The sequence below is a fragment of the Paenibacillus sp. OAS669 genome, from assembly GCF_014873645.1.
GTDB classification, from domain to species: Bacteria; Bacillota; Bacilli; order Paenibacillales; family NBRC-103111; genus Paenibacillus_S; species Paenibacillus_S vulneris.
This window is the reverse complement of the sequence record NZ_JADBDR010000007.1, coordinates 173,015-381,681: the sequence shown is the minus strand read 5'-3', so window position 1 is coordinate 381,681 and position 208,667 is coordinate 173,015. Positions and strand designations below refer to the sequence as shown.

Sequence of the window (208,667 nt, the reverse complement as noted above, 5' to 3'; positions counted from 1 at the left end):
TCTATAGAGTAGCATAATTCGGCTCACATGAACATTTTTTTAAGCGGATATTCCATCCGCTTTGTTTGCTGTACGCTTTTTTCCTTGCTTGCACATAAAAAAAACGGCACAGGGCTTTTCCCACGCCGTTTTAGATTCCATTTTTTATTCCCAGTCTTGTCTCTAAACGTAACTTAATGATATTGGCCTCTTGGGCCTCGCTTTTTTGGTTTTATAGACTTCTATGCCGTCGTGGCAGAAGCACCACTGATTTTGTTCATACTGCTATTATGGCATTGCTATCGTTCTAAATTTTTGGGATCACTACTAAAGAAAGTACCTGAAACAGAATCCAAGGTTCAGGTAATAACTCATTTCATTTTCTCTGCGACCGATTTTAGTTTTTGCTCCATAGATGCCTTTTTATCCCGCCGGTCATCGATTTTGATGGACGTAGATACACGTTCAGCACCGTGGCTGAAAGGAACCTCATGAAGGCGGTGGATAACGGTCATCAAATCGTCGAGCTCCCCTTCGATAATGGTGCTCATCGAGGTCATTTCGTAATGAATAGGTTCGCTGGCCTGTTCCAGAACCTTTTGAATATCCGCAACATATTGACTTAAGCTGGTCGTTGCAGTGCCTATGGGGATAATGGTTAATTCAACAATAGCCATGAAAGCTTCCTCCATTGATTGAAAATTAGGTTTGTCTCTCATTGTATCGCTTATGTCAGGAAGCATCAAATAAAAACCTCTTTCCCCCGGATGGAGGCAAGAGGCTTCTTACAGCTCCAAGCGGGCAGCTTGGTTGCGGATGTAATCTGCGGTTCGCGCCGCTAGAGCCATTACGGTATTCGTCGGGTTCCCCGCCCCGGAGGTAACGAATATGCTGGCGTCGCAGACAAAGAGATTTGAAATATCATGGGTTTGGCCAAACGAATTCACAACCGATTCCTGCGGGTCGTTGCCCATCCGGCAGCCTCCCATCAAATGAGCGGTATCGGAAACGGTCATTTCAGGCAGACCTCCTGCCGCTTCTAAAATATCCTTCATCTTCTGAACTGCGTGTTGGATGAGCCGTTGATCATTTTCGCCATAGCTGAAGGTGACCTTGGCTCTTGGGAGCCCGTATGAGTCCAGCTCATCGCTTAAGGTTACACGGTTGTCCGGATGGGGAAGCACTTCGCCGACCATGGTGGCTCGGCCGTAATAATTATAATCAAGCATGATTTGGCGCAGCCGTGATCCCCAAACCGGAGTGCTCGATGATTGAGTGACGCCTTGAGCGAAGCTGACCGGTCTCGCCCCGTGAGAGTGAAGCGTGTAGCCTCTGACGAAGTCATGATCAGGCGATGTTTCATAAAAGTCCTGCGTACTGGCCAAGACCGGGGTTCCTTTGTACAGCCGGATATCCTCCTTGAACTTTGCATACACGTCATGGCTGCTATGGGTCATAATAGCTTTGCCCACCCAACCGCTGCTATTGGCCAGGCCATCGGGAAACCGGCTGTTTGCAGAATTCAAAAGAAGCCGCGGCGTCTCCACTACATAGGCCGAGAGGATGACCAGTTTCGCCTTTTGCTCATACGTTACCCCGTTATGAATAAACGTAACGCCTGCCGCTTTTCCGTCGGGCTTCATCAGGACTTGGGTCACCATGCAATCGGCGAGCACCTCGGCGCCGGCACGGATCGCTTTGGGAATATGTACGATGAGAGTGCTGAATTTGGCGTTCGGCATACATCCTTGGTTGCAAAAGCCGCGATTGATGCAAGGCGGTCTGTCCTCAAACGGCGCTGAAAGAATAGCCAGAGGGGTAACCGTAGAACGGATGCCCAGCTTTTCACACCCTTTTTGGAACATGAAAGCGTTGGGGCTTAATCTATCCCGTTCGGGATAAGGGTAAGGTCCGTGAAAATTCCCCCATGGAAAATGTCTGGGACCGGCCACTGCAATTTCCTTTTCGATCTTGTCGTAATAAGGCGCCAGATCTTCATAACGGATGGGCCAATCTTCCGCTACGCCGTCTCGCGTTCGGGCCAGGAAGTCTGTATCGTGGAACCTTAGGAACACACCTGTAAAATGGACGGTCCCCCCTCCGACCCCTCTGCCCGAGTTATTATGTCCCATCTGCAGCGGGTTATCGCCTGCGACGATTCGGGTATCCTGCCAGCCAAGCCGCTGCATGGACAGCTCGTCACTGGCAAAGTCATGCTGCGGATCAAGGAAAGGCCCGGCATCCAGCACGACTACACTCATTCCGGCTTCGCTGAGCTCCTTGGCCAGCACGCCTCCGGCAGCTCCGGCACCGACGATGACAACATCGACTTCTTGTCCTTCATATTTACGCTTCATTTTTGGGCTTCGCCTCCCATGGGTCCAGCTGCCCGGGATGCATACGTACGTATCCCCGAGGATAAGCGGGTCCTCCATACCCAATATCCGACCAAACACGGGGGTGGGAATAATAGGCTTCCGTAGTCAAGCGCAGCAGCTTCTGAAAAAAAACGCTTTGAGGAATAGTCTTCCATGTATCGTGCGGCAAGGCGTCATTTTCACTGATGGAGGTCATGATCTGAAGCTGCCGTTCGGTATCCAAATGAAAGAATCGTTCCGTATAAAGAATCTGGCAAGAGTCATCAAGCCCCCCCAGTCCCGCTCTAATGAGCGCCGCAGCGTGGGGAACGTCAGATTTACGTTCGCTTTCTATGCCTGCTGATAAGGTATGGTCGATATGCTCAATGACATACTGTATGATTTCTCCTCTTGCGTCATCCATAAGAAGGGAGCACCAGCTTCGGAGTATTTCCGCTTCGGTTACGGACAAAAACAGATAGTCCCCGCCGGTATGAAGCCTTTCATTGACAATGGTGCGGGTATGCTGATCCCATTCGTGCTGTGCGGACATGACGTCGTACGTAGGGTAACGGCTTAGGTTCGGGTTCATACAAGCTACCTCCAATACATGACTAGTAGGCCAAGAGCACACATGGCGATAAACAAAACGGGCAGAATGACGGGAGGACCGGCCAGGAAGTTGCGCATTTTATACCCTCCGACTCTGACACCGACACCGTGAAAATGAAAATAGAAGCCTACGGTACCGATGACAACACCCACCCACATCAGAAGGGTAAACAGGTAGAAAAGCCACTCCAGCCGGACAAGGGCAAGCACAATACCGGCGAGACTGAATATAGGGGCGGAGATAACAGGCAGCCACATGGATTTGTGATGGAAATTTTGCCGGTAATGGGACAGGGTTACTTGAGCGCCGATTGCTATAAAGGCAATCCCGACAAATAAAATGACCATGCGGTCCAATGTCCAGTAGGTCCAATGCTGCAATGGGGCTTCCTCCATTCGTCATACGGTTAGTTTTTTAGGCAGTTGAGGGTAGGTTAGAGAGCCGTACGGCATTAGGGCAATGGATTTGCCTTGTCCGGAAATCGATTCGTTAAAAGCGGCTTGTAAATCGTCCACAGGCAAGAGGCCCAGCAGATTTACAATAGGACGGGGCAGCGCCGAATAAAGGTAAACGCGCTGTTTGGTCAAAACCTCGTCCAAATGAAGGATTTTATGAGCGCCCAGCTGAAACTCCCGCTTCAGTTGATCTACCATGGTTTGGCGGTCCTTCATCGTCTCTACCCAGAATTGAAAGATGCCGTTCCCGAACATTTCCGGGCATTCCGCCGCCATAATAATCGTTCCGCCCGTTCTCGTTAGAGCCGATGCATTACGAAGCGCCTTGATGGCTTGATACAGCTGGAGATCTTTGGGATGCCCGCCTGGAGAGACCACCGTAAGGTCGTAGGTTTGCTTAACAGGGACCACGAAACGGGATGCAGCTTGGCTGATTAACGCTTTGTGTGCTGCCGTAATGTGGCCTGCTGCGGCCTCCAGCACATGCTTCTCATGGTCGACAACGACATTAAGCATAAAATCGACCGTAATAAAGCGGAGTGCTTCCTCCATATCTTGATGAATCGGATTGTCAGGATGACCTGGAACTGCCTTGAATTGCTGCGATAAGCTATGGTTATGCTCAATGCAACTTCTGGAGGCGATTCCCGGTACGACGGCTTTGATTCCGCCCGATATTCCCGCCAAAGCGTGCGGCTCCATATTACCGGTTGCGATTCGAAGATCGGCCTTGACGGCCAGCCGGTTGATTTCAATCGGCGTCCCGAAGGAGGTGGTTCCAAGTCGAATACAGTCCTCGGCTGCGGCCGAGTGGTTGTGAACCCGGATCCGCTTGTAGACGGCCGGCCCTACGAGCTGCTCCATTTCTTCCCGCGTATGCTTCCTATGCATGCCCAGGGCAATGATAATATCAATCGATGGGTCCGGGATGCCCGCTTGGTTCAACTCCTCCAATAGCGGAGGAAGAAGCAGATGACTCGGACTAAGCCTGGTTCCGTCACTAATGATAATAACGGCGCTATGACGCCCTGCCGCAAGCTCGGAGAGCCTCGGTGACCCGATGGGCTGGGACAGTGCTTGAAGAATCCGGTTCCGGGACGAAAGTTGCTTCTCCTCGGTTTGGTCTGCCCGGTACGTGATGATATCCGCCGGCAGGCCCTCGGGTACTGAAAGAGGTATGGTCGTCTTGCCATAAGGTAAATGGAAAATTGCGGCGGCCCCCTAGTCGAGATTCGAACAGTTCAATTATTACCAAACCGTACGAAAATATCCTGCGAAACCGATACTATTTTCAGTCAACTGATTGGGTTGTGACTTGCTTTGGGAGGGGGATAAGCAGGCTTTGCGGATGCCGGGGATCGGTGAAGCAATTTTGGTTTTATGCTGTGCTTTTTTTTGCTATGATGAAGGTATATAGATAAATACACTTACGTTGGGAGTTCGGGTATGGACTGGGAACCGTTAAGGCAGCAGCTTGAACAAATATTTGATGCACCCGTAAGGTTGACAAGATGGACATGGGAGCAATGGCTCCGTGAGGCGGATACAGAGGCTCTCGGCAAAGGAGCGCCGCCCAAAAGCTTGCAGAAGGAACAGCAGCTCATCTTTTTGCTGAATAAGGATCATGCGGATGCCATCGTGCTAAGCATTGAAGCGAACCGGGTGAATCAGGCGGAGCGCCGGCTGATCGAGCTGATGCTGGAGTCTAACCGGATGCAGGAGAAGAAGCCGGTCCTTTCTATCAGCGAAGAAGAGCGCAGGGCAGGAATGGTCCGCGACTGGTTCAAGCAGCAGCAGGATTTGGGCTTGACCAATGCAGAGATGCCGGACACGCTGGTATCGCAATTATCTTTATACTCTACTAAAATTCCGCTTCTGCTGTACGGGGACTATTCACAGTCCAGGAGAGTCAGCTACCAGGAGCTCAAGAAGCTGCTGGAGTCGTTCTTTGATTCGGAGATCGTGCTTATTCCGTTAATGGACAAGGAATGGCTTATTCTCGGTTCGGAAAAAATGCTGACGATGGATACCAGCGACGAACGGGATTATGGCGAGGAGGATAGCCTGGAGGATACACTCGCCGCTATCGGTTACGGCCTCCATGAAATGCTCGAAAACGAATGGGTCGGCGACTGCCACCTGGCCATTCACTATCCGATTATGCCGTCCAAATCTCTCTACGCTACGGTGCTGCAGCTAAGAGAAACGATGATGCTCGGCCGTACTTACCACATGGGCAGTAATATGCATCTTCCATGGATGCTGCAGCTGGAGAAGCTGATTAACCTGATCCCCGAAGGGGAGAAGGCGAGCTTCCTCGAACGCGTGCTGAAGCGGCTGGATGCGGTTCTCGATGCGGAGACGATGACGACGCTGGAGCAGTTTTTTCAATTGGACTGCAATGTCAGCGAAACGGCCAAGAAGCTCTATATTCACCGGAATACGTTATTATATCGATTGGACAAGTTCAAGCAGGAGACTGGACTGGATGTCCGGACCTTTAACGACGCGGTTTTGGTCAAGATCGCATTGCTATTGTACAAAGTAACGAAAAGAAAGTGATTTTTTTGTGAAGATTGTGCATAGTCACAAAACCATTCCTACGGTAAGATAACAATATAACTTGATACTAAAATTCGTAGGGGGAATAAACCATGGCAGGTGTACGTTTAAACCACATCGTTAAAAGATACGCAGGTGCTGAAGAAGCGACAGTGAAAGATTTCCATCTTGAAATCAAAGATAAAGAGTTCTTGGTTCTTGTAGGCGCATCCGGTTGCGGTAAGTCCACAACTCTTCGTATGATTGCAGGTTTGGAAGAGATCACTGAAGGCGAACTTTACATTGGCGACCGTTTGGTAAACGATGTTGCACCTAAAGACCGCGACATCGCGATGGTATTCCAATCTTACGCTTTGTATCCACATATGAACGTGTATCAAAACATGGCTTTCGGTTTGAAGCTTCGTAAGTTCAAAAAAGCCGACATCGAAGCTCGCGTACGCGAAGCTGCAAAAATTCTTGACATCGAGCATTTGCTGGATCGTAAGCCAAAAGCTCTTTCCGGTGGTCAACGTCAGCGGGTTGCCTTGGGCCGTGCGATCGTTCGTGAACCGCAAGTGTTCTTGATGGATGAGCCGTTGTCCAACCTGGATGCTAAATTGCGCGTACAGATGCGTGCTGAAATCGGCAAATTGCACAAACGCCTTGAAACAACTATTATCTACGTAACGCATGACCAAACAGAAGCTATGACCATGGGCGATCGTATCGTCGTTATGGATAAAGGGATCATTCAACAAGCGGCTACACCGGAAGAAATTTACAACTTCCCGTTGAATATGTTCGTTGCAGGCTTCATCGGATCTCCATCCATGAACTTTGTTCCTGGTTCTTTGGCGGAGCAAGGCGGCAGCGTCTACTTCAAAGCTAACGGCGTTAGCGTCGAAGTTCCAGAAGGCAAAGCAAAATTGCTTCGCGAAAAAGGCTACATCGGTAAAGAAGTGGTTATGGGTGTTCGTCCAGAGGATTTCCATGAAGAGCCGGTATTCCTGGAAGCTTCCCCTAACACTATCGTGAACGCTCACATCGAGGTTTCCGAGAATTTGGGTCACGAAATGCTATTGCACTTGAACGGCATTGGCAAAAACAGCGTCGTAGCTCGTGTTGACGGCCGTGCAAGCGTCAAAGAAGGCACAAACGTGAAGTTGGCGATCGATATGAACAAAGTTCACTTCTTCGATCCACAAACTACTTTGTCTATCCTTGTAAACAACTAATTGATATAAACTGAGGACCAGTCGTAATGGCTGGTCCTTTTTTGGTATTGCTTGTCGTTTGCCAGGACCCCCGCAAAGGATCGGCCGAAGGATGCAAAGGGCACAAAAAAAGCCCCCTTGCAGAGCAAGAGGAGCTAATTAGGGAGCCTTAAAGCGAAGGCTCATTCTCTAGGCTAAGTGGAGCAGATGCACCATCGCAAAGCCTAATCCGGATAGCAATACGGAGCCGATAAGCCCTGCGGCGAAGGACTTCATGCCCAGTCGGCGGAATGCGGCAAGATCGACACCCAGACCGAGTCCGGCCATGGCCATTGCGATAAGCATATAAGCAGCCGTAACCAGAGCGCTTGCTGCAGCTTCCGTAACGATACTAAGCGAATGGATCCCGCTAACAATGAGGAACCCGAGAATGAACCAGGGAATCGGGATGGATTTCCACGAGGCTGGGGCTGAACCCGTCCCTTCCTTGCGCTGGGAACGATTGGCCCAAATGCCGATGACAATGGCTACAGGAACAAGAAGCGCGACACGGGTGAGCTTAACGATAACCGCCATATCTACCGCATCGTTCCCCCCCGGCGCAGCGGCGGCAATAACGTGGGCAATTTCGTGAAGGGTAGCTCCTGAGAACACTCCGTAACCCAGAGGGGAAAGACCCAGCACAGGGAACAGGAACGTATAGAGCAGAGTAAATATCGTACCCAGAATAGCTACGATGGCAGCGCCTATGGCCGTTTCTTCATCTCTGGCTTTAATTTGAGGCGCTATGGCGACGACGGCGGCAGCCCCGCAAATTGCGGTTCCGCAGGCCGTCAAAATGCCCAGCCCTTTTTCTACCTTAAACAGACGGGTCAGTCCATAGACGACACTCAGCGTAAACACGATGACGATAACGGCCAGTACAAATACTTTCGGTCCGGCGTGAACAATATCCACCAGGTTGAGACGCATCCCCAGGAGGATTATGCCTAGCCTGAGCAGCTTTTTGCTGGAAAACTGGGTTCCTGCAGCAGCCCTGGCCGGCACGCCAATGGATGCCCTCCAAATGATGCCTAGTAATATGGCAATGACCAGCTGACCCATAATGCTCAGGAACGGAAAGCCGGACAAATATTTCGCAGCCAATGCAATCAGCAAGGTTAAAGCGATGCCTATGAGGAAACCGACCCACGGTTTGCTTTGTTTTTGCGAGGAAAGCGCCTGTGCTTGACTCATGGTACTATCGACTCCTTTTTCTTTAACTTGCCTCTAACTATAAGATGAGCAGAATGAAAAGTGAAATACCGATATGCTATGCGTAGGATTAGTTATTGTTATGCTTCAAGCGCGGACTATACGGGATTGTTCCGTTGGAATGAAAAGGATACAATGGGGATTACAGCAGGATTAGCTTTGCAGGCAGGGCAGACAGCGAAGGAGCAGGTTATGATTGTAGATACATTAAGAGTGTTCGTCATGGTAGTAGAACAGAGCCATTTCTCACGGGCCGCTGAAATGCTGAATCTTTCTCAGCCAGGGGTCAGTCTGCATATACGCAATTTGGAAAATGAATTCGGCGCCAAGCTTGTTCACCGCTCCTCCAAACAGGTAAAGGTTACGGAAGCGGGGGAGATATTGTATCAACAGGCCAAGCAAATGCTGGCCCTCTATGATTCGGCGAAGGAAGCCATACGCCAATTGCGCGATGAGGTGGCCGGAACGTTGAAGATAGGAGCGAGCCTGACGATCGGGGAATATGTGCTGCCCCGGTTTTTGGCGGAATTCACAGCTCAGTACCCGCAAATCGATATTAGCGTGACGATCGGGAATACCGAGGAAATTGCCCAAGCGGTTCGTTCCCATGAACTGGATATTGGTCTGGTTGAAGGGAAAGTGGAACATGCCGAAATTGAACTGCAGCCCCCTTTTATGGAAGATGAGTTGGTTCTTGTCGCTCCGGCGGACCACCCGTTATGTGCCGTGAAAAAAGCCGTCGATATCGAGATGCTCCAGGATCATGTATGGGTCTTGAGGGAACCCGGATCGGGAACAAGAGCGTTCAGCGATCAGTTCATGGAGAAATCGGGCATCAGAATGAGGCGCTCCTACGTATTCAGCAGCAGTCAAGGGGTAAAGGAAGCCGTTGTCGCAGGTCTCGGGGTTGCCATGCTGTCCAGGCTTGTCGTACGCAAGGAGCTGGAGACAGGGGAATTATGCAGCATTCCGGTGAAACAGACCCGGCTGCTCCGGGATTTTAGGCTTCTGCAGGACAAAAGGTCGGCCGTAGAAACGATGGCAGCCAAAATGTTTATTCAAAAGCTTAGACAATTTCAAGGATAGCAGCGTTAAATCTTCCATAGATGAAATCCCAAAGCTTGTTGATTTATGCTTGTATTTTTTATACGATGGGATTATTGGGAAAACGAAGGAGACGGAACAAAGATGCCTAGAAAAGTAAAAGTATCTGACTTGGTTGAAGAGTTTCACCTCGAAGTGATTTGCGGTGAGGGCGGTCTTAAACGTCCCATTACTGTCGCTGACTTATATCGCCCCGGGCTGGTTATGGCGGGCTTTTACGAATTCCATCCGACAGAACGGGTGCAGATTCTCGGGAAAACGGAGCTGACCTTCTTTGACGGTTTAACTTCGGATGACCGAATGACCCGGATGAGAAAGCTGTGCGAGCCGGAGGATACACCTTGTATTTTGATCAGCCGCGGGCTGGATGTTCCAATCGAGCTATTGGCTGCTGCCAATGATTGCAATATTCCGGTGCTTCGTACCAAAGTGTCGACCACCATCCTGGCAAGCCGCATTACGGGGTTTCTGGAAAATAAATTGGCCCCTTCTACAACGATTCACGGCGTTCTTGTAGACGTTTACGGTATCGGGATGCTGATTTCCGGCAGCAGCGGTATCGGTAAGAGCGAAACGGCTCTGGAGCTTGTTAAGCGGGGACATCGTTTGATTGCGGACGATGCGGTAGAAATTCGCCAGACGGCGGACCATGTACTTAACGGAAATGCGCCTGAGCTGATCCGCCATCTGCTTGAAATCCGCGGTGTCGGTATTATTAACGTTATGACCCTGTTCGGCGCAGGGGCGGTTCGTAACGTGAAGAAGATCTCCGTTGTTGTCAAGCTGGAGACTTGGCAGCAGGAGAAGCAATACGATCGTCTTGGTCTGGATGAGGAAACGACCCGCATTATTGACACCGACGTTCCTCTGGTTACCATTCCGGTTCGTCCGGGACGTAACCTGGCGGTCATTATTGAAGTGGCGGCGATGAACTTCCGTCTGAAACGGATGGGCTATAACGCAGCGCTTCAGTTCACGAACAAGCTGACCGAATCGTTGTCGGAAGATATCGACGATATGGAATAATTAGAATGCTGAGTCATTCTTATGAAGGAGGAGCAACATGCTGCTGGCAATTAATCCTATCGCGTTCGGCATAGGATCTCTGCAGGTACATTGGTACGGGATTATTCTGGGTACGGCGGCTCTCGTCGGACTTCTGTTGGCTATTCAGGAAGGCAAACGGTTCGGAATGAATCCGGATTTTTTCATGGATTTGGTGCTGATAGGCGTTCCTTCAGCCATTATCGGGGCCCGGATTTATTATGTAGCGTTCAAATGGGAAGATTACAGAGATAATTTATCGGAAATTATTAAAGTATGGCATGGCGGGATCGCCATATATGGTGCTCTGATAGGAGCGATCATAGCAGCCCTTATTTATGTCCGGAGAAAAGGATACTCGTTCTGGCGCATTGCCGATATTTGCGCTCCCGGGTTAATCGTCGGACAAGCGATCGGACGCTGGGGCAACTTTATGAACCAGGAAGCTCACGGCGGGCCTGTCAGCGAGACTTTCTTGAGGAACTCGCTTCATCTGCCGGATTTCATTGTGAATCAAATGTTCATTGACGGACAGTTCTACCACCCTACTTTCTTGTATGAGTCACTATGGAATATTGTAGGGCTGGTGTTGCTCCTTATCCTGCGCAGAAGGTCTTTCCTGCGTGCGGGGGAGTTGTTTATGAGCTATTTCATCTGGTATTCCATCGGCCGTTTCTTCGTGGAAGGCCTGAGAACGGATAGTCTGGACTTCACGGGTCCGGAATGGCTGGCTTCTTTGATGAACGGTTTGTGGGCGCCGATGACATGGATGGGCTTCGAGCCCGGATACATGACGTACGGCGGCAATGTTAGAATTTCGCAGCTATTGGCCGTGCTGATTGTTATTGCAGCCTTCATTCTGATGTTCGTTCGCAGAAAGACCGGGGCGGCATTGGCCCGCTATTCCGATCCTATCGAGCGAGTGAAGGGAAAGGATACTCAAGAGCATCCGTCTGGCGGCCCTAAGGATACTGTGGAATCATCCGCTTCCGCTAAGCCGTCGGACCCTACCACAGACCATTAAGAGAGAGCCGAAACTCTCTCTACCCGAACAGCATGATAAAGGAGCTTAATTTATGATTCATACGATGTTATTTGACCTCGATGGAACGATACTCGATACGAATGAGCTGATCATTCAATCGTTTTTGCATACGTTTGAAGGCGTAACGAAAGAGCCGGTTACCCGCGAGCACATTATTCCCAATATGGGAAGGCCGCTTGTAGAGCAAATGCAGTTCTTCTCCGGTAGAGATACGGTGGATGACCTGGTTCAGAAATACCGGAAGTTCAACGTCGAGAAGCATGACGAACTGGTAAAGGAATTCCCGCATGTTCGCGATACGCTTGCACGTCTGCATGCCGCGGGCATCAAACTGGGCGTCGTGACGAGCAAAGTAAGGCTGACTACGGAGATGGGCTTGAAGCTTTGCGGCATTTACGATTATTTCGGTGCGATTGTAACAGTAGATGAAGTGCAGCGCGCGAAGCCGGATCCGGAAGGAATACGCAAGGCGTTGAAGGAGCTTGGCTCCGATACGTCGGGAGCGTTAATGGTCGGTGACAGCCACTATGATCTAGAGGCCGCTCATAATGCGGGAATCCCTGCTGTAGGCGTTGCCTGGTCCTTGAAGGGAATCCCTTATTTAAAGCAATATAATCCGACCTATATTATTGACGATATAAGAGAACTGCTTCCTATTGCAGGAATCGAGGAGAGTTCGCTTGAGACAAACAGATAGATTTTCGGTGGAAGGACCGAATTCATTATGGCAAATGTACAGGACCGTCAGCTTTTGGAAGGCGGTCCGCAATTTTATATTTATCCAATTGACGCGGTATGCACCCTTCTTGTCCTTTAAGCGCTGGATTTACCGCCATGTGCTTGGGATGAAGGTGGGGGAGCATACCTCCTTTGCGTTAATGGTTATGGTGGATGTATTCTTCCCTGAACGAATCGAGGTCGGCAGCAATTCTATTATCGGATACAATACTACGATATTGACGCATGAATACTTGATTAAAGAATACCGGATAGGCACCGTGCGTATCGGGTCGAACGTAATGATCGGAGCGAACACGACAATACTGCCGGGGGTCACAATCGGTGACCATGCGGTGATTGGGGCGGGATCCGTCGTTCATAAGGATGTAGCGGCGTACAGCTTTGTCGCGGGAAATCCGCTGCGCGTGATCCGCGAAGATGTGAGAGAGGGACAATCTACAGAGGGGACGGGGAACAAGAATGAAGTTTAGACCATGTATTGATCTTCATCAGGGGAAAGTGAAGCAAATTGTAGGGGAAACGCTGAATGCAGGTCAGCAGGGCGTCGTTGAAAATTTCGTATCCGAGCATGATTCCGCTTACTATGCCGAAATGTTCAAGCAGGATCGGCTGTTAGGCGGACATGTCATCATGCTGGGCGGCGGCAATGAAGAAGCGGCTGTGAAAGCGCTGCGCCAGTATGAAGGAGGGCTCCAGATCGGAGGCGGCATCACATCGGACAATGCGGCTTATTATTTGGAGCAGGGAGCATCGCATGTTATCGTCACCTCCTACATTTTCCGGGACGGAGAGTTGAATACCGGCAACCTGAACAGCATCGTGTCAGAGGTCGGGAAAGACCGGTTAGTGATCGATTTAAGCTGTAAGGAAAAAGACGGCAAATGGTACGTGGTCACCAACCAGTGGAAGACGTTCAGTAATTTTGAAGTGAGTCCGGATAATATCCGTTATTTGGAGCAGTTTTGTGATGAATTCCTCGTTCACGCGGTGGATGTAGAGGGCAAGCAGTCCGGCATTCAGCAAAGTCTGGTCCGTCATCTAGCCGAATGCGTGTCGATCCCTACGACGTATGCGGGGGGAGCAAGGTCTATGGAGGATATGGAGCTGTTCCGGTCGCTTTGTGATGGAAAGCTGGATCTTACTATAGGCAGCGCATTGGATATCTTCGGGGGGAAGCTGTCCTACAAAGATGTAGTGGCTTATTCCAATAAGCAATAATTCATATCCCATGTCCGGAGTAAGCCGGTTCCGCTGAATGACAGACGGTTGTGGTTTGGCATTGTCCCGCTTCATCATGTATAAGGTAGTTCGCCTTACGAGTAAGTACTTCTGTAAAAGTGCGCTGACAAAGGCTTTTTTCCATCAATTTTTGCTGTGTATTCATTGACGCCGCAGGTGTTCGGTGGTACACTTACGAATACATTCTTTATTTTGGTAGTATGGTAGCATATTAGCGAACTAAAGCGAATACGTTGAAAAAAGATGACTGTTACTATTAGGCGGGTGAAGATCGGTGTCGAAACCAAAAGTGTTTGAAAAACCGACCGGAGTTAAAGATTATCTTCCAGAGGCGGCAGCTAAACTCCGCTCTATTGAAACCAATGTTCTGCAATGCATGGAGCGCTGGGGTTATTCGGAAATTATTACGCCGACGCTGGAATTCTATGATACAGTAGGGGTAGCCAGCTCGACAGAGGATCGGAAGCTGTTCAAGCTGCTGGACCGTAACGGGACGACGCTGGTTATGCGTTCGGATGTAACGGCGCCGATCGCTCGGGTTGTATCCTCGTTATTGAAGGAGAAGCCTTTTCCGATCCGGCTATCCTATCATGCTAACGTATTCCGTGCTTTTGAAGCGGAAGCGGGGCGGGACGCAGAGTTTTTCCAGGCAGGCGTGGAGCTGGTAGGAGACGCTTCCTCGGAATCCGATGCGGAGGTTATTGCTCTTGCCATCGCGAGCTTACAGGCGGCGGGGGTAGAGCGCTTTAAAATCGCATTGGGTCATGTCGGCTTTTTGACCGGATTATTTAATGAAACGCTGAAAGAGAGAAGCGAAGCGCAGCAGGCATTAAAGGAATGCTTGCTCAATCGGGATTATGTAGGCTACCGGGATACGATTAAATCCCTGGGGCTTTCAGCTGACATACAGCAGGATCTGGAAGGCATTCTGCGCTTGCGCGGGGGTCAGGAAATCTGCGCTCAAGCCAAGCAGGTGGCTCGCGATCCGATGGCGCAGCAATCCATCGAGCACTTGTGCGAGGTGTGGGATGTACTGGAGGCTTACGGTGTTAGCGAGCATGTAGTCATCGATTTGACCATGATCGGAGACTTCTCCTATTATACGGGAATGACGTTCGAGGGCTACGCGGCAGATCTGGGATTTCCGGTTTGCAGCGGAGGCAGATACGACAACTTATTGACCCAATTCGGCCGTCCGGCTCCGGCAACGGGCTTTGCTCTGAAGACGAACCGGATTCTCGAGGCTGTGAGCAAACAGCCGATTATAACGCCTTCCAAGGTGCTGATTGCATATACCGCGTCTAAACGCGGGGAAGCGTTCAAGAAAGCGCACGAAATGCGTCAGCAGGGCGGTACGATGGTAGAAACGCGGTTGATCCCGGGCAGATTGAACGAGTTCCAGCCGGTACGTAAAGATGATGGAACGTTCTCCGTTAACGGAGCTATCTACCAAGACGTCATCGAGTTTGGGTAAAGGAGCATGGATATGCAGGATGTATTGAAAGTTGCGATGCCCAAAGGGCGTATATATAAGCAGGCTTCCAAGCTGTTCCGAGAAGCGGGCTTTCCGATTCAGGACGATATGGATGATTCGCGCAAGCTCATCATTCCGGTGCCGGAAGCGGGGCTGGAATTTATAATGGCCAAGCCGGTCGATGTAGCGACGTACGTGGAATATGGCGTTGCGGATATCGGCGTCGTCGGTAAGGACGTTCTGATGGAAGAGAACCGCGATGTGTATGAGCTGCTGGATCTTGGCATTGCAAGGTGCCGGATGTCCGTCATCGGTCTTCCTGATTGGAAGCCGGTACTGAATCCGAGGGTTGCCACGAAATATCCGAATGTGGCTTCGCAATATTTTCGCGAGCGCGGGCAGCAGGTGGAAGTGATCAAGCTGAACGGCTCCATCGAGCTGGCTCCGCTTATTGGGCTGGCCGACCGTATCGTGGATATGGTGGAGACCGGACAAACGCTTAGAGAGAACGGACTGGTCGAGCAGGAGGAGATCTTCTCTATCACGAGCAGGCTGATTGCCAATCGTGTCAGCTACCGGATGAAGAATGAAGCGATTCAGGTTTTGTGCGATAAGCTGCAGCAAATGATGGCAGCCTCAGGAAAAGCGTAGAGAAAGAAAATAAAGAGCTTATCTATATCATAAATGGCAATTACAAGGGCAAGGGGGAAATCGTGATGAAAATCATGCCGGCCAGCGAATTTGCGCTTCAGCGTGAAGTGGAGTACGGCTCGGAAGAGCAGAACGAGCGGGTCAAAAGCATTATTGAGAGCGTGCGCAGGGAAGGCGACGCAGCGCTCAGACGGTTCGCACAGCAATTCGATAAAATTACGGTCGATGAGCTGCGCGTGAGCGATGCAGAGATTGAGGCGGCCTACGCGAAGGTAGACGAGAGCTTCCTCACCGCGATCAGGGAAGCGGCGGATAATATTCGGCGGTTCCACGAGAAGCAGATGCGCACCTCCTGGATGGATTTGCAGCCGGATGGCAGCATCCTGGGGCAAGTGATCCGTCCGCTTCGCCGGGTAGGCCTGTATGTTCCGGGCGGAAAGGCGGCGTATCCGTCCTCCGTGCTGATGAACGCCATTCCCGCACAGGTAGCCGGAGTGCCCGAGATTGTAATGGTCACCCCACCGGCAACCGCCGGGGTCGAAGGCATCGACCCGCACATCCTGGTTGCAGCTGCGGAAGCGGGTGTCAAAGAGATTTACCGTGTCGGAGGAGCGCAGGCGGTAGCCGCTCTGGCCTACGGTACGGAGTCGATTCCGGCAGCGGATAAGATCGTGGGGCCGGGCAACATCTATGTAGCGCTGGCCAAGCGCTACGTGTTCGGTGCAGTGGACATCGACAGCATCGCCGGCCCGAGCGAGATCGTGGTGCTGGCCGATGAATCGGCCGACGCGGCCTACGTGGCGGCCGACCTGCTGTCGCAGGCGGAGCACGACGAGATGGCTTCGGCGATCCTCATCACGCCGTCCAGGCCGCTTGCCGAAGCGGTGCAGGTGGAGGTAGTGCGCCAGCTGGAGACGCTGCCGAAGAAGGACATCGCTTCTGCATCGATCCGCGATTATGGGGCGATCCTCACGGTAGACAGTCTCGAGGAGGGCGTGCGCGCCGTCAACCGGCTGGCGCCCGAGCATCTCGAGGTGCTCGTGAAGGAGCCGTTCCAGTATTTGAGCGCTATCGAAAATGCCGGCGCCATCTTCCTTGGACCGTACAGCTCAGAGCCGGTAGGCGATTATTTCGCCGGTCCAAACCATGTGCTGCCGACGAACGGCACGGCTCGTTTCTCTTCCCCATTGAATGTGGATGATTTCATGAAGAAATCGAGCGTCATTTATTATAGCAAGGATGCGCTCCTCAAGAACGGGGACAAAATTATCGCATTAGCCCGCCATGAAGGGCTCGAAGCCCACGCAAGGGCGATACAAATACGACTTGAGAAAGAAGGGGACTCCCGTGGCTGAACAACTGCAAGCGACTCGTACAGCAAGCATTGCCCGTAAAACGAATGAAACGGACATTCAACTGAACTTTAACGTGGACGGTTCCGGTGTCTCGGAAATCGAAACAGAAGTGCCGTTCCTGAACCATATGCTTGACTTGTTTACGAAGCACGGCCAATTTGACCTGCAGGTTAAGGCTATCGGAGATATCGATATCGACGACCACCATACGGTGGAGGATATCGGGATTTGCTTAGGCTCAACGCTGCGCGAAGCGCTGGGCGACAAGAAAGGGATCAAACGGTATGCCAACGTATTCATCCCGATGGATGAAGCTCTGGCCCAAGTCGTGATCGACGTGAGCAACCGTCCGCACTTCGAATACCGTGCCCAGTACCCATCCAATCAGGTCGGCAGCTTCTCGACGGAGATGGTTCAAGAATTCCTCTGGAAATTCGCATTGGAAGCCCGCATTACTCTGCATGTCATTGTCCACTACGGCCAAAACACGCATCACATGATCGAAGCGATATTCAAAGCGCTCGGCCGTGCGCTGGACGAAGCGACGAGCATCGATCCGCGCGTGAAAGGCGTGCCATCCACGAAGGGAGTGCTGTAGCCATGATCGCCATTATCGACTATGGCATGGGCAATCTGCACAGCGTCAGCAAGGCCGTTGAGCGCCTAGGCTATGAGGCGGTGATCACCTCCGACGAGCAGCAGATTATGGCTGCGGACGGTGCCATCCTGCCGGGCGTAGGCGCCTTCGGCGATGCGATGGAGCATCTGCGCGAATCGCAGCTGGACGGTGTGGTAAAGCGTTATGCGGAATCCGGCAAGCCGCTTCTCGGCATCTGCCTCGGCATGCAGCTTTTGTTCAGCCGCAGTGAGGAGCACGGCTCGCACGAAGGCTTGAACCTGCTGCCGGGCAGCGTGGTCCGCTTCCGCGGCAGCTACAAGGTGCCGCACATGGGCTGGAATCGGCTGCAATTAGTGCAGTCGAGCCCGTTATTCAAGGGCATCGAGCAAGGGCATGTCTACTTCGTGCACTCCTATCATGTTCAACCGGAGCAGCGGTCGGATCTGCTTGCGACGACGGATTATTATCAGCAGGTAACGGCCATCGTCGGACGGAATCAAATATACGGGATGCAGTTCCATCCCGAAAAGAGCGGCAGCATCGGCATGAAGCTGCTAGGTAATTTTCTCGAGCTGTGCAGGGTCAGCTGTTGATAGCAGCTTCCGACGAATGGGGATTGCGGCTGCACAGCCGAATCAATGAGTAAAGAAACGGGGAGGACGAACCGATGCTTGCCAAACGTATTATTCCTTGTCTCGACGTTAAGGATGGGCGGGTTGTCAAAGGTGTAAACTTCGTCAATCTGCGCGATGCGGGCGATCCGGTCGAGCTGGCGGCGATTTACGACCGGGAGGGTGCAGACGAGCTTGTGTTTCTCGACATCTCCGCGTCCGTCGAAGGGCGGGCGACGATGGTCGAGGTGGTTAAGAAAACCGCAGGCGAGATCACAATCCCGTTTACGGTAGGAGGCGGAATCTCCAGCGTGGATGACATGAAGCGGCTGCTCCGCGCAGGCGCAGACAAGATCGGCATCAACACAGCCGCCGTCAAGAATCCGCAGCTGATTTCCGACGGAGCGCGCCGTTACGGCTCTCAATGCATCGTTGTGGCAATCGACGCCCGGTTTAACGAGGCATGGGGAGAATGGGAAGTATACACCCATGGCGGGCGCAATGGCACGGGGATCAAGGCGCTGGAATGGGCGAAGCAGGCGGAGCAGCTCGGCGCAGGAGAAATTCTCCTGACCAGTATGGATGCCGACGGTACGAAGGACGGTTTTGACATCCCGTTAACCCGTGCCGTGTCCGAGCTGGTGAACATCCCGGTTATCGCTTCCGGCGGTGCGGGGACGAAGGACCATTTTTACGATGTGTTTGCAGAAGGCAAAGCGGACGCGGGATTGGCCGCGACGATTTTTCATTATAAAGAGCTTACAATCGATGAGGTTAAGAGCAACCTCAGACATAAAGGGGTCGAAGTGCGATGAGTAACGTGGACAATGAACAACAAGCCGGGCTTTCCTGGGAGGAGCTCTCGGCAGCGATCAAGTGGGATGCTCAAGGTCTAGTACCAGCGATCGTGCAGGATGCAGTAAGCAAGGATGTCCTTATGATGGCGTACATGAATGAGGAGTCGCTGAAGCTGACGCTGGAATCGGGAGAAACCTGGTTCTGGAGCCGCTCCCGCAGCGAGCTGTGGCACAAAGGTGCAACCTCCGGACACACGCAGCAGGTTCGTGCTCTGAAGTATGATTGTGACGGCGATACGCTGCTCGTCCAAGTCATTCAGAACGGTCCTGCTTGCCATACGGGGCGCTACAGCTGCTTCTATAATGAAGTTCCGGTCAAGGGCCAGGCTTCCGCAGAGCCTGCAACGGCTGCAAACGATCGTTTTGCCATGCTGTCCAAGCTGGAGTCCGTCATCGCTCAGCGCGAAGCGGAACGTCCGGAGGGCGCTTATACGACATACCTGTTCGAAAAAGGAATCGACAAAATATTGAAGAAAGTCGGCGAAGAAACCGCCGAGGTTATTATCGCAGCCAAAAACCGCGACAATGACGAGCTTCGTTATGAATCAAGCGACCTGATCTTCCACTTGATGGTTCTTCTTCGCGAAGCGAAGCTTCCGTTGGACGAAGTCATGAAAGAACTCGATAAAAGACATAAAAAATAACCGAAACCGCCGATAGAGCGCAGCGTACAACTAAGTAAGGTGATGTTTCCGCCTATGCCAGCTCGCTGCAGCCTCTTAACTGGTGCAATCCGCTATAGTACAAAAGGGCATGGAGCGCAAGACCGACCGTTCGACGAGAGGGCTTCCGTTTATGCCCTTGCTCTGTGTCTAACGAGGGAAAGCTTGGCAAACGGAAATAATCAATGCCCAAAACGCCCCTTATAATGGTAAAAAGCCCGCTGTTATGCACTTTATCCCCTTTTTTTCACGGAAATGCCTTTTTATAATTCGTTTGTTTTCATGTATACTGGGGTTGTGGACATTTTTATTGTATAATGACTGTTGATGTTATAGATGCATCGGAAAACAACCCACGAAAATTTACGTAAACATTCCATAGCGGAGGTAACCTGTAACCATGTATAGCGACAAATTGAAAATCTTTTCCGGATCATCCAACCCTAAGCTAGCCGAACGGATAAGTAACGAGCTGGGTGTTCCATTAGGCCAAGTCAAGCTTTCCCGATTCAAGTGCGGGGAAATTTACTGCTGCTTCGAAGAAACGATTCGGAACTGCCACGTGTTTTTGGTACAAACATTTTCTCATCCCATCAACGAGAACTTCATGGAGCTCCTGGTTATGATGGATGCAGCCAAGCGCGCGTCGGCAAAAACTATCAATCTTGTCATTCCATACTATGGTTATTCCCGCCAAGAGCGTAAAGCGGCTCCACGCGAACCGATTTCTGCGAAATTGGTTGCGGACCTGTTGAATGCGGCCGGTGCGGACCGTGTTATCACGATCGATCTGCATGCGCCTGCCATCCAAGGATTTTTCAACATTCCTGTTGATCATTTGACGGCGTTGGATCTGCTGAGCGCTCATATCAAGAAGAAGGAAATCGACGATCTGATCGTCGTATCTCCGGATGCGGGCGGTGTGACTAGAGCGGAGAATCTGGCGAACGTGCTGGAAGCCCCTATCGCTATGATGTTTAAAAAGCGCTATGCGCACAATGAAGCGGTCGTTACTCACGTAATCGGGGACGTAAAAGGCAAAACGCCGGTGATCTTCGAGGACTTGATCGATACCGGAACGACCATTGTCAATGTTGTCGAGGGCTTGAAGGAACGGGGAGCCAACGATGTCTACATCTGTGCGACGCACCCGGTATTCTCGGGACCTGCCCTGCAGCGTCTGGATCACCCGAACATTAAGGAAGTCGTGATTACAGACTCCATTGCGATTCCTGAAGATCATTCATCCCGATTCCAGGTGCTTTCTGTAGCCGGATTATTGTCCAATGCGATTCGAATTATAAAAGACGGCGGTTCCATCAGCTCCTTGTTCAAATACGGCGGAGTATAAGATGTAATCTACGTATGGGTATCATACTCTTTATGCTATACTTTTTGTATCAACTAACACTGGTTTCCTATGTGAATTCCAGTCGGAACCGGAGGTGCCTTATTTAATGGAAAAGAAAAAGCGTGCTAACCCGAGTCAGCATGAGAAAGTCATACCGATGAAAATGGATGCCACGTTCTTTTTCGAAAGAGCCGTTCAGTCTTTGGACCGATATCATTACGATAAGGCATTAAAGTATTTTCGTCGGGCTGCTGATTACGAACCGGAGAATCCGGTGAATCATTGCAATCTGGCGGGATTGCTTTCGGAGATGGGGAATTACGAGGAATCCAACCGCATTCTTCAGCACGTACTGGATCATATTGATCCGAGTATGACGGAATGTTACTTCTACATGGCCAACAATTATGCCAATATGGAGAATTATGAATCGGCGGAAAAGGCGATCATTCATTACCTCGAAAACGACCCTACAGGCCAGTTCCTCGAAGAGTCGGAGGAGATGATCGAGCTGCTCAGCTATGAGCTGGACCGTCCGACCAAGCTGACCTCGATCAAAAGCCGGGAAGGCATGTTCGAGCATGACCGGGCACGCAGTATGCTGGAAGAGGGCAAATTTGCGGAAGCGGTCCGTATTTTAGAGAAAATTATCAAGAAGCATCCGGATTTCATGGCTGCACGCAATAATCTGGCTTTGGCCTATTATTACATGGGGCATTTTGAAAAATCCGTTGATATGATACGCCAGGTGCTCGAGCTGGATCCGGGCAATCTGCACGGGTTGTGCAATCTGGCCATTTTCTACCAGCATTTCGGAGATAAGGAGAACTTATCCGAGCTGCTCGGCGTTCTGCGCAAAACGTATCCGTTCCATCAGGATCATGTGTTTAAGCTGGCCACAACGATGGGGATCTTGAGTGAGCACGAGACGGCTTACCGTCTGTTCAAGCGCTTGCTGAAGACGGGGGAGGCAGGACTTGATCCGTGTCTGTTCCACTATACGGCGGTGGCGGCTTATAATACCCAACGGTACGACGAGGCGGAGCGTCAATGGCGTCAGGCGGATAAGTTCGATCCCGGCTCCGAAATTCCGAAGTTTTATTTGAGCCAGCTGGAGAAGGCCCGCACTGAGCAGGTGAAGCCTTCGGTCAGCTATCACTACCATCTTCCTTTTGAAGAGCAGTTCCGTGGGCTGGAAAAGTCTACGGAGGGCTTGCCCGATCACTTGAAGCGGGATCCTTTGGTCCGTTCGTCCTTCTTCTGGGCGCTGCGTCATGGAGATACCGAGACGAAGCTGCAGGTCATTCAAGCCTTTGGCCTGATTGGCGACAGTGAGGTCAAGGAGGCGCTTCTGGATTTTATCCAGGAGCCGAAAGAGGACGATTACCTGAAAAAGGTAGCCATCTTCGTGCTGCGCAATATCGGGCTGCGTGAACCGGTCACAGCAGTCATCGACGGGAATCGGCTGACGATTCCTGCTTCGCCGTTCTCGCCGAATTTGCCGGTTTGGGAGCGGAAATGGCAGGAGGTTATGGATCGTGCCATGCAGGAGATGAACCGCAGGTATGATATGGTACAGCAGTACGATTTGCAAACATTATGGGTAGAATATCTATCGAGAGTTTACCCGAATGTGCCGAAAATAACGAAGAGCGAGGGCTGGGCGGCAGCGCTGGAATATTTGACGGCCAAAATGCACCGCCGCTCCATCTCTTTTCACGAGCTGTCGACTCGTTACCAGGTTACTCCGGCGACGATCAGCAAGAATGTCAAAATGATTGATGAGGCTTGCGGCATTCGCGAGAAGATGGAAGCGATCTTCCCGACGTTCTCAAGCTTTGATAATAAGGTGAAGTAACAAGCAACACGGATGGCGATGAAGAGGGAAACTTTAAGGAGGAACTGAACATGTACAAAGCAATAGTAATCGGAACCGGTCCTGCCGGGCTTACGGCAGCCATTTACTTGGCTCGTGCGAATTTGAATCCTTTGGTCATTGAAGGTCCGGAGCCGGGCGGACAATTGACAACGACTACGGAGGTTGAGAACTTCCCTGGTTTTCCTCAAGGCATTATGGGTCCTGAATTAATGGATAACATGCGCAAGCAGGCGGAACGCTTCGGAGCGGAATTTAAAACCGGCTGGGTGAATCAAGTGGATCTTTCGAAGCGTCCGTTCAAGCTTTCGGTTGAAGGCTTGGGAGATATCGAATCGGAAACGCTGATCATTTCCACCGGAGCTTCGGCGAAGCTGCTTGGCATTGAGAATGAGAAGGAAAGCATCGGCCGCGGCGTAAGCACTTGCGCAACCTGTGACGGCTTCTTCTTCCGCGGCAAAAAAATTATTGTTGTCGGCGGAGGAGACTCGGCCATGGAGGAAGCGAACTTCCTGACGAGGTTTGCAACCGAGGTTCGTCTGGTGCATCGCCGCAGCGAGCTTCGCGCTTCCAAAATCATGCAGGACCGCGCTCGCGCGAACTCCAAAGTGACGTGGAGCCTGAACAAAACTCCGCTCGGAGTCGTTATGGGTGAGAAGGGCGTTACCGGCTTGAGAGTGAAGGATAACGCGACAGGTAACGAAGAGGTTCTCGAAACCGACGGTATTTTCGTTGCGATCGGCCATAAGCCGAATACGGATTTCCTGGGCGGACAGATTACAACCGACGATCACGGCTACATAGTAGTGAAGCCAGGCACGACGCAGACAAATGTGGAAGGCGTTTTTGCTTGCGGCGATGTACAGGACAGCAAGTATCGCCAAGCGATCACCGCTGCCGGAAGCGGATGTATGGCCGCTCTTGAGTGTGAGAAGTTCTTGGAAGGACATGCCGTTCACGACTGGAGTCAATCGCTGTAATAATGGGGAAAACGTGGGACCGGGGTTCCGCGTTTTTTCATTTCGGCTTCTTGACCTGTGCAAGGGGTTGGCTTATAGTTGGAACAGGAAACAATACGCGATCAAAGTTTATGAGGTGACCAGGATAATGGGAGAGAAAGTGTACGTTGGAGTCGATCTGGGAGGAACAGCCATTAAGGTAGGGCTTTGCGACGAGAATGGGAAGCTGCTGCAAACCTTTGAAGGACCGACAGGAACGGAACATGGTGTCGACGTCGTATTGGAGAACATCGCACAGTATGTGCGCAAGCTTGTGGCGGATTCTCCATATGAATGGGATCAGGTTGCCGGGATCGGAGCAGGCATCGCCGGATTTATGGATATCCCGGAAGGCTTTATTAAGCTATCCCCCAACTTGGGCTGGCGTAACGTACCTATCAAAACAATTCTTGAAGAGAAACTCGGCAAAACCGTAAAAATCGACAATGACGCGAATGTAGCGGCATTGGGAGAAGCCTGGAGCGGCGCGGGAGCGGGCATTCCGAACCTCGTATGCTATACTCTTGGAACCGGTGTCGGCGGCGGCATCATCGTTAACGGCAGCATCGTCCAAGGGTTTAAGGGAATGGCCGGCGAATTGGGCCATATGATCGTCGTTCCCGATCTGGAAGCTATTCAATGCGGATGCGGGATGAAAGGCTGCTTGGAAACTGTATCTTCGGCGACGGGCATTATCCGTATGGCCAAAGAAGCGGTGGAACGCGGCGAGCACACCTCGCTTGCATTGGTAGAGAACATTATGGCGAAGGACGTCTTTGACGCGGCGAAATCCGGAGACGAGGTCTCACTGCGGATCATTAACCGTGCAGCCTATTATTTAGGCAAATCTATGGCGCTTGTGTCGGTCGTATTGAACCCGCAGAGGTTTATCGTCGGCGGCGGCGTATCGAAGGCCGGAGATATTCTGTTTGATGCCATTCGCAAGTATTTCAACGAATTTGCTCAGGAATCCGCCAAGGAGGGCGTCGAGATCGTCCCTGCAAGCCTGGGCAATGATGCCGGAGTGGTAGGAGCCGCCGGTTTGAATCTGCACTCCTAGTCGACGCGATTTGATATAAATAAAGATAGAAGAGTTTTGCTTGTTTTAAGAGCTTGTTTCGTTAAAACAGCTCGGGCTCTAGGCGGCACGCCGACGGGAATCCGGGCTCTGGAGGTGGAAAGTCGCATGGAAGAAATGCATACCTTAGGCAAACTCGTGATTATTACCGGAATGTCAGGTGCCGGCAAAACCATTGCCGTGCAAAGCTTGGAGGACTTGGGCTTTTTCTGCGTGGATAATCTTCCCCCCGTACTCATACCTAAATTTGCCGAATTGATTGAACAATCCAAAGGCCGTATCGGCAAAGTAGCTCTAGTTATTGACCTTCGGGGAAGGGAATTCTTCACTTCCCTGTCGGAATCGTTACGTTATATTAAGGAGAACCATACGCTGACGTATGAGATTCTGTTTCTTGATGCGACGGATTCCGTCCTGGTACAGCGGTACAAGGAAAGCCGGCGGAAGCATCCGCTGGCGCCTGCAGGCGCGCCTCTGGAAGGCATTGTACAGGAGCGCAAGCTTCTGGAGGAACTCAAGGGCATGGCGACCCAGGTGATCGATACGAGCAGTCTGAAGCCTGCGCAGCTGAAGGAGCGGATCGTGTCGCGGTTCACGAATCTGGAATCGAACGGTATCTCGATCAATGTGATTTCCTTCGGCTTCAAATACGGGGTTCCTATCGATGCGGATCTTATCTTCGACGTCAGGTTCCTTCCTAACCCGCATTATGTGGAGACACTCCGGCCTAATACAGGCCAAGATCCGGAAGTATACGACTATGTCATGAAATGGAACGAGACGCAGGAATTTCTCAGCAAGCTTCTCGATATGCTGAACTTTCTTGTTCCCCAGTACAAGAAGGAAGGCAAAAGTCAGGTTGTCGTAGGCATCGGTTGTACAGGGGGCAAGCACCGTTCCGTTGCTATTGCTGAATATCTGGGTAAAGTGATGGGGAACAGCGAGACGGAGACGGTACGGGTCAGCCACCGGGACTCCGAGCGTGACCGGGTTGAGGTGAAGAAATGACGGATACCCGTCTTGAGAGTGCGCGCCCTAAAATCGTTGTCATAGGGGGAGGCACTGGCCTATCGGTAATGCTCCGCGGCTTGAAGGAGAAGCCGATGGATATTACGGCGATCGTGACTGTAGCGGATGACGGAGGGAGCTCCGGCATCCTCAGGTCCGAGCTGGAAATGGTGCCCCCAGGTGATATCCGCAACGTATTGACGGCATTGGCCGATGTAGAGCCCCTGCTCGGCAACATGCTGGAATACCGCTTTGAGAAAGGTCAAGGATTAGCCGGCCATAGTTTGGGCAATCTAATCTTGGCAGCGATGCGAGATATTACCGGTGATTTCGTTACCGGAGTACGCGAGCTAAGCCGTGTATTTGCCGTTCGCGGGCGCGTCCTTCCCGCTGCCAATGATCCCATTGTATTGAAGGCGGAGATGACCGATGGAACGGTCGTCGTGGGAGAGTCCAAGATCCCGAAGGCCGGCAAGGTGATCAAGCGCGTCTTTATCGAGCCTTCCGATGTGCCCCCGCTGGATGAAGCGGTTGATGCGCTCAAGCAGGCCGATGCCATTCTTGTTGGTCCCGGCAGCCTGTACACGAGCATTATGCCAAACCTGCTTGTACCAGAAATCACACGCACGATTGTAGAATCCAAGGCGCTGAAAATGTTTATTTGCAATGTTATGACCCAGCCCGGAGAAACCGATAATTATACGGTCAGCGACCATTTGAAAGCCGTATACCACCATGTCGGACATCACTTGTTCGATTATGTTATCGTCAATAACGGAGAAATCCCCGCCCAAGTACAAAGCAGATATGCCGAAAAGGGAGCCAAGGTCGTTCCGTTGGACCTCGAAGAGGTCACGAAAAACGGGTACAAGGTAATCGGCGACCAGCTTGTTCTATTCCGGACCTATCTGCGCCATGATGCCGTCAAATTAAGTCATCACATATATCAACTGGTGGAGAGCTGGATGCACAAGAAGAGGTGATTTGCCATGTCCTTCGCCGCACAAACGAAAAAAGAACTGACGATGATCCAGTCCGATGCCTGCTGTGAGACGGCTGAGCTGTCCGCGCTTATCCGAATGAACGGGTCCGTTCAGCTGACCAATCAGCGTATCGTTCTGGATGTTTCAACCGAGAATGCGGCTATTGCACGTCGTATGTACACGCTGTTGAAGAAGGAATTCAATGTCCATACCGAGCTGTTGGTACGTAAAAAAATGCGGTTGAAAAAAAATAACGTCTACATTGTCCGTGTACCGAATCAGGTGCAGGAGATTTTGTCCAGATTGCAGATCGTATCCGAAGGGTTTCTATTTACACCCGGTATCGCAGAGGATATTATCAAGGAGGATTGCTGCAAGCGCGCCTATTTGCGCGGAGCCTTCCTTGCCGGCGGATCGGTCAACAATCCCGAGGGTTCTTCCTATCACCTGGAGATTTCCTCCATGTATGAGGAGCACTGTCAAGCGTTGTGCCGGCTGGCCAACGAATTTGATTTGAACGCCCGCTGCATCGAGAGGAAGAAGGGCTTTGTATTTTACATCAAAGAAGGCGAGAAAATTATCGAGTTTCTCAATTTGATCGGCGCGCATCAGGCGCTGCTGCGGTTTGAGGATGTGCGTATTATGAAGGATATGCGCAATTCGGTCAATCGGCTAGTCAACTGCGAGACGGCGAATCTGAATAAAACGATCGGCGCGGCCGTAAGGCAAATCGATAATATACGTCTGCTTCAAAAGGAAATCGGCCTGGAGAATCTGCCTGAGAAGCTTCGCGAGGTTGCGGAGATCCGTCTCATGCATCCGGACATGAATTTGAAAGAAGTCGGCGACCTGCTAAAAGGCAATGTCAGCAAGTCCGGCGTCAATCACCGTCTACGGAAAATTGATGAGCTAGCGGAAAAAATTCGTAAATCATAGCACTTTACGGAAAATATAGATTTTTTGTGTTATTTTACGATACGCCTAGTGTATCGGATGGATAAATGGTATAATATTTGAAAAATCGCTTTTTCATGGTCATTCATCTGGATGGTCATTTGTTATTAAGAAGTAGGGGGTATGGGTTGGAATGTCGAAACGCCCAGTAGTCGTAAAGTTGAAAACTGGCCTTCATGCCAGACCAGCGGCACTATTTGTGCAGGAAGCTAACAAGTTTTCTTCGGAGATCTTCGTCGAGAAGGACGAGAAGAAAGTCAATGCCAAGAGTATCATGGGCATAATGAGCTTGGCTATCAGCACAGGTACGGAAGTGTACATTAGTGCAGAAGGTTCGGACGCCGAGCAGGCTGTAAACGCTTTAGTTGCTTTGGTCAGCAAAGAGGAACTGGAGAATCAATAACAACCGCCACAGGCTTCCGTTAAGGAAGCTTTTTCACCACTTGGGAAGGTTTTAAGTGTTCGCTTAAGCGCCCGATCGGCGCAGCAAAGAGCATATCTTACTGGCGATAACCTGCTGCTATACGCAGTCGCCCATGCTGAGAATTCGGGTAATGAGATTACGTTACCGGATGGAAGACAATGGGTGGTATGGGATGCACAGAAAAGCGCAACCTTTTCTTGAGCGGAGCGTCTATAATGACGTGTCTTCTGCAGAAAAGGTTTTTTGCTGTTCTTATTTTTATATTTTTATTTTTAGAAGGAGTAAGAGAGATGAAACAGATGAAAAGAGAAATGTCTCTGATGATGATCATCACCTTGTTGTTCACCGTCCTCTTCTCTCCGTTGGCTTCGGCACAGAGCGTAGCGTCGACTTCGACCTACATTTTGCTCTATGTCGATAAAGCGGAGGCGTTTTTGAACGGGAAACAGGTAACGTTAGACTCCCCAGCTACGATCATCAAAGACAAAATGTTTGTGCCTGCCAAGTTCCTGGGGGATGCAATGGGTCTGAAGGTGGAATGGAACGACAAGTCACGTCAGATTGAAATGGCAACACCAGGCTTCAACATCGTGCTTGACAGCGACCGTAAAGCTGTATGGATCAATGGCGTGATGGAGCCGTTTGACTCCGTAGCCGCGATCAGTCCGGAAGGGCGTTTGCTGATCAAGCTGACTTGGCTGGCCGACTACATGGGTGCCCGCTATACGTACAATGACGAATTGAGACGTGTAGAGATCATCCATACGAAAACTCCGGCTGGGATTTATATTCCGAACTCGGGGAATTCGAAGCCTGTAGCGAAATTCGCCTTTGCAAAAGACACCTACCGGATCGGCGAACCGGTGAAATACGTGGATCTCAGCTATGATCCGGATGCAGAAGGAATCGCAAAATATGAATGGACCGGCAATAACGAAGCTTTCTTCACGCCGGGGACGTATCCGATTACTCTGACTGTATGGGACGCTCATGGGAACAAAAGTGAGCCTTATACCCGAAACATAACGATAAGCAGTGAAACGTACTTAAGCGCAGTAGAATACCCTATCTACACCAAGCCTCCGGGCGGCTTCATCAAAACGGATTGGACCACGCTGTGGGGGAATTTCTGGAATTTGCCGCAGCTGCCCAAGCAGGTCACCGCGGATTCCACCAGAAAGCTTCTGGTGAGTGATAGTCCGGAGGAATTCACGGAAAAAGGTATTTTGTATCAAGACACCGTGAACGGAAAAGGAAGGCTGTATGCCGACCACGTGAATGGAACGAAGGAAAAGGTGACTATGGCTATTCTGGCCAAGAATACGTCGAACAAGCCGGTCACTATCAAGACGACCAACAAAGGCGAGGTATGGCCTTCTGTGTATGCGAATTTGATCGGTAACGAAGCGTCGGTTGAATTCTTGATGAAAGACCCCCGTAATGAAGAGATGGTCATTCCGGCCAATCAGACCTTGATTTACTCGCAGATGCCGGAATTCTACCCGGGTCAAGGTGTGAACTTGTTCTATGATGTTGAAACGGACGGAGAAATCCAATTCTCCTTCGTCGCGACAGACCGGATTGCACAAAATACGTTGACACAGCTTCCGCTTCTGCCGTTCACTGGTCATGTTCGCGGCTCGTTCCCGGTATCGGAAGTGACCTGGAATATTAACGCAAGCTCGTTCACTACGCCATCGCGGCTTATTATCGGTGACGGTGAGACGGATCCGTTCCAGCCGGGCTATGACCCGATGAGAAAGCAGAATGTGAAGAACGAAGGCAACTACGGCGTGGTATATAAGATTCATTCCGATAAGCCGCGCAAAATGGCCATTATGATTCTGGCGTACGGCGGCGTATTTAAAGGCCCGTTCAAAATTAATGGCGAGATGCAGCTCGTGCCGCAATCCGGCGTGTTGACTGCATTCGACGGCATGCAAATTCTGGCTAAGACGACAGGCAAGGAACCATCGCTGGATATTGAGTTTACACCTCCAGCAGGCTCGGCATTCCCCATCGATCTCATCTTCTATCCTTTAGATGATAAAGAGTAATACAAACACACAAAAAAGTTCCGGTACTGCCTGACGGCAGCGGCCGGAACTTTTTTGTGTGGTTATACGCGTTCGATTACTTTATCGATCAAGCCATATGCTGCGGCTTCTTCAGCGTACATGAAGTTGTCGCGGTCAGTATCCTTCTCGATTTTCTCGAATGGCTGACCGGTACGCTCAGCCAAGATGTGATTCAGCTTGTCGCGCATTTTCAGGATGCGCTTAGCACGAATCTCGATATCGCTTGCTTGTCCTTCCGCTCCGCCCAGAGGCTGGTGAATCATCACTTCGCTGTTAGGCAGCGCAAAGCGTTTGCCTTTGGCGCCTGCCGCAAGCAGGAACGCTCCCATGGACGCGGCCATACCGACGCAGATCGTCGACACGTCCGGTTTAATAAACTGCATCGTATCGTAGATGGCCATCCCGGCTGTGATGGAACCGCCAGGGCTGTTAATGTACAAGTGAATGTCTTTATCCGGATCCTGCGCGGCCAAGAACAACAGTTGGGCAATAATCGCATTGGCCACAACGTCGTTTACCGGAGTTCCCAGAAAAATAATGCGATCCTTCAGCAAACGGGAGTAAATGTCATAAGCGCGCTCTCCTCTTGCATCCGGTTCAACGACCATTGGAATGAAACTCATATGCTGCAGCCTCCTTAAGGATCATATATGGTAACACTATAACCATCATAGCGTAAAAACAAACAAAGGTCAAGAAAGGTCAAACAACACCTGCAAAAAAACCTCCAACCTGCATAGCTGCCAGGTATAGAGGCTTGATCTTCGTAAAGTAAAGTGGCGCGCCCGTAAGGAATCGAACCTTAATCTCAGGCTCCGGAGGCCTACGTCATATCCATTGGACCACGGGCGCATAATAGATTGTCTAACAAAAAGTGAAGCAAGAGTTATTATATGATACCGGGCGCAAAAAAGCAACCCTCTGATTAAAATTGGCATTGGGTACATAGCGGTGAAAAAAGATTCCGGATTCAGAGGTCAGATGTTTCAAGGATAGAACTATTTTTTTGTCCATTTTGTGAGTTTTAGTTGAAAATGGTTTTCAGATTTTATATAATGAACTTAGCTAAGTGAAAGCTTAGTTGTTTTTTTGAAGTCTGTGGGACTTAAAATGTAGTACTGGGACGAAAAAAGTCCAATAGCCAGCGGGAGTGTGTTTTATGAGAGAGTTACTCGATATTCAAAAGCAGCTTCTGCCGGACTTGCTGGACACCTTGAAAGAACGGTATACCATCCTGCACCATATCATGGTATCCGGTATCGTAGGCCGCAGAACGCTTGCGGCGTCGCTGAACAAGACGGAGCGTATCCTTCGGGCCGAGGTCGATTTTCTGAAGGCGCAGGGATTGCTGAATGTCGATGCCTCGGGCATGAAAATCAGCGAAGCCGGAAGACAGCTTCTGGAGAAAATTGAGCCGCTCGTAAAAGATTTGTTCGGCTTAACGGAGCTTGAAGAACGAATTCGCGCGCACTTTGGGCTGAAGCAGGTCGTTGTCGTGCCCGGAGATTCGGACACTTCTCCTCATACGAAGAAGGAGCTGGGGCGCGCCGGAGCTGCCGTACTCAGCAAGTACGTATCCAAGGATGAAGTGATTGCCGTAACCGGAGGCTCTACGATGGCAGAGGTCGCCTATCATTTGTCCTCCTCCACCTCGCTTAAGGGCAGCTGGTTCGTACCGGCCCGAGGCGGACTTGGAGAAAGCATGGATGTTCAGGCGAACACAATCGCTTCGACGATGGCCAAGAAGACGGGCGCCAAGTACCGGCTGCTTCATGTGCCTTATCATCTGGGCGAGGAAGCTTATCAAACCTTGATGCAGGACAGCAACATCCTGGAGATTATCCAGTTTATCCGCAAAGCCCGTATCGTTATTCATGGAATGGGTGACGCTATGGTGATGGCCAGACGGCGGAAGGTTGATGAGGCTACCACAGCAAGCTTGCGGAACGACGGCGCGTTGGCGGAGGCGTTCGGTTATTATTTTGACCGGGACGGCAAAATCCTGCACAATATGCCGACCGTAGGATTGAGAATCGAAGATATTCAAGAAATGGACTGCGTGATCGGCGTAGCCGGAGGCAAGAGCAAGGGCGAAGCGATCGCGGCGGTGCTGCGGTTCGGGAGAGAAGATATTGTCGTCATTGACGAAGCGGCAGCACAGGTCATAGTTCAGACTTTGCCATCATGACAGGTTATCCTGTCTTGACATAAATCCAAATGACTAATAATTAGGAGGCTATCTCACATGGCAACTAAAGTAGGTATTAACGGTTTTGGACGTATTGGTCGTAACGTATTCCGCGCAGCATTCAACAACCCTGAAGTAGAAGTTGTAGCTATCAACGACTTGACTGATGTTAAAACTTTGGCTCACCTGTTGAAGTATGACACAACTCACGGTAAATTCGCAGGCACTGTTGAAGCAACAGAAGGCGCTTTGATCGTTAACGGCAAAACAGTAAAAGTATTTGCTGAGCGTAACCCAGAGAACCTGCCTTGGGCTGCTAACGGCGTTGAGATCGTTGTTGAATCCACAGGTATTTTCACAGCGAAAGAAAAAGCTTCCCTTCACTTGAAAGGCGGCGCTAAGAAAGTTATCATCTCCGCTCCTGCAACAGACGAAGATATCACTATCGTTCTTGGCGTTAACGAAGATAAATACGATCCAGCTAGTCACACTATCATCTCCAACGCTTCTTGCACAACCAACTGCTTGGCTCCATTCGCTAAAGTGTTGAACGACAAATTCGGTATCGTTAAAGGTATGATGACAACGATTCACTCCTACACTAACGACCAATCCGTATTGGATCTTCCGCATAAAGATCTTCGTCGTGCTCGTGCAGCGGCTGAGAACATCATTCCTTCCACTACAGGTGCAGCTAAAGCCGTTTCCTTGGTGCTTCCTGAGTTGAAAGGCAAATTGAACGGTATGGCATTCCGCGTTCCTACTCCTAACGTTTCCGTAACTGACCTGGTTGCTGAATTGAAAGTGAACGTAACGGTTGACGAAGTAAACGCAGCATTGCAAGAAGCAGCTAACGGTCCTTTGAAAGGAATCTTGAACTACTCCGCTGAGCCGCTTGTATCGAGCGACTACAACGGTGACCCAGCTTCCTCCACCATCGACGCTTTGTCGACTATGGTAGTTGGCGACAACCTGGTTAAAGTGGTTTCCTGGTACGACAACGAGTGGGGCTACTCCAACCGTGTAGTTGACTTGGTATCCTTCATCGCAAAAAAAGGTCTGTAATTTAGATCAACCAACTGTGGTTATGAACTGAACGGGTTATAAAACGCTTCGCTCTATTATGCAAAGGGGATGTACTTTCAGGTGCTGTTGAGAGGGTATTCTTTTGATTGGACTTCATAGCGGTATGAATAGAATCTCAAAGGAACCACGCTGGCGCTCTTGTAGTACATCCTCTATTGTTTTATAGGCGGGACGTTTGTAACGGAGTCAGGCAGAACCACATTTTTTATGTTTGGATAGGTCCAGTCGCAATGGTAAAATATAGAGGAGGCGCGGGAGAATAATGAACAAAAAAAGCGTTCGTGACGTAGAAGTAAAAGGCAAAAAAGTATTTGTACGGGTAGATTTCAACGTGCCGTTGGAAAACGGAAAAATCACTGACGATACGCGGATTCGCGAAACGGTTCCTACGATTCAATATTTGACGGAAAGAGGCGCTAAAGTTATTTTGGCGAGCCACTTGGGCCGTCCGAAGGGACAAGTTGTGGAAGAGCTTCGCTTGACTCCGGCTGCTGTCCGTCTGGCTGAGCTGTTGGGCAAACCGGTTGCTAAAGCGGACGAAGCTATCGGCGATGCGGTAAAAGCACAAGTAGCGGCTTTGAACGAAGGCGACGTATTGCTGCTGGAGAACGTACGTTTCTATGCTGGTGAAGAAAAGAACGATCCGGAATTGGCCAAAGCGTTCGCTGAGCTTGCAGACTTGTACGTGAACGATGCCTTCGGCGCAGCTCACCGTGCTCATGCTTCTACAGAAGGTATCGCGCATCATTTGCCTGCGGTTTCCGGTCTGTTGATGGAGAAAGAGCTGGATGTATTGGGTAAAGCGTTGAACAATCCGGAGCGTCCTTTCACAGCTATCGTTGGCGGCGCGAAGGTTAAAGATAAGATCGATGTTATCAACAACCTGCTGAACATCGCAGACAACATCATCATCGGCGGCGGCTTGTCCTACACGTTCTTGAAAGCTCTAGGCCACGAGATCGGCAAATCGTTAGTAGACAACGAGAAAATCGACCTGGCGCTAAGCTTCATTAACAAAGCGAAGGAAAAAGGCGTGAACTTCCTGCTTCCGGAAGACATCATTGTAACCGACGATTTCAGCCCTACGGCGAATACGAAGGCTGTTGCCATCAGCGGAATTCCTGCGGATTGGGAAGGTATCGACATCGGACCGAAAACCCGCGAGAAATATGCCAAAACGATTGCGGAATCCAAGCTGGTTGTATGGAACGGGCCTATGGGCGTATTCGAAATCGAGCCATTCTCCCACGGTACTCGTGCGGTTGCAGAAGCTTGCGCTGCTACTTCCGCCTATACGGTAATCGGCGGCGGCGACTCCGCAGCAGCAGTTGAGAAGTTCCATCTTGCTGACAAAATGGACCATATCTCCACAGGCGGCGGCGCTTCCCTCGAGTTCATGGAAGGTAAAGCTCTTCCAGGCGTTGTAGCTTTGAACGATAAATAAGACATTTCACATAGACCGGTGAATGACCGGCCTGCTTGAGGCAGGTCCGGTTACTCGCCGGAAATCTACCTACAAGGAGTGACGAAAATGCGTAAACCGATCATTGCCGGTAACTGGAAAATGTTCAAAACCGTTAGCGAAGCGGTAGCTTTCGTTAACGAAGTCAAAGGCAAAGCCGAAGTAGACGGCGTGGAGAGCGTCATCTGCGCTCCATTCACCAACCTGCCTGCCCTGGTTGAGGCTGTAAAAGGAACGACGCTGAAAGTTGGCGCGCAAAACCTTCATTTTGAAGACAGCGGCGCGTTCACAGGTGAAATCAGCGGTGTGATGCTGAAGGACCTTGGCGTAGACTACGTGATCATCGGACACTCTGAGCGCCGCGCTTATTTTGCGGAAACAGACGAAATCGTGAACAAAAAAGTACAAGCGGCCTTCAAGCATGGCTTGACTCCAATTCTCTGCGTAGGTGAGAAGCTCGAAGAGCGCGAAGCAGGTCAAACGAAGGATGTTTGCAAAGTGCAAACGGAAGCGGCTTTTGCTGGCCTGAGCGCAGAGCAAGCAGCTCAAGTTGTTATCGCATACGAGCCAATCTGGGCAATCGGAACGGGCAAATCCTCCACAGCTGCGGACGCTAACGAAGTTATCAGCTATATCCGCGAATTGGTGGCAGGCTTGTACGGCCAAGCGACAGCGGATGCGGTTCGTATTCAATACGGCGGCAGCGTGAAGCCTAACAACATCAGCGAATATATGCAAGAGTCCGACATCGACGGCGCTCTCGTAGGCGGAGCGAGCTTGGAGCCGGCTTCCTACATCGCACTCGTCGAGGGGGCGAAGTAAGATGTCCAGACCGAAACCGGTAGCACTGATTATACTTGACGGCTTCGGCCTTCGCGGCGAAGTGATGGGCAATGCCGTTGCTCAAGCGAAAAAGCCGAACTACGACCGTTACTGGACGGAATACCCTCATACAACTTTGACCGCTTGCGGCGAAGCCGTAGGGCTTCCTGAGGGACAAATGGGCAACTCCGAGGTGGGCCATTTGAACATCGGCGCAGGCCGTATCGTGTATCAGGACTTGACTCGGATCTCCAAATCGATTCGCGACGGCGAGTTCTTCGAGAACGAGACGATCCTGGACGCTATTAAGAGTGCGAAGCAAAATGGCAAAAAGCTGCATCTGTACGGCCTGCTGTCGGACGGCGGCGTGCACAGTCACATTGCTCACTTGTTCGCTTTGCTGGAAGTTTGCAAAAAGGAACAGTTCGAAGAAGTGTACATTCATGCCTTCCTGGACGGCCGCGACGTGGCTCCGGACAGCGCTAAAATGTACATGGAGAAATTGCAGTCCAAAATCAGCGAGCTTGGCGTAGGTAAAATCGCTACGGTGCAAGGCCGCTACTATGCGATGGACCGCGACAAACGGTGGGAGCGTACGGAGAAATCCTATCGCGCGATGGTATACGGCGAAGGCCCAACCTATACGGATCCGATGAAAGCGATCGTCGAATCGTACGAGAAATCGGTATTCGACGAATTTGTGATGCCAACCGTTATTGTGAAGGCCGACGGAACTCCTGTTGGATTGGTTGAATCGGGCGATTCCGTTATCTTCTTCAACTTCCGTCCGGACCGCGCCATTCAGCTGTCTCAAGTGTTCACGAACAGCGATTTCCGCGGCTTCGATCGCGGGCCCAAATGCCCTTCGAATCTGCACTATGTCTGCTTGACGCTGTTCAGCGAGAGCGTAGACGGATTCGTTGCTTACAAGCCTAAGAACCTGGATAACACGCTAGGTGAGGTGTTGGCGCAAAACAACCTGAAGCAGCTGCGTACGGCAGAGACGGAGAAATACCCGCACGTAACGTTCTTCTTCAGCGGCGGACGCGATGTAGAGCTTCCGGGTGAAACCCGCGTCTTGATCAACTCTCCGAAAGTAGCGACGTATGATCTGCAGCCGGAGATGAGCGCTTATGAGCTGGCCGAGTCGACGGTGAAGGAGATCGAAGCGGGACGCCATGATGTCATCATCCTGAACTTCGCGAATCCGGACATGGTAGGCCACTCCGGTTTGCTTGAGCCGACGGTCAAAGCGATTGAAGCTACGGACGAATGCTTGGGTAAAGTCGTTGAAGCGATCCTTGCACAAGGCGGCGTAGCCTTGATTACAGCGGACCACGGAAATGCCGATGTGGTGACGAATCCGGACGGCAGCCGCAACACGGCGCATACGACCAATCCGGTACCTTTTATTGTGACCGACAAACATGTTACACTAAGAAATGGTGGCATTTTGGCGGATATCGCCCCTACGGTGCTGAAGCTTCTCGGAGTACAGCAGCCTCAGGAAATGACCGGTCAAGCTTTAATTCAATAACCATCTTACAAAGAATAAGGAGTGTATCAAGTCATGACAATGATTACTAATGTTTATGCTCGTGAAGTGCTGGATTCCCGCGGGAATCCAACAGTAGAAGTAGAAGTATATCTGGAGTCCGGCGCAAAAGGCCGCGCTATCGTTCCATCCGGCGCATCCACAGGCGCATACGAAGCAGTTGAGCTTCGCGACGGCGACAAATCCCGCTACTTGGGTAAAGGCGTTCTGAAAGCTGTTGAGAACGTAAATGATATCATCGCTCCTGAATTGATCGGTTTCGACGCTTTGGATCAAGTTGCAATCGACAACAAAATGATCGAGCTGGACGGTACTCCTAACAAAGCTAAGTTGGGCGCTAACGCAATTTTGGCGGTTTCCATGGCTGTAGCTCGTGCAGCTGCTGAAGCTTTGGACATCCCTCTGTACGTATACTTGGGCGGATTCAACGCAAAACAGCTTCCAGTACCTATGATGAACATCATCAACGGTGGAGCTCATGCGGACAACAACGTGGACGTTCAAGAATTTATGGTTCTTCCTGTAGGCGCACCTACATTTAAAGAAGCTCTTCGTACGGGTGCTGAGATCTTCCACAGCTTGAAATCCGTATTGAAAGAAAAAGGCTTGAACACAGCAGTTGGCGACGAGGGCGGCTTTGCTCCTAACTTCGCTTCCAACGAAGAAGCTATCACTTCCATCCTGACCGCTATCGAGCGTGCTGGCTACAAACCAGGCGTTGACGTATTCTTGGGTATGGACGTGGCTTCCACTGAGTTCTTCAAAGACGGCAAATACCACCTCGAAGGCGAAGGCAAATCCTTCACTTCCGCTGAGTTCGTAGACTTCTTGGCGAACTGGGTTGAAAAATATCCAATCATCACAATCGAAGACGGCTGCTCCGAAGACGATTGGGAAGGCTGGAAATTGCTCACTGAGAAATTGGGCGGCAAAGTACAATTGGTTGGCGACGACCTGTTCGTAACGAATACAGCTCGCTTGTCCCAAGGTATCGAGCAAGACATCGCAAACTCCATCTTGGTTAAAGTGAACCAAATTGGTACTTTGACTGAAACCTTCGATGCTATCGAAATGGCTAAGCGCGCTGGTTACACTGCAGTTATCTCCCACCGTTCCGGTGAGAGCGAAGACAGCACCATCGCCGATATCGCGGTTGCAACTAACGCGGGTCAAATCAAAACAGGTGCTCCTTCCCGTACGGACCGCGTAGCGAAGTACAACCAATTGCTTCGCATCGAAGACCAATTGGGCGGCACAGCTCAATACGCTGGTAAAAAAGCGTTCTACAACCTGAAGAACTTCAAATAAGATAGTAGTACTTGGTATAATCAAAAGACGGGTTCTAAATCCGTCTTTTGTGCTTATTTAATAATAAACGGGTTGTATGAACAGCTATTTTCATCGAAGGATTCGGCCGGAGAAAGAGACAGCTGCCGGAGAGTTTACGTGCGGCCTTTGAAAACGGGTTGTTACCGCAAGGGAAATGATTAAAGAACCCGTTTTCAACAGACGCCGGAGGCAGTGTCTCATTCGCAGGCAGAAGCAAAGGTTCGATAAGACTCTGCGCTGTTCATACAACCCGTTCCAGGGGGTCAATCATGGGTAACGGGTTAAAGACTGTATTATTTTTAATAGGGTCAGCCTTTCTGACACGGTTGATCCCCTTTTCATCTTTTTTCCGTAACTTGGACACGATGATTCACGAATTTGGCCATGCGGTGATGACGCTGGCGCTTTCGGGTAAGGTTATGTACATTGAGCTGTACGCCAATCACAGCGGGGTTACGTACTCCCAGATCATGAATAATTGGAGCTCCATTCCGGTATCGCTAGCTGGCTATATGACGGCGTCCTTGTTCGCCGTCTTCTTATTCAAAATGCGGGCTGGGGGCAGACAGCGGCTCGGACTTCAGGTCATTACCGTGATTGCTATCATCTCCCTCATTTTATTCGTTCGCAACGAGTTCGGCGTCATGTGGCTGGTCGGGTTCATCGCATTGAATATCATTATGCTGGCATTATCTCCACGCTGGCTGACGGATTTTTATTATTTGCTGCTCGCGTTCCTCACCTTGGAGGAATCGGTAGTCGGTCCGATCTCGCTGATCGTGTATGCGCTGGAGAATCCGGCATCGGCAGGGGATGCGGCCAATTTAAGCCGAATCACGTTCATACCGGCCTTGGGCTGGGCGGTCTTTTTCAGCCTATTCGGGTTATGGTGCGCCAAAAAAGCGATCACCGCCTTTCTGGAGCGCAGGAAACCGAGACCGGCACGGCAATCGGAACAGTCCCGTTATAACGAATACCGTTAAGAGGATATAGGGGGCTTATTTGCCACTAGGACAAGTCTGTGATATAATACAAATGCTGTCTATTTTAGGGTCTTATTGTGGCTATACCGTTAGCTTTTGTTTAATCCAGGAATGATTGCTCGCAGGAGGTGGAAACATGGAACTTGTTTTGAAAATCGTACTGGTCATCGCCTCTCTCGGCTTGATCGCGGTCGTACTGCTTCAGCCAGGGAAGAGCTCAGGGTTGTCCGGTGCCATCTCCGGAGGTGCGGAGCATCTGTTCGGAAAACAAAAGGCGCGCGGCTTGGAGTTGTTTTTATCGCGATTGACGATCGGATTGGCAGCAGCTTTCTTCATTCTGTCGCTGGTCGCTGCTTACTTCGTAAAATTAGGGTAATAAAACACACGCAGCAGGGGAATGATACTCCTGCTGTTTTTTTGTTCAAGCACAGCTTTCGGAGGTCGGGTCATGAGCCGCAATGAGAAAACAACGGAACCTTTTTTTCTACAGGGTCACGGGGAACGTGCTTCGACTCATATAATGATGATACACGGGTTTACCAGTTCACCGGCGGAATTTCGCCGGCTCGGATATTATTTGCATGACATCGGCTACACGGTAGACGGAATCCTGCTTCCTGGTCATGGGACCTCGCCGGAGGATATGATGACAACAGGCTGGAAGGATTGGTCAGGCTATGTGGTGCAGCATTATGACGCGATTAAGAACCGGAACGGGAAACAGGTTATCGTGATTGGCCATTCCATGGGAGGCTTGTTGGCGATGAAGCTGGCTATGGAACGCAGGCTGGAGGGCGTTATCTCCTTGTCCGCGCCGATATTTCTGAAAAGCAGGAAGACGATCATGGCTGTCCTTTTGAAATATGTGATGAATTATATGGAGGCAAAGCCTGCTGCTGCCGATTATATTATTGAGGAAGCGTGTACATATACCAAAATGCCGGTTCCCTGCATCGTCGATTTGAGAAAGCTGATGAAGCTGGTCAAATCCAGACTGGAGAAGGTGCATGTTCCGATTTTTATCGCCCAAGGGGAGCGTGACGGCGTGGTTCGTCCCAAAAGCGCTGCCTATATTTATCAGCACGTATCGTCCCAAATGAAGCAGCTTACGTATTATCCCGACTCTTCTCATGCCGTGCTGTTGGATAAAGAGCGGGAGAAGGTATATGAAGATATTCATCGTTTTGTGATGATGGTTCAGCATCATACGGCGCTTGTGCGTGCATTAGGCTGGTCAAGTGACGGTGCGGTGTTATCTTAGCAGAGAAATGGGTAAAACTATATGAAAGAGAGAAGGAAGGTGAAATGTTGATTACAAGAGAAGCGATATTGGACTTCATGAAGGAAACGGCCTACAAGCCGATGACATACCAGGAATTGGAGAAGCATTTTCAGATCGAAAGTGCCTTGGAGTTCAAAGATTTCCTTAAATTATTGAACGAGCTGGAAAATGAGGGCCTGATTCTGCGGACTAGAACGGAGCGCTACGGCGTGCCGGAAAGAATGAATTTGCTGCGAGGCAAGCTGCAGGCTCACCCCAAGGGCTTTGGATTCCTTATTCCTGAGGACAGGGATCATCCGGATGTATACATTCACGCCAATGACATGGCCGGTGCTATGAACGGAGATACGATTCTGGTTCGGATCACGACGAAAAGCACCCACGGCGGCAAGCTGGAGGGTGAGGTAGTCCGAGTCGTTACCCGGGCTAATACGCAAATGGTAGGCTTGTTTCAATCCCATGAGGGCGGCTACGCCTTTGTCATTCCGGATGATAAGAGAGTAATACGGGATATTTTTATTCCTAAGCATGCGTTTAACGGAGCGATGGACGGACATAAGGTTGTCGTCAACATCGTGTCGTACCCGGAAGGCCGCGCTGCAGCGGAAGGGGAAGTCGTTGAGATTTTGGGTCATAAAAATGATCCCGGGGTCGATATTATTTCCATCATCCGCAAACATATGCTGCCGGAAGCTTTTCCGGATGAGGTTATGGAGCAAGCGCAGGAAGTGCCCGAGGTCATTTCGGAGGAGGATCTGGCCGGCCGCCGTGATTTGCGGAATAAGCGGATTGTCACGATTGACGGAGAGGATGCCAAGGACCTGGACGATGCGGTTAACGTAGAGCGTCTGCCGAACGGAAACTACCTGCTGGGCGTTCATATTGCTGACGTAAGCTATTATGTCCGGGAGGGCACTCCGCTGGACAGAGAGGCGTATAATCGCGGCTGCAGCGTCTATCTGGTGGACCGGGTTATCCCGATGCTGCCGCATAGGCTGTCGAATGGAATTTGCTCGCTGAACCCGCAAGTAGACCGGTTGACGATGTCCTGTGAGATGGAGTTCGACGCCAGCTTGAATGTCGTTCGCCATGATATTTTTACAAGCGTGATTAAGACCAGCGAGCGCATGACCTACACGAATGTGCGTAAGCTGCTGACAGGCGAGGCGGATGAAGAGCTTCAGGAACGTTACGCTTACTTGATGGATGACTTCAAGCTGATGGAAGAGCTGGCTATGAAGCTTCGCGGCCGGAGGATGAATCGCGGAGCAATCGATTTTGACTTCCAGGAATCGAAGATTCTGGTCGATGAGAACGGGAAGCCGACAGACATTATCAAAAGGGACCGTACCATCGCCGAGATGATTATCGAGGAGTTCATGCTGGCAGCTAATGAAACGGTGGCGGAGCATTTTCACTGGTTGAAGGTTCCGTTCCTGTACCGGATTCACGAGGAACCGGATTCGGAGAAGCTGATGCATTTCATGGAGTTCATTACGAACTTCGGCTATGTCGTTCGCGGCAAAGGCAATACGGTGCATCCACGTGCGCTTCAGACGCTGCTGGAAGAAATCAAGGGAACCAAGGAAGAGACGGTTATCAGCACGGTTATGCTTCGTTCTATGAAGCAGGCACGGTATGACGCTCAAAGCATAGGGCACTTTGGCTTGGCGGCCGAGTTTTATTCTCACTTTACGTCGCCTATTCGACGTTATCCGGATTTGATTATTCATCGTGTGATTCGCGAGGTGCTGGAAAGCGGTACTCTGGATGACAAGCGTCTCGAGTATTTGGCAGGGCGGATGGAGGATATCGCGAAGCAATCATCGGAGCGCGAGCGTGCTTCTGTTGACGCGGAGCGGGAAACCGAGGCGCTGAAGAAGGCCGAATATATGATGGATAAGGTCGGCGAGGAATTCGAAGGCATTATTAGCAGTGTGACGAACTTCGGGATTTTCGTCGAGCTGGATAATACGGTCGAAGGACTTATTCGACTGAGTGATATGCATGATGATTATTACCATTATCATGAGGCGCAGCACGCGCTGATCGGAGAGCGCACATCCCGAATTTATCGCCTCGGCGATGAAGTGAAGGTACGCGTCTCCCGCGTCAGCATGGATGAACACACCATCGATTTTGAGCTGGTGGATATGAAGCCGCGGAAGCAGAAGATGAGCTTGGTCGACGCGCTGAATGGTGCGCGCCGCGGCAATAAGGCTCGCGGACGCCGTGGCGAAGCTGCCGGCGGACGCGCAGGACGCGCTGGCCGCGGAGGCGATCGCGAGCGTACAGCAGCGGAGGCCGCGCGCGGCGGCAAGCGCAGCAAGTCCGGCGCCAGCGCGAGCAAAGGCGCAGCCGGCAGCAAGAGCGCGCGGACGCGCAAAGGCAGCGCCAGCGGCGGGGCGGCTCTGTCGGCCGGTGCCTCGCGGGGCACCGGGGTCGAGGCCGCCAAGGCGCGCGCGCTGGAGGCGCATGGCTCCGGCAAGGGAGCTGCGGCCGAAGGCGGGCGTCCGGCGCCGCGCAAGCGCAAGAAAAAGCTGAAAAAGTAGCTTTTTCGCTTGCTTCGGGGGATTGGAGTTTGGTAAAATGAACTCCAATCCCTTTTTCGGAGCGCTGTAGGGAAGGAGTTGGGGAACGATGACTACCAAAAAAGCCGATGGTAAGGTTCTTGCGCAGAACAAGAAAGCTTCCCATGATTATTTTATTGAGGATACTTACGAGTGCGGCATGGTGCTGACCGGCACGGAGATCAAGTCGCTAAGGCTGGGACGAGCCAATATCGGTGATGCTTTTGCCACCATACGGAACGGCGAGGCCTTCATTCATAATGTGCATATCAGCCCGTTCGAGCAGGGGAACCGGCATAATCCGTCTGATCCGACCCGTACCCGCAAGCTGCTGCTGAAGAAAGCGGAGATCCGCAAACTGCTCGGTCAAGCCAAGCAGGAAGGATATACGCTCGTGCCGCTCAAGATTTATGTGCGGAACGGTTATGCGAAGCTGCTGCTCGGTCTCGGTCGAGGGAAGAAGCAGTACGATAAGCGCGAATCCGCGGCCAAACGCGATGCGCAGCGTGATATTCAACGGGTCCTTCGCGAGAAGCAGAAGATTGCCCGATAGCACCTGTCGCCAATTTCAATGCGAAATTGGTTCGGCTTCCAGCAAGATAGGCTTCACTTTGTTCGGAAATATGGTATACTAAGTAAGCATCCCAAGCGGATGCATGCTTCATCTATTGCGGCTTTCCTGGCAGAAAGCCCACATATGCGGGGACGTTTCTGGATTCGACGGGGATAGTTCGAGCATAGGTAGCGGGTAGTGGGGACGCGACCGCTTTATCAACGCTAAAGCCTATTAAATGGCAAACAACAACAACCTGCTCTTTTAGCAGCCTAAGAAACTGCTGGAGCGCTCCTACCTTCCATCGCCCATGTGGCGGGATAGGGGCTCAACCTTTAGTGGGATACGCTGTCTAGTCTCCGCCTGCGGCTAGCTGAAGAAGACAACCAGGCTGACCCAACGCAGAGCCGGTTACGGGGCGCTGCTCGGGTGACATCAAAACTGTGACTACACCCGTAGAAGCCTATGTGGCGTTATCTTCGGACAGGGGTTCGACTCCCCTCGTCTCCATAAAAATGCAAAAAAGCATCGACCATTCGGTCGGTGCTTTTTTGCATTTGGAGACGCAAGGAGGGAGGCGAAGCCCTGCAAGGGGTTCAGTCCGCGCGGACTGAAGCGAAGCGGAGGGAGCACGGCATCGAAATCTACCGCTAAGGTTGTCCTCGTCGATTGTGCTTCGGGAGCAAGTTGAATAGGGATATCGATACTCCCCTCGTCTCCATATATTAAATCCACAACAGGGAGCTTAAAGATAGCTTCTACGTGCTTTTTGTAGACGATTACCTTTTCCAGATAGCTGCCGATGAACTTCTTGAGGAAGATCGCGGTTTGCAATGTGGGCTCCGAACTGAGAAAGCAGTTGTCGCAGAGTATCCTCTGTGATGGCTGCTTTTTCGTTTTTCTGCTCAAGGCCGAGCTTCTGCTTCTCCAATTCCTCCAGCTTGTCGATGAGTGTGGCATTGGATACGCCGCTGGCGATGGCGTTGACGATATTCGAGACTTGCCGTTCGATGCCCTCCAAGCCCTTTTCCAGCCGTTCCTTCGCTTCTTTGATGCCTGTTTCCTTCGACTTCTGAAAATCGTTTAGCTGCTTTGCGAGCAGGGGAATGGCCTCGTCATTGAAGATCTTCTCCTGCAGTTGGGACAAGACGTAGCTTTCGATGTACTCTCGGCGTAGCTCAGGGTTCTTGCATTCCTTGGTTCGATCACGGTTTCCGCAGCGGTAGGTGACATACTTGAGCTTATTGCGCCCGCTGAACTTGGTGTTGCCCATCATGGAGAAGGCGGTGCCGACGTTCTTGAGGCGTTCACCGCAGACGCACAGGCCACTCAGCAGGTACATTTCCTTCGCCCTGTACGATCCCGGGGATTTCTTGTTGTCGTTCATTTTTTCTTGCGCTTTTTCGAAGTCTGCTTTCGAGATGATAGCGGGCATCCCACCCTCTACTCGGATTACGTCCTCATCACTCTTTTTGCAGTTATTAATTTTATATCGGGAGGACTCTCCGTGGCACAGAAATTACGTATAAGTTTGGATAAGCTTCATTTCGATCCCTTTTAAGAAGCGGACAATTGATCTGGAGCAAGTGAAGATTTCCGTGATTGATGAAACTGATGAGAGAAGTAGTATTTTAACGGGGGAAAGAAAAAGAAATAGGATGCAGACTTCGGAATTTGAGTATAGGATTATTTGTGAAGATAAATAGGGGTGAGGAGCCATTAGCTAGAATTACTGTTGCGGATGCAGGGATGGCTCGAGTGCTGCGGTAAACGAAAGGTTATAAAATGCAGAAAGTTGTGTACCGGATTTAGATATGCTATAATAAATTTATTGGAATTTTGGCCTGAATTTCACATATTGTAGAGGGTTATGATTTTGATCGCATAACCTTGTACAATATGTGATTTTTATTTTTTGCGGAATCTAGAGGTCATGTAAATGAAAATATGGAGGTAATATATCATGGAAACAGGAACAGTAAAATGGTTTAACGCAGAAAAAGGTTTTGGTTTTATCGAGGTTGAAGGTGGAAACGACGTATTCGTGCATTTTAGCGCGATCGTTAGCGATGGCTTCAAATCGTTGGACGAAGGTCAACGTGTTGAATTTAATGTGGTACAAGGTAATCGAGGCCCACAAGCCGAAAATGTTGTTAAACTGTAAATCTGTCAAATGCCCCGAACATCGCGTCGGGGCCATTTTTTTTTCTGCCAAAACTCCAGGAGAGAAAGAGGGATGCTTCCTGTACTATTCACGGAAAAAATCAATGGATGATACTCCAGAGAAACTAACGGCCATTTGGTTGTGTACCAATGAAAAGTGCAATGGATGGATGAGGGACAACTTTGTTTTATTGGTCCAACCGATTTGTGTCCAATGCAATTCCTTCATGGAGAAAGGCGAGAAAATGCTCTCAATCGTGGCGAATACAAGCCCCAATCAATTTAAGCGTTGAATAAGGAAGAGACGGGCGACGCTTGGATGACAATAAACTGTAACGGTTCCGTTACCTGAACCCTCGTCGAGCTATTTTGCAGTTAGATTGAATAGTAGACACAGCTGGATTCAATAACTTGAGCGAGGGAGTCAGTGTCTATGAAAAAGGTCGAATATGATGAAACATACAAGAAGCAAACGGTTCAATATATCAAGGAGAGTGGGAAGTCGGTAGCCGAGATCGGTCATGAGTTAAAGATAAACGCCAATACCTTGTATGGCTGGATAAAGAAATATGGCGGGAGAGCCGGAAATCGTTGCTGTACATGCGTTTAAGTCAGAAGACCATCGGCTTAAAGAGTTACATAAGCAGATTCGTGACCTCCAAGAGTAGAACGAGATATTAAAAAAGGCGATGCACTTCCTCGCGAAAGACCGTCGGTAAGATATACGTTTATCCATGAACACCGCTCTGAGTACCGATTGGAGAAGATGTGCCACCTATACTCACGTAAAATCGTGGATTGGCACATGGGTGAACGGATGACGGAAGAGCTTGTTCTACAGGCTTTAAAACAGGCATACCGACGTCAGCATCCAGAACAGGGGCTGTTGCACCACTCAGACCGCGGCAACCAATATGCCTCCTTAGATTATCAAAAGCAACTTCAAATTTATAAGATGATTGGTAGCATGAGCCGTAAAGGCAACTGCTACGATAACGCGTGTATCGAGTCGTTTCACAGTGTTCTGAAAAAGGAACTGATTTACCTTAATAAGTATGAAACTCGAGAAGAAGCAAGGAAGAGCATCTTTGCTTTGAGTACTTCGGGGTGTTCTACAATAATCAACGCATCCATTCTTCTATTGCTTATAATACACCGTCCGATTACGAACGTATGTACTGGGATCGAGCGGCGTTGGGAAAAAATCTGTGTCTACTATCTTGACAGAAGTTCCACCTCCCCAAACAACCTGAGCATCACGCGTCGGTGGATTGTGGATTTGCCAAGCCAAGGCTCGTCTCCATAAAAATGCGAAAAGCATCGACCATTCGGTCGGTGCTTTTTTGCATTTGGAGACGCAAGGAGGGAGGCGAAGCCCTGCAAGGGGTTCAGTCCGCGCGGACTGAAGCGAAGCGGAGGGAGCACGGCATCGAAATCCACCGATAGGGTTGTCCTTGTCGAGTGTGCTTCGGGAGTAAGTTGAATAGGGAATTCGATACTCCCCTCGTCTCCATATGTTAAATCCACAACAGGGAGCTTAAAGATAACTTCTACATGCTTTTCGTAGATGATTACCTTTTCCACATAGCTGCCGATGAACTTCTTGATTTCAGGAAGATCGCGGTTTGCTAGGTGGACTTCGAACTGAGAAAGCAGTTGTCGCAGAGTATCCTCTGTGATGGCTGCTTTTTCGTTTTGTGTCCGAGCCTCAAGCAACTTTTGCTCAAGACCAAGTTTCTGCTTCTCTAATTCCTCCAACTTGTCGATCAGTGTGGCATTGGATACGCCGCTGGCGTTGACGATGTTCGAGACTTGCCGTTCGATGCCCTCCAGGCCCTTTTCCAGCCGTTCCTTCGCTTCTTTGATGCCTGTTTCCTTTGATCTCTGAAAATCGTTTAGCTGCTTGCGAGCAAAGAAATGGCCTCGTCACTGAATATCTTCTCCTGCAGTCGAACGCGAGGAGCATTAAAGCTTGACTTGCAAAAAAACGGGATCTTCGGCGCTATGCCTGAGATTCCGTTTGGTTTTGGCTGTTCGGAGTTTAACAACTATTAATCTGGCAAACAGTAAAGGATGGCCATTTTTAGCGGGCTAGTACTCCTAGTGATTGATTCATCTGTAGAGCAGGAAGATCGCCCGTGTCAGAAGCCTCAATGTATCACCTAACGGTTTTTTTGACACTTCAGAGTAGAATAGGCGCGATTGTTTCTGTTAGAGTAGTGCCTTGACTTTCACTATTCAGTACCCGGTACAGCACAATGATGATTCCAATATATTACAAAATAGAGTATAAAAAACAAAAATTACAAAATGAGTATATACAAAGAAACTATTTAATGGTAGTATATGGTTAATTGTTTTGGTGATATACAACTGGCCAGCTTGTATTATCATAAAAATTTAGTTGAGGTGATTAAGTGTCTATTTCTCGGACTAGTTTTATTTTCACAATTTGTTTAACATTGATCTTAGCGTTTACGACATCAGCATACGCTGCTCAACCAAAAGAGAACATTGAAAAGGAAAAATTAAATAATCTTTTCAGTAAATACCATGGTCATATCCAGCTTATAGACAATAACGATCAAGGTTTTAAGGTAAGTGAGAAAAATAGGGTGTATTCCATTGAAGAACTCGAAAAAAAACTTGATGAAATCCAAAAAGATACTGATTTTTTAATGAAGGCTATAGAAAATTCTTCACAAGCTCAAATAGTGGATGAGAACCGAATCAGCACTAATTCAGCAGGAATGAGAACAATAACAGAATGGTTTCCAACACTCCCTTCTGGGACTTTTGTATGGTTAAATACAACTCTTAATTATACGTATGTGTACGGAGTTAATCCTGATCTTCAGAGCGCTCCTCCTCATAACTATTTTAAGAGTGGGGACGCAGCAAATATTTATCTCACTGGTGTTGATACGTTGTTGTACAGCATCCAAATGGTCAGCGCTCCTCAATGGCAAATAACTGATGATTGGCAAAACGGCGCAGTCTTGCGATGCACTTATACCTATGCAATGAAGGTTGGGATTCCTACACCTTGGGGGACTATTGGATATACAACAACTACAGGTACGCATTCTGTTAGCACGTCATCACCGTAACCTCAATACTGAAAAATTGAACTGTCCCCTTGACTAAGGGGATAGTTCAATTTAATTTGGAGGAACTTGATAATGAGGCCACAAGCAATATTATTTATTGGTTATATGTATTTTTTTTACGCAGTATTGGTGCTGCTTTCTTTGTTTAAGTTCGGATTTTTAAATATAAGTTTCGAACCAAGATTAAGTGTTGCTAATGGATTGCCCTTCGTAAATGACTCAGTTTTCAAAGTAGTATTGGGATGCTTACTTCTGTTTATTTCGTATGGAATATCAAAATTTAAAAAATGGGGTTACTATTTTTTGACCGCATACAGTGTGTACTTGATAATTGTTAGTTTATTTTTATACTCTAACTCGCAGCAGGTTATTTTTATGGGAAATGTTTTTTTTAACGTAGGCATCGTCTATGTATTAAATAGATATAGGAGTAGTTTTTCAAGATGAGATTATATCATCGTAGGATCGAGAGTAAAATCGCTAGTGTTTTACAAACCAAACGCAACAGGAGATCTTTCTTATTTAAAAACTAAGGGGATCTTGCTATCTAATACATGTGACGCAGAGAGGGACGACTTTATTGTTTTTGCACCACTGTTATCTCTTGCCGCAGTAAGTAATCAGGAAATAATTAAAAGTAATACTATTTATCAGTTTCTTTATTTTCCTGACACTATAATATCTGAATACTACGTTGACCTAAGTTGGCTAAATTCACTTCCGCGTGAAATTATCACTACACGTATTGAGCAGGGTAAGATCAATAAAGTTGGGTCACTAAATAGATTAGGCTATTATCTTTTTCTTTGTAAAATTAAGGTACAATTAATGCACCCAGAAGATAGTGGTGTACAAATCGAAAGAGCAGTAGTTTAAAAAGAGTCTCAAAACTGTAGAGACTCTTTTTAATTTCATATTGTCTTTCAAATACATTGTTTAATATGATCGTGGGGGATAGGTTGCGTACTTTCCAGGTACCGACTCCCCTCGTCTCCATAAAGCACAAAAAAGCATCGACCTTTCGAGGTCGGTGCTTTTTTCTTTATGGAGACCTTGAGGAGAGAAGATCCCCGCTAAGGGGTTCAGTCCGCGCGGACTGAAGCGAAGCGGAAGGAGCACGGCATCGAAATCTACCGCTAAGGTTGTCCTCGTCGATTGTGCTTCGGGAGCAAGTTGAATAGGGATTTCGATACTCCCCTCGTCTCCATAAAAATGCAAAAAGCATCGACCATTCGGTCTGAGTGTTAAACCATATGCTTGCCGCCGCGGCAAACATTTGCTTTAAAAAAATCTGAAGCTGTTTTACCTCGGGGACGTTTCTGAATTCGACGGGGATAGTTCGAGTATGAGTAGCGAGCAGTGGGACGCGGCCAATTCATCAACGCTAAAGCCAATTAAATGGCAAACAACAACAACCTGCTCTTTAGCAGCCTAAAAAACTGCTGGAGCGCTCCTACCTTCCATCGCCCATGTGGTGGGATAGGGGCTCAACCTTTAGTGGGATACGCTGTCTAGTCTCCGCCTGTGGCTAGCTGAAGAAGACAACCAGGCTGACCCAACGTGGAGCCGGTTACGGGGCGCCACTCGGGTGACATTAAAACTGTGACTACACTCGTAGAAGCTTATGTGGCGTTATCTTCGGACAGGAGTTCAACTCCCCTCGTCTCTAGTACTCTGTCGGAGAAATAGGACAGAAAAAAAGGCACAATCTCATGAAAAAGACGAGTTGTGCCTTTTTTATCTAGAACATTTAATAATGAAATTTATTTCTTTAAGGATTCTTCGCAGTTACTAAACTACCCTTTAAAAAATTTGTAATATTAATAATTTGTGTAGCTGTTCCCCTATCCACGTAAGCCCCATGAACCACTCCAACCGCTTTTATATGACCAGTGGAAGCACCGTTAACATATACGAGTCCCCCACTATCGCCATGAGTACCCATTACAGAATAGAACAACTGGTTTTTGAGCCAAATACCATTGCCGTCACTATAGCCTCCGCCTACGTTAGTAACTGTACCGCATGCCTTACCAGAGGCGGCTCCAGAAATACAAACGATCTGACCATAGATAGGATTGAGCTCCTCATCATCTATAATGTTACCGTCATATTCCATATATGATTTATCAGCAGTATTTATTGGGATAGCAGCAACATCTACTTCTCTTCCGGTCCAATAACCATTATAGGGAAGTGTAGAAGTTATCTGTCCTATTGTTGAATCACCTTGAATAACATTCAGTGGCGCCGAATTTTGGGGTATGCAGTGTCCTGCGGTAACATAGAAATATCCGCTCGAATTTTTTACACTAAATGCCCCCGAACAAGGAGCAAAGGTAGATATTGATAGTCCTCCAACGAGAGGTCTTATTGGAGTAGTTGTTGCGAAACTTTTTTTAGAAACAGTACCTTCAATTTTAAAATTAATATATTTGGAACCGAACAAATTAGTTAAAGTATTCTTGAGATCAGTATCATCCTTTTCCAACCCGATAATAATTTTATTTTCCTGAACAGTTAAGCTGTACTTAAACTCTTGATTTTGTTTTTTTTGATATATGTATCTACTCCATCTTGTTTCTTTTAAGCTCAAAATATGAATTGTCTACTTTGAAAAATCTAATTCTTTTATTATTATCTAACTTATTTTTAACGTCTGCTATAAATCTATCTTTATCTTTATCAGTATATCCTATGAATAGAACTCCACCTTCTTTATGATGGTCAAAGTATAGACCGCCTGAAGTGTCCTTATATTTTTCGCGAAATTCATTCATGAGTTCAGATCCCTGATTTATAAGGGATTGCCTTTGCTCAATTTCTTCATTTTCCTGATCTGTAAGAGCGCCCCCCCCATTTTTGCTTTCCAATACTTTTTGAATTACTCTTAAGCTTACTTACATGGTCGACATCTGTCGATAGACCTAATTGTGATCTGAATTCCTTGGCTAGAGCTGCATTGTCTTTACCAGAGTATTCATTTGCTTCTGCATAGCCTGTAGTTGGTAGTGTTAGAGAAAATGCAATTGTAGTTAATAAAAGAAACTTATTAAATCTTCTCATATATATTTACCATTCCTAGTAATATTTGGGTACTGTCCAGCAATCATTACAATGCAAATATTATTATATTTACCAAATATTATAAATACGTTTACCTTTTTTTGCTATTTCACTATAATTTGATTTATAAGAATGACTTAACAGCATCTAGTAGTATTTGATATTTGAAAGGAGTTAATTATGAAAAAATTTTTATTTGGCTTATCCTTTGGTATATTAATTTCTATTACAAGTGTTACATTCGCTTCTGATTTCAACAAAATTGAGGCCTTGATATTTAATGCAAAATATATCTTTAACGGTATTGGAAAATCACTCACATCTGATTATAAGACACTAAATATCGATGGAAATACTTATGTACCAACTCGATTTATTGCAGAAAATATAGGTTCCGTCATTGATTATGATGATTCGACCCAAACAATAAGCATTAATTCGCCGCCTATGGAATCTATTAAATCGGAAGTGAACTCACGCGCAGAAGATAACAATTTCGTGCTTTCACTATACTCCAGTAAGAAAGCATTTAAACATACCGAATATATTGATATATGGTCTACCCTAAACTTTAAGGGGCAAACAAGCTTGAATCTTACACACGAATACAATATTATTTCGTTTTACATAATAGATGAAAAAGGAAATAGAGCGGAGCTTGGGAACCCTTATATGGTAAAAAAATCGCAAATTAACCAGGGGGATGAATTTAAAAGAACCTTTTCTTCAATATTGATACAACAATATAATAATTTTTATAGTAGTCAGGGAAATTTAATGGCATCATCTTCAAGAACTTTACCACCAGGGAACTACAAAATTGGTGTTAAAGCATCATACTTAAAAAATTCAGATAATTATGATAAAACAGGCGACTACTCTAGTAGCGAGACTACTTTAAGTACTGAAATACCAATTGTATTTGAGTAGCACAAAATGTGTAATATCTCCAAGTATGATCGTTATATACTTGAGGTCAAACTGAACATTGAGTTTAGTTACATTACGGTAAACATACTAAATGGTGGTCAAGTAACGGGACGGGTTTTAATCGTCATATATCCTACGGGTAGAATAATTGTCTATTAGCGCTAAGAACCAGCACAAATTAGTGTTCAGAGGGGAAGCCTAATGATAAGTACTTTCTAGGTAACGACTCCCCTCGCCTCCATAAAATGCGAAAAGCATCGACCATTCGGTCGGGGCTTTTTTGCATTTTGAGGCGCAAGGAGGGAGGTGAAGCCCTGCAAGGGGTTCAGTCCGCTCGGACTGAAGCGAAGTGGAGGGAGCACGGCATCGAAATCTACCGCTAAGGTTGTCCTCGTCGATTGTGCTACGGGAGCAAGTTGAATAGGGATTTCGATACTCCCCTCATCTCCATATGTTAAATCCACAACAGGGAGCTTAAAGGTAGCTTCTACATGCTTTTCGTAGATAATTACCTTTTCCACATAGCCACCGATGAACTTCTTTATTTCAGGAAGATCGCGGTTTGCTAGGTGGGCTCCGAACTGAGAAAGCAGTTGTCGCAGAGTATCCTCTGTGATGGCTGCTTTTTCTTTTATGTTCTTGGCTAGCATCGGAATGGCCTCTTCGTTGAAAATTTTCTCCTAGCGGGATTTGTAGCCTGTGAGAAACATTGAGAAAACCGTCTCGACGATGCCACGTTCATCCTCATTGATGACGTATCGCTTTGTAGCCGGATCGACCGAGTAGCCTATCGGCGTAGTCACCGATATGTTTGCACTGGTAGGCAGTCTCTTTCAGCCCCTTCATCACCTCTCTGGCGAGGTTCTAGGAGTAGTATTCGGCCATGCCTTCGAGCAAGGACTTCCACAATGACGCTCTGAGGTGAACCGTCGAGGTTCTCGGTTAAGCTCAGCAGTTGACACCGCTTTTCTTCAGCTTACGCTTTTGTCCGATGACGATGCTCCGTACTTAATTCTACCAGTGACCTTAGAACATAAAGCTACAACTCATTATTATTTGAATTGCAAAGAAGAAGCATTCATGCTGATTGATGTATCAATGCTTCTTCATATAAAACCACAATATTTAAGTATCAAGGACAGGGGGTTCAGTAAGGGCGCCAATCAAAGTACTATCAGTAATTTGAAATGACGCGACTGATGGTAATATTATTTTTAGAAGTTCTATCTTTGTGATGTATGAGAGTGTCTTTCATTTCGTCTTTCCCAAGTATATTAATCTTCTATTTTGCTAATTATAGTTGAGAGGATCAATAGATTTTGGGGGGATGAATGTGTTATTGGCGACTCTTGATAAGGAAAGCAATGCTCAACTGACCGACTTCAAGAAATTAATTAGTGAAAAGGTTCAGCAAGGGAAACTACTTTCAGTTCTTCAATTACTAATGAAGATAACTCGTGATTTAACGGAAGAAGATGCAGAAGATTTTCGAAATGAATTTATCGGAGATCTCATGGAACTGTTGAAAGATGCTTGTGATAGTGTTTTGAAATGCAGAAATTGTTGCACTGTTTTTCGCTTTAGACACTGTAAGAATCCTCGGGATCATCAAAATGATGAGATTCATGCAATTGAATTAACTTGTGAAGGATGCGGCGATTACTTTACCTTTGCCGAGAATCGAGAGCGTGTTTCTTATTTTAACTTCAATGTTTTAAAAAAAGTCGATAATTTAAGAAGAAGAGGCCGAGGATTAACCATTAAGGTAACACTTGGAGGTCTGGTTGAACCAGCCTTGTTAAAGGTTAATAACGGTGAACGGCCTGTTGTATGGATTGATGCTTACCAAATTTTCGAAGCGGAAGATGTTCAAGTGTATTGGGAACGAGCCAAGGCAATTATAAAACGAATAAAACTAAATACATCAAATGGTGATAAATATTTCAGGGTTGACGATGGTGTTGTTTATTCGTTAACAACTCAACTCAGACAGGGATCGTTGCTCAAGAGGCTGGTTGAATCTTAGGACACCTCCCCAAACATCTGGATCGTCACGCGGCGGCGAATTGTGGATTTGCTAAGCCACGCTTCAGAGAAATGAACCCCCTGTCCATATAAAACCACAATGGTTAAGGTGAAGTCTTGAGAATGAATTCCAATAGCGGCAGTACTATCAGGTGCGTAATGAAGACGCTCTGACAGTGCTATCGCTTTTTTAATTATTTTGTAGATTGAAATGAAATAAGCCATTTCTATTTTGATTATGAAAAGTGGGCTGGAAGGTTTAAGGAGTGAGAAATCATCTACGTTGAAGAGTTTAACTTATATTGAGAACAAATGTTCCTTTAGGTTATAATTGTAAATAACGTAGTTGTTAAATGAAGTAGAGTGGAAATTATCAATGAGGTGTAGTAATAAAATTCCTGTTAGAGGTTAGAGGTGGTTATTTGGTGTATTATTTGGGAAATAGTTTTATTGCTGCTGCAGTTTTTTTTGATAGTTTATTACTTCGTTTTAATCAGCAAAGGAATTTACACCACATCATAAGATGGTTCATCCATTCTGTTTTTAATGCGATTATTTCATTGATAATTGGGGTTATTATTTCGACTTTTGGTCTGGGTATTCTATCAACATTTGCAGAAACAGAAAATTTGTTAAATGGAATAACACTTCTTATGCTTCCGGTATTTTTATTTGTGTGCCTTACGGGAATTGTCTTATTAAATTTTAGAAATGTCTATTTTAGTCTACCTGATATGTTGTATGTTCTGTATGCTTCAATTATTCTTTCTCAACTGAGAAGGGAACTTTTACACGCATTCATTTATTTTCTATCTATTTGTATGGTATTAGGAATTATTATAATTTTGGTTGTGGGATATATGTTAGTAGTGAAAGGACATTATCTTTCTGATCATACGATGGTTAAAATCGCCACCTATTCATTTTCCGCTGCTTTTGCTATTACTGCATTTTTATATAGCTACGGAACAGCAGATGAATTGGTTAGAACCTATCGCCAATTTATTTTATGGCTTTCTGTACTTGGTGGAGTCATCATTTTTAGCATATATCAAATAAATATTAATTTATCTGCATTTTCAACTCCTAGTGCTGTGGCGATTGCTTCCATAGTTTTTGGTTTTGTATTGACAATGCCAACTGTTGCTGATAAAGGATTTAAGTTGTTTGAGGTACTATATCAATATTTTTCCGACCCAATTGATGATCTGTGGAATGAATATTATCAAAGATTTTCGATTGATACATTGTTGATTGTTCTGATCAGAAAAAGGGATGAACTCCTGCTAGAGTATACTATTATTAAGTTTAGTTGGAATTTAGGGGATAAGTGGCATTACATTAGAACAACAATTTTAGGGATTCTTTTTTCAGGTTTCATGTGGTGGTTTTTGCATAATTGGATACACTTTTTAACAAAAATACTGGATTTATCGTGGAATAAGTTGGTGGTTTGGGTTAGTGGAGATGAAAAGTTTGCAGAACACTTGATTATGATATGTCTTGGTTTTACTGGGCTTATATACACGATTGTTTCTTTAGCTAGAAGATACTCAAATATTAATTGGCAACAAAGATACTATTCTTTTGGTACTGTAATTCTTGCTTTTACTATTTGTTCAGTTTTACTATCTACTTATTCTCCTATTCCAATATTTAAATATCCATTAATAAATACGATAATACTATTTTTGTTACCCTTCTGGATGTCGATTGGTTTTATTGTGGAGATATCATACAGAATTTATAGGTGGATTAAAAACTAATGGAAAGCTTGTAAACAAAAAACCCAACTCTGCTAACGAAGCGGAGAAGGGTTTTTATTAAGTATAGTCAACTCTAGCTAAACGAAGCGGAGAAGACTATACTCATCCGTATTATTTCTATATAATCATGATATTATGTATGTGGATGAAAGTCAAGTCATCCGTTATCATTTTCTTTATTTGGGATGTGTACAATGATCTATAATATCTATTTCGATGAAGCGAATAAAATTGACCAGCCGGGAAAAGCGAATTCATATTACGGTGCATATGGCGGCAGTGAACAGACAATGACAGACATAACGCAGAAAATTCAACACATATATGAAGAACTGGGCACCAACAGCGAATTACATTTCAGAGAATACAATCATGACCAGCACTTAAAGAAATACTTCAAGGTCCTTCAATACATCATCAATCAGGATGTTAATATCAACATTCTGATTGTCAATAATGCAGAAGCTGACAGCATTGCTAAACAGCTAAATCTGACAATGATGGAGCTAAGGAATCTATTCTATATCAAAATTCCTGAAAGATTGTTTTATGGGGTGACACGTCACTTGCGGGGTCAGGTGGATGTTAACATCAAAATTGATCGCAACGACGAATATGATGCACTAGGACTACATTCAAAAATCAAAGAGCAGATGAATGCTCATTCTGTATATCGGAGCAAAAGGTACAAAATTGCATCTGTTGAGTCGGAAGAATCGCATGAGTCCATCCCGCTGCAAATCATTGATACATTTATGGGGATTGTAGTGTTTCTGATGGAGCATAGCTATAAGGGAGATTCAAAAACGACTCTGATTAAGAGTGATTTGGTGTATCGCTTTTTATCCGAAGGTAACAATGTAGATCGGTTTATAAAACAGATCAAGCTGTATTCATGGAACGGCAATGAGAATTTGTCAGAACTATCTATAGGCGATTACGTGTCTCAATTCATGGTATACAAGGTTCGCTACGATGTTTCAGAAATAGCCAAGCTTCAGGCGATCATGTTGAAGAATCCTGATCTACCTGCAAAGGAATACCGTAAACTGATGGAGTATCCTAACACGTTGGCGCGTATGTTGCTGGGATATAAGGATGAAGTTGAGGGCAAGGGAAGGAATTTTTCATTGCTTCAATAAAGGGTTAAAAGGTATTGAATGTTCACTTGATACGTTTTCGCCGAGCTTATGGACGCCGATGTTTGGAAGAATGAAAAGAGGCGGATAGAATCCGTTGCCCCTGTGATTATTTGCGTGAACGGTCAACCAGTTACGGCTGGGATGCAGATCTCGCCTGTGTCATGTTGGACAAAGGCGTCAAGCTTCATCAGGAATTGTGGGTGGATAAATTACTGCTGGGCTTGGAAAGTCTTTACGCGACTAGGCAATAGAGAGATGTTGAGGGGGGGGGGACGTGGAGTTGGCAAAGAAGAAAAGGCCGAACACACCGAGAGCCAAACGTATGAACCGCGAAGGTCGCCTTCAATCGGCAGTAAGCTGGCTTAAGAAATACAACGGCAGTCATTATATCCGTGGTTACTGCCAACACTTTGGGGTTGACACGGGTACGGCCATTGTAGAGCTGCGCCAACTTGGCGTGTCGCTATCCGATGAAGCGGTCCGGAGTGCCAAGGTGGGTGTTCAAGCTGCAGCGCGGGGAAAGCAGGCCCACAAAGCAAAGCGAGTTCAGCGTTTGCAGGAAGTGATCCTGATTCCTTGGTCCGACGAGACTTATGCCTTCATAGCCGGATATACGGCCTGGGGGATCCCGTATGGCATTACATGGGAAGAGAGTGAGTGGCTTGCTGATCAGGAAAGCCTCGATAACTCAGTCCTTCCCTAAGGAATAGAATGCTACATTACTTATGCGGACGAGCTGGATAGGTCAAGGGTTGAAGAGTGAGATGAAGAGAAGGTGCCTTTTGACCCGGAATAGTTTACAACGCAATTCTTCTAAAAAAAGAACATCTAAGTTGTGAAGTGTACCCCTTAGAAATGGGACCACCCCTTTGGGTAATCCAATAAATTCTAAGGGGTGCATGTTTTATGACGATTAAAGGCCAAATTCAAATCGTATTTAGAAGATATATGTAAATTATAAAATCCATTTGCTATTGGATAATTAATTCTACATGGAAGTATTTCATTACATTCACAATAACGAAAAGGAGCTTGCCACTGGTGGAGGGGAAGCTCCTTTCTATGTTTCATCACTCGATTGATGCGAAACAACTCTTTCTTGCCCTAGGCGACGAAAGGCATCGCAAGCTCTAATTAAACGAAATATGATCGACACGGATCGTTTGCTTACTTGAACGAAATCTACCTGGAGATACACCCGTTAACTTGCGGAACACTTTATTAAAGTAGTTCTCGTCCGAATACCCCGTAAGCCGTGCAATTTCGCTCAAATTGAGCTTGGTTTGGCGAAGCAGCTCCATCGCTTTTTCCATGCGGATTTTTGTTAAATACTGCATAGCGGTTACGCCGCATGTGGCGTGAAACAGCCTCGAAAATTTGTACTTGGAGATGCCAAGCGACCGGCTTAGTTCTTCAATGCTGTTGATGACTGCGTAATTTTCATGAATGAGCTTTAACGCTTTGACAACCACTTCGGGCCAAGTATCCGGCGAAGCCTGATTATATTTCAGGGACTGGTAAACCTCCATGACAAACTGGGCGGCCAAGCCCGATGCTTTGTAGCCGTTGGTGATGGACTTTTTGCTCGCTTCCAGATAAATGTGTTCCAATGTGCGAATCACCGGCGTGTCAGGGACGAAACGAATGACGGGACCCGAATGATTGTGGACCGCGGACCAGCACTCCAAAGCTTCCGGCCCCATCAAGGTAATAAAGATAAACTCCCAAAGCTCACTGTCTTCTGGAAGATAGTATCGGTGGTCGGTTCCGGTTACGACTAGAAAGGCGGAATGTTGTTCGAGCGGGTAGGTTTGGGTTCCGATGCGAATTTCCCCTCTCCCGGCAAGCGTGTACTGGAAAATGCATTGATGGTTGGTTGCCCTCTGCAATCCATCCCAATAGTAATTCTGATTCCTCTTTTCCCAGCCTACGTAAACGATTTCAGCAAATGGCGTAGTCGGACCATCCTTGAATTGAAAACCGTAAACACTCATAGCACATCTCCTTGCAATTTTTTACCCTTTTACAATAATTCATTACCATTGAGGTCCAGTTAAATCTATTATAATATTCAACTTGTGCAAGGCAATACATAATGTAAATATTCAAATTTTGCTGCAATTTTCTCCACTTTATTAAGGTTTTGTAAAACTGGAATGAAGGGATTGAAACCAATGAAAGCGAAGTTGAACATGGGATTTGCATTAGTTGTCGTTTTTTTGACGAGTCTGTTGGCGGGCTGCAGTTCGGGCGGTATGGATTCAGGGGCATCTTCGGCCACGGGTACGGGGAAAACCGAAGAACATCATGAGCCTGTGACGTTAATGCTGCACCCAGGCCAAATGATCACACCGGAAGACTTGGAGCTTATGATTAATGAACCGCTCCATCGTAAATATCCCTATATTACCGTGCAGGTGATAGACAGGACCAAAAATAATTTGGAGAATCATGTGGCTTCAGGAAGTCAATTGGATCTCATTACTACATGGAACGGCAGCATGTCTGCGGCAATGGATCTGGGCGTGTTCGAGGACCTGACGCCTCTGGCGAAAGCAGATGGGTTTGACTTAGGCCGGTTCGATCAGCAAGCGCTCGAGACCATTAAAACCATCTCTAACGACGGGAAGCTGTATGGCCTGCCTTACAACAGACAGTTTAACGCTCTTTATTACAATAAAGACATTTTTGATAAATTCGGAGTCGAGTATCCGAAGGACGGCATGACCTGGGAAGATGTGATCCAGCTGTCCAAGAAGCTAACAAGGACGGTAGACGGCGTTGCATATCGCGGGCTGGATCCGGAGAGCATCCAAAGATTGAGCTTTCCTTTGTCCTTAAATATAGTGGATGCTGCGACAAATAAAACAACTATCAGCGATAACTACGACACGTTCAAAAAACTGTTTGAACTAGGCAAGGATGTATACGCTTTACCAGAGAACAAGCCGCCTAAATGGGGGACCAGCACAAACGATTCTTTTATTAAGGATAAAACAGTCGCCATGACGGCCACCGTCAATATGTTCCCTTACATCGCGCAAGCTCCTGAATTCAATTGGGATGTTGTCCAGTATCCGAGCTACAAGGATAAACCTAACGTCGCCGGAATGTACGATTTACACATCATGTCCATCAGCAAAACGAGCCAGCACAAGGAAGAAGCGATGAAAGTGCTTGAGGTTCTGTTTTCGGATGAAGTGCAAATGATCGCTACGAAAAAGACCGGACGCATTTCGCTATTAAACGATCCGAAATTCCAGCAGGCTTACGGTGCGGATATGCCTATATTGAAAGGAAAGCATCTGGAAGGGATCTTCAAGAGCAAGCCTGCGCCTGCGCCGCGGCTATCAACCTACTATTCCAAGGCTGTCAGCATTCTGGAAAGTCACTTCAGACAATATGTTGACGGGGCAAAGGATACGAATACGGCGCTTCGTGAAGCAGAAGATGAGATTAATAAATACGTTCAATCGCAAACTGGAAAGTAATATGGCGTGACTATCATACTCATATCCTCGGGAAAATCTCCCGGGGATTTTTCCTTTACACAAAGAACCGTGTAAAAGCTTCGAATGGAGCGGGGGCAGAATAACAGCGGCGGTCTGGCCCGGTCAGTTAACCAAATTCCTAGAGGTATGAAGCGCCCAATATGTCGCAATTTGTCTAAATGGCATAAAGACAACCATTGAATTCTGGAACTTGTCCAATCGGGCTTTCTATAAGTGTATGGCTTGAGCCACATCATTTTCATCGTCTAACAAGCGTTTCAAAGCTAATAACAAGTCTTGTCCAGATTTTGCTTTAATGGTACTATTTACAATGTCGAATGGCAAAACTTTCTATCGAAAAATGGGAAGCATGCTACTTTAGTCCCATAGGATAGGTTGCTAGGAAGGAGGCAGAGTGAAATATAATAGTATAAACGTAGTTGCTATTAGCATGACAGCCCCTTTTTAAGGTATACAACTACGGGAAAGTTTCAGAAGGCTGAGGACAAACAGGAAAAAATTAAAGACATCGCTCTAGTCCTATTCGCTGACAGAGTGATATGGATGAGCTCTACGGTAGCAAGTCCGAATGATTACCGGGGAGGAGAAGACCAAAGCTATGAAATGGAATACTCACAAGAAAAAAGTATCTTTACTGATGTCGGCCTTGATTGCTGTGCAGGCGTTTTGTTTTACTCCCGCATCTAGCGCTGCGAGCTCAGACGTCAATCTGATTGCAAATGGCAGTTTTGAAGAACCCTATTTTCCCACTTCAAATTTTAATATGATTAATGCTAATACCGATACATCCATTAAGTGGAAGACGTCTGCAACAGACTATCAAATTGAAGTTTGGTCTAAGAATTTTAAGGAGATACCAGCTTATGAAGGAACCCAGCATGCAGAGTTGAATGCCAATCAAGCATCTACCTTGTATCAGGATATCGCGACAGAACCTGGTCAAGTGTTAGTATGGCGTCTAGCTCACAGAGGGAAAAATGGAGTAGATGGAATGAAGCTGCAGCTTGCATCTCCAGATACTTTCACCAAGTCGGGGACTACACTCACCACACCAGCAATCAGCAGCCCTAATATTAGCTATACGAAGACAGAAACGGATGCAGGAGGCAACCGAGTAACAACTACGCTCACCACCCCGTATTCGAATACATTTACGATGGATGACGGAACGGCTTGGGGTCTCTATGAAGGTTACTATACCGTGCCCGAAGGTCAGACGATGACCCGCTTCGCGTTCACAGCTGTATATTCTTCTAACGGTCAGACAACTACCGGAAATATGCTAGATGATATTTTCTTCGGTATAGTCGGGAGTCCGCCTGTCGCATCGAACGTTGATATCGCAGGAACGGTTAAGATAGGGGAGACGATAAGCGGAAGCTACATCTATTCGGATGATGACAATGATTTGGAAAGTGACTCCGGATCGATCTATCAATGGTACATTGGCAGCAAAAGTGATGGCAGCGACAAACAGCCGATTGCCGGAGCAAGCGGTCTGAACTATGCAATCGACAAAACGGATTACGGTAAATATCTGTTCTTTGAAGTTACTCCGAAAGCGCAGACGGGAACTCCAACAGGAGCAACGGTCGTCAGCAGCGGAAGATTGGTCGGAGATAACCCGCCTGTTGCTTCAAACGTTGCCATTATCGGAACGGTCAAAACAGGACAAACGGTAAGTGGAAGCTACAACTACTCTGATGCCGATGGAGATGTGGAAAGTGTATCGGGATCAGTCTATCAATGGTATATTGGCAGCAAAAGCGATGGCAGCGATAAAGCACTAATTGCTGGAGCAAATAGTCTCAACTATACGATCACTGATGCGGATTACGGGAAATATTTATTCTTTGAAGTAACACCGAAGGCACAGACTGGCACTTCGGCAGGAGCAACAGTTGTCAGCAGCGGAGCTATGGTAGGTAATACTGCACCTGTTGCTTCAAACGTTGATATCGTCGGAACGGCCAAGACAGGACAAACGGTAAAGGGAAGTTACACCTACTCGGATGCTGACGGTGATTTGGAAAGTGTAACGGGATCCGTTTATCAATGGTACATAGGCACTAAAAGCGACGGCAGCGACAAAGTGGCGATAGCCGGAGCAACCGGTCTGAATTATTCAATTACTAATACGGATTATGGCAAATATTTGTTCTTCGGAGTAACACCGAAGGCGCAATCCGGTGCACCGGCAGGTACAACGATTGTGAGCAGCGGGATTCAGGTAAGTGATACTGCGCCGCCTGTCGCGACCAACGTTAGCATTACCGGTGTGGTCGAGACAGGACAAACGGTAAAGGGAAGTTATATTTATACGGATGCAGACGGTGATTTGGAAAGTGTAACAGGATCCGTGTATCAATGGTATATCGGCACCAAGAGCGACGGCAGCGACAAAGTGGCGATAGCCGGAGCAACCGGTCTGAACTACACAATCACTAATTCGGATTACGGCAAATATTTGTTCTTCGGAGTAACACCGAAGGCGCAAACTGGTGCTCCGGAAGGGACAGCGGTTGTGAGCAACGGAAGTCTGATCAGTGGAACTAAGCCTCCGGAGTTGATGTCGAACCTGAAATTAACGGCCAATCCGGTACAAATGGTCGGCGATGGTCAATCGACTGCACAGCTGACGGCGGTACTGACAGATCGTGACGGAAACCCGATTGCAGGTCAGGAAGTCATTTTCAGCGTCCCGCAGGGAACTTTCGTCGGCTCGGACCGAGCTGTGACGAATGAACAAGGCATTGCCATTGTCTACTACAAACCAGCTCAAACAAACAGTACTGCTAAAGAGGAAGTTACGGTTACCGCAACGGTTAACGATTCCAATAAAGGTATATATGCGACAGGTAAAGCGACAGTTATCCTAATGCCTGCGACGATAAACGGGATTTTACGGAACGGAAGTACGAATGAGCCTATCAAGAATGCAACCGTCAGAGTGACGGGAGCCGGCTTTGACCAAACGATCGTCACTGATGAGAACGGAGCATATTCCGTTGCGGTTCCACAGGGCGATGCAGAATACACCCTTACCTTCACACAAACACTCAGCATTGGCGGTAAGGACACTCCGGTAACCTTCACACAGAAAGCGAAGGTAGGTGCGGACGGTACAAACGGACAAAATGTCGCTTCCGTGAAGACGGCTGCCGGCATTGTACTCAGCAAACAACCGAATGGCCAAACTTCACTATTGAGCAGTTCTGTTGCCGATAAGGTACACGTATATTTGAAAGATTCAAGCGGTAAATATATTTCAGAGAATGGAGCGCCAAAAGCGTTCGAATTGCAAAGCAACGGTGTGTTCCTTGCTGATGGCCTGTCCGTCGGAAATTATCAAATGGAAATCCGTTATGAATTCGAGGCCGGTAAAGAGCTTACGCTTGCTAAAAATTTGACGATCAGCATAACCGCGGATGGCGAGCTGAGCATCTCGCAGGAACTGATCGACCCGTATGGTACGATTACGGATGCGCTAAACGGCTCGGTGATCGAGGGAGCGCAAGTTACGTTATATTATGCCGATACGACAAATAACAGGGAGAATAAAGGCATCGTGCCGGGCGCTCAAGTAGCGTTGCCGATAATTGAAGATTTTGCTCCTAACAATAACAAGAATCCGCAATTTAGCGATATTAACGGTAAATATGCGTTCATGGTATTCCCGAATACGGATTACTATCTGGTTGTAACGAAAGACGGCTATATGCCATTTTCGAGTCCGACGATCTCGGTCGGAACCGATATCGTGCTTTTCGATCTTAAACTGACGCCGATTCGTACTTCTTCTTCACGTCATAACAGCAGTAGCGGCGGAAGTTCCGTTGTACCGAATCCGGATGTAACGCTCAGTCTTTCCATAGATAACAGCCTTGTAAAAGAAGGTAATACATCTACCATCACGCTGGATTACAAGAACCAATCAACCGCTGCGTTGAATGAGGGAGAAATCTCCGTTACCATTCCAGAAGGAGCCGAGTTAGTAAGTGCGAACGGTGGAACTGTTAACGGAAGAACCGTAACGTGGAAGGTTACGAATTTGGCTGCAGGAGAAGCTGGAAGTTATAAGATTGAGGTTAAGTGGAATCAACTGACAGCAGCGGATGCACAGTTCGAATTCCCGGCTCAATTTACAGTGAACGGGAATGTCGCAAATTCAGTTAAAGCCGATGCATCCGTGAAGGTGAAGGTATTCTCCGACCGTTTCGGCAATGTGAAGCATCAACGGTATATTCTGGGTTATCCGGACCGACAGTTTAAGCCGAACAACTCATTAACCCGTGCGGAGCTCGCCGCTATCGTGGCGAGACTAACCGAGAATGAACAAATAAGCAATCCGCTGTCCTACACGGATATCCGCGAAGGACACTGGGCGGCGAATTACATTAAGATTGTTACGATGCACGGGTACTTCAGCGGATTCGAAGACGGAACCTTCCGTCCTGAAGCGCCTGTAACAAGAGGGGAGCTTGCTTCCGTTATGGCACGCTTCCTGAAACTGAACGTCAGCGCATCCGGCGATAAGCACTTCTCCGATATGAAAGACCATTGGGCAGGAGCCGAGATTGAGGCGCTCTATCGCGGCAAATTCATTTCTGGGTATGAAGATGGAACGTTCAAGCCTAAGGAAAAAATTAGCCGGGCTGAAGCGGTGACGATGATCAACCGGATGCTTTACCGTGGACCGTTGAAAGGATTGGCTCCTCAATTCCCGGATGTGGCGGAAAGCCACTGGGCCTTCGGAGATGTACAAGAAGCAACGGTATCGCATGAATCTATCCGTAACCAGGATGGAAGCGAAACTTGGATGAAGAATATCGAAGACGAAGTAAAATAATTGGTACATTTGGCCGTGCGAAGCAATTTGCATGGCCCTTTTTTTAGATTTAGAGCGTATTCGCTGTAGTGCTGATGGGGTAAGGATTTAGATGTCAAACAAGAGTTGCTCCTCGGGAAAATCTCCCGGGGATTTTTTTTTGCCAATAATGGGCGGGCAGTCTGGAAAATGTATCATAAATCTTGATCTCTTAGGAAATAGTAAGTCGTGATGCTAAGCTCCGGTACCGCATCTTCATTGAACATTTTACTCATTTAAACCGATAAATTAAAAATTTGTCAACATTGATGATGACGAAAGGTGATTTTGATTTTATTGATCATGAAAGCGTACATCATATACCATTAGCTCATAACGAAGTAGGAGGTTATGACAGTGAGCGCATTGACAAATGACCAGCAACAGTCTTCAGTTGACGTTCGCGTACAGGTTCAACGCTTTGGGCGTTTTTTAAGCGGTATGGTTATGCCTAATATCGGAGCTTTCATCGCTTGGGGATTAATTACCGCAATATTTATTCCGACAGGCTGGTTTCCAAATGAATATTTGGCTAAGCTGGTCGGACCTATGATTACTTATCTGCTTCCACTGCTGATCGGTTACACGGGCGGGAACATGGTTCACGGTACGCGGGGCGGTGTCATCGGTGCGGTGACCACGATGGGTGTTATCATCGGTACGGACATTCCCATGTTTATGGGAGCTATGCTCGTCGGGCCGTTCGCGGCTTGGGTATTGAAAAAGTTTGATAAATCCATCGAGGGTAAGGTTAAGTCCGGCTTCGAAATGCTGGTGAATAACTTCTCCTCAGGGATTATCGGCGGCATATTGGCTGTGCTTGCCTATGCGGTTGTAGGTCCCGCGGTTCAGGTCGTAAGCAAAACTTTGGCCGCAGGTGTGCAAATGCTTATCAATGCCGGCCTGCTGCCTCTTGCGAATGTACTGATTGAGCCGGGCAAAATCCTGTTCCTTAACAACGCCATCAATCACGGCGTACTCAGTCCTATTGCGGTTGATCAAGCGGCTACAACGGGCAAATCGATCTTGTTCATGCTGGAATCGAATCCAGGACCAGGACTCGGCATTTTGCTCGCATACTGGCTTGTCGGACGCGGCTCAGCTAAGCTTTCCGCTCCGGGTGCCGTGATCATTCATTTCTTTGGCGGTATTCATGAGATTTATTTCCCATACATTCTAATGAACCCGCGTTTGATTTTGGCGGTTATCGCCGGCGGCGTGACGGGTACATTCACCTTCTCGTTATTTCATGCAGGTCTCGTAGCTCCACCTTCGCCCGGAAGTATTTTTGCGTACATTGCCATGGCGCCAAAGGGCGGCTTGCTGTCCATCTTTACCGGGGTTATTACGGCAACCATCGTCTCTTTTGTAGTGGCTGCTCTGCTCTTGAAAACAAGCAAGCAATCGGCGGATGAAGAGGATCTGGAACAGGCTAAAGCAAAAGTGCAGCAAATGAAGCAAGCTCCAAACGCATCGGTACCCGCTGCTGCAGCTGTGGCGGAACATGCGGTTCAAGTGAAGCCAGCTTCGGAAGTTCATAAGATCGTGTTCTCCTGCGATGCGGGCATGGGTTCGAGCGCTATGGGGGCTTCTATGCTAAGAAAGAAGCTGAACCAAGCCGGTGTGAATGTCACGGTAATCAATACAGCGATTAGCGAGATTCCAAGCGACGCTGATATCATCGTGACGCACAAGTCGCTGACAGACCGAGCTCGTAAACAAGCTCCGCAAGCGGAACACATTTCGATCGATAATTTCTTGAAGAGCCCGGAGTACGACGAGCTTGTAGAGCGATTAAAATAATGCCCAATTTCAGACGTCGGCTTCGTTGCCGGCGTTTATCTCCATTCTACTGATAAGGAGCATAGGCATGAGCCAGCATCACCGGCATCGTCAAATCGTGGATTTACTCCTCAGCCGTCATGAGGAGATCACCGTTGGAGAAATCGCCTCGGAAATCGGTGTAAGCACGAGAACTATTCACAGGGAGCTCTATGAGCTGGAGACAAGTCTGGCTGCATTCGGACTGACGCTGCTCAAAAAAACCGGCAAAGGCATTCAGCTCCAGGGAAAGCCTGAGCAGCTTGATGCGTTAAGACGAAGACTACAGGGCGAAGCCATGCTCGAAAACTCGGCACAGGAGCGCAAACTCTTTATTTTGTGCAAGCTTCTTACGGAAGAGGAGCCTGTAAAGCTATTTACCTTATCGCACGAGCTGCACGTCTCTACACCGACCGTTACGAACGACTTGAATGAGCTTGAGGATGTGATCCGGAAGGCGAACCTGCTTCTTGTGCGCAGAAGGGGATATGGAGTGGAGTTAACCGGAACGGAGGCCAATAAGCGAAAGCTGATCAATCAGCTGGCAAGGCAATATCTGGATGAATCCGATATGTTCGGGAAGCATCCTCCCCCGCCCCAGTCTGCAGAAGGGAAGCTGCTTGAGCTTATCGGCAAGCCTTACTTTGCCAAGGTGGAGGCTGCTCTGTGGCATGCCGAGGAATCCGGCCTAAGTGAGCTTGGAGAAGAGGAATATACGCATCTGCTGCTCGGGATATCGGTCGCTATCGCCCGAATCAAACAGGGAAAGCAGGTAGCACTGCAAGCCGAGCATGCCTCCATTCGCCGCAGTGAGCTGCTTATCCGCATCATTCAGGAGCTAACGGAAGCGATACCTGTGGAGTTTATAACAGCGGAGATAGCCCATCTCTCCACGCTGCTTGAGCCTGAAGAGACGGTACATCCCAATCAGCTGCTTCCGGCTGAAGAACTGAGCTATATGGAAATTGTATGGCGGCTGATCCGCAATATGGAAGAGCGCATGGGCATCCGGTTCAGCGAGGACCGATCGCTTCGAGATGGGTTGCTTCATCATCTGGAGTCTGCGATTACCCGTCTCCGTTCGAAGGGGAGTATACGCAATCCTTTGCTCGGGCAAATCAAGAGAGATTATGAAGAGCTGTTCGCGGCGGTTCGTCAGGCGATGGATGAGACCATGCCGGAGCTCTACGCTCCGGATGAGGAAATCGGATTTCTGGTTATGCATTTTGGAGCTTCCATTGAAAAGCAGAAGCAATTTCGCCGCAACGTCAGAGCGATCCTGGTCTGCACGAGCGGGATCGGAACGTCCAACATGCTGGCGGTTCGCCTTTCCAATGTGCTTCCTCAAGTCGTTATCGCCGGTCAGGCCTCGTGGTTTGAAGCGGCCCGCATACCGGAAAGCGAGTACGATCTGATCATTTCCACCGTGGATCTGCCGCTGCAAGACGACCAATATATCAAGGTAAGCCCGCTGCTAACGAAGGATGAAGCAGAGAGGCTGCGTTTGTTTATTCATAATGTAACGCTTCAACAGGAGAGAGAAAAAGAGACTCCACGCGAAAGGATAGAAGAAGATCAGGTAGCTTCGCATAGGCTTCAACGGCTTGAACGATACACGGATGAAATCAGGAAGATTATCGACCAATTCAAGGTTTATTATCTGGAGCAGAAGTTCAAGGTCTTATCCGAAATGCTTGCAGCCATGTGTGAATATGTCAAGGAGTCCGGCACGATTGAGGAAGTGGAGCCGGTTGTCGAGCTGCTGCTGCAAAGGGAACGACAGAGCAGCCAGATCATCCCTGATCTGGGCATTGCGTTGTTTCATATACGAAGCGATAAGGTCAAGGCACCTTCTTTTACATTGTTTCGGCTGAGGGAAGATTTGAAGCTTCTAGAGCCTGCCCCCGCGGGTGTCAGGCAGCTGCTTCTGATGCTGGGTCCGAAAGAGCTTTCCAAGGAAAGCTTGGAGGTGCTTAGTGAAATAAGCTCCTACCTGATCAATCCGGAAATGATCGAGCTGCTCAAAACGGGCGAAACAGCGGAAATCAAACAATTTCTATCGAGAGAGCTGGCTGTTTTTGTGGAAAATAAAAAATAAACGGATAATGGAGAGATCTACTATGAGCATACTGTCTGCAAACAAAGTGAAACTAAACGCACAACCTAAAGACAAATTCGAAGCGATTCGCATGGCCGGCCAGCTGCTGGTCGATGCCGGTCACGCCTCGGCAGGTTATATCGAAAAAATGCTTGAGCGCGAGGCCACGCTGTCCACTTATATGGGCAATGGGCTGGCCATTCCGCACGGTACGCAGGATTCCAAATCGTTGATTCATTCCACAGGCTTGTCGATTGTACAAATTCCGCAGGGTGTCGATTTCGGAGACGGAGAAAAGGCAACGCTCGTTATCGGTATTGCTGCCGCCGGCGGTGAGCATTTGGACATTTTGACCAATGTAGCGATGGTTTGTTCTGAAGAGGAAAATATGGAGAGTATTCAAAAAGCGTCCACAGCTGAGGAAATTATCGGTATATTCGAAAGCGGGATGGAATCATGAGAGCTCTGCACTTTGGCGCCGGGAACATTGGCAGGGGCTTCATCGGGCTAGTATTGTCCCAAGCGGGTTATGAAGTTTGCTTCTCCGATGTGAACGACAGCTTGGTGGAATTGCTGAAGGAAAGAAAAGCATATACCGTTCGTTTGGCGAATGCCGCACAAGATTCGTTCTATGTATCGAACGTGACAGCGATAAATGGCAAGAATCTGGAGAACGTTGCGGAAGCCGTCGCACAGGCCGATCTTGTGACGACGGCGGTTGGGGTTAACATTCTTAAACATATTGCTGAAGGAATAGCAATGGGGCTTGCTAAACGTGCAGAACGCGGTGCCGCCCCGCTCCACATTATCGCCTGTGAAAATGCGATTGGAGGAAGCACTCAGCTGAAGGAGCATGTATACAGCCATTTAAGCCCGGAGCTTCAAGAGATCGTAGGGAAATTCGCTGCTTTTCCGGATTCGGCGGTTGACCGCATCGTTCCTATTCAGCAGAATGAGGACCCTCTCGAAGTGAGGGTGGAGCCATTTTATGAATGGGTCGTGGATGAATCGAAAATGCTTCCGGGCTTTCATCGAATCGAGGGCGTACATTACGTTTCCGAGCTAGAGCCTTATATTGAGCGTAAGCTGTTTACAGTTAACACAGGGCACGGCTTCGCGGCTTACCTCGGATATTTGCAAGGCTACGGTACCATTCAAGAAGCGATGGCAGATTCCGAAATTGCGAAGAATGTAAGGAACATCATGGAAGAAACAGGAGCGCTGCTTACCCGTAAATATGGATTTGATCGTGGTGAGCATGAGCAGTATATTGAGAAAATATTAGGCCGTTTCTCTAACCCTTATTTGACGGATCACATCGAACGTATCGGCAGATCGCCGATTCGCAAAATATCCCGTAACGACCGTTTTGTTCGTCCGGCCTTGCAGGCTTTCGAGCTTGGTCTGTCCACACGGTACCTAACAATGGGCATTGCTGCCGCGCTTCTGTTTGACATTGCGTCCGACCCGGAAGCTGCGGAAATTCAGAAGTCCTTATCCGAGCATGGCTTGGATCAAACCATTACGGGCTATACTTCGATCGACAAAGAGCACCCGCTGCATAAAGCCATTATTATTCATTATGAACAGTTAAAAGCGGGTGTTAAGGAGGTATGAGCATGACTGAAATAGCAACCAATCGTCTGTCCGGTATCGCTGCCTCACCGGGTATTGCTATCGGCAAAGCTTTTCGCCTGCGTCAGGAGCAGTATGTTCCTGGGGCTGACAAGGCAGCCGACGTACAACGCGAGCTAACGCTCTTTCGTGAGGCGGTAGAGCGCGCAAAGCAGGAGCTTGAGCAGATTCGCAGTATGACGGAAGCTCGAATGGGTGCGGCTAAGGCGGAAATTTTTGAAGCGCATCTTATGCTGTTAGAGGATCCCGATTTGATCGATGCCATCATTGAGAAAATCGAAAACGAGGGTGATAACGCCCAATATGCGCTCCACGAGGTTTCCACTGTCTTCATCGAGGCGCTGAGCGCAATGGATAATGAATTGCTGCGGGAACGGGCGGCAGACGTGCGCGACGTATCAGGCCGTATCATGAGCCATTTGAGGGGTATCCCTCATGCATCGGTATCGGCCATCCATGAGCCGTGTGTTCTTGTTGCGGAGGATTTGACCCCTTCGGATACGGCGCAGTTAAATCTTGATTATGTGCTCGGGTTTGTAACCGAAATCGGCAGCCGCACCTCGCATTCGGCGATTATGGCGCGTTCCCTTGAGGTACCTGCCATCGTGGGGGCAGGCGAGGCAGCGGCACTCATCGATACGGGAACACCGATCATTATGGACGCTGTGGGCGGAACCGTGATCGTCAATCCGACCGATGAGGAGCTAGCGGCGTACCAAGCGAGCAAAGCGGCGTATGACGAGCGTAGACGCGAGCTGCGCAAGCTGCTGGATCAGCCGACTGTTTCGAAGGATGGCCACCATGTAGAACTGGCGGCCAATATCGGCAGCGTGGAAGATTTGCAGAAGGTGCTTGAGAACGGAGCGGAAGGCATCGGCTTGCTGCGGACGGAATTTTTATATATGGGCCGTAGTGCTCTTCCCAGCGAAGATGAGCAGTTCCAGGTATATAAACATGTGCTGGAACGAATGAAGAACAAGCCTGTTGTCATTCGTACGCTGGATATCGGCGGCGACAAAGAATTGCCGTATATGAAGCTTCCGACGGAAAGCAATCCGTTCCTCGGTTTGCGCGCGGTGCGTTTATGCCTCAGCCGGCAGGATTTGTTCCGCACCCAGCTTAGAGCTTTACTTCGCGCGAGCAGCTACGGCAATTTAAAAATCATGTTTCCTATGATTGCGGTAAGAGAAGAGCTTCTGGAAGCGAAGCGTCTGCTGCAGGAGGAGAAGGAGAAGCTGATTGGCGAAGGAACAGCCGTATCCGATAACATCGAGATCGGAATTATGATAGAGATTCCTGCCGCGGCGCTGGCTGCCGATCAATTAGCCAAAGAGGTCGACTTTTTCAGCATCGGCACCAACGATTTGATTCAATATACGATGGCTGCCGACCGCATGAACGAGAACGTGGCGTATTTATATCAGCCGTGCCACCCTTCTGTGCTGCGATTAATCCGCATGGTGATTCAAGCCGCGGCGAAAGAGGGCAAATGGGTTGGCATGTGCGGAGAAATGGCCGGGGATGAAACGGCGGTTCCGATCCTGCTCGGAATGGGGCTCCATGAGTTCAGCATGAGTGCAGGCTCCATTTTGTCGACGAGAGCTCTCATCAAGCGGTTAAACCGCAGAGAGTGGGCTGATTATACGGAGCAAATAATGGCGATGAGCAGTCATGAGAGCATTGTTCAATTCGTACATCAAAAGACCAAGGAGTAGTCAGATATGAAAACTCAAACTTTTAAAGTACTGAATCCATCCGGTTTCCATGCACGGCCTACAAAAGAATTTGTTCAGGCCGCCAGCGCGTTCCCTTGCAAGATCAGCGTGATTAAAGGGGATAAGAAGGTGAACGGGAAAAGTTCTCTTAGTATGCTGACCCTGGGCATTCAGCAAAATGATGAAGTAACGCTGGAAATAGACGGCGAGCAAGAGGAGCAAGCATTAACCCAATTGGGCGGGCTGCTTACGAAGATATTTGAAGAGTAGCACGCTTACGCTTAACGGGTTTGGAATAGTGGAACCTTGTCCACACGACGAACTGAACCCTATAGAGCAGACACATAAAGTAGTCTGCCTATAGGGTACTTTTCCTGCTCGATGGAAACTATCAACCTATCCGAATCTGTAGCTCACTTAAATGTCATAAGAGTAATCCGCCGGCAAAACTCTCCTTAAGAACTGTTGGGTACGTTCTTCTTTTGGACTTGTAAATATGTCCTTCGGCGTTCCTTGCTCCACAATGCTTCCGCCATCCATAAAAATAACTGTGTTAGCCACATCCCTGGCAAAGGACATTTCGTGAGTAACCACTAGCATCGTTGTTCCTTCCTTCGCAATGTTTCTCATGACGGTTAACACTTCCCCGACTAATTCCGGATCAAGCGCAGAAGTAGGCTCATCAAATAAAATGATGTCAGGATTTAATGCAAGAGCCCTCGCAATGCCAACCCTTTGCTGCTGGCCTCCTGATAATTGGCTGGGATACGCGTTGTATTTGTCTGAAAGCCCTACTTTATCGAGCATGGCCCTGCCGATTTCATCCGCCTCCTGTTTAGGTACCTTTCTTCCGATAATCAGTCCTTCGGTCACATTTTCTAACGCTGTTTTGTTGTTGAACAAATTATAATTTTGGAATACGAAAGCGACCTTTTGCCGAATGGCGTGTATTTGTTTTTTTGTTGCTGTTCGAAGGTTCACATCGACATTTCCAAAAATGGCGTGCCCCTGGTCGGATCTTTCCAAAAAATTAATGCATCGGAGTAAGGTGGTTTTACCCGAACCGCTGGGACCAAGGATGACGACCACGTCGCCCTTATCTATTTTTAGGCTGACTCCCTTTAAAATCTCCTGTTTACCAAATGATTTATAGACATCCCGAATCTCTAACACGTGTATGGCCCCCCTTGCTCATTCTTAGGCATGTGCCGTCTTGTAGGTTCTCAAATACTTCTCATACCGCTTAAATCCGTATTCCACCAGACTGCAAATAATCAAATAGATAAGAAAAATATCGATATAAGCCTCTACGTAGTTGTAGCCGACGTTGGCCGCCACTTTAGCTTTTAAAGTGATTTCTTGCAAGGACATCGCATAGCCCAAAGAGGTAGCTTTAATGAGATTGGTTGTCGCAGTACAAATGTTGGGTAATGCCACGACTAATGCTTGCGGAATGATAATCCTTCTAAAAGCTTGGACGGTAGTTAATCCGACAGACAAAGCGGCTTCCAGCTGCCCTTTGTTGACCGTGTTGATGGCCGAACGGAATACCTCGATCAGTGTAGCGGTCGTGTACAAGGAAAATACGATGAATGCGTACCAGATAGGATTCACTTTGTAAATGTCAACTTGAATATGAAGCTTGGCAAAAAGATTAGTTAACAATAAGGGCACGCTGCTGTAGATAATAAAAATTTGGACGATGATAGGTGTTCCTCTTACAAAAGAAACATAGATGTGAGCGAGCTGGTGCAAAACCGGGATTTTGTTAATTCTGGTTAACGCCCCCATAAAGCCTAGTGGAGCCGCAATCAGCAGCGCAACCACTGTAATGGCTAGCGCAGTAGGAGCACCGGATAATGCTATGAAAAAGGTTTTCACCAAAAATTCCCAATCGAGCCCTTCCGACACGTTCTCCACCTCCTTATACGGTTTTTAGAGCTTGTTTTCCTTTGCTGAATACTCGTTCCAGCTTCGAGAAGAGCTGCTCAATAGCAATGGAAATCACCCAGTAAATCAGGGACAAGGCCAAATAAATTTCTAACGCGTGAGCGTTGTAATTGCTTGAAATAATTAAACTTGCTTTCCCGATGACATCGATCAATCCGATCGTATACGCCAAGGAGCCTTCCTTAATCAGCGCTAGCAGGCTGTTGCCAAAATTGGGCAGTGCCACTACAAAAGCCTGGGGAAAAATGATTCTCCTGTAAGCCTGCGTGCTGCTCAATCCTACACTTACCGCAGCTTCATACTGCCCTTTATCTACAGATTCATAGGCGGTTCGGATGACCTCGGACATCGCTGCCGCAAATTGAAGCGAGAACGTAATAACCACAAATACTGATTTATCAATGCTGTTCAAGTCGATGCCAAACTGATTGAATAGGAACGGGATTCCGTAATACGTTAGAAATAGAAGCACAATGGACGGCGTGCATCGGATTATAGTGGTGTACCCATGAGCCATTTTACTAGCCCAGCGATTCTTCCCTATTTTTGCCGCCGCTAGAAGGAACCCCAGAAGGGTGCCGAACAATACAGAGAAACCGGTAACCATAAAGGTTACTTTTAAAAACGGAATTAACACGGGAATGGAGTCAAAGATATATTTTGCATCGAAATACTGGTTCATGGTTCACCTTCATTCTGGCTTATGAATAGGTAAAAGCATTAATCGAAAAAACTTGCCACTCAAGTGACAAGCTTTTATTTGACTTTGGGAAACTGGCTAGGCAATAGGCCATTACCTTTTAACGGCATTTAATACCTCGAACAAATCCCGGCCATAAAATTTGGTGCTCAATTCATTGAGCTTCTTGTCATTTTTCAGCTTTTTAATAGCCTCATCGTAAGCATCTGCGAATTCCTGTTCCTTCTTATTGAACAACGGCCAGGTTTTGATTACGGCGAACTCATTGTAGACAATCTGATCCTTGAACTTATAATAGGGGCCGTCCGGCTCGGTGACTTGCTTTTGGAAAGGACCTTCAATCATGACTCCTCCGTCCACGCGCCCTTCATTTACCCATTGAACTACATCCACTGTGAACGAATCGCCGGCTTGCAATTTTACTTTATTATTAGGATTCGTCTTGTTGTATTCGTCAATAATGGTATATTGCGCGTTATTTGCGGCAATAGGCGCTAGCGTAAATCCGGCTGAAGCGAAATCCGACAGGTTTTTAATGTTTTCATTCTTTTTCTTCAATACAAGTCCGGTGCTGCTTAAGCCCAGAAATTCTTTGGGGAAAATAAATTTTTTGGTTCGCTCCTCTGTCCAAAAGGCATTTTTAATACCCACTTGATACTTACCTTGTTCAACGCCTAATAATAAGTCGTCGCTGGATGTTCCAACGAATTCGAATTTGTATTGAGGGAGTAATTGGCTTACTAGCTTCATAGCTTCGACATCATATCCCGTTGGATTTCCTTTGTCGTCCGTGTAGCTTATAGGTTTGGAAGCTTGATCATACGCGATTTTGACGACTCTGGCTTTGGAATCTTTACCATCCGACGAACCCTTCGATGCATCTGTCGAAGCCGTTGTGTTTGAACCGCATCCCGCCAGTAGAGTGACCAACGCTAAACTAGTGACAGCCATGGATAACCATTTTTTTCTCATCACGCAAATCTCCTTTGAAATGATCTATAAAGTTTGTTAGAAACCCGGTAGAATGATAAACCAACGTGAACCTTTTTTTGATGAACCAAATATTAACACAAGAAAACCAATCAGTAAAGTAGGAATTAAAATGGATCAAAGGTGTCTTTCATTCTTGACAAATAACCGGCATTGGAAATAACATAATACTAAATAAATCCAATCGGAATTATATGATATTTTGGATCGTTAGGCAAGAGGGTACTTTTATCGCATAGAGGGGGAATCAGGATGAATTTATTTATACGGCGGGATATTCAACAAGAATGGCTGAACAAGCTATACGAGAAGGAGGCTGATTTCAAAAATAAAGCCGCGCGAATCGATGAGGAGGGGCTCTTTCCTACGGAAAATATAGTAGATTTAATCGAACTGGGCTACACCCGGTCGACACTTCCAAAAGCTTATAGCGGGGAAGGGCTGAACGTATATGATATGGTGCTGCTCCAGGAAACGGTCGCGAGCTTCGATGCCTCTACTGCCCTAGCTATTGGCTGGCATCTGTCCGTGATCGGGGAGCTGTTCGAGAAAAAATTATGGTCGGAACGAGACCTGAATTTTATAGCTGAAGAAATTGCCAAGGGGGCCTTAATCAACCGAGCTGCCTCCGAAGCGCAGACAGGAAGCCCGACAAGAGGCGGCCGCCCCGAGACCAAGGCCATAAAAAAAGGGAATCATTGGGTGATCTCGGGACGTAAGGTGTTTACATCGCTTGCTCCTATGTTAACTTATTTTCTTGTTTCGGCATGGATGGAGGAAACGGAGACGATAGGGTATTTCCTGGTGCATAAGGATTTAGAGGGACTTAGAATTGATGAAACATGGGACACCATTTCGTTACGGGGAACCGGCAGCCATGATCTCGTCCTGGAACAAGTCACTATTCATGAGGATCTGCTTGTCGAGCCGGATATTCTTGGCAGAGGAAAAGACGTGAACGGTTGGCTGCTTCACATTCCGGCTTGTTATCTGGGCGTCGCGCAGGCTGCGAGAGACTATGCGGTCCGGTTTGCCAATCAATATTCGCCTAATAGTATAAGCGGGCCGATCAGTCAGCTGGCCAATATTCAACAACTCATAGGCGAAATGGATCTTGAGCTGATGAAAGTAAGGCATTTTTTATATAGTGCTGCCGAAGCCTACGATGATTTATCGCGTAGACCGTTCCTGACGAACGAGCTCGGCGCTGCCAAGCATGCAGTCACCAATTCGGCGATTGCTGTTGTGGACAAAGCGATGAGAATTCTTGGAATCAAAAGCATCCACCGCAGCAATCCATTGCAGCGATATTATCGGGATGTTAGGGCTGGCCTGCATAATCCGCCTATGGATGACGCTACCATACAAAAGATCGCTTTATCGGCCATCGAGCAGGATAAGTTAAAAGCCGCGGCCCGAATATAAAGCATGGTTTCTGCCTTTAGGCCCGAACATCCACACCATTATGCGCCGATGGTTTTAGATTTGCTAAACTGTAGTTAGTCCCAATAAATGCGAATAGCATCGACGATTCAGTCGGTGTTTTTTTGCATTTCGGGACATTACCGTTAGGTTTTGTCCTTCTGGATAATATTCAAAATAAACTGTTCTTTCCAATCTTCTGCCTGTGCTGGGTCCATTTTTTCAAGAAAAGCATCTGTGCTCCAAAAGTGTATGGTCAAGGTCTCATTGTTCGATTCAAGGTCGTTATTCAAATCATTAATAAGTCTTTGATACTTATTCATGCAGAGCATCCCCCCATATTTTCTCAACGACTTTATATAGTCCTGTTTCGATAACTCTTGCTGGTTTATACCAAATAATACCATAATAAGGCAAATAATAAAGTTAAGAAACTATATAGGTTTAAATCATGATGTTTTTTTAGGTGAGTATTCTAGAGGTCACTTGACAAATCGATAATTCTCGATATGATTATATGTATGGATCCCATCGAAATTTTCAAAGCGTTGTCCAACGAGTCGAGATTGCAAATCTTACAGTGGTTAAAGGAACCTGAAAAACATTTTAAGCCCCATGAAGGGATTGATATGAGAAAGACCGGGGTATGCGTCAGTCAGGTTACTGAAAAATTAAATATGACCCAATCAACGGCGTCCCAGTATTTGTCCATTCTTCAACGGGCAGGTCTAATCAAGACAGAGCGTATCGGCAAATACACCTACTATACAAGGGACGACGAAAAGCTGCGTGAGATTGCCGCATTTCTGAACAATGAAATATAAGCAAGGCTAAACTGAATGCTCATCTTGAGAATTCAGTTTTATTTAAGAAAAACATATCGACATATTACGATATGTTTTTATATAAATCAACACATCGACATTTTATAATGTATAGATGTGAAATATAGTAAAGGATGGGTGATTTTTTTGTCTAGTACTTGGAAGGTTTATTTTTTAGCATTGGTTAGCTTTTTAGTGGGGACGTCCGAATATGTGATCTCAGGTGTCCTGGATAAGATCTCGGACTCGATGGCAATTTCGATTACCGCGGCGGGACAGCTTGTAACTATTTTTTCCTTGGTATATGGGCTGTGCACACCGGTTACAATGGCCCTGACATCGAAGCTGGATAGAAAGAACCTGCTGGTAGGAGCATTGGGAATATTCATCTTAGCCAATGTGATGTCCTTTGCTTTGCCTGGCTTTGGACTGTTTATTATATCCCGTGTGATCATGGCTTTGGGAGCGGGAGTGGTGGTGGTTACAGCCTTGGATATTGCAGCCAAAATTGCCCCTGCAGGTAAGCAGGCAAGCTCAATCGCTACGGTCGTTATGGGATTTACGGCATCGTTAATTATTGGCGTTCCTCTTGGGCGAATGGCTGCTGCTGAATACGGATGGCGATCGGTATTCGGTTTCATTGCTTTAGCGGGACTTGTGGCCGTTTTTGTTCTTTTCTACACCATTCCTCGAATTAAAGGGGACGCCCCCGTACCTCTTACGAAACAGTTAGCGTTGTTGAAAAACAAAAAGGTTGCAGTTGGCTTGTCTATTACCCTCTTTTGGTTAGGGGGATATTCAATAGCTTATACGTACATTTCTCCCTATCTTCTTAACGTTGCAGGGGTGAATGAGGGGATGCTAAGCGGAGTATTGTTGGCATTCGGTATTGCAAGCTTAATAGGCTCCAAAACAGGGGGCTACAGCACAGATAAATGGGGGGTATCCTCCACATTACTCGGCGGAATGACTGTGCACTTCGCGGCTCTCATTTTGCTTTCCTTGGCGATTGCCGTATCAGCTAATATGTTCGTCGTTGCCGCACTGTTGATCTTATGGTCTTTCTCGGCATGGTCTACCGGTCCTACGCAGCAATATAATCTGGTTCGGATTAAGCCGGAATACTCCGGGATTATGCTGGGTCTCAATCAATCTATGCTGCAGCTCGCGATGGCGGCAGGTGCAGGGATAGGAGCCATTGCCGTTGAGCAGGTATCCTTATCCTCGATCACATGGTTTGGAGCCATTGGTGTAGCTATCGCAATCCTTGCGGCCCTAAGCTTGAACAGCATGATGAAAGAAGGCAAGGGAGCCAGGCAAACATACCAGGGTGTGCAGGAACAGCCTGTTCAAGAATGAACAGATTATTATAAAAAAGAGACATCGGCCTTCCAGGGCTGGTGTCTCTTGGTTTATTCTAGCATCCTGCAGCTCCTTTGAATAATCTCAGTGAGCTCTTGAAAACCAAACTGATGATTTACCATATCTACAGTAAAATTCTCCGCGTCTTTGCTGCCCATTATGAAATGACTGCCATTATATCGCAAGAAGATGACCAGGGCAGTAAAAGCCGTTCGATTGTTTGCGTTTTGAAAGGGATGGTTTTGACCGAGGGATTCAAACAGCGCAGCCGCTTTCTCATAAAGGGTTTCGTAGGCATCTTTGCCAAAAGCTGATGATTGCGGACGTAACACAGCGGATTCCAATAGACTGTTGTTTTTTACGCCAATATGTTCTCCGGGACTATATTTTTGTGTCATAGCAACGTTAATGGCTATAACCTCTTGGACGGTAATAAACCGGGTTTTGTCCATTATCTATCTTTCAGTCCTTTTAATGTTTCGTCATACTCCTCCATAACTTTGGAAAGGGTATTTAGAAAATCAGTGCTGATTCCAGTCGGCAGGTTTACCTTATTGATTTTTTTAATAACGATTTCCCCATCATTTTCATGGACTTCAATACGGACGGAATCACCGGCATCCAATCCGAGTTGTTTAAGAGCGTCTGTCATCGTTAAGCCCAAGCTGTTTCCAAACTTTGAGACTTTGCGTTCCATTTCTATCACCTTGCTCATATTGTAATCAACTCCTTATCATATTATTCAACTGTTATAACAATTATACATTATTACTTAGTATTTTGAAATGAATGGATAACCGGGTAATACCTAATTACGATCATTATAGAAGTATGAATTTTACATATCTAGATCAGATCGACAAAACAGGATATCTATGATATGGTAAAAGTATCCCATAGGCATTCTACTCTTTCGGAGTAGGGTGCCTTGGTGCATATTTATGGGAAATTTACATTAAATGTCTTGTGAATCGATTCGATAGGACATGGAGGTGGTGATGCTATGTTTCTCTTTGCAGCCCCGTTAAGGGGATATTGGATGACCGTGGGCAGCAGGCAAAGATCATTTGATGAGAAGGAGCGAGCATAGCATGACTACAAGGTTTCAAGCGGAACCCCGCGTACCGTTAAATTCATCCGGACTTCGGGAACTGCGCAGATCCGGACGTCTGCCGGGCGTTATTTTCAGAAAACATGCGGAGAATGAGCGGATTCATATTTCGGCGACCCAGTTTCAAAAATGGCTGAAGCATGGCGGGTCAGGATTTATTGAGCTGCATTTTGAAGGAGAAGGCTCGTTGACCGTACTGCTGGAGGACTTCCAGCGGGACCCGGTGACGAGGGATTTATTGCATGTCGATTTTCAGCAGGTTCAGATGGGCGAGCGCATTCGCACGAAGATTCCGGTCAAGTTCAAAGGAACTCCGATCGGAACAAAGGAAGGCGGCGTCGTGCAGATTCAATGCTCAGCTATCGAGGTAGAGGCATTGCCTAAGCATTTGCCGGATGTAGTGGAATTGGATATTAGCACGATGGGCATTGGAGAAACGTTGTACGTCAAGGATGTGGAGTTTGCGTCTGAGGTGACGGTGATTTCCGAGGCCCACGAGTTCCTGCTTTCCGTCGTTAAGCCTTAGCTTTCGTTACATCATGTAAAAAAGAGATCATGTCGTGCTTGCGATTTGCTTGCAGGCACGATGTTTTTGTTTGAACGTAAGGTCTTGTCCGTTATGACAGGGATAGATATAAAAGCGTGGAGGGAATTATATGTCAATGATAAGAGTCGGGATCGTGGGTTATGGCAATTTGGGCCGCGGGGTTGAAAAGGCCATTCGGCAAAACCCTGATATGGAGCTTGCAGCAATCTTCACGAGACGTCAGCCCGGGGACATGGCCTCGACAGGGCTAATCAAGCACATCTCTGAAGCTGAACAATACATAGGAAAGATCGATGTCATGATATTATGCGGCGGTTCTGCAACGGATTTACCGGAGCAAGGCCCGTACTTCGCTTCCATGTTCCATACGGTGGACAGCTTCGACAGGCACGCCAAAATTCCTGAATATTTCGATGCGGTAGATGCATCGGCAAGAAGAGGCGGGCATGCAAGCGTGATTTCAACGGGTTGGGATCCGGGCTTATTTTCATTAAACCGTCTGCTCGCTGAGGCGGTGCTGCCGGAAGGAAATGAGTACACGTTTTGGGGAAAAGGCGTGAGTCAGGGGCATTCGGATGCGATTCGCCGAATTCGGGGCGTCGACAATGCGGTTCAATATACGATACCCAGCATGGATGCGGTGGATAAGGTAAGAAGGGGGGAGGATCCGGTGCTGTCCGCAAGGGACAAGCATTTGAGAGAGTGTTATGTTGTAGTGGAGCCAGGAGAAGATTTGTCCCGAATTGAACATGAAATTACCACTATGCCGGATTATTTTGCCGATTATGAGACTCGAGTGAACTTTATTAGTGCAGATGAGCTGCAGGAAAAGCACTCCGCCATGCCTCATGGCGGACTTGTTCTCAGAAGCGGGAAGACCGGTGACAACAGCAAGCAGATTATCGAATTTGGACTCAACCTTGCCAGCAATCCCGAATTTACGGGAAGCGTGTTGGTCGCCTATGCCAGAGCTATCAGCAGATTCGCGAAGGAAGGCTTTACAGGGGCCAAAACGGCATTCGATATTCCTTTCAGCTACTTATCCCCCAAATCGGGCGAACAGCTTAGAAGGGAATTGCTGTAAAGCGCTCGGTATTTCCTCACCCTTATAAATAGAAAAAACACCATGGAAATGGTGTTTTTTCTATTTATAAGCCCCTTTTTTCATGCAGGCTGCGAGCTTATAGGAACCATGCGCACCAAATAAAAATAGTATAGGCAATAAAGGTTCTTACCGGAAGGAATGATCCGTATAAAAAAAATTAAGCCTGCAGCTGTTAAGGTGCGTAGAATCGGCGTCGTGCTGAACCGATTGAATAGGAAGGTATTCATTTATACGATTCCCGGGCATAAACCTCCGGCATTTTTCTACCGCAGCATCATGGACATTGACGCAGATGGATCCCCCCGCGCCTACAATCCCCAAAATACCGGGCTTGACGATTTGAGCCACGCCGGCAGACCCGGCCATTGGGTAGGGATTGTTACACACAACGGCAAGCCTTCGGGAAGGCCGGTCATACAAAAACGTACGGATCCCGCCCCCGGCTTTTATGTTTCCCAAACAGCCCTAAGTGATTTTAACAAGCGATTTACCGATCCGAACGCCTATGTGAATTCGGAGAAAATCCCCTTTATCGTTTTACCCCAAAGGAGAACCTTTGGTGCAGTTTTGGGCGATATGGCCGTAGTTTATAACATAAAGAATGGAAGATTGGCTTTTGCTGTTTACGCGGATACGGATGTTGGTATTGGTGAAGGCTCCATTGCATTAGCTAGAGTGCTGGGCATCAACTCGAATCCAAGAACGGGCGGAACAGGAAATCAAGAGAATGTATTCTATTTAGTTTTTCCGAAGTCCGGAAGGGGAAATGGGCACATACCTACCCGAAGGGAGATTATAGTAAAAACACAAAGGCTGTTCAGAGAGTGGGGCGGGATTCAGCTTTTAAAAAAGGTACAGCAATGCTAGTTAAACATAGCATCGTCTATCGCCAGCCGGGCTTCGAAAAGCCGGCTTTTTTTGTTGCCCGAATTTAGGCATCGCCTGCAGCGCACGGACAACTTTCCTTTGTATTCTGCACGCATAATCTATTTTATGGTCAAGGCTTCCTGGATGCAGGCAATGACCGCGAAATATAACAACAGGGGGTTCCGACTTTGAGGGTACTTTTTTTAGAAAGCCACCCCATGTGGATTCATGGCCTTCCCAATGGCTTCCGGGATGCAGGGCACCAGGTGAAAGTGTCTGGTCCTTTCACGAGAAAAAAGCTTCCTCGCTTGATAGCGGATTTCCGGCCGCATTTGATCATTACTTTGGGTTGGACGGAAGAACACAGCCCCCTTAAGCGCAAATGGATTCGGCACTATGTTGGCCGATCCGGCATTCCGCATGTCTATTGGGCAACAGAAGATCCTACGCATCACCATACGTTCACTCTCCCATACGTAAAAGCGGTCAAACCGGATTTTGTATTTACCATCTGCCGTGACATGGTAAAGAAGTACGAGAAAATGGGCATCCCCGCTGCTCATTCAGATTTCGGCCACCACCGGAACGTTCATAGGAACGGCAGGGAGCATGCCGGGTTTCGCAGCAATATCGCCATCGTAGCCAACGGCTATTCTCGAATATTACAAAAATATCCTCGCCATTTTCGCATCAAGTCCTTGTCTACTTTGATTCGTCCGCTGGTAAAAAGGAAAATCAGGGTCGATTTCTGGGGAAGGCAGTGGAATGAAGTCAAGCCTGTACTAGGCATTCGGATTCCTGAGAAGTGGATTCACGGTTATTTGCCTTATCAAGAGGCATATAAGGTTTACAACTCTGCGAAAATTATTATTGGTCCGCAGAACCAATTAAAGCAAGTAACGCAAAGAACTTATGAAATCCTCGGGTCGGGAGGATTCTTGATTACAAGCGATACACCGGAAATACGACGGCTCTTTAAGCCGGGAAAGCACCTTGTTGTCTCACGCTCTCCGGAAGAAACGGTACGGCTTGTCAGATATTATCTCAAACACCCTGACAAAAGGGAGCAAATTAGAAAAGCCGGCAAGCAGGCTGTCGCCAAGCATACGTACAAGCATCGTGCCATTCGGATGATACTTGAGCTAAAGAAACGAAGCATTCTAAAATAACAAGGAAAAGAAAGAGAAGATCACCCGTGAAGATAAATCGCGTTATCTACAATGTGCCGACCCGTAAACGGATCCTCGCCTTAACCTTCAATATGGCTTACGGTCATCGGGTCCCTGTCCAATTACTTTCCTTATTGAAAGCAAGAGGCGTAAAAAAAGCGACATTTTTTGTCACTGGGGAGTGGGTACAGCTCAACCCTGGTATTGCCAAGCGAATACAGCAGATGGGTTTTGACATTGCTTCCCATGGACATCGTCATGAGGATTACACCTCTCATTCGAATGCCTGGATTGAGCGGGAAGTGAAAGCTGCCAAGCGGGCTATTGTTAACGCAACCGGAGTCAAGACCAATATGATTCGCACGCCAAGCGGAGACCTCGATTCGCGAGTTATTAAGAAGCTGCTGAGTATGAAGCAAACGATTGTTCATTGGGACACGGATTCGTTAGATTGGAAATACAAGAATGTAAAAAAAATCGTTCAGCGGGTGCTGCCTAATATACATCCGGGTGCGATCGTATTGCTCCACGGCTGTGACCCATGGCCCCAGACGTTGAAAGCCTTACCCATTATTCTGGATGGAATAAAAAAGAAGGGTTACACATTGGTAACCGTGAATGAACTGCTATCCGGGATCCGTCCTAAAGCAAACCGAAAAAAATCATTTAACGCGCGATGAACCAGAACCGGTTCGCCCGTTTATGAGCTCGGAAACCGTGACGAACCGGAATCCTTTAGCTCTTAATCGGTCTATCATTATCGGAAGGGCCTTCGCCGTTTGGGTTGCAGAATCGCTTGCATGCATTAGAATGATGTCCCCGGACCTGGTCTGAGAGAGCACCCGCTTGACAATGGCATCAACCCCTGGATTGGTCCAGTCCAGGGAATCTACACTCCAATGGATCGTTCGATAGTTTAACGTTCCCAGCAGCTTAACGACCTTGCCATTGATACTGCCGTAAGGCGTCCGAATCAACCGGGTCCGAACCCCTGTCACGTTTTTTATGACCCGTTCCGCCTTTTTTACCTGGCTCCGAATCCAATTTTCGCTGTGTTTGGTATAGTCATGATGCAGATACCCATGCGAGCCGATTTCATAGCCTTGGGAACGAATTCTGCGTGCTGATCGGGGATATTGGGCGGCCCAGGTGGCCGACAAAAAGAAAGTTGCGTTTTTTACATTTTTTCGCTGTAACACCCGCAGTACTGTCCCTGATACCTGGTTCCCCCATCCGATATCAAATGTGAGCGCAATATATCGCTTGTTTGTCGGTAAACGGTAAATAGCATCACTATCGCCCAAACGGATCTCCTCCTAAAAGTTATTCATTCGCATTATATTCCGAAAGCGGGAAAGCCTGACTGTGTGGCGGCCTGCGAAGGGGAGTGACTATGAAAATTCTCTTTTTGGAAAGTGGGCACATCTGGTCGAGGGGGCTCCCTGATGGATTGCGTGATTTGGGTCATAACGTAAAGATTTCAGGTCCCTTGACCAAGAAAAAAATAGCTTCATTGATTTCCTCCTACAAGCCGCAGCTGCTTATGACCGTGGGTTGGGGCCCTGAACAAACAAAGGAAAAGCAGCGGTGGATGCGCCAATACGCCAGCATTTCGGGTATTCCATTGATCTATTGGTCAACGGAGGATCCCAATTTCACAGCAGAATTTACACTTCCGTTGATCCGAAGAATGAAACCGGATTTTGTATTTACCATTTCCGCCCGGACAGCCGCACATTATCGGAAGCTTGGTATCCGCGCAGCTCATCTCGATTTTGGTTTCTCTCCTAGTATTCATCGAAGGGTAAAGCCGCTTAAAAAGTATAGACATAAAATTGCTGTCGTAGCGAACGCCTATCCTCAAGTCTTAAGCAGATATCCGAAGCATTTTCGGCGAAAGGCATTGAATCTTCTGATACGTCCGCTGCTTTCTGCAGGGATTCGGGTAGATTTCTACGGGGCAGATTGGGAGAAGATGAAGCCTTACTTGGGTAAAACCATTCCACGAGGCTGGATACATGGGAAGCTGCCTTACCAAAATGCAAATCAAGTTTATAGTTCATCGCAAATCATGCTGGGTCTGCAAAATTACAGGGATATGGTAACCCAGCGAACCTATGAAATATTAGGTTCAGGGGGGTTCCTTCTTACCATCGACACACCGGGGGTAAGACGGGTCGGTAAACCAGGACGCGATTTTGCAGTGTCGACCTCGCCTGAGGATACGGTGCGGCTGGTACATCATTATCTAGAGCATCCATCAGCTCGAGAACGCATTCGTAGGCAAGGGAACCGTACGGTTTATAGGCATAATTACACGAATCGGGCCAAACGTATGCTATCGATTCTTAGGAGGACGGGCTTATTAAAGTAGCTTATCTGACTTTTGACGATGGTCCTGCCCGCTATACAGGAGCCATTCTGGATCAGCTAAGGGAGCATGGGGTTAAGGCGACCTTTTTTGTCCTTGGCAACCGTACTCCCAAAGGAATTCGCTTGTATAAAAGAATGGTACAAGAAGGCCATGCCATCGGCAATCATACGTTTTCTCACAATTATCCGGTCATTTACAGCTCCATATCGGCATTTCTTAAGGATTTCCGTAAGCTGGAGTCCCTATTGCAGCGATACGTACATGTAAAACCGAAAATATTTCGATTTCCAGGGGGCTCCCAAAACGCAGTGAACCCGTTGTATGGGAATAGGGCCCAGATGACCAAGGTGAACCAAGTCATGACGAGAAGAGGATACCGATATTTTGATTGGAATGTCGAGTCCGGCGACTCCGAAATCCCTCGTCCCACCACGGAAGCTATGATTCGCAATGTACTGCGCGGCAGCAAAAACAAACGTAAAATCATCGTCCTATTCCATGATTTCAATCCCAATACGCCCAAATGCTTGCCGGCTGTAATCAAAGGGCTGAGAAGGCAAGGCTTTAGATTCCAGGTACTGTCTAAAAAATCATTTACCGTTCGTTTTCGGTAATCAGGAACTTGAAAGTTTTTTTACCTTTCTGTGGTATTATGGTTCTAGTACTTTGAATAACAGGACTGATACCAAAATGAAGCGAAGCCGCAGGACGTTGCCAGAAACGGAATACCGCGCTATTTTGCGGGCAGCAGACGATATCATTGCCCAAGGCGGAAGGACGTTGCTTGCCAAAATATTGAAGGGCTCGAAAGAGCGGAAAGTATTGGAGCTAGGACTGGATCAAAACCCTTCTTATGGTTTCTACAGAGATCTTACGTTGGAGCAGATCATGGACAAAGTGGATACTATGATAGACACGGGATTTTTGAGGACGGAAAGACAGGGTAAGCTGCCCATGATCATTTTCACACCGTATGGATGGGCTGTCGAACGAGAACAGCGCGCCCAAGAGTTTTTACAAGAGTGGGATTATTGGCTTGATCATAACGTAACACCGGTCAGTATGGAATATTTGAAAGAACGGAACCGGGGGATGATGCTCCTGTTCCTGTATAAAGTCTTGTGCTCCGCTAATAAGAAATACATTCCTTACTTGAGATTGTGGGAGCAGGTGGAATTCAAGAAGGTTCAGAGGGAGATTCGGCATGTGATTGAAGCGTTGGAGCAACGTGAGGGAATGAATGATAAGCAGTGGGACCAGTTGGTGGGTGAGATGGCCCACTCCTTGCTCCTTCGGTCCGATAATCCCATTATATTAGCATGCGGGAAGTGCGGGAATCCGTTCTTGTTGGACGAGTCGAATCCGGATTATTACACGAGCGAAGGACTGCAATTTCCGCAACGGTGCCCTCAATGCCGGTAGCACAAGTGCTTTTAAATAAAGATGATGTTCAGCCTGCACGGTCTGGAGCGAGCGAAGGGAGTACGGGGGATCGAAATCCTCCGCCTCCCTGACGTCTCGGGATTAATATTCGATTTTGAGGCTCTCTCCGTCTACATATACGCCTTGGGAACGGGTAATCGGAAGCTTGTGCTCTGCTGAAAAGCCGATGGTTTCCCCATCCCTTAAAGTGACGTTGCTTTCCACGATATATGAGGAAATATCGATCAGAAAATCACGCAGATCGGCGGGGGAAGCCTGACTGTTCAGCACTTCGATCTCTTCCTTGCCGAATGGCCGCAGTCCACAGGTATATCCATTCATCCCCGATTCCGTTCTGACAAGACCAAAGTGAACCAGATTCAATAAAGGAAACATATCATCCGACTTCATCATCTCGGCCATTTCCACATAAAGCTCCGGCTGGAATACGGTACCCGACGAATAGAATCCGATTGCGTTCGGAAGCTTCAAGCAGCTGGCCGCAAGCTTGGTATACAGCCTGCCGCTATCCAACGGAGAGCCGGAGCGGGTAAATACAGCCAGAATGATTTGGGCCACATGGGTTTTGGTAACGTCAGCGGCCTCCCGCCAGAGATAGTTGCCTCCTGCATAATGCTCTGCCTCCCCGTCCGGGATAGGGGCATCCACAAAGCTTATAGCGGCAGTGAAGCCGTCCGTTTCAAAAACGAGGATTCCTTCCTTTTCTTCCTCATGGCCCTCACCTTCCCCTGATGCTGATGAACAAGAGATATTCCAATCCTTCATCAGGTTCTCCTTGACCTGATCCAGATCGCATTCCGGAGAGTTCAGCAGCACGAACCCGTTAAATAAGCCTCCGGAGGACTCGTTCTGAGACTCCGCGGCGTCTTCTTGCGTTTGAGCCGCCTCGATTGCTGCCGCCTGCTTCATCCAATACTCGCGGATCATTTCTACCATAGCTATAGCTTCCTGCTTCGCAGTAGCGGGGTCGTATGGCTGCATCTCGCTGAAGATATGGCCGCAATGCTCCGTATCCGATGGATGCTCATAGCCGCCGCAGACACCAAGGAGCCATTTTCCCAGCCATGTTTTTTTGTACTTGAAGATGTAGTAGTGCATACCATGCAAATCGAATTCAGCTGCAATTTCAATTTTGCTAGGTTTTTGGCCGAGTTCTCGTTCATCCGACAGCCAATTGATCATAGATTGCATAGCAGCTTGCTGCTGGGATGTCATTTAATCCTCTCCCTGGTCAAGTTAAGTTCTCTATTCTTGTATATACTAGCAGCAGTTGGATGTAAATGGGACTAAAAGATTAACCTTCTTTCCCGTGTTGACCGCAGGACCTCTGATGGAATCGTTGCAATAAGCCACACCAAATTGACACTCTGGAGATGAATCAGTATATTTTAGCTATAAAGTGAACGAAAATAAATCAATATATCGTTTCCAGCGAGGTTTAGAAGAGGGGCATTCTATGAAAAAAATAAAGGCATTGGTCATCGCGCCCTACCGCGGGTTGGTGGAGCTGACCTCCAATCTCAAAGATCAACTGGATGATTTTGAAGTAACGGTGATACAAGGCGATTTGTCGGAGCCTTTGCCTGTTCATCAATATGAAAAGGAAGGCTATGACATCATTATTAGCCGGGGCGGGACGGCCAGGCTGATCCGTAAGCTCAGCTCACTTCCGGTAGTGGAGATCAAAATATCCGGCTTTGACATTTTGCGGCTAATCACGCTGCTGAAGGAATACAAAATTCCTATTGAAATGATAGGATTTCCCAATATTATCGAGGCGGTTGTCGCCGTATCGCGGCTGCTGGATGTCGATATTCCCTATACGATCATTAACGAGCAGGATGATGTGAACGAGGTCCTGGAGGCGGCAAGGGACAAAGGGGCTCTTGTGATTGTTGGCGGGACGAATACGGTTCGGCTGGCCAAGGAGCAAGGGCTTCAGGGCATTCTGATCACGTCCGGTAAAGAATCCGTGCTGGAGGCTTTCGAGAACGCGAGAAATGTGTGTCAGGCCGTCAGCCGCTACAAAGCTGAGGGGCAGATGCTGAACTCGCTCGCTCAAGGTGCGGAACAGGGGATGGCGGTGATGCAGACCGGCGTCAGATTGCATTATATGAATGCTGCGTTTCGGGATATGCTGGGCATTCGCCACGATCAAGATGCGGATGTCATAATGCGGCAGAGGTTCCCCAAATTGCTGGCTCTTATGACCAATTCAAGCGGCAAGGAGGGGGAAGCCTCCTCCTTCGAGCTGTACGACATGACGTTCCGTCATAAGCTTACTGTGATCTGTGGGGAAGGGGAGCCGGAGGCTGCGTATAATCTCTATGTGCGTCCGGTAACGGATAACGAGAACGATATTCAGGTTCGGCGGTTGGAGCCGTTTATCGAGACGTTTCCTCGTCTGATTCGGGCCCGCTCCGATTTCCAGGAAGCACTTGCCTCAGCTGCGGAACGGCTGCAGCGGGTACGTCCTCTCGCCGTATACGGAGAGCAGGGAACAGGAAAACGGATTTTTGCGGGCACGGTATGGCGGCAGCTGCATCCTGAAGGAGGCGAGCTGCTGGAGGTGAACGTTGTACGAGGCTCCGAGGAGGCCTTCATGCACTTGAAGCATCTGCTGGGAGAGGCTCTGCCTGGCAGCATGATCTATTTGCGCGGTGCGGAACGGCTCTCGCCCAAATACCAGAGAAGGCTGGCGGAGTCGGTGCCCCAATGCGCTGCATACCTGATCTGCTCCTTCGAGAAGGCGCCCGGGCAGCTGCGGGAGGAAGGGCTTCTGGAGCCGGAGCTGCTCTCGCTGATCGAAGGGGCAGCCGTCGAGATGAAGCCGCTCCGAACGAATCCTCAGGAGCTGGAGGAGCTGATCCGCATTTTTATTTCGGAGAATAACGAGAAATACGGCAAGCAGGTAGTCGGCATTCGTCCTAAAGCGCAGGAAGCGCTCTACGAATACCCGTGGAAGGGCAATCTGATAGAGCTTCGAGATACGGTGAAAGAGCTGGTAAAGGCGGCTGAAGGCGAGTATATCGACGAAGAGCTTCTCGCCGTGCTGGAAAAGCAAAGAATCGGGCACGGCCCGGCAAGCGGTGCAAGAACGATTAATCTGGATCAACCTTTACAAAGTATCCAGAAGGAGATCATTCAGCTGGTGCTCCAGGAGGAGAACATGAATCAGTCCCGTGCAGCCAAAAGGCTCGGGATTAATCGTTCAACGCTGTGGAGAATATTGAAGGATCCGATATAAATCATCAGAAGTGTGGTGTGCATTAAGCCCTATATCCGGTTCGGATGTAGGGTTATTTGTGTTGCAAATCGCAACTATATATGTTGCATAACGCAACAATTAGAAACAATATGATGCAATATACAATAAAACTGTTGATATTTCGAACTATATTATTTATAATTCATTACGAAAGACAGAACGATCATAACTGTTGTTAAATAAAACGTTTTTTATAGGATAGGAAATAGAAGGAGGCCTTTATGGTGGAATTAAAAGGGATTATTCCTGCTATGCTGACACCGCTTACGGAAGATCAGAAGGTTAACGAGCCCGTGGTACGCCAGTTGACGAACCGGCTTATTGAATCCGGGGTTCATGGGATTTTTATTCTCGGAACGAACGGCGAATTCCATTTGCTCTCTACGGAAGAGAAGCTGGCTATGGCTCGCATCGTGATAGAAGAGGTAAAAGGCAGAGTTCCCGTGATTGTTGGTACTGGGGGCGGGACGACGGAGGAAGTGATTGAGCTTTCCAGACAGATGGAGCAATTGGGAGCCGATGCGGTTTCGATTATTACGCCCTTCTTCATAGCGCCTTCACAAGAGGAGCTCATCGTTCATTATACCCGAATCGCTGAATCGACGAAGCTACCGATCGTGCTGTACAACATTCCTTCGAGAACCGGTGTGAACCTGGAGCCGGAGACGGCAGCCGTCTTGGCCAAGCTTCCTAACATTGTCGGTATTAAGGACAGCAGCGGCAATTTCGCCAATATCGAGAATTACATTAAGGCAACCCAAGGCGAAGCTTTTACCGTCTTCGCAGGCACGGATTCGCTGATTTTGAAAACATTGCTTGCCGGCGGCGTGGGTGCGGTGGCCGCGACAGCCAATATGCTTCCTGAAACCGTTGTATCGATCTACAATCACTGGCAGAACGGCAATATCGAAGAAGCACAGAAAGCGCAGGACGCGCTGCAGCCGCTTCGCGATACGTTTGCTCTGGGAACGCTCCCATCCGTTTTGAAAAAGGCCGTAGAATTGAGCGGTATTCCGGTAGGACCGCCGAAATCGCCTGTATCCGTTGTTTCGGGAGAGGCGCTGAAGAAGGTTCAGGCTATGGTGGATTCCTATCAAAGCCGTTAAATCTCAGTTGTTTCAAATCCATCCAAGGGGTTGAATTCATGAAAACGCTGTACCAGTTTCAAACCGCAGATCATATTATCGCAGGGCGAAACTCGCTGCAAAGCGTGGGAGAGCATCTGCACCTTACCGGCGTCGATGTGAAATCGGTGCTTATCCTTACACAGCCTTCGATTAAATCATTAGGCTTTGTCGATGCCTTGGTCAGCCAACTGGCAGCCAAGGGCGTGACTGCCGACGTTAATACAAACATTTTGCCGGAACCGACGGTAGAGAACATTGAGCAGGTGTTTGCCGGCATGGCGGACAAAGCTTACGATGTCTTGATCGGGTTCGGTGGGGGAAGCGTTCTCGATTCCGCCAAAATTTTGGCCGTTCTCGCTACGAACGAATGCTCCATCCGCGACCTGCTCGGAACGGATTTGGTCAAGAAGCCGGGAATCCCGACGATTCTGATTCCGACCACCTCAGGTACGGGGGCGGAGGTTACTCCGAACGCTATCGTTACATTGCCTGACGAAGAGCTGAAGATAGGCATCGTCAGCAAGCATATGCTTCCAAAGGTCGTCTTCCTTGATCCGATGCCGACACTGGGATTGCCAAAGCCGATTACGGCGGCTACTGGAATGGATGCGTTCACCCATTCGCTTGAATCCTTCATTTCGAATAAAGCGAATCCGATCAGCGATATGTTCGCGCTGGAATCGATTCGTCTGATTTCGTCCAGCATTGTGGAAGCTTATCAGAACGGAACTAACGTTGATGCCAGAGAAAAGATGCTGCTCGGCTCCATGTACGGCGGGATGGCATTGACGGCCGCGGGTACCGCAGCAGTTCATGCATTGGCCTATCCGCTCGGCGGCAAATTCAAAATCGCGCATGGCGTAGCCAATTCGATGCTGCTTCCACATGTGATGGAGTTCAATATGGATGCGATTGAGGAGCGGTTATATCAAGTGGCTGAACCTATGGGTATTCAGGTGCAAGGGCTGACTTCCTCACAGGCCGCGGCCAAAGTGGTCGAGCGTATCGTCGAATGGACGACCGTTCTGGAAATACCGCAGGATTTGAGCAGCTTCGGAGTTAAGCCGGATGACGTACCTGAGCTCGCCGTATCGGCGTCCAAAGTAACCCGCCTGCTGAATAATAATCCAAAAGAGCTCAGCCTGCAGGACATGGAAGCGATTTACCGCAAATTACTGGCATAACTAGATACAACGAAACGAAGTCATGGAAAATAATGCGGCTTCAGGCTACAGATCAGGAAGATTGGCATGAAGTGGTCGCAGCTTGGAGCCTGCATTTCCCATTTCCATGATAAAGGAGTGAACGGGCATGAGAATATCTGTCATTTCGGATGATTTGACAGGTGCGAGCGACTGCGGCGGTCAGCTGATCCGCTATGGCTTCCAGGTATCGGTTATTTTGGAGCCGCAAGCAGAGGGCTTAAGAAGCAAGGACGCCGTCATCATTGATACGGACAGCCGATCTGTGACTCCCGAAGAAGCGTACGGGAGGGTGAAGGAAGCCTGTAAATCGCTTCAGGGCGAGCCGTTCGATATCATTTATAAAAAAATCGATTCCACAATGAGAGGAAACATCGGGCAGGAAATCAACGCGGTATACGATGTGTTCCGTCCGGATCTTGTCGTCATTGCCCCGGGCTTTCCGCAGAACGGACGTACCATTGTGGAAGGCGTCATGTACCTGGGTGGCAAACCGCTTCATGAGACCGAAGTGGCGAGGGACCCGAAGACTCCGGTCCGCGACTCGCTCATCACGCGGCTCATTCGGGAGCAGGCAGGCAGGGAGGTCGGGCACTTGTCCCGCGGCGATCTGCAGCAAACGTCGGAGCATGTGGCTGCCAAGCTCACTTCGATGCAGGAGCGGGGCGTCGTGTACGTAGTGGCGGATTCGGCAGACGTCTCCGATCTGGAGAGGCTTGTCCGGCATATGCTGGGCACCGGTAAGTCGGTTATCTGGGTAGGCTCGGCCGGACTTATGAATGTGCTGCCCCTGGCTTATGGGCTCGAGCCGGAGCCGAGGCCGGTTACGATCCCGGCTCATGGAACGCCGGTCCTCCTTGTTGTAGGCAGCGTAAGCGCTATCGGCCGCAAGCAGCTGGAACGGCTGCTTCAGGAGCCGGATGTGGCCGGAATCGAGATTCGGTCGGAGGAGATCATCCGGGAGGAGGCTTCCAGAGAAGCCGAATGGAGGCGTGTGCTGCTGGAAGCGGAGGCCGCCCTAAAGTCGGGGCGTCATATCGCGCTGTATTCCTCCAACGATGTTGATCGGACGCAGCGGCTCGGGCGGGAGTTCGGCTACAACCTTGTCGACATCAGCAATCGGATTTCTCGAGTGCTTGGGGAGTGGGCGATGGCGCTTGCAGATCAATATGATCTGCGCCGCATGTTCCTGACAGGCGGCGATACGGCACGCCAAGTATTCCAGCAGCTGAAGGCGGATGAGTTCCATCTGCTGGATGAAGTCGAATCGGGGATTCCTCTTGGAGCCGTTCGTATATCGGGGAAGGATATCTATGCCGTGACCAAGGCAGGAAATTTCGGCTCGGAGTCAGCTATGATCAAGGCTGCCCGCAAGCTGCAAGGAGGAGAACTATGAAGCCAATTATCGGAATTACGATGGGAGATGCGGCAGGCATCGGCCCGGAGGTTATTGTGAAAGCACTCGGACATGCATCGGTTTATGACATTTGCCGCCCGGTGGTCATCGGCGATTACGGCATTTTGCAGCGTGCCGTTGACGTTACGGGAACGCCGGTCCAGCTTCGCCGGGTTGAGCGGGTAAGCGAAGGGGCCTTTGTTCACGGCACGATCGACTGTCTCGACATGAACCTGCTTCCGGCGGATTTGCCGTTCGGTGTGATGTCTCCGCAAGCCGGCGACGCGGCCTTTCAATATTTGAAGAAAGCGGTTGACCTCGCCAAGGAGCAGGAGATTCAGGCGATCTGCACAGCGCCGCTGAATAAGGAAGCGCTGCAAAAGGGAGGGCATCTGTATCCGGGGCATACCGAGATCCTGGCCGATTTGACAGGTACTGAGGATTATTCAATGATGTTGTCCTCGCCGAAGCTGAAGGTCATCCATTTGACGACGCATGTAGGCTTGATCAAAGCTATTGAGACGATCAACCCCGAGCGGACCTACAAGGTCGTCAAGCTGGCGCATGAGACATTAACCCGCGCTGGATATGCGAATCCGCGCATTGCGGTTTGCGGCATTAATCCGCATGCGGGAGAGAACGGTCTTTTCGGTAATGGGGAGGAAGAGGAGAAGCTGATTCCGGGCATCGAAAAGGCGGCCGCCGAAGGCATTCAGGTTACCGGCCCTTATCCTGCGGATACGTTGTTTTTCCGCGCTGTCCGCAAAGATTTCGATATCGTCGTCGCCTGCTATCACGATCAAGGCCATGTACCGATCAAGGTGCTCGGGCTTGAGGAAGGCGTTAATATTACGGTCGGCCTGAAAGGCGGCATCGTGCGCACTTCCGTCGATCACGGAACGGCCTTCGATATTGCAGGGAAAAACATCGCCGATGAACGCAGCATGCTCGCGGCGATCCAGGCCGGAGCGGATTTGGCACCGAAGACGGAAGCGACCCGTTAAACATCATAGATTATAGACAACATAGAAGGAGAGCGAGTATTCCATGAAGGTTGTATCGACATCGCCGTCCTTCGCCAAATACTCTAATGAACCGATTGAATATTTGGAGAAGTACGGCATCGAGCTTCAGCATTTGCCGGAAGATATTACAGAGGAAGCGTTTATTGATGCGATTCAGGATGTGGACGCGGCTATCGTAGCCTTTAATCAGATTACGGAGAAGGTTCTCGCCCGCGCGCCTCGCCTGAAGCTGGTGTGTAAGCATGGCGTCGGCGTGGATAATATTGATTTGGAGGCGGCGAAGAAGCATCAGGTTTGGGTGACGAATGTCCCAAGCGCCAACAAGCATGCGGTGGCCGACTTCGCATTCGCCCTGATGCTGTCGCTGGCTCGGCAAATTCCGCTGGCGAACGAGCTGACGAAGAAGGGTGAATGGCCTCGAATCTTCGGCTCCGATGTATATAATAAAACGGTAGGTATTATCGGGCTCGGCAGCATCGGCAAGGAGGTCGCGAGAAGAGCGGGCGGCTTTGATATGAACGTATTGGCGTATGATCCATATCCGGATCATGCCTTTGCAGAGCAGCATGGAGTGTCCTTCGTCAAGCTGGACGAGCTGCTCAGCCGAAGCGACTTCGTTACCCTTCATATCGCGCTGACGGAAGAGACCAAGCATTTTATCGGTGCCGATCAGCTGAAGCGGATGAAAGAAAGCGCTTATTTGATCAACGCGGCTCGAGGCGGGATCGTTCATGAGGAGGCGCTGTATGAAGCGCTGACTGCCGGGACGATAGCCGGGGCGGCATTGGATGTATTCGAGCTTGAGCCGCTGAAGGAGCATCCGCTGTTCGCTCTGCCTAACTTTATTGCTCTGCCTCATATTGCCGGCTATACTAGCGGGGCGGTGAACGCGCTCGGCATGACTTGCGTTCGCAATATCGTGAACGTCCTGGTGAACGGGCAAAGACCTGATCACGTTATGAATGGGTTGTAATTCGTCAACATCAGTCTCATCGGAATGCCATCTTCATACATTTTTCTTTTACTACATCATCTAGAGACGGAGAGATACATCTTGCAAACACTGACTAAGAAATCCAATGTGCGCTGGGTCGTCGCCATTCTTATGTGGGCAGCAATAGCGATCAACTATATCGATCGAACAGTACTCTCGGCCGCAGCGCCATACATTACGAAGGAATTCGGACTGAATGCCGCCCAAATGGGCGTCGTTCTCTCCGGCTTCTTCTGGTCCTACGCGCTGCTGCAGGTTCCTTCCGGCTGGGTGGCCGACCGGATCGGACAGAAGAAAACGCTCGGCTTCGCCGTTGCCTGGTGGTCGCTATCTACAGCGGTAACCGGTCTTGCAACCGGCTTCAAGTCCATTCTTGGCTTTCGTGTCGCTCTAGGCGTCGGGGAAGCCGCGGCTTATCCGAGCAATGCGGGCATCTCGTCCAAATGGTTCCCGGATAAGGAACGCGCGACGGTAGCGGGAATTTTTGATAGCGGATCCAAATTCGGCGGAGCTATAGCGATGCCGCTCATCGTTTGGCTGATCGCCATGTTCGATTGGAAGATGACCTTTCTGATCATCGGGGGACTCGGGATCGTTTGGGCAATCGTCTGGATTCTGTACTTCAAGGAAACGCCGGAAGAGCATAAGGGCGTTAACGAAGCGGAATTGAAGCATATCCGGGAAGGACAGTCCAAGCAGGAGGGACTGGACACCGAGCAGCCGATGAAATGGTATCAGCTGCTGAAGTATCGTAATATTTGGGCGATGTGTATCGGGTTCTTCATGATCAACTACAATTCCTACTTCTTCATTACTTGGCTGCCGACGTATCTCGTCAAGGAAAGAGGCATGGGCCTGATCGAGATGGGCTTCATGGCGTCGCTGCCGCTGCTGTGCGCGATGGTTGTCGAGGTTATCGCCGGATGGCTGTCCGACCGCATTTATGCCAAGGGGCTGTTGTCGCTGACAGCGACACGCAAGCTGTTCCTTGTCATCGGATTGCTGATGGCATCGTGCATCGGCTTCGCCGCCTTCGCTCAATCGGCCGTACTGGCCGTGGTGCTCCTCTGTATCGCCAAGTCGGGTACCACAGTGGCGGCATCCCAGGTGTGGGCGCTGCCGAGCGACGTGGCTCCGAAAAATATGACCTCGGTCGTTGCAGGTATGCAGAACACGGTATCCAATATGGGCGGCGTCGTCGGACCGATCATCACCGGCTTTTTCGTAGCGACTTACGGCTCCTTCGTACCGGCTCTGCTGTTCTCCGCGGCGCTGATCGTTATCGGTATTTTGAATTATTTGTTCCTGTTAGGCAAAGTGAAGCCTATTCAAGCAGAACAATAAAGATGGGACGGAAGAGGCGCGGTTTACGCGTCTCTTTTGTGTTTTTTATGATAATACATAGAACGGCCTTACCTGCATTTGTAATACCTGCTCGATATCGTCGATTTGAATAATGAACTGTTCGATGTCCTCATATTGAAACACCAGCATATCGCGTTCCTTCATCTTTTCCATACGCTCCATCACACGAGTGAGTGAGATACCGATATGCTTTGGTTTATCAAAGCTCATCATCATGTCGTCAATCCCGATGGCAATGCTCATTAGATCTTCAAGAAAATCCTCCGAATAGTGACGGCGAAACGGGACGTCTAAGGGAATATACACCGCAGGCTTGTCCCAGAGCATCTTACCGCGGGGAAACCGCACAATAAGCTTCATAGGAACCAGGCAAACGCCGTCGAGCCCCTGATGTTCTTCATAATAGACACGGATTTTTGTCATAGGATCCCCCACGATTTCTCTCTAATTAGTCTCTGCCGCCCCATTTCAGCCTGCTTTTGCCTTATGTAATCGGTCGTAATATAGCTGGTGTCCACCGTCCGATCCCGCCGCTCCTTATCTATTTGCGCAAGGCAGAGACGATTTAGGATTTGATTAAGCCGTTTCTGAACGAACCGGATCGGAAGACAAAAGGCTTCGGCCAACACCTTTTCAAATGCGCCCCAGCTGTACACATCATGTATGAACTCGTGCAGCATAAAGGCCGGCATGGCAGCATACAGCTGGAACTGCGCCGCTTGCTGCTCCTGCAGCTCTATGAATGTTTCGGGCATTCCATATTGATCACCGCAATGGCGGACGATATGCCCGAGCTCGTGAAAGAAATTTTCGCGCTGTTGTTCTTTGCTTAGCAGGGCGTGCAAATAAATTAAGGCAAAATTGCTGCTCCAGATCACTTTGGATTCGTGAGGGTGAAGCTCTACCATAGCACGAAAAATAGCTGCGATATGATCTATATCCATATCTGCCGCGTAGCAGATTCCATGTTTTTGATATATGAAGGAAATCCATTCTTCTGTTTCAGTCGGTTTGTATAAAGAAAGATCCATATATTTACCTCCTAACAGAACGTATGTTCTATTTTATTTGATAAAGAAAAGCCCTGTAGGGGCTTTCCAAATTAGCAGAGGGCAACAATAGCCTAGTGTTCGCCGTTAAATTTTTCGAATAATTTCCGTTTGGCTTCAAACTCCTTGCGTTCTTGCTCGGTAAGAGGGGCCGGTTTGCCATTATAGGCCGCCTGGCTCAGGTACTCTCCGGATTCCTCCGTCACAACCCCCAAGGCTCCTAAAGGGTTACGGGTTGACTTCCCTGGCCGCTTCCCTTCCTGAAGAGTATGCTGCAAGCCATGGATGTTGTTATACAGCTTATTCATATAGCGTTTCATATAGATGACGTCTTTGAGAATGTCTTCGACATATTCCGCTTCGACGCCCATATTTTCAAGAAAATCGATGTAATCGTCGGTTTCTTTCATAAGATCGCGGGCAGCCTCCAGCATGCGCCGGGTTACATCCGGATCATTCCCGGAATCCGCCGCTTTATTGTAAGAGGGAGAAGCAGCGTTTTCTGTCCGAGGAAACGGGCGTACGATTTGACCTTTATCGTCAAGATAATTGGTAAAATGGATCGTTTCGCTTCCCATAGTGACTGAAGGCGACTGCGGGAAAAAGCGGGAACGAAGAGAACCTATCAGCTGCAGAGCGGACTCGGGATCCTCTTTAAGCTTATCGAAGGGATAGTCATAATGGTAGGCTTCCCTTAGCTCATCTCCCATGGACTGAATTTCGTGCATCAAGTCTTCTTGAATTTCTTGGTGCTCGTTGTAAAACTCCATGAAATCCATCAGCTTGCGAGTCAGATGAAAGGCAAATCTATATTTCTCGGCCTCCCGGAGAGCATCCTTCACTTCCGTGGGGGCTTTATCTATGTAGGCGGCCATAACCAGAGCATCGGGGTCACCGCCTGTGACTTCGGCCAGAGCGCGGGTAATTTCCTCCGAGGCTGGGGGTTTATTGCCGTTTTTGAGCTTGCTGATATACGACTTTGTAATATCGATATCGCGATTTTTAAGCCTCAAGACAAGCTCTCCAAGGCTTAGCTTGCTTTCTTCTATATAACGGGATAACAGTTCATGGTATTTCACGGGTCTCAATCCCCTCTCTATCTTTATATTAGTAAAAGTTGACCAAAAATTCAACGGTATCACTAAAAAGTGACGAACAATCGTTGACTATAAAGTGACACGGTGGTACTATTTGGTCAATGGTTGACTGAATAGTGTCATCCATTGCTAAAAAGTGATTGATAGAAAGGGGGGAGACCAATTTGAGATATCAGCAAATGTACTTCGTCGGTTATGCGGGCTGGGTGAAAGATGTGGAGAATGCATGACAGCAATACGAAAAAGCCGCCTGGCGGGGCGGCTTAGACGTTAGCTATGAAGCAAGATGCTTGTTTTTAGTATAGCTGTTAGTGGACAAGCTGGCAAGGAAGCAATTCCTTGCAAGAAGCTTTTGGAAGCAAGGAACCCAAGGTGTAATTATTTTGAGGCAAGCTTGGATTCGCCAAGAATAACTGCCTGTTTGTTTTTCTACAGGAAAGTACTTATTTCTATTTCATATGAAGAAGGGTGAGAAGCATGTTGCTTATGAAGAATGAAGCATTTCCGGCAGCAACGGTAAAGGAAATCAAGATCGCGAAGGAATATCTCAAGCAATACAAAGACAGAAAGAAGAAGCTGGAGCTATTTGAGCAAAATCCCCCTGCTAACGACATGCAAAAACATGTTCAGCAATCTCTGCTGCGGTTCACCAGCTTAATAGAAAGAGCCGTAGAGCAGATTGCGGACGAGAATATCAGGGCTGTTGTGACCTTTCGCTATATCCAAGGCCATACCCGCGCGGCGACTATTCTCAAATTCAGCGGGTGGAATTACTGCGATAAAACCATTGACCGCAAATTGGATGAAGGGGTCGTCTCCGTCGCCAATACGCTTCTCTATTTGGAATGAGGATGTCCAATTCATGTCCAAAGCGTGTCAACAAAATGTCTACGGTCAGGATGTACATTAGGTTCATAGAGCTACGGCTCGGGTGATTCCTACTGTACCCTGATCATCGGAGGACTCGGTCATGCTGTGGGTGGACATGATATTCCACCTTAGACGCTAGTCGTCGATGGTGTGAAGATGAGGCGGGGTTAGAAACCCCTTGGATCGCCGAGAAACACTCCGGGTTGCAGCAGCAATCACCAACACCATGAATGAAGGAGGTGCGGCATCTTCGAGCGCATAGGATAGCGGATAAGGCAATTGGAGATGAACGATTGCGATAGCAGTCCGTTCACGAGGTTTCGAATCAAGAGCCGGCCGGCTGCCTTTCTGGCGGAAGTAGCTAGCAGCCCTATTGTTTACAGGGAAAACACAGACGAGCTTCCCAAGGGAGAGACGGCGGTTCCGGTTCAAAGCATGGAATTCTAGCAGCGTTGGGACTAAGCCAGAACCATTTTATCCAACGCATTTGGGGTGGATCTATGATTTTTGAGGAAATGAAACAAGCCTTACTACAGCGGCTGCAGTCCCTGGGATTTAATCTCCCCGTTTACGATGAGTATCCGGATCAGAATTGGCAGAAGCCTGCTTTACTAGTTCATTTAGTGAGCAGCAAGCAAGTCAAGGAAGTCAATGGACGGTATCGATATCCTACTTTGTTCAGGATCGAATACTACCCGGATCCGGCAGACCGGAACAGCCCATTAGGCTATCATGCGATGGCCGAACGGTTGTATGAGGAGCTGGAAACCATCGAACGGGAAGGAAAGAAATACCGGGGATATGATCTTCATCATGAAATCGCGGAGGATTCGCTCCGATTTTATATCAGCTTCGATATCCGCATGATGAAGCAGAAGCCGCCCGCAGTAAAAATGATGCATTTAGAACAGGAGGAACGGTACAAATGAGTACAAGAAGTAAAAGTGATGAGGCTGCGGTATCCACATATACCAAGCAGCAGTTTTTGGAATCGAGCCGGTATACGGCGCAGCAAAAAGATGTGCTGAACGCCTTACTGCAGGAGGATGCAGCTTACACCATGGAGCAAGTAAAAAAATATATGACGGAGTTTTCAAGAAAGGTGGCTAACTAAATGGCTGGAGGAACATGGACAACGCAAAATAAAGATCGTGCAGGGGTATACATTGAATTTGTCGGGGAGGGGAAACCAGTTGGAGCCGTAGGGGACCGCGGCGTGATGACCATGCCTTTATCGCTAAGCTGGGGACCGTCGAAGCAAATGCTCAAGATTCAAGCTGGCGAGGATGTATCCAAGCTGCTCGGATACGATGTAACAGCATCGCAGCTGCTGCTTGTTAAGGAAGCGCTGAAGCGGGTCAAGACGGTTCTTGTCTATCGCTTGAACGAAGGAGCCAAGGCGAAAGCAACGCTAGGTACTCTAACGGCAACTGCCCAATACGGCGGATTGCGCGGCAACGATATCTCCCTGGTTATCCAAAAGAATTTCGACGACGAAACCAAATGGGACGTGAAGACGCTGCTGGCGAGGAAAATCGCAGATAGTCAATCGGTCACCGATGCGGATGGCCTCAAGTCTAATGACTGGGTTGCATTCAGCGGAACCGGTGCTTTAACGGAAACGGCAGGAACTGCGCTGGCCGGCGGTACGGACGGTACGGTTACCAACCAGGACCATATGGACTATTTGGCGGCTGCCGAGCTGGTCGACTTCCAAACGATGGCTCTCCCGTCAACGGACAGCACCCTCAAATCGGTATTCACTTCCTTCGTGCGCCGGCTTCGGGATGATGAAGGCAAGAAGGTCCAGGTCGTGCTGGAAAACTATCCAACGGCGGACTATGAAGGCGTCATTAGCGTCAAGAACGGCGTTATTCTCTCGGATGGGACAAGGCTGACGGCGGCACAAGCTGTGGCATGGGTTGCTGCTGCAACGGCCGGAGCGCAGGTGAACGAATCGCTGACCTATGATGCTTACGATGATGCTGTCGACGTGGAGCCCCGCTATACCAACGAGCAGATCATCACAGCCATCAATAATGGGGAATTTGTGTTTACGCCAAGCCAAGGGAAAGCCAAGGTGGAGTTGGACATCAATACCTTTACGGGCTTTTCTCCGGCCAAAGGCAAGGAGTTCCGCAAAAATCGGGTCATTCGCGTGCTCGACGGCATCAACAATGACTTCAAACGAATCTTCGAATCATTCTTTATCGGAAAAGTGGACAATAACGCGGATGGCAGAAATCTGCTGCGCGGCGAATGCAATTCGTACTTGAGCACATTGCAGGGAATCAATGCGGTACAAAACTTCGATTCTCAAAGCGACGTAGTGGTGCTGGAAGGCAATGAGGCGGATAGCGTGTATGTGGAAGTTGGAGTACAGCCGGTCGATTCGGTTGAAAAAATTTATATGAAAGTGACGGTGCAATAATATGTCTTTCTTAAGAGCGAGCGATACGATTTCCGGTCAGGAGGGCCGGGCTTATGCCACAATTAACGGTCAGGTGGAAGAGATGTTCTACATCAAGAAGCTTGAGGGCAAGGTCGAGAAGGAAAAGTCCGAGGTGAAGACTCTGGGACGACGCGGCACGCAGCATAAGGCTAAGGGCTGGAAAGGCTCAGGCAGCATGACGATTTATTACATCACCTCGGTGTTCAGAGAAATGATGCTGGATTACATCAAGCAGGGCAAGGATACCTATTTCGATGTGCAGGTGATCAACGAGGATCCGTCCTCTTCGGTAGGGAAACAAACGGTTGTCCTGAAGGGCGTGAATTTGGATAGTGTCATTATGGCGCTGCTGGACACGGGCTCGGATGCATTGGAAGAGGAAGTAAGCTTTACGTTTGATGATGTGGATATTCTAGACCAATTCGGAAAGCCCGTTCTGGGTTAATTAATGGAGGGTATTAAACAATGAGCGATTTGAGCGTATTCTATGCACAAAATGTTAGCGGCTTGACGGAGGAACTGGTTGTTTCGGAACGCTTTAAGGACAAGGACGGGAAGCCGGTCCCTTGGAAGCTGAGAAGTATGACGGAGGAAGAGAACGAATCGATTCGTAAGTCGGCGACCAAGCGCATTCAAGGAAAGAGAGGTGTGGCAACGCAGGAAACCGATCCAACGGAGTATATGGTGAAGCTGGCGGTTGCCAGCGTCGTATTCCCGAATCTGAAAGACGCCGAGCTGCAAAAATCCTACGGCGTCATGGGCGCAGAGAACCTTCTCCGGAAAATGCTGTTGGCAGGGGAGTATGCGGCGCTGATTGAAAAAATCCAGGAGCTTAACGCCTTTGACAAAAATATGAACGAGCTGGTCGAAGAAGCAAAAAACTAGTTATGGAGGGGGACGGTGAGGCTAATTATGCTTACTACGCCCTCCACGAATTAAACATTTTACCGCATGATCTAATGAACATGACTTCCCGTCAAAGGGCCGTGATCTATGCCATGATTGATATTCGAATCGATCAGGAGAAAAAGGCCCAAGCGAAGAAAAGCAGGTAGCCGCAGAGAGGTTTACTTGTGCAAGAAAGGAGGGAGAGCCGCTGGCAACCATAGGAGCATCGTTGAAATTGATTAAACAATTTTCACAAGCGTCAACAATATCCAAATCGGGTATGGGCACGGTTTTCAATTCTACTGTATTGTTGAAACAATCTATACAGGCTAATATCAAGATCACTGTTGCCAACGCTGCCAATGCAGTAAAGACTGCGAATATTACAAATGCAAAAATTTCAAATGTGGCGAACGTGGCAAAAGTCGCGAACGTGGCAAGTGTAGCAAAGGTTGCAAATGTCGCTAATGTCGCTAATGTCGCGAAGTCTGCGGGTGCAGCTAATCCCCCAATGAACCCAGCACCGGCAATGCCTAAATTATCAGCTGGAGGATTAACAAATGTATTACGCTTATTGACGTTAATCGTCCAAACGGCCAGACTGTTTAAGCTTTCCAATACCGGAGTAAAGCAAATGCAGGAGGACCTAAAGAAAATCGCCGAGCTGGAGGAAAAGGTCAATCAGCTGCAGGATAAATTGAACGGTAAGGGCAAGCAAGGCGGGGGTGCCGGGGGCGGGCTTTTGGACAAAATCAAAGGGTTGGCCGGCCAGTATTTAAACTTCGATACGTTCAAAGAGCTCGGAGGAAAAGCCCTATCCGGTGGAATGGAGCTGCAGAAGCTGCAAGATACGTTTAAGGCAAGAACTGGTGACGATCAAGTAGGTACTGCGATGTTTCAAAAGTTCAAGGCGGATGCTGTCAAGTCAGGTGTGGACGTCAATGAATTTTTGAAGGGAACGTTATCATTCTTTCCTCAGACCAAGAACACGAATCAACTTGAGAAAATCAATAATTTGGCGCTTCGCCTAAATGCATTCGATAATGAGGGTAAAGGACTGGGGGATAACATCTCCGTACTGAAAGAAGCGATGAGCGGAAATACTGCTTCGCTTGCAGGGCGCTACAACATGTCCGAGGCAAGCATTAAGGCCTCAAAAATTGAGGATTTCGGAAAAGCCGGCGATTTGAATGGTTTTATAAATGCTTTTGATAAACTGCTTGAAAAGGAAAATATGGGAAAAAAAGCACTTGAAACGATGTTAGCGACACCGGCCAAGCAAGTGGAGGCGTTGGGTAACCATTTCCAGACATCTCTCGCCACTGCTGGCCAAGGGGCACTACAAGCTCTGCAGCCTCTGCTCGCGACACTCAACACGGCATTCCAGGAAGGGAAATTTGACCCGTTTTTTAACGCACTGCAAGCAGGCTTGAACGTAGTTGCTTGGCTCGTAACGTCTTTAGTGGACAGATTCCTGCAAGTATCCGATGCCATTCAAAGTAATTGGTCCACTGCCAGCAATATTATCCTGGCTGTTGCTGCAGCCATTGCTACCATGCTCATTCCTGTACTATGGGCCGCGCTTGTTCCCATATTGGAGCTGGCTCTCGCAAGCTGGCCCATCCTATTAGTAGCTGCTGCTGTAGGAATATTGGTTTATTATCTTTTAAACTGCGGCATTACTGCAGAGCAAATTGTCGGTGTTATAGTAGGAAGCTTCATGGTGCTGTATGGAGTAGTATGGAATATTGTCGCCATGCTATGGAACGTTTTCGCGAGCTTTGGAGAAGGTCTAATCAATATATTTATAGACTCGACTTATTCCGTGAAAAAACTGTTCTACGATTTAGCTGTGACATTTGGCGGCTTCCTAATAAGCATGGCTCAGGGTGTTGAAGATTTCGCAGGCGGTTTTATGACAACCATCCTGAAGGGTATAAACGGAATTTTGAAAGGCTTTAATTGGCTGGCAGATGGAGTAAACAGCATGTTCGGACTCAATATCGGCCAAGCCAAGCTCTTTGACGAGAATAACATTCATGCCATCAGCGATAGTATGAGGGATATGATGGACCAGCTTGAGAAGCCTGTCAGTGACAAGGACGTAGCTGTCATAGGACGGATGGATTACAAGGATTTGAAGAACGAATTCGATTTTGGCTATAGCAGCGGAGCGACCCTTGTCAATAAGCTGTCTTCACTGCAAGGCTCCCTTGACCCTAACAAGCAAACCTCTATCCTGGACGGTTGGAACCAAAAAAACAATAATATCGACAGGGTTGGCGTCGTCGGCCAGATCGACGATACGGTTGACGTAACGAGCGAGGATATCAAGGTGATGCGAGACCTGGCGGAAATGCAAAATATCCAGAACTTCGTTACTTTAACCCCTACGGTTCAAGTCACAACGGGAGATATTAATAATCCGACCGATGTGAATGAGATGATTCGCCGTATTGAAGACGTTATGGTAAGAGAAATTTCTAACTCAGCCCAAGGTGTATATGGGTAATTAAGTAAAAAGTGCATCCTTCCAGGGTGCCCATGTTGTTGAAAAAGCCTATTATACTGAAAAATTTAAAAGGTGATAGGTGGGGTATCCTCTGTAGGAGCGATAGCGTTCGCCTTTGTTCTCGGGAAACCTCCGCTATAAAGCGAATATAATCAATGTTTCCCGAGAACAACAGCGACCGGAAGGGGATACTCCACCGGGTTACCAAGGCAAAATTTCCCGCGGTTTTTCAACAAACCCCGCACCCTCCAGGGTGCCTTTCTTTTTTAATGTGGGAAATAAAGGAAAGGAGTACAGCTATTGAACAACTACAGAATATCGCTGAGCTGGAACAATCAAGCGGAAGGGTTCCAATTACCCGTAAATCCCGAGTCGTTGGATGTCAAAGAAGAAGGGCAGGGGAAAACCTACAATATTGTCGGAAGAGGCGGAGGCACGGATGAGACTCGGGCGGGCGAGATCAATGTCATCAAAAACCCGAAGCTGAAGGAAGTCAGTTTCAGCAGCTTTTTCCCCAATCAGTATTACCCTTTTGTCAATGAAGAGGTCACGTTATTTGTGCCTATGTATTATGTTAACCTGATCCGAAAATGGATGGAGAGCAAGCACCCCATCCGGTTTATTTTCGCGGGAGATTACAATGCTTTGGCCAAGGCAAGCGGCGTTACGGGATTATCAGACCTCAACTTCCCTGCATCTATTGAATCCTTCGAATGGAAGCAATCGGCAGGATCCTCCGGCGATATTGAATACACCTTGAAGCTTAAGGAATATGTATTTTATTCAGCTCGCGGTGTAAGCACGGTGGAATTGGAAAATGGAGAAACGGCAATAGTGCAGCAGCAGCCGATGCGCCCGGATGAACGGGTTAAACCGGAAACATACACTTTAAGGGCGGGGGAACAGCTGAGGGAAGTAGCGAAACGTTTGTTTGGTGATGAAAATAGATGGACTGAGCTTCAAGCATTTAACGGAATTACAAACGATAAGGTTATGGAACTACCGGCAGGTACGTTGGTAAGAATTCCCCAGTACTAGGAGGTGGTCATAGATGTTAGAGATTATCCTGGATAATCGGGACGGTCATTTGTGGGATGTCTCAGGAATCATTTCTGATGCGACCTATAAGACAAGCCGAAAGGGCAGCGCTTCTACTTTTGAGTTTACACTGATTAAAGGCGGCTGGTACGAGGATAAGGACTTTAAGTACAACGTCGGCGATATAGTCCGCGTACGCAAGGATGGCGTCAAAGTATTCTATGGGTACATTTTTGTGATTAGCAGCGGCCGGGACGAGGAAGTCAAAATTACGGCATATGATCAAATGCGATACCTGATGGTCAATGATTACCTTCTAAAATCCGACATGACGGCTACGGAGGTCGTACAGCATTTTGCAGATAAATACCAGTTGAAAACAGGCACGCTGATCGATACCGAGTATAAGATTCCGAAGATATCGGAGGATGGCGTGAAGACGATGGATATTATTTGCAAGGCTATGGACAATACGCTGCTCGGAACCGGCAAACAGTTCCTGCTTCTGGATGACTTCGGCGAGCTGGTTATCCAAAACGTTGAGGATAGGGTGCTTAATCTATCCCTAGGTGACGGAAGTCTTCTGTACGATTACAAGCAAAAAGTAACCATCGAGAATTCATACAATATGGTTGTTCTCGGCCGGGACAATAAGGAGCTTGGAAAGCGCGAGCTATTTATAAAACAGGACAGCAGCAATATCGCCAAATGGGGACTGTTGATGCTGTACCAATCGGTGGACGAGAAGATGGACGATGACCAGGTGAAGAAGTCGCTGGCCAACTTGATGAATCTTAAGAATAGAGTGGGCAGAAGCTTTCAGGTGGAGGCTATTGGGGATATTCGCGTAAGAGCCGGCAGCTATTTATCTATTAACATTGCGGAAGAGGGGATTAACATGAGGTTTTTGGTCAATGAGTGTACGCATAAATTTGAAGGCAGCGACCATTCCATGTCACTCGACCTGTTTGATATCAGAATGGATGACCCTAAGGTGGTGATTGAGAAATGAGATTATTAGATTTAATCAAGCAGGCGGGGGCCGATGCGGTTCATGCCGGATATCCCGTCTCCATATTTACAGGAAATGTAACACAAGTAAATCCTCTAGAAGTGAGCTTCGATCCGCAAAGAGAGCCGCTTACGGAGGATTTTTTGCTTGTTCCGGAAAGCCTTACCCCTCTGCAATTGGATTTGAAGCATACGCATTCCATAAACGGGGGAAAAACGGAGGAAGCCCTTGCCGAACCCATCGTCATTCGAAAAGGATTGGAAGCAGGCGATGTGGTGCTCCTGCTTAGAATGCAGGGCGGGCTTAAGTTCATCGTTCTGGATAAGGTGGTGGAGGGATGATTCCGCAAGGCGGCATATTAGGCAAGGTGACTCAAACTGTACGGCAGCCCGGCAGGACTTACCGGATCGATCCGGGTTTGAAGAGGATCCTGGGTATGGTAGATGGTTTGGAAGCCGTAAAGCAAGCGGCAATAAAAATACTGGCGACGGAGCGGTTTGAACATATCATCTATAGCGGAAATTACGGCAGTGAATTTTCCAATATTCCGGGCCGCAGCCCGTCCTTTGTTCAAACCGAGCTGAACAGGCGAATCCGGGAAGCATTATTGCAGGATGACCGGATCAAAGACATTCAGCATTTTGAAGTCGAAATAAACGGGGATGACATTACGGCTTCCTTTACGGTTGTTTCACTGTATGGGAATGTCGCATTAACCAAGGGGGTTGGAGAAAGTGTATGAGCATCAAACATTTCAAGCCATTTTAAATAGAATGCTGGACCGGATTCCTTCGGATATAGATAAACGGGAAGGCAGCATCATTTATGATGCGCTGGCACCGGCTGCTTGGGAACTTGCAGGATTGTATACCGAGCTGGACATTAACCGTAATCTCTCCTTTGCCGACACAGCGGCAGGAGATTATCTGGAGCGTCGTACGTTGGAATTTGGAATTCAGCGTAAGCCGGCTACAAAATCGCTTCGCAAAGCGTTGTTCTATGGCTCGGGCAATGCTCCCTTCGATGTGCCTATCGGCAGCCGATTCTCAGGCAGTTCACTGAATTACACCGTCGTTCGAAAGCTTGCAGCCGGTGCTTATGAATTGGAGTGCGAGACGGCGGGAACGGCCGGAAACCAATATTACGGTACGCTGCTGCCTATTAATCATTTGTCCGGGCTGGCCAAAGCAGAGCTTTCGGAAGTGCTCGTGCCCGGCGAGGATGTGGAAAGCGACGCTTCACTACGGAAGCGGTACTTTGCGACCCTGAACGAACAGCCCTTCGGCGGCAATGTTGCCGATTATAAGAAGAAGATCGGGGATATCCCAGGCATAGGGGGAGTCAAAGTATTTCCGGTGTGGCAGGGCGGAGGGACGGTGAAATGCACTATAATTTCTTCCGACTACAGCTCACCGTCTCCCATGTTGGTTAACGATGTCCAGACCGCTATGGATCCAACCGTTAACAGCGCGGAAGGGCTTGGGTTTGCCCCTATCGGACATAAGGTCACCATAGCTGGAGTTGAGAATGTCACTCTCAATCTAGAAACAAGCCTTACGTTAGAAAATGGCATGACATTGGGACAAGTTCAAGCTGAAATCGAAGCGGTGCTCGAAGCGTACCTGTTATCCTTGCGGCAAGCGTGGATGAGTGAGTCACAGCTTGTAATCAGGGTCAGTCAGATTGAAGCGCGAATTCTGACCGTACCTGGTGTTACGGATGTATCCAATACGATGCTTAATGGAGCCGGTGCTAATCTGACATTAACGAGCGAGCAAATTCCGGTGCTTGGGGTGGTGAGCTTGTTTGTCTAAGCTGATTCATTACTTACCTGAGTTCTATGCGGAGATAACCGATTTCGCGGAGCTTGCTACAACGGAAGATGCGGAGCTTGACGCTCTAGCCGAAGCCGTTCAAAGGCTGCTGGATGACCAATTCGTAGATACGTCCAGCATCCAGGCTATCAAACGCAGGGAGCAAATGCTGGGGATTCGAGCTGACTCAACGACAGAGTCCCTGGATTTCCGGCGCAGAAGACTGATCAACCGCTACTCCACCAAGCCCCCCTTTACTGCGCGTTATCTACAGACCCGATTGGATGTACTTGCCGGCGAGGGGCGTGCCACCGTGGAGGTCGACGAGAAAAATTATATTCTCCAAGTGACGTTTGACGTTCCGGACGCCGCCTATTTTAAAGAGATCGAATATACGATTCATACGATTAAACCGGCTAACATTGTCTACCATCAATCGACCTCGTTACTCGATACTATCGTGTTACAGGAGCATGTGAGTGCTACGCCACTAATTCGCGGAACCCGGTTAGGGAGCGGCTGGAAGCTGGGTCAAACGCCATTTGCAGTAAAAGGGCAGGAGGTGCAGTTAGTATGATACCGACGACATATTTGTCTGAACTGGCTTCATTTACGAATAATCGGATTGCCAAGGTTGTTGTGAATGAGAGCTATGCGATATCCAGTTTTTCTATAAAGCAAGTGACGGCCGGCACGGTTGAAATGGAGTATGTTATCCCTTACGGCTCCGTAACGGAAGTGACGCTGATCGAGCTAAAAAGCCAAGATGACGCCGTCATTAGCTCCAACGCCGTCTATGTGCCGATTACCAGCGACACGATTATAAAACAAACGATAGGAATCAAGGGGGTATAGAACGTGACGTATAACGCAAAAACGAATTGGAAATTTGATGAGATTGTGACGGAGAAGGATTTTAACAGGATTGAACTCGGCATCCAAGAAGCTTATAACAAGCTGGATGATTCCACTCCCGCTGCTGATCCGAACACCCTTGTTGAGCGAGATATGGACGGAAGATTTAAAGCAATGGCTCCGGTTGCTAGTGATGATGTGGCACGAAAAGCGGAAGTTGATGCGATTCGATCGGATGGAGCTAAGCCTCTCATTGTGGAAGTTAGAACATCAGATCCGGTAAATCCTGAATTGGGCCGTCTGTGGGTCCGAAGTGATCTATGATAATGAAAGGAGGGCTAAATGAATGCCGACTTTAACTTTATATCCAATTGCTGATACCGATGTGTCTAGGAATGGTGCCGACATAGATAGAGTAGTCCATAGTCCTGGAACTCTCATGGTAAACAATATGCCATACGATGAGGCAGTAGCATTTATTAAATTTGATTTGTCAGGTTTACCCCAAGGAGTTGCAATTGTATCAGCTAATCTTAGGGTTATAGTAAAAGGAATTGCTGGGTCAAATACTACTGACAATATAGGAGTGCAAAGAGTTCTAGGAGATTGGTCGGAAATGAACACAAAGTACACTAATCAGCCGAGTAGGTCTAGTACTTATCAATCTGCAATCGCCTCAAAAACGGATGGCCAAGAGGTTAATTTCGATGTTAGACAATTAATACAAGATGACGTTAATACTACAAGAGCCTATGGGTTCGGGTTGTCAAACGAGAGCCCGAATGGATACAAATTGTTTTATGCGAGGGAATCAGACAGACCTCCGGTTTTAACTATTACTTATAATAGCCCACCCAACGCACCGAGTTTGTCTTCTCCGGTCAACGGTTCTATTACAAATAATCGTCATCCTTATTTTTCGTGGTCATTTAGTGATTCTGATCCGGAAGATTACCAAACAGCCTGGCAGCTGCAAGTCTCAGCTGGAGATGGAGGGGCTTTTTCAAACATTGTACTTGATACAGGCAAAATAGGAAGCGGTCAGCAATCTTGGCAGCATGACTGGACTGAATTAGGGGATAACCAATATTTTTATCGAATTCGTACATGGGATAAGGCCGATGTTGTAAGCCAATGGTCATGGGTTCCGTGGTTCGGCATAGAAAACTCCCCGCCTACCTTTTCGGTTCCAGGCACTCAATTTAGAATAGTTCCATTGAATGAATCGTTTCAAGTAGATGCGAACAATGTTCAAGATAATTGGTCGGGAGTTCAGAAAGTAAAATTTGCTGTTTGGACCGATAAAAATGGGCAAGATGACCTTAAGTGGTACGACGGAATAAGGGACAGTAACCATTGGTATGCCCATATTCCTATAGCCGACCATAATAATGAAGAAGGTACGTATATTTGCCATGTTTATGCATATGACAATGCAGGTAATTATGCGTCTAACGGTTATAACATTGTTGTGGACAGAACTGCACCAACTGTAAGTATACGGGGTACCGATTATGTGGGTAAGTCTAGAAATATTTCCATAGAGTGGGATTACGGAGACAATCTGCTAGATCAGAAGCAATACTTCATAGAAATCGTCAATGAAGCTTATAATGCGATCTTATGGAATAGCGGTTGGATTGAAGATATGTGGGCTAGAACCTACAATCTTCCCGACATGGGCTCCGATGTCACTTACTTTGTTAGAATGGCAGTGATGGACATGGCTGGCAATATCTCTGGCCCCATCGAAGCTACGAACCGCAAAATAACGATCGATAATACGGCCCCTAAAATAGGAAGGGTTACCGGTAATAATCAAATAGATAACCCGCAGTATACGAATATTTCAAGCGAAACTTATCGGGTATGGGCACTTAACGTAACGGACGAGAGATCAGGAATAAGTCGCGTAAGATTCCCCACATGCAACGTGACGCAATCAGGTGGAACAACCTGGATATGGTATGACGGGGTTCGAGACGGAAATACGAACAACTGGTTTTGCGATATTAAGCTTGCGGATTTTGGAAATGCCGAGGGAGTGTATTATACGGATGTATACGCATACGATAATGCCGGGAATGAATCCGATCACCCTCGTGTGACAACCTCTGTCGATAGAACACCTCCAGGCGTTACAAGTGTCCAGGACTACAGTTGTACGAATCAAACGACAGGGACAAGACGTGTCTGGATTTATGGAGTCCATGATGGCGGCTCTGGCGTTTCCCGTGTGGAGACGCAGTATAAAAAACCAGGCGATAGCACGATTTATAGCGGAGGTAATGCAGGTCAATCCGGTACTGATTTTTATGTTGATGTACCTGTAAGCGTCAATGGAGAGTATACGGTCATCTTTTATCCTTATGACAGGGCGGGAAATGTGAAACAGGGTGGATATACCACATCTTTCTTCGTCGACTCCCAACGGGCTAATGACCCTAAACCGTCCGTCGTTTGGGGAACGACAATGGCAACCTTTACTTGGTTTCCATTTAACGATCCTACGCCATCCTCCGGATTAGATCGAACAGCACTCCATGTTGACCGGTGGAATGGAACCGACTGGGTTTTTGATGTCGACATAAATAACGATGGTAGCCCCGATCCATGGTATGTCCTACCGGATAAAAACCAACTTGAGCATACTGTCACCACCTTGATTCCTGGGACCCGATATCGTTACACCGTAAAACATTTCGATCAAGCTCAGAATGAAAGTGCCTATACTTATTATGAGTTTGTCACCAAGAAGAAAATAGGTGAAGTCTCGCTTGGCGGTACGACCAGTCATCTTCCGGTTTATGATATGAATTCGGGTGTACTAGGATCCAAAGAATTGCGAATCGCCCTCCCTTCCGGTACAGGTTGTTTTGAACTCGTGTCAACCTCAGATGCAAGTGCATCGGCTTTACGATTAATGACTTCCCAAGGTATCAAAGCTCTATCAAAATAAGGATCAGAAAAGTCCCGGGTATTCTCGGGACTTCTTTTTTTACCTTTGAGGTATGAAGCATCTGTACAGTTCAGTTCAACATAGGTTCACGATTAATCAATTAAGTCTAAATAGACAGAAAGGAGATTCTAAATGCATATTAAAGAGATGGTATCACTTTTAACTGAAGCAGCTCTTGGCGGCAATGTTAGAGAGTTTTCCCTTGGCGGAATTATTGCTTCTATTGGGGTTATCGTAAGTGACTATTTAGGCGGCTGGGACAATGCTATGAAGATTCTCGTGCTTCTTATGGTCATCGATTATTTCTCCGGTATGCTGGGAGCATTCAAGAACAAATGTCTTAATAGCGAAGTTATGTTTTGGGGCGGTGTCCGAAAAGGCATCGTCTTTTTTGTTATTGCTCTAGCGGCAGCGTGTGATCAGCTTATAGGTGGGCAAGCGCCTGTATTTCGAACCCTTGCATTGTATTTTTACGCTGGCCGCGAAGGGTTATCGGTTATTGAAAATCTTGGAGTACTAGGAGTGCCTATGCCAGCAGCATTAACGCAATTTTTGGAACAGCTTAGGCAGAGAGGAGAAAGCAACCGTTGAAAAGATCAGAATTCATCTCCACTATCGCCCCCATTGCCGTGAAGCTGCGCAGGGAAGGATCACCGCTATTTCCTTCGGTGCGGATAGCCCAGGCAATGCTGGAAACCGGCTGTGTGCTGCATGAGTGGAACAATCTCGTTGGCTTTAAAGTCGGCAGCGGACAGCCTAATGCCTATTGGCGTGGTCGAAGTGTTAGCACAACAACATGGGAGGTATATGACGGCATTAAAGTAGACGGAGTGCAGGCCAATTGGCGCGCTTACGATTGCATTGAGGATTGCTTTAAAGATCAAGACTTGTTATTCAACTGGAGCCGGTATGACCGGGTTCGGGCCGCTGGCTGCCCGCAGGATCAGACGAATGCACTGTATTTGTGCGGATACGCCACGGATCCGATGTATGCCTCCAAATTGAACAGTCTCATTACGAGCTGCGGGCTTGAACATTTTGATAAGGAGGCGGAAGAGCCGATGCTAGATGCTGATGTAGCCAATACGATTATCAACACGTGGATGGGGCCTGGCTGGCAAACATGCATGGACGCTAAGGCGGAAGCCGTGTCGAAAGGCGATGAAGCTGCAGCGGCGCAGCACCAGCAGCAGGCAGATTATATTCATTGGCTGGCGAATCAATTACGAAGGGCCTCAGGGCAGCCAGAGGAATAAAATATCCATTCCACTGTTCGTTATTCACAAGTTATACACATTATAAACAGGCCCGAAACCTATACTGTGTATAACTTTTGGCAAAGATATAAACATATCCACAATCCTATCTATTCACAATTCTGACTTTACAGAACAAAGGTAGATAAGTGGGTAAAGAACTCAAGCAGAGGACGGGGTTCATTGCTGCTATTGCAAAATTTAAGTATTATTTGTATTATAATATATAATACAAAACTCGGAGGTGATGAACCCTATGCTTATCTCCTTGCAACTAGATAGCGAAACTCCTCTATATGAACAGCTGCGCAACCAAATCGTGATCGGTATTGCGACAGGGGAGCTTGCGGCTCAAGAGAAGCTGCCGACCGTTCGGCAGCTGGCCGATGATTTGGGCATCAATACGATGACGGTGAACAAAGCCTATTCGATCCTGAAGCAGGAAGGCTATATTGTCATTGACCGGCGGCATGGAGCTAAAGTAAGTCCCAGGATGCCAGAGGACGCTGAACCATCCGCGCAATTAGAAGCGCAGCTTCAATTAATTATTGCGCAAGCAACGATCCAAGGGATGGACCAGTCGCGGTTCCAGACGTTATGCTCACAGATTTTTTCCAAAATGACTTACCGGCCTTCCAACGTATAAGAGAGAGGAGAGGATTGCCATACTCACGGCGATTTTATGTGGCGCAGCCATTCTCATTTTCATTGTGGTATTAACAACTTACAAGCCCCAGGCTAAATACAGCAAAGGCATGCTGTTTGCCGTTACTTTGCCCGCTCACGTGATGGACGATGCGGATATACGGGGGATTCAAGCTCGGTTCAACAAGCGGCTGACCCGAGCAAGTGTAGGAATGGCCGCGTTTATGATTCCATTGGCGCTGCTCCATGATTGGTCCGCATACCAAGTGATTTATTTTTTTGTATGGCTTGTTACTTTTCATTTATGGGTGTCTGCTCCGTTTCGTCATGCTTTCCGGGAAACACTTGCATTAAAACGTGAGAGGGATTGGTTCGTCGGCGCCAAACGGGTGCTTCGAAGCGATCTGCGTGTGGCGCATTTAAAAAACCAGCGTTCCGCGCCCCTATGGCTGTTCGCGATTCCTTTTGCCATGGCTATCGGTATGCTGCTTTGGGGAAAAGGCGATCCGAATCTGCTGGGCATCACCCTAAGCGTGTCCATCCTGACTCTCTTATTCTTTCTCGCTACACTCATGATGCGCAGAACCAAGGCGAAGGTATACAGCGCAAACAGCGAAGTGAATCTCGTCTTGAACCAGGCAAGGCGCCGGTATACGTCTTACTTGTGGTTGGTAATAGCGATTGTTGAGAGTATTCACTTTTGGCTCATTGGCTTGTTTATGACTAGCAGCAATGAACCGATGGAGGGTGTATGGGTCACAGTTACCTTGCTGTTTATAGTGGTTCCTGTAGGGGTTATCTTGTATGTGTATCGCAAGATTGCATCCTTGGAGCGGGAAACATTGGAACAGGACGGCAAAATAATCTATACGGACGACGACGAGTATTGGAGCAATGGATTTACGTACCATAATCCTCAGGACCGGAGTATTCTAGTTCCGAAGCGGGTCGGGATAGGGGAAACGGTGAACACGGGCACTTGGGCCGGAAAAATCATCGTGGGAGGAAGCATCGGGGTGGCGGCTGCTGTCATCATCGGGGTCTCGTTCATGCTGATCCGTTCCGAGCTGACCCCGCCTGTCCTAACCGTGACCGACGGGCAGAGAATCCAAATCGATTACCCGATGTATTCTTATGACTTTCAGCTGGCAGATATTAAACAAATGGACCTTGTAGATACGGTTCCTTCCGGAATCAAAACGAACGGGGAAGCGACGGATAAGCAGGCCCGCGGCCATTTTCGCCTCAAGGATCTAGGCAATGCAAGAATGTATATTTTCAAAAACAATCCGCCGTATATTCGGATCAAGCTGGATGAGGGGTACATTTTCTATAATGAGAAGGATCCGTCACAAACGAAGCAGCTATTCGAGCAAATTCAGGGACAGATAAGCAAGTAATGACCTTCTAATCGATCGGCTGCACTTGCGTGCCAGGCTCTTCCACTCGGCCGCGATACCAGCCGTTTCTTCCATTATTTTTGGCCATGTAAAGGGCTTTGTCGCAAGAAGTGTACAGCGTCTCCGGCAATGTGCGCGGCTCGGGAACGACAGTGAGAACTCCCATACTAATGGTGTATTTCATCGGTAAATGAGAGCTCATGGGTCCATTAAGCGTCTCTTTGATCTGCTGGGCAACCTCGTTGGACCGGGCTTCGTCTTTGCCGGGCAGCAGGATGCCAAATTCATCGCCGCCATAACGTACGAACAAATCGTCCGGACCAAGAATCTGCTTGATTCGGGCAGTAAGATCTTGAAGCACTTGATCCCCGGCGTTATGGCCGTAAGTATCATTAATGGCTTTGAACCAGTCGATATCGAACAGCATATAAGATAGCGGCTGTTTCCTCTTGGCATAATCGTTGAGATACTGAACTGCATGGGAAGTGAACGTTCGGCGGTTCAGCGTGCCTGTCAAATCATCATAGCTTGCGAGGCGGATCAGCTCCTGGTCCGCTTTTTCTTTTAACAGCAGAATAAATCCCGTGTTCCCCAAAATCATCACGATATAGAGAGCCAGGAACGCAATCGTCTGAAAAATTCCGGGGGTAAACAGGCTGCTCTTTGCAGGGACAAGCAGAGCAACGGTTCCTCTGACCAAAGAGGAGGCAATAACAAAAAGATAGAGGTATCCCATAATCTTCATAAGCAGGGTATGGGCTTTTACGACGACCAGCCGGTAGACGGGGAATACGATAGCTGCAGTTATAAAAGAGGAGTATGCAACTCTCCAATTTTCTTTGTTATACAAGAGTACTATCAGCTGGAATCCAAGGATACTGAGGAGCGTAACGATAAAATATATCTTTCGTGTCGCAGGGCGAAGCTCTTTTTGCAGACTCATAATGGCTAAGATCTCAAAGGACGCTCCAATAAACAGGATGGAATTGGCAAGGGATATTGACAGCAAGTCGGGAATTTCTCCGCGGAATGCCTGAAGAAACCAAGTCGCGGTCTGAGCGCATTTGGCTAAAAAGAAGGCTTTGACGGTAACCTCTTTGGTGTGATCATGCCAATAAGCGCTAATGAGGATTAAGGTAAATAAATGTCCGATGCCTAGAGCGATAAAGATTGTTTTTGCGTCCAAGAGCCAATCCATTAGGAGCCACCATCTTTTGAGGGGAAATGTCCAGCCATTTGAGTATAACAAAGTCCGGGGCTCTTATATACCTTTGTTTCGGGGCGGCTCCGCAACGGAAATGGATTTCCCGACAAAAAAAGACATCCCTATGGATGTCTCGCAGCATCACTTATTTTGGCTACAGCTGGATGGTCCCATTCGTAGACTGTGCCGACTCCTGTAAATGATAGGTTACCGCAGCTGCTGCTGCTTTCGCTTTGAATACCGTACTCATATCGAAAATGAGCAGCTTCGCCGGTTCTCCGGGAAGCCCATACTGAATGGACAGATACCGGCCTATCCTTTTCGTTGCTTCAGGAGTGAGATAGCCGTAGTTGTTGGACAAAATGGATTGCGTCACCGCAGCGGCCCCCGTGATTTTATATAGCGGCAGCTCAAAATACTTGTTTTTCCAATCTATAACAACCTTATCCGGTGTAACATATATTGCGGTCATTGCGGTCTGTGGAATTTGCGGAATGCCGTACTTATGAAGGCATGAAAAGCTGCTGTGAGCCCCCATTCGATACTGCTTCCCAAGCCGTTTGTTGTTCACATAGGTCTTAATAAGCCATATGGCGAGAGCGATGATGAACAAACCTTTGACGATAGGGAAATCGTCGACGATAGGAATTCGAAGGCCATCCTCAATGAATCGTGACAGGACGAACGCAGCCGCAAACAAGATTGCTGTGATGAGAAGGTTTTGCTTGAACCGCCCATTCCATTGGATAAGGGATAGGAGGGTTTTGAATATAAACAGCAGGAAGAAAAAAGAGAATAATCCTAAAAAGACATAAAGGATAGAAAACATGGTGCAAACATCCCTTCGGATCCTTTGGTAACATTATATTCATAATAACAGGTTGAAAATAATTGGTAAACGCTTCCTGATAGGATGATGGATAAATTTGTTGAAAAAGAAGGAAATAGGGCGGTGAGTGTAGAAATGGAGCGGATGCTGAACCTGCGCTATGTTCGTATAAGGGTCCGGCTGATTGAGAAAAGGATGTGATCGGAAATGGAAAACTCCAAATACGAAAAGCATTATTCGGAGCAAGGATTCTGGTCCAAGCTGAAAAAGCATGCGAAGGATGCCGGATCCAAAGTCGTTTACAGCGGGCTGCTCTTATACTATGCGCTTCAAAGTCCTTCTACGCCGACAAAAGCGAAGATTCAAATTTATGGTGCGCTCGGCTATTTGATCCTGCCGATTGATATCGTTCCGGATATGCTGCCTGTCGTAGGCTATGTGGATGATTTAGGCGCTTTGATGCTGGCCATTGGTGCCGTTGCCATGAACATAGACAATTCCGTTAAGCAAAAAGCCAAAGAGAAGCTGAAGGATCTTTTCGGAGACGATGCCGTCAACCACCAGGACATTATAGATATCGACGCTCACATCGTAGAATAGAGGATACTAAACAGGAAAGAGCACCGCACAGTGCTCTTTTTGCATGTGTAACGAATGTATTCAGCAATGCGTTTGTTAGTATACGAGTGATAGGATCCGATAGTCTGCCGAAACGGAAGCTGATAGGTTTCAGATTGGCTTCCCTTTTTTACCAAATAGAAAATGTTTATAATGAATGAGATAGATCCAACCATCACCGGAGGTAGAAGCCATGAGGATCAAAAAAATCATTTCCGCAGCGTGCATTGTCGTTGGAATTGCTGTGATGGCCTACCCGACGGTGAATGACCGTTACGAGAGCTATAAGCAGCAGCAGATTTTAGAGCAGTGGCAGGAAAGCTTGCAGTATCTAGATCAAGCCGGTTCAGATCCGGAGCCAGAGCAGGAACCGGTCACGGTTCCTTTGCCTGCGCCCGTTCCATTGAGTGCGGATGTGGTAGAGGTCCAGCCCGCGCCATTGAAGGCGGAACCGACCCCAGTCCCTCTATCTATCGGGCAGAAGAATGTGGAGGGTGTCCTCAAGATCGATAAGATCGACTTGAAGCTTCCTATTATCAAGAACGCAACGGCGGCGAATCTGAAGCTGTCGGTTGCCAGTATGGCGAATACAGGCAAGCCGGGAGAAATCGGCAATTATGCCATTGCGGGACATAGGAATCTTACGTATGGCAAAAATTTTAACCGCTTGGATGAAGTGACCGAGGGCGACCTCATAGAGGTAGATACGGGGAGCAAGCAGTATCGCTATAAGGTAGAAAGCAAGCAATACGTACTTCCCGAGGAAGTATGGGTGCTGAAAGGAAACGGCAAAGATCGGCAAATTACGCTAATTACCTGCCATCCTATGGAAAATCCGACACATCGCATCATAGTTAAAGGAAAATTGATAGAAGAGTGAGCATTTAGAACTAGAGAGGAAACAAATGGTATGCTATACTCATAGATAACCAAATAAGTTTTCGGTGCTTTCCACCGATAAAGGCAAATTCAGCGAAAGCTGGAGACGCAAAGCTATAGGGCCTTCCCTGGTCAAACTACCAGGATGGCAGCCAGTTACCGAAAGGAGAGTCTATGTTTCGTACATTAGGAGCATTGTTGCTGATCGCTGCGCTATTTCTGACTACGGCGCCTAAAGTTACCCATGCCGCTGCCGGACAACCTGTTCTGGATAAGAGTTCTCTGAGCAACGGGATTATTAAGGTCCATTATGCGGATCTAGAGCATAAGGCACTTGTGCGTGTAACCAAGGGCGAGGTCCAAATGGATTATAACCTGGTGGACGGGGCATCCTACCCTCTGCAATTGGGTGACGGCAGCTACCATGTACTGGTTGCGAAACAGATTTCCGACAACAAATATCAAGTGATTTTGCAGGAAAATGTCGACGTGAAGACGGTGAATGAGCAGGCCGTGTTTTTGCAGTCCATATCTATAGCGAGCTGGAACGAGACGACCAAAGCTGTAGTGGAGGCAAAGAAACTAGCCGCGAATGCTGCAACCGATGAAGATAAAGTAAAAGCGATTTATGCCTTTTTGACGCAAAACTACAAATATAGTGAGAGTAAAGCACAAACTGTAGACACAGGCTATATCCCTGACTTGGATAAGGTATACGAGGAATCCGGCGGAATATGCTTTGATTATGCTGCTACCTTCACGGCAATGGCCAGAAGCTTGGGAATCCCGACCCGATTGGTAATGGGATACGAGGTCCATGCCCCCGAGGTGTATCATGCGTGGAATCAAGTATATCTCAAGGATCTTCAAGAATGGGTCATTATCGACACCACCTATGACGCGTCCCGTGTACAAAGCGGGCAAGAGACAACTATGATAAAAAACAGTGCCGATTATGTTGTTACTGAGATCTATTAAGTAACTTCCATTCGCCTAGCCGGCGGGAAATCGCAGCCTGAAGAATCTGCATTTGATGCGGGTTCTTTTTTTTGTGCAATCGAACAGCGGCCTGTTGTTCAGAAATTATTCAGATCGGTGATTTACAATGACTTCGGTAATGAAACCGTAGAAGGATTTATGAAATTAGACTACGTGAAAGGGGTGATAAGAAGGGTTTCATTCATAGTAAGACGAGGGAAGGGAAAAACATATGTGGAGGAAAAAAACCAGTGCGCTGCTGATCGCTCTATTGTTTGTTATCCAGAGCCTATCGGGAGTCGGTTGTTTGACTCAGGCCTTTGCCTCAGGCACTATTACCGGCAACATCATCAACAGCGTAACCATGACGGTATACGACAAAGCAGGACAAGTCGTCACCGGCAATGTATACGAGCAGGGCTCCAAGGTCCGATTGGATTACACCTGGTCCTTGCCTGACAACCATGGTTACCACAGCGGGGATACCTTTGCCTTCACGCTGCCGCAAGCGTTCTTGCTCTTCAATGATATCAGCGGGCCATTACGGAACGGTGATGAAGACATAGGAACGTTCAAGGTCAGCAAGGACAGTCACCAAGTGCTCATGACCTTCAACAGCTATATCGAAAGTCATAGCCAGGTGCGGGGGACCCTCACCATTGACACGCAATTCGACATCAAGACAGTAACAGGAAGCACGACGCAAGTTATTAAAATTCCGGTTCAATCCGGAGAGCAGGTATTTACCCTTATCTTTAAGCCTAACGTCACATCGACCATCGGAAAAAGCGGTGTTCCTCAAGGCTTTAACCCTAAGAACATCGATTGGACGATTGATGTGAACAAGTCGCTGGACTCCGTGCAGCATGCGGTTGTCACCGACCCTATGCCGGCAGGCCTGGCGGCACCGGTAACGGTTGCCGTTTATAGCCTTAATGTAAACCTGGACGGCTCAGTAACCCAAGGCTCCTTGGTTGACGCCGGCAAATACAAGGTGGACACGGCAGGAAATGTTCTGCAAGTAAGCTTTACGAATAACCCGATCCAAGGTGCATACCGGATTCAGTATACGACTCCGATCACGGATTCCGGCGTAAGAACGTTCGTGAATACGGCAACGTTTGAAGGAAGCAACAAGCCGGCCTCTCAATCTGAGGCGACGGTGACCATCCAGCGCGTGAGCGATCTGGACAAGCATCCTTCCAAGTATGACCAGGCTGCACAAACGATCGATTGGGCCATCCAGTACAACTACAACGAGAAGTCCATAGCACAATCAGAGGCCTATTTATTCGATTCTTTCAATGACTCGCAAGAATTGGTTACCGGCTCTTTCCACGTATATCCTGTAACGTTGGATGCTACCGGCAAGGAGCTTCTGGGCACGGAGCTGCCTGCCTCGGAGTATACGGTAAGCCCTGTAGCTGCCGCCGCGGGTAAAGCAGGCTTCAAGCTGCAGTTCAAGCATCCGGTGACATCGGCCTACAAGATTACGTATCAGACGAAAGGCGTCAACCGTGTGATTGACGATGCCACGATAACGAACAATGTTTATTCGGGCAGCGGGACTTCCGCAAATCCGTCCAAGCAGGATATCAAGCAAGCGGTTATCGTGAAAAGCGTTGGATCCGTGGATTATGCCGCCAAGACCGTCGCATGGAAGCTCACCATTAATGGCGACAGTCAGCCGATGAGCAGCATCAAGGTGACGGACACCTTCCCTAAAAAAGGGCTGCGCCTCATTCCTGATTCGCTCGTTGTGAAAGCCAAAGACGGCACGGTGATTCCGGCAGCCCAATATGCTGTGGACAGCAGCGTTCAACCGGATCAAGGGTTCATATTGAATTGGAAGGACCCTCTTACGGAGCCTGTCACGGTAAGCTACACGACGGAATTCCATGCTGATTGGATCAGTCCTGCGGGGAGCACGATTAGTTTTATTAATGAAGCTCAAATCGACTGGATGGACGACGCTTCAAACGCAAGGACGAAAAAGGTTACCGCAACCTTCACTCCAAGAAATGAAGTGAAGCAAAACGGCTTCAAGAATGGTTCTTATAATGCTTCGTCTAAAGAGATCACGTGGACGGTAGGTGTCAATTACAATGGGAAAGCCGTTGCGGATGCCGTGATCGAGGATCTATTGGAATCGAAGCAGAAGCTGGTTGAAGGCTCCCTTAAGCTGTATAATATGACGATTCCTCCGAACGGAAACCCGTCGAAGGGGACGGTAGTCGATAGCACGTATTACAGCTATACGGTCGATAGCAGCAACAAGCTGGCCGTGAAGTTCTTACAACCGATCTCGACTCCGTATTATCTTGTCTTCAATACAAGTCTTGATGGAGAGCTGATAAGCAGCAGTGTCAGCAACACAGCGCAATTGTTCGACGGTACGAATCCTGTTTCCGGCAAGCTGACCGCTTCCGTAACTATCCCTCGAGGGGGAGAGTATGCAAGTAAAAACGGTAAGCAGGACGGGGACAAAATTAACTGGACGATCTACATTAACCGCGGGCAATCAACCGTTGCCGATGCCAAAATCATCGACACGCCTACGGATAACCAGCTGCTGTTACCGGATACCTTCCACTTATATGCCACAACAGTTGCGGCTGACGGAAGCCTGACCAAGTCGTCGGAGCTAGTGAAGGGAACGGATTATACGGTTGTCTTCCATACCGATGCTAACGGGAAGCAGACATTTGAGCTAAGCTTCAAGAACGAGATCCGTTCTGCTTATATTTTGGAGTATCAGTCGCTCATCGTTGCCAAGGATCAGGAAACGGTGTCCAACAAAGTCAGCTTCAGCGGCAACAACGTAAGAACGGTGACCCAAGAAACGACACAAGATATTGTGGTCGGTGTCTCCAGCGGGTCGGGTACAGGCAGCGGTAAGAGAGGCTGGCTGACCATTGAGAAGACAGATTCCGCTGATAGCCGGTTGCATTTAAGCGGCGCTACGTTCGACTTGTATCGGAAATCGGGCTCAGAATTACTGTATATTCAAACCCAGACAACAGATGCAGCGGGAAAAATCATATTTCCTAACCTGTACACCGGGGATTACGCCATAAAGGAAAAGGCGGCTCCAGTGGGATATGTTTTGGATACAACGATACATTTTGTAACTGTAGACTCTACAAATAGTAACATATTGCGCATATCGAATGTGAAGACATCAACTCCGCCGGTAAAGCCGCCAGTTGATCCTCCGGTGAAACCGCCGGTAACACCACCAGTAACACCACCAGTAACACCACCGGTAACACCGCCTGTGACGCCTCCGGTGAAACCGCCGGTTGATCCACCGGTGACGCCTCCAGTAACACCGCCAGTAACTCCTGGCGGCGGATCGTCGGATTCCGATTCCGGTGACTCGTCGGAGCCGACGAAGCGGCCGGATTCTACCGGGACGCCGGGTTCCTCAGGACCTGGATCGACAACGACGCCGGAAGCTTCAGCGAAGCCAGATCCTGCATCGGCACCTGGAGAAAAGCCAGGCACAGAACCAAAGCCAGAGACTCCTGCAACGCAGGAAGTGCCGAACCAGGATATGGCGATAGAAGGTAATATCAAGGTACCTCTGGGAGGCTCCCCGACTAGTGATGGGGATAACAACCAGCCGCAGGGGAACGAAAAGGCAACGTTAAATGCGGATGGAACGCTTGTAGAGACACTCCCCGTAACCGGGGAAGCCAGTCATCTATACGTGCAGCTGGCAGGCTTCCTATTGATAATCCTGGGCGCAGCCCTAGGCCGGAAAAAGGTATTGAGAAGCAAATAAGTCAGTTGATTCTAGTATGGCATAGGTATGCCTGGCTGGGGTGACCCGGCAGCGCATAGATCAAGACGAGGCAGCGGCCATTTCCCTGTATCTGGTGGGGAGATGGCCGCTTTTTTTTTGTTGACAATCCAAATCCTTGAAGTTACAATCATTAACGATAATGATTCTCATTTTCATAAATTATGAGACGTAAGGAAGGCAAATGAGATGACCTCCGAGGCGAAAGAGTTATATACCCAGAGTTTGGATATTGCATATGACGATCGACCGATCGTGAACGACTTGAATTTGTCGATCCCCATCGGCAAAATTACAGCGCTTGTTGGCTCCAACGGATCCGGCAAGTCCACTATTTTGAAGACCATGGCGAGGATTACCCACCCCAAGAAGGGACAAGTATGGCTGGACGGAAAGTCCATCCACGAACAGCCGACCAAAGCAGTGGCGAAGCAGCTCGCTATCCTGCCTCAGAATCCTACGGCTCCTGACGGATTGACCGTGAGCGAGCTTATTTCCTATGGACGGTTTCCGCACCAGAAGGGCTTCGGCTCCCTCGGCAAGGAAGACTGGGATGTCATCCAGTGGGCGCTGGATATTACAGGGATGACGGAGTTCGCCGATCGTCCGGTGGATCAGCTGTCCGGCGGGCAGAGACAGCGCGCCTGGATTGCCATGGCATTGGCTCAGAAGACGGACATATTGTTCCTTGATGAGCCGACCACGTTTTTGGACATGGCTCACCAGCTGGAAGTGTTGAAGCTCCTCCAGAAGCTCAATGCGGAGGAAAACCGAACGATCGTCATGGTGGTCCACGATTTGAACCATGCGGCCCGCTATGCCCACCACATGGTCGCGATTCAGCAAGGCCGCGTCGTCAGCGAAGGGCCGCCGGAGCAGGTCATGACGAAGGACGTCCTTCGTCAAGTATTCGGGATCGAGGCGGATATTTTAACAGATCCCCGTACGGGCGTTCCGCTCTGCCTGCCCTTTGAGCTGTTTATTAAAAGCAAAGGAACGGCTGCCACATGAATCCAGGCTTCTTACATAGGGTGTTCAAGCAGAATCGGACCCGGGTGAAGGGCTCGGTGTTTGGTATTGTCCTGCTTTTATCGATTGCCGCTCTCGCATGCTCGATGTTTCTGGCCATCTCGTTCGGCGCGAAAGAGATGACCATCGGAACCGTATGGACCGCCGTCGCTCAATATAATCCGGCCTTGACGACGCATCAGATTATTCACGAGCTGAGGCTCCCCAGGGTGATTGCCGCCGCTGTCATGGGTGCGGCTTTCGCCGTTGCCGGAGCTTTAATGCAAGGCGTCACGCGCAATCCGCTGGCGGATGCGGGGATTCTTGGAGTCAATGCGGGTGCGACATTCATGGTGGCACTTAGCTTCGCGTTTTTTCCGAACGTGCCGTACACCGCCTTGGTGCTGCTGTCGTTTGCGGGAGCGTCCTTGAGCACCCTGTTTATTTTTGCGCTCAGCTCTACGACGGCCGGAGGCTTAACTCCTCTAAGGTTGACCATTGCGGGCGCTGTCGTTGCAGCCTTGCTGCATTCTCTCAGCTCCGGGGTCGCTATCTATTATCAGTTAAGCCAGGATCTGGCTTATTGGTATGCGGGCGGCGTAGCCGGCGTCAAATGGTCACAGCTTAAGCTATTAGTGCCCATCATTACGGTGACGATCCTTTGGACGCTGCTGATGAGCCGATCCCTATCGTTAATCTCCTTAGGAGACGAGGTGGCCGTTAACCTTGGGGTCAAAACGAAGCGGGTAAGGATCTTAGCCATGATAGCAGCCTTGATTCTGGCCGGAGTTTCCGTATCGGCTGTAGGCTCAATCGGTTTTGTCGGCCTCGTGATTCCGCATATTTCCCGCAGGCTCGTTGGCGTCGATTATCGGTTCGTTATTCCGGTGTCCGCCGTACTGGGTGCGGTCCTGCTGGTATTTGCCGACTTGGGAGCACGGATGGTTAACCCGCCAAGAGAGCTGGCTATCGGCGTGATGGTTGCTCTTGTAGGCGTTCCCTTCTTCCTTTATCTGGCCCATAAAGAAAGGAGGAGCTTATAGCCATGCAGCACCTGCGCGCAAGAGAGAAGAAAGCGGTGAACGTCGGTTTTATCTTAATCCTCATTTGTTTAAGCGCGGTCATTATCAGCTTAAACACAGGCTCGATTCGGCTGTCTCCGGCAGCGGTAATCCAAACGCTGATTGGACGGGGTAGCCCGGACGATACGATGGTTTTGTTCGATTTTCGGCTGCCGCGTATTTTAATCACCATGCTGGCCGGGATCGGGTTGGGCATTACGGGCGCCATTTTGCAGGGGCTCTCGCGCAATGCATTGGCGGACCCCGGTATTCTCGGCATTCATGCCGGCGCTTCGCTAGGCCTTATTGTTTTTGTGACTTATTTTAATACGATGACGGGCGCGATCGCGCTTCTGATCCCGTTATTCACGTTTGCAGGAGGCATGATAACGGCGGTACTCATTGTACTGCTGTCGTATGACCGCCAGAAAGGCTGGCTGCCGGTCCGTTTAATCTTAATCGGAATCGCTGTATCAGCGGGCTTTAGCGCGGCTACGCTCTTCTTGTCGCTAAGTCTTGACGATAAGACATACGCCTTTGCCTCCAGGTGGTTGATCGGCAATGTCTGGGGGAAGGATTGGGTCCATGTGTATGCGCTGCTTCCGTGGATCGTAATCCTTGTGCCTTATGTGTTCTCCCAATCCAAGCAGCTGAATGCCTTATCGCTTGGCGATGAGCTGGCTGTCGGGATCGGGGCTTCGGTACGAAGACAGCGGCTCCTGCTGCTGACCGCAGCGGTCGCCTTATCGTGCGCCAGTGTGGCGATGGTAGGGGGCATAGGCTTTATCGGCTTGGTGGCACCCCATCTGGCACGCCGCCTGGTGGGTCCGATGCATCAGCATATTTTGCCTATCTCAGGCTTGATCGGTCTTGTCATTCTGGTGGTGGCCGATACGATCGGAAGGTCCGTCTTCCAGCCTAACGCGATTCCGGCAGGCGTCGTAGTTGCCGCTGTCGGCGCGCCGTACTTCCTTTATTTACTCCGCAAGACCAAATAATAGCCCAATAAGGAGACGTTATGAAAAAGACACTATGGGTATGCAGCCTTATTCTTGTTCTGATTTTATCCGCGTGCGGCACCAATGCTCCCCAGCCAAACAAGGAAGCAGCCGGGGAAAAGCCCGCCGAAAATAAAGAGCCGCGGATTGCCTCGTTATCTATCCATTTGACGAATCATCTGCTGGCTCTCGGCATCACTCCCGTCGGTTCTGTTGTAGGCGGGGATCTAAAAACCTTTTTGCCCCATGTCGCAGATCGTCTGAAGAATACGAAGCAGCTGGGGGTTGCGACGGAGCCGGATATGGAGGCCTTGCTCGCCTTGAAGCCGGATGTTATTTATATCGATAAGCAGTATGCCGGAGACATCGCCAAATACGAAAAAATCGCCAAAACCGTTTCCTTCGACCTGGACGAGGGAACCTGGAGAGATACGTTAAGAAAGGTCGCCAAGCTCGTTAACCGCGAACAGCAGGCGGAGGATTTCCTCAAAGAGAATCAAGCCCAGGCGGAGCGGGTCAAAAAGCTGATTCAAGGCAAAATCGGCGATGGTACGGTTATGGCGGTACGCGTAACGGCCAAGGAGCTGCGGGTGTTTGGGTTTAGACGCCCGATGGGGCCGATGCTGTTCGAGGATTTGGGTTTGAAGCCTGCCAAAGGGGTCGAGAAGATCAGCAAAGACAAGTCTTATGAAGTGATTTCGCAGGAAGTGCTTCCCGATTATGATGCGGATGCGATCTTTGTCATCGTCAATAATGAGGACGGGGCCAAAAAATTGTATCAGCAGCTGCAGTCCAGTCCGATCTGGCAGGGGCTAAAAGCGGTGAAGGCCAACCATATCTATCCGATTCCCGATCAGCCATGGCTGGACTACTCGGCGATGGGAAATAAAATGTCCTTAGATTACGCGGAAAACATGTTTTCGAAATAAGTTTGGAGAAAGCACCTGACAGGTGCTTTTTTTAATCGTGTAGGAAACTTGTAAAGTTAATGGTTTCATGCTGCTTTTCTTACCAACGGTCATTTTACTTTAATATTTGGGTGCGGGGCCTCTTACCAAAATCACATGTCCATTATCCCGAAGATGCCGAGAGTACCTGCGAGGTGCTCTCTTTTTCTATACGATCTAGGTATTATTCCCTATAAAAGTTCACGAAGATTTCCTATTCATTCTATGGAATAATCTTACTAGCTCAACAGCTATCGACACTATTTGTGAATCTATGATATCATTTAGTTCTTGATAAAGTGGTAACGTAGTAAAGTAAAATTAGTAAAAGGTGGTTCTTAATAGGATGAAACGTTTAGCAGCTATGGCCTTGGTACTTACCGCGGCAATATCAATCTTTACAGGATGCTCTGCTGGGAAGGAAGCCTCTTCCGCTTCGGGGGATAACAAGAAACTGGTTATTGGTATCGACGACAAGTTCGCGCCTCTAGGCTTTAGAGATGAGAAGAATGATATCGTCGGTTTTGATATCGACTACGCGAAAGCGGCAGCAGAGAAAATGGGGACAACCGCCGTTTTTCAACCGATAGATTGGAAAACGAAAGAGTCGGAGCTAAGCAGCGGTCGGATCGACCTGATCTGGAACGGATACACCATTACCGATGAGCGCAAGCAAAAGGTATTGTTCACCAAGCCTTATTTGAAAAATGCTCAAGTAGTTGTCACACTGGCCAAATCGAATCTGTCCAAGCTGGATGACCTGACCGGCAAAGTCGTCGGGCTTCAATCTCTTTCTTCTGCGGCGGACGCTTTGGATGAAAGTCCGCTCAAGTCCAAGGTGAAAAATGTGACGGAATACGCGGACAACGTGCTCGCCCTTAACGATTTGAAAATCGGCCGTGTGGATGCGGTAGTTATCGACGAAGTTGTCATTGACTACTATATGTCGAAGGAGAAGGGCACCTTCAAGCTGATGAATGAGTCGCTGGCGCCTGAAGAATACGGAATCGGCGTGAAAAAAGGCAACGAAGCGCTGCTGCAGAAGCTGCAAAAGGCGCTGGATGAAATGAATCAGGACGGCACCGCAGCGAAAATTTCACAAAAATGGTTCGGCGAAGATAAAGTATTGAAGTAACACTTCGGATGAAGATAAGCGAGAACGGATTTCTTTCGGGGAATCCCGTTTTGCTTTTGGGGGAGTTTTTCTATGTCTTTGGATAAATGGATCTCAATGATTAAACCGATGCTGGAAGGCGCTCAAATGACGGTCCTCCTGTTTCTGATTGCGATCGTAGTATCGATCCCGCTGGGGTTCCTGCTTACGTTAGCGGTCAAAAGCAGCAGTAAGCCGTTATCCTGGCTCGCTCACACGTATATTTACGTTATGCGCGGTACGCCGCTGCTGCTCCAGCTGCTGGTCATCTGCTTCGGTCTTCCGATGATCCCGGGAATCGGCGAATATTTGGTGCTGGACCGGTTTACCGCAGCCTGCGTAGGCTTTATTCTGAACTATGCGGCTTATTTTGCGGAGATTTTCCGCGGGGGCTTGCTGGCTATCGATAAGGGCCAGTACGAGGCCTCCCAGGTGCTTGGCTTCAGCAGATGGCAGACGCTGTCGCGGATTATTATGCCTCAGATGGTTCGGGTCGTCCTGCCGTCGGTATCGAACGAATCCATCACGCTGATCAAGGACACTGCGCTGCTGTATGCCGTTGCGGTTCCCGATCTCTTGCACTATGCCCAGACTGTGGTGAACCGCGACTTTACGATCGTTCCTTTCTTTGTCGCAGGTATCATTTATTTGATCATGACGCTTCTGTTGACGGTATTGTTCAAATGGCTGGAAAGAAGATTTAAATTTGAATAAAAGGACTGGCTGATGTGGCTATCATAGAAGTATCCAATCTTACGAAATCCTACGGCACTCTGGACGTGCTGAAGCAAATGTCGTTTCAGGTCAACAAGAACGATGTCGTTGCGGTCATCGGTCCTTCCGGCTCGGGAAAAAGTACGATGCTCCGCAGTCTGGTCCATCTCGAAGAGATCAACGGCGGTACGATCAAGATCCATGGGGAGACGCTGGTCGATAACGGAGTCTACGCCAAGCCCCAGGAGATCAAACGGATCACGGCCAGGATGGGAATGGTATTTCAGCATTTCAATCTGTTTCCTCATCTTACGGTCAAGCAAAATTTGGAGCTGGCCCCGAGAATCGTCAAAGGGGAGTCCGCCTCGGACATCGCCAAGCGCAGCTCGGAGCTGCTCGCCAAGGTCGGCCTGTCCGGCCGCGAGTCACAGCTTCCGTCGAAGCTTTCCGGCGGGCAGAAGCAGCGTGTCGCTATTGCCCGGGCCTTAATGATGAATCCGGACATTTTGCTGTTTGACGAGCCTACCTCGGCATTGGACCCCGAGCTGACAGGCGAGGTGCTGCAGGTAATGAAAAATCTTGCCGAAGAGCACATGACGATGATTGTCGTTACTCACGAGATGGGGTTTGCCAAGGAAGTGGCTAACCGGGTCATGTTCATGGATCAGGGAGAAATTATTGAATCCGGCTCTCCGGAGCAAATCTTCGTCCATCCGCAGTTCGACAGGACCAGGGCATTCTTGAATCACAGCCTGAAATAAGGGATAAGCACGGGCCATCGGGCCGGTGCTTTTTCTTTTGGTGCTGAGCAAGATGAAAGCGCATCCAGAGAATGAATAGAATTATGATATTTTTGGATAGCAATCTGTTATCTCCTCTCCTTTATGATGAGAATGTGCCATGTATGCAGTGGTTGGGGTACTCAAGCCAGGCAAGGTCTGTTTTCACAGCCTTCGTCTGCCGGGAAGGACTCACGGAGCCGTCTGGAAGCCTTCGACAGAGAACACCTGATGAAGTAAAGAGGGGAGTCTATATCATGACAAAAAGAAAACGCTTACTATTATCTTCGCTGATGGCCGCTGTTTTGTTAACGACAGCAGCATGCGGCAGCGGTGGAGTAACGAAGGAATCCGAGCCTGCCAAAGGTCAGGACAATGTAAAACGCGAGCCCGTCGAAATAACGTTTTACCGCCCGAATAACGGAACGACGGAAGAGCAGTTTATGGATTTGATGGGGAACGCGATCAAGGAAAAGTTTCCGTTCGTTACACCGAAGTTTATCCCTTGGGGGAATGGAACGAAGATGGAAGAGGTTATCTCGGCCGGAGTGGATATGGACATTATCCTCCTGTCTATCGGCTACTACCCGCAATTTCAGAACCTGAATTTGTCAACCGATTTGACGGAGTACATCAAGAAAACCAATTACGATACGAGCCGTCTGGAAACGACGACCTTCGATTTTATTAAGCAGTTCGGCAGCGGAGGCAGAATCGACTCGCTTCCGATCTTTACTACGGCGGAAGTCCTGATGTACAACAAAGATATTTTCGATAAATTCGGCGTGCCTTACCCTAAGGAAGGCATGACCTGGGATGACTTGTACGAGCTGGCGAAGCAGGTATCGCGTACGGACGGAGGCGTTCAATATTACGGTTTCCTGACCTCGGTCAGCCATATGCTGAACACCAACCAGCTGTCGCTGCCGTTTGTTGACAGCAAAACGAATCAGCCTGCGATAAATACGGAGCCGTACAAGCGCATGGCCGAAAATTTCGCGCGTTTTTACAATATTCCGGGAGCGGAACTACCGAAGGAAAAGTACGGCAAAGAAGCGGATATGTTTACAAAGGATAAGAACCTTGCCATGTACGCCTACTTTAACAGTACTATGGTCAACGCCGCGAAGGATATGAATATGGATGCGGTACCTCTCCCGACCTTTAAGGAAGCTCCGGGAGTCGGATCTCAGATGTACTCGACCTTCGCCAGCGTTTACAGCAACAGCAAGCATAAGGATATCGCCTTCGAAATATTGGCGTACCTGACATCGGATGAAATGCAGGTGAAGTTTGCCAAGGATGGCACCGGAATGCCGATTGTTAAAAATACAAAGCTGCTCGATTCGTTCGGTCAAGACTTGCCGCAGCTGAAGGGCAAAAATATTAAAGCGTTCTACCCGGCTAAACCGGCGCCTGTATCGCCCAGAACGATTTATGACGACCTGGCGTCCAAATATGCCGTTACGGCGCTTAGGGAGGTCGCACAGAAGGTCAGCGACGCGAATACCGCATTCCGCAAGGCGGAGGAGCAAGCCGCCAAGGATATTCAAGCAGCTATGAAAAAGTGACAAATGCTTGGACGTCCCCCGGCAGGGAGCGACGCTTGCAAGGTTCGTGGCTTGGATAAGAAATCCCCTTAACCTGCTTCTATGGCGGCCGATTAGGGGGATTCTTTCGTTCAATCAAATTAAGAAATTAAGCCTGCTTCGCATAGGCCTCCGGGGTTTTCCCGACAGTAGCCTTGAAGTCTTTGATGAAATGGGATTGATCATAGTAGCCCAGCTTAAGCGAGAGCTCCAGCAGATCCGGCTGCTGCCCCCGGTCCATGGCTTCGGCCGCATTTTGAAGCCGGTACAGCTTGATGACGGTTTTGGGGCTGAGACCGACGTATTGCTCGAACAGACGCTGCAGCTTTCTTTTGTTCATAGCGAAGCATTCCGAGACCTGCTCTACCTTGGTGATCTCACGCTCCAGCGCAATCCGGTCAACAATCTGGTTGACCAGAACGACCTGTTCATCCTGCTCCGGCAGCTTCGGCCGAAGAAGGTCTTCCAAGAGCTCAACCATTCTTGTTTCATCGCTTTGGGACAGGAGCAGCTCTTCTGCCTCCCGGGCCTCGATCCCCAGCATGTCATGGACAGCTATAGGCTGCTGAAGGGCTTCGGACACCGGCTTCTTGATGAAGGGATAAAAGCCGCCGGGCTTGAATTTGGCTCCCACGACACAGCCTTTTCCTTGAAGCAGAATGGAGTAGGTTTGCTTCGCGGCTGCGTAGACGGCCGAACGGCCGGATTGGAAGAGCAGGTTCACGCAGGGATTCGGAACTACGCTCTGCAAATAGGGCTCCTGGCCGGTTAAATCCCAGCTGGCAATCCAGTAGTGCTTGACGAAAAAACCGATATCTTCCGAAGGCGTGTAACGGTTGAGAACATATTTTGCCTTGTCAAAATTCAGAATGCCCATGCTGGGCTTCGTTTCGTGCCTCTTCATGATACGCTCACTCCTGTTCACGTTATGCTGCGGATGGGCAGGCGGGCATGTCGCGTTTTTACAATACATGAATGCTTGGACAGGCTATAGTTATATTAAAGCATATTACTTCGTATAAAGGAGTGGGATGATGGAACTGAAATACGAATTTTATATCGGAGCTTCCCCTGAACAAGTGTGGGATATCCTTGTGACGCCGGAAGGAACGCGCAAAATATTTTTTGGCAGCGAGCTGCAATCGAGCTTTCAAGTCGGGGAGCCCTTTCAATATGTAGGTCCCGGCAATGATGGGGATGAAACCGTGCACGTGTATGGGACGATCCTCGCGTTTGAACCGAACCGCCTGTTCAGCGTCCTTGAGCATCCGGGGCCGTCCTATTATCCTAACCATGCTGAATTGGAATCGAGGATTACGATGACGCTCGAGACGGTCGGAGAATGCACCAAGCTGACGCTGGTGAACGATCAATGGAGCGAGAACCATCCGTCGTTGAAAAATACGTCCAGCAGCTGGTGGATGATCCTGAGCAACATCAAGACATTGGCTGAGACGGGGAAGACGCTGAATCTGGGCTGGTAGGTAAGGCGTCCTTAAGGACATTTGTCTGTTGAGAAACCTAGAAAGTATAGAAAAAAGGTGTAGGTTCCCCGGTGAGGTATCCCCTTCCGGCCGCTGTTGTTCTCGGAAAAATTTTGATTATATTCGCTTTTTACAGTGGGTATTTTCTGAGAACAAAGGCGGACGCTAACGCTCCTACAGGGGATACCCCACCTATACCTTTCCCCATTTTTCAGGACAAGCAGATTTCTCAACAGACTCCAGGCGTTCATAAGAACGCCTTTTTGTTGTTTAAAGAAGAGGTGAGCGGCGCTGCATCGTCGCTCATGTAGAAGGAAATGCTGTGGAATTAGCAGCGAGAAGAAGGTAAGACGCGTTAATGCGGTGAAGAACCTAACCACGATGAGAATAGGCCAGTATAGATTCGTCCCAGTGGTATTGTTTGTCGCTTTTTCGGACATTTCAGGATATTTCCGGTTTTGGGTGGCCAAACGCGGTTTTTCTCGAAAAAAACGGTTTGATATACTTAATAGAATAGACTAGAGAAACCATATCAAAACAGGGAGTGACACAGTTGAATCACGAGGAGCTGCTGGGACGTCGGAGCGAAATATTAAAACGCCATATTGGGAATTTGGTTCATAAGAGCAATCAGCATGGTTTGACCGAGCAAGAAACGATTTTTTTAAAGGATATCGTCAAGGAATTTCACCGGAATAAATATGAAATGAACGCCAGCCGGAAAAAGTAACCCTGATTTTCGATAAAGAGAGTCTGAACGCGATGAAGCGTCAGGCTCTTTTTTGCTATTATAGACTTTATAATTTCGGGGCTCCCCGCAAAGTACCTGAATCAGCTTCGAAGCCAAGGCCCCACTTTGTGGGGATATTTTACCATAATAGAGTTTATAAAACTCCGAGGTCATCGGATGTGAAAATTCTATTTGGCGATAAAACCTACCTCTAAACGCGGGCGCACGTCTTTGAAATGCCTCGATAGAGGTTTTTTCATGGAAATATATCCAGTTCTACATCATTATTTTTAAAAAAAATATTTATTTTCTTCAATTGTATAAAGGATTGAATTATTTTGCCCGGTATAGGTCTGAAGACTTATATGCGCAATGCCAGCGGCTGCCGGTCGTAACAACTAAAACTGTTTCAAAAATAAAATGAATGAATAAAAAAATACCGCTCCTTTACCGGTTTGTAGAAACCAATAAGTGAGCGGTATTTGTTGGTTTGCTGTTGAACTATCGCGATGAGCTCGCGATTCGTCGATTTTACTTTACAAATGTTGAGTAGGTACGCTTTCTTCGTGCTATTTAATTTAAATTAATATAATAGCTGGTCGTTGAAGAACTGGCAACAAACTGAACGTACCCTGAACCAATATTATTAAAGTTTGCATCATATGCGGTAACTGCAACCCTATAAGTTTTCCCGGGTACAAATCCGGTAATATTTCTACTAGTCGCAGTCTGAGTACCAAATTCAATAGTATAATTATCAGTTAGATTAATAGCACTGAAGTCGTATCTATATAGATTAGGAACTGACCTCCAGGAAAAATTAATAGAAAATGCGGCTAGCTGAGCATTCGAAACTTGATTAGCAGCTACTACACTTGCAACGGTTGAAGAAGCAGCCTGATTATTATCTTGAGCGAAAGCTGGAACAGCAGAAGCAAATAAAAGACACGTTGCGAAAGTGGATGCGATCAGTTTTTTCATAGCTAAAACACTCCTCTTTACTAATTTTTTTTCGTCTCACAAAACTACCAAATTGAGGGATTAATTTTGATAATCATTCCTTCAATGTTAATATTTGCTAGAGACATATACAATATAACATAATATACAAATATTACAAGTATAATTATGGTAATAGTACACAATCACCTTTCGTGTGAATAAGCAACTTCTTCGCTTATTGACAAATTTACACATATCTTATCCATAGACGATGAAATCATAATTTCCTAAACAATAGAAAAAGAACCGCGCAGATGCCTATTCTGCGCGGTTCTTTTTCTATTCCGGAGACTTGTCCTGAGACGTCCGATCTCATCTCCGCTGGACACCTCCACCGCTGCAGAGAAATTCCCGCCCTCAACCCGTCGCATATTGTGCTTCAGCTGCTTTAAAGGCCTGGTTATCGCTCTGGACATTCGCACCGACAGCACGGCGATCAATACCGTAGCCAAGGCGACGATGATGTATAGCGCGAGACGAACGTTTTGAATCCCTCAGGACTTCTCGGTAAAAGGCACGACGCCGATAATTTTCCAGCCGGTAGCCCGCGAAGTATAGAAGCTGACCATCGTTTCAACGCCTTCATAAGGCAAGATCAGATGTCCGCTCTCCTGCTTGAGGCTGTCCGCGCAGATTTGGGGGTTACCTTAAAGTCACTGAATCAGCTTTGAAGCCAAGTCTCTATTGTGGGGTTAGTTCTGTTTTTGGAGAGGCCATGAACGGGCATGCCACCTGCTCTAGTCCTACCAAACTGCATAAAATAGGCAGCCTATTCGCAAACTAGATGTCGGATAGTTTTTACAAAAAATGCAAAATTAGCAGAAGGTTTGCCGCAAAAATTGACATCTAGGCATAACTAGAGGAGGAAACAGGATGACCTGGCTAGTGGAAGCTTTGCCTTTCATTTGGATAGCGCTCGGCGTCGTCATGATGCTGGTTCTGAATATTACGTTCAAGCTCAACAGCGTGCTGGCACTGCTCATCGTATCGGTGATCGTCGGCATACTGGAAGGGGAGCCTTTAGACAAGCTGGTGCTGTCCATCCAGAAGGAAGCACCTTGGGAAGCTTGGCCCTCATCATCGGCTTCGGGGTCGTTATCGGGAAGCTGATGGTCGATTCAGGAGCCGCCCAGCGGGTAGCTACGACCATCCTGAATAAATTCGGCAAGAAAAATGTGCAGTGGGCGATCATGCTGTCCGGCCTCATCTTTGGGGTGTCGATGTTCTATGAGGTGGCTTTCGTTATTCTGGCTCCGCTGGTCGTTAGCATTGCGATTGAAGCGGAGGTCGCCTTTCTTCCTCTCGGTATGACGATGGTAGCGGCGGCCACCACGGCGCACAGCTTATTCCCGCCGCAGCCGGGGCCAACAGCACTTGTATCCGCCTATCATGCGGACATGGGGTTGGTCTACATTTACGGCATCATCGTGGCCATTCCGACGATTATCTGTTCAGGCATTCTTTTGCCGAAGCTGCTGCGAAATCTGGACAAGCCGGCGCCTCCCATGCTGCAAAAGCCTAGAGTGTTCACCGAACAGGAAATGCCCGGCTTCGGAATCAGCTTGTTCGTGCCGCTCATTCCGGCCATCATTATAACTGCTGCGACCCTGCTCAAGCTGTTTCTGGATCCCAAGAGCGAGGCTTTTCTTATCATCAACTTCCTGGGAAGCGCGGTCATCAGCATGCTCATCGCCGTCATTGTCGGGATCTTCGCCTTCGGACTAAATCGAGGCAAAAAGATGCCGGAGATTATGGTCTCATTCGCCGATGCCATCGGGTCTGTTGCCATGATCATCTTCATCATCGGTTCCGGCGGCGCATTCAAGCAGGTCATTTCCGATTCGGGCGTGGGCAATTACATTGCGGCCTTGATGCAGAACTCGGTCATTTCGCCCTTTATTATGGCGTGGATCATCACGGTCATTCTGAGGCTAGCTACCGGAGCGGGGACGGTCTCGGCTATTACGGCGGCAGGCATTGTGGGGCCGCTCGTCCCTACGTTCCATGTGGACCCTGCGCTGATGGTGCTTGCGACCGCTTCCGCCAGCAATACAATTACGCATGTGAACGATGCCGCGTTCTGGCTGTTCAAGGAATATTTCCATTTGTCGATTAAAGATACGTTCAAGACATGGGGCTTGCTTGAGCTGACGAACTCGGTTGTCGGCTTGCTTATCGTGTTGTTTTTGAGCTTGTTTATCCATTGAGCAAAAAGAAGGGAAGCTTCTAGGCAGCTTCCTTGTGTTGAAAAACCTATGGAGCTTGAATTATTGATTGTATACTCCGGTGGGGTATACCCCTCCAGCCGCTGTTGAAACCCGTGAAATGTGATTAGATTTAGCGGTATTTTCACGGGTTTCAAAGGCGGACGTAAACTCTTCCGAGGCATACCCCACCTCCTTGTTTAGCATAATTCACGTAAAAACAAGGTCTTTCAACAACCAGGGAAGCTTCTAGACAGCTTCCCTATTTGACCGTTAATCGCTCAAAACCGTAAACTCGGAAATCTCCTGCAAGATCCGCTCGCGAATGCGGTTCACAACCCGGAAATCCATAGCCTGCACATAGATCCGCTCCAGCTCGTCATGAAGAGCTTTGGCTTCAGCCAAATGCTGCGTGGACTGCTTCATTTGAGCGGTATACCGCTGTTTGATGCTGCCCAGCACTTCAGCGTTAGCCTCGTCCGTCCCCGGCTGGATGCAGCGGAGGTACATATCGATGATATCGTCCCCGGCGCGGTCAGGGAAATACTCATGCGGAGCCGTACTATCAAAAACAGCGAAACCAAGCTCGCGGACAATGATCATGTCGAGGCTGTTCGGATCGAAGCCGCAGTGATAGATTTCAATGTCGAAGCCGCGATCGATGGCTGCAGCCGCGAGCTTTTTCAGCATGGTGGATTTGCCGGAGCCAGGACGTCCCTTGAGGAAAAAGCGTCGTGGCAGCCCTTCCGTCAAATTAGGGACGAAGTCGACGGCTCCTGCTGGGGTAGCGGCTCCCAGAAACCGGTGATCCACACGGCTTTCCTTCTCCAGCTTACGGTCACCGAATAAAATATCCTTATATTCCTCTGTCAGCTCATCGGCTGCGGCAAAATCCATCGTATCAATATACACCGCTTCCCACTCATCATGAATCCGCAGAGCTTCAGCGAATCCGGCATAAGCGCACTCATAAGCTTGCTTGATTTGACCGTTCAAGGCCGCGATCGTCTCTTGTTGTGCCCTCAGCTCAGCAGCATTCCAGGCTTCCCCCAGATTGACGTACTGCTCCACAGCACCCGGCAGCTTAGGCTCAATAACGTGAGGGGCGGTTCCATCGACAATGCCGATTTTGAGTCCCGGTACGATCAGCCCATCCAGGGAATCGCTGTCCGAAGCACAGTGGATCAGGTGAATGTCGTGCCCGTTATTAACCAGGTGATCGCCGATGAAGCGAATCAAGCTCGACTTCCCGGTTCCCGGTCCTCCTTTTAAAATATAAATCCGGTCTAGTCCTTGCAATGAGGAGTCAAATAGACTCGAGAAGCCGCGGGCCGTATTGCCGCCTGCAAAAAAGTGTTGGATAGTCCCTTTCATTACCGACACACCTTTCTAGGCTAATGTCTTTGGTTGCCTAATTCATCGTATTAGGGAGGGGATAAAAAGGTGCGGCTAATTTGCGTTAGTCACAAAATAAGGAGACGGTGGATTCTTTTCCTAACCATAATTGCTATAATGATCTAAAATGCTGCTGTCATGGGTGGAGGAAAGGGAGAGACGACGCATGAAAAAAATTAACAAGCTCAGGATGCATGAAATGGTCGCCGATGAGCTCAAAACGTTCATCAGGGAGCGGGGCTTGAAGCAGGGAGACAAGCTTCCTTCGGCTGAGGCCATCATGAAGCTTTTGGGAGTCGGACGCTCTTCCCTGCGGGAAGCACTCCGTTATTTGGAAGCGACCGATGTGGTCGAGGTGGTGAACGGCAAAGGAATCTACGTGAAGGATACCGCCCACTATCAAATGTCCGCCAAAATTCAAATCGAGGACGAGAAATCCGCTTTGCTGCAGCTGATGGAGGTACGCCGGGCGTTAGAGGTGCTTGCAGTCCAACTGGCGGCTCAGCGCGCGACGCAAGAGCAAATCGAGGAAATGCAGGATTACTTGTACGAAATCGAAGTGACGGAAGGGCCGGGAAGCTCGGCGGCAGATATGAAGTTTCACCAGGCGATCTATAAAGCTGCGGGCAATCCCATTTTGCAAAGTCTGGTCGAGTCCGTATGGGAGCTGTTCTCGGTGTTCTGGAATGCGCCACTGGGACGGCAGGAAATATTCAACGACAGCTTTCCGTTCCATCAGACTTTATTCGACGCTATTGTTGAACGGAATCCGACAAAGGCATGTGAGGAGCTTCATAAACTGATGGACAGCATGGAACAGTCGATCCACGGTGTATAATACATGTTACTTTAAGTTACATCATTATTCTGCATAATTCGATAAACCGCTTCCAATGCATAAAAATGAGTTAGGAAACATAACAAAATGCTATTGACTTCGTCCCACCCCCATATTATGATTTGGTTAATTAGCTGGCCTTAACCTGTCATACAGGTAGATAGGTTAATGGAGACTGGAATACGATCATTTGGAAACCTCAACATCTCTGAAGCCTGAGGTAACGAGCTGCAAGCTTGCTATCTGACAGGTATACAGGTCATCTCATGGGAAAGTGCTTCCGTAACAATTCAGCGGGGGACTATATCAGACTCAGGTCTTGTATAGCAAAAGCAAATAAACCAGTGGAGGTTGGTTGTTGTGAAGGGGACAAAACGATGGTTAGCCGTTTCACTGATTCCAGTATTGGCGGCCGGGGCCCTGAGCGGGTGCTCCAGCGGCGAAACGAAGGGATCGACGGATGGGGGCGGAGGCTCCGGAACCGTCACATTGAAGATGATTGAAAGCTTAACCAGTCCGGCTCGAACGGATGTCATCAAGAAAATGATCGCCAGCTTCGAATCCGCAAACCCCAACATCAAGGTCGAGCTCATCTCGCCTCCGCTAGAAAGCGCAGATAACAAAATCTCCACGATGCTTGCCGCCAAAGAAGATCTCGACGTACTGGAAGTACGGGACGTCACCGTGAAGCAGTTCGTCACCAACAAATGGATTGCCGATTTAACCTCTTATACCTCCTCTTGGAGCAGCTACAAGGACCTCAACGCCAACTCACTCGCCATGGCAAACTACATTGACCAGAAGCCCTATTACATACCCTATGGACTGTATCAAAAAATGCTGTTTTACCGAAAAGACTGGTTCGATCAAAAGGGTCTGACCCCTCCGAAAACGTGGGACGACTTGAATAAAGCGGCCAAGGCGTTGACCGATCCGGCGAACAATCGCTTCGGCTATTCGTTCCGTGGAGGGTCCGGTGCGGACGGCTATATTGTCGATCTGCTGCGCGATTACAATGGAAAGAACGTCAATACGGACGATGCGATGTTCCTGAAGAGCGGGGCCACCATCTTCAGCACGCCGGAGGCCAAGCAGGGGATGCAGCTGTACGTAAGCCTGTATAAGGAAGGCTCGCCGAAGGATTCCGTCAACTGGGCGTTTGCCGAGCAGGTGCAGGGCTTTGTGTCCGGAGCTACCGCGATGCTGATTCAGGACCCGGACACGATTGATCCGGTGAAGCAAAAGCTGAAGGAAGGCACATGGGCAACCGCACCGATGCCGACAGGTCCGACCGGGGCATCCCACTACAAGGTAGGGGCCGCAGGCTGGGGTGTCACCTCTTATTCCAAGCATCCTAAGGAAGCGTGGAAGCTCATCGAATTCATCTCCAGTCCGGAGCAAAACGCTGTCTTCACCAAGGTCGCGGGGGTTATCCCGATACATAACAGCGCCTCCGTCGATAAATATTTCAAGGAAGGCGCCTACAAGCCTTATATCGATATGGCGAACGATACCGCCCACTACATCCCATACAAGCCGGAGACGGATTACAAGGGCTTCGGTGAATGGCGTAAAATCGTCCAGCAGGACGCGCAGGCGGTCCTGCTCGGACAGATGTCGATCGATGACGCTCTGAAAAAATGGGACGCTTACTGGATTAACGAGAAGAAGCAGGGGAAATAAGACGCATGATCCACCGGCGGGCAGACCTCGTGCTGCCCGTCACCTCTATCATGGGAGGGACCTCGGATGAAACAACGCAATGCGCAGCCGTTACGGGAGGGAGGCAGACCGTTTCGGCTGAACCGTATGCAGACCTTTATTTTCTTATGCCTGCTTCCCGCCTTGCTCCTCGTCTTCGGCTTCACCTACTTTCCTATCCTGAAGGGCATCAGCGTAGCCTTTCAAAATTATTCGCTCTTCAACCTGACCGATGTCCATTATGTCGGGTTCAAAAATTTTGAAACCGTGCTAAGTAATGTCCAGTTCAAAACCATCCTGAAAAATACCGCTTTATGGGTTGTTATATCGCTTATCCTGCAGTTTCTGATCGGCTTCATGCTGGCGCTGTTGATGCGCAGAAGCTTTCCGGGACGCGGAGTTTATCAAGGGTTTGTTTTTTATTCCTGGGCGTTATCCGGCTTCCTGATCGGCATTATATGGCGGTGGCTGTTTAACGGACAAATTGGCGTCATTAACGACCTTTTGCTGAAGCTTGGATTGATTACAGAGCGAATCGGATTTCTGTCCGACCCGAAATGGGCGATGTTCTCCGTTATTGTAGCGAACATTTGGTACGGGGTGGCGTTCTTCGCCATTATGCTGCTGGCAGCGCTGCAATCCGTGCCGTCCGAGCTGTACGAAGCGGCGGAGATGGATGGGGCGAGCGGCTTCCACCAGCTGTTCCAGGTCACGATTCCGTATATCATGCCTACGATTATTTCCACGACAGCGCTGCGCGTCATATGGATTTTCAATTTCCCCGACCTGATCTACGGGATGACCAACGGCGGCCCGGCGGGCTCCACTCATATTTTGACGACGTACATGCTGGATAAAATCGTCTTCTCGGGAGACTACGGACAAGCAAGCGCCATAGGCATCCTTTGTATCGCCATTCTAGTGTTGTTTACGACCTTTTATTTGTTCGCGACGAAAGCGGAAAAAGCGGGTGATTTCTAATGAACAAACGATTGTCATTACCCGGAAAAATAGGCAAAACCATCGTTCTTGCCGTCTATCTAGTGTTTATGGTGTTTCCGTTATATTGGATGGTCATTACGTCGCTAAAGCCCAGGAACGAGATATTTACGCTGCCGCTTCAGTACTGGCCAAGGCAAATTTCCTTCGAAAATTATGTGCAAATCTTCAAAATATCCAAATTCCACATCTATATCGGCAACAGTCTTGCCATTTCTCTTACTTCGGCGGCTATCGTCTTGGCAGTGACGATTTTGAGCGGCTATGTTCTGGCCCGGTTTACCTTCCGGGGGAGCCGGCAGCTGATGCTGGCTTTTTTCGTGACGCAGATGGTGCCGTTGTTTATCGGCTTTAGCACCTTGTATTGGATGATGTCGCGGATGGGGCTGTTGAACAAGCAGGGCGCCTTGATTCTCATGTATACGGTCGGGCTCGTCCCGTTTTGTACGATTATGCTGAGGGGCTTTTTTCAGCGCATTCCGGCAAGCCTGGAGGAGGCGGCTATGGTGGACGGCTGCTCCCGAATGAGCGCGCTGTTCCGCGTGATCGTTCCGATTATGATGCCGGGGATATCGGCTACGTTTATTTTTGCCTTCGTGCAGAACTGGAACGAGCTGTTCATGGCCATTATGTTTATCGATAAGGAAAGCTCCAAGACGCTGCCTGTCGCGATGAATTCGTTCATCACCAAGTTCGATATCGACTGGGGCTCGATGTCGGCTGCAACGGTGCTGTCCGTCATCCCGACGGTCATTCTGTTCGCGATATGCCAGCGCTTTATCGTCGAAGGGTTGACGCAGGGGGCGGTGAAGGGTTAGCCACAGCGGTGAAAACTATCTGAAGGGAGAATTCCCATTGGACTCTAAGCAGGGAAGAACGGACAACGGGAGTAACGGACCCCGGGGTATTATCGATCCGAGCACGCTTGTTGCTCATGACCCGCATGACGAGAAGCATCAGGGTGCGGTTGTCATGCCCATTTACCAGAACAGCCTGTTCACCTTCTCCACTTATGAGGAATTCGATCAGGCCATGGCAGGGGATGAGGACATCCCTGTCTATTCACGAGGTCATAATCCGACCGTGCAGCAGCTAGAGAGGCGTTTGGCCGCTCTTCAGGGCGGGGAGAAGGCCCGATGCTTCGCATCGGGAATGGCGGCGATTTCGACGGCGATCCTATCCCAGGTCCGGTCCGGCGACCATGTCCTCTGCGTAGACCAAGCCTATGGGCCGACACGCGAGCTGCTGAGCGTATTTCTTACGCAGTATGGCGTAGAGACGACCTTTGTCGACGGGACGTCTATGGAGGCATTTCATGCTGCGGTACGATCCAATACGCGGGTGATGTATTTGGAGAGCCCGACGACGCAGACGTTCCGGCTCCAGGACCTGCGCGCTTGCGCAGAGCTTGCTCGCAGCATTGGAGCAGTCACGATCATCGATAATACATGGGCGACGCCATGCTTTCAAAATCCGTTCGAATTCGGCATCGACCTCGTCCTGCATTCCATCAGCAAATATATCGGCGGTCACAGCGATATTATCGGCGGCGTACTGATCGGGAGCGAGGCCATGCTCCGTCGGATCAATCGCAGCGAATATCTGCTGCTCGGAGGCATCATGACGCCACATTCGGCGTCCTTGACCATGCGGGGCTTGCGGACGCTGCCTCTGCGTATGGAGAAGCTGGAGCAGAATGGGCTCACGGTAGCACGGCATCTTGAACAGCTGCCCTTCGTAAGGAAGGTCAACCACCCGGGACTCACGTCACACCCGCAGCACGAGCTAGCGAAGAGGCAGATGCGCGGCTTCAGCAGCCTGTTCTCCTTCGAGACCGACCTGCCGCCGGAAGAAATGAAGGCTTGGGCCGGGAGGCTTACCTATTTCCGGATCGGCGTCAGCTGGGGCGGGTATGAGAGCCTGGTTACCGTAGGGCGATCCGTTCCGGGCCGCGGGTCTATCCAAGGCTCGATCGTTCGGCTGTATATCGGCCTGGAGCATCCGCAGGTGCTTATTGAGGATATCGGGCAGGCGAGTCAGGGGTTGGGCGGGGGATAGGGAAAAGGAGCTTTGTCATCTAAAATAGATGGCAAAGCCCTTTTTCTTTTCTAATTGATATGCAGTTATTGTAATAGAATCACGTTTACATGTTCGAAGATTAGGCCGGTGCTTTTTCGTATTCCCTCCCTCTCTTTCTCTCTACGATAATCATCAAATGACAAAAATCGACCAAATGATAGTAATTCCGCTATGAATCTATTAAAATGAATTTGCTTATTAGGGAATTCCCCCCATGGAATACAAATCATACGTCGATGATAATAGGAGAGAGAAGGCTTGAAGACAGAGAGAAAGTCAGGCACCATGCGTAAAATGGCAGCGGCCGTATTGGGGATCAGCCTTATGTTGGGCGGCATAGGTGGTGCTGCAGCTGCGGCTTCAGATTCGCCTCCGGCGAACAAAGAAATAGTGTACCCTTATCAGGAGTACACATACGAATTAATGTCCGAGCAGATCGACAAGCTGGCAGCCGCTTATCCCGGATTAATCGAAGTCAGATCGATAGGGACGACTGATTTTGGACGCGACATTAAGGCGGTTAAATTGGGGAAAGGAGAGGCTTCCGTCCTGATGGACGGGTCTCAGCATGCCAGGGAATGGATGGGCACCAACCTCATCCTTTATATGATTGACCGCTACGCTTACGCCTATGAGAATAATATGAAGTACAATCAGTATGTGGTCCGCGAATTGCTGGATCACTGCTCGATCTGGTTCGTTCCGATGGTCAATCCGGACGGCGTCACTCTTCAGCAGAAAGGGATGGGTGCTTTTCCCGAATATTATCATGACTATCTGCTCAGCATGAACGGCGGCAGCGATAACTTCAAACGCTGGAAGGCCAACGCAAGCGGAATCGACATTAATCGGCAGTATCCTGCGATGTGGACCGGTATTGTCAATTCTCCTAACTATCCGATGTTCAAAAATTATAAAGGCTCTGAGCCCGCGGAAACGGCGGAAGCGACGAGCATGATTCATTTTACATACCAGATCGACCCGGAAATCGCCTTTTCCTACCACACCTCCGGTGAAGTGCTGTATTGGTACTTCAATACTCCACCCGAGCACATGGCCCGGGACAAGAAGATGGCGGATAGCATAAGCGCTATGACGGGCTACAGTCAGGTCAAGCCGGTCAAGGACCCTTCCGGCGGCGGCTTCACCGATTGGTTTATTGCGCAGTTCGGACGTCCCGGCTTTACGGTCGAGCTGGGTCCTTACCAGGAAGAGACCGAGCTGCCGCTTTGGACCTTCACCGATATTTGGAACGAAAATCAGGAAATCGGGCTGTATCTGGCCTCCGAAGGATACAAGCTGTGGCGGGAGCGCTATCCGATAGAAACGATCGACGAAAACCTGCAGCTGCTGGAACCGGCACAGCTCTATAATCGTCCTAATGAGTCATTTCCGGTTGGCGGCGAGCTGGGCAAAGTGAAAGTGAAGGCGGAAGCCCGCCTTGGGGATTGGTACCGTGTCCCTACCTGGCTGGGTCCGAGATGGATTCATTTGAACCAGACTCCTATTATTAAAGGAGCTAGCGAGAAAACGGAAGAGCGTATACACTTAAATAGTCCGGCTGCCGTGTACAAATACCCTGGTCAAGACAATGCTGCAGTGCTTGGTGAATTGAATCCGCAGGAAGTGCAAGCTCTGGAGCGTTGGAAGGATTGGCTAATGATTCGAACCTGGCTGGGGGACGGATGGATTCGGGTACAAAAGTAATTGAATCGATAGATACAAAGCAAATCGAGCATTAAGTAGGGGTGGGAAGGCATGTCATTCGCAATTCGCGGCAAAATCGGTTGTATCGTTCTGGCTAAGATGCTTTTATGGAGTTGGGTGATGCCTGCATCGGCTGACGCCAAGACGCCTAATGAACAGGTGGTATGTCTGGACCCGGGGCATCAGCTGTATGGCAACAATGCTTTGGAGCAGGTAGCCCCCGATTCCAAGGAAATGAAAGCGAAGATGACCTCGGGAACGAGGGGGATCAAGACGAAGAAGCCGGAATACGTTCTGACGCTGGAGGCTTCGCTGCTGCTTAAGGACAAGCTGGAAAAGCTGGGTTACCCGGTCGTCATGACTCGGGAGACACATGATGTCGATATCTCCAATGTGGAGCGAGCACAGAAGTGCAATGAAGCGCAAGCGGATTTGGCTGTACGAATCCACGCCGACGGAGACAATTCCCCCAAAGCGCAGGGAATTTCTTTGCTATACCCGGCATCAGGCAGAGGGACGCAAGCTGTAACCGATCGGAGCAAGGACGCAGCAAGCATCATCCTGGGGGAGGCAGTAGCTTCAACAGGAGCCGTATCCAGAGGCGTTGTGCCGCGTTCGGATTTGACGGGCTTCAACTGGTCCACCGTGCCCTCCGTTCTTGTCGAGATGGGCTTTATGACCAATCCGGACGAAGATGAGAGGCTATCGGATGCCAACTATTTGAATCAGCTAACGGAAGGAATTGCGGCAGGAATTAATTTAGCCCTCGCTGTCAGGGCGGATGAGCCGGAAGTAGCAGGGCAGTCTCGCGTTTATTTGACGGCATCCAGCAATCCGTTATATGAATTGACGGACGGACGCATGGTCCGCGGCCAGATGGCGCTGTCACCCCAAACCGTGCAGGTCACCGCTGCTAAAGGCAGCTGGGGAAAAGTAACCACCTGGGCCGGTGAGAAGTGGGTGTATCTGGGACAGGCGGCCATTCCAGTTCAAGATGCTGACAAGCTGGCTGACGTAACGGAAGATACGCCGTTTTATCGAAGCCCTTCGGATTCGAATCCGGCGGGACGGTTATCTGCCCAGCAGATCCATGTGCTAGCCCAGTGGAACGAATGGTATTTGATCGATACCTGGATGGGCGGCATGTGGATACCGGCAGGGGGAACTATGAAGTAAGTACATAGGCAAACAAGGAGCCGCAATCGCGGCCCCAGGTTGTTGTGAAACCCTGTTTTCCATGAACATTGCTACATAGGGAGGTGGGGTATGCCTCGTAGGAGTTTACGTCCGCCTTTGAAATCCGTGAAAATACCGCTAAATATAATCCCATTTCACGGGTTTCAACAGCGGCTGGAGGGGCATACCCCACTGGAGTATATTGGCAATGCTTCAAGCAATATAGGTTTCCCGACAGACTCGAGCCGCAATCGCGGCTCTCTTTTTGCTTCAATCTGAAAAATGACTATTTACATCTGCCGAAAACTGTGATACCTTATATTTCGATACATATAGAAATAATGAAATGGCAAAGGTGAGATTACAATGGTCGAGGATAATGCAGAGGTACGGCAGGCCGTTAAAGTCTACAAGGCGCTTGGGGAGCCGACACGGCTCAAGATTGCATTGCTGCTGACAGAGGAAAGGAATCTGTGCTGCTCGGATATTATGAGCAAGCTGGAATCCGTAGCCGGCTCAACGCTGTCTCATCACCTGAAGCAGCTCACAGACTGCGGACTGCTGGATCTTCGCAAAGACGGTACCTACATCTATTACAGCGTGAACCGTGAAATCGCACAAAAATACGCGCCTTTTTTGCTGGAGTAATTTTTTTTAAGTATTATTTCCATATTTATAGAAATATAAAAATAAGAGTGGAGAGAGGAGCAATACAATGGGATCCTATCTTTGGAAAATTTATATGCTTGCGGCCGTCAGCTTCCTGGTCGGCACCTCGGAATTCATTATTGCCGGAATACTGGATAAGGTGGCTGCGGATATCGGGGTGCCTGTGTCCGCCGCAGGGCAGCTTATTACCGTATTTTCGCTTGCCTATGCGTTTGGGACACCGGTTTTAATGGCAGTAACCTCCCGCCTGGAACGGCGTAAGCTGCTGCTTTATTCGCTTGGCGTCTTCGTTCTCGGCAATGCCATCGCCGTGATATTACCCGGCTTCACATTCCTCGTCGCCTCAAGAATCGTTTTGGCTCTCAGTACCGGCGTATTCGTGGTAACCGCGTTGACGGTGGCCTCCAAGCTTGCACCCGCCGAGAAGCAGGGGAGCGCTATTGCCACACTCGTTATGGGCTTCTCCACCGCGCTGATTGTCGGTGTTCCAATCGGCAGAGTCGTGGCGTCCTTCTACGACTGGAGGATGGTGTTCGGAGGCATTGGTGTGCTCGCCTTGCTTGCTATGCTTGCCGTATCACTCACCATTCCCAAGTCGGAAGGCGAAGAGCCGGTGCCGATCGGCAAGCAGCTGGCCCTGTTGAGGGAGCCAAGAATTGCAGTAGCGCTGCTGATCACATTTTTCTGGATCGCCGGTTATGCGATTGCTTACACCTATATCTCTCCGTTCCTTCTCACGGTGACCGGCATGAGCGAGCAGGGCGTGAGCATCGGGTTATTCGCCTTTGGCATCGCCAGCTTGCTCGGCTCCAAATTCGGGGGCTACAGTACGGACAAATGGGGAGTCCCCCGTACGCTGATCGGAGGCATGCTGGTTCATGCGGCAGCGCTGGTTCTCATCTCCGTTGCAGGCCAATCCCAGGCTCTTATGCTCCCGCTGCTCGTGCTGTGGTCCTTCGCCGCCTGGTCTTCCGGGCCGACCCAGCAGTATAACCTGATTCAGCAGGCGCCGGAGGCATCGGGGATTATGCTCAGCTTGAACAGCTCCGTGCTGCAGCTGGCCATGGCGGCAGGCGCCGGAATCGGCGGGGTTGTCGTGGAGCAAGCCTCCCTTACGTCTATCAGCTGGATAGGGGCGGCCGGCGTGACGGTCGCAGCTGCCACAGCCGCAGCATCCTTAGGCCTATCGCGTTCAGAGGCGCGCAAGGCGGAGAAACGCAAGCTTCAGCAAATATAATATACCGGGACCGTCCGAAAGGGCGGTCTCGCTTTTTTTACCGCTAATGTGCCTTCAAATCCAGCTTAACCCAGGAGGACTGATGTGGTACGCTGAACATGATTTGGGTGTTCCCGGTTACCTTTTTCGTTCGGCTGCGTTGTTATGGATGTGAGAGGAGGAGCCATGATTGAAACAGCCTTTTGTCCTCATATATGACGGATGCTTTAACGATGTATACCGCTATGTCTACAGCAAGGTGGGCAATAAGTGGGATACCGACGACATAGTGAGCGAAATTTTTCGCAAAGCCTTTGAAAAGTATGAATCCTTGCAGGACCCTTCCAATGCCAGAGCATGGCTCTTCACCATCGCGCGCCATACGGTCATTGATTTTTACCGAAGAAGGAAGGATGTGCCGACGGGCGAGGAGATGGAGCGGGTGGCTTCCCAGGAATCATTCGCTGCTGAAGTTGAGCAGGAAGAGGAGCTGGATTGCTTGCAAAAAGTGCTGGCTTTTCTGCCGGAGGAGGATCGTGAGCTTGTAAAGCTCAAATATTTTGCAGGGCTTAAGCATCGTGAGATCGGGGAGGTCTTGAGCAAATCGGAAGAGGTTATTAAAATGCGCGCATTTCGCCTGCTCAAGAAAATGAGCATCCTTGTCAAAAACTGCCTGGAGGGTGTGAAAGCAAATGGATGACAGCCGGTTGGAACCGTCGCTGCAAGCTCTGAAGGACCGCATTCCGGTAAACGAGGATCTGAAGCAGCGGCTCAGACAGGAGTTCGTTAAGCCCGAAAGAAGAAGGTTCGGCCTTCGCCGGTGGGGAATTGCCGCGGCAGCGGCGGCAGTACTCATAGGCATCTGTACGTTTACGCTGCAGGGGCCCGAAGGGATCCGGAGCGTAGCTGCCCAATCGCTGCAGGTGCAGAATCAGATTTCGTTTGTCGATATCGGCTCGGGAAGCCCGCTCGACTTTACGGAGTACAAGGATACGGTGTACATTCCAATTGCGGGTAAAGGTCTTTTTGCCTACGACAGCCAAGGATTCCATCAGCTGCTTGCGCGGGAAGTGAGCAGCTCCAAGATCGATTCGAACGGCAAGCGCCTCATTATCGCTTCCGAGGGCGATTTGGCTATCTATGATTTGTCTACCGGACAGTACCGGGTGTTACTGAAGCAGGAGAACGACATTTATTACGAACAGCCCTCCTGGAAGGATGAACGCTCCGTCCTCTATGTGAAGAAGGTTACACAGCCGGGCCCGGAGCATGGCTTTATGGTCAAGGAATCCGGCATTTATGAACTGAATCTGGACACCATGCAGAGCAAAAAGCTGGGCGACGGATCAGCACCGTCTTATGCAAGCCAGGAACAGGCTATCGTATTTGAAAAAAGAGTGGGCGACGAGCCGCAAATCATCCGCAAAGAGCTGCAAGGCGGGCAGGAGACCGTTATTGATAACGGACGGTTCCCATCGGTGTCCCCAGGCGGAGAATACATTGCCTATGTGAAGACGGAGGAAACCAGCCGGGAGCTTCAGCCGGGTGCATCCGTCGAGGATCGTGTCGATCAGGTATGGATCGCCGATGTAAACGGTGCGACGAAGCGGTCGGTGACCAGTAATACGCCTAATGAAGCCGTGGATGAGCAGGAATGGGTCAGCTCGCTGCAGCCGGGAGGTATCCCTCAGGTGCTTGTTCATTCGGGTTTGTTCAGCTATTACAACCCGGTGTGGAGCAAGGAATCGGATAGTCTGTACGTTCTCAAGGGACGGAATGTGGAAGGACAAGGCATAAGCGTGATGCGCATCGATCTTTCTGCCGCTTCCTTGCAGACCGAGGAGGTCGTAAGAGCCTTTAATCAGGCGGCCATTCTCCGGGACGATGTATTTCTTCGCAGCCTGCTCGCCGGAAATCAGGAGTGGATGACGACCTCCAACCCTCATCAGATCAGCTTTTCGATCATAGGGACAGGGATGGAGAACCATCAACCGTATGTCGATGTGGAGGAAACGCGGGCTTATACGGCGAACCCGGATTACTCGGTAGGGTATTCCCGGTATTATATGGTCCGGTCGGACAAAGGCTACCTAATTGAAAGGGTAGGCAGCACGCCGGGAGGAGACGGCGTGCTCATAAGCGAGCAAAGGGATGGAGCGATTGCGGTGGAGAGGGCGAACGGGGAGCGGGAAGCGCTGCTCTCCAAAGCGGCGATTCCGCAGCAGCTGCGCCCGGCGGGAGACTTCCGCATTGCCTCGCTTGCCTATACGACGAAGCAGAAGCAGGTTGTGTTTACGATTCAAGCTCTGCAGGACCCTTCTCATAATCAGCAGGCTTCTGTGAAGGTTGTTCAATACGATATAGGCGAGAAGACGTTTAAGGAGCTGGCCCATATTCAAACGATAGCCGGTCTGGGCAACGTGGGCGTGGAGAGCATCATGGTCTCGCCGGATGGACGGTATGCGGCGCTGGATCTTTTTTCCGACGATGCTCCTCATCTCCGGTCCCATATCGTTCTGCTGGATATGGAAAAGAAGACGAGCATACCGCTTGAGGAGCGGATGGTCGATACGAGCGTGGAAGGAACCCATACGTACTATTGGGAAGGTGATAAGCTGCACTTTATGCTGACGAGCAGCGGACAGCAGCTCCATTATGTATGGAATGCCTCTTCAGGAACGATCGGACGGCCATAACAAACTACTGCGGCAAAGGGAGTCAGCCATGAATAATGGTTGGCTCCCTTTTGCCGGTTTAACGGCGGAATCTGCTCAAAATAAGGGATTACCGGCGGCCTGAGGGGGCTTTTTGGGCTTTGAGGCATTTCAGGCGGTACCGTTTGCCGTAGGCTCTTGCATAGGCTACGATTTTGCGGATCATGGACGTATCCGGTACTTTGGTGAACGGACAAGGATCGGGACGAGTGTTCACCTCCAAAATCCATGGATACCATCGGTGATCGATGGCGATATCAAGCCCGAGCTCTTTCATAGCGGGATAGGCACGGCTAAACTGGGCGGCGGTCAGATAAGCCAGACGGTCCATACCGGCAAGGATTCGAGCGGTCTGCTTCTTTCCGGCAGCCGGCACGAGCAGCGACCGCGGCATGAAAATCGTACCGCCTTGGCTGCCATTGCTGACGATTTTACGGGGGTGGGCGACCCTCGCAATGGTCCCGGTCCGTTCCCACTTGCCGGCCGGATTTTTTTGGATCACGACGCGAAAATCGTAAGGACGTCCACGGTATCTCAGCACGTGAATTCCTTTTTGAATCAGATAACTCCGCTTCCCTATGTGCTTGCTAAGCGACAGGTACATAGCTTGAAAGGTAGGGAAGGTGAAGGCCTGTACTCCTTTTTGATACCGATAGCCCTTCTTTAATTTGTCCACTCGCATCACCCCGATGCCCAAAGACCCTGACTCGGGCTTCACGTAGACCATTCGGTATCGATTGAGCATCTCATCCAGAAGCTTGCGCGACAATCGGCGAGTGACCGGGACATGACTTGCCAATCTCCGGTCTTGCAGCACGACCTGGGTTTTTTTCCATTTGCTGGATATGAACGTTATTTTGTTCAACGGTTGAACCCTCATTTCTGAGCTAATGTGGCTTGCGCTATATCATACGGTGGCGGATGTACAGAGGTGATTGCAGCCGGCTTTTCCGCATCGCAATGGGCTGATGGACGAACACGGGTTGCTAGGGGTGCATACAGTAAGTATGAATCTGGGGGCAATATTCTGTGAGGAAAGGGGAGGAGGCGGGTGTCAATCCCTGAAGAGCTTCGGCTGACTTTAGAGCTTATGAAACGGCAGTACCCTTGGTATGCCGCTGCAGCCGGAGAGAGGATGAACGCTGGCGAGTGGGAGGAGCTGCCGCTGGTTACGGCGGCGCTGCTGGAACAGTTCTACTACAACGATCAGAATCCGCTGTCCGAAAGGAGTGACTTGTACCGTTATCGAACGTCCGGAACCAGCTCCAATCGCCGTAAAACGATCTATTACTCCGAATCGGACGAAGAAGCTTATATGAAGATCAAGCTGGATGTTTTCCGCCAGTTGGTCGGATACGGCGGGTTCCGCAGAGCTTTGGCCGATATGGGTACGGGCCATGCGGAAGCGACTGCGGTGGATGTATTCCGCCGTCTCGGGATGGAAGCGGAATCCGTGTCGTTTCGTCTGCCGATAGAGGAGCACTTGGCGCGGCTAGAGCAATTTCAGCCTGAGGTGCTGTATACGATGCCCTCCATTCTGGAGCGCATTCTGCTTGCCTCGGACGATCCGAAGTCCTATGGAATCCGCCACGTCATTCTTGTAGGGGAGATGGCTTCGCCGGTGTGGACTCAGCGTGCAGCCGAACGATTGGGCTTGAATGTGCAGCAAATTACCGATACGTACGGTTCTATTGAGATAGGGACTATTGCGTACTTTTCTCATGAGCATGGAAGATATTTGTTCACGGAGGGTTTGCTCGCAGAGGGGGTTGCCGCCGAGGCTGTCGGGGATGGATTGGAGCCGTTGACAGAACCGGATGAGCAGGTGCTCGTGCTTACTTCGACCGTCAGGGAATCGTTTCCTGCCATAAGGTATGTGACGTATGATGTCGTACGCGATTTACGTCCCGTTCTGGTCGATGGCGTCCCGCGGCAAAGCTTTCAAAGTATAGTGAAGCGAATCGGGCCTGATTTAAAGCACGGAGAGAAAATTAGCATCTACGATATCGAAGATGTCGTTTTTCGCCGTCTGAGCACGGCCAGTGTACGCGTGAAAGTAACAGGGAACTCGCTTGCCGTCTATATATACAGCCCCCATGCGGAGGGGAGCGTTCTGGAGGGCATTCGGGCCGATCTGGAGAATCGCATTCCGGAAATTGGAGCTATGATTCGCGCGGGAATTTTGCAAGGTATCCAGGTCATAGGAGCGGACTTCGACGACTCGGATCATCGGGGCTCCGTCAAAAACAAAAAAATAAGCTATGAGATCGAGGGATGAAGATGGAGCTCGAAGGAGGCATAGCCGAAACAATCGGGGGCACCCCGCTCATCCAGCTGCGCCGGTTGTTCAGGGACGAATCGTTTTGCGTATTCGGGAAGATGGAGTGGATGAACCCGGCCGGGAGTGCCAAGGACAGACCGGCTCTATTCATGCTGCGCGAAGCCATCCGGCGGGGGGAGGTCACAAGCAGCAGTGTGGTGATCGAATCCAGCTCGGGCAATCTGGCGATCAGTCTGGCCCAATTGTGCTGTTATCTGGGGCTGCGCTTTATTAGCGTTGTCGATCCTCGTACCACGGAGCAGCATAAGCGGATGATTCGCGCTTTCCACGGAGAGATTGATTTGGTGTCCGAGCCGGATCAGGCAACCGGAGAATTTTTGCCCGCAAGGCTTCGCAGGGTGGGAGAATTGCTGAAGCAAATACCGAACAGCTACTGGACGAATCAGTACGGCAATCCGGACAATTACCTCGCGCATGCCGAAACGACGATGAAAGAAATAGGGGATCAATTAGGCCCTATCGATTATTTGTTTTGCGGCGTCAGCTCCTGCGGTACGATCCGGGGATGCATGGAATATATCCGCAGCCGCCAGTGGACGACGCGCATCATTGCGGTGGATGCGGCAGGCAGCATGATATTTGGCGGTCCCAAGGGTCCGCGTAAATTTCCCGGCCTCGGCTCAGGAATTACACCGGATTTGTATCGTCCCGATATGGCCGATCATGTAGTCTATGTATCGGATCAGGACTGCGTTAAGGGCTGCCGCGATCTGGTCCGTCAGGAGGCCATTCTGGCAGGAGCATCCTCCGGCGGCGTGATAGCCGCTATCCGCCAATGCAGAGGCATGATACCGGAGGGCTCGGTATGTGCTGCGATATTGCCGGATCGTGGCGAGAGATACTTGAACACGGTTTACAATGACGAGTGGATTCGAACGGAGCTGGGCCTTCATCCGGATTCTGTGTAGGAGGGACAATACATGCTGTATTTGCACGACGGCCACATCCGTGAGATAGGGGTCGACTGGGGTAAGCTGATTGGATTGATAGAGGAGGTCATCCGGTTAAAGGATGCCGACCGTACGTCACATCCGTTGAAGCCTTATCTGCGGTTCCCCGATGAGCCCGCAAACCGGATTATTGCGATGCCTGCTTATGTAGGCGGAAGCTTCGACATTGCCGGCATCAAATGGATTGCCAGCTTTCCGGGCAACCGTCTGCAAGGGCTTCCTCGTGCTCATAATACGATTCTGCTGAATGACAGCTCCACAGGCAAGCCGATTGCCTTTATCCATAGCGGCATGCTGAACGCGATTCGCACGGCGTCCGTCAGCGGGCTTATGCTTCGGGCTTACCTTGCAGCTCGAAGACAGGACTCGTTGCGGGTCGGCATTATCGGTTGGGGGCCTATCGGCCGGCTTCATTTGGAGATGGTTAAGCAGGTGGTTGGCGATAAGCTGGAGCGGGTCGCTTTATTTGATTTGAATGGAATCGACCCTAGCTCGGTGCCGGCAGATGTTCGGGAGATGACAGTCATTGCCGATGACTGGCGTACGGTATACCGCAGCTCGGATATATTCGCTACATGCACTGTAGCATCCGAGCGGTATATTGATGAGGCTCCGCCGCCCGGAGCGCTGCTGCTGAATATATCCCTGCGGGATTATCAGCCTGCCAGCGCAGCCCGGTTGAAAGCGATCGTCATTGACGATTGGAAGGAAGTATGCCGTGAGAACACCGATGTGGAGCAGCTTCATCTGCAATATCAATTGCAAGAATCCGATACGCGCTCGATAGCGGACGTGGTATGCCGGAATGCTTTATCTGAATATGATGCGGAGGAGCCGATCTATTTCAATCCGATGGGCTTAGCCGTATTTGATATTGCCATAGCCCAGTATTATGTGCGGGAGGCTGTCAGGTCCGGAATAGGGATACCCCTGGAGGAATGAATCAGCAAGAAGAACGATAGACGGAAGGTTGCCGTAACAAAGTATAGGGGCAGTAGCGGCGCATGCAAGCGCTTAGCTCGATCCTATACGGTTGCTGGCAACATTTTTTTTTACAACAAGAGGCAAATCGGTATATTATTAAGATAGTGTTATTTCTCTATTCCAATTCTAACTACTCCTATAGGATATTCAAATACGAAAGGAGGGGGCAGCATGTTCATATCTCGGCGGAGCCGCCAGTGGCTCATCCTGGTTTGGTTTGTCGTATGCTTCGTTCTGTTCCCATTAACCCCTCCCATCTCACAAAACCTGACATTCGAAGAAAACATGTTGAGCCAGTTCAACGAAACGCCTGCTTTCATGCGGGTCGTGCCCGAAGCCACCAAGATTTCGGTTCCCGTTCTGATTCCTCCGGTACCTTGGTTCGACAAAGAGCGTCCCGATCCATGCTACCTGCTATTGATAGTTACCTTTGTTATTTTCCTGCGATCCAAAATACCCAAAATACTTAAGAAGGCCGTGCTGGCCCCTCTGAAATATACCTCGGATTACGTGGGCATCGCTTATTCCAACCTAACCGCAAAGTAGGAATGAATAAGTGTAAGAAGAGGGGATTTCAATGACGAACATGCCATTATCACAAGAACAAATTGCAGCACAGCATCAAAAAGTAACCCGCACTAAATTTCTGCAGCGCATTTTTTTCATGGTATTCGGATCGGCAATATTCTCGGTAGGTCTGGAAATTTTGCTTGTACCGAACCATATTATTGACGGGGGTATCGTAGGGATATCGATTATTTTATCGCACCTGCTGAATATTCCGTTAGGCGTTTTTCTCGTACTGCTCAATCTGCCGTTTCTGATGATAGGATACAAACAGATTGGGAAAACCTTTGCGATATCGACCTTATTCTCGGTTCTTATTATGTCTATAGGCAGCTCCCTGCTGCATTCGATCAAGCCGTTCACTATGGATCCGCTGCTTGCGGCCGTCTTCGGCGGTATCATTCTCGGTATCGGCGTAGGCCTTGTCATCCGTTCGGGCGGTTCCCTGGACGGAACGGAGATTGTCGCTATCCTGTTCAGCAAAAAAACACCGTTCTCCGTAGGCGAGATCGTCATGTTCTTCAACCTGTTTATTCTTAGCAGCGCCGGCTTCGTCTTCGGCTGGGATCATGCGATGTATTCCCTGATTGCTTATTACATTGCGTTCCGGATGATCGATATTACGATTGAGGGTCTGGATCAATCCAAATCCGTATGGATCATCAGCGATGAATCGGAAAAGATCGGTCAGGCGATCACCTTCCGCCTTGGCCGCGGCGTAACCTACCTGAATGGGGAGGGCGCCTTTAGCGGGGATGACAAGAAGGTCATCTTCAGCGTTATTACGCGTCTGGAGGAAGCGAAGCTGAAATCGATTGTGGATGAGCATGATCCGAATGCATTTCTCGCTATCGGTAACATTCACGACGTGAAGGGCGGACGCTTTAAGAAAAAGGACATCCACTAATAAAAAAAGGCAGCTCCAGGAGGCTATTGGCCTCTTCGGAGCTGCTATTTTTTTCAACCTGCGGGGCGGAATCCCCGTTTAAGCCGGCGCCGTCAGAGTCAGAGGTTAGACCGAAGCGGGATTCCAGCCATCTCCGCCAGCCAATACCTTGTCGATAGCATAGGCTTGGGCTTCCTCTGCCGTCAGCTGCTTCGACCAGCTAACCCTCTGTTCGGCAGCGGCTCCCGGGCCTTGGTTGCGATACTCGCAAAAAGCAGTCGTTTGCTCACTCTCCGGCTTGTTCCAATTATCCCATCCGGCCGCGTGAATATGCTCACCCATCCAGCAGTGCAGGAAGGCGGCTTTGGCATAGTTTCTCCATGGTCTGCCCAGATAGACGGATTGTGCCGGGGCGTCGCTGGTAAGACGGCATTCGTGGAACACGTAGCCGAAAGGAACCTCCTCCGGGGTAGAGGGGGCTGTCAGCCAGCCGTGAACGGAATCCGCCGGGAACTCCTGCGCATCTTTTTCACCCAGGCGCCGTTTGGAAAAAATCTCGCATTGGTGAAATACGGCTGTAGCCGAGCCGAATATGAAATCGACATCGCCTTCGATGTAGCACTGCTCATAATACTGCCGCACGTTTCTGCGGGGATAGCCTTCACGCGGTCCGCCGAAATGCGCTCTTTTCATGGGAGCCGGAGGCAAAGGTCCGGTAAACAGCGTATCCTGATGGCCGAGAAAGCGGCAGTTTTTGAACACCGCCCGGTCTCCGTCCACATAGGCTGCGAGAGCTTGACCGACAAGGGCGCCGCGTCCGGCCGAATTCTCAAACGTAATCCGTTCCGCTGTGAAATCGTCGGCTCCAACGAAAAAGGAGTAGGAGTGAAATGTTTCATAAGGCTCACCGTTCGGGAATGTTTTTCTGGCATAATCATCGAAAGTAATGATCGTGTGCTCCGCGCTCTCACCTATGAGGTGGACCCGTGGCTTCTCCACATGAATCTTTTCTTTGTAAACTCCAGGTTTTATATAAATGACAACCGGCTCGGAGCGGTCGTCCGGTATACGGTCCAGCGCTTCCTGAACCGTGCGGAAATCTCCGCTTCCATCGGATGCTACTATCATGAACGCCTCACCTTTTTCAATAGAAATAAGTAAATGTTATGCATCCAGTTTACCAGAACGAACGTAAATACAATAGAAGTATTCATAGAGACAGGCTGGGAATTACGGGATAGGGCCGCTTGGATTTTTTTATTCCAATTCGATGCAGCTTCCTCTTTTGGAAGGCATTGCTATAACGGTTTTCCTTGCTGTACACTAAGATAGGGATACTGGAATGGAGATGAATCGATGGACAATGTGAGGCGCTTTTTTGCAAATTTAACGGTAAGACGATTTTCCATTCTTGCGGTTGTCTGCCTGCTGCTGTTTAGTATAAGAGATATGCTGAACATGGTGCTGCTAACCTTTTTAATCGCTTTTGTCATGCATAGCCTGCAAAAAGTCGTATCCAAAAGAATCAGCAAGTATGTTGTGGTGAACAGCAAGGTTATTATTATTCTGCTGTATCTGATCTTTGTCGCTACGATAGTTTTCGCACTCATTCATTATGTACCGAAGGTATTTATTCAAATCAAGCAGCTGAAGGACAGTCTGGTTGCCTTTACGGCTCTTCCTGCACCTGAGGACGAGTTTTCCCGTTACATTTACAAAACGTTGAAGGATTTGAACCTGCAAGCTTACGTCAAGCAGGGCTTTGAGTACGTGCTTCGAATCAGCAATTGGGGGACGACCTTCATTTTGTCGTTAATCTTGAGTCTGGTCTTCGTTCTGGAGAAAAGCCGCATTGCTGCATTCACATCCCGGATGAAAACAAGCAAATTGTCCTGGCTGTACGAGGAGCTGGAGTACTTCGGCAAAAAGTTCATCCTGTCGTTCGGCAAGGTGATCGAAGCCCAGCTGTTGATTGCGATCTGCAATACGGTATTTACGGTTATCGGACTGTGGATTCTAGGCTTCCCTTACTTGTTTGCGCTGTCCATCATGATCTTTCTTCTGAGCCTTGTTCCTGTAGTGGGTTTTGTGGTTTCTTTGGTTCCGTTATGTCTGATCGGGTACAATATCGGCGGACTGACGATGGTGATCTATGTCGTTGTTATGATCGCCGTCCTGCATGCCTTGGAAGGATACTTGCTCAATCCGAAGCTGATGTCATCCAAAATGAACCTTCCGATGTTCTATACCTTCGTTGTTCTTGTCTTCTCGGAGCATTATCTGGGGGTATGGGGATTGATTCTGGGGATTCCGATCTTCGTTTTTTTGCTCGATATATTGGATGTCAATACGAAAGAATGAGCTGAAAAAAACTGCTTTTCGTTTCCTGTGAAAAGCAATAATAAAGGCAATCCGTACGTAAGTGGGTTACGACGGGTTGCCTTTTTTAGCGTGATAACTGCGCACATCACCTGAATCAGCTGCGCAGCTGTGTTAAAGCCGCAGCGGGTAGAGCCCGCTTAAGCTTCGTCGTCTTCCTGCAGCAGCTCCTGCACCGCTATCAGAGCCTGAGTCCGGGAGGAGACTCCCAGCTTCTCATATAGCCGTGAAAGATACACCTTGACCGTCCCCTCCGATAAAAAGAGCTCTGCGGCGATCTTCTTGTTAGTGGCTCCCTGCCGGAGCAAGCGGAGCAAATTCAATTCGCTGCGGCTTAAGGACACGTCCGAAGCAGAGGAGGCTTGGGCTGCCGGACGTTCCCCGTTCGGGAACAAACTTAAAAGCATGGCGACGTAAGCCGCGGAGACTGGGCTTCTGCCCCTGCCGGCTTCCGATTGAGGCGGACCTTGCTTGGCATAGAGGGACAACAATTCCGCCATCGGTGTCCCCTCATCCAGAAAGCTGCGGACATATTGGTTTTTTTCGCCGATTAGAAGCGCTTCATGAAGATGGCTCAGAGCATCGCTGCGATGTCCCCTCTGATATTCAAGAAGCGCCTGCAGATTGCTGATTTCTAACAGACTCGAGACAAGCTGCTCCCTCTCGCATTGAGGCTTGAGCAGCTCGAGCAAGCGAAGGGCTTCTTTCTCCTTGCGCTGCTTAGCCAGCAGACGGACAAAGGTGACATATTGGAATTCCCGGCTGAAGGTAGGTCTGTCCTTGACGGACAGCTCGAGCGGGGCAAGCTCCTTCCTGGCCTTGGCCAATTGTCCTTCCCTCAAATACAGACGGGCTTTGAAAGCTCTCAGCAGGTTCATCCAATGCATCCAGTTGGTGCCGAATTCGCTGCGGGCCTCTTCCATTACTTCCTCGATGATGGAATGAGCCACGTGTGGCCTGCCTTCCGCTGCGTGAAGCAGAGCCTGCGTAATGCGAAGCGGTACGATCAGACCGGGAGTTGCCTTGGTTAAGGCAGCCCCTTCAACGAAGGAGGCTGCTTCACGGGAGCTGTCCAGCTTGTTCCACTCGTAATATCCTTCGGCAAGCGACTGCTTCACGTACAAATGAATGAGCGAATGCTGCCAGCCATGCGACTCCAGCACCCCCATGAAGAGCTTGCCGACCGCTTCGGTATCGCTCGACAGCTGTCCCTTGAGGCCTAGGGAAGTCCTTCTTACCAGCGGCTCGGTTATGTTGTAGTTGAAGCCGTAGTAGATCGGATTTGCCGGCAGCATATCGTTCAGCAGGCTATCCTTGGAGGATAGCCACTTGTCGAATGCCCCGGTAGAAACAATTATGTTCGATCTCACGAACAGGATGCCGCTTTGCAGCTGCCTCCGCCTTGCCGTATCGTCTAATCCCAGGCATCCGGCCTCCACTGTATCCAGTGTGGTATCGGAGCGCTGCAGCTGTCCTGTCAGCATGAGAACAAAGGAATGCAGAAGCAGCGTTTCGAGTGACAGGTCGAAGTCAGCAGGGAAGCTCTCCAGCCAGCGAAGAAGGGTGACCACCTCACCCCGCTGCAGAACCGCAGGCAGATGCCGTTCCAAATAAAGCTCCGCCAGCGGATACGCTTCGGCAGCTAACGCATGATCGATAGCTTCGTCCATCCACCCCCGTTTGGCGTTCTCCATGCTGGCCCGCTTGTTGGATAAAAGCCACTGGCCGGGATCTGTTTTTTGCAAAAGCTCCCGCAGGTACCTGGCGAACAACGGATAGTAGCGAAACCATTGGTTATCGTCGTCCAGCGGGACCAGGAACAGGTTCAGCTGCTTAACGGTTTCGAGCATAGCGAGGCTGTCCAGGTCAGGGCATATGGTGGCGCATATTCGCAGATCCATCCGATCCAGCACGCTGGTGGCCAGCACAAAGCGATATACATCGTCCGGCAGCTTGGATAGGACCTCATGGAACAAATAATCCGAGATGCTGCGGTGGCTTCCTTGAAATTCCGCGATAAACCGGTCGTAGTCCCTCTCGGAGCGCAGCGCTATCGAGATCAATTGCAATCCGGTAACCCATCCTTCCGTTCGCAGCACCAATTGTTCGATTTGCAGGCAGGAGAGGTTCAACCCCGGCATGTTTAGGAAAAACCTCTCGGTTTCCTCTTGGGTAAACTGCAGCTGCAGGGCGTGAATATCGTGGCGCTCCTCCCTAATCATCCATTTTGCAGTAGAGAAGGGCAGCTCCGTTCGCGTGGAGATCACTATATGCATGGCAGGGGGCAAGTAGTCTATGAAATACGAAAGACTATCATGAATCCGCTGCTCGTCTATCTGCTGATAATTATCCAGAATAAGAGAAAGGGGACCAGGCAGCGAATACAATTCATTGATTAATGCATCCAGAAAGGTGCTGATGGAGGCGCTGGGAAGAATATGAACCAGAGGCAGGAAACGACCGGCGCGGTCCGGAACGGCGGATGCAAGCGCATGAACGATATAACGCCAAAATCGGAGCCAATCATTATCCAGGCGATCCAAGGTCACCCAGGCGCTCTGCTGTACCCGGGCATGCGCCCATTGAGCCAGCAACGTCGTTTTACCGAACCCTGCAGGCGCACATATCAGCGTAATCCGGCCCTTTATCCCTTCGGTAACTGAATCCAGCAGCCGGTCTCTTGGGATCAGATGATCCTTGAGAGCAGGGACGGCGATTTTCGGTTTTAATAAATTAAGTTCTGTGTCCGTTGTTGGAATCATAGGCTCCTCGCACAATTTGACAGGATTCATCAGGGAATCAAGTCGGATCTATGTTTCATTATAACGGAATATAGGGAAAAAGGTCACTTGCAGGAAGAGGGTAAAATGGAAAGATGCAGGTGAAACCCACCGGAAGCTTTGGAGGGAAAGACAGAAAGCACCGGGACCTTTACGAAGGCCCGGTGCTAATTCAGATGGTATATGAGCTCGCTATACCTTTGCTTTTGAAATGTTCTGAACCGCCTGATCGCCTAAGCGTTCCTTAAGCTGCTGCAAATACAGTCTGCGCGGTTCCACATGCTGTCCGTACTGATCCCAGAAGCCATCTTCACGGGGGCGCAGGTCATGCTGATTGGGCAAAAACGGGCGCTCCTTCGTTCCCACGTGCCCTATCGCATAGTTTTGGGCAGTTGGGGGCTGCTGCACCGTGAGCTTGCCTTCCGTGTTCCAGGCGACGTAGTTCGCGCCGGCCCAGCCGTGTCCGCTTCCCATCCATCCGCGGTCGCGAACATAGATAGGGGAGCGAACGTTATCGAATAACCCGCCGACCGACCAGCGATGATGGGGCTCGCTGGCATTATAATCGGTGCGTGATTCGCTATCGAGGAACACGTTCGGCCCGCTGACTTTGGCATCGAAGACGAAGGCATGGCGCGCCGTTTCGGTATCGCAGCGCTGTACGAGCGCCAGCTGCCCCGTCACATGGAAGCAGTAGCGGCGTCCGCCGGTAATGATGCTCACCATATCGCGGACCGTGCAGTCCTGAACGGTCACCCATTTGGCATAGCGGTCAATCGTAACGAGAGAATGCTCCAGATGGTATCCTGTCACATCGCGAACCCAAGCGTTCTTGACATAATTTAACGTGACGAAGTTAATGGTATGGGACTCGTCCGCGCAATAAGTCGTGCTGCCGGGCTTTCCATCCACTTGGGTGTCCGTAATGTCTGGATTGAAGTCGGAGTCAATTCTGAGCTGCTCCAGACCTACTTGTTCGATGCGGCCCTTATCGTCATACAGGAACAGCCTTCCGCCTCCCCAGCGGGCTTCAATCGCATTGGTGACCGGTGCATCAATTGTAATCCGGTTCCCTTCAATGTCCGTGATAACGCGGTCAAACAGCAGCTCGAACGGTGCCCACTGCTTCGTCCCGCCGGCGTTCGGCCGCGGAGTGATCGTATCCATGCCGATCGCGCTGATCCAATCCGCATTGCCGTACCGGATGACGGCAACCGTATCGCCTATGGAGTAGCCGCTGGCATCGGCAACATGGAAGGTCCTGGAGCCGGAAGGAACGTATAGGTCCGTAATGTCCGTGCCGGTTTCTTCCACGATACCGGGTTCGCTGCCGAGCACCTGCAGCAGATCCCGTCGCACCGCTCCGGTTCCGTGGAGAATGGTTCCGTCCTCGCCTTGTCCCTCCCCGCGAAGGACGACGCCGCTTTCGCGTATGTAGAGCGTGCCTGCAATGCGGTAGGTCCCTCTCTGCAGCAGCAGTGCGCCGCGGAAGCCGTCTTCACCGATCGGCATACGGGAAATTTCGTCGATAGCTTGCTGAATGCGGGCTGTATCATCGCCTTCCTCGGAGGAAGGGCTTACAATTAAGCGTACCGGTACATCGGGAATAGGGACGCCGCCGCCTTTGTAGCCGCAGTTGGAGAAGTCGGCGATCCGGTTGCCTTTGTAGTCCGGTACATAGGTCATGCGCCCGCCAGCATCCAGAAAGGCGATCTGGCTTTGCTCAGGGGACAGGCTGTCTTGATCCATGACCATAAACGTAAAGCTGTCATAGACAGGGACGTGTTCGTCCGAATGGAGGCAGATGCGGATTTCATATAAGCCGTCGGCAAGGGATGCGGTTTCGAACGCTGCCAGCTGTTCTTGGCCGGACGCCATTCTCAGTTCGGATGGGGCTTCCAATACACGGGAACCCGAGGTGCAGACCAGCTCGAGTGTCAATCGAATGTCCGAATAAGCCTGTATCCGGATAGCTGGCACAGCAGCCCCGGGCGGGAGGATAGCTGGATGGCCGATCTTCTGCAGGAGCGAAGGGTGCTCCAGCGTCCAGCTCGCGATGCCTGGTACGGCTGCATCCTCGTTCAATGAGGGATGGGCTTCGTTTAGCATTCGTACACTTCCTTTGTTATCGAATTAGTGGAGGGCTAAAGAGAATCATAAATCACAGATTCTCTCCATAATCTTGGATTGAAATTTTTTACATACCTTAGATCTTACAATGGGAGCACAGAACACTCAATGGGGTAACTTATGGTTTGCTGTGCCTATTTACTTTCGGATTACAGCCTAATTGGGATGAATAGAGAAGAAGGGCCCGCCGTTATGGGGAGCCCTTAATTTTTCTTTCCGTATTCATTTATTCGATGGGTACTTGCCAGTTCACATCCCGATGTTCCTTCTGTATCAAGTTATAGCTTATAGTAAGCTCCTCAGGCTGGTGATCCAGTTGAGGGATAACGAGCGCTCCGCGAACGGTAACGAGACCGTTCTCGTCTCTTGAAGATGTTTTCTGCAGATAAGCATCGTATTCCACTCCCTTCTCATCCTTAACCTTCCACTCGTCCAGATTAACGACGCCTTGGGCATAAGCAGCCTCTACTTCAAGCACGCCGCCCCGGTCGCTGATCTCCTTATCACCGATTGTCAGCTTGGCGTCATCCTGTTTCCACACGAACTGCTTGAACTGTAATCGATTTCCGCCGCTTTCCAGGTTCACAGGCTCTTGGCTCAACTGAGCTGGGGTCAGCTTGGCATGGAAATCAGCCAATTCACTTGTATAGATGGAATGAAGCTTGAACGTAAGCTTGCCGTACTTATCGGATGGCAGCGGCGAGAACGAATGCCACAAGGTCATGGCACTCCCGTCACCTGTTCCCGAGATTCCGTTTACGATGGAATTTTTGGCGATGCTGAGCCCGGAGTCGAATAAGTCATCCCATGCGGCGGCCACACGGCCCTGCTCGTCGATAAGCTCATAGGACAGCTGATAGCTTTTCAATTGGTTGGCAGCGAAGGGATCCAACTTTACGGCACCGGTGCTGTCCGTCTGTTTGGGGATCGCAGCTTCGATCCTCTCGTTAACTTCCGGGGATATTCTGGTATCCAAAGATAGCAAGGTGACGCTAGGGGCGAATATCGCACGTTCCAAGCCGATCGTCAGCCCTTGAGGAGTAGTGTACTGCTTGTCAATCTTGACGGTCTTGGTTGCCGCTTTCGCTTGCGACATATCAATAGGAATGTCAATTTGCCAATTGCCGCTCGTGCTGCCGATTTTCGTCCAACGAATCTCGGCGATCAAATCGTTCGGGATTTCTTTGCCGCTGCCGACGGCTTCCGTAAGCTCCTGCTTCACCATCAGGGAATGTTCGTCTTTACTGGTAGTCCAGCCGCCTCCCATCGGACCCAGCACCGGAACGCCCGATTTATCCTTGATAACAAAATCCACATACATTCTCATATCGTTGGGATCGATGTACTGCCCATCGGGACCTTTGGCTTCGGCGATAACGGCGATGCGCACCGGATCGGCCATAACCTCCTTGACTTCCAGAGTAATGCCCTGATCGGTCGTTTTTAAATCCAGCGGATGAACGAAGCCTTTCTGTACGGCGTCTACCATGCCCTGATCCACTTGTTCCGTATTATTGAAAAAGCTCTTCACATAATCAGCGAAGGTCGGCGATACGAAGGTGCCCAGCGATACGGCTACGGCCAGGCTGGCAACGGTAATCGTTATTTTTTTCACGATATCTACACTCCTTTTTTTCCAGTCCATCTTATAGACGGCGATAGCCTTTCCGTCTTCCGCAACGGGTTCGGCGGCCGGAACATAAGGGGCGACTTTATCCAGAATTTCATTAGTAAAATCCGGTGGAACGTCCGCTTCATTCATATCGGCGTCAAACTGATCCCAAGCATCCAGATAAAGCTCCAGCTCCCGGCGGCATTCGCTGCAGGTCTCGAGATGCTTCTCCAGCCGGACGCTTTCCGAAGGTGAAAGCCGATTGTCCATGTAGGCTGTCAATTGGTTAGATTTCATGCACTTCATAGAGAAACGCTCCCTTCGTTTCGGGATCTTTCAAGCTTTCGCGCAATTTTTTGCGGGCGCGATACAAGCGCATCTGCACCGTGCTGACCGGGATAGAAAGGCGCTCCCCGATTTCCTGGTAGCTTAGAAATTGAATATACCGCATGATCAACACAGTACGGTAATCTTTGTCCAGCTCCATAATGTGGGACTCCAGCGCCAGCTGCCGTTCTTTTTCCAAAAAAACGGTCTCCGGTGTGGAGGTTTGAACGGGGTCAAAGTCGATCCCGGTCATTAATGGAGTGCGTTTGCGCTTGCGGAGCTCGTCGACGCACCGATTGGCGGCGATCCGATAAAGCCATGCCGAGAAGCTGTGCTCCGGCTTGTAATCGCACAAATGGTTATAAGCTTTAATAAAAACCTCTTGAGCTATATCCTGAACTTCCGGCGAATTCCCGAGCATCCGCTGGAGGAGGGCAAACACTCTTACTTTATACCTTTCGATTATGGGACCGAACGCTTGTTTATTTCCTTGCAGAATCTGTTCTACCAATTGTTTATCATCCTGCATGTTCACCCTCCTATCCAAAAAGGTTGCTGCGCAGCAAGGGTCCTTTTGGTTCGTTCATTTATGTATGACGAATTCCAGCGGAAAACCTTTCTCGCAGGGCGAAAAAAAATCAGCTCCACCTTTTGCGGCAGGGTATGGAACACTGCATTCCTTTTTTAGTCTGGGTTCTTAAGCTGTACCGTACAAGCCCGGGGCTATCCTATGTCAATGGAGAGTATGAGGCTTAATGGCCTGTGCCATGCCTTATTTAATACAATACGGTCAGCAATTGCAACCCTTTCATATTTTTATATTGGCCCATGCTTATAGTCACATAATCCAGATACCCTGCAAAATAAAAAAGAGCCTGATCTCCAGGCTCTCCGCTTGTTCAATATTTCACTACCGGCCATTTCTCCTTGCGAAGCGAGCGCATCAGCTCCGGAGAGGCGTGCAAAGTTTCTTGAACCAGCTGATGAGGCGTGAGCGCCATCCACTGATTGAGCGATACGTCGGCGAACCGGCTGCTCTTGAACATCTCCAGGAACCATAGGCTTTGGTCACCTGTATTCTGAATGTAATGGCCGTAGGCGAATGGAACATAACCGACATCCCCGGCACGGACGTCGAAGGTTCGGGCATTGCCGTTAGCGGCAAATACAGTCATGCGGCCCTTCCCCGTAAGATAGTACTGCCATTCGTCATTATTCGGATGCCAGTGCATCTCTCTCATACCGCCGGGCTCGATCTCTACCAGGGCGGCCGCGATGCGGGTAGAGATGGGGAAGTTGGTAGAGTCGACGATGCGGACCGTTCCGCCCGGCGTGCGGATCGGCTGTTGGGCATACAGCCGGTGTACGAAGCTCAAAGGTATGGTACCGTAAGGGTCCGGCACCTCTTGGACCGATATCGGACCGGGGACCGGCGCTTGAAAGATATATCTTTGCTTGTTCGGGAGGTCGGCAAAGGCGCTTTCCGGGATGCCGAAATTGGCGGACAAGACGTCACGCGGCGTATGGGCGAACCAGTCTGTGATGCTGAGGGTGTTATTGTCGGAGAAGGTGCCGTCATCGAAGACCAGTAGAAATTCGCAGCCGCCCTCCAGACCCTGGATCGAGTGGGGAATACCCGGAGGAAAATACCATAGATCCCCCTGCTCGACATCTGCAATAAAGTTGCGTCCATCCTGATCGACGGCCGTAATTCGGGCGCGTCCGAGCAGCATCAGCGACCATTCCGCCTGCTGGTGCCAATGGAGCTCTCTGACCCCGCCCGGAGTCAAGGCCATATTGACTCCCGAGATCGTAGTTGCGATCGGGAGCTCTCTCTCGGTTACCTCCCTGGCCCAGCCGCCGTGCTCCAGCCTCATGTGCGTATCGGAAAAAGAGAATCTCATATTGGGGATTGTACCCGCATCCGTTGGAGGCGGTACGAGCATATCGGGGTTTTGCAGGTCGCGCATCACATCCCTGGGTCCGCGATCGACGGTACCGGTACCGTCAGCCCGTATAGGCTGGGGCACTTGTACCTCTCCTGAACGCTGTAGGGGCTTTTTGCTCATGATGATCACTCCTTTCAGTTTGTCGAAAAACCCGACTCCGGTGTTCCTAAAATAACTTACTTATCTTTTTACCTTATGCGGGGGACGAGGTGATGTATGTCAGGATAAGAAGCACGCAAAAGGTTGAAAAATCCGTCCCCCCGACAAGGAATCTCGAGCTGCTTGAGGAATCTTTTAATCAAGCAAGAGAGCATGCATAAAGGAGGAGAACGAATTGACCATAAATCAAACCGCATTCGTGACAGGCGCTGACCACGGGGTTGGACTGGGCTTGGTTCAAGCGCTGCTGGAGAGGGGCTGGACCGTATTTGCAGGCCGATATGCCGCTAAGGAAGGGGAGCTGGATCGGCTTCAGGGTGCTTATAAGGAGCAGCTGCATGTAACGGATTTGGATATTGCCGATGATGGTAGCGTCAGGGCGGCAGCCGCCCGGGTAGGGGAGTTTACGGATCGTATAGACCTTCTGATCAACAATGCAGGAATTTTGGGAGACATCGAATCGACAATATTGGATGAGCTGGATTTTGCGGAGATGCAGCAGGTGTTTAATGTCAATGCCTTGGGAACGCTGCGGGTTACACAAGCGTTTCTGCCTATGCTGCTAAGGGGCGAAGGCAAGCTGCTGGCCAACATTTCCTCGGAGGCGGGCAGCGTCGGAAGCTGCACTCGCATCAATTGGTACGCTTATTGCATGTCCAAGGCCGCATTGAATATGCAATCGGCTCTTATTTACAACCAGTTCAAGGGCGATGGACTTAAGCTGCTCGTACTGCATCCCGGCTATGTCCAAAGCTACATGCACGGGGAGCTGAACACCAAGGCTTCACTGACTGTAGGGCAGGCGGCCGCCAACATTATACGCACTATTGAGAATCATGCTTCGTACGAACCGATTGACGGCAAACCGCCGTACATTCATACGGCCACAGGGGAACGATTGGTTTGGTAATTATTCAAGGTGCCGGGGAACCGGAGCATTGCGGCAATTCATGACAAGGAGGAGCCTCAGTAATGACAGGAGTTCAAAAGCAGAATAGGAGCGCCGTTATATTAGGAGATATAGAGAATAAGAAGTATCATCCGCTGGATCGTATCCAACAGGATCTCGTGGAGATGCTTGGCGATGATTTCACAGTCACCTTTACGGAAGATTACGAGGTTATGACCCCGGGACGAATTTCTTCGATCGATGTATTCGTTGCTTATACAGATAAGTGGGACGAGCCGGTAACGGACGCACAGGCGGCTGGGTTAACGGAATATGTGGCGGCGGGCGGGGGGCTTGTCGTGCTGCATACGGGGGTTTCTCTGAGTGCGCATGAGAAGCTTCTGGAGCTAATTGGAGCCCGGTTTACAGGGCATCCTCCTTATCAAGGGCTGGATTTTGAAGCGATCAAGGATGGGTCGGGCGAGCATCCGATCGTGCGGGGGCTGGAGCCTTTTCGATCGGAGGATGAGCCCTATCAGTATGATTTTGCCGAGGGGGTTGAGAAGCAAGTCATTCTCCGGTACGTTCTGGACGGTGAAAGCTACCCGGCGGCTTGGGTCAGGCAGATAGGAAAAGGGCGTCTGGTATCGCTGATGCCGGGGCATAATTCGAATTCACTGCAGCATCCAGAGGTACGCAAGCTGATTTTGCGAAGCTGCCTCTGGGCTGCCGGGAGATTGTAGCCGGACATTTCAAACTGGGTGTCCCTTGTGAAATTACGGCCGTGATAATAACTCCTAGTTGAATAACTATGTTGGTAAATAGACGAAGAGGCTCTCTTATGGAGACGCCTCTTTTTTGTGCTGTATCAAGGGTTTAAAGGTTCAATCCGGTCCCAGGTCATAGGCTTCCCCCGTCTTAAGGCTAGGTTGCAAAACCGTCGCCGGTCCGTTTTGCCAAGTCCGGGTTCCGACTACAATAAAGACATGAAGAACAAGAGGTTGGCTTGAAGAACAAACGGCCTAACGAGAACTAAGGTAAAGGAGATAGCAGATATGAATAAATTGTTTCGTTCTACATCGAATCGGAGAGTAACCGGATTGTGCGGAGGATTGGGAGAATACTTGGGCATCAGCCCGACGCTGCTTCGGCTTATTACGATAATCGCCGCATTCTGCAGCTTCGGAACGACGGTACTGGTCTATTTTATCGCCAGTCTGTTCATACCGAAACAGTCTTACGTTCATTATTACTAATAACGGATAAAATCGACATTATAGGAGGATTCTAAAAATGGGTGTACTGAAAAGATTGGTTGATATGTCTAGAGCCGCGGCGAATGAAGCGTTGGACAAATGGGAGCAGCCGGTGATGATGCTGAATCAATATCTCCGCGATATGGAGGAGGAGATTCATTCATTGGAGCAGGCGCTTGTTAAGCAGACGGTTACTGAGCGGAGACTGGAGCAGCAAAGAGCCGAAAGCGAGCGGGGGGCCGAGTTCAGTGAGCAAAAAGCGGCCGAAGCCATAGCGGCTGACCGTTCAGTGGAGGCGCGGCAAGCGGTAGAGGCTAAACTGGCCTATCTGGATAAAGCTGCACAGTATGCGGAAGCCTACGAGGCTTCGAGACAGCATTCTGCTGAACTAGCCCACCAGCTGGCTCAAGCCAAAGAGGAATATGCGAACATGCAGGCCAAACGCAATGACCTGGCCGCCCGTGCCAGGAAGGCGGAGGCTAGAACCCCGAGCCCTGTATTCAGCAGCGGAGTCCAGACGGGAAGTGCAGCAAGAGGCTTTCAACGAATCGAAGAAACCATCCTGCAAAAGGAAGCTTTTGTGGAGCTGGCGAGCTTGAAAAAGGCGGAGGCTGCAGCTTCCAGAGAAGCTTTGATTGAAGAGCAGCTGAACCGGATCAAGAGCACAGTTGTTCCATCCTAATAGGAAAACGAACCGGTTGCACATATCCAATAACGAACGGCCTGGAATGATTTCCGGGCCTTTTTGGGCTTCCGGGGCAAAGGGCTTAACCAAACTTGATACATTCATCCACAGAGTTATTCACACAGTACACAGCCTATTATGATATACTGTGCATAAGTTTACCGCTCGCTATTAACATATCCACAGAGTGAGATGTCCACATGGCTTCTTCAGATGGAGCTCATTTTGCAGCCATTGAATGGTTCGCCTGCAAGAGCGAGCAATCATTCTTAGTTAAGAAGATGTAAAGTTGCTTATTGACTAAGTTTTTTGTATTTTGTATGATGTATACATAGAACCAAATTGAATTGTCGACTTGATGAAAGGTGTAGGTTGAAATGGCTCCATCCAAGTTTAATTTGAAACCGATTGATAAACCAACAACCACAAAAGAGAGAGCGTACAACGAAATCAAACATGTCATTTTAAGCGGTTACATCACATCGGAGGAAATATTTACGGAGGTTAAGCTGGCCGAGCTGCTGAATACGTCCCGCACTCCGGTGAGAGAAGCTTTGGCCGATCTGATCAAAGAGGGGCTTATCGTATCCATTCCGCGCAAGGGCATGGCTGTTCGCAAGGTCACGGAAAACGAAATGGAGCAGATCTTTTTGCTTCGCGCCTCGATTGAGACCAAGGTCATCCAGAAGCTGGCCGAGACGATCACGCCAGAGCAGCTGGAAGAATTAAAGGCCATTTGCAAAGAGCAGGAAGAAGCTATGTTGAACAATGATGACATCGCTTTCATAAAGCTGGATCAAACGTTTCATATTACGCTCACCCGGTTTGTGGAATATGAGCTGATTGAACAAATGCTGCTGAATTTGCATAATCTTTCCCAGCTGATCGGGCTTCGCGCCATTAGGAAGATCAACCGGATGAAAGAGGTGCTCGAAGAGCATCTGGACATTATCTCGGCGATTGAAAGAAAGGATGCGGAGCAATCGGCGGAAATGATGGCAAGGCATCTGAATAAAACGAAGGAGTCCGTCATTTTAAAATAACCATTCCGGTTTCCGTAATTGGGAAGACCTCAAATGAGGTTTTTTTCAAGATGAAAAGCAAACGCTTACAACAACGATAAAAAATCAGGCCAAAAGCAGAAACTCTCTAATTTGTGTGAGGTTTTATAACATCATTCGACAATTTTCAACTAAACTATTGACTCCGATGGCAAAAAGACGTAATATCAAGTCAGTTAATCTAACATGCAAGATGAAAAGCCGACGCAGAGAATCACCTTTTTTTTGAGAGTTTAATGTATACACAACACATAATACGTAATACAAAACCAATGGAAACATGGAAGGATGATCAGCGATGGTACGTAACGGCAAACAGTATGTAGAGTCTTTGAAGGATAACCGCTGCATTTATATTAACGGAGAAAAAGTGAATGATGTCACGACGCATCCGGCTTTCGCGGGGATTACCGGTTCGTTCGCCAAGCTGTACGATCTGGCTGCGGATCCGAAGAACGATATGACCTATACGACCGAAGATGGGACAGTCGCCAATAAGGTGTTTATGATTCCGCGCAGCCGGGAGGATCTGGCCGTTCGCCGTCGTGCTATCACGCAATGGGCGGAAGCGACCTGCGGCTTTGCAGGACGCAGCCCGGATCACGTGGCAGGGTTTTTGGCCGGCTTTGCCAGCTACCCCGAGGTGTTCGGCGAGTATAAGCAAAACGTACTGGACTTTTACAAATATGCCCGTGATGAAGACTTGTTTGTTACGTATGTCATCATTCCTCCCCAAGTGGACCGCAGCAAGGCAGCTCATGAGCAGGAGGAGAAGTACTTGCCGGTAGGCGTTCTGGAAGAGCGTGAGGACGGAATCGTCGTACGCGGCTCCCAAATGCTCGGAACCAGCTCGGCGGTGTCCAACTACCTGTTCGTCAGCTGCATCACGCCGCTCAGACCGGGCGATGAAGACTACGCCATCTCCTTCGTCGTACCTATGAATGCACCGGGCCTGAAGCTGTACCCTCGTCCAAGCTACGCTATGGGCAAGGAAAGCGTCTATGATTATCCGTTATCCACCCAATTCGACGAAAGCGACTCTTTGATGGTGTTTGACGATGTATTCATTCCTTGGAAGCATGTCTTCGTATACAAGAACATTGAAGCGACAAGAGATCAATTCCACAAAACACCGGCTCACGTGCTGGGGAACAACCAGGCGCAAATCCGGCTGTGTACAAAGGTGAAGTTCCTGATCGGCATTGCCCGCAAAATTACCCAAATGGGCGGAACGGACAAATTCCCGCAGGTACAAGAACGTTTGGGCGAGCTGGCTTCTTTGGCGGCCACAGTGGAAGGGATGCTGCTGGCCAGCGAATATGAATGTATCATCGACGTCAACGGAGCGGCTCGTCCGCACCACCGCTACTTGTACGGCATTGTAGGGATGCAGGACAAAATCTACGCGAATGTCATCAGCATCCTCCGGGAGCTGGTAGGCGGGGGCGTACTGCAAATGCCATCCTCTTATCACGAGATGGTCAATCCTGAGACGAGAGACGATATTCGTCAATACATCCGCGCCACCGGCGTCGACTCCGAAGCAAGAATTCAATTGTACCGACTGGCCTGGGACGTGATCGGCTCCGAGTTCGCGGGGCGTCATCAGCAGTATGAGATGTTCTATAACGGAGCGCCTTTCGTCGTAAGAGGCCACGCATTCCGCAATTACGGCTATCAGGAGCCGTTAGCTTTGGTCGATCAATTCCTGAGCAGCTATTCCTTGCCGAAGACGGTGACGCAAGAGGTATAAAGCCGGCTTGATCATACCGGCGAGTTATAAGTAAGGCGGGAGCCATATTTCGATATTCGTTATTCCCAAAGGGAGGAACTCATACCATGTCCAAAGTCATAACAGAGCTTTCAGCAGAAATGATAGAGCAATTACAGGGTCAAACGATCGTTTTTCTGAATGTCGTGAACAAAGAAACCGGAGATATATATTCCACAGCCCTATCCTGGGTCTATGCAATCGATTCTGGAACGATCCGCTTCGCCATCGATGCGAAATCGGATTTTGTACGCATCGTCCAGGAGGACCCGAGAGTGCTGCTGAACTTTGTCAGCAAGGAGACGGTTTACTCCGTGAAGGGAGCGGCTTCCGTGAAGGTGGCCCGCACGGAGGAGCTGACGCTTAAGATGGCGCTTATCGAGGTTCAGGTTCAAGAAATTCGCGACATCATCTTCTATGGCGGCAAAATCGTCGCTCAGCCGGCTTTTGTCAAAACCTACAATGCAGATTTGATCAAAAAGCTGGATGACGAGATGAAGCAGGCTCTGACAAGCCTTTGAGTCTACCAGAATCCAGTCATTCAGAAGGAGGGGTTTCCGACCTATGAAGGTTGCATCGATACAGCTAGAAATAAAAGCGCATGAAAGCAAGGCACAGCGGGTGGAGAGAGCGTCGGTCATGGTCGATAAGGCCGCCCAGGACGCGGATTTGATTCTGCTTCCGGAAATTTGGGCGACGGGCTACTTTTCCTTCGATAAATATGTGGAAGAAGCGGAGACGATTGACGGCCCATTGGTCCGGTTGTTCTCCGAGAAAGCCCGGCAGCACGGCGTGTACTTGTTCGCGGGCAGCTTCGTGGAGCTGAAGGACGGCAAGTATTACAATACGAGCATTTTATTCGACCGCCAGGGCAAGCTGATAGGCACCTATGCCAAAACCCATCTGTTCCGCTATGGCTCCCAGGAAGGCGAGCTGCTGACGGCGGGGGACGGGGCCAAGGTGTTCGATACCGAATTCGGCAAGGTCGGATTGACGACCTGCTACGATCTAAGGTTCCCGGAGCTGTACCGGCAGCAGGTTGATCTAGGAGCAGAGCTGCTGCTTGTCACGTCGGCTTGGCCGCATCAGCGGCTGGAGCATTGGAAGCTATTTAACGCCGCCCGTGCTTTGGAGAATCAATGCTTCCTTATTTCATGCAACTGTGTGGGCACTACTCGCAATGTATTGTTAGGAGGTCACAGCTCTATTGTCGATCCATGGGGAGTTACGGTTGCATCCGGAGGCGAGCATGAGACGATTGTCAAAGCGGAAATCGACCCGTCCGAGGTTCAACGGATTCGGGATGTATTTCCCAGCTTGAAGCATCGCGTACTATAGACACCATACGGAAAGGACGTAATCGACTATGGAATTTATATGCAATGGAGAGACTATCCAATGGGCGCCCGAGCGGCTTGTCATCGCCGGATATACGGGAAAGGACCAGGATGCCGTCAAGAAACATATCGATGAGCTGAAAGAATTGGGAGTGCCTGCCCCTCCGCAGGTCCCTATGCTGTATGATCTTTCCCCGGAGCTCCTGCAAACGGCTGAAGAGATTACGGTGGTAGGGAACGACGGCAGCGGCGAGGCGGAGGTTGTACTGCTGGATGTAGGAGGACGCTGGTATGTAGGACTCGGCAGCGACCATACGGATAGGGTGCTTGAAGCGATCTCGATACAGAAATCGAAGCAGGTATGTGCGAAGCCGATGACCCGGGAAGTATGGACGCTGGAATCCATTCTCCATCGCTGGGATGACATCGAGATGAACAGCTGGGTGCTGGTGGATGGGGAAGAGAAGCTGTATCAGTCCGGCAAGCTGGGCGAGTTCATGCATCCGAACGATCTGATGCGCCTGGTGAAGGATCGGGGTTACGCCGGCTCCAATATGGCGCTGTACTGTGGAACGCTGCCGCTTCACGGAGGCTTTGTCTTTGGAGGCACCTTCCGGGCGGAGCTCGTGGACAGACAGGAAGGACGCAAGCTGGAGCTTCAATATAGCACTCATATTTTGAAAAATGCCGAGGAGGAATAACACAATGGCTAAACCGGAATTGGAATTTACAGACTACCGTCAATTTGAAGAGGTACCGTTCAGCAAAGTAGAGGGCTTGACCGAAAGAGTCATCGCCAAAGACCCGGAATCGGGGGTAGCTACCCGCATTCTGATCTTCGCTCCCGGAGTGGACACGACGCCTAACGGAGTACAAATCCACGACTTCTGGGAAGAGCTGTATATTATTGAAGGCTCGCTGATCGATTTGACGCTGAATCAGGAATTTACGGCGGGGATGGTCGCTTGCCGCCCTCCGGGCATGAAGCATGGCCCATGGGTTTCTCCGACCGGCTGTAAAACGTTTGAAGTTCGTTACTATTCCAAATAATCCAAAAAGGCGAAATAAAGACTGAACTTTAAGGGGTGGAGTTTATGAAGCATTTGAAAAAAGGTATGGGTTTGCTGTTGTCGTCGTTATTTATGGTATCCGCATTGGCAGGCTGTGGTAACGCCAATGGAGGCGCGGACGGGAAGACTGCTGGAGGAACGGCATCAGGAGATAAGAAAATCGTCTTTAAAATGGCCAACATTACAAAGGCGGACAGCCAGCTGAGCTTAACGCTCAAAAATATCGGCGATGAGCTGAAGGCCAAAACCAACGGCCGTATTTCGCCTCAATATTTCCCCGGCGGCGAGCTTGGCAATGAAACGGACATGATGCAGCAGCTTAATACAGGCACTATTCAAATGGCTGTCATTACGACGGCGCAGCTAAGTAACTCCTCCCCTGCGTTCGGCGCCTGGCTGATGCCGTATTTGGTCGATACGCACGAACAAGCCTATAAGCTGTGGACCAGCGATGAATCGATGAAGCTGTTCGATACGCTGAAGAATGAAAATGTCGTTGGTTTGGGCTATGCTTCCTCCGGCTTCCGTTACATTCTTGGAACGAAGCCGGTGCAAAGCGTGAAGGATTTGGAGGGCTATAAGCTGCGTACCACGCCGAGCCCGACGATTCTCGATTATTGGAACGGCCTGAAGGCAGGTCCAACGCCAATGCCTCTGACCGATGTGTATACGTCCCTGCAAACCGGTGTCATCAAAGGGGTCGACATTGATTCCGAGTCGTTGGCGTCGGAGAAATTGACGGAAATCGCCAAATATTTGAACGCTGACAAGCACATGTACTGGGCCGGAGGTATTCTGATCAATAAAGATTTGTGGAACAGCCTGTCTCCGGAAGACCAGAAGCTGATTAAAGACACGGTACTCGAGAAAACGAAGCAAAACAGTGTAGATATTCAGAAGAATGAAGACAAGCTGTTAAGCGAAGCGAAAACGAAAATGGGCTTGACGCTGAACGAGGTTAAGCGCGAGGAGTATGATCCTGTCGTCAAATCGGTTAGAGAAACGTGGAGCAAGAAATCGCCTGAAATTGCAAAATTCCTGGAAAAGGCAGACAAAATCAAACAAGAGAAGTAGGTGCTTGGCATGAGCGACAGACCTTCAGGAAGCAGCCCCCTCTCGTTAATCACCCTCGCGCTGGATAAGTTCTTGATATGGGTTAGTATTGCGGTTGGAGCTGTATTGGCCATCAATATGATCGTAGCTGTGTTTTTCCGATATGTGCTGAGTTCGCCCATTTTTTGGGCGGACGAACTTTCCTTGTATTTGTTTTGCTGGGCGACTTTTCTGGGAGCCTCTCTTGCCGTCAAGCGGTCGGATATGGCTGCGGTGACGTTCCTGCTCAACCGTCTTCCCGAACGGGGCCGTATTCTTGGATCTCTGGCTATCCAGCTCAGCATTCTATTCTTTGCCGTCGTGATGGGATATTACTCCACGGTTTGGATTATGAGCCCCAGCGTGATGAACCTGTTATCACCGGCATTGTCTATGAAAATGTGGAAGCTGTATCTCATCGTACCGATCTCTATGCTCTGCATGACGATATTTACGGTCGAGCATATGGTTCACCTGCTTCAAGCCTTCTTTAGTGGTAAAAAGGGAGGTGCTGCACAATGAGCTCCGCGGCAGGCTTTGTCATTTTGCTCTTCATCGGCGTACCCGTAGCCTTCGTGCTTGGGATCACGACCCTGATTTACGTTTTTTCCACCGGTAATATCGCTTCGCTGCAGTCCTTGCCCTCGAAGCTGTTCAACGGCCTGCAAAATTTCGGCTTTGTGGCGATTCCGATGTTCGTCCTGCTAGGTGAAATCATGAACCGCGGGGGCATTACGAACCGCTTGATTCACTTTGCCACCGTAATCTTCGGCCATCTTCGCGGAGGGCTTGCCTACGTTAACGTCGTAGCCAATATGTTCCTGGCGGCGATCGTCGGATCCTCCAATGTGCAAACCGCCATTATGAGTAAAGTGATCGTTCCGGAGATGGAGAAGCAGGGCTACAACAAGGAATTCAGTACGGCGCTTACCGCAAGTGCCTCCATTATGGGGCCATTGATTCCTCCGAGCATGCCGTTCATTATATACGGGGTAACTTCTGGCGTATCCATCGGGAGCCTGTTCTTCGCTGGGATTATTCCCGGCATCCTGTTCGCCCTTGGCTTTGGCATCATTATTTATGTCACCTTCAGAAAAACAAGCAGCAATAAGCTGGAGAGAAGCTCGACCAAAGAAATCGTACAGAGCTTGTTTAGTGTTGTTCCGGCGCTTCTCATTCCCGTTCTGATCATGGTCGGGATTACGACAGGGATTTTTACGGCTACAGAGTCTGCGGCGGTGGCAGTCTTCGTTGCCATCCTGGTCGGTGCATTTCTGTATAAGGAATTGAAGCTTAAGGATGTTCCGGGAATTCTCGTCCGTACGATTATTACGACGTCGTCCGTATCGTTCTTGCTTGCGACAACGAATATTTTCGGATGGGTCCTGCATCTTCAAGGCATTCCGCATATGATTGCGGAGGTGTTCCTGAATCTTGCCGGCAATACGTTCATGTTCCTTATTCTGCTTAACATTCTGCTCATTGTTATCGGCACGTTCCTCGAAGGAGTGGCTGGCATCATCTTCCTGACGCCGATTCTGCTTCCGATTGCAGCGCAATTCGGGGTCGACCCGATTCACTTGGGAGCCATTATCGTCATCAACCTGACCATCGGCTTGATGCATCCGCCTTTCGGCACTGTATTGTTTATCGCATCGGCAACGACAGGGGTTAGCGTAGAACGGCTTACGATCCGGCTGATTCCTTTCTTGATCGTCATGTTCGCTATTTTGCTGCTCATTACTTATGTTCCTTGGACGACTACGTTCATTCCAAGCGTGTTTGCCCCTAAGTAAAAAGGAAGTTGTTCGTAGGAAGAGAGGCTTAAGCGGTAAAGGCATCCGCAAATCTGATGATCAAGTCTATCATTCAATTATGTAAGAAGAGGCGGGAGAGCGGGCGAATTGCCTGCCTTCCCGTCTCGATCGTCTCCCTGGCGATGATTAGCCGCCTGCACGAACACGAATAACGCCCAGCTCGTTAGCGTTGATAGCGAATGCATTGCCTCCCTGATTCACACTAGCGTTAGCCGATTGTTTGGCTTTGAACTTGACCCTGCTTTTATCGACTTGGACGTTATTGATGTTTTTTTGCTTTTTTCTGCCCATCACAGCCACCTCCCCTGTTTACCTTATGCTATGAATCTAGCAGGGGAGTCGGCGAATGCAGACGGAGGGAAAGTCTATTTTTGTTTCCGATCTGCTTTTTTCAGTCTGATTATGAAAGGGGAAGCTTTACTTTCATGAAGAAAGCAGGTAAGATCGAATTATATCTTCATATGCGGAATTTTAGGAGGAGCCTGTCACCCAAGGGCTCTTTTTGTATTTTTTTGTCCATTCACGCAAATTTTGGCGAAAAACAATCCAAAATAAAGAGGAGGAAGTATGGAGCATCAAGCGATTTTGGCCATTGCCATCTTTTTAATCATCTATGCACTGATTATTTCTGAAAAAATTCATCGCACCATCCTCGCTATTCTAGGCGCCGTTCTGATGATCGTCCTGGGCATTGTGAATCAAGAGACGGCCATACATCATATCGATTTCAACACGATCGGCTTGCTCGTAGGCATGATGATTATCGTAGGGATAACGGCGGAGACAGGACTCTTCAAATATGTCGCCCTGAAGTCGGCCAAGCTGGCCAAAGGAAAGCCGACCCGAATTTTGATAGCCCTGGTAGCTCTGACAGCCGGGGGTTCCGCATTTCTGGATAATGTGACGACCGTCCTGCTCATGGTTCCGGTCACTTTAAGCATCACAAGACAGCTGAGAATCAACCCGATCCCATTTTTGTTCACGCAAATTATAGCATCGAATGTGGGGGGGACGGCCACTCTAATCGGAGACCCGCCGAACATCATGATCGGCAGCGCAGTCAAGGAACTGACGTTTATGGAATTTATCTATAACCTGACGCCGATTGCCGTTATTATTATGCTGGTGTACACACCTATATTTCTCTTGATGTTCCGCAAGCAGATACAATCGACTCCCGAGCTCCAGCAGAGCATTATGGAAATGGATGAAAACTCGATGATCACCGACAGCAGATTGCTGAAGAAGTGTCTGATTGTCCTCGGGGTTACGATCCTGGGCTTCTTCCTTCACCAAACGCTTCACATGGAATCGGCGACGGTTGCGCTGGCAGGTGCTTTTCTTCTCCTGCTTCTGACGGGAGAACGGATGCTGGAAAAAGCGTTTCACAGCGTGGAATGGGTTACGTTATTTTTCTTCGTGGGGTTGTTCGTTCTCGTCGCAGGCCTGGTAGAAACCGGAGTTATCGCTATGCTGGCTAAGAAGGCGGTTGAGATTACCGGGGGGGACCTGTTTGCCTCGTCGATGCTCATTCTGTGGCTGAGCGCAATAGCCTCTGCCTTTCTCGACAACATCCCGTTCGTAGCTACGATGATTCCTATGATTCAGGAGATGGGGACGATGGGTGTCGATAACCTCGAGCCGTTATGGTGGAGTCTCGCCTTGGGCGCTTGCCTGGGCGGCAACGGAACGTTGATCGGTGCCAGTGCGAACCTGGTCGTCGCCGGGTTGGCCAGCAAGGAAGGGTACCCTATTACCTTCATGAAATTTTTGAAGTTCGGTTTTCCTTTAATGATATTATCCATCATATTATCCAGCGCGTACATTTACTTGAGGTACTTACTATGAACGAGGGCAGGTGAGGTAGGATGAAGCTGACTTACACTTATGATGAGCAAAATATCGAGCTTAATGAAACGGCCAATGGGCAGGATGTGGAATTCCGCATTCGAGTCATCGGAGGCGGATCGATAGAGGAGCAGCTGAAGGCGGTCCAGAACGAGTTTGAGCATAATGAAGTATTGACCGACGTGTTTTTCTACGCATTCAAGAATCAAGCGTATCAATTTATTGTCAGACATGATTTTTATACCGACTTTATTTTATCCTTGATGAAGCACCGAGTCCTCCAAAGGGTGGAGTGGAAGTAAGAGAAGCCATTTGTGGCAGGAGACCGTCCGGAAGTACCGGGCGGTCTTTTGCTGTGCAGATTTATCATTCGGCGTCCTGACAAAGCTTTCGAAACGTTCCGTTCCGCTCAATCAGCTCCTCCCAGGTGCCGGCTTCCGCCAAGGCGCCGTCTTGAAGGACAACAATTTGGTCCGACAGCTTGGCGGCCGACAGGCGATGCGTGATAAAAATAACCGTGGAGTCTTTGAGAGCTGCGGTTAAACGGCTTAGAAGCCGCTGTTCCGTTCCCAAATCCAATGCGGAGGTAGATTCATCGAGAATCAGAATGGCCGGTTTTCGCAGCAGTGCCCGGGCAATACCGATTCGCTGACGCTCTCCTCCGGATAAGGAGAAGCCCTGCTCGCCTACCCGGGTGTTCAGGCCATCCGGCAGAACGGCCAGCCAATCGCCCAGCTCGGCGAGCTCGACGGCTTCCCGGACTTGATCGGGAGAAGCGTTCTCGCAGCCGTACACGATGTTATCCAGAATCGTGCCGCTTCGGAGCGAGGCGTCTTGGGTTACGCAGAGCAGATGCCGGCGCAGCCAATCCTTGTCCAGCTCGTCCGTCAGGACGCCCCCGATACGCAGCGTTCCTGCGGCAGGCTCGGCAAGGCCGAGCAGCAGATCGGCTAAAGTCGATTTGCCGGACCCTCGATGTCCCGCAATGGAAACCACCGAGCCGGAAGGAATATGGAGGCTGATGCCCCGCAAGACAGGGCGCTCTCCGTAGGAATAAGAAAGCTGCTCGGCCCGAATAGAGAAATCACTGACAGGCGCAGCGCAGGTATTTGCTTGTTCCGGGAGGGAGAAGGCTATTTCGGCAACCCGGTCCGCAGCTGAAGCTGCTTTTTTGCCCATGACATAAGTGTCCAGCAAAGTGATGGCAAACGGGCGTATCCAATTGTACACAGCAATGAAAGCAACGAGAGAACCAAGCGTAATTTCACCTTGGATGACGGCTCTTCCGCCCCCATAGTACATGACCACAAGGAAGAGGGAAGAAAGGAACATGTTGAACAGCTGCGCCAGATGCTCGTAGAGCATGGTGCGGTTCGTATGACCCCATTCCTCCTGTAAGCAGGAGGAGACAGTGCCGAGCGCCTTGGCCTCGATTCCGGCCGACTTGATGAAATGTGCGCCGGTGATAATTTCTCTCATAGATTCGGTTAAGCGGGATGTTTGCTTTGCTGCATCGGCGGTTTTCTGTTTGATATGCTGCCCGAGCCGGGTTACCAGCACCGCATGGCCGATCCAGAGGATGAGGATGATAAGAGCCAGCTTCCAGTAAAGGTACAGCATGACGGCAGCTCCGGCCGATATGCTGACCGTTAATAAGCACATCCATAGGAAGCTGCCTGAGACAAAGTTGGTTATGCTCTGCGTATCATCCAGGCTACGGGTAATAAGATCGCCATGCGGCTGACGGCGAAGCCAGGACAGAGGCTGATGCTGAAGGCCGTTGAACAAATCGGCGCGCCCCAGACCGGCCAGGCGCAGCAGCGCTTTGTCGGCGAACACCTCAAGCACGATCATGGCGCTGCCAACGATAGGTACCAGAGCAATGCCCATGCTGACCCACAGCAGCAGATTCCAGTCCCTTTGGGGGAGCAATTGCTCCAGCACATACTTGGTCATGACCGGAGGGACGAGAAATAAAAGGCTTCGGATGACGACGTTACCTAGATTAAGGGCCAGCATCCACCGGTGAGAGTAGAGCTGCTGTCGAAGATAGGACCGAATCGCTTTGCGTTTGTTGTCGGTTAGTAGGACTTGCATATCAGACATAGGAAAGGTCACCTCGTTCCTTGACGGCATCCTGCGCTTCCCGCAATTCCTCTTGCCGCTGCTCGCTGTACCATAGCCGGGCATATACGCCGTCTTGATCTGTGAGCAGCTCGTTATGAGTCCCCGCCTGCACGAGCCGGCCCTGATCGATGACAAAGATAAGATCCGCCAGCTGCGCTCCCCTCAGGCGATGAGTTACGCTGATGCGTGTGATACCCCGCATATGCCGCCCCAGCGCTTGCAGCACCATGGCTTCGCTCGTCTGGTCGAGGGAAGAGGTGGCCTCATCAAGCAGCAGCAGGTCGGGCTTCTTCAGCAAAGTGCGGATCAAGCCGACCAGCTGCCGCTGTCCGCCGGATAGCGGGAAGCTGCCATCTCCGACGACAGTGTTGTAGCCGTCGGGAAGCATCGCCGCGATATCTTCGGCGTCCAGCGCTTGCATCCATGTCTCGACCTCTGCTTGATCCGCCTGCCGGAGCAGTGTCAGGTTGTTCAGCAGCGTGTCGCGGAACAGGACCGGCTCCTGCGTCATATAACCGGTCCTCCTCCTAAGCTGCGTCGCATCGAGCTCGTTCAGCGGGATGTCACCGAACCGTATCTCTCCCTCGGTCGGCTCCTGAAGCCTGGTGAGCAGCTTGAGCAGCGTGCTCTTGCCGGCTCCGCTCGGCCCGACAATAGCGATATGCTCGCCCGGCTGGATCGTGAAGGAAACGCCGCTCAGGCTTGCGCCTCGATCCGTCCGTACCGTTACACTATGAAAGGAGATCGGCAACCCCCTGTAATCCGGCAACTGACGGAGCCCGTTCCTCTTCCCTGGCTCGACAGGGAGCTCCACATATTCCAGCAGCCCCTGCACACGGAGACGGATATCTGCGAAGACGACGAACAAGCCGAAGAACGTCCGTACCGGGGCATTGAGGGCCGGGATAAACGCAATGACGGTCATCAGCTGACCGAAGGTTACCGTCCCCATCATGACCTGCCAGCCAACGAACATGAAGACGAGCGCGGGCGCCAGCGCATCGGGGACTCGTTGGAGGCCCTTGTAGGTCGCATTGACGATCCCTTCTTGATGGGACAGCTCGGCCCAGCGCTGCTGCTCCGAATGAAACTGGCGGTATTCGTGCTTCTCGGTTCCGAATATTTTGATTTGCTTGACGGACTCTAATCGTTCCAGCAGGCTTTGCCGCAGGACGGCGTTGTGCACCATGAACTGCTTTCGGGACTGGGTCCGCCGCTTAGCGAAGAAGTAGACCGGCAGGAACAGTACGATATAGCAGAGGATGATCATGACGGTGATAGGCCAATAGATGTTTGAAATGATGATCGCAGCGGTGCAGGCAAGCAGCCATTCCTGAACGAACCCGGGCAAGGTAAACAACCCGAATTTCTGAATTGTTCGGATGTCCTGGATGCATCTCTGCAGCATTTCGCCCCTGGGAGTCCGGGTGAAGAAATCGGCCGACGTATTCAAGATAGCGGCTAAGGCATCATGGATCCATTCGTAGGTCAGCCTGATCATAACCTTGGTCGAAACATACTTCCGTAGTACCGAGAGCAGCTCGGTTAGCAGCAGGGAGGCGAGCAGGAGAGCTGTCAGCCTTAGAAGCCCCGGGCTCTGCAGCTTCGTGAGCTCATCAATGACCTGTCCTATATAGACGGGAGTGAGTGCGCTGCACATCGTAACCGCTAGCGTCAAAAGTGATACGAGCAGAAGAGCTCCCTTGGCACGGAGCAGCTGCTTGGTGAAAAAAGTAATCCATTCCGGAAAACGAGCTATAATTAGTATCCACTCCCATTTATTAGAAATGACATTATCTTATCAGGGCATCTTCAGAAGGGGCAAACTTTAAAAACAAGTGTTCGTACAAAAAGGGGAATGAAGCTCATCAATAGGGATGGCGGATGCGGGGATTTTCAGAAAATGAAAGCTCTTATTTTCTCTTGTTCGCTTATTTTTTCTTGAAATGCGAACAAAAACATGCTAAAAAGCCCCCAAATGCAGGCTTGCAGGCCGCAATGGAGGCTTAAATTTTTATGGAGCGAAGCCACTTATTAATAGCTCAGCTTCACGGTACGTGTTGCATCGATATAGTCTACTTTGGCACCCAATACTTCGGCTAGGAGCCGGACGGGTACCATCGTATTTTCGCCGATCAGACGGGCCGGCGTGTCCGTTTGCTTCAGCTGCCCATTCACTTCATAGGCGTTTTGGGTTGTATACAGCGTCACTTTCATATTGCCCTTCGTATAGACGGCCGCCCGCTTGGAGTTATCCCAATCCACATCGGCCCCTAGTGCGGCCGCGAGGTCGCGGATGTACAAATAGGAGAAGCCGTCGACAATGGCAGGCTGTCTTTTCATAGGGAAGCTGATGCCGTCAACGGAGTAGCTGCTGTCGTCCAGCCCGAAGCTGGCCGTACGTAAGAACGGAGCCACGGTAACGGCGGCAGTCTTATACTTGCCGGAGTCTTGGTGCAGCTTGGTTTTACCGATTCCGGCCACCGGTTCGGTGGTGAAATCCCACTCTTTGCTCTCATTCACCGTGCTGCCGTCACTTTTGGTGACTTGAACGCTCAGCTTCACGCGATACGTTTGGTTGGCCTGCAGCGGCTTGCTCGGCAAGAGGATGAAGGCGTTCGTCAGCTTGTCGTCGTTATCCGGCGTATTGACGAGTATGTCCACCTTTTGCTTAGCGTTATCGGTCAGTTCGGCGCTGACAAGCTTCACCTTGTCGGTCCCTGTTCCGTAATATTGGGCCATGATGGGATAGCCGACCGGATAATTGGCGCTTGAATGAATACGGAGCGGGTCGGGGTCCTCGTTGCCGTTAAAGGTGGTAGGAACATAGCGGTCTCCCGGTACGGGAGATACGACGAGCTGGTTCGTTACCGTAGATGCATAACCGAACTCAATGATCGTATAGTCGCCGACCCTGCCGACACCGATCTCGCTCACGTTAGGATCAAGATACGGATTTCTGTGATACGGCGCATCGAATAACAAATCCATTGCTTCGTTGGTGCTTCCGGATACATAAGCGGCATCTTCTCCGACCTTGGACGTGTAACCGTAGTAAGCGGCGCGTTCCAGCGGAGTCGCTCCGATGAATTGCTTTTTGCCCGCCTCCTGCAGATGAAGGCTCTCTTGGCTGCTGTTCGTTTGCTTAACCTCGTTAACATTCAAGTAGCTCGCATGTGCGGTGGCGCTGGCATTCAGCCGTTCATTCAGTTTGACCGGAGGAAGCCCGTATAGCGTACGGTAATCATTAAGGGCATTAAATGCTGCCAGCTGCTCCGGTCCTGCAGCCGCGAATTGGCTTTGGGCATTCTGGGCAACCGTGAACGTCCAGGATTCCTCCAAAGGCTGATAGCCCTTGAAGGTTACAGACATGCGGACCGTATAGCTGCCGGGTGTCAAATCCTTGTCCGGGGTATACGTGAAGGCTCCTTGCTCCCTGTCGTAGGATGCGGGAACACTCGTGCCGTTCAAGAACATGGAATAAGCGATCGGCATCAAGTCCGTGTCCGTCTTTAAATAAAAGGTCAGCGTGGGGCGGGTAACCCCGACCGTATTTTGCGGAGCTCCTTGATAGCCGTATTTGAACGCAAACGCGCGGTCTGCGGGCAGTGCCAGACTGCTGAATAAGATAAGAAAGGCCAGAGCCGTCAGCATCATATACTTGCCTAGTCTTTGTGTTGTTAAAACCAATGGAATGCCTCCTTTTCTTGCTGATCTGTTGAAATCCAACTTCCGTTGTTCTAACATTTCGGCAGCCATCTCCCAAACCCTTTAATAAAATGTTTCCAGTTGGCTTGTCCCAAGCGTTCCGGGCTTATAAATATAAACGAGGCAGAGGCGAATAAGTTACGGTATGTATGAAGAAAATGCGTTGTCTGCATAGGGAGCGACTTCGGGATTTGGTCCGCGTGAAGCCAAGCCTGGCACATCCGGAAACCCTTGCTGCTGCGGGATGAAGCAAATTTCGCATATCCCCGGAAAGAAACGGCTTATGTACAATCGCTCGGGTTGTTGCTTAAACTTGTTTATTATTTATAGGGTTAAACCAGGGGGAGCGACAAGCGTTGGACGTACATAAGCAGATGATTTATTACAATCCTCTCGCTGCGGAGAAAGATGTAAGCGGTTTTCGTCTGGAGGGAGAGGCATCCGCATCGTTTCCGAACGGGGCCATGCGCATGGAGAATAAGCTGGACCCCGAGGAGGGGCAGGCTTCCAATTTTGTATTTTGGTGTCCGGAGACATTTCCGGCGGACATTGCCGTTGCCTGGGATTTTCGGCCGATAAGGGAGCCGGGGCTTTGCATGCTGTTCTTTGCCGCAGCCGGCCGTCAAGGGGAGGATTTGTTTGCTCCTCATCTGGCCAAGCGGACAGGGCCGTATGAGCATTACCACAACGGGGATATCAACGCTCTGCATGTGTCGTACTTCCGCCGCAGGTATCCGGAGGAGCGGGCGTTCCACACGTGCAACCTGCGCAAAAGCCACGGGGCTCATCTCGTCTGCCAGGGAGCGGATCCGATACCGGACGTGGAGGATGCGCAGGGCGTCTACCGGATGGAGCTGATCAAGCAGGGAGCGGACATCGCTTTCTCGGTCAACGGATTGACCGTCCTCCGATGGACGGATGACGGCTGCACTTACGGCCCGCGGCTGGGCGGAGGGAAGATCGGCTTCCGGCAGATGGCCCCGCTGGTAGGGGAATATGCGAATTTGACCGTTTATGCGTTGAAATAAAACGTCTATAAGGGTCCGTATGGGCGGATACCAAGGATGGAAGGGAGTAGGATGACAGTGATATACAGCTTTGAGGATGGTGTTCCCGGGAGCTTCATACCGGACGGACAGTCACGGCTTGCAATCAGCAATCGGCGGTATAAGGACGGAGCCCATAGCCTGCAATGGGATTATTCGGGCCAAGCGGTGCTGAAGATCAGGGGGCCTATCGGGTATCGGCCGTTTCAGGAGGGCTCCAGGAGCCAGGCGAGAGCCTCCTTCGCGGTATGGATTTATAATCCCCGCCCGATACAGGATAAGCTGACCTTCCAGTTTGGCCGCAAGGATGGAGAGCAGGTGGATTGCGAGTTTGATTTTCGGCTTAATTTTCTGGGGTGGCGCACAGCCTGGGTAGCATACGAGCGGGATATGCAGGGAACGCCTCATCCCGAGATGGATTGTCTCATTATCAGGGGGCCGAAATCGGCCGGGGCAGGCACATTGTATATGGATCAAATGCTGCTGTGTACCCCTATTGATCCCCGGTTTCATACGCGGGATGTTCAGGTCCCGTTCGTCAATCTTCGTGCGGACACGGCGGCGAACGCTCATTGGCTCGGCTTGTATGCCTTCAAAGAGCTGGAGTGGAGACTTCCCGTCCCGGAGGAGATTACGCCTGCACAGCTCGACAGCCATCGGAGGATGGAAGACCGGTTCGAGGCATACTTCCTGAAGAAAAGGCCCGTGACGGCGGAGGATATGCAGCGAATCGAAGGCAAATTCGCATCCTATGATATTTCATTTTCCGCTGACGGTATCTCGGGACGGCCGGTGGAGCTTCCCTTTTTCGATCATTTTCCGGAGCCAGAGAAGGACCGTTTAAAGAGGCTTGCAAACAGCGTGCAGCTGCAGGAATACACGAGGCTCATGATGGATATCGCGGTCTGCTACCGTTCTACAGATCATGGGGAGTGGAAGCAACGGCTAAAAGAGATGTTCATGGATTTGACCGACTATCTGGAGGACCAGGGCTGGGCATATGGGAGCTCGCAGGGAACGGTGCATCACTTCGGCTATAATTTCCGCTATTTTTACCCGGCTGCTTTTTTAATGAGACGCGTTTTACGTGAGGAGGAGCGTCTTGACCGGACTCAGCGCACGATGTATTGGTTCAGCGGAGCGGGGCGCATTCATACGCCGCTCGAAGAAGTGGAGGGCAATGTCGATATCTTCAATACGACCTTGCACGGAATGCTCGCCAGCCTGCTGATCATGGACGATACGCCGTTCAAGGTTCGCGAGCTGACGGCTTTCAAGCTGTGGCTGAGCCAGTCACTTCTTCCGGCAAGAGGCTTGCGCGCGGCTTACAAGATCGACGGGTCAGCCTATCATCACGTCAATCATTATCCCGCTTACGCCGTCGGAGGGTTTCTGGGTGTGACGCCGGTTATGTACTTTACCAGCGGTACGGAATACCGGGTGACGCCGGAGGCGCACGAGACGGTTCGCAAAGCGCTGCTGGCGATGAGACTCTATTCGAACAAATACGAATGGCTGATCAGCTTGTCGGCGCGCCATCCTACCGGCAAATGGGCTCTCGAGCTCGAGCCGTTCGAATATATGGCGTTAGCCGGCACACCGGATGGAACGGAGGAAATCGATGAGGAGGCGGCCGCCGCCTATTTGCGGCTGCTGAAGCCCGGTCAACCGACGGCGACAGGGGAGCGTCTGAAGGCTATGGGCCTGACGCCGGAGCCGGATCCGAACGGCCATTGGACGATGAACTATGCGGCGCTCTCGATTCATCGCAGAGGCTCGTGGCTGGCGGGAGTCCGCGGGCATAGCCGGTACCTGTGGGCTAACGAGACTTATGTCAGCGCCAATTTGTACGGAAGATACATTTCGCACGGGCATTTGCAAATTATGAGTCATGGGGACCCTATTAATCATGAGGACAGCGGCTATCACCATGACGGCTGGGACTGGAACCGCTGGCCGGGAACGACGACGATTTACAAGCCTATCGCCGAGCTGCGTTCCGATGTACGCAACGTGGATACGTTCAGCGGGTTCGAGGAGATGCTGATTTCCGATGAAACCTACGCCGGTGGCTTGCATCTGGAAGGGCGCAACGGCATGTTCGCGATGAAGCTGCATGAGCATCCCAAGTATGAGGGGTCGCATCGGGCGAGAAAGTCCTTTTTCTTCTTCGATAACCGGATTATCTGCCTCGGGAGCGATATCAAGAACGAGAATGATGTGCATCCTACCGGGACTACACTGTTTCAAAACCATCTGGCCGATCCTAACGAAGCCCTATGGCTGAATGCGGATAAGGCTGTCGACAGGTTCCCTTATGGCAGGGAATTGGAATTAGACAACCCGGCATGGATGTTAGATAATAAGGGCAACGGATACTATCTTCCGGCAGGTCAAACCTTGGCCGTATCGAAGTCGCTTCAGCATTCGAAGCACCAGGCGACGGATGCTGATACGGAGGGCCGGTTTGCGGCTGCGTGGCTCCATCACGGGATGGCTCCCAAAGGCGCCGGCTATGAATACGCGATGCTCGTGCAGACGGATCGCGAGGGGATCAAGCGGTTTTACGACGCCATGCTTGTACCGGATCAGGCGGCATATACCGTGCTCCGCAAGGACCGTTCAGTGCATACAGTGTATGACCGGGAGAGCCGGACGACGGCCTATGCCTGGTTCGAGGCGAATGAAAGCGCAAACATAGGTCCTGTATCCGCCGTGGATACCCCTTGCATGGTGATGGTTCGGGAGGACGGCGACCGATTGATTGTCAGCGCAGTAGATCCGGATCTCCGGTTATATGAGGGCACGGAGCCCGATCAGTATGACGAGAACGGCAGGCAGGTGGAGGTCAGCTTATATTCCCGTGCATGGGTTCATGCCGAGAGCAGGCCGCATATGCTGCGGATAACGCTCAAAGGGAGCTGGACCGGGCAAGGAGAGGACAGCCGCATCCGCGTCGTCGAAGGCGGTACCGATTGCACTATTGTAGAGCTGACGTGCCAGGATGCGATGCCTCAGCAGCTGACGCTTACGAGGCTCCATCGTTAAATGCACGGTGAACAAGAAGCGGGAGAGGAAGCCTGCCGGGCGGCCGGGAGAGCGGACCGTCAGCTTCACCGGGCTTACATCGAGAACCATACGGAGGGGATGATGGGATGAAATCAGCGATTAACCGGCTGCCGGTCTTTTATCGGTACCTTTTGTCCTACATAGTATTGCTCCTGCTTCCGTTGCTTTTTTTGGGGACGACCGGGTATCTGCGTTTGGCCGATATTGTAGGCAATGAAGTGGAGAGGAATAATCAGGCGCTGCTCGATAAGCTGCAGGACGAAGTGGATCAGAAGCTGATCCAGATGAACAAAATAGCCGGGCAAATTACCCAGACGCCGGAGCTCTCCCCTTATGTTCTTACTCATGATACGCTCAGCATGTATGAAGGCAAAAAAGTGCTGGAAAGCAAGGTCGTGGACGATAGCATCCGCGAAATTCTGCTTAACATTCGAGGGACAGATTACCTGTACTCCTCGCTGAGCGTGTATAAAGTGAAAGACTTCGTGACGGATTTTTATCATTATTCCGATTGGAACGGTAAGCAATTCTCGGAGGATTTGAACAGCCTGTCCGCGCAGCTGCTGCGGCCTGCCGAGGATGTGAAGATTGAGGGGCTTCCGTTCCAGCGGTTCATTACGTATCTCGTCCCGATACCGATCAACAGCCAGCGTCCCTATGGAACCGTCATGTTCATGCTGAAGGAGGACATGCTGCTGAAGGGGCTGAATCCGGAGCTGACGCTGCCGCAGGGCAATGCCGTCGTATTCGACTCCAAGGGGCAGGTGCTGTCCGCATACAAGCAGGAGGACTATTTGAAGGATCCTGCCTTCTACAAGCAGCTGACAAAGGAAAGAGGAAGCTCGCAGCTCGATATTATGAATAAACCGTATGCCGTTACGTATCAAAAATCAGCCAAGAGCGGACTGCTCTACGTCACGATGCAGCCTCAATCCTCCGTCATGGCCCCGGTCAACCGGGTTATTGTCGAATGGATCAACAGTCTGCTGATCATCTTTCTTGCCGGATCGCTGCTGGTCTATCTCGTCATGCTGTTTAACTACAAGCCGGTCAAGCGGCTGGCTTCGCTGGTGGAGACGGTTCGCGGGCAGTCGATTCGCAAAGCGAATGAATTTGAAGCCATCGGCAGCGTCATTCATGATATGGTCAATTCGAACCGTCTGCTGGGCCGCAAGCTGGAGGAGAACCGGTACGCCGTCAAGGAGCACTTATTAGGAAGCCTCTTGAAAGGCGAGATGAAGACGCTGGAGGACATGAATGAGCGGGGCAAGGAAGTGGGCATCGTCTTTCCGAATCCGCTTGCCGCGGTGATGATTCTGGAGTATCCGTCCTCCTTGGTCCCTTATAAGGACAGACTGATTCAGGAGGTGGATCAGAAGCTCGGAGGCCGCTACATCGGCTATTCCAAGGACAGCCTGGAGGACAAGCGGGCGATGTTCATCCTGTCTGTCGAAGGCCCGCCGGAGGAGTGGAAGGCATGGCTTTTGCAGCTGCATGAGCATTTAAGCACGGTGTTCGAGGCTCCCATTACTATGGGGGTCGGAAACGTATACGCCGAGCTGACCCAGGTCGGCCGGTCTTATCTGGAGGCTTCGACCGCCATCGATTACAAGCTGATCCGGGGCAGCCAGAGAGCCTTGTTCTTCGATGAAATGATGGCACATCATTATGAGGATGTGTTTAATCCGAGACGGGTGCTTGATGATCTGGATATCGTGCTGCAGCACGGCAGTCCGGACCGGATCTCGGAGGAGGTTCAGCAGATCGCCGTCCGTATGAAGCAAAGCGGGCTGACGCTGTTCATCGCCAGAGAGCTCTGCTACGATATGATCCGCAAATTCATAGCGGTGGTTGAGAAAAAGCAGCCGGGGAGCTCCAACGGAAGCTTTCCCGATGTTATGGCATTGACCGATTTCACCACGCTGGATGAAATAGCCGATTTGTTCACTACCGCCTGCGCTACGCTCTGCGAGTCGCTCAAGGAGCATAAGCCGGCGTCCCCGACGGCACTCATTGATCAAATAACGCAGTATATTCAGAATCATTACAATGAGCCGGACTTTTCCGTGCAAAAGATTGCGGACCATTTCTCGCTGTCCTTGTCCTATTTAAGCCGTTATTTTAAAGAGCAGACAGGTCGTACCGTGATGGACTATTTGAATGAAATCCGCATCGATCAGGCGAAGCTGCTTCTCCGTACGGATGATCGTTCCGTTAAAGAAATTGTACTGCAGGTCGGATATTACGACGTGTCCAGCTTTATACGCAAGTTCAAGCAATCCGTCGGAGTCACTCCCGGAGAATACCGCAAGCAGCAGCGCGCTTGATCAGCCCCATGATATTGAACAGCCCTGACGTAAGTCGAAGCAGCCGTACAACCGGACTTCGCCTGCGGCGGGGCTTCTTTGTTGTAAACGCATGCAAAATCGGCATATGTGCAGGTACATTTTGACCTATTGGCCCCTGAAACCCTCGCCAGATCAAGTTTCGCATAGTGCGTGGGCAGATCTCGCTTATATACAGAGAGGACCGGACCGGTGTTAAATAAACCTATAAAAGCGATTACATGCATGGCATAGACAACATGGAGGTGAACGATCAGGATGGCGCAACAAACCGATACAGTGCAGCCGGGTATAATAAAAGGAGAGAGCCGGTCCAAGTCACAAGCAGCCAAAAAACTCCGCAGCATCATAATCAACTATGATTTATATCTGCTGCTGCTGCCGACACTTGCATACTTTATTATTTTTCATTACGTACCGATGTACGGATTGCAGATAGCGTTCCAGAACTTCAATCCCATCAAAGGCTACAGCGGAAGTCCATGGGTAGGCTTCGATAACTTCACCCGATTTTTCGAATCGTATCAATTCGGCACCATTATCAAAAATACGATCGGGGTCAGCGTATACGAGCTGCTGGTTGCCTTTCCGGCACCGATTATACTGGCGCTGATGATCAATCAGCTGACCAGCGAACGTTTTAAGAAAGTCGTGCAAACGGTTACTTATGCACCTCATTTTATCTCGACGGTGGTTGTCGTAGGAATTGTCTCCTTGCTGCTTTCTCCGAAAACAGGAGCGGTCAATACGTTTCTGGGCATATTCGGAATCAAGCCGATCTTCTTTATGGGGGAAGCGGCCTGGTTCAAATCGGTCTTCGTCTTTTCCGGCGTGTGGCAAAGCGTAGGCTGGGGAACCATCATCTATCTGGCCGCACTGACGGCGGTCAACCCGGACTTGCACGAGGCGGCGGTAGTGGACGGGGCAACCAAGCTGCAGCGCGTGCTTCACATCGACGTTCCGTCCATCATGCCTACCGTGATTATTATGCTGATCATGAATATGGGGCATATGATGAGCGTCGGGTTCGAAAAGGTATATTTGATGCAAAACTCGTTGAATGTCGACGCTTCCGAGACGATTCAGACCTATGTGTACAAGGCGGGTCTGGTGCAGGCTCAGTACAGCTACGCCTCGGCGATCGGGCTATTTAATACCGTGATTAACTTTATTCTATTAATTACAGTCAACAAAATCGCGAAATCGCTTAAACAGACGAGCCTATGGTAAAGGGGTGACAGGATGAAGCTTCCAAAAACAAAAGGCGATGCCGCATTCGACTTGGTCAATTATTCGTTAATAACCATTTTACTGATTCTGGTCATTTATCCGCTCTATTTCGTCGTCATGGCCTCGGTCACCGACCCGGATCTGATTTACTCGGGCAAGCTGCTGTTTTTCCCCGATCACTTGACCTGGGACGGCTATAAAAAGGTGCTGACCGAACCGTCCATCTGGCTCGGGTTTCGCAATTCGCTGCTGTATACTGTATTAGGGACGTCGATTAATGTCGTATTGACGATTTCGGCCGGCTATGCGCTCTCCAGAACCGATCTGGTCGGGAGAAACGTGTTCATGTTCCTGCTCGTCTTTACGATGTTCTTCGGCGGCGGATTAATTCCGACCTACTTGTTGATCAAAGATCTGGGGATGCTGAACACGGTATGGGCGATGGTCATTCCGAACGCCGTATCCGTCTTCAATGTGATCATTACACGGACATTCTTCCAGTCGAACATTCCGGGTGAGGTACTGGAATCCGCCATGATCGACGGCTGTACGAATATGAAATTTTTCTTGAAAATAGCGATTCCCTTAGCGCTTCCGATTTGCGCCGTCATGGTGCTGTTCTATGCGGTAGGACATTGGAACTCGTATTTTCAGGCGCTCATCTATTTGAAGAGCAATGCGATGCAGCCGCTTCAGGTGATACTAAGAAACATTCTGATCATGAACGAAGGCTCCGATTTGCAAAACCTGCAGGACGGCTCGCAGGAGCAGCAGAAGCGGTTGGAGCTTATGAAATACGCGATCATTATCGTATCCAGCTTGCCGGTGCTTATCCTGTATCCGTTCCTTCAACGGTTTTTCGTAAAAGGGGCATTGGTAGGTTCATTAAAAGGGTAAACCGCGGGCAACCGCTGCTGAATATAACCATGGGAAGAACATGAGGGGGACGATGTCGATGAACAAGAACAAATGGCCGATTGCAGCAACCGCCTTAACGCTATCGCTTGCACTAGGTTTGACGGGCTGCGGAGGAGACAAGAGCGGCGCCGCGGGCGGAGATGAGAAGAAGACCGGCGAGCTGCCGGGCAACATTAATGCAACCGATTTCCCGATCGCCAAGGAGAAGCTGACCCTGAACTTCGCGGGCTTCAAGCCGCCTTCAGGCAAAGACTTGAACGATTACAAGCTGTTCCAGGATATTGAGGCCAAGACGAACATTCACATCAACTGGAACTTGACCCCGGGCAGCAGCTGGGCGGATAAGAAGAACCTGCTGTTCGCCGGCGGCGAGCTGCCTGACGCTTTTTACGGACATGGCATCCTGAGCGAGGACACCGATATCGTCAAGTACGGATCGCAAGGCATTCTTATCCCGCTGGAAGGGCTGATCGACAAATACGCCCCGAATATCAAAAAGCTGCTGGATGAAAATCCTGCTTACAAAAAGCAGCTGACGGCGCCGGACGGCCATATATATTCGCTGCCGACGATTAACGAGACGTATCCGAGAACGAAGTCGACGATGTTCATTAATAAGAAGTGGCTGGACGAATTGAAGCTGCCGATGCCGACAACGATTGATGAGCTGTACACGACCTTGAAGGCGTTTAAGGAGAACGATCTGGGCGGCAATAATAAGAAGGACCAAATTCCGCTTTCCTTTGTACAGAACAACGGCAGCAACACGGATATCAACGCCCTCTTCGGAGCGTTCGGCGTGATTGACCGCGATATTCACAAGGTCGGTCATAACCACTTGTACGTGGAGAACAATAAGGTGATGTATACGGCGGTACAGCCGCAGTATAAGGAAGCGATCCAGTTCGTTAACAAGCTGTTCGCCGAGGGCTTGGCAGATCAGGAGAGCTTCACCCAGGATGCCAAGGTGTTCAACGCCAAGACAAGCAAAGGCATCGTAGGCGTCGCTATGGACTGGAATCCGAGCAATCAGGATTACGTATCGGTTCCTCCGCTGAAAGGACCGAACGGACAAAAGGCCGCGTGGGCCGATTACCCTGCCGGGATTCTGCTCAGAGGCTCCTTCTCGATTACCAACGTGAACAAAAACCCGGAAGCGACGATCCGCTGGATCGACTACTCGTTTGATCCGAAGATTTCGCTGCAATTCAGCAGCGGCGTCATAGGCGGAGACAGCCTGAAGGAGCGTCCGGACGGCAAATACGAAGAGGTTACGCTTCCTGCCGGCGCCAATGAGGATGAGTTCAAGAAGGTTCCGCCTACCGCATACTCGGTGTGGGCTTTGACGAATAAAGTGAACGAAATGAAAGTCGTCACCCCTAGCGGCAAACGCAGCAAAGTCGACGTGGATAACGTGTATGCGCCGTCCCTTGTGAACAACGGCTTCCCGAAAACGTACTTTACCGCGGAGGAAAGCGACCAAATCTCACGGTACTTAACGGATATCGACGGCTATGTCGGCAAAATGAGCGCGAAGTGGATGATGTCCGGCGGCATCGATAAAGAGTGGGACGATTACGTGAAAAAGCTTAACGACATGGGACTCGATAAAATGATGAAAATTTATCAAGGCGTCTATGATCGCTATAACAGCTCCAAATAAGCGACGGCTCGTAGGCTGTCCTAAGCAAGAAAAAGCTGTCTTTCCGCTTGTGCGGGAGGCAGCTTTTTGTGTCATTCAACGAAAGAGGAAGCAAGCTGATGCGGACACGAGCGCTCCCTACTGAATAGACCTGCGTCTAGCCGAGAGAGCATTCCGCCATGGGAAGCCGAATAGAACAATCAGGCTGTAGGCCCACAATAGCCATGCGGCAAGAACCGGTATGCGTTCCTCGGGAATGGCGGGGAACACCTGTCCAGGAAGGAGCAGGCTCGCTATATCGAGCAGCATGCCCGGAAGCGCGATGCAGCAGGAGCAGAGGAGGCGGTCTGAGGCCGGAACGTTTCTCCATCGGTACACCAGAGCGGTACACAGGTAAATGAGCGGGACCGCCGCAGCAAAAAGAACCCAGGACATCCACGTACCCAGCAGCAGATGCCCTAAGTAGCGAAACAGAAGCGTGGCGCCGAGCCACAGCACAATACCCCATAGGACATAATTACGGAACATGCAGATTCCCTCCAGTCTTATTCGGTCTGATTTCGTTCCTGCAGAGCGAGCAGAAGCTGTTCCAGCTCCGTGTAAATGCGGTCTGCGGGAAAGTCCTTAGATAATAAAGCCTGAACTGCCAGTCCGTCGATCAGCGCATTGAGCAGGATCCCCCACCCATCCAAGGAGATGCCCGGTATCGGCGACTGGTGCCATCGGGCGGACAGCAGCTCCGTAAGGTGAGCATTTTCCTGTCCGATCAGCTGGCTTAGCTGTTCGCGGATCGAATCGTTTTGCAGCCCGGCAGCAAGGGAAGAGAAGAACAGCTGATGGTAAAAGGAATCGTAGCTGCACCGCTCCTTCGCGGCTTCAAGCAACTCGGCCGGCGTGGTGGCCGGACCCGTGCCGGCCGTTTCCTTCATCGACTTCCACGACGCCTCGCACATATGCTTGACGACCTCGACGAAGAGCTGCTCCTTCGTTTTGAAATGATAAAAGACGGTCCCTTGGGTTACGTTGGCATTATCGGCCACCGCCTTCAAGGTGGTTTTATCAAAGCCTTTCTCTACGATGCAGCGCTGAGCGGACTGCACAAGCTCTTCCTTGGATACGACATTCGGTTTGGCCATCTAGGTTAGAGCCTCCTTTATTAGTAAGTTATCCAGATAACTAACTTTATCTTAAGGAAATCATTAACAATTGTCAATGGGATCATGCGAACGAAAAAAGCCGTCTACGACGGCGACAGGTTGTTGAAAAACCCATTCATATAGAAAAATGCGAAATGTGGTAGGTGGGGTATCCTTCGTAGGAGCGATAGCGTCTGCCTTTGTTCTCGGGGAATCACCGCTATATAACGAATATAATCAATATTTCCTGAGAACAACAGCGGCCGGAGGGGGATACCCCACTGGGGTACCAATGCCATTTTTCAAGCTTTACAGGTTTCAACAGACCAAGCCGTCTACGACGGCTGATCCCGCTTTCGTAGACGGCTAGTATGAGTACGTTGTTAATGAGCGGCTCCTGCTGCGGCGAGACTGCCGCGCCGGCGCTGGTACAGGTTGTTGCTGACGAGTGCGGCAATGATAAGCAGAGTGCCGCCGATATCATAGACGGTCATTGCATGACCTTGAAGAACCGTGATAATAAAGGTTGTGACAGGGACAAAGTTAATGAACAGGATACCGTTCACCGGAGATAGCAGCTTAATGCCCGTATTCCAGCTGATGAGCGCGAACAGACCGGCGATCAGAATCATGAAGCTGAGCTCGAAGCCAGCGGAATATACCATATGGAAGGTTGGAGCGTGCAAAATGCCGAGTGCCGTTAAGAACAGAACGATGGCCGCCGACGTTGCTGTACCCAGTACGCAGGTTAGCGTCGAATAGCGAAGCACCGACCAATCCTTGAACTGGCTGCCGCCGATCGTGTAGACGACCCAGCCGATGACGCCGAGAAGCACGAGCAGAACGGGAAATATGCTGTCTTGAACGAAAAACGCGCTCATATCCCCTTTGGTAATGACCATGAAGCATCCGATCAGAGCGACCGCGATACAGATGATCGTCGGCGGCTCCGGCTTGCGCTGCTTGAATATCCATAGAAGCAGGACGGAAAGCATAGGCATGAGAGCTTCCATGACGGAGGCGAGAATGACACCGGAGGTTCCCAGTTGATTTTGCCCCCAAAATACGAGCAGATTATATACCGTAAAAGCCATCGTTCCGAACATCCACAGCGATTTGGCACGGCCGCCGAAGCTTAGCGCCTTTCTGCCTTCCTTGATCCAAAGCAGAACCACCAGAATAACGGAGACGGCGGAATAACGAATAACGGAAAAATAAAAAGGATCCAGGTAGGTAAACGCGCTTTCCGCTACCGGAAACATCGCGCCCCAGGCAACGCTTGCCAGCAAGCACATCAAAATCCCCTTTATGATGTGATCTTTTCTCATCGGTCCATATCCTACTTTCTTCCTGTAAATATCGATTCACACGATGTCTATCTTATTCCCAAAAACATATCATGTAAAATGATTGAAAATGATTATAAACATCATTATTATTGATATTATAAAAGGAAAAAGAGAGGAGCCTGGCAGGAAGTGGACATTAACGATTTGAAAATATTCCAAACGGTTGCAGAGCAAGGCAGCGTCAGTAAGGCGGCCAAGGAGCTGAGCTACGTGCAGTCCAATGTGACGGCAAGAATCCAGCAGCTTGAGCATGAGCTCGGAACGACGCTGTTCAGCAGACACCGCAAAGGCGTAGCGCTGAATGCGGACGGACGAAAGCTGCTCGAATATACGCAAAAAATATTGAAGCTGATGGACGATATGAAGCAGGCCTTCCATGATCAGGAGGACCCGTCAGGTCCGCTGCTCATTGGCACCGTAGAAACCGTATCCAGCCTGCCGGCTCTCTTATCCGCGTACTGCAAGCAGTATCCCCGGGTTGACTTATCGCTCGTGACAGGCGTTACGGAGCATTTGATGAACGAGGTGCTGCAGTATCAGCTGGACGGGGCGTTCGTGACAGGACCGATTCAGCATGCGGAGATGGAGCAGGATTACCTGATTGAAGAAGACCTCGTCCTGATTGCCAAAAAGGACGAAGCCTTCAGCTCTTTGGAGCATTGTCTGGATAAGCCGCTGCTTGTCTTCCGCGCAGGCTGCGGGTATCGGGCGAGGCTGGTGCAATGGCTCGGCCAGCAGGGCGTAGCGCCCGCCAAAATCATGGAATTCGGGACGCTTGAAACGATTCTGGCTATGGTCAGCTCAGGTCTCGGCATCTCCCTGGTTCCAAAATCGACCATAAGGCATTTGGAAGCGGACGGAGGTCTTCGCTGCTTCACATTGCCTGAGCAGTTCAGCCGGATTACGACCGTCTTTATCCGCCGTCGCGATTCCTTGCTAGGGGCTACCATGCAAAAGTTTCTGGATAACGTCTCCGAGTTCCACCGAATGAACAAGGCTGCGGCAGCGGCAGTGCAAGGCGCGGAGGAACATTTGGATGCTTCCAGCAGGCTTTCTGCCGGTTAAACGATTTCCCGCTTAAATGAATAATAAAATGCGCCTTCCCAGGAGCTTCTCATCCCCAGTGTTAACCGCTGTGTGAGAAGGGCCGGGCAGGCGTTTTTTGTCTTATAGCGCTTTGCGGGGGAGCATATCCCACCGGAATGTATTGGAAGAGTGGTTTTTTAACCTGACCCAGCCTTATGGGGCTGGAATCAGGCGTGAACGCACTCTTGCATTCCGGTTATATAGCGGCGGATCGGAACAGGTGCTCCTTGAACTGATCCAGGACGGCCGATTGCCGCCGATCGACATTGTAAGCGTAATATATATACCGTTTGTAGTCGTTTTGGGGAATAGGACGGCTGATCAGCTCCCCGCGTTCTACTTCCTTGCGAATAGCCAGGCGGGAGACGAACGAGACGCTCTCCCCAAGCATGACCGTCTGCTTGATAGCTTCCAGCGAATCGAGCTCCATATGCGCATTCAGCTCGATGCCGTTATGCTCCGCCCATTTGACGGTCAGCTGCCGCGTGCTCGATTCCGGACTATGCAGCAGGAACGGGACTTTTCCCAGCTGTTCGGCATCCAGCTCCATATTCTCTGCCAAGGGATGCTGCGGGGAAGCGATCAGCACCAGCTCATCCTCACACAGGGTCTGCGCGGCAAGGTAAGGCGCTTGGAAAGGCTCGCAGGATAGAATGCCAAGATCAATCTCGTGGTTCAGCAGCATCTCCTTGATGGCCGGAGCGGTCTTGACCATCAGCGTTAAGCTGATTCTCGGATACGCTTTGGCGAAGCCGCTCAAGATTCGCGGCAGCATGTACGTACCGGGCACATAGCTGGCCCCGATTCGTAATGAGCCTCTGCCCAATTGGTCGTATTCCTTGACGACGCGCTCAGCCTCCTGAGCCAGCGAGTTGATTTTGGCCGAATAGTGGCAGAGCGATTGGCCGGCTTCGGTCAGCAGTATTTTGCCTGATCGGGCTTCGAACAGCTGAACGCCGAGCTCCTGCTCCAGGCTCTTCATGTGAAAGGTGACGGTCGGCTGCTTCAAGCCGAGCGCATCGGCAACAGGAGTGATCTTCTTATGCTTCTCCAGCAATTCGACAATTTGCAGCTTCAGCAGATTCATGACTCACCTTCCTCTGGTTTATTAATTAGTCTGAAATCAGTATAGAAAAAATCTATGGGAATGAATAGATCCCATTGATAAATTTAACAGAAGTTTTACGCAGAGATAATACATCCCTGCATTTGGGCTTGTACACTGAGGTTAGCTTGACAGATAGGAAGGGAATTTCATGGATGTCATCATTCGAGGCTTACAAAAATCGTTCGATCAGGTTCAGGCGCTGCAGCCGACCGATCTGCGAATTCGACAAGGCCGCTTTACGACGCTGCTAGGCCCGTCAGGCTGCGGCAAAACGACGCTGCTGCGCATGATTGCGGGTCTGGAGACACCGGACCGCGGCGAGCTGTTCGTGGGCGATGAGTGCTTGTTCTCCAGCGATCGGAAGGTCGATAAGCCCGCACACCGCAGAAGCTTCGGGATGGTGTTTCAGGACTTCGCGCTATGGCCGCATATGACGGTGTTCGAGAACGTCGCTTTCGGACTGCGGGCCAAAGGCAGCACGAAGGATTTGAAGCGGCAGGTGCAGGAGGCTATCGACAAGGTCCGGTTAAGCGGAATGGAGGGCCGCTATCCGCACCAGCTGTCCGGGGGACAGCAGCAGCGGGTGGCCTTCGCCCGGGCAGTCGTGACGCGTCCGCAGCTCGTCCTGTTCGACGAGCCGCTCAGTGCGCTCGACGCGCTGCTGCGCGACGAGATGAGGCTGGAGCTGATCAGCCTTGTGCGAGATATCGGGCTGACGGCGCTCTACGTAACGCATGATCAGACGGAAGCGATGTCCATGTCCGACGAGATTATCGTCATGAAGGAAGGACGCATTCTCCAAAGCGGCCAGCCGGAGCAAATCTACAACCTGCCGGCGCATCCTTTCGTCGCGCAGTTTATCGGCAAATCGAATTGGCTGGAGAAGGACAAGCGGATGGTTCGGCCGGAGCACGTTCTCTGGCAGCCGTCAGGTGACGGTGCGGAGCATGAGCAGGAAACCTTTACAGGCACGATCCGCAGCGTCAGCTATTTGGGCGACCGCTATGAGGTACAGATGGACATGGGGGCAATGGGTTTATGGACCGCGTACCATCAGGTACGATTGCAGGTCGGGCAGCCGACTGAGGTTTATGTATCCAAGAGGCATATTCATCACATTTTGTAATCAAATGGGGAGGCATATAACAATGAAAATGAGAACCGGATTGAAGAATGGGGCGCTTCTTTTACTGACGGCTAT

Annotated in this window: 194 protein-coding genes, 1 tRNA gene, 2 other RNA genes, 2 pseudogenes and 1 riboswitch (1 of these 200 cut by a window edge); of the genes and pseudogenes, 151 read left to right on the top strand and 48 right to left on the bottom strand. The window is 49.6% G+C overall.

Going from position 1 to position 208,667, the window contains the following annotated elements:
• Positions 1 to 350 precede the first annotated feature (350 nt).
• From GGC63_RS18200 to larA, 5 genes are all read right to left on the bottom strand, one after another.
• Entirely contained in the window at positions 351 to 656 is a 306-nt protein-coding gene (locus GGC63_RS18200) for an MTH1187 family thiamine-binding protein (protein WP_192703473.1), read from the bottom strand.
• Positions 657 to 764: 108 nt separating this feature from the next.
• Positions 765 to 2,336, bottom strand: a complete 1,572-nt coding sequence (locus GGC63_RS18195; RefSeq protein WP_192703472.1) for a GMC family oxidoreductase — start codon at positions 2,334 to 2,336, stop codon at positions 765 to 767.
• A complete protein-coding gene (locus tag GGC63_RS18190) occupies positions 2,326 to 2,928 on the bottom strand; it encodes a gluconate 2-dehydrogenase subunit 3 family protein (protein ID WP_192703471.1) in 603 nt (200 codons plus the stop codon). The genes GGC63_RS18195 and GGC63_RS18190 overlap by 11 nt, the downstream gene beginning before the upstream one ends.
• 5 nt (positions 2,929 to 2,933) lie before the next feature.
• Positions 2,934 to 3,329 carry a hypothetical protein gene (locus tag GGC63_RS18185; protein ID WP_377739706.1) on the bottom strand — a complete coding sequence of 132 codons (396 nt, stop codon included), beginning with the start codon at positions 3,327 to 3,329 and terminating at the stop codon, positions 2,934 to 2,936.
• A gap of 18 nt (positions 3,330 to 3,347) precedes the next feature.
• Positions 3,348 to 4,613, bottom strand: coding sequence for a nickel-dependent lactate racemase (gene larA / locus GGC63_RS18180; protein WP_192703503.1), 1,266 nt, complete (start codon positions 4,611 to 4,613; stop codon positions 3,348 to 3,350).
• A gap of 237 nt (positions 4,614 to 4,850) precedes the next feature.
• On the opposite strand from larA, the gene GGC63_RS18175 reads away from it, so the two are divergent.
• Together GGC63_RS18175 and GGC63_RS18170 are read left to right on the top strand one after the other, a co-directional pair.
• A complete protein-coding gene (locus tag GGC63_RS18175) occupies positions 4,851 to 5,966 on the top strand; it encodes a PucR family transcriptional regulator (protein ID WP_192703470.1) in 1,116 nt (371 codons plus the stop codon).
• Between the two features lie 92 nt (positions 5,967 to 6,058).
• On the top strand, positions 6,059 to 7,183 hold the full coding sequence (locus GGC63_RS18170; protein WP_192703469.1) for an ABC transporter ATP-binding protein: 1,125 nt from the start codon (positions 6,059 to 6,061) through the stop codon (positions 7,181 to 7,183).
• A gap of 168 nt (positions 7,184 to 7,351) precedes the next feature.
• Here GGC63_RS18170 and GGC63_RS18165 read toward each other — a convergent pair whose 3' ends face one another.
• The gene (locus GGC63_RS18165; protein WP_192703468.1) at positions 7,352 to 8,398 is read right to left on the bottom strand and encodes a YeiH family protein; all 1,047 of its coding nucleotides are present in this window, start codon (positions 8,396 to 8,398) and stop codon (positions 7,352 to 7,354) included.
• Positions 8,399 to 8,551: 153 nt separating this feature from the next.
• On the opposite strand from GGC63_RS18165, the gene GGC63_RS18160 reads away from it, so the two are divergent.
• From GGC63_RS18160 to GGC63_RS18055, 22 genes are all read left to right on the top strand, one after another.
• Positions 8,552 to 9,502 (top strand): LysR family transcriptional regulator, encoded by a 951-nt coding sequence (locus GGC63_RS18160; RefSeq protein WP_318781077.1) that lies wholly within the window; start codon positions 8,552 to 8,554, stop codon positions 9,500 to 9,502.
• 102 nt (positions 9,503 to 9,604) lie between these two features.
• Positions 9,605 to 10,546 carry an HPr(Ser) kinase/phosphatase gene (hprK, locus tag GGC63_RS18155; RefSeq protein ID WP_079914627.1) on the top strand — a complete coding sequence of 314 codons (942 nt, stop codon included), beginning with the start codon at positions 9,605 to 9,607 and terminating at the stop codon, positions 10,544 to 10,546.
• 37 nt (positions 10,547 to 10,583) lie between these two features.
• Entirely contained in the window at positions 10,584 to 11,588 is a 1,005-nt protein-coding gene (lgt, locus tag GGC63_RS18150; RefSeq protein WP_192703467.1) for a prolipoprotein diacylglyceryl transferase, read from the top strand.
• 52 nt (positions 11,589 to 11,640) lie between these two features.
• Entirely contained in the window at positions 11,641 to 12,306 is a 666-nt protein-coding gene (gene ppaX / locus GGC63_RS18145; protein WP_079914629.1) for a pyrophosphatase PpaX, read from the top strand.
• The gene (locus tag GGC63_RS18140; protein WP_079914630.1) at positions 12,290 to 12,820 is read left to right on the top strand and encodes an acyltransferase; all 531 of its coding nucleotides are present in this window, start codon (positions 12,290 to 12,292) and stop codon (positions 12,818 to 12,820) included. Before ppaX ends, GGC63_RS18140 begins: the two co-directional genes overlap by 17 nt.
• A complete protein-coding gene (hisA, locus tag GGC63_RS18135) occupies positions 12,810 to 13,568 on the top strand; it encodes a phosphoribosylformimino-5-aminoimidazole carboxamide ribotide isomerase (protein WP_192703466.1) in 759 nt (252 codons plus the stop codon). Before GGC63_RS18140 ends, hisA begins: the two co-directional genes overlap by 11 nt.
• 295 nt (positions 13,569 to 13,863) lie before the next feature.
• The gene (locus tag GGC63_RS18130; RefSeq protein ID WP_192703465.1) at positions 13,864 to 15,063 is read left to right on the top strand and encodes an ATP phosphoribosyltransferase regulatory subunit; all 1,200 of its coding nucleotides are present in this window, start codon (positions 13,864 to 13,866) and stop codon (positions 15,061 to 15,063) included.
• A 12-nt stretch (positions 15,064 to 15,075) separates the two neighbouring features.
• Positions 15,076 to 15,714, top strand: a complete 639-nt coding sequence (hisG, locus tag GGC63_RS18125; RefSeq protein WP_079914633.1) for an ATP phosphoribosyltransferase — start codon at positions 15,076 to 15,078, stop codon at positions 15,712 to 15,714.
• A 65-nt stretch (positions 15,715 to 15,779) separates the two neighbouring features.
• Positions 15,780 to 17,069, top strand: a complete 1,290-nt coding sequence (gene hisD, locus GGC63_RS18120) for a histidinol dehydrogenase (RefSeq protein ID WP_192703464.1) — start codon at positions 15,780 to 15,782, stop codon at positions 17,067 to 17,069.
• Entirely contained in the window at positions 17,062 to 17,667 is a 606-nt protein-coding gene (gene hisB, locus GGC63_RS18115) for an imidazoleglycerol-phosphate dehydratase HisB (RefSeq protein ID WP_318781076.1), read from the top strand. The genes hisD and hisB overlap by 8 nt, the downstream gene beginning before the upstream one ends.
• Positions 17,668 to 17,669: 2 nt before the next feature.
• Positions 17,670 to 18,281 carry an imidazole glycerol phosphate synthase subunit HisH gene (gene hisH, locus GGC63_RS18110; protein ID WP_192703462.1) on the top strand — a complete coding sequence of 204 codons (612 nt, stop codon included), beginning with the start codon at positions 17,670 to 17,672 and terminating at the stop codon, positions 18,279 to 18,281.
• A gap of 74 nt (positions 18,282 to 18,355) precedes the next feature.
• Positions 18,356 to 19,114 (top strand): imidazole glycerol phosphate synthase subunit HisF, encoded by a 759-nt coding sequence (gene hisF, locus GGC63_RS18105; RefSeq protein WP_192703461.1) that lies wholly within the window; start codon positions 18,356 to 18,358, stop codon positions 19,112 to 19,114.
• Entirely contained in the window at positions 19,111 to 19,800 is a 690-nt protein-coding gene (hisIE, locus tag GGC63_RS18100; protein ID WP_079914638.1) for a bifunctional phosphoribosyl-AMP cyclohydrolase/phosphoribosyl-ATP diphosphatase HisIE, read from the top strand. The genes hisF and hisIE overlap by 4 nt, the downstream gene beginning before the upstream one ends.
• A gap of 418 nt (positions 19,801 to 20,218) precedes the next feature.
• Entirely contained in the window at positions 20,219 to 21,169 is a 951-nt protein-coding gene (locus GGC63_RS18095; RefSeq protein ID WP_192703460.1) for a ribose-phosphate diphosphokinase, read from the top strand.
• A 106-nt stretch (positions 21,170 to 21,275) separates the two neighbouring features.
• Positions 21,276 to 23,027, top strand: coding sequence for a tetratricopeptide repeat protein (locus GGC63_RS18090; RefSeq protein ID WP_079914640.1), 1,752 nt, complete (start codon positions 21,276 to 21,278; stop codon positions 23,025 to 23,027).
• A gap of 50 nt (positions 23,028 to 23,077) precedes the next feature.
• Positions 23,078 to 24,025: a thioredoxin-disulfide reductase gene (gene trxB, locus GGC63_RS18085; RefSeq protein ID WP_192703459.1), complete on the top strand. Its 948-nt coding sequence runs from the start codon at positions 23,078 to 23,080 to the stop codon at positions 24,023 to 24,025.
• A 127-nt stretch (positions 24,026 to 24,152) separates the two neighbouring features.
• Entirely contained in the window at positions 24,153 to 25,103 is a 951-nt protein-coding gene (locus tag GGC63_RS18080; protein WP_192703458.1) for an ROK family glucokinase, read from the top strand.
• Between the two features lie 126 nt (positions 25,104 to 25,229).
• Entirely contained in the window at positions 25,230 to 26,129 is a 900-nt protein-coding gene (gene rapZ, locus GGC63_RS18075; protein WP_079914643.1) for an RNase adapter RapZ, read from the top strand.
• Positions 26,126 to 27,112 (top strand): gluconeogenesis factor YvcK family protein, encoded by a 987-nt coding sequence (locus GGC63_RS18070; protein WP_192703457.1) that lies wholly within the window; start codon positions 26,126 to 26,128, stop codon positions 27,110 to 27,112. The genes rapZ and GGC63_RS18070 overlap by 4 nt, the downstream gene beginning before the upstream one ends.
• Before the next feature lie 6 nt (positions 27,113 to 27,118).
• The gene (gene whiA, locus GGC63_RS18065; protein ID WP_079914645.1) at positions 27,119 to 28,048 is read left to right on the top strand and encodes a DNA-binding protein WhiA; all 930 of its coding nucleotides are present in this window, start codon (positions 27,119 to 27,121) and stop codon (positions 28,046 to 28,048) included.
• 151 nt (positions 28,049 to 28,199) lie between these two features.
• Positions 28,200 to 28,469: an HPr family phosphocarrier protein gene (locus GGC63_RS18060; RefSeq protein WP_028548982.1), complete on the top strand. Its 270-nt coding sequence runs from the start codon at positions 28,200 to 28,202 to the stop codon at positions 28,467 to 28,469.
• 311 nt (positions 28,470 to 28,780) lie between these two features.
• Complete coding sequence (locus GGC63_RS18055) at positions 28,781 to 30,547, top strand: stalk domain-containing protein (protein WP_192703456.1); 1,767 nt, start codon at positions 28,781 to 28,783, stop codon at positions 30,545 to 30,547.
• Between the two features lie 62 nt (positions 30,548 to 30,609).
• Here GGC63_RS18055 and clpP read toward each other — a convergent pair whose 3' ends face one another.
• Together clpP and GGC63_RS18045 are read right to left on the bottom strand one after the other, a co-directional pair.
• The gene (gene clpP / locus GGC63_RS18050; protein WP_079914648.1) at positions 30,610 to 31,191 is read right to left on the bottom strand and encodes an ATP-dependent Clp endopeptidase proteolytic subunit ClpP; all 582 of its coding nucleotides are present in this window, start codon (positions 31,189 to 31,191) and stop codon (positions 30,610 to 30,612) included.
• A 154-nt stretch (positions 31,192 to 31,345) separates the two neighbouring features.
• Positions 31,346 to 31,420: transfer RNA gene (locus tag GGC63_RS18045), tRNA-Arg, on the bottom strand.
• 307 nt (positions 31,421 to 31,727) lie between these two features.
• On the opposite strand from GGC63_RS18045, the gene GGC63_RS18040 reads away from it, so the two are divergent.
• From GGC63_RS18040 to ssrA (GGC63_RS17985), 12 genes are all read left to right on the top strand, one after another.
• Positions 31,728 to 32,756, top strand: a complete 1,029-nt coding sequence (locus GGC63_RS18040) for a sugar-binding transcriptional regulator (RefSeq protein ID WP_079914649.1) — start codon at positions 31,728 to 31,730, stop codon at positions 32,754 to 32,756.
• A gap of 57 nt (positions 32,757 to 32,813) precedes the next feature.
• Positions 32,814 to 33,821 (top strand): type I glyceraldehyde-3-phosphate dehydrogenase, encoded by a 1,008-nt coding sequence (gene gap, locus GGC63_RS18035; RefSeq protein WP_079914650.1) that lies wholly within the window; start codon positions 32,814 to 32,816, stop codon positions 33,819 to 33,821.
• Between the two features lie 283 nt (positions 33,822 to 34,104).
• Positions 34,105 to 35,286 (top strand): phosphoglycerate kinase, encoded by a 1,182-nt coding sequence (locus tag GGC63_RS18030; protein WP_192703455.1) that lies wholly within the window; start codon positions 34,105 to 34,107, stop codon positions 35,284 to 35,286.
• A gap of 87 nt (positions 35,287 to 35,373) precedes the next feature.
• The gene (tpiA, locus tag GGC63_RS18025; RefSeq protein ID WP_192703454.1) at positions 35,374 to 36,126 is read left to right on the top strand and encodes a triose-phosphate isomerase; all 753 of its coding nucleotides are present in this window, start codon (positions 35,374 to 35,376) and stop codon (positions 36,124 to 36,126) included.
• A gap of 1 nt (position 36,127) precedes the next feature.
• Positions 36,128 to 37,663 (top strand): 2,3-bisphosphoglycerate-independent phosphoglycerate mutase, encoded by a 1,536-nt coding sequence (gene gpmI, locus GGC63_RS18020; RefSeq protein WP_192703453.1) that lies wholly within the window; start codon positions 36,128 to 36,130, stop codon positions 37,661 to 37,663.
• A 33-nt stretch (positions 37,664 to 37,696) separates the two neighbouring features.
• Positions 37,697 to 38,989 (top strand): phosphopyruvate hydratase, encoded by a 1,293-nt coding sequence (gene eno / locus GGC63_RS18015; RefSeq protein WP_192703452.1) that lies wholly within the window; start codon positions 37,697 to 37,699, stop codon positions 38,987 to 38,989.
• Between the two features lie 290 nt (positions 38,990 to 39,279).
• Entirely contained in the window at positions 39,280 to 39,993 is a 714-nt protein-coding gene (locus GGC63_RS18010; protein WP_192703451.1) for a M50 family metallopeptidase, read from the top strand.
• A 136-nt stretch (positions 39,994 to 40,129) separates the two neighbouring features.
• Complete coding sequence (gene secG / locus GGC63_RS18005; protein ID WP_028548996.1) at positions 40,130 to 40,369, top strand: preprotein translocase subunit SecG; 240 nt, start codon at positions 40,130 to 40,132, stop codon at positions 40,367 to 40,369.
• Between the two features lie 72 nt (positions 40,370 to 40,441).
• The gene (locus GGC63_RS18000) at positions 40,442 to 41,254 is read left to right on the top strand and encodes an alpha/beta hydrolase (RefSeq protein WP_192703450.1); all 813 of its coding nucleotides are present in this window, start codon (positions 40,442 to 40,444) and stop codon (positions 41,252 to 41,254) included.
• Between the two features lie 47 nt (positions 41,255 to 41,301).
• Positions 41,302 to 43,827, top strand: a complete 2,526-nt coding sequence (gene rnr, locus GGC63_RS17995) for a ribonuclease R (RefSeq protein ID WP_192703501.1) — start codon at positions 41,302 to 41,304, stop codon at positions 43,825 to 43,827.
• Positions 43,828 to 43,915: 88 nt separating this feature from the next.
• Positions 43,916 to 44,398, top strand: coding sequence for an SsrA-binding protein SmpB (gene smpB / locus GGC63_RS17990; RefSeq protein WP_192703449.1), 483 nt, complete (start codon positions 43,916 to 43,918; stop codon positions 44,396 to 44,398).
• A 148-nt stretch (positions 44,399 to 44,546) separates the two neighbouring features.
• Positions 44,547 to 44,911: a transfer-messenger RNA gene (gene ssrA / locus GGC63_RS17985) on the top strand.
• A gap of 232 nt (positions 44,912 to 45,143) precedes the next feature.
• Here ssrA (GGC63_RS17985) and GGC63_RS17980 read toward each other — a convergent pair.
• On the bottom strand, positions 45,144 to 45,833 hold the full coding sequence (locus GGC63_RS17980; RefSeq protein ID WP_225948292.1) for a zinc ribbon domain-containing protein: 690 nt from the start codon (positions 45,831 to 45,833) through the stop codon (positions 45,144 to 45,146).
• Positions 45,834 to 46,361: 528 nt separating this feature from the next.
• Here GGC63_RS17980 and GGC63_RS17975 point away from each other — a divergent pair.
• From GGC63_RS17975 to GGC63_RS35380, 4 genes and pseudogenes are all read left to right on the top strand, one after another.
• A complete protein-coding gene (locus GGC63_RS17975) occupies positions 46,362 to 46,562 on the top strand; it encodes a cold-shock protein (protein ID WP_192703448.1) in 201 nt (66 codons plus the stop codon).
• Complete coding sequence (locus tag GGC63_RS35145) at positions 46,468 to 46,854, top strand: cold-shock protein (RefSeq protein WP_318781075.1); 387 nt, start codon at positions 46,468 to 46,470, stop codon at positions 46,852 to 46,854. The genes GGC63_RS17975 and GGC63_RS35145 overlap by 95 nt, the downstream gene beginning before the upstream one ends.
• A gap of 140 nt (positions 46,855 to 46,994) precedes the next feature.
• Positions 46,995 to 47,171 (top strand): transposase, encoded by a 177-nt coding sequence (locus GGC63_RS17965; protein ID WP_192703447.1) that lies wholly within the window; start codon positions 46,995 to 46,997, stop codon positions 47,169 to 47,171.
• 147 nt (positions 47,172 to 47,318) lie between these two features.
• Positions 47,319 to 47,785, top strand: a pseudogene (locus tag GGC63_RS35380) (IS3 family transposase); the annotation flags it as partial.
• Here GGC63_RS35380 and GGC63_RS17955 read toward each other — a convergent pair.
• Entirely contained in the window at positions 47,777 to 48,319 is a 543-nt protein-coding gene (locus tag GGC63_RS17955) for a hypothetical protein (RefSeq protein WP_192703504.1), read from the bottom strand. The pseudogene GGC63_RS35380 and the gene GGC63_RS17955 sit on opposite strands and share 9 nt — an antisense overlap.
• A 659-nt stretch (positions 48,320 to 48,978) precedes the next feature.
• Between GGC63_RS17955 and GGC63_RS17950 the strand changes: the two genes are divergently transcribed.
• From GGC63_RS17950 to ssrA (GGC63_RS17940), 3 genes are all read left to right on the top strand, one after another.
• Entirely contained in the window at positions 48,979 to 49,671 is a 693-nt protein-coding gene (locus tag GGC63_RS17950) for a hypothetical protein (RefSeq protein WP_192703445.1), read from the top strand.
• A 483-nt stretch (positions 49,672 to 50,154) separates the two neighbouring features.
• Complete coding sequence (locus GGC63_RS17945) at positions 50,155 to 50,547, top strand: hypothetical protein (protein WP_192703444.1); 393 nt, start codon at positions 50,155 to 50,157, stop codon at positions 50,545 to 50,547.
• Between the two features lie 433 nt (positions 50,548 to 50,980).
• Positions 50,981 to 51,343, top strand: a transfer-messenger RNA (tmRNA) gene (ssrA, locus tag GGC63_RS17940).
• A gap of 99 nt (positions 51,344 to 51,442) precedes the next feature.
• On the opposite strand, the gene GGC63_RS17935 is transcribed toward ssrA (GGC63_RS17940), so the two are convergent.
• Together GGC63_RS17935 and GGC63_RS17930 are read right to left on the bottom strand one after the other, a co-directional pair.
• Positions 51,443 to 52,267: a hypothetical protein gene (locus tag GGC63_RS17935; protein ID WP_192703443.1), complete on the bottom strand. Its 825-nt coding sequence runs from the start codon at positions 52,265 to 52,267 to the stop codon at positions 51,443 to 51,445.
• The gene (locus GGC63_RS17930; protein WP_192703442.1) at positions 52,239 to 52,544 is read right to left on the bottom strand and encodes a hypothetical protein; all 306 of its coding nucleotides are present in this window, start codon (positions 52,542 to 52,544) and stop codon (positions 52,239 to 52,241) included. The genes GGC63_RS17935 and GGC63_RS17930 overlap by 29 nt, the downstream gene beginning before the upstream one ends.
• A gap of 373 nt (positions 52,545 to 52,917) precedes the next feature.
• Here GGC63_RS17930 and GGC63_RS17925 point away from each other — a divergent pair, with 373 nt between their 5' ends.
• Positions 52,918 to 53,667 carry a stalk domain-containing protein gene (locus tag GGC63_RS17925; RefSeq protein WP_192703441.1) on the top strand — a complete coding sequence of 250 codons (750 nt, stop codon included), beginning with the start codon at positions 52,918 to 52,920 and terminating at the stop codon, positions 53,665 to 53,667.
• 215 nt (positions 53,668 to 53,882) lie between these two features.
• On the opposite strand, the gene GGC63_RS34510 is transcribed toward GGC63_RS17925, so the two are convergent.
• Complete coding sequence (locus GGC63_RS34510) at positions 53,883 to 54,317, bottom strand: hypothetical protein (RefSeq protein ID WP_225948291.1); 435 nt, start codon at positions 54,315 to 54,317, stop codon at positions 53,883 to 53,885.
• A 683-nt stretch (positions 54,318 to 55,000) separates the two neighbouring features.
• On the opposite strand from GGC63_RS34510, the gene GGC63_RS17915 reads away from it, so the two are divergent.
• The 4 genes from GGC63_RS17915 to GGC63_RS17900 all read left to right on the top strand — a co-directional run bounded on the left by GGC63_RS17915 (position 55,001) and on the right by GGC63_RS17900 (position 59,303).
• Positions 55,001 to 55,693, top strand: a complete 693-nt coding sequence (locus GGC63_RS17915) for a hypothetical protein (protein ID WP_192703440.1) — start codon at positions 55,001 to 55,003, stop codon at positions 55,691 to 55,693.
• Positions 55,694 to 56,117: 424 nt separating this feature from the next.
• Positions 56,118 to 57,458, top strand: coding sequence for a hypothetical protein (locus tag GGC63_RS17910; protein ID WP_192703439.1), 1,341 nt, complete (start codon positions 56,118 to 56,120; stop codon positions 57,456 to 57,458).
• Between the two features lie 194 nt (positions 57,459 to 57,652).
• Positions 57,653 to 58,600 carry a DUF3800 domain-containing protein gene (locus GGC63_RS17905; RefSeq protein ID WP_192703438.1) on the top strand — a complete coding sequence of 316 codons (948 nt, stop codon included), beginning with the start codon at positions 57,653 to 57,655 and terminating at the stop codon, positions 58,598 to 58,600.
• A gap of 280 nt (positions 58,601 to 58,880) precedes the next feature.
• Positions 58,881 to 59,303 carry a hypothetical protein gene (locus GGC63_RS17900; protein WP_192703437.1) on the top strand — a complete coding sequence of 141 codons (423 nt, stop codon included), beginning with the start codon at positions 58,881 to 58,883 and terminating at the stop codon, positions 59,301 to 59,303.
• Positions 59,304 to 59,730: 427 nt separating this feature from the next.
• On the opposite strand, the gene GGC63_RS17895 is transcribed toward GGC63_RS17900, so the two are convergent.
• Positions 59,731 to 60,594, bottom strand: a complete 864-nt coding sequence (locus GGC63_RS17895) for a helix-turn-helix domain-containing protein (RefSeq protein ID WP_192703436.1) — start codon at positions 60,592 to 60,594, stop codon at positions 59,731 to 59,733.
• Between the two features lie 180 nt (positions 60,595 to 60,774).
• Between GGC63_RS17895 and GGC63_RS17890 the strand changes: the two genes are divergently transcribed.
• The 8 genes from GGC63_RS17890 (at position 60,775) to GGC63_RS17855 (ending at position 74,518) form a co-directional block, all read left to right on the top strand.
• Positions 60,775 to 62,091 carry an ABC transporter substrate-binding protein gene (locus GGC63_RS17890; RefSeq protein WP_192703435.1) on the top strand — a complete coding sequence of 439 codons (1,317 nt, stop codon included), beginning with the start codon at positions 60,775 to 60,777 and terminating at the stop codon, positions 62,089 to 62,091.
• 619 nt (positions 62,092 to 62,710) lie between these two features.
• Positions 62,711 to 66,961, top strand: coding sequence for an S-layer homology domain-containing protein (locus tag GGC63_RS17885; protein WP_192703434.1), 4,251 nt, complete (start codon positions 62,711 to 62,713; stop codon positions 66,959 to 66,961).
• A 369-nt stretch (positions 66,962 to 67,330) separates the two neighbouring features.
• Positions 67,331 to 68,782 carry a PTS mannitol transporter subunit IICB gene (locus tag GGC63_RS17880; RefSeq protein WP_192703433.1) on the top strand — a complete coding sequence of 484 codons (1,452 nt, stop codon included), beginning with the start codon at positions 67,331 to 67,333 and terminating at the stop codon, positions 68,780 to 68,782.
• 67 nt (positions 68,783 to 68,849) lie between these two features.
• Complete coding sequence (locus GGC63_RS17875) at positions 68,850 to 70,898, top strand: BglG family transcription antiterminator (protein WP_192703432.1); 2,049 nt, start codon at positions 68,850 to 68,852, stop codon at positions 70,896 to 70,898.
• A gap of 22 nt (positions 70,899 to 70,920) precedes the next feature.
• Positions 70,921 to 71,358 (top strand): PTS sugar transporter subunit IIA, encoded by a 438-nt coding sequence (locus GGC63_RS17870; RefSeq protein ID WP_079914675.1) that lies wholly within the window; start codon positions 70,921 to 70,923, stop codon positions 71,356 to 71,358.
• Positions 71,355 to 72,515 (top strand): mannitol-1-phosphate 5-dehydrogenase, encoded by a 1,161-nt coding sequence (locus tag GGC63_RS17865; RefSeq protein WP_192703431.1) that lies wholly within the window; start codon positions 71,355 to 71,357, stop codon positions 72,513 to 72,515. Before GGC63_RS17870 ends, GGC63_RS17865 begins: the two co-directional genes overlap by 4 nt.
• Before the next feature lie 2 nt (positions 72,516 to 72,517).
• Entirely contained in the window at positions 72,518 to 74,248 is a 1,731-nt protein-coding gene (gene ptsP, locus GGC63_RS17860) for a phosphoenolpyruvate--protein phosphotransferase (RefSeq protein WP_192703430.1), read from the top strand.
• A gap of 6 nt (positions 74,249 to 74,254) precedes the next feature.
• Positions 74,255 to 74,518: an HPr family phosphocarrier protein gene (locus GGC63_RS17855; protein WP_079914677.1), complete on the top strand. Its 264-nt coding sequence runs from the start codon at positions 74,255 to 74,257 to the stop codon at positions 74,516 to 74,518.
• A gap of 147 nt (positions 74,519 to 74,665) precedes the next feature.
• Here GGC63_RS17855 and GGC63_RS17850 read toward each other — a convergent pair whose 3' ends face one another.
• The 4 genes from GGC63_RS17850 to GGC63_RS17835 form a co-directional block, all read right to left on the bottom strand.
• On the bottom strand, positions 74,666 to 75,421 hold the full coding sequence (locus GGC63_RS17850; protein WP_192703429.1) for an amino acid ABC transporter ATP-binding protein: 756 nt from the start codon (positions 75,419 to 75,421) through the stop codon (positions 74,666 to 74,668).
• 24 nt (positions 75,422 to 75,445) lie between these two features.
• Positions 75,446 to 76,159, bottom strand: coding sequence for an amino acid ABC transporter permease (locus tag GGC63_RS17845; RefSeq protein WP_192703428.1), 714 nt, complete (start codon positions 76,157 to 76,159; stop codon positions 75,446 to 75,448).
• Between the two features lie 13 nt (positions 76,160 to 76,172).
• On the bottom strand, positions 76,173 to 76,880 hold the full coding sequence (locus GGC63_RS17840; protein ID WP_192703427.1) for an amino acid ABC transporter permease: 708 nt from the start codon (positions 76,878 to 76,880) through the stop codon (positions 76,173 to 76,175).
• Positions 76,881 to 76,991: 111 nt separating this feature from the next.
• Entirely contained in the window at positions 76,992 to 77,870 is an 879-nt protein-coding gene (locus GGC63_RS17835; RefSeq protein WP_192703426.1) for a transporter substrate-binding domain-containing protein, read from the bottom strand.
• Positions 77,871 to 78,140: 270 nt separating this feature from the next.
• On the opposite strand from GGC63_RS17835, the gene GGC63_RS17830 reads away from it, so the two are divergent.
• Entirely contained in the window at positions 78,141 to 79,313 is a 1,173-nt protein-coding gene (locus tag GGC63_RS17830; RefSeq protein ID WP_192703425.1) for an acyl-CoA dehydrogenase family protein, read from the top strand.
• 143 nt (positions 79,314 to 79,456) lie between these two features.
• Here the strand turns inward: GGC63_RS17830 and GGC63_RS17825 are convergent, their stop codons facing one another.
• Positions 79,457 to 79,633, bottom strand: a complete 177-nt coding sequence (locus GGC63_RS17825) for a hypothetical protein (RefSeq protein WP_192703424.1) — start codon at positions 79,631 to 79,633, stop codon at positions 79,457 to 79,459.
• Positions 79,634 to 79,831: 198 nt separating this feature from the next.
• Between GGC63_RS17825 and GGC63_RS17820 the strand changes: the two genes are divergently transcribed.
• Both GGC63_RS17820 and GGC63_RS17815 read left to right on the top strand, forming a co-directional pair.
• Positions 79,832 to 80,134, top strand: a complete 303-nt coding sequence (locus GGC63_RS17820; RefSeq protein WP_192703423.1) for an ArsR/SmtB family transcription factor — start codon at positions 79,832 to 79,834, stop codon at positions 80,132 to 80,134.
• Between the two features lie 147 nt (positions 80,135 to 80,281).
• Positions 80,282 to 81,493, top strand: coding sequence for an MFS transporter (locus GGC63_RS17815; protein WP_192703422.1), 1,212 nt, complete (start codon positions 80,282 to 80,284; stop codon positions 81,491 to 81,493).
• Between the two features lie 53 nt (positions 81,494 to 81,546).
• Here GGC63_RS17815 and GGC63_RS17810 read toward each other — a convergent pair whose 3' ends face one another.
• Positions 81,547 to 81,948 carry a type II toxin-antitoxin system death-on-curing family toxin gene (locus GGC63_RS17810; protein WP_192703421.1) on the bottom strand — a complete coding sequence of 134 codons (402 nt, stop codon included), beginning with the start codon at positions 81,946 to 81,948 and terminating at the stop codon, positions 81,547 to 81,549.
• Entirely contained in the window at positions 81,948 to 82,211 is a 264-nt protein-coding gene (locus GGC63_RS17805; RefSeq protein WP_192703420.1) for an AbrB/MazE/SpoVT family DNA-binding domain-containing protein, read from the bottom strand. Before GGC63_RS17805 ends, GGC63_RS17810 begins: the two co-directional genes overlap by 1 nt.
• 376 nt (positions 82,212 to 82,587) lie before the next feature.
• Between GGC63_RS17805 and GGC63_RS17800 the strand changes: the two genes are divergently transcribed.
• From GGC63_RS17800 to GGC63_RS17780, 5 genes are all read left to right on the top strand, one after another.
• Positions 82,588 to 83,133: a 50S ribosomal protein L25 gene (locus tag GGC63_RS17800; protein ID WP_192703419.1), complete on the top strand. Its 546-nt coding sequence runs from the start codon at positions 82,588 to 82,590 to the stop codon at positions 83,131 to 83,133.
• A 130-nt stretch (positions 83,134 to 83,263) separates the two neighbouring features.
• Positions 83,264 to 84,238 (top strand): diaminopimelate dehydrogenase, encoded by a 975-nt coding sequence (locus tag GGC63_RS17795; protein ID WP_192703418.1) that lies wholly within the window; start codon positions 83,264 to 83,266, stop codon positions 84,236 to 84,238.
• 159 nt (positions 84,239 to 84,397) lie between these two features.
• Entirely contained in the window at positions 84,398 to 85,126 is a 729-nt protein-coding gene (locus GGC63_RS17790; RefSeq protein ID WP_192703417.1) for a glycoside hydrolase family 75 protein, read from the top strand.
• 188 nt (positions 85,127 to 85,314) lie between these two features.
• Positions 85,315 to 86,295 (top strand): glycosyltransferase, encoded by a 981-nt coding sequence (locus GGC63_RS17785; protein ID WP_192703416.1) that lies wholly within the window; start codon positions 85,315 to 85,317, stop codon positions 86,293 to 86,295.
• 26 nt (positions 86,296 to 86,321) lie between these two features.
• Positions 86,322 to 86,975 (top strand): polysaccharide deacetylase family protein, encoded by a 654-nt coding sequence (locus tag GGC63_RS17780; protein WP_192703415.1) that lies wholly within the window; start codon positions 86,322 to 86,324, stop codon positions 86,973 to 86,975.
• Here GGC63_RS17780 and pdaB read toward each other — a convergent pair.
• Positions 86,958 to 87,599: a polysaccharide deacetylase family sporulation protein PdaB gene (gene pdaB / locus GGC63_RS17775; RefSeq protein ID WP_192703414.1), complete on the bottom strand. Its 642-nt coding sequence runs from the start codon at positions 87,597 to 87,599 to the stop codon at positions 86,958 to 86,960. The two genes, GGC63_RS17780 and pdaB, sit on opposite strands and share 18 nt — an antisense overlap.
• Before the next feature lie 89 nt (positions 87,600 to 87,688).
• On the opposite strand from pdaB, the gene GGC63_RS17770 reads away from it, so the two are divergent.
• The 3 genes from GGC63_RS17770 to GGC63_RS17760 all read left to right on the top strand — a co-directional run bounded on the left by GGC63_RS17770 (position 87,689) and on the right by GGC63_RS17760 (position 90,091).
• Positions 87,689 to 88,669, top strand: coding sequence for a glycosyltransferase (locus tag GGC63_RS17770; protein WP_192703413.1), 981 nt, complete (start codon positions 87,689 to 87,691; stop codon positions 88,667 to 88,669).
• Complete coding sequence (locus GGC63_RS17765) at positions 88,660 to 89,283, top strand: polysaccharide deacetylase family protein (RefSeq protein WP_192703499.1); 624 nt, start codon at positions 88,660 to 88,662, stop codon at positions 89,281 to 89,283. Before GGC63_RS17770 ends, GGC63_RS17765 begins: the two co-directional genes overlap by 10 nt.
• A gap of 97 nt (positions 89,284 to 89,380) precedes the next feature.
• Positions 89,381 to 90,091 carry an RQC-minor-1 family DNA-binding protein gene (locus GGC63_RS17760; protein ID WP_225948290.1) on the top strand — a complete coding sequence of 237 codons (711 nt, stop codon included), beginning with the start codon at positions 89,381 to 89,383 and terminating at the stop codon, positions 90,089 to 90,091.
• Between the two features lie 102 nt (positions 90,092 to 90,193).
• Here GGC63_RS17760 and GGC63_RS17755 read toward each other — a convergent pair whose 3' ends face one another.
• Positions 90,194 to 91,327, bottom strand: coding sequence for a DUF4261 domain-containing protein (locus GGC63_RS17755; protein WP_192703411.1), 1,134 nt, complete (start codon positions 91,325 to 91,327; stop codon positions 90,194 to 90,196).
• 241 nt (positions 91,328 to 91,568) lie between these two features.
• Here GGC63_RS17755 and GGC63_RS17750 point away from each other — a divergent pair, with 241 nt between their 5' ends.
• The 7 genes from GGC63_RS17750 to GGC63_RS17720 all read left to right on the top strand — a co-directional run bounded on the left by GGC63_RS17750 (position 91,569) and on the right by GGC63_RS17720 (position 100,468).
• On the top strand, positions 91,569 to 93,359 hold the full coding sequence (locus GGC63_RS17750) for a PrpR N-terminal domain-containing protein (RefSeq protein ID WP_192703410.1): 1,791 nt from the start codon (positions 91,569 to 91,571) through the stop codon (positions 93,357 to 93,359).
• A 245-nt stretch (positions 93,360 to 93,604) separates the two neighbouring features.
• Complete coding sequence (gene dapA, locus GGC63_RS17745) at positions 93,605 to 94,486, top strand: 4-hydroxy-tetrahydrodipicolinate synthase (RefSeq protein WP_192703498.1); 882 nt, start codon at positions 93,605 to 93,607, stop codon at positions 94,484 to 94,486.
• A 38-nt stretch (positions 94,487 to 94,524) separates the two neighbouring features.
• Positions 94,525 to 95,691 (top strand): iron-containing alcohol dehydrogenase, encoded by a 1,167-nt coding sequence (locus tag GGC63_RS17740; protein ID WP_192703409.1) that lies wholly within the window; start codon positions 94,525 to 94,527, stop codon positions 95,689 to 95,691.
• Between the two features lie 127 nt (positions 95,692 to 95,818).
• Positions 95,819 to 97,105, top strand: coding sequence for a four-carbon acid sugar kinase family protein (locus tag GGC63_RS17735; protein ID WP_192703408.1), 1,287 nt, complete (start codon positions 95,819 to 95,821; stop codon positions 97,103 to 97,105).
• A complete protein-coding gene (pdxA, locus tag GGC63_RS17730) occupies positions 97,102 to 98,109 on the top strand; it encodes a 4-hydroxythreonine-4-phosphate dehydrogenase PdxA (protein WP_192703407.1) in 1,008 nt (335 codons plus the stop codon). The genes GGC63_RS17735 and pdxA overlap by 4 nt, the downstream gene beginning before the upstream one ends.
• A 43-nt stretch (positions 98,110 to 98,152) precedes the next feature.
• The gene (locus tag GGC63_RS17725) at positions 98,153 to 99,103 is read left to right on the top strand and encodes a phosphoglycerate dehydrogenase (RefSeq protein WP_192703406.1); all 951 of its coding nucleotides are present in this window, start codon (positions 98,153 to 98,155) and stop codon (positions 99,101 to 99,103) included.
• Positions 99,104 to 99,184: 81 nt separating this feature from the next.
• Positions 99,185 to 100,468, top strand: a complete 1,284-nt coding sequence (locus GGC63_RS17720) for an MFS transporter (protein ID WP_225948288.1) — start codon at positions 99,185 to 99,187, stop codon at positions 100,466 to 100,468.
• Positions 100,469 to 100,513: 45 nt separating this feature from the next.
• Here GGC63_RS17720 and GGC63_RS17715 read toward each other — a convergent pair whose 3' ends face one another.
• The 3 genes from GGC63_RS17715 to GGC63_RS17705 form a co-directional block, all read right to left on the bottom strand.
• Positions 100,514 to 100,912: a hypothetical protein gene (locus GGC63_RS17715; protein WP_079914703.1), complete on the bottom strand. Its 399-nt coding sequence runs from the start codon at positions 100,910 to 100,912 to the stop codon at positions 100,514 to 100,516.
• The gene (locus GGC63_RS17710; protein ID WP_079914704.1) at positions 100,909 to 101,520 is read right to left on the bottom strand and encodes an ImmA/IrrE family metallo-endopeptidase; all 612 of its coding nucleotides are present in this window, start codon (positions 101,518 to 101,520) and stop codon (positions 100,909 to 100,911) included. The genes GGC63_RS17715 and GGC63_RS17710 overlap by 4 nt, the downstream gene beginning before the upstream one ends.
• A gap of 92 nt (positions 101,521 to 101,612) precedes the next feature.
• On the bottom strand, positions 101,613 to 102,617 hold the full coding sequence (locus tag GGC63_RS17705) for a helix-turn-helix transcriptional regulator (RefSeq protein WP_192703404.1): 1,005 nt from the start codon (positions 102,615 to 102,617) through the stop codon (positions 101,613 to 101,615).
• Positions 102,618 to 103,112: 495 nt separating this feature from the next.
• Here GGC63_RS17705 and GGC63_RS17700 point away from each other — a divergent pair, with 495 nt between their 5' ends.
• The 7 genes from GGC63_RS17700 to GGC63_RS17670 all read left to right on the top strand — a co-directional run bounded on the left by GGC63_RS17700 (position 103,113) and on the right by GGC63_RS17670 (position 106,842).
• Positions 103,113 to 103,484 carry a hypothetical protein gene (locus GGC63_RS17700; RefSeq protein ID WP_192703403.1) on the top strand — a complete coding sequence of 124 codons (372 nt, stop codon included), beginning with the start codon at positions 103,113 to 103,115 and terminating at the stop codon, positions 103,482 to 103,484.
• 306 nt (positions 103,485 to 103,790) lie between these two features.
• A complete protein-coding gene (locus GGC63_RS17695; RefSeq protein WP_192703402.1) occupies positions 103,791 to 103,952 on the top strand; it encodes a hypothetical protein in 162 nt (53 codons plus the stop codon).
• A 53-nt stretch (positions 103,953 to 104,005) separates the two neighbouring features.
• On the top strand, positions 104,006 to 104,434 hold the full coding sequence (locus GGC63_RS17690; RefSeq protein ID WP_192703401.1) for a DUF6838 family protein: 429 nt from the start codon (positions 104,006 to 104,008) through the stop codon (positions 104,432 to 104,434).
• A complete protein-coding gene (locus GGC63_RS17685) occupies positions 104,431 to 104,619 on the top strand; it encodes a hypothetical protein (protein WP_192703400.1) in 189 nt (62 codons plus the stop codon). The genes GGC63_RS17690 and GGC63_RS17685 overlap by 4 nt, the downstream gene beginning before the upstream one ends.
• Positions 104,620 to 105,936, top strand: coding sequence for a phage tail sheath family protein (locus tag GGC63_RS17680; protein WP_192703399.1), 1,317 nt, complete (start codon positions 104,620 to 104,622; stop codon positions 105,934 to 105,936).
• A gap of 1 nt (position 105,937) precedes the next feature.
• Positions 105,938 to 106,402, top strand: a complete 465-nt coding sequence (locus GGC63_RS17675) for a phage tail tube protein (RefSeq protein ID WP_079914710.1) — start codon at positions 105,938 to 105,940, stop codon at positions 106,400 to 106,402.
• Between the two features lie 20 nt (positions 106,403 to 106,422).
• Complete coding sequence (locus GGC63_RS17670) at positions 106,423 to 106,842, top strand: phage tail assembly chaperone (RefSeq protein WP_192703398.1); 420 nt, start codon at positions 106,423 to 106,425, stop codon at positions 106,840 to 106,842.
• Positions 106,843 to 106,863: 21 nt separating this feature from the next.
• On the opposite strand, the gene GGC63_RS17665 is transcribed toward GGC63_RS17670, so the two are convergent.
• Positions 106,864 to 107,463 (bottom strand): hypothetical protein, encoded by a 600-nt coding sequence (locus tag GGC63_RS17665; RefSeq protein WP_192703397.1) that lies wholly within the window; start codon positions 107,461 to 107,463, stop codon positions 106,864 to 106,866.
• Between the two features lie 16 nt (positions 107,464 to 107,479).
• Here GGC63_RS17665 and GGC63_RS17660 point away from each other — a divergent pair, with 16 nt between their 5' ends.
• The 14 genes from GGC63_RS17660 (at position 107,480) to GGC63_RS17595 (ending at position 120,336) form a co-directional block, all read left to right on the top strand.
• A complete protein-coding gene (locus GGC63_RS17660) occupies positions 107,480 to 109,357 on the top strand; it encodes a hypothetical protein (RefSeq protein WP_192703396.1) in 1,878 nt (625 codons plus the stop codon).
• Between the two features lie 300 nt (positions 109,358 to 109,657).
• Positions 109,658 to 110,395: a hypothetical protein gene (locus GGC63_RS17655; protein ID WP_079914713.1), complete on the top strand. Its 738-nt coding sequence runs from the start codon at positions 109,658 to 109,660 to the stop codon at positions 110,393 to 110,395.
• Between the two features lie 13 nt (positions 110,396 to 110,408).
• Complete coding sequence (locus GGC63_RS17650; protein ID WP_079914714.1) at positions 110,409 to 111,407, top strand: hypothetical protein; 999 nt, start codon at positions 110,409 to 110,411, stop codon at positions 111,405 to 111,407.
• Positions 111,404 to 111,748 (top strand): DUF2577 domain-containing protein, encoded by a 345-nt coding sequence (locus tag GGC63_RS17645; protein ID WP_192703395.1) that lies wholly within the window; start codon positions 111,404 to 111,406, stop codon positions 111,746 to 111,748. Before GGC63_RS17650 ends, GGC63_RS17645 begins: the two co-directional genes overlap by 4 nt.
• Positions 111,745 to 112,149: a DUF2634 domain-containing protein gene (locus GGC63_RS17640; protein ID WP_192703394.1), complete on the top strand. Its 405-nt coding sequence runs from the start codon at positions 111,745 to 111,747 to the stop codon at positions 112,147 to 112,149. Before GGC63_RS17645 ends, GGC63_RS17640 begins: the two co-directional genes overlap by 4 nt.
• Positions 112,142 to 113,221 (top strand): baseplate J/gp47 family protein, encoded by a 1,080-nt coding sequence (locus GGC63_RS17635; protein WP_192703393.1) that lies wholly within the window; start codon positions 112,142 to 112,144, stop codon positions 113,219 to 113,221. The genes GGC63_RS17640 and GGC63_RS17635 overlap by 8 nt, the downstream gene beginning before the upstream one ends.
• Entirely contained in the window at positions 113,214 to 113,798 is a 585-nt protein-coding gene (locus tag GGC63_RS17630) for a putative phage tail protein (RefSeq protein WP_192703392.1), read from the top strand. Before GGC63_RS17635 ends, GGC63_RS17630 begins: the two co-directional genes overlap by 8 nt.
• Positions 113,795 to 114,076 carry a ketopantoate hydroxymethyltransferase gene (locus GGC63_RS17625; protein WP_192703391.1) on the top strand — a complete coding sequence of 94 codons (282 nt, stop codon included), beginning with the start codon at positions 113,795 to 113,797 and terminating at the stop codon, positions 114,074 to 114,076. Before GGC63_RS17630 ends, GGC63_RS17625 begins: the two co-directional genes overlap by 4 nt.
• 3 nt (positions 114,077 to 114,079) lie before the next feature.
• The gene (locus GGC63_RS17620) at positions 114,080 to 114,400 is read left to right on the top strand and encodes a hypothetical protein (protein ID WP_192703390.1); all 321 of its coding nucleotides are present in this window, start codon (positions 114,080 to 114,082) and stop codon (positions 114,398 to 114,400) included.
• Positions 114,401 to 114,422: 22 nt separating this feature from the next.
• Complete coding sequence (locus GGC63_RS17615) at positions 114,423 to 117,035, top strand: DNRLRE domain-containing protein (RefSeq protein ID WP_192703389.1); 2,613 nt, start codon at positions 114,423 to 114,425, stop codon at positions 117,033 to 117,035.
• 132 nt (positions 117,036 to 117,167) lie between these two features.
• Entirely contained in the window at positions 117,168 to 117,626 is a 459-nt protein-coding gene (locus tag GGC63_RS17610; protein WP_192703388.1) for a holin family protein, read from the top strand.
• Complete coding sequence (locus GGC63_RS17605) at positions 117,623 to 118,291, top strand: glycoside hydrolase family 73 protein (protein WP_192703387.1); 669 nt, start codon at positions 117,623 to 117,625, stop codon at positions 118,289 to 118,291. Before GGC63_RS17610 ends, GGC63_RS17605 begins: the two co-directional genes overlap by 4 nt.
• Positions 118,292 to 118,547: 256 nt before the next feature.
• Positions 118,548 to 118,937, top strand: a complete 390-nt coding sequence (locus tag GGC63_RS17600; RefSeq protein WP_192703386.1) for a GntR family transcriptional regulator — start codon at positions 118,548 to 118,550, stop codon at positions 118,935 to 118,937.
• A gap of 64 nt (positions 118,938 to 119,001) precedes the next feature.
• Entirely contained in the window at positions 119,002 to 120,336 is a 1,335-nt protein-coding gene (locus tag GGC63_RS17595) for a DUF5808 domain-containing protein (RefSeq protein WP_318781073.1), read from the top strand.
• 7 nt (positions 120,337 to 120,343) lie between these two features.
• Here the strand turns inward: GGC63_RS17595 and GGC63_RS17590 are convergent, their stop codons facing one another.
• The gene (locus GGC63_RS17590) at positions 120,344 to 121,534 is read right to left on the bottom strand and encodes a GGDEF domain-containing protein (protein ID WP_192703385.1); all 1,191 of its coding nucleotides are present in this window, start codon (positions 121,532 to 121,534) and stop codon (positions 120,344 to 120,346) included.
• Positions 121,535 to 121,694: 160 nt separating this feature from the next.
• Positions 121,695 to 122,369 carry a hypothetical protein gene (locus GGC63_RS17585; RefSeq protein WP_192703384.1) on the bottom strand — a complete coding sequence of 225 codons (675 nt, stop codon included), beginning with the start codon at positions 122,367 to 122,369 and terminating at the stop codon, positions 121,695 to 121,697.
• Between the two features lie 207 nt (positions 122,370 to 122,576).
• Here GGC63_RS17585 and GGC63_RS17580 point away from each other — a divergent pair, with 207 nt between their 5' ends.
• The 12 genes from GGC63_RS17580 to GGC63_RS17525 all read left to right on the top strand — a co-directional run bounded on the left by GGC63_RS17580 (position 122,577) and on the right by GGC63_RS17525 (position 136,880).
• On the top strand, positions 122,577 to 122,969 hold the full coding sequence (locus tag GGC63_RS17580) for a YkvA family protein (protein ID WP_079914729.1): 393 nt from the start codon (positions 122,577 to 122,579) through the stop codon (positions 122,967 to 122,969).
• Between the two features lie 211 nt (positions 122,970 to 123,180).
• Positions 123,181 to 123,867, top strand: a complete 687-nt coding sequence (locus tag GGC63_RS17575; protein ID WP_192703383.1) for a class D sortase — start codon at positions 123,181 to 123,183, stop codon at positions 123,865 to 123,867.
• 72 nt (positions 123,868 to 123,939) lie between these two features.
• Positions 123,940 to 124,030, top strand: a riboswitch (cyclic di-GMP riboswitch).
• A gap of 10 nt (positions 124,031 to 124,040) precedes the next feature.
• Positions 124,041 to 124,844, top strand: a complete 804-nt coding sequence (locus GGC63_RS17570; protein ID WP_192703382.1) for a transglutaminase-like domain-containing protein — start codon at positions 124,041 to 124,043, stop codon at positions 124,842 to 124,844.
• Positions 124,845 to 125,076: 232 nt separating this feature from the next.
• On the top strand, positions 125,077 to 128,631 hold the full coding sequence (locus tag GGC63_RS17565) for a collagen binding domain-containing protein (protein ID WP_192703381.1): 3,555 nt from the start codon (positions 125,077 to 125,079) through the stop codon (positions 128,629 to 128,631).
• Positions 128,632 to 128,838: 207 nt separating this feature from the next.
• Complete coding sequence (locus GGC63_RS17560; RefSeq protein WP_192703380.1) at positions 128,839 to 129,660, top strand: ABC transporter ATP-binding protein; 822 nt, start codon at positions 128,839 to 128,841, stop codon at positions 129,658 to 129,660.
• A 104-nt stretch (positions 129,661 to 129,764) separates the two neighbouring features.
• The gene (locus GGC63_RS17555; protein ID WP_225948307.1) at positions 129,765 to 130,700 is read left to right on the top strand and encodes a FecCD family ABC transporter permease; all 936 of its coding nucleotides are present in this window, start codon (positions 129,765 to 129,767) and stop codon (positions 130,698 to 130,700) included.
• 2 nt (positions 130,701 to 130,702) lie between these two features.
• The gene (locus GGC63_RS17550) at positions 130,703 to 131,716 is read left to right on the top strand and encodes a FecCD family ABC transporter permease (protein ID WP_192703378.1); all 1,014 of its coding nucleotides are present in this window, start codon (positions 130,703 to 130,705) and stop codon (positions 131,714 to 131,716) included.
• A gap of 20 nt (positions 131,717 to 131,736) precedes the next feature.
• On the top strand, positions 131,737 to 132,645 hold the full coding sequence (locus GGC63_RS17545) for an iron-hydroxamate ABC transporter substrate-binding protein (protein WP_079914736.1): 909 nt from the start codon (positions 131,737 to 131,739) through the stop codon (positions 132,643 to 132,645).
• Positions 132,646 to 133,009: 364 nt separating this feature from the next.
• Entirely contained in the window at positions 133,010 to 133,798 is a 789-nt protein-coding gene (locus GGC63_RS17540) for an amino acid ABC transporter substrate-binding protein (protein WP_079914737.1), read from the top strand.
• Positions 133,799 to 133,870: 72 nt separating this feature from the next.
• Positions 133,871 to 134,530, top strand: a complete 660-nt coding sequence (locus tag GGC63_RS17535) for an amino acid ABC transporter permease (protein ID WP_192703377.1) — start codon at positions 133,871 to 133,873, stop codon at positions 134,528 to 134,530.
• Between the two features lie 14 nt (positions 134,531 to 134,544).
• Positions 134,545 to 135,291 carry an amino acid ABC transporter ATP-binding protein gene (locus GGC63_RS17530; RefSeq protein ID WP_318781072.1) on the top strand — a complete coding sequence of 249 codons (747 nt, stop codon included), beginning with the start codon at positions 134,545 to 134,547 and terminating at the stop codon, positions 135,289 to 135,291.
• 275 nt (positions 135,292 to 135,566) lie between these two features.
• A complete protein-coding gene (locus GGC63_RS17525; RefSeq protein WP_192703376.1) occupies positions 135,567 to 136,880 on the top strand; it encodes an ABC transporter substrate-binding protein in 1,314 nt (437 codons plus the stop codon).
• A 127-nt stretch (positions 136,881 to 137,007) separates the two neighbouring features.
• On the opposite strand, the gene GGC63_RS17520 is transcribed toward GGC63_RS17525, so the two are convergent.
• Entirely contained in the window at positions 137,008 to 137,802 is a 795-nt protein-coding gene (locus GGC63_RS17520) for a helix-turn-helix transcriptional regulator (RefSeq protein WP_192703375.1), read from the bottom strand.
• A gap of 130 nt (positions 137,803 to 137,932) precedes the next feature.
• On the opposite strand from GGC63_RS17520, the gene GGC63_RS17515 reads away from it, so the two are divergent.
• Complete coding sequence (locus tag GGC63_RS17515; protein WP_079914742.1) at positions 137,933 to 138,382, top strand: SRPBCC family protein; 450 nt, start codon at positions 137,933 to 137,935, stop codon at positions 138,380 to 138,382.
• A 553-nt stretch (positions 138,383 to 138,935) separates the two neighbouring features.
• A complete protein-coding gene (locus tag GGC63_RS17510; RefSeq protein WP_179136333.1) occupies positions 138,936 to 139,112 on the top strand; it encodes a hypothetical protein in 177 nt (58 codons plus the stop codon).
• A gap of 573 nt (positions 139,113 to 139,685) precedes the next feature.
• Here GGC63_RS17510 and GGC63_RS17505 read toward each other — a convergent pair.
• Both GGC63_RS17505 and GGC63_RS35375 read right to left on the bottom strand, forming a co-directional pair.
• The gene (locus tag GGC63_RS17505; RefSeq protein ID WP_192703374.1) at positions 139,686 to 140,093 is read right to left on the bottom strand and encodes a hypothetical protein; all 408 of its coding nucleotides are present in this window, start codon (positions 140,091 to 140,093) and stop codon (positions 139,686 to 139,688) included.
• 248 nt (positions 140,094 to 140,341) lie between these two features.
• Entirely contained in the window at positions 140,342 to 140,530 is a 189-nt protein-coding gene (locus GGC63_RS35375; RefSeq protein ID WP_225948305.1) for a HAMP domain-containing protein, read from the bottom strand.
• 457 nt (positions 140,531 to 140,987) lie between these two features.
• On the opposite strand from GGC63_RS35375, the pseudogene GGC63_RS17495 reads away from it, so the two are divergent.
• A pseudogene (locus tag GGC63_RS17495) lies at positions 140,988 to 142,321 on the top strand (gluconate:H+ symporter).
• 270 nt (positions 142,322 to 142,591) lie between these two features.
• On the opposite strand, the gene GGC63_RS17490 reads toward GGC63_RS17495, so the two are convergent.
• On the bottom strand, positions 142,592 to 143,692 hold the full coding sequence (locus tag GGC63_RS17490; protein ID WP_192703372.1) for a PRK06851 family protein: 1,101 nt from the start codon (positions 143,690 to 143,692) through the stop codon (positions 142,592 to 142,594).
• Between the two features lie 187 nt (positions 143,693 to 143,879).
• Here GGC63_RS17490 and GGC63_RS17485 point away from each other — a divergent pair, with 187 nt between their 5' ends.
• The 11 genes from GGC63_RS17485 to GGC63_RS17435 all read left to right on the top strand — a co-directional run bounded on the left by GGC63_RS17485 (position 143,880) and on the right by GGC63_RS17435 (position 156,794).
• A complete protein-coding gene (locus GGC63_RS17485) occupies positions 143,880 to 144,551 on the top strand; it encodes a FadR/GntR family transcriptional regulator (RefSeq protein ID WP_192703371.1) in 672 nt (223 codons plus the stop codon).
• 360 nt (positions 144,552 to 144,911) lie between these two features.
• A complete protein-coding gene (locus GGC63_RS17480) occupies positions 144,912 to 146,234 on the top strand; it encodes an ABC transporter substrate-binding protein (RefSeq protein ID WP_079913770.1) in 1,323 nt (440 codons plus the stop codon).
• Positions 146,235 to 146,300: 66 nt separating this feature from the next.
• Positions 146,301 to 147,233, top strand: coding sequence for a carbohydrate ABC transporter permease (locus tag GGC63_RS17475; RefSeq protein ID WP_192703370.1), 933 nt, complete (start codon positions 146,301 to 146,303; stop codon positions 147,231 to 147,233).
• Complete coding sequence (locus tag GGC63_RS17470; RefSeq protein ID WP_192703369.1) at positions 147,233 to 148,069, top strand: carbohydrate ABC transporter permease; 837 nt, start codon at positions 147,233 to 147,235, stop codon at positions 148,067 to 148,069. Before GGC63_RS17475 ends, GGC63_RS17470 begins: the two co-directional genes overlap by 1 nt.
• 37 nt (positions 148,070 to 148,106) lie before the next feature.
• Positions 148,107 to 149,309 (top strand): trans-sulfuration enzyme family protein, encoded by a 1,203-nt coding sequence (locus GGC63_RS17465; protein ID WP_225948287.1) that lies wholly within the window; start codon positions 148,107 to 148,109, stop codon positions 149,307 to 149,309.
• A gap of 279 nt (positions 149,310 to 149,588) precedes the next feature.
• A complete protein-coding gene (locus GGC63_RS17460) occupies positions 149,589 to 151,037 on the top strand; it encodes a M14 family zinc carboxypeptidase (RefSeq protein WP_225948286.1) in 1,449 nt (482 codons plus the stop codon).
• Positions 151,038 to 151,088: 51 nt separating this feature from the next.
• Positions 151,089 to 152,213 (top strand): N-acetylmuramoyl-L-alanine amidase, encoded by a 1,125-nt coding sequence (locus GGC63_RS17455; protein ID WP_225948285.1) that lies wholly within the window; start codon positions 151,089 to 151,091, stop codon positions 152,211 to 152,213.
• 366 nt (positions 152,214 to 152,579) lie between these two features.
• A complete protein-coding gene (locus tag GGC63_RS17450) occupies positions 152,580 to 152,861 on the top strand; it encodes an ArsR/SmtB family transcription factor (protein ID WP_079913764.1) in 282 nt (93 codons plus the stop codon).
• A gap of 67 nt (positions 152,862 to 152,928) precedes the next feature.
• On the top strand, positions 152,929 to 154,119 hold the full coding sequence (locus GGC63_RS17445; protein WP_192703368.1) for an MFS transporter: 1,191 nt from the start codon (positions 152,929 to 152,931) through the stop codon (positions 154,117 to 154,119).
• Between the two features lie 169 nt (positions 154,120 to 154,288).
• Entirely contained in the window at positions 154,289 to 154,798 is a 510-nt protein-coding gene (locus tag GGC63_RS17440; protein ID WP_192703367.1) for an RNA polymerase sigma factor, read from the top strand.
• A complete protein-coding gene (locus tag GGC63_RS17435; RefSeq protein WP_192703366.1) occupies positions 154,791 to 156,794 on the top strand; it encodes a TolB family protein in 2,004 nt (667 codons plus the stop codon). The genes GGC63_RS17440 and GGC63_RS17435 overlap by 8 nt, the downstream gene beginning before the upstream one ends.
• Before the next feature lie 88 nt (positions 156,795 to 156,882).
• On the opposite strand, the gene GGC63_RS17430 is transcribed toward GGC63_RS17435, so the two are convergent.
• The gene (locus tag GGC63_RS17430) at positions 156,883 to 157,677 is read right to left on the bottom strand and encodes a YheC/YheD family protein (protein ID WP_225948284.1); all 795 of its coding nucleotides are present in this window, start codon (positions 157,675 to 157,677) and stop codon (positions 156,883 to 156,885) included.
• Between the two features lie 186 nt (positions 157,678 to 157,863).
• Here GGC63_RS17430 and GGC63_RS17425 point away from each other — a divergent pair, with 186 nt between their 5' ends.
• From GGC63_RS17425 to GGC63_RS17405, 5 genes are all read left to right on the top strand, one after another.
• The gene (locus GGC63_RS17425) at positions 157,864 to 159,090 is read left to right on the top strand and encodes a CoF synthetase (RefSeq protein WP_318781070.1); all 1,227 of its coding nucleotides are present in this window, start codon (positions 157,864 to 157,866) and stop codon (positions 159,088 to 159,090) included.
• The gene (sbnA, locus tag GGC63_RS17420) at positions 159,087 to 160,061 is read left to right on the top strand and encodes a 2,3-diaminopropionate biosynthesis protein SbnA (protein WP_225948283.1); all 975 of its coding nucleotides are present in this window, start codon (positions 159,087 to 159,089) and stop codon (positions 160,059 to 160,061) included. The genes GGC63_RS17425 and sbnA overlap by 4 nt, the downstream gene beginning before the upstream one ends.
• Positions 160,062 to 160,073: 12 nt before the next feature.
• Positions 160,074 to 161,045: a 2,3-diaminopropionate biosynthesis protein SbnB gene (locus tag GGC63_RS17415; RefSeq protein WP_192703364.1), complete on the top strand. Its 972-nt coding sequence runs from the start codon at positions 160,074 to 160,076 to the stop codon at positions 161,043 to 161,045.
• Between the two features lie 213 nt (positions 161,046 to 161,258).
• A complete protein-coding gene (locus tag GGC63_RS17410) occupies positions 161,259 to 161,633 on the top strand; it encodes a hypothetical protein (RefSeq protein WP_192703363.1) in 375 nt (124 codons plus the stop codon).
• 40 nt (positions 161,634 to 161,673) lie between these two features.
• Positions 161,674 to 162,561 carry a YitT family protein gene (locus tag GGC63_RS17405; RefSeq protein WP_079913789.1) on the top strand — a complete coding sequence of 296 codons (888 nt, stop codon included), beginning with the start codon at positions 161,674 to 161,676 and terminating at the stop codon, positions 162,559 to 162,561.
• Between the two features lie 105 nt (positions 162,562 to 162,666).
• Here GGC63_RS17405 and GGC63_RS17400 read toward each other — a convergent pair whose 3' ends face one another.
• The gene (locus tag GGC63_RS17400) at positions 162,667 to 163,668 is read right to left on the bottom strand and encodes a pectinesterase family protein (protein ID WP_192703362.1); all 1,002 of its coding nucleotides are present in this window, start codon (positions 163,666 to 163,668) and stop codon (positions 162,667 to 162,669) included.
• A gap of 228 nt (positions 163,669 to 163,896) precedes the next feature.
• On the opposite strand from GGC63_RS17400, the gene GGC63_RS17395 reads away from it, so the two are divergent.
• Entirely contained in the window at positions 163,897 to 164,901 is a 1,005-nt protein-coding gene (locus GGC63_RS17395) for an AI-2E family transporter (protein WP_079913756.1), read from the top strand.
• A 158-nt stretch (positions 164,902 to 165,059) separates the two neighbouring features.
• Here the strand turns inward: GGC63_RS17395 and GGC63_RS17390 are convergent, their stop codons facing one another.
• From GGC63_RS17390 to GGC63_RS17370, 5 genes are all read right to left on the bottom strand, one after another.
• Positions 165,060 to 167,681 (bottom strand): LuxR C-terminal-related transcriptional regulator, encoded by a 2,622-nt coding sequence (locus tag GGC63_RS17390; RefSeq protein ID WP_192703361.1) that lies wholly within the window; start codon positions 167,679 to 167,681, stop codon positions 165,060 to 165,062.
• A gap of 210 nt (positions 167,682 to 167,891) precedes the next feature.
• Complete coding sequence (locus tag GGC63_RS17385) at positions 167,892 to 169,808, bottom strand: hypothetical protein (protein ID WP_192703360.1); 1,917 nt, start codon at positions 169,806 to 169,808, stop codon at positions 167,892 to 167,894.
• 247 nt (positions 169,809 to 170,055) lie between these two features.
• Entirely contained in the window at positions 170,056 to 171,747 is a 1,692-nt protein-coding gene (locus tag GGC63_RS17380; RefSeq protein ID WP_192703359.1) for a DUF4179 domain-containing protein, read from the bottom strand.
• Positions 171,728 to 172,297, bottom strand: a complete 570-nt coding sequence (locus GGC63_RS17375) for an RNA polymerase sigma factor (protein WP_192703358.1) — start codon at positions 172,295 to 172,297, stop codon at positions 171,728 to 171,730. Before GGC63_RS17375 ends, GGC63_RS17380 begins: the two co-directional genes overlap by 20 nt.
• Before the next feature lie 370 nt (positions 172,298 to 172,667).
• Positions 172,668 to 173,837, bottom strand: coding sequence for an oxalate decarboxylase family bicupin (locus tag GGC63_RS17370; protein WP_225948282.1), 1,170 nt, complete (start codon positions 173,835 to 173,837; stop codon positions 172,668 to 172,670).
• Positions 173,838 to 174,051: 214 nt separating this feature from the next.
• Here GGC63_RS17370 and GGC63_RS17365 point away from each other — a divergent pair, with 214 nt between their 5' ends.
• The 13 genes from GGC63_RS17365 to GGC63_RS17305 all read left to right on the top strand — a co-directional run bounded on the left by GGC63_RS17365 (position 174,052) and on the right by GGC63_RS17305 (position 184,833).
• Complete coding sequence (locus tag GGC63_RS17365) at positions 174,052 to 174,786, top strand: SDR family oxidoreductase (protein ID WP_192703357.1); 735 nt, start codon at positions 174,052 to 174,054, stop codon at positions 174,784 to 174,786.
• A gap of 62 nt (positions 174,787 to 174,848) precedes the next feature.
• Positions 174,849 to 175,508 (top strand): ThuA domain-containing protein, encoded by a 660-nt coding sequence (locus GGC63_RS17360; RefSeq protein ID WP_192703356.1) that lies wholly within the window; start codon positions 174,849 to 174,851, stop codon positions 175,506 to 175,508.
• Between the two features lie 312 nt (positions 175,509 to 175,820).
• Positions 175,821 to 176,021, top strand: coding sequence for a PspC domain-containing protein (locus GGC63_RS17355; RefSeq protein WP_079913749.1), 201 nt, complete (start codon positions 175,821 to 175,823; stop codon positions 176,019 to 176,021).
• Positions 176,022 to 176,058: 37 nt separating this feature from the next.
• Positions 176,059 to 176,703, top strand: coding sequence for a PspA/IM30 family protein (locus GGC63_RS17350; RefSeq protein WP_192703355.1), 645 nt, complete (start codon positions 176,059 to 176,061; stop codon positions 176,701 to 176,703).
• Positions 176,704 to 177,083: 380 nt separating this feature from the next.
• Positions 177,084 to 177,749, top strand: coding sequence for a GntR family transcriptional regulator (locus GGC63_RS17345; protein ID WP_192703354.1), 666 nt, complete (start codon positions 177,084 to 177,086; stop codon positions 177,747 to 177,749).
• A gap of 316 nt (positions 177,750 to 178,065) precedes the next feature.
• Positions 178,066 to 179,520: a 4-hydroxyphenylacetate 3-hydroxylase family protein gene (locus tag GGC63_RS17340; RefSeq protein ID WP_079913746.1), complete on the top strand. Its 1,455-nt coding sequence runs from the start codon at positions 178,066 to 178,068 to the stop codon at positions 179,518 to 179,520.
• An 86-nt stretch (positions 179,521 to 179,606) separates the two neighbouring features.
• A complete protein-coding gene (locus GGC63_RS17335) occupies positions 179,607 to 180,059 on the top strand; it encodes a pyridoxamine 5'-phosphate oxidase family protein (protein WP_192703353.1) in 453 nt (150 codons plus the stop codon).
• A gap of 43 nt (positions 180,060 to 180,102) precedes the next feature.
• On the top strand, positions 180,103 to 180,876 hold the full coding sequence (locus tag GGC63_RS17330) for a carbon-nitrogen family hydrolase (RefSeq protein ID WP_192703352.1): 774 nt from the start codon (positions 180,103 to 180,105) through the stop codon (positions 180,874 to 180,876).
• A gap of 28 nt (positions 180,877 to 180,904) precedes the next feature.
• Complete coding sequence (locus GGC63_RS17325) at positions 180,905 to 181,576, top strand: DUF2848 family protein (protein ID WP_192703351.1); 672 nt, start codon at positions 180,905 to 180,907, stop codon at positions 181,574 to 181,576.
• A gap of 4 nt (positions 181,577 to 181,580) precedes the next feature.
• Positions 181,581 to 181,925 (top strand): cupin, encoded by a 345-nt coding sequence (locus tag GGC63_RS17320; protein WP_079913742.1) that lies wholly within the window; start codon positions 181,581 to 181,583, stop codon positions 181,923 to 181,925.
• A 44-nt stretch (positions 181,926 to 181,969) separates the two neighbouring features.
• Positions 181,970 to 183,019 (top strand): TRAP transporter substrate-binding protein, encoded by a 1,050-nt coding sequence (locus GGC63_RS17315; RefSeq protein ID WP_192703350.1) that lies wholly within the window; start codon positions 181,970 to 181,972, stop codon positions 183,017 to 183,019.
• 9 nt (positions 183,020 to 183,028) lie between these two features.
• On the top strand, positions 183,029 to 183,559 hold the full coding sequence (locus GGC63_RS17310) for a TRAP transporter small permease (protein WP_192703349.1): 531 nt from the start codon (positions 183,029 to 183,031) through the stop codon (positions 183,557 to 183,559).
• Positions 183,556 to 184,833: a TRAP transporter large permease gene (locus GGC63_RS17305; protein WP_192703348.1), complete on the top strand. Its 1,278-nt coding sequence runs from the start codon at positions 183,556 to 183,558 to the stop codon at positions 184,831 to 184,833. Before GGC63_RS17310 ends, GGC63_RS17305 begins: the two co-directional genes overlap by 4 nt.
• A gap of 147 nt (positions 184,834 to 184,980) precedes the next feature.
• Here the strand turns inward: GGC63_RS17305 and GGC63_RS17300 are convergent, their stop codons facing one another.
• Positions 184,981 to 185,145, bottom strand: a complete 165-nt coding sequence (locus GGC63_RS17300; protein ID WP_179136241.1) for a hypothetical protein — start codon at positions 185,143 to 185,145, stop codon at positions 184,981 to 184,983.
• 276 nt (positions 185,146 to 185,421) lie between these two features.
• On the opposite strand from GGC63_RS17300, the gene GGC63_RS17295 reads away from it, so the two are divergent.
• Positions 185,422 to 186,702 carry an SLC13 family permease gene (locus tag GGC63_RS17295; protein ID WP_192703347.1) on the top strand — a complete coding sequence of 427 codons (1,281 nt, stop codon included), beginning with the start codon at positions 185,422 to 185,424 and terminating at the stop codon, positions 186,700 to 186,702.
• Positions 186,703 to 186,722: 20 nt separating this feature from the next.
• Complete coding sequence (locus GGC63_RS17290) at positions 186,723 to 187,004, top strand: hypothetical protein (protein ID WP_192703346.1); 282 nt, start codon at positions 186,723 to 186,725, stop codon at positions 187,002 to 187,004.
• A 64-nt stretch (positions 187,005 to 187,068) separates the two neighbouring features.
• Here GGC63_RS17290 and GGC63_RS17285 read toward each other — a convergent pair whose 3' ends face one another.
• The 3 genes from GGC63_RS17285 to GGC63_RS17275 form a co-directional block, all read right to left on the bottom strand.
• The gene (locus GGC63_RS17285) at positions 187,069 to 188,808 is read right to left on the bottom strand and encodes an ABC transporter ATP-binding protein (protein ID WP_192703345.1); all 1,740 of its coding nucleotides are present in this window, start codon (positions 188,806 to 188,808) and stop codon (positions 187,069 to 187,071) included.
• Positions 188,801 to 190,522 (bottom strand): ABC transporter ATP-binding protein, encoded by a 1,722-nt coding sequence (locus GGC63_RS17280; protein WP_264082069.1) that lies wholly within the window; start codon positions 190,520 to 190,522, stop codon positions 188,801 to 188,803. The genes GGC63_RS17285 and GGC63_RS17280 overlap by 8 nt, the downstream gene beginning before the upstream one ends.
• Positions 190,523 to 190,863: 341 nt before the next feature.
• Positions 190,864 to 192,519: a stalk domain-containing protein gene (locus GGC63_RS17275; RefSeq protein ID WP_192703343.1), complete on the bottom strand. Its 1,656-nt coding sequence runs from the start codon at positions 192,517 to 192,519 to the stop codon at positions 190,864 to 190,866.
• A gap of 392 nt (positions 192,520 to 192,911) precedes the next feature.
• Here GGC63_RS17275 and GGC63_RS17270 point away from each other — a divergent pair, with 392 nt between their 5' ends.
• The 6 genes from GGC63_RS17270 to GGC63_RS17245 all read left to right on the top strand — a co-directional run bounded on the left by GGC63_RS17270 (position 192,912) and on the right by GGC63_RS17245 (position 202,808).
• Positions 192,912 to 193,565, top strand: coding sequence for a YesU family protein (locus tag GGC63_RS17270; RefSeq protein WP_192703489.1), 654 nt, complete (start codon positions 192,912 to 192,914; stop codon positions 193,563 to 193,565).
• A gap of 51 nt (positions 193,566 to 193,616) precedes the next feature.
• Entirely contained in the window at positions 193,617 to 196,631 is a 3,015-nt protein-coding gene (locus tag GGC63_RS17265; RefSeq protein WP_192703342.1) for a chondroitinase family polysaccharide lyase, read from the top strand.
• Between the two features lie 107 nt (positions 196,632 to 196,738).
• Positions 196,739 to 198,979 (top strand): helix-turn-helix domain-containing protein, encoded by a 2,241-nt coding sequence (locus tag GGC63_RS17260; protein ID WP_192703341.1) that lies wholly within the window; start codon positions 196,739 to 196,741, stop codon positions 198,977 to 198,979.
• 276 nt (positions 198,980 to 199,255) lie between these two features.
• Entirely contained in the window at positions 199,256 to 200,227 is a 972-nt protein-coding gene (locus tag GGC63_RS17255) for an ABC transporter permease (protein ID WP_192703340.1), read from the top strand.
• A gap of 12 nt (positions 200,228 to 200,239) precedes the next feature.
• The gene (locus GGC63_RS17250) at positions 200,240 to 201,124 is read left to right on the top strand and encodes a carbohydrate ABC transporter permease (RefSeq protein ID WP_192703339.1); all 885 of its coding nucleotides are present in this window, start codon (positions 200,240 to 200,242) and stop codon (positions 201,122 to 201,124) included.
• Positions 201,125 to 201,182: 58 nt separating this feature from the next.
• Entirely contained in the window at positions 201,183 to 202,808 is a 1,626-nt protein-coding gene (locus GGC63_RS17245; protein ID WP_192703338.1) for an extracellular solute-binding protein, read from the top strand.
• 117 nt (positions 202,809 to 202,925) lie between these two features.
• Here GGC63_RS17245 and GGC63_RS17240 read toward each other — a convergent pair whose 3' ends face one another.
• The 3 genes from GGC63_RS17240 to GGC63_RS17230 form a co-directional block, all read right to left on the bottom strand.
• Entirely contained in the window at positions 202,926 to 203,315 is a 390-nt protein-coding gene (locus GGC63_RS17240) for a DUF5367 family protein (RefSeq protein ID WP_192703337.1), read from the bottom strand.
• Positions 203,316 to 203,332: 17 nt separating this feature from the next.
• Positions 203,333 to 203,923 (bottom strand): TetR/AcrR family transcriptional regulator, encoded by a 591-nt coding sequence (locus tag GGC63_RS17235; RefSeq protein ID WP_192703336.1) that lies wholly within the window; start codon positions 203,921 to 203,923, stop codon positions 203,333 to 203,335.
• A 383-nt stretch (positions 203,924 to 204,306) separates the two neighbouring features.
• On the bottom strand, positions 204,307 to 205,251 hold the full coding sequence (locus GGC63_RS17230; protein WP_192703335.1) for a DMT family transporter: 945 nt from the start codon (positions 205,249 to 205,251) through the stop codon (positions 204,307 to 204,309).
• Between the two features lie 150 nt (positions 205,252 to 205,401).
• On the opposite strand from GGC63_RS17230, the gene GGC63_RS17225 reads away from it, so the two are divergent.
• A complete protein-coding gene (locus GGC63_RS17225) occupies positions 205,402 to 206,337 on the top strand; it encodes a LysR family transcriptional regulator (protein WP_192703334.1) in 936 nt (311 codons plus the stop codon).
• Between the two features lie 217 nt (positions 206,338 to 206,554).
• Here the strand turns inward: GGC63_RS17225 and GGC63_RS17220 are convergent, their stop codons facing one another.
• Positions 206,555 to 207,445 (bottom strand): LysR family transcriptional regulator, encoded by an 891-nt coding sequence (locus GGC63_RS17220; RefSeq protein WP_192703333.1) that lies wholly within the window; start codon positions 207,443 to 207,445, stop codon positions 206,555 to 206,557.
• Positions 207,446 to 207,614: 169 nt separating this feature from the next.
• Between GGC63_RS17220 and GGC63_RS17215 the strand changes: the two genes are divergently transcribed.
• Together GGC63_RS17215 and GGC63_RS17210 are read left to right on the top strand one after the other, a co-directional pair.
• Positions 207,615 to 208,592, top strand: coding sequence for an ABC transporter ATP-binding protein (locus tag GGC63_RS17215; RefSeq protein WP_192703332.1), 978 nt, complete (start codon positions 207,615 to 207,617; stop codon positions 208,590 to 208,592).
• A gap of 22 nt (positions 208,593 to 208,614) precedes the next feature.
• Positions 208,615 to 208,667, top strand: the 5' portion of a protein-coding gene (locus GGC63_RS17210) for an ABC transporter substrate-binding protein (protein ID WP_412973875.1). Its footprint extends 1,039 nt past the window's final position; the window shows 53 of its 1,092 coding nt (coding positions 1–53); the start codon lies at positions 208,615 to 208,617; the stop codon falls past the right edge of the window.

Coding starts and splice junctions, on each gene's coding strand:
- GGC63_RS18165 (WP_192703468.1), bottom strand. CDS start 8,398: ATGAGTCAAGCACAGGCGCTTTCCTCGCAAAAACAAAGCAAACCGTGG.
- GGC63_RS17535 (WP_192703377.1), top strand. CDS start 133,871: ATGTCTTTGGATAAATGGATCTCAATGATTAAACCGATGCTGGAAGGC.
- GGC63_RS18195 (WP_192703472.1), bottom strand. CDS start 2,336: ATGAAGCGTAAATATGAAGGACAAGAAGTCGATGTTGTCATCGTCGGT.
- GGC63_RS17975 (WP_192703448.1), top strand. CDS start 46,362: ATGGAAACAGGAACAGTAAAATGGTTTAACGCAGAAAAAGGTTTTGGT.
- GGC63_RS17270 (WP_192703489.1), top strand. CDS start 192,912: ATGATTTATTACAATCCTCTCGCTGCGGAGAAAGATGTAAGCGGTTTT.
- GGC63_RS17575 (WP_192703383.1), top strand. CDS start 123,181: ATGAGGATCAAAAAAATCATTTCCGCAGCGTGCATTGTCGTTGGAATT.
- GGC63_RS17695 (WP_192703402.1), top strand. CDS start 103,791: ATGAACGATTGCGATAGCAGTCCGTTCACGAGGTTTCGAATCAAGAGC.
- GGC63_RS17385 (WP_192703360.1), bottom strand. CDS start 169,808: ATGCTAAACGAAGCCCATCCCTCATTGAACGAGGATGCAGCCGTACCA.
- GGC63_RS18040 (WP_079914649.1), top strand. CDS start 31,728: ATGAGAGAGTTACTCGATATTCAAAAGCAGCTTCTGCCGGACTTGCTG.
- whiA (WP_079914645.1), top strand. CDS start 27,119: ATGTCCTTCGCCGCACAAACGAAAAAAGAACTGACGATGATCCAGTCC.
- GGC63_RS17805 (WP_192703420.1), bottom strand. CDS start 82,211: ATGAGCAAGGTGATAGAAATGGAACGCAAAGTCTCAAAGTTTGGAAAC.
- GGC63_RS17875 (WP_192703432.1), top strand. CDS start 68,850: ATGAGCCAGCATCACCGGCATCGTCAAATCGTGGATTTACTCCTCAGC.
- GGC63_RS17855 (WP_079914677.1), top strand. CDS start 74,255: ATGAAAACTCAAACTTTTAAAGTACTGAATCCATCCGGTTTCCATGCA.
- sbnA (WP_225948283.1), top strand. CDS start 159,087: ATGAAGATGGAGCTCGAAGGAGGCATAGCCGAAACAATCGGGGGCACC.
- GGC63_RS17660 (WP_192703396.1), top strand. CDS start 107,480: ATGCAGGAGGACCTAAAGAAAATCGCCGAGCTGGAGGAAAAGGTCAAT.
- GGC63_RS17435 (WP_192703366.1), top strand. CDS start 154,791: ATGGATGACAGCCGGTTGGAACCGTCGCTGCAAGCTCTGAAGGACCGC.
- GGC63_RS17250 (WP_192703339.1), top strand. CDS start 200,240: ATGAAGCTTCCAAAAACAAAAGGCGATGCCGCATTCGACTTGGTCAAT.
- GGC63_RS17600 (WP_192703386.1), top strand. CDS start 118,548: ATGCTTATCTCCTTGCAACTAGATAGCGAAACTCCTCTATATGAACAG.
- GGC63_RS17570 (WP_192703382.1), top strand. CDS start 124,041: ATGTTTCGTACATTAGGAGCATTGTTGCTGATCGCTGCGCTATTTCTG.
- GGC63_RS17215 (WP_192703332.1), top strand. CDS start 207,615: ATGGATGTCATCATTCGAGGCTTACAAAAATCGTTCGATCAGGTTCAG.
- GGC63_RS17925 (WP_192703441.1), top strand. CDS start 52,918: ATGAAAAAATTTTTATTTGGCTTATCCTTTGGTATATTAATTTCTATT.
- GGC63_RS17690 (WP_192703401.1), top strand. CDS start 104,006: ATGATTTTTGAGGAAATGAAACAAGCCTTACTACAGCGGCTGCAGTCC.
- GGC63_RS18030 (WP_192703455.1), top strand. CDS start 34,105: ATGAACAAAAAAAGCGTTCGTGACGTAGAAGTAAAAGGCAAAAAAGTA.
- GGC63_RS17360 (WP_192703356.1), top strand. CDS start 174,849: ATGACAGGAGTTCAAAAGCAGAATAGGAGCGCCGTTATATTAGGAGAT.
- GGC63_RS18060 (WP_028548982.1), top strand. CDS start 28,200: ATGTCGAAACGCCCAGTAGTCGTAAAGTTGAAAACTGGCCTTCATGCC.
- GGC63_RS17410 (WP_192703363.1), top strand. CDS start 161,259: ATGTTCATATCTCGGCGGAGCCGCCAGTGGCTCATCCTGGTTTGGTTT.
- GGC63_RS17505 (WP_192703374.1), bottom strand. CDS start 140,093: ATGAAAAAACTGATCGCATCCACTTTCGCAACGTGTCTTTTATTTGCT.
- ptsP (WP_192703430.1), top strand. CDS start 72,518: ATGACTGAAATAGCAACCAATCGTCTGTCCGGTATCGCTGCCTCACCG.
- GGC63_RS17700 (WP_192703403.1), top strand. CDS start 103,113: ATGTTGCTTATGAAGAATGAAGCATTTCCGGCAGCAACGGTAAAGGAA.
- GGC63_RS17550 (WP_192703378.1), top strand. CDS start 130,703: ATGCAGCACCTGCGCGCAAGAGAGAAGAAAGCGGTGAACGTCGGTTTT.
- GGC63_RS17405 (WP_079913789.1), top strand. CDS start 161,674: ATGCCATTATCACAAGAACAAATTGCAGCACAGCATCAAAAAGTAACC.
- GGC63_RS17230 (WP_192703335.1), bottom strand. CDS start 205,251: ATGAGAAAAGATCACATCATAAAGGGGATTTTGATGTGCTTGCTGGCA.
- GGC63_RS18095 (WP_192703460.1), top strand. CDS start 20,219: ATGTATAGCGACAAATTGAAAATCTTTTCCGGATCATCCAACCCTAAG.
- hisH (WP_192703462.1), top strand. CDS start 17,670: ATGATCGCCATTATCGACTATGGCATGGGCAATCTGCACAGCGTCAGC.
- gap (WP_079914650.1), top strand. CDS start 32,814: ATGGCAACTAAAGTAGGTATTAACGGTTTTGGACGTATTGGTCGTAAC.
- eno (WP_192703452.1), top strand. CDS start 37,697: ATGACAATGATTACTAATGTTTATGCTCGTGAAGTGCTGGATTCCCGC.
- GGC63_RS17375 (WP_192703358.1), bottom strand. CDS start 172,297: ATGCAGGATGATAAACAATTGGTAGAACAGATTCTGCAAGGAAATAAA.
- GGC63_RS17240 (WP_192703337.1), bottom strand. CDS start 203,315: ATGTTCCGTAATTATGTCCTATGGGGTATTGTGCTGTGGCTCGGCGCC.
- GGC63_RS17380 (WP_192703359.1), bottom strand. CDS start 171,747: ATGAAGTGCATGAAATCTAACCAATTGACAGCCTACATGGACAATCGG.
- GGC63_RS17235 (WP_192703336.1), bottom strand. CDS start 203,923: ATGGCCAAACCGAATGTCGTATCCAAGGAAGAGCTTGTGCAGTCCGCT.
- GGC63_RS17565 (WP_192703381.1), top strand. CDS start 125,077: ATGTGGAGGAAAAAAACCAGTGCGCTGCTGATCGCTCTATTGTTTGTT.
- GGC63_RS17455 (WP_225948285.1), top strand. CDS start 151,089: ATGTCATTCGCAATTCGCGGCAAAATCGGTTGTATCGTTCTGGCTAAG.
- GGC63_RS18160 (WP_318781077.1), top strand. CDS start 8,552: ATGGGGATTACAGCAGGATTAGCTTTGCAGGCAGGGCAGACAGCGAAG.
- GGC63_RS18170 (WP_192703469.1), top strand. CDS start 6,059: ATGGCAGGTGTACGTTTAAACCACATCGTTAAAAGATACGCAGGTGCT.
- GGC63_RS17350 (WP_192703355.1), top strand. CDS start 176,059: ATGGGTGTACTGAAAAGATTGGTTGATATGTCTAGAGCCGCGGCGAAT.
- GGC63_RS17390 (WP_192703361.1), bottom strand. CDS start 167,681: ATGATTCCAACAACGGACACAGAACTTAATTTATTAAAACCGAAAATC.
- GGC63_RS17560 (WP_192703380.1), top strand. CDS start 128,839: ATGACCTCCGAGGCGAAAGAGTTATATACCCAGAGTTTGGATATTGCA.
- GGC63_RS17615 (WP_192703389.1), top strand. CDS start 114,423: ATGCCGACTTTAACTTTATATCCAATTGCTGATACCGATGTGTCTAGG.
- tpiA (WP_192703454.1), top strand. CDS start 35,374: ATGCGTAAACCGATCATTGCCGGTAACTGGAAAATGTTCAAAACCGTT.
- GGC63_RS17330 (WP_192703352.1), top strand. CDS start 180,103: ATGAAGGTTGCATCGATACAGCTAGAAATAAAAGCGCATGAAAGCAAG.
- GGC63_RS17285 (WP_192703345.1), bottom strand. CDS start 188,808: ATGTCTGATATGCAAGTCCTACTAACCGACAACAAACGCAAAGCGATT.
- GGC63_RS17825 (WP_192703424.1), bottom strand. CDS start 79,633: ATGAATAAGTATCAAAGACTTATTAATGATTTGAATAACGACCTTGAA.
- GGC63_RS18190 (WP_192703471.1), bottom strand. CDS start 2,928: ATGAACCCGAACCTAAGCCGTTACCCTACGTACGACGTCATGTCCGCA.
- GGC63_RS17650 (WP_079914714.1), top strand. CDS start 110,409: ATGTTAGAGATTATCCTGGATAATCGGGACGGTCATTTGTGGGATGTC.
- GGC63_RS17810 (WP_192703421.1), bottom strand. CDS start 81,948: ATGGACAAAACCCGGTTTATTACCGTCCAAGAGGTTATAGCCATTAAC.
- GGC63_RS17670 (WP_192703398.1), top strand. CDS start 106,423: ATGAGCGATTTGAGCGTATTCTATGCACAAAATGTTAGCGGCTTGACG.
- GGC63_RS17255 (WP_192703340.1), top strand. CDS start 199,256: ATGGCGCAACAAACCGATACAGTGCAGCCGGGTATAATAAAAGGAGAG.
- GGC63_RS17710 (WP_079914704.1), bottom strand. CDS start 101,520: ATGGATCTTTCTTTATACAAACCGACTGAAACAGAAGAATGGATTTCC.
- hisG (WP_079914633.1), top strand. CDS start 15,076: ATGCAGGATGTATTGAAAGTTGCGATGCCCAAAGGGCGTATATATAAG.
- GGC63_RS17580 (WP_079914729.1), top strand. CDS start 122,577: ATGGAAAACTCCAAATACGAAAAGCATTATTCGGAGCAAGGATTCTGG.
- GGC63_RS17245 (WP_192703338.1), top strand. CDS start 201,183: ATGAACAAGAACAAATGGCCGATTGCAGCAACCGCCTTAACGCTATCG.
- GGC63_RS17885 (WP_192703434.1), top strand. CDS start 62,711: ATGAAATGGAATACTCACAAGAAAAAAGTATCTTTACTGATGTCGGCC.
- GGC63_RS18070 (WP_192703457.1), top strand. CDS start 26,126: ATGACGGATACCCGTCTTGAGAGTGCGCGCCCTAAAATCGTTGTCATA.
- GGC63_RS17980 (WP_225948292.1), bottom strand. CDS start 45,833: ATGCCCGCTATCATCTCGAAAGCAGACTTCGAAAAAGCGCAAGAAAAA.
- hisA (WP_192703466.1), top strand. CDS start 12,810: ATGAAGTTTAGACCATGTATTGATCTTCATCAGGGGAAAGTGAAGCAA.
- GGC63_RS17290 (WP_192703346.1), top strand. CDS start 186,723: ATGAAGCTGACTTACACTTATGATGAGCAAAATATCGAGCTTAATGAA.
- GGC63_RS17415 (WP_192703364.1), top strand. CDS start 160,074: ATGCTGTATTTGCACGACGGCCACATCCGTGAGATAGGGGTCGACTGG.
- GGC63_RS17265 (WP_192703342.1), top strand. CDS start 193,617: ATGACAGTGATATACAGCTTTGAGGATGGTGTTCCCGGGAGCTTCATA.
- GGC63_RS17820 (WP_192703423.1), top strand. CDS start 79,832: ATGGATCCCATCGAAATTTTCAAAGCGTTGTCCAACGAGTCGAGATTG.
- GGC63_RS17355 (WP_079913749.1), top strand. CDS start 175,821: ATGAATAAATTGTTTCGTTCTACATCGAATCGGAGAGTAACCGGATTG.
- GGC63_RS17830 (WP_192703425.1), top strand. CDS start 78,141: ATGAATTTATTTATACGGCGGGATATTCAACAAGAATGGCTGAACAAG.
- GGC63_RS17525 (WP_192703376.1), top strand. CDS start 135,567: ATGACAAAAAGAAAACGCTTACTATTATCTTCGCTGATGGCCGCTGTT.
- GGC63_RS17300 (WP_179136241.1), bottom strand. CDS start 185,145: ATGGGCAGAAAAAAGCAAAAAAACATCAATAACGTCCAAGTCGATAAA.
- hisIE (WP_079914638.1), top strand. CDS start 19,111: ATGAGTAACGTGGACAATGAACAACAAGCCGGGCTTTCCTGGGAGGAG.
- GGC63_RS17490 (WP_192703372.1), bottom strand. CDS start 143,692: ATGAAAGGGACTATCCAACACTTTTTTGCAGGCGGCAATACGGCCCGC.
- GGC63_RS17585 (WP_192703384.1), bottom strand. CDS start 122,369: ATGTTTTCTATCCTTTATGTCTTTTTAGGATTATTCTCTTTTTTCTTC.
- hisD (WP_192703464.1), top strand. CDS start 15,780: ATGAAAATCATGCCGGCCAGCGAATTTGCGCTTCAGCGTGAAGTGGAG.
- GGC63_RS17770 (WP_192703413.1), top strand. CDS start 87,689: ATGAAAATTCTCTTTTTGGAAAGTGGGCACATCTGGTCGAGGGGGCTC.
- GGC63_RS35145 (WP_318781075.1), top strand. CDS start 46,468: ATGGCTTCAAATCGTTGGACGAAGGTCAACGTGTTGAATTTAATGTGG.
- GGC63_RS17715 (WP_079914703.1), bottom strand. CDS start 100,912: ATGACAAAAATCCGTGTCTATTATGAAGAACATCAGGGGCTCGACGGC.
- GGC63_RS18000 (WP_192703450.1), top strand. CDS start 40,442: ATGAGCCGCAATGAGAAAACAACGGAACCTTTTTTTCTACAGGGTCAC.
- lgt (WP_192703467.1), top strand. CDS start 10,584: ATGCTGCTGGCAATTAATCCTATCGCGTTCGGCATAGGATCTCTGCAG.
- GGC63_RS17345 (WP_192703354.1), top strand. CDS start 177,084: ATGGCTCCATCCAAGTTTAATTTGAAACCGATTGATAAACCAACAACC.
- GGC63_RS17965 (WP_192703447.1), top strand. CDS start 46,995: ATGAAAAAGGTCGAATATGATGAAACATACAAGAAGCAAACGGTTCAA.
- GGC63_RS17755 (WP_192703411.1), bottom strand. CDS start 91,327: ATGACATCCCAGCAGCAAGCTGCTATGCAATCTATGATCAATTGGCTG.
- GGC63_RS18200 (WP_192703473.1), bottom strand. CDS start 656: ATGGCTATTGTTGAATTAACCATTATCCCCATAGGCACTGCAACGACC.
- GGC63_RS17400 (WP_192703362.1), bottom strand. CDS start 163,668: ATGATAGTAGCATCCGATGGAAGCGGAGATTTCCGCACGGTTCAGGAA.
- clpP (WP_079914648.1), bottom strand. CDS start 31,191: ATGAGTTTCATTCCAATGGTCGTTGAACCGGATGCAAGAGGAGAGCGC.
- GGC63_RS17840 (WP_192703427.1), bottom strand. CDS start 76,880: ATGAACCAGTATTTCGATGCAAAATATATCTTTGACTCCATTCCCGTG.
- GGC63_RS17445 (WP_192703368.1), top strand. CDS start 152,929: ATGGGATCCTATCTTTGGAAAATTTATATGCTTGCGGCCGTCAGCTTC.
- trxB (WP_192703459.1), top strand. CDS start 23,078: ATGTACAAAGCAATAGTAATCGGAACCGGTCCTGCCGGGCTTACGGCA.
- GGC63_RS17625 (WP_192703391.1), top strand. CDS start 113,795: ATGATACCGACGACATATTTGTCTGAACTGGCTTCATTTACGAATAAT.
- GGC63_RS17905 (WP_192703438.1), top strand. CDS start 57,653: ATGATCTATAATATCTATTTCGATGAAGCGAATAAAATTGACCAGCCG.
- smpB (WP_192703449.1), top strand. CDS start 43,916: ATGACTACCAAAAAAGCCGATGGTAAGGTTCTTGCGCAGAACAAGAAA.
- GGC63_RS17325 (WP_192703351.1), top strand. CDS start 180,905: ATGGAATTTATATGCAATGGAGAGACTATCCAATGGGCGCCCGAGCGG.
- GGC63_RS17370 (WP_225948282.1), bottom strand. CDS start 173,837: ATGAGCAAAAAGCCCCTACAGCGTTCAGGAGAGGTACAAGTGCCCCAG.
- GGC63_RS17315 (WP_192703350.1), top strand. CDS start 181,970: ATGAAGCATTTGAAAAAAGGTATGGGTTTGCTGTTGTCGTCGTTATTT.
- GGC63_RS17310 (WP_192703349.1), top strand. CDS start 183,029: ATGAGCGACAGACCTTCAGGAAGCAGCCCCCTCTCGTTAATCACCCTC.
- GGC63_RS17790 (WP_192703417.1), top strand. CDS start 84,398: ATGATCCGTATAAAAAAAATTAAGCCTGCAGCTGTTAAGGTGCGTAGA.
- GGC63_RS17520 (WP_192703375.1), bottom strand. CDS start 137,802: ATGAAGAGGCACGAAACGAAGCCCAGCATGGGCATTCTGAATTTTGAC.
- GGC63_RS18010 (WP_192703451.1), top strand. CDS start 39,280: ATGGGTAACGGGTTAAAGACTGTATTATTTTTAATAGGGTCAGCCTTT.
- GGC63_RS17220 (WP_192703333.1), bottom strand. CDS start 207,445: ATGAATCTGCTGAAGCTGCAAATTGTCGAATTGCTGGAGAAGCATAAG.
- GGC63_RS17680 (WP_192703399.1), top strand. CDS start 104,620: ATGGCTGGAGGAACATGGACAACGCAAAATAAAGATCGTGCAGGGGTA.
- GGC63_RS17685 (WP_192703400.1), top strand. CDS start 104,431: ATGAGTACAAGAAGTAAAAGTGATGAGGCTGCGGTATCCACATATACC.
- GGC63_RS17320 (WP_079913742.1), top strand. CDS start 181,581: ATGGCTAAACCGGAATTGGAATTTACAGACTACCGTCAATTTGAAGAG.
- GGC63_RS17750 (WP_192703410.1), top strand. CDS start 91,569: ATGAAAAAAATAAAGGCATTGGTCATCGCGCCCTACCGCGGGTTGGTG.
- GGC63_RS17485 (WP_192703371.1), top strand. CDS start 143,880: ATGAAAAAAATTAACAAGCTCAGGATGCATGAAATGGTCGCCGATGAG.
- GGC63_RS17740 (WP_192703409.1), top strand. CDS start 94,525: ATGAAAACGCTGTACCAGTTTCAAACCGCAGATCATATTATCGCAGGG.
- GGC63_RS17675 (WP_079914710.1), top strand. CDS start 105,938: ATGTCTTTCTTAAGAGCGAGCGATACGATTTCCGGTCAGGAGGGCCGG.
- GGC63_RS17260 (WP_192703341.1), top strand. CDS start 196,739: ATGAAATCAGCGATTAACCGGCTGCCGGTCTTTTATCGGTACCTTTTG.
- GGC63_RS17895 (WP_192703436.1), bottom strand. CDS start 60,594: ATGAGTGTTTACGGTTTTCAATTCAAGGATGGTCCGACTACGCCATTT.
- GGC63_RS17395 (WP_079913756.1), top strand. CDS start 163,897: ATGGACAATGTGAGGCGCTTTTTTGCAAATTTAACGGTAAGACGATTT.
- GGC63_RS18080 (WP_192703458.1), top strand. CDS start 24,153: ATGGGAGAGAAAGTGTACGTTGGAGTCGATCTGGGAGGAACAGCCATT.
- gpmI (WP_192703453.1), top strand. CDS start 36,128: ATGTCCAGACCGAAACCGGTAGCACTGATTATACTTGACGGCTTCGGC.
- GGC63_RS17555 (WP_225948307.1), top strand. CDS start 129,765: ATGTTTCTGGCCATCTCGTTCGGCGCGAAAGAGATGACCATCGGAACC.
- GGC63_RS17795 (WP_192703418.1), top strand. CDS start 83,264: ATGTCAATGATAAGAGTCGGGATCGTGGGTTATGGCAATTTGGGCCGC.
- GGC63_RS17545 (WP_079914736.1), top strand. CDS start 131,737: ATGAAAAAGACACTATGGGTATGCAGCCTTATTCTTGTTCTGATTTTA.
- GGC63_RS17470 (WP_192703369.1), top strand. CDS start 147,233: ATGAACAAACGATTGTCATTACCCGGAAAAATAGGCAAAACCATCGTT.
- GGC63_RS18090 (WP_079914640.1), top strand. CDS start 21,276: ATGGAAAAGAAAAAGCGTGCTAACCCGAGTCAGCATGAGAAAGTCATA.
- GGC63_RS17865 (WP_192703431.1), top strand. CDS start 71,355: ATGAGAGCTCTGCACTTTGGCGCCGGGAACATTGGCAGGGGCTTCATC.
- GGC63_RS18175 (WP_192703470.1), top strand. CDS start 4,851: ATGGACTGGGAACCGTTAAGGCAGCAGCTTGAACAAATATTTGATGCA.
- secG (WP_028548996.1), top strand. CDS start 40,130: ATGGAACTTGTTTTGAAAATCGTACTGGTCATCGCCTCTCTCGGCTTG.
- GGC63_RS17450 (WP_079913764.1), top strand. CDS start 152,580: ATGGTCGAGGATAATGCAGAGGTACGGCAGGCCGTTAAAGTCTACAAG.
- hisF (WP_192703461.1), top strand. CDS start 18,356: ATGCTTGCCAAACGTATTATTCCTTGTCTCGACGTTAAGGATGGGCGG.
- rapZ (WP_079914643.1), top strand. CDS start 25,230: ATGGAAGAAATGCATACCTTAGGCAAACTCGTGATTATTACCGGAATG.
- GGC63_RS17880 (WP_192703433.1), top strand. CDS start 67,331: ATGACAGTGAGCGCATTGACAAATGACCAGCAACAGTCTTCAGTTGAC.
- GGC63_RS17335 (WP_192703353.1), top strand. CDS start 179,607: ATGTCCAAAGTCATAACAGAGCTTTCAGCAGAAATGATAGAGCAATTA.
- GGC63_RS17800 (WP_192703419.1), top strand. CDS start 82,588: ATGACTACAAGGTTTCAAGCGGAACCCCGCGTACCGTTAAATTCATCC.
- GGC63_RS17890 (WP_192703435.1), top strand. CDS start 60,775: ATGAAAGCGAAGTTGAACATGGGATTTGCATTAGTTGTCGTTTTTTTG.
- GGC63_RS17590 (WP_192703385.1), bottom strand. CDS start 121,534: ATGGATTGGCTCTTGGACGCAAAAACAATCTTTATCGCTCTAGGCATC.
- pdxA (WP_192703407.1), top strand. CDS start 97,102: ATGAAGCCAATTATCGGAATTACGATGGGAGATGCGGCAGGCATCGGC.
- GGC63_RS17645 (WP_192703395.1), top strand. CDS start 111,404: ATGAGATTATTAGATTTAATCAAGCAGGCGGGGGCCGATGCGGTTCAT.
- GGC63_RS17295 (WP_192703347.1), top strand. CDS start 185,422: ATGGAGCATCAAGCGATTTTGGCCATTGCCATCTTTTTAATCATCTAT.
- GGC63_RS17475 (WP_192703370.1), top strand. CDS start 146,301: ATGAAACAACGCAATGCGCAGCCGTTACGGGAGGGAGGCAGACCGTTT.
- GGC63_RS18055 (WP_192703456.1), top strand. CDS start 28,781: ATGAAACAGATGAAAAGAGAAATGTCTCTGATGATGATCATCACCTTG.
- GGC63_RS35375 (WP_225948305.1), bottom strand. CDS start 140,530: ATGTCCAGAGCGATAACCAGGCCTTTAAAGCAGCTGAAGCACAATATG.
- GGC63_RS17340 (WP_079913746.1), top strand. CDS start 178,066: ATGGTACGTAACGGCAAACAGTATGTAGAGTCTTTGAAGGATAACCGC.
- GGC63_RS17640 (WP_192703394.1), top strand. CDS start 111,745: ATGATTCCGCAAGGCGGCATATTAGGCAAGGTGACTCAAACTGTACGG.
- GGC63_RS17870 (WP_079914675.1), top strand. CDS start 70,921: ATGAGCATACTGTCTGCAAACAAAGTGAAACTAAACGCACAACCTAAA.
- hprK (WP_079914627.1), top strand. CDS start 9,605: ATGCCTAGAAAAGTAAAAGTATCTGACTTGGTTGAAGAGTTTCACCTC.
- GGC63_RS17725 (WP_192703406.1), top strand. CDS start 98,153: ATGAAGGTTGTATCGACATCGCCGTCCTTCGCCAAATACTCTAATGAA.
- GGC63_RS17610 (WP_192703388.1), top strand. CDS start 117,168: ATGCATATTAAAGAGATGGTATCACTTTTAACTGAAGCAGCTCTTGGC.
- GGC63_RS17305 (WP_192703348.1), top strand. CDS start 183,556: ATGAGCTCCGCGGCAGGCTTTGTCATTTTGCTCTTCATCGGCGTACCC.
- GGC63_RS17515 (WP_079914742.1), top strand. CDS start 137,933: ATGGAACTGAAATACGAATTTTATATCGGAGCTTCCCCTGAACAAGTG.
- ppaX (WP_079914629.1), top strand. CDS start 11,641: ATGATTCATACGATGTTATTTGACCTCGATGGAACGATACTCGATACG.
- GGC63_RS17540 (WP_079914737.1), top strand. CDS start 133,010: ATGAAACGTTTAGCAGCTATGGCCTTGGTACTTACCGCGGCAATATCA.
- GGC63_RS34510 (WP_225948291.1), bottom strand. CDS start 54,317: ATGCTAGCCAAGAACATAAAAGAAAAAGCAGCCATCACAGAGGATACT.
- GGC63_RS17735 (WP_192703408.1), top strand. CDS start 95,819: ATGAGAATATCTGTCATTTCGGATGATTTGACAGGTGCGAGCGACTGC.
- GGC63_RS17835 (WP_192703426.1), bottom strand. CDS start 77,870: ATGAGAAAAAAATGGTTATCCATGGCTGTCACTAGTTTAGCGTTGGTC.